General features: G+C 40.0%; 209 protein-coding genes, 2 pseudogenes and 1 riboswitch (2 of these 212 cut by a window edge). Of the genes and pseudogenes, 108 read left to right on the top strand and 103 right to left on the bottom strand.

Going from position 1 to position 230686, the window contains the following annotated elements:
- The 14 genes from MST16_RS08350 to MST16_RS08285 form a co-directional block, all read left to right on the top strand.
- On the top strand, positions 1 to 301 hold the end of the coding sequence (locus MST16_RS08350) for a hypothetical protein (RefSeq protein WP_180005372.1). The gene continues 395 nt to the left of window position 1, outside the view; only the last 301 of its 696 coding nucleotides appear in the window; its start codon lies off the left edge, out of view; its stop codon occupies positions 299 to 301.
- A gap of 15 nt (positions 302 to 316) precedes the next feature.
- On the top strand, positions 317 to 820 hold the full coding sequence (gene tssB, locus MST16_RS08345; RefSeq protein WP_180092574.1) for a type VI secretion system contractile sheath small subunit: 504 nt from the start codon (positions 317 to 319) through the stop codon (positions 818 to 820).
- Positions 813 to 2297, top strand: a complete 1485-nt coding sequence (gene tssC, locus MST16_RS08340; RefSeq protein WP_168379480.1) for a type VI secretion system contractile sheath large subunit — start codon at positions 813 to 815, stop codon at positions 2295 to 2297. Before tssB ends, tssC begins: the two co-directional genes overlap by 8 nt.
- 48 nt (positions 2298 to 2345) lie before the next feature.
- Positions 2346 to 2849, top strand: a complete 504-nt coding sequence (locus MST16_RS08335; protein WP_078190771.1) for a type VI secretion system tube protein Hcp — start codon at positions 2346 to 2348, stop codon at positions 2847 to 2849.
- A gap of 70 nt (positions 2850 to 2919) precedes the next feature.
- Positions 2920 to 3396 (top strand): type VI secretion system baseplate subunit TssE, encoded by a 477-nt coding sequence (gene tssE / locus MST16_RS08330; RefSeq protein WP_078190770.1) that lies wholly within the window; start codon positions 2920 to 2922, stop codon positions 3394 to 3396.
- 15 nt (positions 3397 to 3411) lie between these two features.
- Positions 3412 to 5220: a type VI secretion system baseplate subunit TssF gene (tssF, locus tag MST16_RS08325; protein WP_180005371.1), complete on the top strand. Its 1809-nt coding sequence runs from the start codon at positions 3412 to 3414 to the stop codon at positions 5218 to 5220.
- Positions 5184 to 6176, top strand: a complete 993-nt coding sequence (tssG, locus tag MST16_RS08320; protein ID WP_180005370.1) for a type VI secretion system baseplate subunit TssG — start codon at positions 5184 to 5186, stop codon at positions 6174 to 6176. Before tssF ends, tssG begins: the two co-directional genes overlap by 37 nt.
- 2 nt (positions 6177 to 6178) lie before the next feature.
- Entirely contained in the window at positions 6179 to 7624 is a 1446-nt protein-coding gene (locus MST16_RS08315; RefSeq protein ID WP_180065983.1) for a hypothetical protein, read from the top strand.
- Between the two features lie 28 nt (positions 7625 to 7652).
- Positions 7653 to 11486: a type VI secretion system membrane subunit TssM gene (tssM, locus tag MST16_RS08310; protein ID WP_180092577.1), complete on the top strand. Its 3834-nt coding sequence runs from the start codon at positions 7653 to 7655 to the stop codon at positions 11484 to 11486.
- Positions 11487 to 11543: 57 nt separating this feature from the next.
- Entirely contained in the window at positions 11544 to 12503 is a 960-nt protein-coding gene (tagF, locus tag MST16_RS08305) for a type VI secretion system-associated protein TagF (protein ID WP_078190765.1), read from the top strand.
- Between the two features lie 20 nt (positions 12504 to 12523).
- Positions 12524 to 13270, top strand: coding sequence for an OmpA family protein (locus MST16_RS08300; protein ID WP_257222640.1), 747 nt, complete (start codon positions 12524 to 12526; stop codon positions 13268 to 13270).
- A 399-nt stretch (positions 13271 to 13669) separates the two neighbouring features.
- Positions 13670 to 15319 (top strand): long-chain-fatty-acid--CoA ligase, encoded by a 1650-nt coding sequence (locus MST16_RS08295; protein ID WP_180012039.1) that lies wholly within the window; start codon positions 13670 to 13672, stop codon positions 15317 to 15319.
- 71 nt (positions 15320 to 15390) lie between these two features.
- Positions 15391 to 15786, top strand: a complete 396-nt coding sequence (locus tag MST16_RS08290) for a transposase family protein (RefSeq protein WP_071851480.1) — start codon at positions 15391 to 15393, stop codon at positions 15784 to 15786.
- Positions 15734 to 16204, top strand: a complete 471-nt coding sequence (locus tag MST16_RS08285) for a transposase family protein (protein ID WP_257245648.1) — start codon at positions 15734 to 15736, stop codon at positions 16202 to 16204. Before MST16_RS08290 ends, MST16_RS08285 begins: the two co-directional genes overlap by 53 nt.
- A 225-nt stretch (positions 16205 to 16429) precedes the next feature.
- Here the strand turns inward: MST16_RS08285 and MST16_RS08280 are convergent.
- Positions 16430 to 17562 (bottom strand): IS3-like element ISAba14 family transposase gene (locus MST16_RS08280; protein WP_223155595.1). Its coding sequence is split into 2 segments (ribosomal slippage): positions 16430 to 17310 and positions 17310 to 17562, totalling 1134 coding nucleotides; the frame shifts between segments, so codons are not numbered across the junction.
- A 180-nt stretch (positions 17563 to 17742) separates the two neighbouring features.
- Here MST16_RS08280 and MST16_RS08275 point away from each other — a divergent pair.
- Both MST16_RS08275 and MST16_RS08270 read left to right on the top strand, forming a co-directional pair.
- Complete coding sequence (locus tag MST16_RS08275) at positions 17743 to 18630, top strand: DMT family transporter (protein WP_180004521.1); 888 nt, start codon at positions 17743 to 17745, stop codon at positions 18628 to 18630.
- Positions 18631 to 18906: 276 nt separating this feature from the next.
- The gene (locus MST16_RS08270; protein WP_180004519.1) at positions 18907 to 20205 is read left to right on the top strand and encodes an MgtC/SapB family protein; all 1299 of its coding nucleotides are present in this window, start codon (positions 18907 to 18909) and stop codon (positions 20203 to 20205) included.
- 23 nt (positions 20206 to 20228) lie between these two features.
- Here the strand turns inward: MST16_RS08270 and yddG are convergent, their stop codons facing one another.
- Positions 20229 to 21152 carry an aromatic amino acid DMT transporter YddG gene (gene yddG, locus MST16_RS08265; protein WP_180004517.1) on the bottom strand — a complete coding sequence of 308 codons (924 nt, stop codon included), beginning with the start codon at positions 21150 to 21152 and terminating at the stop codon, positions 20229 to 20231.
- A gap of 475 nt (positions 21153 to 21627) precedes the next feature.
- Here yddG and MST16_RS08260 point away from each other — a divergent pair, with 475 nt between their 5' ends.
- From MST16_RS08260 to MST16_RS08250, 3 genes are all read left to right on the top strand, one after another.
- Positions 21628 to 21813 carry a hypothetical protein gene (locus MST16_RS08260; RefSeq protein ID WP_180004515.1) on the top strand — a complete coding sequence of 62 codons (186 nt, stop codon included), beginning with the start codon at positions 21628 to 21630 and terminating at the stop codon, positions 21811 to 21813.
- A gap of 334 nt (positions 21814 to 22147) precedes the next feature.
- On the top strand, positions 22148 to 23080 hold the full coding sequence (locus MST16_RS08255) for an IS5 family transposase (protein WP_180004513.1): 933 nt from the start codon (positions 22148 to 22150) through the stop codon (positions 23078 to 23080).
- A 212-nt stretch (positions 23081 to 23292) separates the two neighbouring features.
- Complete coding sequence (locus tag MST16_RS08250) at positions 23293 to 24348, top strand: Rieske 2Fe-2S domain-containing protein (protein ID WP_180004511.1); 1056 nt, start codon at positions 23293 to 23295, stop codon at positions 24346 to 24348.
- 85 nt (positions 24349 to 24433) lie between these two features.
- Here MST16_RS08250 and MST16_RS08245 read toward each other — a convergent pair whose 3' ends face one another.
- Positions 24434 to 24874, bottom strand: a complete 441-nt coding sequence (locus tag MST16_RS08245; RefSeq protein ID WP_168379617.1) for a DUF2147 domain-containing protein — start codon at positions 24872 to 24874, stop codon at positions 24434 to 24436.
- A 524-nt stretch (positions 24875 to 25398) separates the two neighbouring features.
- On the opposite strand from MST16_RS08245, the gene MST16_RS08240 reads away from it, so the two are divergent.
- Positions 25399 to 26235 carry an SDR family oxidoreductase gene (locus MST16_RS08240; protein WP_180004509.1) on the top strand — a complete coding sequence of 279 codons (837 nt, stop codon included), beginning with the start codon at positions 25399 to 25401 and terminating at the stop codon, positions 26233 to 26235.
- A 180-nt stretch (positions 26236 to 26415) separates the two neighbouring features.
- Here MST16_RS08240 and benE read toward each other — a convergent pair whose 3' ends face one another.
- The 6 genes from benE to catA all read right to left on the bottom strand — a co-directional run bounded on the left by benE (position 26416) and on the right by catA (position 32524).
- Positions 26416 to 27639 carry a benzoate/H(+) symporter BenE gene (gene benE / locus MST16_RS08235; RefSeq protein ID WP_180004507.1) on the bottom strand — a complete coding sequence of 408 codons (1224 nt, stop codon included), beginning with the start codon at positions 27637 to 27639 and terminating at the stop codon, positions 26416 to 26418.
- A gap of 64 nt (positions 27640 to 27703) precedes the next feature.
- A complete protein-coding gene (gene benD, locus MST16_RS08230; RefSeq protein WP_180011801.1) occupies positions 27704 to 28489 on the bottom strand; it encodes a benzoate diol dehydrogenase BenD in 786 nt (261 codons plus the stop codon).
- 14 nt (positions 28490 to 28503) lie between these two features.
- Positions 28504 to 29520, bottom strand: a complete 1017-nt coding sequence (benC, locus tag MST16_RS08225) for a benzoate 1,2-dioxygenase electron transfer component BenC (RefSeq protein ID WP_180011803.1) — start codon at positions 29518 to 29520, stop codon at positions 28504 to 28506.
- 94 nt (positions 29521 to 29614) lie between these two features.
- The gene (benB, locus tag MST16_RS08220) at positions 29615 to 30124 is read right to left on the bottom strand and encodes a benzoate 1,2-dioxygenase small subunit (protein WP_180004503.1); all 510 of its coding nucleotides are present in this window, start codon (positions 30122 to 30124) and stop codon (positions 29615 to 29617) included.
- Positions 30121 to 31518 carry a benzoate 1,2-dioxygenase large subunit gene (gene benA, locus MST16_RS08215; RefSeq protein ID WP_180004501.1) on the bottom strand — a complete coding sequence of 466 codons (1398 nt, stop codon included), beginning with the start codon at positions 31516 to 31518 and terminating at the stop codon, positions 30121 to 30123. Before benA ends, benB begins: the two co-directional genes overlap by 4 nt.
- An 85-nt stretch (positions 31519 to 31603) precedes the next feature.
- Positions 31604 to 32524: a catechol 1,2-dioxygenase gene (gene catA, locus MST16_RS08210; RefSeq protein ID WP_180004500.1), complete on the bottom strand. Its 921-nt coding sequence runs from the start codon at positions 32522 to 32524 to the stop codon at positions 31604 to 31606.
- A gap of 280 nt (positions 32525 to 32804) precedes the next feature.
- Between catA and MST16_RS08205 the strand changes: the two genes are divergently transcribed.
- The 4 genes from MST16_RS08205 to MST16_RS08190 all read left to right on the top strand — a co-directional run bounded on the left by MST16_RS08205 (position 32805) and on the right by MST16_RS08190 (position 39222).
- Complete coding sequence (locus MST16_RS08205) at positions 32805 to 33719, top strand: LysR family transcriptional regulator (protein WP_180004497.1); 915 nt, start codon at positions 32805 to 32807, stop codon at positions 33717 to 33719.
- A gap of 191 nt (positions 33720 to 33910) precedes the next feature.
- Complete coding sequence (locus MST16_RS08200; protein ID WP_180011805.1) at positions 33911 to 35284, top strand: MFS transporter; 1374 nt, start codon at positions 33911 to 33913, stop codon at positions 35282 to 35284.
- Between the two features lie 125 nt (positions 35285 to 35409).
- Positions 35410 to 36723, top strand: a complete 1314-nt coding sequence (locus MST16_RS08195; RefSeq protein ID WP_180011807.1) for a DcaP family trimeric outer membrane transporter — start codon at positions 35410 to 35412, stop codon at positions 36721 to 36723.
- 369 nt (positions 36724 to 37092) lie between these two features.
- Complete coding sequence (locus MST16_RS08190; protein ID WP_180011809.1) at positions 37093 to 39222, top strand: TonB-dependent receptor domain-containing protein; 2130 nt, start codon at positions 37093 to 37095, stop codon at positions 39220 to 39222.
- A gap of 107 nt (positions 39223 to 39329) precedes the next feature.
- Here the strand turns inward: MST16_RS08190 and MST16_RS08185 are convergent, their stop codons facing one another.
- Positions 39330 to 40766, bottom strand: coding sequence for an amidase (locus MST16_RS08185; protein WP_168379606.1), 1437 nt, complete (start codon positions 40764 to 40766; stop codon positions 39330 to 39332).
- A gap of 120 nt (positions 40767 to 40886) precedes the next feature.
- Positions 40887 to 42311: a PLP-dependent aminotransferase family protein gene (locus MST16_RS08180; protein WP_180011819.1), complete on the bottom strand. Its 1425-nt coding sequence runs from the start codon at positions 42309 to 42311 to the stop codon at positions 40887 to 40889.
- Positions 42312 to 42508: 197 nt separating this feature from the next.
- On the opposite strand from MST16_RS08180, the gene MST16_RS08175 reads away from it, so the two are divergent.
- A complete protein-coding gene (locus MST16_RS08175) occupies positions 42509 to 43324 on the top strand; it encodes a hypothetical protein (RefSeq protein WP_180011811.1) in 816 nt (271 codons plus the stop codon).
- Between the two features lie 230 nt (positions 43325 to 43554).
- On the opposite strand, the gene MST16_RS08170 is transcribed toward MST16_RS08175, so the two are convergent.
- Entirely contained in the window at positions 43555 to 43713 is a 159-nt protein-coding gene (locus MST16_RS08170) for a hypothetical protein (protein WP_168379604.1), read from the bottom strand.
- A gap of 238 nt (positions 43714 to 43951) precedes the next feature.
- Between MST16_RS08170 and MST16_RS08165 the strand changes: the two genes are divergently transcribed.
- Entirely contained in the window at positions 43952 to 44569 is a 618-nt protein-coding gene (locus MST16_RS08165) for a hypothetical protein (RefSeq protein ID WP_180004487.1), read from the top strand.
- Between the two features lie 179 nt (positions 44570 to 44748).
- On the opposite strand, the gene MST16_RS08160 is transcribed toward MST16_RS08165, so the two are convergent.
- The gene (locus tag MST16_RS08160) at positions 44749 to 45630 is read right to left on the bottom strand and encodes a LysR family transcriptional regulator (protein WP_078193328.1); all 882 of its coding nucleotides are present in this window, start codon (positions 45628 to 45630) and stop codon (positions 44749 to 44751) included.
- A 163-nt stretch (positions 45631 to 45793) separates the two neighbouring features.
- Here MST16_RS08160 and MST16_RS08155 point away from each other — a divergent pair, with 163 nt between their 5' ends.
- From MST16_RS08155 to MST16_RS08120, 8 genes are all read left to right on the top strand, one after another.
- On the top strand, positions 45794 to 47311 hold the full coding sequence (locus MST16_RS08155) for a CoA-acylating methylmalonate-semialdehyde dehydrogenase (protein ID WP_180011812.1): 1518 nt from the start codon (positions 45794 to 45796) through the stop codon (positions 47309 to 47311).
- Positions 47312 to 47326: 15 nt separating this feature from the next.
- Positions 47327 to 48217 carry a 3-hydroxyisobutyrate dehydrogenase gene (mmsB, locus tag MST16_RS08150; RefSeq protein ID WP_180004481.1) on the top strand — a complete coding sequence of 297 codons (891 nt, stop codon included), beginning with the start codon at positions 47327 to 47329 and terminating at the stop codon, positions 48215 to 48217.
- A gap of 89 nt (positions 48218 to 48306) precedes the next feature.
- Complete coding sequence (locus tag MST16_RS08145; protein ID WP_180004479.1) at positions 48307 to 49962, top strand: AMP-binding protein; 1656 nt, start codon at positions 48307 to 48309, stop codon at positions 49960 to 49962.
- Between the two features lie 120 nt (positions 49963 to 50082).
- A complete protein-coding gene (locus MST16_RS08140; protein WP_180004478.1) occupies positions 50083 to 51210 on the top strand; it encodes an acyl-CoA dehydrogenase family protein in 1128 nt (375 codons plus the stop codon).
- Between the two features lie 81 nt (positions 51211 to 51291).
- Positions 51292 to 52065, top strand: a complete 774-nt coding sequence (locus MST16_RS08135; protein WP_180011815.1) for an enoyl-CoA hydratase — start codon at positions 51292 to 51294, stop codon at positions 52063 to 52065.
- Positions 52066 to 52088: 23 nt separating this feature from the next.
- Positions 52089 to 53114: an enoyl-CoA hydratase/isomerase family protein gene (locus MST16_RS08130; protein ID WP_180011817.1), complete on the top strand. Its 1026-nt coding sequence runs from the start codon at positions 52089 to 52091 to the stop codon at positions 53112 to 53114.
- Between the two features lie 202 nt (positions 53115 to 53316).
- Entirely contained in the window at positions 53317 to 54654 is a 1338-nt protein-coding gene (locus MST16_RS08125) for an MFS transporter (RefSeq protein WP_180004472.1), read from the top strand.
- Positions 54655 to 55195: 541 nt separating this feature from the next.
- The gene (locus tag MST16_RS08120) at positions 55196 to 56056 is read left to right on the top strand and encodes an IS982 family transposase (RefSeq protein ID WP_179992267.1); all 861 of its coding nucleotides are present in this window, start codon (positions 55196 to 55198) and stop codon (positions 56054 to 56056) included.
- Between the two features lie 35 nt (positions 56057 to 56091).
- Here the strand turns inward: MST16_RS08120 and MST16_RS08115 are convergent, their stop codons facing one another.
- The 5 genes from MST16_RS08115 to MST16_RS08095 all read right to left on the bottom strand — a co-directional run bounded on the left by MST16_RS08115 (position 56092) and on the right by MST16_RS08095 (position 61459).
- Complete coding sequence (locus MST16_RS08115; RefSeq protein WP_180011221.1) at positions 56092 to 57675, bottom strand: rhodanese-like domain-containing protein; 1584 nt, start codon at positions 57673 to 57675, stop codon at positions 56092 to 56094.
- A gap of 17 nt (positions 57676 to 57692) precedes the next feature.
- Positions 57693 to 58247: a cysteine dioxygenase gene (locus tag MST16_RS08110; RefSeq protein ID WP_180011219.1), complete on the bottom strand. Its 555-nt coding sequence runs from the start codon at positions 58245 to 58247 to the stop codon at positions 57693 to 57695.
- Position 58248: 1 nt separating this feature from the next.
- Positions 58249 to 59244 (bottom strand): ABC transporter substrate-binding protein, encoded by a 996-nt coding sequence (locus MST16_RS08105; protein WP_180011217.1) that lies wholly within the window; start codon positions 59242 to 59244, stop codon positions 58249 to 58251.
- Between the two features lie 35 nt (positions 59245 to 59279).
- Positions 59280 to 60368 (bottom strand): LLM class flavin-dependent oxidoreductase, encoded by a 1089-nt coding sequence (locus MST16_RS08100; RefSeq protein WP_180011215.1) that lies wholly within the window; start codon positions 60366 to 60368, stop codon positions 59280 to 59282.
- A gap of 119 nt (positions 60369 to 60487) precedes the next feature.
- On the bottom strand, positions 60488 to 61459 hold the full coding sequence (locus tag MST16_RS08095) for a LysR family transcriptional regulator (RefSeq protein WP_180011212.1): 972 nt from the start codon (positions 61457 to 61459) through the stop codon (positions 60488 to 60490).
- Between the two features lie 700 nt (positions 61460 to 62159).
- Between MST16_RS08095 and MST16_RS08090 the strand changes: the two genes are divergently transcribed.
- The 6 genes from MST16_RS08090 to MST16_RS08065 all read left to right on the top strand — a co-directional run bounded on the left by MST16_RS08090 (position 62160) and on the right by MST16_RS08065 (position 67321).
- Entirely contained in the window at positions 62160 to 62924 is a 765-nt protein-coding gene (locus MST16_RS08090; RefSeq protein ID WP_218946180.1) for a methionine ABC transporter ATP-binding protein, read from the top strand.
- Position 62925: 1 nt separating this feature from the next.
- The gene (locus MST16_RS08085; protein ID WP_180011210.1) at positions 62926 to 63591 is read left to right on the top strand and encodes a methionine ABC transporter permease; all 666 of its coding nucleotides are present in this window, start codon (positions 62926 to 62928) and stop codon (positions 63589 to 63591) included.
- An 89-nt stretch (positions 63592 to 63680) separates the two neighbouring features.
- Positions 63681 to 64889: an acyl-CoA dehydrogenase family protein gene (locus MST16_RS08080; RefSeq protein WP_180011209.1), complete on the top strand. Its 1209-nt coding sequence runs from the start codon at positions 63681 to 63683 to the stop codon at positions 64887 to 64889.
- An 83-nt stretch (positions 64890 to 64972) separates the two neighbouring features.
- Positions 64973 to 65803 (top strand): MetQ/NlpA family ABC transporter substrate-binding protein, encoded by an 831-nt coding sequence (locus MST16_RS08075; RefSeq protein WP_180011207.1) that lies wholly within the window; start codon positions 64973 to 64975, stop codon positions 65801 to 65803.
- Positions 65804 to 66257: 454 nt separating this feature from the next.
- Complete coding sequence (locus MST16_RS08070) at positions 66258 to 66494, top strand: VF530 family DNA-binding protein (protein WP_078193741.1); 237 nt, start codon at positions 66258 to 66260, stop codon at positions 66492 to 66494.
- Positions 66495 to 66622: 128 nt separating this feature from the next.
- Positions 66623 to 67321, top strand: coding sequence for a DUF1826 domain-containing protein (locus MST16_RS08065; protein ID WP_180011206.1), 699 nt, complete (start codon positions 66623 to 66625; stop codon positions 67319 to 67321).
- Between the two features lie 114 nt (positions 67322 to 67435).
- On the opposite strand, the gene MST16_RS08060 is transcribed toward MST16_RS08065, so the two are convergent.
- The 18 genes from MST16_RS08060 to MST16_RS07975 all read right to left on the bottom strand — a co-directional run bounded on the left by MST16_RS08060 (position 67436) and on the right by MST16_RS07975 (position 91307).
- Complete coding sequence (locus tag MST16_RS08060) at positions 67436 to 70591, bottom strand: efflux RND transporter permease subunit (protein WP_180011204.1); 3156 nt, start codon at positions 70589 to 70591, stop codon at positions 67436 to 67438.
- On the bottom strand, positions 70581 to 71807 hold the full coding sequence (locus MST16_RS08055; RefSeq protein WP_180092316.1) for an efflux RND transporter periplasmic adaptor subunit: 1227 nt from the start codon (positions 71805 to 71807) through the stop codon (positions 70581 to 70583). The genes MST16_RS08060 and MST16_RS08055 overlap by 11 nt, the downstream gene beginning before the upstream one ends.
- A gap of 13 nt (positions 71808 to 71820) precedes the next feature.
- Positions 71821 to 73143, bottom strand: coding sequence for a TolC family protein (locus tag MST16_RS08050; protein ID WP_180011200.1), 1323 nt, complete (start codon positions 73141 to 73143; stop codon positions 71821 to 71823).
- Positions 73144 to 73190: 47 nt separating this feature from the next.
- Positions 73191 to 73577 (bottom strand): cation efflux protein, CzcI-like, encoded by a 387-nt coding sequence (locus MST16_RS08045; protein ID WP_180011225.1) that lies wholly within the window; start codon positions 73575 to 73577, stop codon positions 73191 to 73193.
- A 241-nt stretch (positions 73578 to 73818) separates the two neighbouring features.
- Complete coding sequence (locus MST16_RS08040; RefSeq protein ID WP_180008163.1) at positions 73819 to 75222, bottom strand: amino acid permease; 1404 nt, start codon at positions 75220 to 75222, stop codon at positions 73819 to 73821.
- A 213-nt stretch (positions 75223 to 75435) separates the two neighbouring features.
- Positions 75436 to 76074 carry an ATP-binding cassette domain-containing protein gene (locus MST16_RS08035; RefSeq protein WP_180011198.1) on the bottom strand — a complete coding sequence of 213 codons (639 nt, stop codon included), beginning with the start codon at positions 76072 to 76074 and terminating at the stop codon, positions 75436 to 75438.
- Positions 76061 to 76759: a molybdate ABC transporter permease subunit gene (modB, locus tag MST16_RS08030; protein WP_180011196.1), complete on the bottom strand. Its 699-nt coding sequence runs from the start codon at positions 76757 to 76759 to the stop codon at positions 76061 to 76063. The genes MST16_RS08035 and modB overlap by 14 nt, the downstream gene beginning before the upstream one ends.
- A gap of 3 nt (positions 76760 to 76762) precedes the next feature.
- Positions 76763 to 77524, bottom strand: a complete 762-nt coding sequence (gene modA / locus MST16_RS08025) for a molybdate ABC transporter substrate-binding protein (RefSeq protein ID WP_180011194.1) — start codon at positions 77522 to 77524, stop codon at positions 76763 to 76765.
- A 9-nt stretch (positions 77525 to 77533) separates the two neighbouring features.
- On the bottom strand, positions 77534 to 78784 hold the full coding sequence (locus MST16_RS08020) for a molybdopterin molybdotransferase MoeA (RefSeq protein ID WP_180011192.1): 1251 nt from the start codon (positions 78782 to 78784) through the stop codon (positions 77534 to 77536).
- A complete protein-coding gene (gene moaCB, locus MST16_RS08015; protein WP_168377472.1) occupies positions 78781 to 79704 on the bottom strand; it encodes a bifunctional molybdenum cofactor biosynthesis protein MoaC/MoaB in 924 nt (307 codons plus the stop codon). The genes MST16_RS08020 and moaCB overlap by 4 nt, the downstream gene beginning before the upstream one ends.
- A gap of 60 nt (positions 79705 to 79764) precedes the next feature.
- The gene (locus MST16_RS08010; RefSeq protein ID WP_180004420.1) at positions 79765 to 80328 is read right to left on the bottom strand and encodes a molybdenum cofactor biosynthesis protein MoaE; all 564 of its coding nucleotides are present in this window, start codon (positions 80326 to 80328) and stop codon (positions 79765 to 79767) included.
- A 2-nt stretch (positions 80329 to 80330) separates the two neighbouring features.
- Positions 80331 to 80582 (bottom strand): MoaD/ThiS family protein, encoded by a 252-nt coding sequence (locus tag MST16_RS08005; protein WP_180011191.1) that lies wholly within the window; start codon positions 80580 to 80582, stop codon positions 80331 to 80333.
- A 2-nt stretch (positions 80583 to 80584) separates the two neighbouring features.
- On the bottom strand, positions 80585 to 81622 hold the full coding sequence (gene moaA, locus MST16_RS08000; RefSeq protein WP_180011189.1) for a GTP 3',8-cyclase MoaA: 1038 nt from the start codon (positions 81620 to 81622) through the stop codon (positions 80585 to 80587).
- A gap of 356 nt (positions 81623 to 81978) precedes the next feature.
- Positions 81979 to 82602: a molybdenum cofactor guanylyltransferase gene (locus tag MST16_RS07995; RefSeq protein ID WP_373683052.1), complete on the bottom strand. Its 624-nt coding sequence runs from the start codon at positions 82600 to 82602 to the stop codon at positions 81979 to 81981.
- Entirely contained in the window at positions 82602 to 85394 is a 2793-nt protein-coding gene (locus tag MST16_RS07990; RefSeq protein ID WP_180092313.1) for a nitrate reductase, read from the bottom strand. The genes MST16_RS07995 and MST16_RS07990 overlap by 1 nt, the downstream gene beginning before the upstream one ends.
- Positions 85395 to 85620: 226 nt before the next feature.
- A complete protein-coding gene (gene nirD / locus MST16_RS07985; RefSeq protein WP_180011185.1) occupies positions 85621 to 87231 on the bottom strand; it encodes a nitrite reductase small subunit NirD in 1611 nt (536 codons plus the stop codon).
- A 113-nt stretch (positions 87232 to 87344) separates the two neighbouring features.
- On the bottom strand, positions 87345 to 89891 hold the full coding sequence (gene nirB, locus MST16_RS07980; protein WP_218946177.1) for a nitrite reductase large subunit NirB: 2547 nt from the start codon (positions 89889 to 89891) through the stop codon (positions 87345 to 87347).
- 66 nt (positions 89892 to 89957) lie between these two features.
- Positions 89958 to 91307 carry an MFS transporter gene (locus MST16_RS07975; RefSeq protein WP_180009439.1) on the bottom strand — a complete coding sequence of 450 codons (1350 nt, stop codon included), beginning with the start codon at positions 91305 to 91307 and terminating at the stop codon, positions 89958 to 89960.
- Positions 91308 to 91753: 446 nt separating this feature from the next.
- On the opposite strand from MST16_RS07975, the gene MST16_RS07970 reads away from it, so the two are divergent.
- Both MST16_RS07970 and MST16_RS07965 read left to right on the top strand, forming a co-directional pair.
- A complete protein-coding gene (locus MST16_RS07970) occupies positions 91754 to 92341 on the top strand; it encodes an ANTAR domain-containing response regulator (protein ID WP_180011183.1) in 588 nt (195 codons plus the stop codon).
- Positions 92342 to 92344: 3 nt separating this feature from the next.
- Complete coding sequence (locus MST16_RS07965; RefSeq protein WP_180092312.1) at positions 92345 to 93340, top strand: ABC transporter substrate-binding protein; 996 nt, start codon at positions 92345 to 92347, stop codon at positions 93338 to 93340.
- 76 nt (positions 93341 to 93416) lie between these two features.
- Here the strand turns inward: MST16_RS07965 and catM are convergent, their stop codons facing one another.
- Positions 93417 to 94340, bottom strand: a complete 924-nt coding sequence (gene catM, locus MST16_RS07960) for a cis,cis-muconate-binding transcription regulator CatM (protein ID WP_180011180.1) — start codon at positions 94338 to 94340, stop codon at positions 93417 to 93419.
- 103 nt (positions 94341 to 94443) lie between these two features.
- Between catM and MST16_RS07955 the strand changes: the two genes are divergently transcribed.
- From MST16_RS07955 to pcaD, 6 genes are all read left to right on the top strand, one after another.
- Positions 94444 to 95553, top strand: coding sequence for a muconate/chloromuconate family cycloisomerase (locus MST16_RS07955; RefSeq protein WP_180011178.1), 1110 nt, complete (start codon positions 94444 to 94446; stop codon positions 95551 to 95553).
- A gap of 20 nt (positions 95554 to 95573) precedes the next feature.
- Positions 95574 to 95864 (top strand): muconolactone Delta-isomerase, encoded by a 291-nt coding sequence (gene catC, locus MST16_RS07950; RefSeq protein ID WP_180011176.1) that lies wholly within the window; start codon positions 95574 to 95576, stop codon positions 95862 to 95864.
- A gap of 154 nt (positions 95865 to 96018) precedes the next feature.
- Entirely contained in the window at positions 96019 to 96705 is a 687-nt protein-coding gene (locus MST16_RS07945) for a 3-oxoacid CoA-transferase subunit A (protein WP_180011174.1), read from the top strand.
- Between the two features lie 19 nt (positions 96706 to 96724).
- Positions 96725 to 97378, top strand: coding sequence for a 3-oxoacid CoA-transferase subunit B (locus MST16_RS07940; RefSeq protein WP_180011172.1), 654 nt, complete (start codon positions 96725 to 96727; stop codon positions 97376 to 97378).
- 139 nt (positions 97379 to 97517) lie between these two features.
- Positions 97518 to 98723, top strand: coding sequence for a 3-oxoadipyl-CoA thiolase (gene pcaF, locus MST16_RS07935; protein WP_180004403.1), 1206 nt, complete (start codon positions 97518 to 97520; stop codon positions 98721 to 98723).
- Between the two features lie 66 nt (positions 98724 to 98789).
- Positions 98790 to 99569, top strand: a complete 780-nt coding sequence (gene pcaD / locus MST16_RS07930) for a 3-oxoadipate enol-lactonase (protein WP_180011170.1) — start codon at positions 98790 to 98792, stop codon at positions 99567 to 99569.
- Between the two features lie 638 nt (positions 99570 to 100207).
- On the opposite strand, the gene MST16_RS07925 is transcribed toward pcaD, so the two are convergent.
- The 3 genes from MST16_RS07925 to MST16_RS07915 all read right to left on the bottom strand — a co-directional run bounded on the left by MST16_RS07925 (position 100208) and on the right by MST16_RS07915 (position 104355).
- On the bottom strand, positions 100208 to 101446 hold the full coding sequence (locus MST16_RS07925; protein ID WP_180011168.1) for a CaiB/BaiF CoA-transferase family protein: 1239 nt from the start codon (positions 101444 to 101446) through the stop codon (positions 100208 to 100210).
- Positions 101447 to 101497: 51 nt separating this feature from the next.
- A complete protein-coding gene (locus MST16_RS07920; RefSeq protein ID WP_180011166.1) occupies positions 101498 to 102925 on the bottom strand; it encodes an MFS transporter in 1428 nt (475 codons plus the stop codon).
- Positions 102926 to 103134: 209 nt separating this feature from the next.
- Complete coding sequence (locus tag MST16_RS07915) at positions 103135 to 104355, bottom strand: acyl-CoA dehydrogenase (protein ID WP_180011164.1); 1221 nt, start codon at positions 104353 to 104355, stop codon at positions 103135 to 103137.
- 246 nt (positions 104356 to 104601) lie between these two features.
- Here MST16_RS07915 and MST16_RS07910 point away from each other — a divergent pair, with 246 nt between their 5' ends.
- From MST16_RS07910 to MST16_RS07870, 9 genes and pseudogenes are all read left to right on the top strand, one after another.
- Entirely contained in the window at positions 104602 to 105537 is a 936-nt protein-coding gene (locus MST16_RS07910) for a LysR substrate-binding domain-containing protein (RefSeq protein WP_180011162.1), read from the top strand.
- 104 nt (positions 105538 to 105641) lie between these two features.
- A complete protein-coding gene (locus MST16_RS07905) occupies positions 105642 to 106343 on the top strand; it encodes a Sir2 family NAD-dependent protein deacetylase (RefSeq protein ID WP_180011160.1) in 702 nt (233 codons plus the stop codon).
- A 187-nt stretch (positions 106344 to 106530) separates the two neighbouring features.
- Positions 106531 to 107475 carry an ABC transporter permease gene (locus MST16_RS07900; protein ID WP_180005635.1) on the top strand — a complete coding sequence of 315 codons (945 nt, stop codon included), beginning with the start codon at positions 106531 to 106533 and terminating at the stop codon, positions 107473 to 107475.
- Positions 107475 to 108356 carry an ABC transporter ATP-binding protein gene (locus tag MST16_RS07895; protein ID WP_180005636.1) on the top strand — a complete coding sequence of 294 codons (882 nt, stop codon included), beginning with the start codon at positions 107475 to 107477 and terminating at the stop codon, positions 108354 to 108356. Before MST16_RS07900 ends, MST16_RS07895 begins: the two co-directional genes overlap by 1 nt.
- A gap of 81 nt (positions 108357 to 108437) precedes the next feature.
- Positions 108438 to 109454: an isopenicillin N synthase family oxygenase gene (locus MST16_RS07890; protein ID WP_180005637.1), complete on the top strand. Its 1017-nt coding sequence runs from the start codon at positions 108438 to 108440 to the stop codon at positions 109452 to 109454.
- Positions 109451 to 110074: pseudogene (locus MST16_RS07885) on the top strand (hypothetical protein); the annotation flags it as partial. The gene MST16_RS07890 and the pseudogene MST16_RS07885, both read left to right, overlap by 4 nt.
- 84 nt (positions 110075 to 110158) lie before the next feature.
- A protein-coding gene (locus tag MST16_RS07880; protein ID WP_099046175.1) for an IS3-like element ISAba14 family transposase occupies positions 110159 to 111303 on the top strand; the annotation gives its coding sequence in 2 pieces (ribosomal slippage) (positions 110159 to 110423 and positions 110423 to 111303; 1146 coding nt in all).
- 47 nt (positions 111304 to 111350) lie between these two features.
- The gene (locus MST16_RS07875) at positions 111351 to 111617 is read left to right on the top strand and encodes a hypothetical protein (protein WP_180092614.1); all 267 of its coding nucleotides are present in this window, start codon (positions 111351 to 111353) and stop codon (positions 111615 to 111617) included.
- Between the two features lie 7 nt (positions 111618 to 111624).
- The gene (locus tag MST16_RS07870) at positions 111625 to 111954 is read left to right on the top strand and encodes a multidrug efflux SMR transporter (RefSeq protein WP_180011156.1); all 330 of its coding nucleotides are present in this window, start codon (positions 111625 to 111627) and stop codon (positions 111952 to 111954) included.
- 140 nt (positions 111955 to 112094) lie between these two features.
- On the opposite strand, the gene MST16_RS07865 is transcribed toward MST16_RS07870, so the two are convergent.
- From MST16_RS07865 to MST16_RS07845, 5 genes are all read right to left on the bottom strand, one after another.
- Entirely contained in the window at positions 112095 to 112895 is an 801-nt protein-coding gene (locus MST16_RS07865; protein WP_078193778.1) for a sulfite exporter TauE/SafE family protein, read from the bottom strand.
- 45 nt (positions 112896 to 112940) lie between these two features.
- Positions 112941 to 113435 (bottom strand): flavin reductase, encoded by a 495-nt coding sequence (locus MST16_RS07860; protein ID WP_180011153.1) that lies wholly within the window; start codon positions 113433 to 113435, stop codon positions 112941 to 112943.
- A gap of 104 nt (positions 113436 to 113539) precedes the next feature.
- Positions 113540 to 114568 (bottom strand): methionine synthase, encoded by a 1029-nt coding sequence (locus MST16_RS07855; RefSeq protein ID WP_078193780.1) that lies wholly within the window; start codon positions 114566 to 114568, stop codon positions 113540 to 113542.
- 293 nt (positions 114569 to 114861) lie between these two features.
- Entirely contained in the window at positions 114862 to 115851 is a 990-nt protein-coding gene (locus MST16_RS07850) for a putative oxygenase MesX (protein WP_180011151.1), read from the bottom strand.
- A 474-nt stretch (positions 115852 to 116325) separates the two neighbouring features.
- Positions 116326 to 117213, bottom strand: coding sequence for an NAD(P)/FAD-dependent oxidoreductase (locus MST16_RS07845; protein ID WP_180011149.1), 888 nt, complete (start codon positions 117211 to 117213; stop codon positions 116326 to 116328).
- 108 nt (positions 117214 to 117321) lie between these two features.
- Between MST16_RS07845 and MST16_RS07840 the strand changes: the two genes are divergently transcribed.
- A complete protein-coding gene (locus tag MST16_RS07840) occupies positions 117322 to 117762 on the top strand; it encodes an Rrf2 family transcriptional regulator (RefSeq protein ID WP_180011147.1) in 441 nt (146 codons plus the stop codon).
- Positions 117763 to 117907: 145 nt separating this feature from the next.
- The gene (locus MST16_RS07835; protein ID WP_180011145.1) at positions 117908 to 118576 is read left to right on the top strand and encodes an epoxyqueuosine reductase QueH; all 669 of its coding nucleotides are present in this window, start codon (positions 117908 to 117910) and stop codon (positions 118574 to 118576) included.
- A gap of 97 nt (positions 118577 to 118673) precedes the next feature.
- On the opposite strand, the gene MST16_RS07830 is transcribed toward MST16_RS07835, so the two are convergent.
- The 3 genes from MST16_RS07830 to MST16_RS07820 are packed head-to-tail and all read right to left on the bottom strand — an operon-like array spanning position 118674 to position 120342.
- The gene (locus MST16_RS07830; RefSeq protein WP_180008840.1) at positions 118674 to 119696 is read right to left on the bottom strand and encodes an ABC transporter substrate-binding protein; all 1023 of its coding nucleotides are present in this window, start codon (positions 119694 to 119696) and stop codon (positions 118674 to 118676) included.
- A complete protein-coding gene (locus MST16_RS07825) occupies positions 119693 to 119890 on the bottom strand; it encodes a hypothetical protein (protein ID WP_168377511.1) in 198 nt (65 codons plus the stop codon). The genes MST16_RS07830 and MST16_RS07825 overlap by 4 nt, the downstream gene beginning before the upstream one ends.
- An 11-nt stretch (positions 119891 to 119901) precedes the next feature.
- A complete protein-coding gene (locus tag MST16_RS07820) occupies positions 119902 to 120342 on the bottom strand; it encodes a CopG family ribbon-helix-helix protein (protein ID WP_078190923.1) in 441 nt (146 codons plus the stop codon).
- A 446-nt stretch (positions 120343 to 120788) separates the two neighbouring features.
- Here MST16_RS07820 and MST16_RS07815 point away from each other — a divergent pair, with 446 nt between their 5' ends.
- The 6 genes from MST16_RS07815 to MST16_RS07790 all read left to right on the top strand — a co-directional run bounded on the left by MST16_RS07815 (position 120789) and on the right by MST16_RS07790 (position 125056).
- Positions 120789 to 121871: a putative zinc-binding metallopeptidase gene (locus MST16_RS07815; protein ID WP_180011142.1), complete on the top strand. Its 1083-nt coding sequence runs from the start codon at positions 120789 to 120791 to the stop codon at positions 121869 to 121871.
- A 170-nt stretch (positions 121872 to 122041) separates the two neighbouring features.
- Entirely contained in the window at positions 122042 to 122404 is a 363-nt protein-coding gene (locus MST16_RS07810) for a hypothetical protein (RefSeq protein ID WP_180136600.1), read from the top strand.
- Positions 122389 to 122652 (top strand): hypothetical protein, encoded by a 264-nt coding sequence (locus MST16_RS07805; RefSeq protein ID WP_180011125.1) that lies wholly within the window; start codon positions 122389 to 122391, stop codon positions 122650 to 122652. Before MST16_RS07810 ends, MST16_RS07805 begins: the two co-directional genes overlap by 16 nt.
- Before the next feature lie 52 nt (positions 122653 to 122704).
- On the top strand, positions 122705 to 123160 hold the full coding sequence (locus MST16_RS07800; RefSeq protein ID WP_004973749.1) for a helix-turn-helix domain-containing protein: 456 nt from the start codon (positions 122705 to 122707) through the stop codon (positions 123158 to 123160).
- The gene (locus MST16_RS07795; protein WP_111886146.1) at positions 123150 to 123716 is read left to right on the top strand and encodes an IS630 family transposase; all 567 of its coding nucleotides are present in this window, start codon (positions 123150 to 123152) and stop codon (positions 123714 to 123716) included. The genes MST16_RS07800 and MST16_RS07795 overlap by 11 nt, the downstream gene beginning before the upstream one ends.
- The gene (locus tag MST16_RS07790) at positions 123662 to 125056 is read left to right on the top strand and encodes a DUF4209 domain-containing protein (RefSeq protein WP_257245701.1); all 1395 of its coding nucleotides are present in this window, start codon (positions 123662 to 123664) and stop codon (positions 125054 to 125056) included. The genes MST16_RS07795 and MST16_RS07790 overlap by 55 nt, the downstream gene beginning before the upstream one ends.
- Before the next feature lie 22 nt (positions 125057 to 125078).
- Here MST16_RS07790 and uca read toward each other — a convergent pair whose 3' ends face one another.
- From uca to MST16_RS07760, 6 genes are all read right to left on the bottom strand, one after another.
- The gene (gene uca, locus MST16_RS07785) at positions 125079 to 128684 is read right to left on the bottom strand and encodes an urea carboxylase (RefSeq protein ID WP_180011702.1); all 3606 of its coding nucleotides are present in this window, start codon (positions 128682 to 128684) and stop codon (positions 125079 to 125081) included.
- Positions 128685 to 128688: 4 nt separating this feature from the next.
- Positions 128689 to 129351 carry an urea amidolyase associated protein UAAP2 gene (locus tag MST16_RS07780; protein WP_180011705.1) on the bottom strand — a complete coding sequence of 221 codons (663 nt, stop codon included), beginning with the start codon at positions 129349 to 129351 and terminating at the stop codon, positions 128689 to 128691.
- An 11-nt stretch (positions 129352 to 129362) separates the two neighbouring features.
- Positions 129363 to 130100 carry an urea amidolyase associated protein UAAP1 gene (locus tag MST16_RS07775; RefSeq protein WP_180011707.1) on the bottom strand — a complete coding sequence of 246 codons (738 nt, stop codon included), beginning with the start codon at positions 130098 to 130100 and terminating at the stop codon, positions 129363 to 129365.
- 29 nt (positions 130101 to 130129) lie between these two features.
- Positions 130130 to 130241, bottom strand: a riboswitch (guanidine-I (ykkC/yxkD leader).
- A 277-nt stretch (positions 130242 to 130518) separates the two neighbouring features.
- Positions 130519 to 132207 (bottom strand): tetratricopeptide repeat protein, encoded by a 1689-nt coding sequence (locus MST16_RS07770; protein ID WP_180003668.1) that lies wholly within the window; start codon positions 132205 to 132207, stop codon positions 130519 to 130521.
- Between the two features lie 39 nt (positions 132208 to 132246).
- The gene (locus MST16_RS07765; RefSeq protein ID WP_180003670.1) at positions 132247 to 133494 is read right to left on the bottom strand and encodes an NERD domain-containing protein; all 1248 of its coding nucleotides are present in this window, start codon (positions 133492 to 133494) and stop codon (positions 132247 to 132249) included.
- Positions 133495 to 133670: 176 nt separating this feature from the next.
- Complete coding sequence (locus MST16_RS07760) at positions 133671 to 134564, bottom strand: LysR substrate-binding domain-containing protein (RefSeq protein ID WP_078190935.1); 894 nt, start codon at positions 134562 to 134564, stop codon at positions 133671 to 133673.
- A gap of 190 nt (positions 134565 to 134754) precedes the next feature.
- Between MST16_RS07760 and MST16_RS07755 the strand changes: the two genes are divergently transcribed.
- The gene (locus tag MST16_RS07755) at positions 134755 to 135456 is read left to right on the top strand and encodes an HAD family phosphatase (protein WP_180011709.1); all 702 of its coding nucleotides are present in this window, start codon (positions 134755 to 134757) and stop codon (positions 135454 to 135456) included.
- An 89-nt stretch (positions 135457 to 135545) separates the two neighbouring features.
- On the opposite strand, the gene MST16_RS07750 is transcribed toward MST16_RS07755, so the two are convergent.
- The 4 genes from MST16_RS07750 to MST16_RS07735 all read right to left on the bottom strand — a co-directional run bounded on the left by MST16_RS07750 (position 135546) and on the right by MST16_RS07735 (position 140769).
- Complete coding sequence (locus MST16_RS07750) at positions 135546 to 135863, bottom strand: hypothetical protein (RefSeq protein ID WP_373683449.1); 318 nt, start codon at positions 135861 to 135863, stop codon at positions 135546 to 135548.
- Positions 135864 to 136086: 223 nt separating this feature from the next.
- Positions 136087 to 137586 carry a succinate CoA transferase gene (locus tag MST16_RS07745; protein WP_180008859.1) on the bottom strand — a complete coding sequence of 500 codons (1500 nt, stop codon included), beginning with the start codon at positions 137584 to 137586 and terminating at the stop codon, positions 136087 to 136089.
- 133 nt (positions 137587 to 137719) lie between these two features.
- Positions 137720 to 138889: a thiolase family protein gene (locus tag MST16_RS07740; protein ID WP_180008861.1), complete on the bottom strand. Its 1170-nt coding sequence runs from the start codon at positions 138887 to 138889 to the stop codon at positions 137720 to 137722.
- A gap of 101 nt (positions 138890 to 138990) precedes the next feature.
- Entirely contained in the window at positions 138991 to 140769 is a 1779-nt protein-coding gene (locus MST16_RS07735) for an acyl-CoA dehydrogenase C-terminal domain-containing protein (RefSeq protein WP_180011711.1), read from the bottom strand.
- Positions 140770 to 141374: 605 nt separating this feature from the next.
- On the opposite strand from MST16_RS07735, the gene MST16_RS07730 reads away from it, so the two are divergent.
- A complete protein-coding gene (locus MST16_RS07730; protein ID WP_078190941.1) occupies positions 141375 to 141980 on the top strand; it encodes a TetR/AcrR family transcriptional regulator in 606 nt (201 codons plus the stop codon).
- 68 nt (positions 141981 to 142048) lie between these two features.
- Here the strand turns inward: MST16_RS07730 and MST16_RS07725 are convergent, their stop codons facing one another.
- The 5 genes and pseudogenes from MST16_RS07725 to cysK all read right to left on the bottom strand — a co-directional run bounded on the left by MST16_RS07725 (position 142049) and on the right by cysK (position 146973).
- Positions 142049 to 142243, bottom strand: a complete 195-nt coding sequence (locus MST16_RS07725; RefSeq protein WP_180003680.1) for a heavy-metal-associated domain-containing protein — start codon at positions 142241 to 142243, stop codon at positions 142049 to 142051.
- Between the two features lie 66 nt (positions 142244 to 142309).
- The gene (cueR, locus tag MST16_RS07720) at positions 142310 to 142729 is read right to left on the bottom strand and encodes a Cu(I)-responsive transcriptional regulator (protein WP_168377524.1); all 420 of its coding nucleotides are present in this window, start codon (positions 142727 to 142729) and stop codon (positions 142310 to 142312) included.
- Position 142730: 1 nt separating this feature from the next.
- Positions 142731 to 145148: a copper-translocating P-type ATPase gene (locus MST16_RS07715; RefSeq protein ID WP_373691631.1), complete on the bottom strand. Its 2418-nt coding sequence runs from the start codon at positions 145146 to 145148 to the stop codon at positions 142731 to 142733.
- Between the two features lie 93 nt (positions 145149 to 145241).
- Positions 145242 to 145349, bottom strand: a pseudogene (locus tag MST16_RS17520) (cation transporter); the annotation flags it as partial.
- A gap of 625 nt (positions 145350 to 145974) precedes the next feature.
- Positions 145975 to 146973 carry a cysteine synthase A gene (gene cysK, locus MST16_RS07710; RefSeq protein WP_180011715.1) on the bottom strand — a complete coding sequence of 333 codons (999 nt, stop codon included), beginning with the start codon at positions 146971 to 146973 and terminating at the stop codon, positions 145975 to 145977.
- Between the two features lie 282 nt (positions 146974 to 147255).
- Between cysK and MST16_RS07705 the strand changes: the two genes are divergently transcribed.
- The 11 genes from MST16_RS07705 (at position 147256) to gcvH (ending at position 159389) form a co-directional block, all read left to right on the top strand.
- Positions 147256 to 147573: a helix-turn-helix transcriptional regulator gene (locus MST16_RS07705; protein ID WP_078193801.1), complete on the top strand. Its 318-nt coding sequence runs from the start codon at positions 147256 to 147258 to the stop codon at positions 147571 to 147573.
- Positions 147574 to 147876: 303 nt separating this feature from the next.
- Positions 147877 to 149613 carry a SulP family inorganic anion transporter gene (locus MST16_RS07700; RefSeq protein ID WP_180011717.1) on the top strand — a complete coding sequence of 579 codons (1737 nt, stop codon included), beginning with the start codon at positions 147877 to 147879 and terminating at the stop codon, positions 149611 to 149613.
- A gap of 204 nt (positions 149614 to 149817) precedes the next feature.
- A complete protein-coding gene (sstT, locus tag MST16_RS07695) occupies positions 149818 to 151011 on the top strand; it encodes a serine/threonine transporter SstT (RefSeq protein WP_180011719.1) in 1194 nt (397 codons plus the stop codon).
- Between the two features lie 34 nt (positions 151012 to 151045).
- Complete coding sequence (locus tag MST16_RS07690; RefSeq protein WP_180011721.1) at positions 151046 to 151720, top strand: YoaK family protein; 675 nt, start codon at positions 151046 to 151048, stop codon at positions 151718 to 151720.
- A gap of 12 nt (positions 151721 to 151732) precedes the next feature.
- Positions 151733 to 152269 carry a DUF2058 domain-containing protein gene (locus tag MST16_RS07685; protein WP_180011723.1) on the top strand — a complete coding sequence of 179 codons (537 nt, stop codon included), beginning with the start codon at positions 151733 to 151735 and terminating at the stop codon, positions 152267 to 152269.
- Between the two features lie 247 nt (positions 152270 to 152516).
- Entirely contained in the window at positions 152517 to 153767 is a 1251-nt protein-coding gene (locus MST16_RS07680) for a mechanosensitive ion channel family protein (protein ID WP_180011725.1), read from the top strand.
- A gap of 316 nt (positions 153768 to 154083) precedes the next feature.
- Positions 154084 to 155364: a GGDEF domain-containing protein gene (locus MST16_RS07675; RefSeq protein ID WP_257222619.1), complete on the top strand. Its 1281-nt coding sequence runs from the start codon at positions 154084 to 154086 to the stop codon at positions 155362 to 155364.
- Positions 155365 to 155463: 99 nt separating this feature from the next.
- Positions 155464 to 157338 (top strand): ABC transporter ATP-binding protein, encoded by a 1875-nt coding sequence (locus tag MST16_RS07670; protein WP_180011727.1) that lies wholly within the window; start codon positions 155464 to 155466, stop codon positions 157336 to 157338.
- Positions 157316 to 157765: a MaoC family dehydratase gene (locus tag MST16_RS07665; RefSeq protein WP_180011729.1), complete on the top strand. Its 450-nt coding sequence runs from the start codon at positions 157316 to 157318 to the stop codon at positions 157763 to 157765. Before MST16_RS07670 ends, MST16_RS07665 begins: the two co-directional genes overlap by 23 nt.
- Before the next feature lie 148 nt (positions 157766 to 157913).
- Positions 157914 to 158942 (top strand): AraC family transcriptional regulator, encoded by a 1029-nt coding sequence (locus tag MST16_RS07660; RefSeq protein ID WP_180011731.1) that lies wholly within the window; start codon positions 157914 to 157916, stop codon positions 158940 to 158942.
- 72 nt (positions 158943 to 159014) lie between these two features.
- Complete coding sequence (gene gcvH / locus MST16_RS07655; RefSeq protein ID WP_078193810.1) at positions 159015 to 159389, top strand: glycine cleavage system protein GcvH; 375 nt, start codon at positions 159015 to 159017, stop codon at positions 159387 to 159389.
- A 97-nt stretch (positions 159390 to 159486) separates the two neighbouring features.
- On the opposite strand, the gene MST16_RS07650 is transcribed toward gcvH, so the two are convergent.
- Both MST16_RS07650 and MST16_RS07645 read right to left on the bottom strand, forming a co-directional pair.
- Complete coding sequence (locus MST16_RS07650) at positions 159487 to 160677, bottom strand: PilT/PilU family type 4a pilus ATPase (protein WP_180092114.1); 1191 nt, start codon at positions 160675 to 160677, stop codon at positions 159487 to 159489.
- A gap of 270 nt (positions 160678 to 160947) precedes the next feature.
- Positions 160948 to 162030 carry a 3-deoxy-7-phosphoheptulonate synthase gene (locus MST16_RS07645; RefSeq protein ID WP_180011454.1) on the bottom strand — a complete coding sequence of 361 codons (1083 nt, stop codon included), beginning with the start codon at positions 162028 to 162030 and terminating at the stop codon, positions 160948 to 160950.
- 698 nt (positions 162031 to 162728) lie between these two features.
- Between MST16_RS07645 and MST16_RS07640 the strand changes: the two genes are divergently transcribed.
- Complete coding sequence (locus MST16_RS07640) at positions 162729 to 164312, top strand: ATP-binding cassette domain-containing protein (RefSeq protein WP_180011452.1); 1584 nt, start codon at positions 162729 to 162731, stop codon at positions 164310 to 164312.
- A gap of 491 nt (positions 164313 to 164803) precedes the next feature.
- Here the strand turns inward: MST16_RS07640 and MST16_RS07635 are convergent, their stop codons facing one another.
- The 3 genes from MST16_RS07635 to MST16_RS07625 form a co-directional block, all read right to left on the bottom strand.
- Complete coding sequence (locus tag MST16_RS07635) at positions 164804 to 165973, bottom strand: acyl-CoA desaturase (protein ID WP_180011450.1); 1170 nt, start codon at positions 165971 to 165973, stop codon at positions 164804 to 164806.
- A 35-nt stretch (positions 165974 to 166008) separates the two neighbouring features.
- Positions 166009 to 167028 carry a flavin reductase family protein gene (locus tag MST16_RS07630; protein ID WP_180011448.1) on the bottom strand — a complete coding sequence of 340 codons (1020 nt, stop codon included), beginning with the start codon at positions 167026 to 167028 and terminating at the stop codon, positions 166009 to 166011.
- 257 nt (positions 167029 to 167285) lie between these two features.
- On the bottom strand, positions 167286 to 168401 hold the full coding sequence (locus tag MST16_RS07625; RefSeq protein ID WP_078193885.1) for an S-(hydroxymethyl)glutathione dehydrogenase/class III alcohol dehydrogenase: 1116 nt from the start codon (positions 168399 to 168401) through the stop codon (positions 167286 to 167288).
- Positions 168402 to 168526: 125 nt separating this feature from the next.
- On the opposite strand from MST16_RS07625, the gene MST16_RS07620 reads away from it, so the two are divergent.
- Complete coding sequence (locus MST16_RS07620; protein WP_168377539.1) at positions 168527 to 170083, top strand: phospholipase D family protein; 1557 nt, start codon at positions 168527 to 168529, stop codon at positions 170081 to 170083.
- Positions 170084 to 170175: 92 nt separating this feature from the next.
- Here the strand turns inward: MST16_RS07620 and MST16_RS07615 are convergent, their stop codons facing one another.
- Positions 170176 to 170844 carry a class I SAM-dependent methyltransferase gene (locus tag MST16_RS07615; protein WP_180011446.1) on the bottom strand — a complete coding sequence of 223 codons (669 nt, stop codon included), beginning with the start codon at positions 170842 to 170844 and terminating at the stop codon, positions 170176 to 170178.
- Between the two features lie 138 nt (positions 170845 to 170982).
- Between MST16_RS07615 and MST16_RS07610 the strand changes: the two genes are divergently transcribed.
- Positions 170983 to 171420 carry a hypothetical protein gene (locus MST16_RS07610; RefSeq protein ID WP_180011444.1) on the top strand — a complete coding sequence of 146 codons (438 nt, stop codon included), beginning with the start codon at positions 170983 to 170985 and terminating at the stop codon, positions 171418 to 171420.
- A gap of 103 nt (positions 171421 to 171523) precedes the next feature.
- Here the strand turns inward: MST16_RS07610 and MST16_RS07605 are convergent, their stop codons facing one another.
- Together MST16_RS07605 and MST16_RS07600 are read right to left on the bottom strand one after the other, a co-directional pair.
- Positions 171524 to 172132, bottom strand: coding sequence for a uracil-DNA glycosylase family protein (locus tag MST16_RS07605; protein ID WP_180011442.1), 609 nt, complete (start codon positions 172130 to 172132; stop codon positions 171524 to 171526).
- Positions 172133 to 172170: 38 nt separating this feature from the next.
- Positions 172171 to 172887 (bottom strand): SGNH/GDSL hydrolase family protein, encoded by a 717-nt coding sequence (locus tag MST16_RS07600; RefSeq protein WP_180011440.1) that lies wholly within the window; start codon positions 172885 to 172887, stop codon positions 172171 to 172173.
- A 228-nt stretch (positions 172888 to 173115) separates the two neighbouring features.
- On the opposite strand from MST16_RS07600, the gene MST16_RS07595 reads away from it, so the two are divergent.
- Positions 173116 to 174480 (top strand): alpha/beta hydrolase-fold protein, encoded by a 1365-nt coding sequence (locus MST16_RS07595; RefSeq protein WP_180092116.1) that lies wholly within the window; start codon positions 173116 to 173118, stop codon positions 174478 to 174480.
- Between the two features lie 64 nt (positions 174481 to 174544).
- On the opposite strand, the gene MST16_RS07590 is transcribed toward MST16_RS07595, so the two are convergent.
- The 5 genes from MST16_RS07590 to MST16_RS07570 all read right to left on the bottom strand — a co-directional run bounded on the left by MST16_RS07590 (position 174545) and on the right by MST16_RS07570 (position 179823).
- On the bottom strand, positions 174545 to 175591 hold the full coding sequence (locus MST16_RS07590) for a fatty acid desaturase (protein ID WP_180011456.1): 1047 nt from the start codon (positions 175589 to 175591) through the stop codon (positions 174545 to 174547).
- Between the two features lie 300 nt (positions 175592 to 175891).
- Positions 175892 to 176635 (bottom strand): SDR family oxidoreductase, encoded by a 744-nt coding sequence (locus MST16_RS07585; protein ID WP_180011436.1) that lies wholly within the window; start codon positions 176633 to 176635, stop codon positions 175892 to 175894.
- 19 nt (positions 176636 to 176654) lie between these two features.
- Positions 176655 to 177353, bottom strand: coding sequence for a histidine phosphatase family protein (locus tag MST16_RS07580; RefSeq protein WP_078193820.1), 699 nt, complete (start codon positions 177351 to 177353; stop codon positions 176655 to 176657).
- Positions 177350 to 178471 carry a phosphotransferase family protein gene (locus MST16_RS07575; protein ID WP_168377545.1) on the bottom strand — a complete coding sequence of 374 codons (1122 nt, stop codon included), beginning with the start codon at positions 178469 to 178471 and terminating at the stop codon, positions 177350 to 177352. Before MST16_RS07575 ends, MST16_RS07580 begins: the two co-directional genes overlap by 4 nt.
- Before the next feature lie 110 nt (positions 178472 to 178581).
- Complete coding sequence (locus tag MST16_RS07570) at positions 178582 to 179823, bottom strand: acyl-CoA dehydrogenase family protein (protein ID WP_168377546.1); 1242 nt, start codon at positions 179821 to 179823, stop codon at positions 178582 to 178584.
- A gap of 93 nt (positions 179824 to 179916) precedes the next feature.
- Here MST16_RS07570 and MST16_RS07565 point away from each other — a divergent pair, with 93 nt between their 5' ends.
- The 5 genes from MST16_RS07565 (at position 179917) to MST16_RS07545 (ending at position 184338) form a co-directional block, all read left to right on the top strand.
- Entirely contained in the window at positions 179917 to 180834 is a 918-nt protein-coding gene (locus MST16_RS07565) for a LysR family transcriptional regulator (RefSeq protein WP_168377547.1), read from the top strand.
- Between the two features lie 216 nt (positions 180835 to 181050).
- Positions 181051 to 181605, top strand: coding sequence for a thermonuclease family protein (locus tag MST16_RS07560; protein ID WP_078193824.1), 555 nt, complete (start codon positions 181051 to 181053; stop codon positions 181603 to 181605).
- 139 nt (positions 181606 to 181744) lie between these two features.
- Positions 181745 to 182518, top strand: coding sequence for a DUF805 domain-containing protein (locus MST16_RS07555; protein WP_180011434.1), 774 nt, complete (start codon positions 181745 to 181747; stop codon positions 182516 to 182518).
- Positions 182519 to 182708: 190 nt separating this feature from the next.
- Positions 182709 to 183155, top strand: coding sequence for a MarR family winged helix-turn-helix transcriptional regulator (locus tag MST16_RS07550; RefSeq protein WP_180011432.1), 447 nt, complete (start codon positions 182709 to 182711; stop codon positions 183153 to 183155).
- Positions 183139 to 184338, top strand: a complete 1200-nt coding sequence (locus MST16_RS07545) for an MFS transporter (RefSeq protein WP_373683446.1) — start codon at positions 183139 to 183141, stop codon at positions 184336 to 184338. Before MST16_RS07550 ends, MST16_RS07545 begins: the two co-directional genes overlap by 17 nt.
- A 7-nt stretch (positions 184339 to 184345) precedes the next feature.
- Here the strand turns inward: MST16_RS07545 and MST16_RS07540 are convergent, their stop codons facing one another.
- Positions 184346 to 185332: a GlxA family transcriptional regulator gene (locus MST16_RS07540; RefSeq protein WP_180011429.1), complete on the bottom strand. Its 987-nt coding sequence runs from the start codon at positions 185330 to 185332 to the stop codon at positions 184346 to 184348.
- A 122-nt stretch (positions 185333 to 185454) separates the two neighbouring features.
- On the opposite strand from MST16_RS07540, the gene MST16_RS07535 reads away from it, so the two are divergent.
- Positions 185455 to 187242 carry an acyl-CoA dehydrogenase gene (locus MST16_RS07535; RefSeq protein ID WP_180011427.1) on the top strand — a complete coding sequence of 596 codons (1788 nt, stop codon included), beginning with the start codon at positions 185455 to 185457 and terminating at the stop codon, positions 187240 to 187242.
- Between the two features lie 155 nt (positions 187243 to 187397).
- On the opposite strand, the gene MST16_RS07530 is transcribed toward MST16_RS07535, so the two are convergent.
- The 5 genes from MST16_RS07530 to MST16_RS07510 all read right to left on the bottom strand — a co-directional run bounded on the left by MST16_RS07530 (position 187398) and on the right by MST16_RS07510 (position 192775).
- Positions 187398 to 188000 (bottom strand): nitroreductase family protein, encoded by a 603-nt coding sequence (locus MST16_RS07530; protein ID WP_180011425.1) that lies wholly within the window; start codon positions 187998 to 188000, stop codon positions 187398 to 187400.
- Positions 188001 to 188204: 204 nt separating this feature from the next.
- Positions 188205 to 188696, bottom strand: coding sequence for a hypothetical protein (locus MST16_RS07525; RefSeq protein ID WP_078193829.1), 492 nt, complete (start codon positions 188694 to 188696; stop codon positions 188205 to 188207).
- Between the two features lie 361 nt (positions 188697 to 189057).
- Positions 189058 to 190452 carry a class II fumarate hydratase gene (gene fumC, locus MST16_RS07520; protein ID WP_078193830.1) on the bottom strand — a complete coding sequence of 465 codons (1395 nt, stop codon included), beginning with the start codon at positions 190450 to 190452 and terminating at the stop codon, positions 189058 to 189060.
- Positions 190453 to 190650: 198 nt separating this feature from the next.
- A complete protein-coding gene (locus MST16_RS07515; RefSeq protein WP_180011423.1) occupies positions 190651 to 191658 on the bottom strand; it encodes an SDR family NAD(P)-dependent oxidoreductase in 1008 nt (335 codons plus the stop codon).
- Positions 191659 to 192178: 520 nt separating this feature from the next.
- Positions 192179 to 192775, bottom strand: coding sequence for a phosphatase PAP2 family protein (locus MST16_RS07510; protein WP_180011421.1), 597 nt, complete (start codon positions 192773 to 192775; stop codon positions 192179 to 192181).
- A gap of 303 nt (positions 192776 to 193078) precedes the next feature.
- Here MST16_RS07510 and tusD point away from each other — a divergent pair, with 303 nt between their 5' ends.
- From tusD to MST16_RS07490, 4 genes are read left to right on the top strand one after another with little or no spacing between them, the layout of a single operon-like run.
- The gene (gene tusD, locus MST16_RS07505; protein WP_180011419.1) at positions 193079 to 193447 is read left to right on the top strand and encodes a sulfurtransferase complex subunit TusD; all 369 of its coding nucleotides are present in this window, start codon (positions 193079 to 193081) and stop codon (positions 193445 to 193447) included.
- A gap of 45 nt (positions 193448 to 193492) precedes the next feature.
- The gene (locus MST16_RS07500) at positions 193493 to 193843 is read left to right on the top strand and encodes a hypothetical protein (protein WP_078193833.1); all 351 of its coding nucleotides are present in this window, start codon (positions 193493 to 193495) and stop codon (positions 193841 to 193843) included.
- 13 nt (positions 193844 to 193856) lie between these two features.
- Positions 193857 to 194144 carry a DsrH/TusB family sulfur metabolism protein gene (locus tag MST16_RS07495; RefSeq protein ID WP_180011417.1) on the top strand — a complete coding sequence of 96 codons (288 nt, stop codon included), beginning with the start codon at positions 193857 to 193859 and terminating at the stop codon, positions 194142 to 194144.
- Between the two features lie 48 nt (positions 194145 to 194192).
- A complete protein-coding gene (locus tag MST16_RS07490; RefSeq protein WP_078190987.1) occupies positions 194193 to 194504 on the top strand; it encodes a TusE/DsrC/DsvC family sulfur relay protein in 312 nt (103 codons plus the stop codon).
- A gap of 82 nt (positions 194505 to 194586) precedes the next feature.
- On the opposite strand, the gene MST16_RS07485 is transcribed toward MST16_RS07490, so the two are convergent.
- Positions 194587 to 195066: a helix-turn-helix domain-containing protein gene (locus tag MST16_RS07485; protein WP_078191046.1), complete on the bottom strand. Its 480-nt coding sequence runs from the start codon at positions 195064 to 195066 to the stop codon at positions 194587 to 194589.
- A gap of 148 nt (positions 195067 to 195214) precedes the next feature.
- On the bottom strand, positions 195215 to 196114 hold the full coding sequence (locus MST16_RS07480; protein WP_180011413.1) for a LysR family transcriptional regulator: 900 nt from the start codon (positions 196112 to 196114) through the stop codon (positions 195215 to 195217).
- A 97-nt stretch (positions 196115 to 196211) separates the two neighbouring features.
- On the opposite strand from MST16_RS07480, the gene MST16_RS07475 reads away from it, so the two are divergent.
- Positions 196212 to 196664, top strand: a complete 453-nt coding sequence (locus tag MST16_RS07475) for a CidA/LrgA family protein (protein WP_180011411.1) — start codon at positions 196212 to 196214, stop codon at positions 196662 to 196664.
- Positions 196661 to 197371, top strand: coding sequence for an LrgB family protein (locus MST16_RS07470; RefSeq protein WP_171262654.1), 711 nt, complete (start codon positions 196661 to 196663; stop codon positions 197369 to 197371). The genes MST16_RS07475 and MST16_RS07470 overlap by 4 nt, the downstream gene beginning before the upstream one ends.
- A 64-nt stretch (positions 197372 to 197435) precedes the next feature.
- On the opposite strand, the gene MST16_RS07465 is transcribed toward MST16_RS07470, so the two are convergent.
- The 15 genes from MST16_RS07465 to MST16_RS07395 all read right to left on the bottom strand — a co-directional run bounded on the left by MST16_RS07465 (position 197436) and on the right by MST16_RS07395 (position 215499).
- Positions 197436 to 198182 carry an adenosylcobinamide-GDP ribazoletransferase gene (locus MST16_RS07465; protein WP_180011409.1) on the bottom strand — a complete coding sequence of 249 codons (747 nt, stop codon included), beginning with the start codon at positions 198180 to 198182 and terminating at the stop codon, positions 197436 to 197438.
- Positions 198179 to 198802 carry a histidine phosphatase family protein gene (locus MST16_RS07460; protein ID WP_180011407.1) on the bottom strand — a complete coding sequence of 208 codons (624 nt, stop codon included), beginning with the start codon at positions 198800 to 198802 and terminating at the stop codon, positions 198179 to 198181. Before MST16_RS07460 ends, MST16_RS07465 begins: the two co-directional genes overlap by 4 nt.
- The gene (cobT, locus tag MST16_RS07455) at positions 198803 to 199855 is read right to left on the bottom strand and encodes a nicotinate-nucleotide--dimethylbenzimidazole phosphoribosyltransferase (protein WP_180011406.1); all 1053 of its coding nucleotides are present in this window, start codon (positions 199853 to 199855) and stop codon (positions 198803 to 198805) included.
- Positions 199852 to 200373 (bottom strand): bifunctional adenosylcobinamide kinase/adenosylcobinamide-phosphate guanylyltransferase, encoded by a 522-nt coding sequence (cobU, locus tag MST16_RS07450; protein WP_180011403.1) that lies wholly within the window; start codon positions 200371 to 200373, stop codon positions 199852 to 199854. Before cobU ends, cobT begins: the two co-directional genes overlap by 4 nt.
- Positions 200370 to 201044, bottom strand: a complete 675-nt coding sequence (locus MST16_RS07445) for a 2'-5' RNA ligase family protein (protein WP_180011401.1) — start codon at positions 201042 to 201044, stop codon at positions 200370 to 200372. Before MST16_RS07445 ends, cobU begins: the two co-directional genes overlap by 4 nt.
- Before the next feature lie 192 nt (positions 201045 to 201236).
- Entirely contained in the window at positions 201237 to 203408 is a 2172-nt protein-coding gene (gene mtlD / locus MST16_RS07440) for a bifunctional mannitol-1-phosphate dehydrogenase/phosphatase (RefSeq protein ID WP_180011399.1), read from the bottom strand.
- A 235-nt stretch (positions 203409 to 203643) separates the two neighbouring features.
- Entirely contained in the window at positions 203644 to 204864 is a 1221-nt protein-coding gene (locus MST16_RS07435; protein ID WP_180011396.1) for an MFS transporter, read from the bottom strand.
- A 111-nt stretch (positions 204865 to 204975) separates the two neighbouring features.
- The gene (locus MST16_RS07430; protein WP_180011394.1) at positions 204976 to 207243 is read right to left on the bottom strand and encodes a TonB-dependent receptor; all 2268 of its coding nucleotides are present in this window, start codon (positions 207241 to 207243) and stop codon (positions 204976 to 204978) included.
- Between the two features lie 15 nt (positions 207244 to 207258).
- Positions 207259 to 208518: an MFS transporter gene (locus MST16_RS07425; RefSeq protein ID WP_257224644.1), complete on the bottom strand. Its 1260-nt coding sequence runs from the start codon at positions 208516 to 208518 to the stop codon at positions 207259 to 207261.
- Positions 208494 to 208886 carry a hypothetical protein gene (locus MST16_RS07420; protein ID WP_078190999.1) on the bottom strand — a complete coding sequence of 131 codons (393 nt, stop codon included), beginning with the start codon at positions 208884 to 208886 and terminating at the stop codon, positions 208494 to 208496. The genes MST16_RS07425 and MST16_RS07420 overlap by 25 nt, the downstream gene beginning before the upstream one ends.
- Entirely contained in the window at positions 208883 to 209515 is a 633-nt protein-coding gene (locus MST16_RS07415; RefSeq protein WP_168378659.1) for a GNAT family N-acetyltransferase, read from the bottom strand. The genes MST16_RS07420 and MST16_RS07415 overlap by 4 nt, the downstream gene beginning before the upstream one ends.
- 54 nt (positions 209516 to 209569) lie before the next feature.
- Complete coding sequence (locus MST16_RS07410; protein ID WP_180011390.1) at positions 209570 to 211405, bottom strand: IucA/IucC family siderophore biosynthesis protein; 1836 nt, start codon at positions 211403 to 211405, stop codon at positions 209570 to 209572.
- Positions 211405 to 212862 carry a lysine N(6)-hydroxylase/L-ornithine N(5)-oxygenase family protein gene (locus tag MST16_RS07405; RefSeq protein WP_180011388.1) on the bottom strand — a complete coding sequence of 486 codons (1458 nt, stop codon included), beginning with the start codon at positions 212860 to 212862 and terminating at the stop codon, positions 211405 to 211407. The genes MST16_RS07410 and MST16_RS07405 overlap by 1 nt, the downstream gene beginning before the upstream one ends.
- Positions 212855 to 214639, bottom strand: coding sequence for an IucA/IucC family siderophore biosynthesis protein (locus MST16_RS07400; protein WP_180011386.1), 1785 nt, complete (start codon positions 214637 to 214639; stop codon positions 212855 to 212857). The genes MST16_RS07405 and MST16_RS07400 overlap by 8 nt, the downstream gene beginning before the upstream one ends.
- Positions 214640 to 215229: 590 nt before the next feature.
- Positions 215230 to 215499 carry a hypothetical protein gene (locus MST16_RS07395; RefSeq protein ID WP_168378663.1) on the bottom strand — a complete coding sequence of 90 codons (270 nt, stop codon included), beginning with the start codon at positions 215497 to 215499 and terminating at the stop codon, positions 215230 to 215232.
- 274 nt (positions 215500 to 215773) lie between these two features.
- Here MST16_RS07395 and MST16_RS07390 point away from each other — a divergent pair, with 274 nt between their 5' ends.
- Complete coding sequence (locus MST16_RS07390) at positions 215774 to 216013, top strand: hypothetical protein (RefSeq protein WP_180092118.1); 240 nt, start codon at positions 215774 to 215776, stop codon at positions 216011 to 216013.
- A gap of 29 nt (positions 216014 to 216042) precedes the next feature.
- Here MST16_RS07390 and MST16_RS07385 read toward each other — a convergent pair.
- A protein-coding gene (locus MST16_RS07385) for an IS3 family transposase (protein WP_180006168.1) occupies positions 216043 to 217208 on the bottom strand; the annotation gives its coding sequence in 2 pieces (ribosomal slippage) (positions 216043 to 216950 and positions 216950 to 217208; 1167 coding nt in all).
- A 111-nt stretch (positions 217209 to 217319) separates the two neighbouring features.
- Between MST16_RS07385 and MST16_RS07380 the strand changes: the two genes are divergently transcribed.
- From MST16_RS07380 to MST16_RS07365, 4 genes are all read left to right on the top strand, one after another.
- Positions 217320 to 217769, top strand: a complete 450-nt coding sequence (locus MST16_RS07380) for a hypothetical protein (protein WP_180011384.1) — start codon at positions 217320 to 217322, stop codon at positions 217767 to 217769.
- A gap of 71 nt (positions 217770 to 217840) precedes the next feature.
- The gene (locus MST16_RS07375) at positions 217841 to 218236 is read left to right on the top strand and encodes a transposase family protein (RefSeq protein ID WP_257245633.1); all 396 of its coding nucleotides are present in this window, start codon (positions 217841 to 217843) and stop codon (positions 218234 to 218236) included.
- A complete protein-coding gene (locus tag MST16_RS07370) occupies positions 218184 to 218654 on the top strand; it encodes an IS5/IS1182 family transposase (RefSeq protein WP_039254797.1) in 471 nt (156 codons plus the stop codon). The genes MST16_RS07375 and MST16_RS07370 overlap by 53 nt, the downstream gene beginning before the upstream one ends.
- 49 nt (positions 218655 to 218703) lie before the next feature.
- Positions 218704 to 218919 carry a hypothetical protein gene (locus MST16_RS07365; RefSeq protein ID WP_180011869.1) on the top strand — a complete coding sequence of 72 codons (216 nt, stop codon included), beginning with the start codon at positions 218704 to 218706 and terminating at the stop codon, positions 218917 to 218919.
- A gap of 354 nt (positions 218920 to 219273) precedes the next feature.
- On the opposite strand, the gene ybaK is transcribed toward MST16_RS07365, so the two are convergent.
- Positions 219274 to 219741, bottom strand: coding sequence for a Cys-tRNA(Pro) deacylase (ybaK, locus tag MST16_RS07360; protein ID WP_180011910.1), 468 nt, complete (start codon positions 219739 to 219741; stop codon positions 219274 to 219276).
- 154 nt (positions 219742 to 219895) lie between these two features.
- On the opposite strand from ybaK, the gene MST16_RS07355 reads away from it, so the two are divergent.
- From MST16_RS07355 to MST16_RS07320, 8 genes are all read left to right on the top strand, one after another.
- Positions 219896 to 220219, top strand: coding sequence for an acyl-CoA thioesterase II (locus MST16_RS07355; protein WP_180011871.1), 324 nt, complete (start codon positions 219896 to 219898; stop codon positions 220217 to 220219).
- Entirely contained in the window at positions 220212 to 220787 is a 576-nt protein-coding gene (locus MST16_RS07350) for an acyl-CoA thioesterase domain-containing protein (RefSeq protein WP_180011873.1), read from the top strand. Before MST16_RS07355 ends, MST16_RS07350 begins: the two co-directional genes overlap by 8 nt.
- Before the next feature lie 90 nt (positions 220788 to 220877).
- Positions 220878 to 221513 (top strand): CDP-alcohol phosphatidyltransferase family protein, encoded by a 636-nt coding sequence (locus MST16_RS07345; RefSeq protein WP_168378667.1) that lies wholly within the window; start codon positions 220878 to 220880, stop codon positions 221511 to 221513.
- 47 nt (positions 221514 to 221560) lie between these two features.
- Complete coding sequence (locus MST16_RS07340) at positions 221561 to 223315, top strand: bifunctional alpha/beta hydrolase/class I SAM-dependent methyltransferase (RefSeq protein WP_180011875.1); 1755 nt, start codon at positions 221561 to 221563, stop codon at positions 223313 to 223315.
- Positions 223316 to 223333: 18 nt separating this feature from the next.
- The gene (locus tag MST16_RS07335) at positions 223334 to 224686 is read left to right on the top strand and encodes a phosphatase PAP2/dual specificity phosphatase family protein (RefSeq protein WP_373683448.1); all 1353 of its coding nucleotides are present in this window, start codon (positions 223334 to 223336) and stop codon (positions 224684 to 224686) included.
- Entirely contained in the window at positions 224683 to 225111 is a 429-nt protein-coding gene (locus MST16_RS07330; protein ID WP_180011879.1) for a hypothetical protein, read from the top strand. The genes MST16_RS07335 and MST16_RS07330 overlap by 4 nt, the downstream gene beginning before the upstream one ends.
- Positions 225112 to 225172: 61 nt before the next feature.
- Positions 225173 to 225823, top strand: a complete 651-nt coding sequence (locus MST16_RS07325; protein WP_180011880.1) for a 1-acyl-sn-glycerol-3-phosphate acyltransferase — start codon at positions 225173 to 225175, stop codon at positions 225821 to 225823.
- Positions 225823 to 226767: a phosphatidate cytidylyltransferase gene (locus MST16_RS07320; protein WP_078191012.1), complete on the top strand. Its 945-nt coding sequence runs from the start codon at positions 225823 to 225825 to the stop codon at positions 226765 to 226767. Before MST16_RS07325 ends, MST16_RS07320 begins: the two co-directional genes overlap by 1 nt.
- 102 nt (positions 226768 to 226869) lie before the next feature.
- Here the strand turns inward: MST16_RS07320 and MST16_RS07315 are convergent, their stop codons facing one another.
- On the bottom strand, positions 226870 to 228075 hold the full coding sequence (locus MST16_RS07315) for an alkane 1-monooxygenase (RefSeq protein WP_180011883.1): 1206 nt from the start codon (positions 228073 to 228075) through the stop codon (positions 226870 to 226872).
- A 181-nt stretch (positions 228076 to 228256) separates the two neighbouring features.
- On the opposite strand from MST16_RS07315, the gene MST16_RS07310 reads away from it, so the two are divergent.
- Complete coding sequence (locus MST16_RS07310) at positions 228257 to 229207, top strand: AraC family transcriptional regulator (protein WP_180011885.1); 951 nt, start codon at positions 228257 to 228259, stop codon at positions 229205 to 229207.
- A 325-nt stretch (positions 229208 to 229532) separates the two neighbouring features.
- On the opposite strand, the gene lpxB is transcribed toward MST16_RS07310, so the two are convergent.
- On the bottom strand, positions 229533 to 230686 hold the 3' portion of the coding sequence (lpxB, locus tag MST16_RS07305) for a lipid-A-disaccharide synthase (protein WP_180011888.1). The gene runs 19 nt beyond the window's last position; the window shows 1154 of its 1173 coding nt (coding positions 20-1173); its start codon lies off the right edge, out of view; it ends in the stop codon at positions 229533 to 229535.

The following is a 230686-nucleotide window of genomic DNA, read 5'->3' as shown; positions in this document are numbered from 1 at the left end:
TGAACAGACCTATTCTCCTGCCAAAGTGTTGTCGGATAATATTCGTTATATTCAGCCGACGATTGATAAATCTACGTCTACTGCAGCAGATGCTCGTGAAAAAAGCACTGAATCTTCGAGCAATGTGAAATCTAAACAGACGATACCTACAAAAAAACGAACCAATACAGCGTCTACGAAGCCTAAACAAACGAATACAGCAGCAAGTAAAAAGAAAACCACCACGACAGCAAAACCGCAAGCTACAGCGAAAAAACCTGCTACTGGTGGTTCACCTTTCGATACATTGAAGAATAAATAACAAGGAAAAGCACTCATGGCAAAACGTGAAAGTGTACAGAAAAAACTTCAACGAATTCGTCCTCCTCGTGTTCAATTGACTTACGATGTTGAAGTTGGCGACGGTAAAGAAATTAAAGAGTTACCATTCGTTGTAGGGGTGTTAGGTGATTTCTCTGCGGCATCTGAAGTAGAGAAAACTAAATTAAAAGACAAGAAATTCATTAATGTTGATTTAGATAATATTGATGAGGTAATGGAGTCTTTAGCGCCACGTGCTAATTTTCAAGTTGAGAATACCTTGACTGAAGACGGTGGAAAAATGTCGGTAGATCTTACATTTAAGAGCATGGCCGATTTCACTCCAGAGCAAGTTGTACAACAGGTTGATCCATTACAAAAGTTAGTTGCCGCGCGTGAGCGTCTGTCTGACTTGCGTAATAAAATTTCAAATAATGAACGCTTAGAAGATTTACTGGATGAAGTGTTACATAACACTGATCAAATTTGTAAGTTGAGTGTGGAGGCAGAAAATGAGTAATTTTAATACTGCAACTGCTGCAAACCTTGAAGCAACTGAAGAATATTCGCTTTTAGATTCAATTGTTGAACAAAGTCGTATTGCGCGTACAGATCAAGAACATGATCGTGCAAAAAGTCTGATCGGTGAGCTTGCCAAAGAAGTCATGGCAGGTACCATCACCGTTTCGGACAATATGACTTTATCAATTGATAAGCGTATTGCTGAAATTGATGCGTTGATTTCATCTCAGTTAAGTAAAATCATGCACCATGCTGAATTTCAAAAAATTGAATCGACATGGCGCGGTTTGTATTATTTCTGCCAAGAAACGCCTTCAAACTCTCTAACAAAAATTCGTATGTTAAATACGACGAAAAAAGAGCTGATTAAAGATTTCCAAGGTGCGACCGATTTTGACCAAAGCACATTGTTCAAAAAAATCTATGAAGAAGAATATGGATCATTCGGTGGTGCACCTTATGCAACACTGATTGGTGATTTTGAGTTTGACCGTACACCTTCTGATATGTATTTGCTTGAGCAAATTTCACATGTCGCGGCGGCTGCACATGCACCGTTTATTTCGGCTGCTAGCCCGAATATGTTGGGACTAGAGTCTTTTACTGATATTGATCGTCCGCGTGATGTATCTAAAATCTTTGAAACAGCAGAATATGTACAATGGCGTTCATTCCGTGAAAGTGACGATGCACGTTATGTTGCGTTGACAATGCCACGTGTATTGGGTCGTTTGCCATATGATCCAAAAGAAGGCATTGCCACTGAAGGCTTTAACTTCGTTGAAGAAGTTTCCGGCGAAAACCACAATGAATATTTATGGATGAACGCGGCTTATGCTTTTGGTACACGTTTAACCAATGCTTTTGATATGCATGGCTGGTGTGCTGCGATTCGTGGTGTAGAAGGTGGTGGTTTAGTTGAAGGCTTGCCTGTCCATACGTTCAAAACCAATGATGGTGAAGTGGTCTTTAAATGCCCAACTGAAATTGCCATTACCGACCGTCGTGAAAAAGAGCTGAGTGATCTTGGTTTTATTCCGTTAGTTCATTGCAAAAATACTGATTATGCAGCATTTTTCGGTGCGCAATCGACGCAAAAACCTAAAAAATATGACAGCGATACAGCTAATGCAAACTCTGCATTGTCTAGCCAGATCCAATACATCATGGCAGTTTCACGTATTGCACATTATTTAAAAGCAATGATGCGTGACAAAGTAGGTAGTTTTGCATCAGCAGGTAATGTTGAGACCTTCTTAAATGAGTGGTTATCGCAATATGTATTACTTGATGATGGTGCATCTCAAGAAGCTAAAGCTCAGTATCCATTGCGTGAAGCTTCTGTAAAAGTTGTAGAAAATCCAGCTTTGCCTGGTCACTACAAATCTGTGGTTTTCTTAAGACCACATTTCCAGTTGGATGAGTTGTCTGTTTCATTACGACTTGTGACCGAGTTACCTCAGTCCTCAAATTAATTTTGGGTCAACACTATAATAACTTTAAATAAATAGGTATTCAGAACAATGAAAGATATATACATTCAATTTCGTGGTAAGTACAAAGTAGACGGCGAATCTCGTGATGCAGAGCACAAGAGTTGGTTAGAAGTAAACTCTTGGACGCATAACATCCGTCAACCTAAATCTGCGACTTCTTCCAGTGTGGGTGGTCACACCGCAGAACGTGTAGAACATTCTGACATGGTTTTTGTTAAAGATTTAGATGCGACAAGCCCTAAACTTTGGGAAGCATGTTCAGCAGGTTATACATTTGATGAAGTTCAAATTGATTTTTACCGTGCGAATGGCGACAAACGCATTAAATATCTTCAAATCAAACTGAAACATGTGTTGGTTTCTAGTGTGACACCAACCGTAAATGATGAAGGTGTTCCACACGAATCATTTGGTTTGAAATATGCTGCAGTAGAGTGGACATATAACCAACAAGATATTAACGGTACTGCGAAAGGTGCTGTTACTAAGAAGTGGTCATTATCTAACAACACTGCTTCATACGCAGCGTAATAGATGGATTCAGATAGAGGCTAACTTGGGTAGCCTCTATTTTCATTTTTTTAAATATTTATAAGAAGATATGAATCTCGATCAGCTTTATCCTTATGGTTTTAGAACGACATTATTTGACCGCTTATTACCAGCTGATGCTCAACAGACTCAAGGTCTGTCTTTGCAAGAACTTCGTGAATCTGTTGCTTCCGATTTAGAGGATCTCCTCAATAGTCGTGTGGCAAAATTAGATGAACTGATTGATGACTTTCCATTAGCAAAAAAGTCTATTTTGCAATTTGGCATTATCGATTTTGTGGGCTTATCGACAGCAAATCCATCGGATCGTGACAAAATTTGTCAGTCAATTGAACAATCGATTGCTGCACATGAGCCGCGTTTAAAGCAGATTCGAGTCGAAATGCTCATGGATGGTCATAATATGGGGGCACTATGTTTAAGTATTCAGGCATATTTAAATATTCATCCTTTATATGAACCGGTTATTTTTGATGCCTTATTAAAACCAACAACACAACAATATGTTATTTCTCCAAGAGCTTAATGAAGTGGGTTATCTGTGATTGAAGAGCTGTTACCGTATTACGAAAAACAACTACAGGAATTTGGACAACAGTCCCGTGAATTTGCCAGTAAATACCCCAAAATCGCCCAGCGTTTGTCTTTAAACCAAGAACAAATAGATGACCCGCATATTGAGCGTTTAATTCAAGCATTTTCTCTAATTTCTGCACGGATTGATAAAAAACTTGCAGATAGTTATGACGTTTTTACCCGTTCAATTTTTGAGGTGATGTTTCCTCAATATTTAAAACCATTTCCTGCATGTTCTGTGGTGAGCTTCGAAGATATAAATAAAATTAAGCAATTAACAGATCGACACGTTATTCCAAAGGCGACCAGTCTAAAAGCCAAAAGTACGCGTGGTGTTCAATGTGAATATCAGACGGTACAAGAAGTCACTTTATTACCGATTCAATTAAAACAGCTCAATTTCAAAACTCATCCATCGGCACATATGCATTTAAATCAAAATGCTACATTGAGCTTAGGATTTGAAATTTTTTCGAATAAGCACGCTTTACTCAAAAATGAAACTTTGCCGATATTTTTAGACGCTATTTCTAATTTTCCTTTACAGGTTTTAGATAGTATTTTTAAATCGACTACGAGTTTTTCGATTCGTGTGGGGCAGCACATTTTTGATATTGCCAATCCATTTGAAATTATGGGCTTTGATGAAGTTCAAAGTGTTCTACCTATCGATCAGCATACGCATCATGCATATCGTTTATTGATGGAATATTTTTGTGTTCCTGAAAAATTCAATTTTTTAAATCTAAATTTAGATTTCATTAAGTTTTTAAGTTTAGAACACAGTGAATTTGATGTTCAAATGCACTTTAAGCTTAATTTAAACGATCAAGCGGCAATTCGAAATTATTCTGAATTAAATGCTGCAAATTTTAAATTGTTTGCTACACCAATCGTTAATCTCTTCAATAAACAAGCAGAGCCGCAAAAGATTAATCATAAGCGAATGGAATATCCATTGGTGACAGATGCGCACCATCCTGAATATTTTCAGGCCTATAGCATTTTAAAAATGAATATGGTGCGTGAAAAAAGTAACCAAGATGAAGTGTATTATCCGGTACTGCCTTTTTTTGCAATGAGTCATTATCATCAAGATAAAGTCCAGTTTTTTTATAGTTTAAATCCGCAGCAGATGAAGAATAAACATCAGGAATTAAACTATTCAATCATATCTCGTGCTTTAGACCCGCATAGTACTCAGTCCGATTTTATTAGTACTGAACTTTTGTGTAGTAATCGTGAGTTACCTTACGAAAGTTATAATAAAGATCAGAATGCATTAACACTGAATGATAGTAATTTGGCACGTCGTGCTCTGATGCTCAAACGACCGTCGTTACCGTATTATTTTGAGCAAAATAAACAAGAACAGTGGCGGGTCATTTCACATTTATCTTTGAATAATATGTCTTTAATGAAAGGCGATGCGGTCTCTCATATTAAAGAACTTTTGGAATTGTATAATTTACCTAAATCAAAAGAAAACCAAATTATTATCGACTCCATAAAAAAGATTCAGTTTTCTACTACGCAGAAACTTGTGGATAGTAAACCATTTCCATTATTTGTCAGAGGTTTAAAAGTACAGCTCGATATCGATGCGGATATATTTAGAGGACATAGCCTATATATATTTAGTCAATTGCTGGCCCATATCTTTAATTTAAAAGTCAATATGAACAGCTTTGTCGATGTCTCGGTTTTTGATGCAAATAGTCAACAGGAGTTATACCAATGCGTGCAGAACGTTGGTGGCAAGAAAGCTCTGTAATTGACGGACTTTTCCAAGAACCGAAAGCCTACGAGTTTGTTCAAGCCACTCGTTTGTTAAGACATGCACCTTATGGAGCGGCTCAAGTTCACTGGGCAAATGACTTTGAGTTTAATAGTTCACTTAATCTGAACTTCCCGAACACTGAAATTGAAAGTTTAGAGTTCAACGATGAGAAAGTTGAACTGACAAATTTAATGGTAGGTTTAACGGGTATTCAAGGTGCATTACCTTATAGTTATACCAATAAGATTAAGCTCAGCGGGCGACATCAGCGACACGAAACTCAAAAGTTTTTAGGGCTGTTTAATCATAAATTAACAGCACATTATGTTGATGCCAGTTTAAATTATCATTTACCTATTCGTTATGAAATCGAGCAGGATAATCACTATCTTGATATTTTACATGCATTAAATGGTTATATCCGTAGCCAGCATGATCAGCCAGATTTAGATGATTATTTTGCTGAATTCTCAGGTTTAATGCAGGGGCAAAACAATACAGCTTATGCATTAAAAACCATGCTGAATTGTATCTTTAAGCAGAAATTTGATATTCGAGAATTTATCCCTGAAACTTTTGTATTTGAAGAAGATCAGAGAACATGTTTAGGTGGATCTCAGCCAAGCTTATTGGGGCTGAATACTTTTTGTGGTGAGAAGATTCAACAGATTGACGAAAAAATTGAAATCGTGATTGGACCTTTAAATCATGAAGATTATTTAACATTTTTACCGAATCAGGCACGCAGCCTAAAATTAAAACAAATGATTCAAACTTGGTGCAGTCCAACATTAATGGTGGATGTGCGCTTAATTTTACAAAAAGAAGAAATAAAACCGGTGTGTTTAAATTCTTTGAGCGGAATTGGTTTAGCTCAGGGAGCATTTTTACAGCCGAATAAACAGGTCGATAATACAGAAACCTGTTATGCCTTAATGGGGAATTTATAATAATGCTGAAATTAATAATTGGAACCTTTAGTACGCTTTTTGTTTTGTGTACTGCTTTCGTGATTTTTTACTGGCGAGATACAGGCTATGACCCGACAGCTTTCGATTTAGTCACATACTTTTTACTTCTTCCTTTAGCTTTATGTGCAATTATTTTGTCGCCTTATTTGCTTTACAAGGGCATTCAACATCAAAAAGAAAAAAAACTTGAAGCTGAAAAACGTGCAGAAGAACAAGCTGAGCAACAACAACTTGAGGCCATTGAACAAGCAAAACCAAAGCCTATTGATGTACAGCAATTTCGTTTAAATGTTTATTCTTCAGCGGCTTGGCATAGTTTTGGTGAAAACGAACAAATTATCCAAGATATTCAACAATTCAAAAGTCCTGAACTCGATGATAAGTTATTTAATGCATACGGTTTGCCTGTTCTTTCATTTCGAATCAAAGATTTAGATGAACTCACTAATGAAGAAGCAGATGATGAATATAGTGCCATCACCATGCGTGAAAAACGAATCCAGTCACTTATTCAGCAACAACTAGAGCAACACGTTGAAAGTCTATTTTTAATTGCAGAGCATCTGAAGCAATCAGCACTCTTTTATGATAGTGAATTGGCATATCAGTACCGTATGCATCCGGGTTGGGTGGATCCAGATTATACGCAAGATGAACATTCAGAACATTTGGCGAACTATGCACAGCAAGTTTCACGTTTAAATCGTTTAAATGTCCATATTTTGCTTGCTGATAATTTGATTCATCAATGGAATGATGATTATGCTCAAATTATTCAGCAGTATTTATCTGACGGATTTTCGATCATTCCCGAACAAATTCATATCGAGCCACATTTTATCGGCACTCAAGTCGCTTATTCAGAATGGTTAAGCATTTTAGAGATGATTTCAAAACAAAAGTTTGAAGTCAGTTTGATTCTCAATGCTGACTCTGAAATCGATCAAGAATGGATTGATGAAAAGATGTGGTTACAAGAAAAATACATTGCTGCAGAATTTGCATCGAGTTGGTGTTTGGCTGCTTCAGACGTTCAAGTTCGAGGTTTAACTCCAAATAAAGTGCTACAAGTGGTGGCACATGAGCCTGAGTTGAAACGTCATTTAGAGCTTCAAGCACTGAATAATTTAGATCAGTATGATCAAGAACAACCCTTTTTATTGATGTTAGATGATGCAACGGATATGAAAGTGGTGAAAAAATTACAGTATAAATTTAATGAAACAGCGATTGAAACCTATCATTTTTTATATACAAAACAGAATCTTGGAAATACCCAGCAATTGGCAAAAATTTTTGGATTCATGTTGGGTATGCACTTGCCAGAAGAGTTAACTGCCATGATTTATAGCACAGACCAAGAATCGACATTTGCTTTTATTCAAGCATTTTCAGTAGAAGATGAACTTGAACAAGAAACTGTTTAATTAGAATTAAGACGAAATTGAGAACATTGTGAACACACTATTTTATACGATCCTCGGTTATGTTTGGCAGTACGTCACCAATCCTAAAGCGATGGTGGCTTTGTCATTTTTTGTGGCCATTGTTGCCATGCATAATTCGATTCCGCAAAAGACTTTTTATATTGTGGTTGCTGTTTATATTCTCGGATTAATTCTGTGGGGTATATATGAATTAGTACAGCATTATCGTCATAAACAGCAAGGCGAGGAACTTGCTGAGGCGATTGCCAAGGATAATGAAGCTGAATACGGTAAACAAAAAAATAAAGAAGAACTTGCGCTGATCAATCAGCAAATGAAAGACTCGATTCAACTTATCCGTAAATCAAAACTCGGCGACAAAAAGGGTAATGCAGCCCTATATGAATTACCTTGGTACATGGTGATTGGTAACCCAGCAGCGGGTAAAAGTTCAGCGATTTATAATTCTGGTCTTAGATTTCCATTTGAAGAAACTCATCAGAAAATGGTGTCGGCAGGTCTAAGTGGTACTCGTAACTGCGATTGGTTTTTCTCTACAGATGGTGTCTTACTCGATACCGCAGGTCGATATTCTGTTTATGCCGAAGACCATTCAGAATGGTTAGGTTTCTTAAATATTCTCAAGAAAAACCGTTCTAAAGCACCAATTAACGGTTTAATCGTGATTGTTTCTGTGGCGGAGCTTGTTAGTCAAAGTCCTGAAAAATCAATCAAATTAGCCAAAAACTTACGCGCACGTATACAGGATTTGACGGAACGTTTAGAAATTTTTGCGCCAGTGTATATCGTTTTTTCAAAAATGGATTTGATTGCTGGCTTTACAGAATTTTTTGATTGTTATGATAAGGATGAATTTGATCAAGTTTGGGGTGCAACACTACCTTATGATCCAGACTCATCCGAACATGCTGTTGAGATGTTCGAAAAGCATTATTCAATTTTATATGATGGTTTGAAGAGCGTCAGTACTACGCACTTGAGTCGTCGTCATTCGCAAAATATTTCTCCAAGTGTAATGACATTTCCACTTGAGTTTAAAAGTTTAAAGCCAGTGCTCAAAACTTTTATTGGTACGTTGTTTCAAGACAACCCTTATCAGTTTAAACCGGTATTCCGTGGGTTCTATTTCACCAGTGCGTTGCAAGAAGGTGTGATTGAAAGTCCAATGACGGAGCAAATCGCTGAAGACTTTCATTTGGTGAAAAGTACGGATAGTGAGTTTGGCATTCCTACGAATTCTGTTTCGCAAGACCATGGTTATTTCTTAAAAGGACTCTTTTCAACCGTCATTTTAAAAGATAAAAATCTAGTTAAACAACATATCAATCCTGCACGTAAACGTCAGCGCTTTATGGCATTTATTGCTGCATTGTTATTGGTTGCTGTGGTGCTTGGGTTATGGGTTTGGTCGTATCGTAATAACCAACAACTCGTGGCGGAAGTTCAAGCTGACTTAGACAAAGTTGTGCAAATGGAAAGCCGTAGCGGAAGTGAGCTTTCGACTCAATTGGATGCATTGCTGATATTACAAGGGCATTTACAGCAGCTCGATCACTTTGATGAAGATCGTCCTTTGAAATATAGCTTTGGTTTATACCAAGGGAATAAAATTCGTGAAAAACTCAAAGTTGAGTATTTACGAGGTATTCAACAAATTGTATTAGCACCATCTCAGCAAAATATGGCGCAGTACTTACAACGTGTCAAAGCCAATGAATCGACGTTGAAAGAAAATCACGTCAATGTACAAATTACTCAAGCGGTGAAATCAAATCAGCCATATTTAGAACCATCGGATACCAATCCTCAGGATGCCTACAATGCACTGAAGGCGTATTTGATGATGAGCAATCATAAATATATGGAATCGAGCCATTTGAGTGACCAAGTTACTCGTTTCTGGCGTTCATGGTTAGATTCAAATCGTGGTCAAATGCCACGTGGGGAAATGATTCAAAAAGCCGAACAAGTTTTATCTTATGCGATGACTTTAGCTGCTGATCCTGCGTTCCCGCAAATGGAATCTGATCCTTTATTGGTAGATCAAACACGTCAATTATTAACGGCTGTTACTATGGGTATTCCTGCACGTGACCGCGTTTATAATGAAATTAAAATGCGTGGTTCGGTACGTTTCCCTGCAGTGACTGTGAAGCAAATTTTAGGTGAAACAGGCCAAAACAGCATGTTGGGTAGTTATGCCTTGCCAGGTATCTTTACTTACCAAGCTTGGAATGATTATGTAAAAGATGCGATTAACCAAGCCGCGAATAATCCGACTGATACTCAAGATTGGGTACTCAATACCAATCGTTCTGATGACCTGACGTTTAGTGGTAGTCCAGATCAGATCAGTAAACAGTTAACCGAACTTTATAAACAGGAATATATCGCTGAATGGCGTAAATTTTTAAATGCTGTGCATTATGGCAAAGGCGCAGATGTCGCTCAGCAGTCACGTTTTATCGATATTTTAGGTGAACCTGAAAATTCGCCAATTCGTAAAGTTGTCGACCGTATTGCAAAAGAAACCAGCTGGGATAATCCAATTGTTCAAGCAGAACTGGCTGCACCTCAGAAAGGCTTTATTGCCTGGTTTAAACGTAAAGTTCTTAGCCGTGATGATGCGCAGCAGGCACAGCAAGTTGCTTCAAAAGCCGGTCAAGGTGTTATTGCAAAAGAGTTTGATGTGTTCTATCAACTAGTTCGTAAGCGTGATGATCAGCAAAACAAATCAATTTTAGATGAATACATGCTGTCTTTGAGTCAAGTACGTAGTAAGTTCAATGATTTGAAGAGTGGCGGTGATATGGGGCCTGCAAGCATGACATTGGTGAAACAAACCATCAATGATCAAAACTCTGTCTTTAATAGCACGCAAAAATTTGTGGATGAAAAAATGTCTGTGGGTCTGAATGAATTAGATCAACAGTTGATTCAAAAACTCTTTATGCAGCCGGTGACTCAGTCATTTGAAGTTCTTTTGATTCCAGCTCAAAACGAAATTAATAAATTATGGGCAATGCAGGCGTATCAACCATTTACAACCAATCTTGCACCTAAATATCCATTTAATAGTAATGCTACTTTACAAGCGACCAGTAATGAAATTAGCCAAATTTTTGGTGAAAACGGAAGTATCGCTCGCTTTGTAAAAGAATATTTAGATCCATTGGTGATTCGTCGTGGCTATACCTTAACCACGAAAACATGGAAAGATTTGGGCATTGGTTTAAATCCACAATTTGTAGCGAATTTCCAACGCTATGTTGCGCCAAGTAATGGCGTTGCTACAGGGGAATTGAGTCAAGCAGCACCTGCGGCAACCAATCAATCGAACTTCCAATTCTTCCCATTAGAAAATACACAGTTGCTTTCATATACCATTGATATTGATGGTCAGCGTATGGTGTATGAAAACGGTGTTCAGCAATGGGTGAACTTCGTTTGGCCAAATAAAGGGGCAATTCCGGGTGCACGTATTACTGCAATTGACTTGGAAGGTCAAACGCATACGATTTTTGATGAGCCGGGTGAATATGGTATTAACCGATTGGTTGAAGGCGCTCAGCGTACACAAAATGGTAATTCATTTGAAATGGTGTGGCGTAGCAAACAAAATCCAAAAGTGTTTGTTAAAGTGAATTTCCGTTTAATTAGTGGTAACGCATCTGGCCCAACTACAGGTTCAGGCTATTCAGGTATGACTCTTGTTGATCAAGTGGTGACGAATAAAGGTGTTCGTGTCGTCGCAGCGCAAACGATGCCTGCAGGACAAGCGCCTGTAGCGCCACCAGCGACTTCACCGATGAGTGTTGTACAAGGAACAGCAACACCATGATGATGAATTTAAAAATGAGAGCGGTGGCATTCGTGCAAAAGAACAAGGAGTGTGACGATGTATGAAGTGAGAACGACACCGCTGTATTATGGAAAATGTCCAGCTCGTGGTGACTTCTTAAAGAGCCGTGAACAATATTCACTGATTCAGTTAATCGATCAGTGGATCACGGAGGCGCTTGAGTTCGCTATGCGTTCAGACAATTTTAATGCAGCGTATAACTCACTGCCTTCATTAGATTTCTTTATTGCCAGTCCAAAAGATAAGCGTTTTTTGGTTGCCAATTTGATTAGTAGTGAAGACAGTTCAAAGCGTCAATTTCCAATGGTGCTCGCTCATCTGCTAGAAATCGATGATCCTTTCGATAATATTTTGTATGCACCTTATCGTTATAAACAAACCTTAATTGACTTATATCAGCGTAACCGAGTGATGCGTTCTATTCGCGATCCCGATATTTTGCTCGATAAATTAGGCAAACTGAATAACGAAATTCAAGTGTTCGGGACAGAAGAAACCTCTTCTTTTTATGAGCATCATACGTTGCATTCATTTGCACGTTTATTGAATTTTACGCCTTATCAGTTGGCGCAAAGCATGATTGGTCTCGGTTTGCTGCTACAACCGATTATTCATCAGGGTACGTCTCGGTTGAATAAAGTGCTGATCTTACCAATCAATAATATTAGTTACTGCTATGAAATTGCGGCTTTTTGGGTCAATTTAATTAGTCGTTTTGTCGAAAACCAAGATGCTGAGTTACTCATTGGCATCCTACACAGTGATTCACCTGTTTTACTGTTTGGTTTTCAAGGTGCTGATATTACTGCACTCAGTGATGTTTTTACCCAAAATATGCAAAGTGATCATTGGGTTTCCCTGATCGATGCCAGTTGGATTGATCCTTATCTTGAACAAAATGCAGGCTTAGCCGTTTTGGAACAGTCTTTGAGTGAGCGTCAGATCAGCCTTATTCATGGCATTAAACTTTTTAGACAGACTTTTATAGAAGAATAATGATGCAAAGAATCTTACCAATGTTGCCCAAATTTCTTGCGAGTGTGTGCATTTTAGGCTGTTCGGCTTTGCTCTGGGCAGAGCCTATTGTGATTGAAGGCGCTGTACCGAATGAAGCAACCAAGCAAGAAATATTAAATAAAGCCTATTTGACCTATGGTCAGGCAAATGTGGTTGATAAAATTCAGGTTCGAGCGGTTACAGCACCTAATGGTTGGGGTAATAGCGTAAGCCAAATGATTAATGATGACCTAAAAAAAGTAAAACAGGGGAAACTCTCTGTACGCGGAACGCAAGTCGATTTAAGTGGCAAGATGTCAAATCAAAATGATATCCAACCCACGACCACCAAGTTTCAGTCTTTGGTCACAGCACCTTTTCGTTTCAATGCACAGCTTTCTGTCAATCAGGCTGAACAAGCCATTATTGATGCGGCTTTACGTAATCGTATTATTGAATTTGAATCTGGAAGCGCGATTTTAGCGCCATCTGGGGTACAGATCTTAGATGAAATGGTTGTCGCACTGAACCGCGTCGGTGGGAAAAAAGTACGAATTATTGGTCACACAGACAGCTCAGGGAATCCTGAGAAAAACTTAAGTTTAAGCCAAGATCGTGCTAATGCAGTTAAAAACTATCTGATTTCAAAGAATATTGCGGCGGCGAACTTAAGTACTGAAGGGATGGGCTCAAATAAGCCTGTAGCAGACAATGCTACGCCTGAAGGTCGTAAGAAAAACCGTCGTATTGAGTTTGAAGTGCTGTAACTATTTCAACTTAACTACAACGGCTAATGCGTCGAACCCAGTGTATCTAGACTGGGTTTTTTTATGCCAATTGATTCTGTCAATTATTTGATGTCAAAAAAAGACATTTTTAAAGCAGCAGAGTGAAAACAAAATAGGAACATATTTTGAATTGGGCTAAAGCTTTAATTTTTGCATTTTATACCACTAAAGCATTCATATTTTGAGCAATAAAACAGTGGATTCTAAAATCAATTAAGGTTAAAACATAAGAACCAGTTTTGGATATGCGTTTCATATCTACTGCTTTCAACCTTGTCGATAAAGAATAATCACTTTTGACATGGTACAAAGTTTTAAAAATCTGCAGGACAGTGCGGAAAAACAACAACTCAATATGGATGAATGTGGGAGCAAAGAATGCTTGGTAATATGATGTTTAAACCGCTTTTGATTAGTAGCATGATTGAACATGCGGGTCGCTATCATGCGGATAGTTTAGTCATTTCAAAAAATACAGACACGACGATTACGAAAACCACTTGGGGTGAAGTCCATAAAAATTCAAAACGATTTGCTAATGTTCTTGCTTCACTCGGTTTAAATTTAGGAGATCGTGTTGCGACCATCGCTTGGAATAACCATCGTCACTTAGAGTCTTGGTACGCTATTTCAGGTAGTGGTTATGTATGTCACACCATTAATCCGCGTTTATTTCCAGAACAATTAATTTTTATCATCAATGATGCCGCTGACCGCGTGATGTTATTTGATAAAACCTTTTTGCCTTTAATCAAAGCAGTAAAACCACTATTAAAATCTGTTGAACATTTTATTTGTTTAGATGCACCGGATGCAGCAATTGTCGAAGCGGTGCCAGATGTTAAATTTTATGATGAACTTATCGCGGGACAATCTGCAGACTATACATGGCCAGAATTAGATGAATTATCGGCTAGTTCTTTATGTTATACCTCGGGTACCACAGGCAATCCAAAAGGCGTGTTGTATAGCCATCGTTCAACAGTCTTACACAGTTATGCGATTTGTATGCCGGATTCATTAAATATCTCAGCGCGAGATATTATGATGCCCGTTGTACCGATGTTCCATGTCAATGCATGGGGTACGCCATACGCTGCGGCAATGGTGGGATGTACTTTAGTGCTGCCAGGCCCAGGTTTAGATGGAGCAAGCCTGACGCAAATGATTGATGACTATAAAGTATCTGTTGCATTGGGCGTTCCAACGATTTGGCAAGGTTTAATTAATGCTGCGCAGCAAGCGGGTAGTCAGCTCCAGAGTTTAGTGCGTAATGTAGTTGGTGGATCTGCTTGCCCACCTGCGATGTTGAAAGTCTTTAAAGAACAATTTAACTGTGAAACGATTCATGCTTGGGGAATGACCGAAACCAGTCCATTAGGTTCTTCAAACCAATTTAAAGCCAAACATTTGTTATTATCTGAAGAAGAACAATTACAAGTACGATTATCACAAGGTCGTCCGCCATTTGGAGTTGATTTACGTATTACCGATGAAGAAAACGGTACACACGAAGTTGCACGTGATGGAGAAACGACGGGTAATTTACAGATCCAAGGGCATTGGATTATTGGCAATTACTTTGGCAAAACAGAGTCTGCATTAACCTCAGATGGTTGGTTTGATACCGGGGATATTGCAACCCTGAATGAAGATGGTTTCTTAAAAATTAGTGACCGTTCAAAAGATTTGATTAAATCGGGCGGTGAATGGATTTCTTCTGTTGAGTTAGAAAATTTAGCTATGGGACATCCCAAAATTGCAATGGCAGCAGTGATTGCAGCTACTCATCCGAAATGGGATGAGCGTCCTGTATTAATTGCGATTAAAAAGCCAGATGTTGATTTATCTGATACAGAAATTTTGGATTATTATGCAGATAAAGTTGCTAAATGGCAGGTACCTGATAAAGTAATTTTCGTGGATGCTATTCCATTGAGTGGCACAGGGAAAATGCTGAAAAAAGATCTGCGTGAGCAATTTGGTGCTGTATTACTAGAAAGCCAACTTAATAGATCTCTTTCATAAATCAAAAAACGATCTTCTTTTTGGTTAATATTTGCACTCCGGATTTCTTAGCATTCGTGCATAATCTGCGGATGAAATACATCGATTCAAACAAGCTTTCTGATCCTCAGTTCAAGCGATACACAGGCATCTCATGGTCAACTTTCTATTTGATGGTTGAGCAATTGAAGAAACATGTCCCTGCCAAAGGCAGACCGCCCAAGTTAAGCCTGGAGGATCAGGTTCTGCTCTGTCTGAGCTATTGGCGGGAATACCGAACCTTATTTCACGTTGCGACGAGTTACGGGGTTTCAGAGCCCACAGCCTCAAGAATTGTCCGTCATGTTGAAGACTGCCTGATTCGGTCCAATCTGTTTAATTTACCCAAAGATTTACCAGAGGGCGAAGGCATCGACTGGAATGTTGTGATCGTGGATGCCACAGAAATTCCAATCCAAAGGCCTAAAAAAACAGAAGAAAAGCTATAGCGGCAAGAAAAAGACCCACACTTTCAAAGTACAGGCCATCATTCATTATCAAACTCAAAAAATCCTGAGTTTATGTACGAGTCGTGGTGCCGTACATGATTTCGAACTCTTCAAACGTAACTTGAATCAGATTCCTGCAGGTGCATTTATCCTTGCGGATAAGGGTTATCAGGGAATTTATACAGTGTATCCAAATAGCCTGTTGCCATTAAAAGCCAAAAGACACTGTAAATTGGATCCTGAATTGAAAATCTATAATCATGAAATCAATAAAAGAAGAATCGGAATTGAGCATGTATTTGGCAGCCTGAAAACCTTCAAAATCCTTGCTGAGCGTTATCGAAATAGAGGTAAAAGGCTTGGTTTGAGATTCAATTTAATCGCTGGAATTTATAACTTAGAGCTGAGTGAAAAATGACTTATGAAAGAAATCTAATGTAAGTTACTAACTATATTGGTAAAGAGCAAAACGCAAAGGTGACATGCCTTTGCGTTTTTTTATAAAAACTTAAATTTTGATAAATACCATATTCTTAATATGAGGTTTTTAAATAAAATTTTTTCAATGAATCCATAACCAAGAGAGGTGGTCCCACTTGTTTGAACAACTAAAAGCGTATTTATAAGTGATATTCCGCTCTAGTTAAGCCACCTTGTTTTGTTGGGGTAGCTGATCATAGTAAAACTCATTTGGTGTCATTTTGTCTAGACTCGAATGAGGTCGTTTCAAATTATAAAACTCAAAATATGCACTTAATTGCTTTTTCGCATCTGTGACACTGCTATAAGCTTTGAGATACACCTCTTCATATTTAACGCTCCGCCATAATCGTTCAACCATCACATTATCTACCCATCGACCTTTACCATCCATACTGATTTGAATGCCATTTGATTTCAATACATCAATAAATGCATCACTGGTAAACTGGCTGCCTTGGTCTGTATTAAATATTTCAGGTCGACCATATTTTTCAATCGCTTCATTTAAAGCCGAAATACAAAAATCCACCTCCATACTAATCGATACCCTATGCGCAAGTACCTTGCGGCTATGCCAATCAATCACAGCACATAAATAAACAAAGCCTTTTGCCATAGGGATATACGTTATATCCGTAGACCACACTTGATTACTGCGCTGAATAGCCAACCCTTTGAGCAGATATGGATATTTACGGTGAGCTTGATTAGCCTGGCTTAAATTTGGTTTGCAATATAACGCCTGAATACCCATTTTCTTCATTAAAGTACGTGTATGACGTCGTCCTATATGATGTCCTTGACGATTCAACAAATCACGCATCATACGACTGCCTGCAAAAGGATATTGCATATGTAATTCATCAATACATCGCATCAGCTTCAGATCTGATGCACTCACAGGTTTTGGGCGATAGTAATAACAACCACGGGAGACTTTCAGCAGCTTAGCTTGCTTAGATACTGAAATCTGAAGTGAGTCGTCGATTAACTTTTGTGGTTGAAGCGGCCCAGTTTCTTCAACACACCTTCTAAAAAATCAATTTCTAATGCCTGCTCACCGATTTTTGCATGTAGTTTTTTTAGATCGATGGGTGGTTCTGTTGGAGCTTTTGATTGATCGAAAGCTTGCGAGGAAGCTGAGATCAATTGATTTTTCCAGTCAATAATTTGGTTTTGATGAACATCAAACTCAGCACTCAATTCAGCAAGTGTTTTTTCTGCTTTAATCGCAGCAAGTGCTACCTTAGCTTTAAAATCATTTGAATGATTTCTTCTTGGTCTACGTGCCATAAAATACTCCATATATTGATGTTTATAACATCATTTGAGGAGCAGAATATCACTTATAGGAGTTGTTCAAATTTACGGATCCATCTCTCAAGTTCAATGAATAATCTAGCCGTGTTGGGTCGCATTCAATTCAATAAAAGCGTAAATTGATGAGGCATCCACCGTTAAACCACCTTTCTTATGTTTCCAGTTTGGATCTTATTCACTTTAATGGCTGCTTTTATGCAGTCATGGCGCAATGCATTTCAAAAGCAACTCAGTACCACTGTTGATGTGTATGGTGTCACCCTTGCTCGGTTTATTTTTGGACTCCCATTTGCCTGCATTTATTTATTTGTGCTGTACCAACAACAGCCTGTGAGTCAGGTAACCACATTTACACCTATGTTTTGGGTCTATGTGGTGATTGCAGGACTAAGTCAAATTTTAGCGACGATTTTAATGGTCTTGCTTTTTAAACAAAAGAATTATGCCATCGGCGTCGGTTTAGCGAAAAGTGAAGCCATATTTGCGGCCATTGTTGGGGTGATTTTCTTAAGTGAACATTTAAGTTTATTTGGTTGGATTGGTGTTTTGGTTGGTGGTGTTGCCGTTTTTCTTTTAAGCAAAGGTTCTCAACGACAAAAATTATCTCTGCCAACGTTATGCATTGGTGTAGGGAGTGGATTAAGTTTTGCTATTACCTCTTTATTGGTTCGTGAAGCCAGTTTAGAGCTAAGTGATTTACCGACTTTGCATCGTGCGGCGTGGGTACTGTTGAGTGTAATTGGCTTTCAATGTGTGATTATGCTGCTGTACCTCAGTCTATTTAGCCGCAAAACGCTCATTGCCATGTGGGAGAGAGTCGGTCTGACCTTTCGTGTTAGTGTCTGTAGCTTTCTAGCGTCCTTGGGTTGGTTTACTGCCATGAGCATGCAAACGGTTGCGATTGTCAAAACCCTAGGTCAAATCGAAATATTATTTAGCCTCTTAATCTCTGCATATTTCTTTAAGGAAAAACTCGCAAGAACTGATCATTGGGGCTTAGCCTTAGTGGTGATTGCGGCCATTATGGTGATTTGGGCTTAATGTGTGCTTTAAACAGACATGAAGGTAAAAAAAGTCCGAATTTAAGTCAGATTTTCGAATATTTTTTTTAATTAAAAGATGAGAAATATTTGATGTCCACTAGGATATTTATCATGGAATTGTTTATGATTTAAAGTATGACTAAACTTTGAACATGATTGAAAATGCTCAAGTTGTTCAATTTATATGTTTTTTTCAAATTTTAGCGTTAAATTTTTTTATTATTTTTTATTTATATTGCCAAAATAAACAATATATTGATGGGAGGGCTTAAATTTGGAAATACTCATACAAACATTATCCTTCCCAGCATTGTTAACGATTTTAGCTTCGGCTTTAGGCTGTGGACTACTCATCGGTTTGGAGCGTCAACGTAACAACAATTTGGACAGTGAACAGAGCTTTGCCGGTTTACGCTCATTTACCATTTGTGCGCTGTTTGGAGCATTGTGTTTTTTAATCCATTTAGCTGTTGGTGTAATCGGTGCAATTGTCGTCAGTATGTTTAGCTATTATGGATTAAGCCAGCAAAAACAAGATATTGGCACAACCACAGAACTTGCTTTTGTTATGACCTATTTAATCGGCGCTGCTTGTGTATTTAATATTCCATTGGCTGCGTGTTTGGCTGTGGTGCTGACCCTCATACTAGTTGGAAAAAAAGGCTTACATCATTTTGCAGCGCATTGGATCAAAGACTATGAGTTAAGAGATGGAGTCTTTTTACTGGCATTGATCCTAATTGCCTTACCTTTAACGCCGAATCAAGCCTATTGGGGTTCAGTATTAAATCCCTATGTGATTTTAAAATTACTGATATTGATCTTGGTGGTGCAGTCATTAGCGCACATCGCCAAGCGGCTTCTATCTTCTGATAAAGCGATTATCTTATCGGCCTTGGCATCAGGTTTTGTGTCGAGCACAGCAACAATCGCAAGCTTAGGCATGGAAGTGCGAGCAGGAAAAGCCAGTGCCAAAAGTAATGCAGGGGCAGGACTTTTTTCATGTGTTGCGACATTGGTTCAACTTTTGATCATTGTCCTTGGGGTGAGTTTTGCTTGGTTTAAAATATTAGTTATACCAAGTATCGTCGGCATCTTGATATTGGTCCTTACTGCGTTATATCTGATTTATGGCTCATCTCAAGTTCAGCATAATAAAGAGTCAGAACCTGAAATGCTTCGTGTAGAGGCGAATGAAACAGTGCCGTTAGAAAATACTGATAGTCGAATGTTTAGCTTAAAACAGGCGGCAATCATTGCCATCACGCTTACTTTAATCCAAGCACTTGTTTATGGATTAAATCTCGCTTTAGGTGATAAAGGCTTAATTTTAGGGACATTATTAGCATCACTCTTTGAAGTCCATGCAGCTATGGCAACCGTGGTGATGCAAGGTAATATCGACAATTTAACATTGGTTTATGCTGTGGTGATTGGATTATCAGCCCATGCGATTTCAAAATGTGTGAATGCATTTCTCACAGGTGGCTGGAAATATTTTCTATATTTTGCACCAACACAGTTACTTCATATGCTGTGCCTAATCGCGGTTTTGCTATTCAGTTTAAGATAAATGAGCCAAGTGACTGCTTCTTATTATTCATGGCGCAATTGCATTAATCTGGCTTTAATTTGTGGCCAACTGGTTGAAATCCAACATACCAGCGAACCTAATGTCACCAAAATGGCACCATGCCAAAAACTTAAACTCAGTGGTGTCTGTAATATAAACATTGAAATAACCGAAGAAAAAATCGGACTAAAATACGATAAAGTTACCAATATCGTAATATTGCCTTTTATAATACCTACATTCCACGCTGCATAACCCAAAGCAGTCACGATGGACACGATCAACATATACATACCGGTATGTAAGTCTACGGCAGGCATTCGCGGAATACCGTGAAATATCAACATTTTTAGCCATAGCATAATCGTGATCACGACGAAAAAGAATGAAATAGGGTTATGTCCAAGACTGTATTTACGTGTAATCACACAGTAGAGTGACCATAAACTCGCTCCCATAAAAGCAAGAAAATAGCTTAATGGATTAGACTGAATGTTCGTAAAGACTGTAGACCAGTTAAAACTTCCATTACCCGTTTGGATCAAAATGATGCCACCCAAACAAATGGCTAAACCAATGATTACGAAAAAGTTAAATTTTAATTCTTTAAATAAGATTAACGCGGCAATTGTCAGACTCGGCCATAAATAATTGACTAAACTGATTTCAATCGCTTGTTGAGCAGTTTGAGCCAAAGCAATGGCATACGAAAAACACAACTCATAAATCACAAATAGAATAGTGGCGTATATCAAAAATTGGCGCGGAACCAGTTTAAGGTTTGGAATTTTAAATAAGAGCAATAGAATAATTGCACTCAATGTATACATAAAGAGCACTGCAAGATCAGGGCCAATACTGAAACTAATTTTCTTAAGTAAACCAACAATAGAAGACCATTGTAAGATTGCACTGAATCCAATCAGCGTTGCAAGATTTTTGGACATGATTGCTCGAAGATTTCGCAAATGGCGAATGAATTCTAAGCTTTAATTATAATCTTTCTTTAGTTGTTTAGTCTAAGCGTGAAATTATCAAACTCTATTTAATTAAAAATATTTAGAGCTCGTTGTACGTCAAGAGCAGCATGGCGATGAACTAGGTTTAGGTTCTGGCTTATTAACGCACGATTTAAAACTTGGACAATATATTCATGCCTATATTCGTGCGAATCCAAATTTTCACTTAGCAGAGGGCGTTAAGTCAGCAATTATGATTGGCAATGGCTCAGGAATGGCGGGTTTGCTTTCACATCTTAAGCAACGTGTCGCAACAGAGCACTATCAAAACTGGTTAATTTATGGTGAGCATTAACAAGATTTCGATGCAATTTTTGCTGATGAACTGCATGAATTACAAAACCAAGGTAAAATTTCAGAAATCGATCGGGTATTTTCTCGTGATGGATTTGCTGAAAAGTATGTGCAAGATGTCCTAGTTGTAAAAAAAGCTGAATTGTTTGATTGGCTAGAGCAAGGGGCTTGTCTCTATATCTGCGGCAGTTTGAATATGGCCAAAGCGGTAGATGCCACTTTGCAAGAGATACTGGGCATTGAACAACTGCATACACTGCGTAAAGCAGGTCGTTACCGCCGTGATGTGTATTAAAAATAATGGCTATTCAATAAATAAAGTAAAAAATCCTCCAAACGTGGGGGATTTTTATGTTTTCTGAATTCATTCAGCATTTATGCCTCACATATATTTTAAAATTGTGCTGAAAAATATTTGAATGACAATTGCATATTGGATGTACAACATCTACTTTAAATTTAGCTGAAGTAACTTTTAAACGTATTGAAAAATAACAGCTAAAAGCGATAATTCATTAAATGACTCTTTTAAGAAAGTTTATTTTCTTTGACGGAGGAAGTTTAAGGATTACTTTGGCTTTGTTGCACAAACCTATCGTTAAGGGCTTATTCCACAATATAATTTTCAAATGAATAAGCCCACACCTAAAATTTACCGTACTCTCAATTGGTCTACATACAACCGCGCACTTATTAATCGTGGAAATATTGCCATTTGGTTTGATTCAAAAACTCAGTGGTATGCACAAGCAAAGGGCAAACAAGGTCGAAATCAAACCTATTCTGATATAGCAATCCAATGTTGCCTAATGATTAAATCCCTATTTCGACTCTCTTTACGCATGGTTTCAGGTTTTGTTCAAAGCCTGATTAAGCTTTGGGGATTAGATTGGACAGCTCCGGATTACTCCACCCTTTGTCGTAGACAAAAGCATATTGATATTGCGATTAGCTATCAAAAAAGTAGTGATGGGCTACATCTACTCGTAGACTCCACTGGCTTGAGATTTCTAGGTGAAGGTGAATGGAAACGTAAGAAACATGGACCTGAATATCGTCGTCAATGGCGCAAGCTTCATATTGCTATAGATGCTGAAACCCTTCAAATACGTGCAGTACAGCTTACTACAAATAATGTGAGCGATTCGCAAGTACTCGATGATTTACTTTCTCAAATTCCCTTGGATGAACGAATTGATTCGGTCTATACTGATGGCGCATATGACACAAAGCTCTGCCGACAAGTCATTTCAGATCGAGATGCACATGCGGTGATTCCACCTAGAAAAAATGCGAAGCCATGGAAAGATAAAAAGACCAGCTCGCTAGAGCGAAATGAATTACTTCGTACTGTTAAACATCTAGGTAGGACGCTATGGAAAAAATGGTCAGGCTACCATCATCGAAGTTTGGTTGAAACCAAGATGCATTGCATCAAATTATTGGGCGATAAATTAACAGCAAGGAGTTTTCCTAGTCAGGTGAATGAGATTCATGCACGTGTAGCAGTTTTGAACAAATTCACAGAATTAGGTCGCCCTCATACCCAAGTTGTCACTTAAATTTGAGTTACTTAGGGAAACTCTATCTTTAAAGCCTTTATGCAACAAAGCCGGTTCAATGCTTAATGTTCTAAAAAACAGAACAATCTATGCAAATCATTCTAATAGACAGAAATGTGTTTAGAATTTAATTTCGACTTAGAAAATAAGGATTTAGCAAAATTTAAATAGCGCTAAATGCGAAAGAAATATTGCAATTGTCGAGATGAACTATGAATGCCATTCCAGTACTCAATTTATTTACCCAACCTCAGTGCAGTACATTTGATGCTAACGACTGGAATATTTTGGCGCAGCATTGGTATCCCGTTGCATGTGTAGAAGATGTTTCGATTGAACCGCAACAAGTGCAATTACTCGATGTAAAAATGGCGTTGTATCAAACTGAAAGTGGAAAAATTCATTTGGTTCGTGATATCTGTCCACATCGTGGGGTGCCATTAACCAAAGGCTGGGTCAAGGGTGAAGATATTATTTGTCCATATCATGGTCTACATTATAACGGTGCAGGAAAGTGTGTAAAAATTCCTGCACAGCCTGAGCTGACACAAATTTCAGAGCGTTTTTCATTAACTAAATTTCCAGTCGTATTGAAATATGGATTGGTGTGGACCAGTTTATTTAACCGCGATGAATCTACGGCCAATTTTCCAGATTTAGACACGTGGGATACAGAGCAGCACCAATCTATATTGCCACCTTATGTAGATATTGATGGTTCAAGTGGGCGTCAGCTCGAAGGTTTTATTGATGTTGCACATTTCGCATGGGTGCATCATGAGAGCTTTGCAGATCGTGAAAACCCTAAAGTGCAAAAATATTCGACAGTACGTACGGACTATGGACTACATACAGAATATCTCAGTGATGTGAGTAATTATCCGCATGGCTTACAACATTTAGCGCCAGAAGACTTTTTATGGAAAAGAACGTTTGATGTCTATCCGCCATTTTCTGCAATTTTAACCATCGATTTTCCTGAAAATGGGGTATTGAAAATATTAAATGCCTGTTGTCCTGTATCGCATAATAAAACCCGTTTATTTGTGCCTTTAACTCGAAATTTTGATACCACAGGCGATTTACAAGCGGTCTATGATTTTAATGCACAAATTTTTGCTGAAGATCAGGACATGGTGGAAAGTCAAAAACCTGAGGAATTGCCACTGGATATCAGTATGGAGGCGCATTTCGAAGCAGATCGCTCATCGACAACCTATCGTCGAATATTAGCCGAATGGGGGCTAAGCAAACGTTATACCGTTTAATTTTTATTTTCGAATAATTTCATTCTTGGTTTTCATACAAAAAAAGCGACTCAATCGAGCCGCTTTTGACTTTGTACATAAAGGATTAGTTTACACGTATCCATGTTTGGCTGCGTCCAAGCGCAGATACACCAATATAGCCACGACCATTCAAGGTCTTGCCGTCATTCGACATTTTGGCATTGAAACTATAGGTTTTACCATTTTTCGGGTCAGTAATTTTACCGCCGTCATAGGTATTTTTACCGGTATTTTTCAAACCATTCACGATTTGCACACCGAGTAGTGGTTTATTGTGGAATTTACCTACACATTTTTGGCAGTTTTCTGCTTCACCCGGGGTGAGTACATCCACGATTTTTGCAGATAAAACGCCCTTTGATGTTTCATTAAATTGAACTACAGATAAAGGTTTTTTGGTTTGGTCATCGATGGTTTTCCATTTAGTACCATGCAATGGATCAGCAGCCAAAGCTAAGCTAGACACCAGTGACAAACCGATTAGGCTAAGAGTTGTTTTTATCATTTTAGAACCTCTATTGAACATAGTAAGAGATGTGCATCCCTGATCTTCCAAAGGGTGGATACACAAGACTTGGAAAATTACAAAGCATCAGCCTTGTTGTCTTCAAGGGCTATATTCACAAAAAAATAAGTATATATTGTGGATTTTATATACTGATTTTGAATATGTAGAATCTGGATCGTGTAGAAAAATAGAATAAATGTTGAGCTTTGTTTATAACATTTGGGATTTGTATCACTTTTATAAATATCAAACGCTGTTTGAGCTGAAAAATTTAGAGCTACAATCCCAAAAAAAGCCGGAGCTAAAAGGCTCATTTAAGTTTTCAATTTTTGCTCTAATCATGTTGAATTACATTAATTTGATTTGAAGCAATAACGCTAAAGAGCTATGTATAGCATTCATATTTTACAATTAAATAAAATCATTTCATTCATAGATCAGTTCTCGTTAAGCTTGTGTTATGAATAATATGAAAATGCAGCTTGTTCACTGAACGAGATTAAGTGTGTATAGGAATAACGATGAAAAATTTTAACAACAAAGTCGCAGCCATTACTGGAGCAGGTTCAGGTATTGGACAGCAATTAGCCATTCAACTGGCTCAATCAGGTGCGCATCTAGCATTAAGTGATCGCAACCTCGACGGCCTTGCACAAACGGCTGAAATGATTAAGCACACCGGTGTGAAAATAACTCAGACCCAGTTAGATGTATCTGATCGTGCCGCTGTCGAGCAATGGGCGGCTGCAACCCAAGCTGAATTTGGCCAGATCAATTTGATCTTTAATAATGCAGGTGTCGCGTTAGCCAGTACTGTAGAAGGTATGCATTATGATGAAATTGAGTGGATTATGAATATTAATTTCTGGGGCGTGGTATATGGGACAAAAGCATTTTTACCGTATTTAAAACAAAGTGGCGATGGACATATAGTTAATATTTCCAGCTTATTTGGTTTGACGGCTCAACCGACTCAAAGTGCCTATAATGCAACGAAGTTTGCGGTACGAGGTTTTACTGAATCTTTACGCCAAGAATTAGACTTGGAAAATGCTGGAGTCAGCGCAACTTGCGTGCATCCGGGTGGGATTCGAACCAATATTGCAAATAGCGCGCGTATGAGTGACAGTATTCGTGCGTTAGGGATGAACCCAGATAGGGCAACCAAAGCATTTAATAAAGTGCTAAAAACACCGCCTGAAGTCGCAGCAAAAGTCATTTTAGATGCGGTAAAGCAGAATAAACGTCGAGTTTTAATTGGTAATGATGCCAAAATTATTGATTTAATTCAGCGAATTGCACCTACACGTTATGCCCAAGCCATAGATCTACTTAGTGGTAAGAAAAAACGTAAATAATTCAAAGATAAGTAAAAAAGGGATGATGCAACATGATCCCTTTTTTATCCTATAGAGCTCTTAATTTCGAATATTGAATTTTTAAGTTTAAATGACAAGAAAATCAAAAAATTGAGTTTTCGATTAAACAAAGAAGATGTAATTTTCCCATCTTCTTTGTAGTAGTAATGCTTTTGAATATTATGAACTTTTAGAATCTTGAGCCGTTGTCATCGGCGCTTGTGTGGCTACTCGTTTGGTCAAAATGACATGTGCAGCGACACCGATACAAATCCCCCAAAATACTGAGCTTAGCCCTAAAAAATGCATACCTGAGGCTGTCGCTAAAAAAGTGATTAGCGCCGCATCACGGTTGGCCTCATTTTTCATTGCAACGGACATGTTTGTTCCAATCGCACCTAATAACGCTAGACCTGCAAGTGCAGCGACCAACTCTTTAGGTAATAGGCTAAATAACATGACAATGCTGCCTGCAAATAAGCCGCCTAAAATATAAAAAATACCATTGGCAATACCGGCTATATAACGTTTTTCTTTTAGTTCATGTGCATCTTTGCCCATACACATGGCTGCGGTGATAGACGCTAAAACAATAGTAATGCCTCCGACACATGCGACAACGAGCGAGGCAATACTGGTCGCTGTAATAATGGGCTTAGCTGGCGTGTCATATCCACTGAGTTTCATGATCGCCATCCCCGGAAGAAATTGACCACTCAGACTGACTAAGATTAAGGGAATCGCCAAATTTAAAGTCGAGTTCCAAGTCCAAATTGGGGCAATAAACTGCGGTATAGCGAGTTGAAAATTCACATCAACAGGATTAATTTTTCCTAATGTAAAACTCAGGATGACACCAGTCAGTAAGACCCAAATCATCGCGTAGCGTGGCGATAGTCTTTTAGAAATCAGAAAGACCAATAACATGCCAAAGACAATGATCGGCATACTATCTGTAGCAGTGAACAGTCCAAGCCCAAACTGAAATAAAATACCTGCCATCATTCCCGCAGCGACATCTTGAGGAATCCATTTTAGGAGTTTGTCAAAATAGCCGGTGATTCCAATCAAAAATATAACGATAGCAGACGTGATATAAGCTGCTATGGCTTCATTCAGTGAAATATTCGGAAATAGGGTGACTAAAAGGGCTGTACCGGGCGCTGACCACGCGGTAATCACCGGGGTTTTATATTTAATAGAGAGATAAATACCCGCCAGCGCAGCACCAATAGAAATCCCCCAAATCCATGAAATCATCATGGCTGGGGAAACTTGAGCTTTTTGTGCGGCTTGGAAAAAAATAATCAGTGGGCCTGAATATGAAATCAGCACGGCTAAAAATCCTGCAACCGTCGCTGAGATCGACCAATCTTCTTTTAATGTTTTTAACAGGGGTGCCATCGCTTTTGCCTCCATGCGACTATGTCAATGAGCCTGTTGAATTAAACCAATGACGGTATAGCGTTTAACCTTGATCTCCACCACCAACAGGGACGACTGTTCCTGTCATATAAGATGAATCATCGGATGCCAAAAATAAGATGGCATTGACTTGTTCCTGAATTGTGCCATAGCGGCCTAAGAATGTGCGGTCAATGGTTTGATCGACCACGTCTTGCATCCATTGTTTTTCATGATCTGACAATGGGTTGGCGTTTCTAGGTACTTTTCGTGGTGGCGCTTCTGTACCACCTGTAGCTACGGCATTGACTCGAATACCATCTCTGGCATGTTCAAAAGCGAGTGCAGAGGTTAAGCCATTTACCCCACCTTTTGACGCTGAATATGGCACACGGTTAATACCACGGGTTGCAATAGAAGATACATTTACAATTGTCCCTTGCTGATTTTGAATCATTTCAGGTAACACGGCTCGGCAGCACCACATAGTTGGAAATAATGAACGATTAACTTCCTTAACGATTTCTTCTTCTGAAAACTCTTGGAAGGGCTTCATCCAAATCGCACCGCCGACGTTATTGATCAAGATATCAATTCGGCCATATTTTTCAATGGCTTGGGTAGCAACTGATTGAGCGCCTGCAAATGTTTCAAGGTTGGCTTTAACAATAATGGCATCGCCATTATGGGCTTGAATATCGTTCAGCGTATCTTCAACAAAATCTGAGAGATCTGCCAATACCACTTGAGCACCTTCTCGGGCCACTTGTAGTGCGACTCCACGACCAATACCTTGAGCGGCACCGGTTACAATAACAACTTTATTGCTAAATCTGGCTTGTTCTGACATTAAACTATTCTCCCTTAATTCGCTGAGAATTTTTCAAACAAGAAGTTTGCAGGTTTAACGCCTTCGGTATCTAACCAGCCACGTACAGCTTCGACCATCGGCACAGGACCACAGAGGTAAATATCCACATCGCCATTGTTTAACCAATCTTTTTCAACATGACTGGTCACATAGCCTTTACGTTCATGCTGTGACTCAGGGTGAGCGACCACAGTACGGTATTCGAACCACGGGAGTTTGTTTTGTAATTCATCTAGCTTGTCTTTTGCCACGATGTCAAAGTCATTGGTTACGCCAAATACAAGACGAACAGGTTGTTCAGAACCTTTTTCTTCAAGCACTTGTAACATGGACATAAACGGCGCAATACCTGTACCACCTGCAAGCATGACCACAGGGCGGACAACATTACGCAGATAAAAACTACCAAAAGGTCCTTTGAAGGTCATTTTGTCGCCGGCTTTCGCATCGGCACTCAGGAAGGTACTCATTTTGCCTTCAGGGACATTACGAACCACGAAGCCTGTTAAACGATTGCCCGGCTTTGAACTAAACGAATACGAACGAGTTTCTTCAGTCCCCGGAATGCCGACATTGACGTATTGACCTGCCAAGAAGTTAATGTCAGGTTGACCTTCATCCAGTTGAATATCAAAGGTAATCGTAGAATCCGACATATTTTCAACACGAGACAATGTGCCTTGAAACTCATGAATTTCCGTTTTACACACGTCAGATGATGCACTGATTTGGAAAACCGCATCTGAACTTGGACGACATTGGCAAGCTAAAATATAACCTTGCTCAGCTTCTTCGGGGGTTAAAGCGTCTTCGATATAAGATTCTTCAGGCATGTCGTAAGTACCCGACTCACAAAATGCACGGCATGTCCCGCATGCGCCATCACGGCAATCTAGAGGGATATTGATTTTTTGACGATAGGCTGCGTCGGATAAGGTTTCACCTTGAGCAACACTAATAAAACGAGTAACGCCATCTTCAAATTGAAGTGCAACATTATGGTTTGACATGGCTGAATATCCTTTTGAAAATCTGGTATAACGTGTCCTTTCAGCCAAATATCCTTCTGGCTGAAAGTAAAACCTTGCTTAGTGAAATAAGCTTTTAGAGGTGATAAATATCAATAACTTGGTTGATATAATCGTTTTTCAGAACAACATATTTGCTGAGGATTTTTGGCTGCTCACCTGAAAAATCAATTTCATAACGTGACATGCCAAAGTAGCTATAGTTGGTTTTGTAGCGGAAACTTAAGGTGTTCCAGTTAAAACGCACCGTTACGTTGTCGCCATCACGTTCAATAATCTCGACGTTATTAATGTTATGGCTGGTTCGTGTATCCGGCATCGTGGCAGATGAACGCTCGGTTTTAATGCGGAAGACACGGTCTTCTAAACCTTGACGGTCTGGATAATAAATCAAAGAAATCTCAGACTGTGGATCTTCCGTGAGGCGGTCATCGTCATCCCAAGCCGGCATCCAAAATGATGCAGATGGGGCATAGCACTCTAGCCATTCATCCCACTGTTCATCATCTAAAAAACGCGCTTCGCGGTAGAGGAACTGAGATACAGCTTCAATGCTTACGCTGTCTAAATGTGCAGTTGCATTCATGCGACATCTCCTTGTTCATTTGCGACTTGTTCAGCTAGTTCTTTTTCTTCAGCGATGGCATGTTTCATGGTTTTTAACCAATATTGATGCTGAGCAAGGTAAAGACCTTCATCTTCCGTTTTGATGCCACTTAATAGCGGTTTTAATCCAATTTCATTGGCTGCATCATCCGGTCCATGAATCCAGTGTTTTGAACCACGGCACATGTCGTTCCATTCCAGCTCAATTCCTGCATAACCTGCTTGGCAGGCACGGAATTCTTCTAAATCGTCAGGTGTTGCCATGCCTGAAGCATTAAAGAAGTCTTCATATTGACGAATACGACGTGTACGTGCTTCTGGCTCTTCACCGACAGGGGCGATACAGTAAATGGTGACTTCAGTTTTATTGACAGAAATCGGGCGTAAAACTCGAATTTGTGAACCGAATTGATCCATCAAATAGACGTTTGGATAAAGACATAGGTTACGTGAACGCTCGATCATCCATTTCGACATCGGTGCGCCGAATTTTTCGGTATATTCATCGGCTTTGCTAAAGTTTGGCCGGTCTTCTGGGTTAGCCCATTGTGTCCACAACAACATGTGACCACTGTCAAAACCATAAGAACCACCGCCTTGCTTGCCCCAAGAACCCGCACTCATGGCACGAATATTATCTGCCGCTTGTGCTTCTTTACGGTGCTGAGTGGTCGCTGCATAGTTCCAATGCACGGCTGATACGTGATAGCCATCTGCGCCATTTTCAGCTGTCAGTTTCCAGTTACCTTCATAGGTATAGGTAGATGAACCACGTAAAACTTCCAAACCGTTTTCCGACTGACCTTCGATCATGTCGATAATTTTGGTGGTTTCACCTAAGAATTCTTCAAGGCTTGGCACATCAGGATTTAAGCTACCAAATAAAAAGCCTTTATAACTTTCAAAGCGTGCGACTTTTTTCAAGTCATGTGAACCATCTTGGTTAAAGCAATCTGAATAACCGGCTTCAGCAGGGTCTTTAACTTTGAGTAATTTACCTGAGTTATTAAAGGTCCAACCATGGAATGGACATGTATACGTCGCTTTGTTGCCTTTTTTATAACGACATAACTGTGCGCCACGATGTGAGCAGGCATTGATCATGGCATTCAGTTCACCATTACGGTTACGTGCAATGATGATCGGCTGGCGACCGATATGAGTCGTGTAATAATCATTGTTATTTGGAATTTGGCTTTCATGTGCCAAATACACCCAGTTACTTTCAAAAATGTATTTCATTTCAAGATCAAATAACGCTTGATCGGTAAATACTGAGCGGTGCAGTTTAAATTCACCAGTGTCAAAATTATCGACAAGAAGTTCATCAATACGATCTAGATGGCTGGTGTTAATTACAGGAATACGTGGCATGTCCATTCTCCGACTGTCCAATGAGGGGATAGTCGCCGAGTTGTCAAACTTGGATGAGACAGCTCGGCTTCCTTAGATTGAGTAATTAAGCGCTAGCGCGTCGACGATCAACTTCAGTATTTGGTGCTGCAGCTTGTTCTTTAACTAACTCAACATTAAAGCTAATGTGCTTAAACGGTTGGTTTAGACCACGACGTGCAATTTCAGCTTCGTCTGTGATATCAACAGCAGTTGCCACCAGACCATCACGAGTTGCAAAGGCAAAGTCGTCCCAAAGGTATTTATCACCTTCGATGTTGAATTGAGTAGTTAGCTTGCGGTAACCCGGTGCAGAGATAAAATAATGTACATGTGATGGACGGTTACCATGACGGCCTAGTTTGTCTAAAACAAATTGAGTTGTACCTTCTGGAGGGCAGCCATAACCAACGGGCATCGTAGTTTGTGCAACATATTTACCGTCTTGGTCAGAAAGAATCGTACGGCGAAGGTTAAAGTCAGATTGAGACTTATCAAAGAAAGAATAGTTACCTAGGCTGTTGGCATGCCAAATTTCAACTTTAGCGCCTTCAATGATGTTGCCTTCGGTATCTGTTACCGTACCTTCAATAAACAGAGTTGGAATTTTATCGGTTTCCGTACCATCGTCCATACGAGCAAAGCCCACTGATTCAGGTGCGCCAGCCACATATAAAGGGCCTTCAATGGTACGTGGTGTACCACCTGTAATACCTGCTTTCGCATCAGCTTCATCGGCACGTAAATCTAGATAGTGCTCTAAACCTAAACCAGCGGCTAAAAGACCTAATTCGTTCGCTTGACCCGCATCTGTAAAATACTCTAGACCTTTCCATAGTTCAGTTTGAGTAATATCTAGATCTTCAATCGCTTGGAATAAATCACCCAATAAACGTACCACAACTTGTTGTACACGTTGGTCAACAGGCCCTATTGCTGTATCTACGTTCATTTGTTTAACCAGAACATCAATCTCTTGACGGTTCATACTATATCTCCTTAAGTATGCATTTAAGTATGGGTGGCTATCACTCGATAAAAGAGGTCTTTGGCTGCCACGTTCCTTGTTTGGTTGTCTAACAATACTTTTTAAGTTGTTTCGTGTAGCAGGTGAAGTTTCTTTCAGGTATGGGCTGCACGATGTTTTTGATCTGTTGGATGGGATTAAATTTGCTTAATCCTGTCTATGTGATATACCTTAAAAGAATAAAATCTTCACGTCGAAGATCAAATTTGCATTTTATTATACTTAATAGGTATTGATAGCCATGGAACTAAGACACTTAAGATACTTTGTCGCGGTGGTTGAAGAGCAGAGTTTTACCAAAGCGGCAGAAAAACTATATATAGCTCAACCACCTTTGAGTCGGCAGATTCAAAATTTGGAACATGAGCTTGGAATTCAGTTATTTGAACGCGGTAGCCGTCCGCTTAAGACTACAGAAGCAGGCCAATTTTTTTATCATCATGCTTTAAAACTTTTGTCTAATGCAGAAGAAATTAAATCAATGACGAAACGAATCGGTTTGACAGAAAGAACAGTGACAATCGGTTTTGTGAGCTCTTTATTGTTTGGTTTACTCTCGAATATTTTGTACTTATTCAAACAACAACATCCACATTTAAAAATAGAAATGGAGGAAATGGCGACCACTGAACAAATCAAAGCATTAAAGGAAGGTCGTATAGATGTCGGCTTTGGGCGTTTGCGTATTTCAGACCCTGCGATCAAACGGGTTTTACTTCGTGAAGAACGCTTAGTAGTAGCCTTACACGCTAGTCATCCTTTGGCACAAAAAAAGGAAGGTATATATCTTGCAGATCTGATCGATCAACAATTGATTTTTTATCCAAATCACAATAAACCGAATTTTTCGACCCAAGTGCGTGGCATATTTTCAGAGTATGGTTTGGAGCCTAAAAAAGTACGCGAAGTACGTGAATTACAACTGGCTCTAGGCTTTGTTGCAGCTAATGAAGGGGTTTGTATCACTCCAATGAGTGCCCAAAGTGTGCAATTAACACATTTAACCTTTGTTCCGATCTTAGACGAAGCCGCGATCAGCCCTGTATTTATGGCTGTACGTAATATGGATGAAAGCGAAGATATTCGTGGTTTATTTGATAGTGTTTATCAAGTTTATGATTTAGAAGCGATTCCATATGATCGTGCTGTGTTTTAAGTAATGTGTTGATAGACGTTCAGATGAACAGCAGTTATGAAATGATCTATTTAAATAAAGCGGAATCAAGGGATTAATTTATATTCTACTTTTTAGGTATACAAACATGCCTAATCGGTTTTGGACATTAAGCACCGACTTATTCATTGTGAAAAGCGAATTTTACAAGCTTCACAATTAGGAGGTGGGCTATGCAAAACCAGAAAATTAATATTAATACCTTGGTTGATGAAGCCAAATTTACGCCATTTCATTGGGGTGTTTTGATTTGGTGTCTTTTGATTATTATTTTTGATGGTTATGACTTGGTGATCTATGGCGTTGCCTTACCTTTGTTGATGCAAGAGTGGTCATTATCTGCGGTACAAGCCGGCTTACTGGCAAGTACGGCTTTATTTGGCATGATGTTTGGTGCCATGTGTTTTGGCACACTGTCCGATAAAATTGGTCGTAAAAAAACCATTATGATCTGCGTCGGTATTTTTAGTGGTTTTACCTTTTGCGGCGCTTTTGCAAGTACTCCCGTTGAGTTTGGTATTTTACGCTTTCTTGCCGGTCTAGGCATCGGTGGCGTTATGCCGAACGTTGTCGCATTAATGACAGAATACGCGCCAAAACGTATACGCAGTACCTTAGTTGCACTAATGTTTAGTGGTTATGCCATAGGTGGTATGGCTTCAGCGTTATTGGGTGCTTGGTTAGTGCCTGTATATGGCTGGAAAATCATGTTTTATATTGCAATTATTCCATGTCTTGCATTGCCTTTAATTTGGAAATTCCTCCCTGAGTCATTGATGTATTTAACCTCAAAGCATCAAACAGATACGACTCGAACGATTGTCTCTAAAATTGCCCCTGAACAAGTCCTCACAACAGATACTCAATTTGTACTCAATGAAGTTTCTGAAGAAGATAACGCTCCGTTAAAAGCATTATTTCAACAAGGCCGTAGTTTCAGTACGTTTATGTTCTGGATTGCATTTTTCATGTGCTTACTGATGGTTTATGCACTTGGAAGTTGGTTACCAAAATTGATGATTCAAGCCGGCTATTCGCTTGGTGCAAGTATGATTTTCCTCTTTGCACTGAATATTGGTGGAATGGTAGGTGCTATTGGTGGTGGTGCTTTGGCAGACCGATTCCATATCAAAAAAGTTCTGAGCATCATGTTCATGTGTGGCGCATTGGCTTTAATCTTACTGGGCTTTAACAGTCCGCAAATGGTTCTGTATACCTTAATTGCTGTTGCAGGTGCAGCTACCATCGGTTCACAAATCTTACTTTATACCTTTGTCGCACAATACTACCCAACCACGGTACGTTCTACAGGTATGGGCTGGGCATCGGGCATTGGACGAATTGGTGCAATCGTTGGACCGGTACTTACTGGTGCGCTGTTAACCATGAATTTGCCGCATCAAATGAACTTCTTGGTGATAGCCATTCCCGGTGTCATCGCTGCATTAGCAATATTTATGGTGAATTTACAAGCGTCAGTAGAAGCGTCTACTCAAGGTCAATCGCCAAAGCTCAATACGCAAGCTATCAAAAATCCAGCGAATTAAGCCGATATTTAAAGATTTAACATTACCCCAAAATTTTAAGTTTCTAGGCCCTGATGCACAGCATGAGGGCTAGTGGGAATTGTGACAAAAAATAAGGAAAGGGCATCGCCCAAATCGAGGTCAGGATGAAAACTCAAAAGCTAAATTTAGTCAAAAAAACCTTTAAAATTAAACCGATGCTACTGGCTTGTGCAGCTGTGTTCCCCATGTGGACACATGCGGCAGTCAGCGAGGCTGAAGTTGAACAGTTGCGTGAAGAAGTCAAAGCGTTAAAAGCCATGATGCAGCAATATGTTCAACAGCAAAACACTTTGTCGAGTGAAATCAAAGACGTAAAACAAGGGCCTGTAGTTGCTGTGCAGAATCAAAAACCGACTCAAACACCGAGCCTGAGTTTAAATACCAAATCGGGCGCTGAGTTTAGCTTGTATGGCAATGTGCGTGCAGATGCATCTTATCAGGCAGAAGGCGGCAGCTTATCTCGCCTGTATAACCAAATGAATAGTGTTCCGCTAGAAGGGAATGCTGAAAGTTCAGATCGTTTAAAAGCAACACTTGCTGCCACACGTTTAGGACTAGACTTTAAAACGCCGACTCAAGTGGGAGATGTAGGCGGTAAAATTGAAGTCGACTTTTTGGGCGCAAATGATGGACTGCGGATTCGTCATGCCTATTTGACCTATGGTGATTGGTTGGTGGGGCAAACATGGTCTAACTTTGCTATACCTGATTATATGCCTGAAACTATTGATGCATTGGGCTATGTTGGTGGTGCTGTTAAACGTACACCTCAAGTTCGCTATAGTCACAAATTTAGTCCTGAGACAAATCTTGTGCTTGCAGCAGAAGATTCTAAGGATGACAGTTCAAATATGCGTTTGCCTGCATTAACAGCGCGGTTAAACCATAAAATGACAGATACACTCATGTTGAGCGCACGTGCGATGGGTGCTGAAAAGAAAACGGATACGGATACAGAAACCGCATGGGGACTTGGTCTGGGCGCAAAGCTAGATTTGACGGATAAAACAGTGCTCAAAGCGGATTATTACCATGTCAAAGGCGACAGTAGTTTTGTGTCATGGACCAACCAAGGTTTTGTCACCAATGCGGATAAAGACATCATCGCCACCAATGAATTTGACTCGATTACAGTAGGTTTAACTCAACAAATTTCAGCACAATGGCGCGGAACATTGGGCTATGGTTATATGAAAGCAGATAACAATGCAGATTATGTCAACTCATTAGTCGATAAAACCAAGGCCAATAAAAACTTATGGCAAGCATGGGCAAATGTATTTTACAGCCCTGTTAAGCCGATTAGTTTAGGTCTGGAATATGTCTATGGTGAACGTGAAGCTTTTGGCGCCGCACCAAATGGCAGTACTAAGGGTGAAGATAACCGAATCAATGCGGTCGCGATGTACAACTTCTAATGCCCTTACAGAGAATTGTTTAATTTAAATTGCCTTAGAAATTTCAATATCAATTTAACGAGAGCGTGATTGGAAGTATGTTCAGGTTTTGACATCTGACTTTCCGACAATCTTTCAATGCGTACTCTTAATCAATACACGCCCTTGATCTTTATCGATTGAGGGCTTTTATCTTATTTAGAAACTTTTATTTTTTGACTAAAAAATATAATTATCTGTTTTATTTCATTTAACAAATCATTTGAATATAAAAATACGAAGAAGAATATTAATAAAAATCATGAATTTTGAAATATTTTGATACATACATGATGATAAAACACACTACAATCCTTGCCGTTAAATTCGTTTCACTTAGAAGACGAAATCATGGATGTCCCTCAATTTTCCAAATATAACAACACGTCACTTAAGCTTTTAAGCCTAATGATGCTTACTGCAATGGCACAATATAGTGTTGCAGATAGCAATGTATTACCTGAAATCACCATTAACGTTGAACAAAGTTCAATGGATGATCAAATAAAAAAAGCACTGACTAAAGTAAATGGTGCAACCAATGCGATCGTTGCAGCAGACATTCAAGATGTACCCAAGCGAACAAATGCTGATTTATTTAAAAATCAACCGGGGATATACGCAGCATCTTCTGGAAATGAAGGGATGAAACTGTCGATACGTGGCTCCGGGATCAATCGTGCACCGGGGGCGCATGCTTCAGGGTTGTATGTGACCTTAGATGATTTGCCATTTACAGGGCCGGGTGGAACACCTTATGAACTGCTTGAGCCGCTGTGGGTAGACCATATAGAGGTTTTACGGGGGGCTAATGGTTTAACACGTGGTGCATTAAGCTTGGGTGGTCTAATTAACTATGATAGCCCAACTGGAAAAAATGCAGCAAAACTGTCAGTGCATCATGAAATGGGTAGCCACGGTTATCAGAAAAGTGAAATCAGCTCAGGACAACAAATCGGTGACTTAGACTATTATGTTTCATTAACGCAAAGTGATGATGATGGTTTTCAAGATCATGCTTCAAGCCAGAGTAAAGGTATATCGGCCAATGTGGGATATCAAATAAATCCAAACCTAGATACACGTTTTTATCTGCGTTACCGAGAGACTGAACACCAAACGCCGGGACGTCTAACCCAACAACAGATTGAACAAAATCCAAAACAAGCAGTAGCCCAAAATATCTCGCTGAATAATAATCGTCCGCAGCCGGGAAGTCTTTGGTTGGCGAATAAAACCAATATGACTTTGGACTCGGGCGATCGTTTACAGTTGGGTCTGGCCTATCATCATTATCCGATGGATTTGCAAGAAGGTTTGTATAGTACCGATGTTGACTATGACGATATCATTACCTTATTTAACTACCAATTTGACCGAACGCTATGGGGGCATGAAAGCCAAAATACTTTAGGTTTTCGTAGTACCACGCATTTGCCAGATGGTCAGGTCGTTGAACGCTTGCGTGTAGCGCAAGGCGCCTATGCTGCGGGTACAGAAACGCGGCATTATACCTACCAAGGTGGTGACTATGTTTTACATTATGCCAATGCCTTGGCACTACACCCACAGTTTTGGCTCGATAGTCGAGTTGCATTGGCGTACACCCATCGTGAAAGTGAAGTGACATGGCCTGTGCAAAGTCATAAAGAAAATATTCGTGAATGGAATGTCCTGCCATCGCTAGGTTTTCGATATCAAATCCAACCTGAAACACAGCTCTTTGCCAATGTCAGTCGAAGCTTAGAAGCACCACATCCTTGGGCTTTAATTTGGGGTTCGGATCAAAAGTTCCCCGATGAAAGTGGCGCAGCGACGGGACGCCAAAATGCTCCGATTCATTTGAATAGTCAGACAGCGAATACTCTTGAACTAGGTGGGCGTGGTCAACATGCACTGGGTGAGTGGAATATTGCATATTACTATTCACAGGTTAAAAATGAACTGTTGGCTGTTGAAATCCAACCAGAGCCTAATCCGATAATTTACGAATCGAATGCTTCAGACACCATCCATCAAGGGATTGAAGTCGGTTTAAACAGTTCACTTTGGCAAAATGATACATATGGACAGGTTCAACTAAAACAAGCCTATACCTTGAATGATTTTCACTATAAAAATGATGCGGTATTTGGAAAAAATGAGCTGGCAGGTATACCAAAACACATCTATCAGGCTGAACTGAAATACGAACATCCTTTAGGCTTTTATGCTGCGGTGAATACACTTTATGCCGCAAAGGTCACAACCGACTATGCCAATAGTTTCTACGCAAAAGATTGGCAAATTTGGGGAGCATCGTTCGGCTATATGCAACCACAAAAACAGTATTTGGCTTGGTTGGATTTCAGAAATATGGCCAATAAAAAATATGCATCTACCGTGACACCGGGCTATAACGATGCCGGCAAAGATCCTGCTCGTTTAACACCGGGTGAAGGTCGGGCGGTATATGCAGGACTAACGTATCATTTTAATTAAGTATCTTGTATTCAAATACAGTTATCCCTTGCAAAGCCTTATGCTGCGGATTTGAAAATAAAAAAGGGAGCCAATCAGCTCCCTTTTTTAAACCTTTGATTGGGCTGTTAAGCAGTTCGAGGCATATCCTGAATACGTCGCCATGGCTGAGCTTCTTCAATTTCATACGCCAGTTCGATCAAGGTTTTTTCATCACCGACATCGGCTGATATTTGCATACTGATCGGTAGTCCGTCGTTTTGGGTTTCTCCCATAGGAATCGACATACCTGGCGCACCAACAACATTTTGGATGGGGGTAAAAGTCACATAGTTCTGTATACGTTCAAATAACTGGTCAAACGGTAATTGAGGTGATAAATAGCCGATTTTCGGTGTGGTATGTGCAAGTACAGGCGATAGCAAAACGTCATAATGCTTAAAGATTTCACGATATTGTTGCTGCATTTTCTTTAATCGATACAGAAACAGCGGGGTTTTATAAAAGTTCTTTTTATACAACTTCGATAAACCAACGGTTAAGTGATCTAACTCTTTGGGATTAAAGTCAGCGCCAAAGATTTTCTTGCCAAAGGTACTCAGTAAAAAGGATAACATCCCCCAATATTCACTAAAATCTTCAACAAAGCTTAAGGAAAAAGGTAATTGAAGTTCTTCAACATGATGGCCTAATTTTTCTAAGAGTGCTGCACTATGCATTAAGGTTGCAGTTGTTTCGCTATCTATTTGCCCTGTAATCGATTGCGGGACTAAACCGATGCGTAATCGACGTTTAGAAGGCCCATGAATCATGCCTATGCGTGGCAGCTTTTTATTGTAATAACTTGATTCCATTCCTGCATAGAAATGAGCAGTATCTCGTATGCTACGGGTTAGGACACCTTCACTGATGATATTAATCGGAAGAGAGCCTGCTGCTTCACTGTCATAAGTACGGCCACGGCTAGGCTTTAATCCAATCAAACCGCAGCATGCAGCAGGGATACGAATCGAACCACCGCCATCATTGGCATGGGCAATCGGCACTACACCGGCTGCAACGAGAGCTGCGGAACCCCCTGAAGATGCACCGCAGGAATAACTTAAATGCCAAGGGTTATAGGTGGCTGATCCATCTTTATATTCGGTGCTGGCATTTAGACCAAATTCAGGGAGCTTGGATTTTCCTAATACGACAAACCCTTGATCTAAGATTTGTTGGCTAATTTGAGGATTACGATCGGCTGGTTTTGAACCGATGGCCTTTGAACCATGGCGTGAGGGCAATCCTTGATAATCTAGATTATCTTTAAAGAAAAAAGGGACACCCGCAAAAAGACCATGTTCAACATATTGATTTTGCTCTAAAGCACGCTGAAAACAGTCCAGTTCAATGGCATTTAGATGCGGGTTCACTTGTTCCGCACGTGCAATGGCCGCTTGTGTTATTTCTTGCACGGAGGCTTCTTTAGATTTGATGAGCTGTGCAATCCCCACAGCATCCAGATCTGTGAGTACATCCGAACTAAAGGCATGTATGCGTTGACTGTGTTTTTGATCTTCCATGAACTAACCTATTTGTTTTTTGAATTTTGGTAAATATTGAATGAATTCATTGTTATCTCAACAACAAATATATGTATTTGAACTGTATTGCTTTGAGCATAATAATGACAATAAAAATTGTCAAATATTCATCTGATCTGAGGAAAGTGCAGAGATTGTACTAAGGAGGGCATCTAAAGCCTGTTGAATCTCATCCTTCCATGCAAAGGAACAATTTAAACGGATATATTGAGTTTTGGCTTCTGATACGTTAAATAAACGGCCTGGAGCAACACCGATCTGCTGTTGAATTAAGGCTTCATAGACCGCCATGCTTTCAATATTTTCTGGTAGTTTTAACCAAAGAAAATAACCACTTGGATGATATTGTAATTTGCATCCAGTCGGTAGGCGGCTTTCTAAATAACGGTAAAACTGTAATTTGTGTTGCTGTAGACCTTTTCTTAGGAGCCTTAAATGTTTTTCATAATGATAATTTGAAATAAATTCCACCAAGGCATTTTGCAATAAGGTATTGACGGAAATCGTGCTCATAAGCTGTAAGTGTTGAATCGCTTGAGAATATTTACCCGCATGCACCCAACCGACCCGAAATGCAGCGCCCAACGTTTTAGAAAAAGAAGAGCAATGTAAGACCATATTATTTTGGTCAAAGTATTTCATTGAAACGGGTTTCTTGGATGCATAATGCATTTCCTCATACACATCGTCCTCAATTAAATGCACATGATATTGGTGTAATAACACGGCAATTTTTTGCTTGATTTCATCACTCACTGTGAAGCCCACAGGATTATGCGAATTCAGCATCAGCCAACAAATTTTGACGGGATAAGTTTTTAAAATATGTTCAAATGCGGTTAAATCAAAACCGTCTTGTGGATGTTCAGGTAAGGTCACCACTTTAAGGCCTAAGCGCTCTGCAGCTTGCAAGGCGCCATAGAAAATATTTTGCTGTAACACAATATAGTCACCCGGTGAGGCTATGGCCTGTAAGGAAAGATTCAGTGCATCCATACAGCCTGAGGTAATCACAATATCCTCTGGATCTGTGGTAATGCCTTGCATGCAATAACGCTGTGCAATCAACTTACGAAGGGCTAAATTTCCAGGTGGAAGATTATCAATGGCATCGTAACTTTTGGGATTTCGGGAAATTTGCCCCATGATTTGGGTTAACTTTTTAGAAAAAACGATGTCTTGAGCTGGAAAGGCTGAACCCAATGGAACGATTTTTTCATCTTGTATCGATTTTAAATACTTAAAGACCAGAGAGTTAATTTCAACGGGAGTGTTTAAGGACACGATTTGAGCGTGTTCAGCTTCTATTTCGAGCAAGCCTTGCGCTATATAGTAGCCTGATTTTTCACGTGCATAGATTAAGCCACGTGATTCCAACTCCTGATAAGCATTCATGACCGTGATTAAACTAAAGCCGGACAACTGCACTTGTTCACGTAAAGAAGGGAGTTTTTCGTGCGCTTTTAAAGTGCCATTTTCAATCAGTTGACGTAGGTGCTGTGCGAGCTGTTCCGATTTATACATAGTCATCAACAAGACAAAGTTCTGTTATAAATATATCAGTAAATGAAGCTTTACATTAAATTTTTATAACAGATGAGGCTGTACTGTTATAAGTTTTTTCAAAATCACTGTATCTAGTTTTAAGCTTGAATTTTTTATAAGGTGCATTGACCACAACACTTGTGGCGTCAAATGGTATGGAAGTTAGGGAGTTGAATATGTTTAAAGCCAGTGAATTAGAACTGTTACAATATTTACTGGTGGATGTTCCATTGACAGATTCAACGCTGCATCTGTTGCAACAACAGCATACTAATTTAGAAGCGGTACTTTTGCGCAGTCGAATTTTGCGTCAAGTACAGCAAGTGGGCTATGTCAGTATTTGTCAGGAACATATGGATGCCAAGGCTGAAAATGCGGCTTTTTTATTTGCACCTTTTATCTTAGCGAATTTGAATCAGAAGGTGATCTACGCTACACTGCAAAGCCCTGAAAATGTTGCAATATTAAATCGTTATTATCATGCTGAGGCTAAACTTAGCGCATTTAAAGTTGATGATGTTTTATCGGGACTAAATGTCTACATTGAGCTACATAATGAACAACTATCGCCAGCAGAATACTTCTATTTTAGTTTGATCAATAGCTTATGTAATCCGAAGGTTTCCAAAATCATATGTATTACACATCTACATATCGACTTAGAAAAATTAAAACAGCTCGCTGAATTTTTAGATGTTGAAATCCATGTCTTGGCGGATAAAGCTGAACCGATTGACTTTGATCTAAATAAAATCAATATGTTAAAGCTGCTATTTAAAGACAAAGATCAGCAATATATCGATTTATGCCAAAAATTTTCGTTTATTAATGCGAAAATTTTACAACGATTGGGTTTATATGAATTTGATCGTGCGCAAGTCTTGGTAGAAGACATGTTTTATTCAGAACACATCTTTGAAAAAATGTCGGTCTACGGTGAATATATTCAAACACATCTACAGCACCAAGTTAAAAAGCAAAGTCCTGCATAAGCAAGCGATTCAGATGGGCAAGTAATTTTATAGCTGTAATTTGATCACTTTAAAAATGCAAAAAAGCTTGTAAATGTAGACTTACAAGCTTTTTTAAAATTCAAATTTAAACCAATTTTAAACCAATTTATTTGGCCTAATGATCAATTCATTATGAACTGATCATGAGCAAACATGAAATGTAAGATATACATGCAATAGCGAGTTGCAATAAGCGAATAGATTATCGTTTAAGGTAGATAGGAATTATCTGCACCAACGACAAACGCTACACCAATACAGAATAAAAGCACATAGATCGAGAACCAAATAATGGCACGCTTAAAGGCCTTATCTGAAATTTCACTGTCTGCATATTTTTGCGGTTTTTTAGGCTCTTGATTGCTCATAAGATGTACTCTAAATCCCTAGTGGTTATAGGTGATTATTGGGGTATATCGCTTGAAAGCATAGATACAACATTCATCTAAATTTCTATAACAGTTATAGTTTGGAGTTGAATGACAGTTGATTTGAGATTATTGACACATGATTCGGGATTGTTAAAGTGTAGAGTAGTCTTGAATAAACCTCTCAATACATTGAAAATTAGATCATAAAATAATTTGGGGTTACAAGCAGAATACAATGGAAATAATTACGCTCATAACAATATTAGGAACTGTCATTTTATTGATTTATCTCAAACTTAGCGCCAAAAACCGTCAATGGCATTTGGATGAAAAAGGCGTGATGAAACATGAACGGATTGAGTACACACCATTCAATAAAATTGATGAAAATGACTTTCAATGGATACCTGACGTTATAAAAAAATATTTTCCTGACGGTCATGCCACCGTGCGGAAATATGGCAGCGGGGCGAAAAACATTCTGATCGTGAACAGCTCAATCTACTATCACCAATACTTAATTCGTGAAGAAGGCACAGGTGATATGATGCTGAATGGGTGGGATGCCATTATGGACAGCGTATTGTATGTAGAGAAGCGCAATGACGATAGTTACTGCATGTATCTATTCAGACCTTGCGAGATTAACTTGCAAAATCATAATTTGTTTTTTAAAGGTAGATTTTTGGAGGGTACAATTGATGACTTGAAGCAAGGTTTTGATACATGGCAGGCCGCGCAAAAGGATTTTGTGAAAATACATCAAGATAAGGTGGATATACTCAAAAACAATATCATCGCTAAACAAAAAAAATATGACACTGAGGTTTATAAGCATCCTGAATTCAATTAACCCGCAAATTAAAGTGAAATAAAATCTTAGCTTGTGTGTCAGAGAATTTCAGAAAATCTTAACTTATATGACAACGCAAGCTGAGATTAAATATCAAGAAAACAAAAAAATTATGATTTAACTAAGAAAATGAATCTCAGATTATTTGTCATTTACCTTTTGGAAGGTAGCTTCATTTCTTAATCCATTAATAAACTATGATATTGGTCAGTTCTTTTTCTCAAAAAGTCCCAGACTAGCTTAATGCGTGGCTCATGTTGTAAATCGACTAAGGTTAGCATCCAAAAGGTATGTACAAAACGAACATCTTGCGCCAAGACCTGTTCTAATTCGGGTTTTTCCTCGGCCAAAAACTTGGGCAATATTGCCAATCCTGCACCCGCACTCACGGCAATTTGTTGTGCCAAAATACTACTACTTCTAAAGTTGGCATTGAGCTGAATAGGTAAACGTTCTAAACAATACAGTTCAGGGCTATAGACCAAATCATCTATATAGTTCACAAAGGTGTGTGATTTTAAATCTTCTAATGTATGAATGGGTTGCGTGTTTTTTAAGTATTCCTTACTGCCATAAATCTTTAAACAATAGTCGGCTAGTCGGGTAATAATATATGGGCCTGATTTTGGTCGATCGATGGAAATAACAATATCTGCTTCACGATGTGAAAGCTTGATCATTTTCGGGACAGGAATAAGGTCGATAGTCAGCAAGGGGTATTTTTTGGACAATTCTGCCAAGAGCTGTGTCAAAAATGCTGTTCCAAACCCTTCGGGTGTGCCAATTCGCACACGACCTTGCATAGGTTGGTTGGGTTTTTCGATTTGTAAAAAGGCCTGTTCCATTTGTTCAACGCGAGGAACCAGTGCCAAACCTTCTAAAGTGAGCTCATAACCTGTGGCTTCACGTTTAAATAATGGTGTGCCTAAAGCCAGTTCTAGCGCATGTATGCGTCGAGAAACTGTACTGTGCTCAACACCGATAATACGTGCGGTATTGGTTAGGGTTTTCGCACGAGCCAAAACCAAAAAATACTGTAAATGATCCCAATCTACTTTCATTGTTATTGTCATCCCTGTGCATATTTGCACATCAATCGTGCGTGAATCTCTATTGGTAGTCAAAATTTTCTTTGCTAGTTTGAAGTGAATTGGAAAATATAAATATAAGGCTTTTGGATATTTTCTAAGTCAGTACAAAACAATAAGTGCCTATGGAGAGGTCATGAACACAATGTCAAATATTCAGTCTGCGACGGCTAAATTATTAATTAACGGTAAATTTGTAGAGTCAAACACTACAGAGTGGCAAGACATTCTAAATCCTGCAACTCAAGAGGTTTTGGGTCGTGTTCCAATGGCGACTATGGAAGAAGTGGATGCAGCGATTGCTTCAGCGCAAGAGGCGTTTAAAACTTGGCGCTTAACACCCGTACAAGCACGTATGCGTATTATGCTGAAACTACAAGATCTGATCCGTAGCAATATGAAAGACATTGCCCGTGTACTGACTGCTGAGCAAGGAAAGACGCTTGCAGATGCTGAAGGTGATATTCAACGTGGTTTAGAAGTCGTTGAGCATGCGTGTTCGGTTGGCACACTTCAAATGGGCGAATATATAGAAGGTGTGGCACGTGGTGTGGATACCTATACCTTGCAGCAACCTTTGGGTGTATGTGCAGGAATTACGCCATTTAACTTTCCTGCGATGATTCCACTGTGGATGTTCCCAATGGCGATTGTCAGTGGAAATACCTTTGTTTTAAAGCCATCTGAACAAGATCCATTATCTACCATGATGCTTGTCGAACTTGCGATTGAAGCCGGTATTCCAGCAGGCGTATTGAACGTAGTGCATGGTGGTAAGGACGTTGTTGATCGTTTATGCACACATCAAGCTATTAAGGCCATTTCATTTGTAGGCTCTACAGCCGTTGGTACACATGTATATAACCTTGCAGGACAGCATGGAAAACGTGTGCAGTCGATGATGGGGGCCAAAAACCATGTGGTGGTGATGCCAGATGCCAATAAAGAACAAACCTTAAATGCTCTCGTTGGTGCAGCATTTGGTGCAGCAGGTCAGCGTTGTATGGCTTTGTCTGTTGCTGTCATGGTTGGTGAAAGTAAAGAATGGGTTAATGAACTGGTTGAAAAAGCCAAAACTCTGAAGGTCAATGCAGGCCATGAACCGAATACCGATATTGGCCCAGTCATTTCACCTCGCGCAAAAGCACGTGTATTGGATTTAATTCAAAGCGGTGTAGAACAAGGCGCAGAACTGTTGCTGGATGGTCGTGATGTTCAAGTCATTGGCTATGAGCAAGGAAACTTTGTCGGAGCGACGATTTTTAATCAAGTTTCAACCGATATGCGCATCTATACCGAAGAGATCTTTGGGCCCGTTTTAGCCATTATTCATGTCGATACTTTGGAGCAGGCGATTGAATTGATTAATGCTAATCCATTCGGCAACGGTGTTGGACTGTTTACACAAAGTGGTGCAGTTGCTCGTACATTCCAAAGTGATATCGATATTGGTCAAGTGGGTATCAATATTCCAATTCCTGTACCTGTACCTTTCTTTAGTTTTACAGGATCGCGTGGTTCAAAACTGGGTGACTTAGGTCCATATGGTAAGCAAGCAGTTCAGTTCTATACACAAACTAAAACCATCACCAGTCGTTGGTTCGAAGATACACAAGAAAAAGGTGAAGTGAATACCACCATTAACCTACGTTAATTTGGGAGTTCAAGGATGAATATTACCTTTATCGGTTTAGGAAACATGGGCGGAAAAATGGCCCAAAACCTACTCAAAGCAGGTTTTACGGTTTACGGTTTCGACTTAAGCGAAATTGCGATTCAGCATTTTACTGAAGCAGGTGGCATTGTTTGCCAAAGCCCACAAGATGCAGCGAAACAAGCAGATGTTGTAATTAGCATGTTGCCTGCTGCCAAGCATGTCAAAGAGGTGTACTTGGGAGAAAATGGTGTGTTGGCGGTAATGAAAGCAGGAAGCTTATGTATCGATAGCAGTACCATTGATCCGCAAACCATTAAGGATATAGCCGAGGCGGGTGCTGCACATCAGATAAAAATCTGTGATGCACCTGTTTCAGGCGGAACTATTGGTGCTCAGGCAGGTACATTAACCTTTATGGTCGGTTCGGATGATCAAACCTTTGAAAAAACCAAAGCGGTATTGGGCCACATGGGTAAAAACATTGTGCATTGTGGTGATGTGGGTGCAGGTCAAATTGCGAAAATTTGCAATAACTTGATTCTTGGTATTTCCATGGCAGCCGTTGCTGAAGGTATGGCACTCGGTGCGCGTCTGGGGATTGATCCTCAAGCCTTAGCGGGTGTGGTGAATAGTTCGAGCGGACGTTGCTGGAGTTCGGATGTATGTAATCCATGGCCGGGTATCTCAGCAAATGCACCTGCGGGACGTGGTTATACCGATGGTTTTGCAACTCAGTTGATGTTGAAAGATCTAGGATTGGCTGTAGAAGCCGCAGGACAAGTCAAACAGCCGATTATTTTAGGTGGACTGGTTCAGCAGATGTATCAACAGCTGTGTTTACAAGGTAATGCACACTTAGATTTTTCAAGCATTGTGCAGCAATACTTACCTAAGGACGCTTAATCGCTTTGAACACCAATCTAGCCTAGGGATGGCTAAAAATACTAACACTCGTGTCGGAATAACAATAAATTGAGACTGAGGTAGAGAAGATGTCGAATTATCAAGATGTTGCAAAGGCATTTGACTTAAATCATGCTGCCAAAGAAATGTTATCAGGCTCTTTAGAGCAATTAAATGCATGTTATGAATGCTGCGACCGTCATGCGATTGATCAAGATAAGGCTGCACTGTATTGGCAGGGCAAAGATGGACGGAAAGAACAATATACCTTTGCAGAGCTGCAACAGTGGTCAAGCCAATTTGCCAATTTTTTAAAGTCACAGGGTGTGCAAAAAGGTGATCGTGTATCGGGTTTATTACCCCGTACAGTTGAATTACTTGTGGTGATTTTAGGGGCTTGGCGAATAGGTGCTGTATATCAACCGCTATTTACCGCCTTTGGCCCCAAAGCCATTGAACATCGTTTACACCTTGCACAAAGCAAATTGGTGATTAGCGATGTTGGTAATCGCAGTAAATTAGATGAAGTTGCACATTGTCCCCAAATCGTTACTGTTGCAGATCGAGCGGGTCAAGGGATTCAACAGGGAGATTTAAACTTTTGGGATGAAGTAAACGCACAGTCTACAGATTGTGAAATTGTCCTACAGAGCATCAATGATCCATTTCTTTTGATGTTTACTTCAGGTACTACAGGTCCTGCAAAGCCCTTAGAAGTCCCGCTTAAAGCTTTGATCGCTTTTGGTCAATATATGAAAAATGCGGTAGGGCTACGTGAAGATGATTCGTTTTGGAATATTGCCGATCCGGGTTGGGCTTATGGTTTGTATTACGGAATTACTGGGCCACTTTTACTTGGACATGCAACACTCTTTTACGAAGGTGGTTTTAGCATTGATAGTTTGTGTCAGATTGTAGATGACTACAAAGTGACGAACCTTGCAGGCGCACCGACAGCGTATCGGATGATGATGGCAGCTGATCCTGAACAAATGGCAAAACTCAAAGGGAAATTTCGAGTTGTCAGTAGCGCTGGTGAGCCGCTTAACCCTGAAGTGTTCCGCTGGTTTAAACAAGTTTTAGATGCACCGATCTTTGACCATTATGGTCAGACTGAAGTTGGTATGGTGGTGTGTAATCATCATGGCTTACAACATGATATTCGCGCAGGTGTCGCAGGTTATGCCAGTCCGGGATATCGCGTGGCAGTTGTTGATGAACAAGGGCAAGAGCTAGCTGCAGGAACGCCAGGAGTACTGGCTGTCGATATTAGTCAATCACCGATGATGTGGTTTGGTGGCTATAAAGAAAGTCGTAAGTCACCCTTTGTAAAGCATTATTACCTCACGGGTGATACCGCAGAATTACACGCAGATGGCAGTATGAGCTTCGTTGGTCGTAATGATGATGTGATTACAACATCAGGTTATCGTATCGGGCCATTCGATGTTGAAAGCGCTTTACTTGAGCATGATGCAGTGATTGAAGCTGCGGTCATTGGTGTACCTGATCCGGATCGGACAGAAATCGTAAAAGCTTTTGTAATTTTAGCTGAGCATGTCACAGCGTCAGAAGAATTAGCGGAGCAGCTAGGGCAATTTGTGAAAAAGCGCTTATCTGCACATGCTTATCCACGATTGGTGGAGTTTGTTCAAGAACTACCGAAAACTCCAAGTGGAAAAATTCAGCGTTTCTTATTAAGAAATCAAGAGATTGCGAAACAATCCACGCAGCATGCAAGTTAAAAGACGCAACGATTAACCCTAAATGAATGCCGAACAATCAGGATCAAAATCAAGCTTTCATTCAGTTCTAATCATTTTCAAACTGGATGGAAGCATTTGATTGATGTACAGGAAGATAAGATGCAATTTACCGAAGAACAATTATTAATTCAGGACATGGCACGCAGTTTCGCGCAGGAACAAATTAAACCTCAAGCGGCTGAATGGGATAAACACGGAACCTTTCCCAAAGCGGCTTTAGCGCAGATGGGAGAACTGGGTTTATTGGGTATGTTGGTATCAGATGAATGGGGTGGTTCAGATACAGGTAATCTTGCCTATGTTATGGCTTTAGAAGAGGTTGCCGCGGCCGATGGGGCAACATCAACCATTATGAGTGTACATAACTCAGTAGGCTGTGTTCCTATTGCTAAATTTGGCACAGAAGAACAAAAGCAGAAATATTTAGTGCCTTTAGCACAAGGCAAAATGATCGGTGCATTTGCATTAACTGAGCCGCATACGGGTTCAGATGCTGCTGCCATTAAAACCCGTGCAGTCAAAGATGGCAATGAATGGGTGATTAATGGTGCTAAGCAGTTTATTACCTCGGGACATAATGCAGGGGTCATTATTGTCTTTGCTGTGACTGATCCGAGTGCAGGAAAAAAAGGCCTGAGTGCTTTTATTGTCCCTCGTGAGACAGCCGGTTATGAAGTGATTCGTACTGAAGAAAAGCTTGGGTTACATGCTTCAGATACCTGTCAAATTGCACTAACAGATGTTCGTGTGCATGAAAGCTTGATGTTAGGAAAAGAAGGTGAAGGTTTGAAAATTGCCTTATCAAATCTAGAAGGCGGTCGTATTGGTATAGCGGCTCAAGCGGTTGGTCTTGCACGAGCAGCATTAGAAGAAGCAACCCGATATGCCAAAGAGCGTATTACCTTTGGAAAGCCGATCTTTGAACATCAGGCAGTTGCGTTCCGATTGGCAAGTATGGCGACAGAAATAGAGGCAGCACGCCAATTGGTCTATCACGCGGCACGTTTAAAAGAAGCAGGACAACCTTGCTTAAATGAAGCGTCTATGGCCAAGCTTTTTTCATCTGAAATGGCTGAGCGTGTTTGCTCCGCAGCATTACAAGTCTTTGGTGGTTATGGCTATCTCAAAGATTTCCCTATAGAGCGTATTTATCGTGATGCACGTATTTGCCAAATCTATGAAGGTACGAGTGATATCCAACGTTTAGTAATTGCCCGCAGCTTATAACGTTGTCATTAAGACATTTAAATGAAAAGGCTTCAGATATGAAGCCTACTCATGAATATTGAACATATATAGGGATATTACATGCAATTTGAAACGATTCTGCTTGAAAAGAACAATGGTGTTGGACTTATTACTTTAAATCGTCCTCAGGCCTTAAATGCATTAAATAGCACATTAATTCAAGACCTTAATTTGGCCTTAGATGATTTAGACAGAGATTCTTCCATTGGCTGTATGGTTATTACAGGTTCAGAAAAAGCCTTTGCCGCTGGTGCAGATATTAAAGAAATGGCTGAACTGAGTTTTCCAAATATTTATTTGGATGATTTTTTTCATCTGGCAGATCGAATTGCTCAGCGCCGTAAACCTCTAATCGCAGCTGTCAGTGGTTATGCGTTAGGTGGAGGCTGTGAGTTAGCGCTCATGTGTGACTTTATTTACTGTGCCGATAATGCAAAATTCGGTTTAACAGAAGTGACTTTGGGAGTAATCCCAGGGATAGGTGGGACACAGCGTTTAACGCTTGCTATTGGTAAGGCCAAAGCCATGGAAATGTGTCTGACTGCGAGACAAATGGGCGCAGTAGAAGCAGAGCAGAGTGGTTTAGTTGCTCAAGTCTTCCCTAATGAGGAGTTAGTCGAAAAGACCTTAAAAGCTGCTGAAAAAATAGCCGAAAAATCTGTAGTCGCAACCATGATGATCAAGGAGTCAATTAACCGTGCATTTGAAGTCAGTTTGCAAGAAGGTTTACGTTTTGAACGTAGAACATTTCATTCAATTTTTGCAACTCAAGACCAAAAAGAAGGCATGCAAGCATTTGTTGAAAAGCGCCAAGCCAATTTTAAAAACAATTAAAAAGAAAAAAGGATCATACGGATATGAGTACAAATAACTTAATGATTGAAGAACATGGACATTTAGGCCAAATCAGTTTAGATCGCGTGGCAAGTTTAAATGCCTTGTCTTTAGAAATGATCCAAGGCATCCAGCAGCAATTAGCACTATGGGCTGATCAAACCAATATTCATGCCGTACTTATACGCTCAAATAGTCCCAAATCATTTTGTGCAGGTGGAGATATTCGCTATCTCTATGATAGTTATATGAATGGTAAAGAAGATCATCAAGCTTATTTTCAAGCTGAGTATGAAATGCTGAACACCATTCGTTCGTATGAAAAACCCATTATTGTCATACTCGATGGCTATGTACTTGGAGGTGGATTTGGCTTAGCCCAAGCATGTCATGTGCTTGTCAGCAGCGAAAAGTCTAGATTTGCCATGCCTGAAACTGCCATTGGATTTTTCCCAGATGTGGCTGCGACACATTTTTTATCACGTTTGGATGATATTGGTGTGTACATGGCAACTACGGGCGATCAAATCAGTGCCAGCGATGCGTTATACCTAGATTTGATTGACTACCATGTTCCGAGTGAGCAACTTGTTCAATTAGAAGAAGATTTAAGAAATTCCAAGCATCTCAGCAAAGAATATATTGAACAATTGATTGCGAAATATATTACTCGACCAGCGGAAAGTGAACTCAGTCAAAATGCAGATTTAATTCGTAAGCATTTTGGTTATGAGAGCATTGATGCCATTGAAAATAGTCTTGAAAATGAACAGCATAATGATGCTCAAGCGTGGGCGTTAAAAATACGCAATACCTTGGAACAACGATCTCCAATCGCGAAAAGGATCAGTTTGCAACTCCAACATTTAGGTCGAGGTCTTTCACTAAAGCAATGCATGCAAATTGAACGACATTTACAAGACGTTTGGTTTCAACATGGCGATATTGTTGAAGGTGTGCGTGCATTAATTGTGGATAAAGACAAACAGCCAAAGTGGCAACAGTCTAGTCCGACTTTAGACAAAATAATGGAGGAAATATCTATTTAATCAGTAGATTTATATTTTTAACGGTTCAAACCCTTGGTCAATATTCATATTTGATTTTATGTTCGATATGAACCAGTGACTCAGCGTAAATTAAACACATATAAGATCTAAAAATATTGATTTTCATGAAGAAAATCATCATACAAATCAAGCATCGTGAAAATGCAACGTAGAAATATCTTGCAGAATAAGGAAGATAACAATGCAAAATGTACAGGGAAACACAGCTCCACCAGCTAAGTCCTCGCATCGTTTAGCGGGTATTTCCAGTATGGTGGGTACAACCATCGAATGGTATGACTTTTTTATCTATGGTGCTGCCGCAGCACTCATTTTCAATCGACTTTTTTTCCCAAATCTTGATCCCTTAACTGGCGTGTTGGCTGCATTTGCAACCTATGCTGTAGGCTTTATTGGTCGACCACTCGGTGGAATAGTTTTTGGTCATTTTGGCGATAAAGTTGGTCGTAAATCAATGTTATTGGTCACATTAATGTTGATGGGTATTCCCACGGTGATGATTGGGTTGTTACCGACATTTGAAACCATTGGTTATTGGGCAACGGTCTGTTTAATTATTTTAAGATTTATACAAGGCATGGCCATGGGTGGAGAATGGGGCGGAGCAGTACTCATGGCGGTAGAACATGCGCCAGCGGGTAAAAAAGGCTTTTGGGGAAGTCTACCGCAAGCCAGTACAGGTGGTGGTTTATTGCTCGCTTCGGTAGCTTTAGGTCTAGTCTCAATGTTACCTGAAGAAGCGCTATTTAGCTGGGGTTGGCGTCTACCATTTTTAGCCAGCATTATTTTACTGGCTGTAGGTTGGTATATTCGTGTAAAAGTACCGGAGTCACCAGACTTTGAAAAAGTTAAAGCTCAAACTGAAACAATTAAAGTTCCAGCAAAACAAGTGTTTAAAAATCATCCTAAGCAGTTGATTACGATTATTTTATCTCGAGCTGCTGAAAATGCTTGGTTCTATTTGGCATCGACATTTGCTTTAGCCTATACTACCACACAGCTGAATATTCCTAGACAAGACATTTTGTTTGCAACGATTTGTGGTGCTGCAGTCATCATGGTCATTACGCCAATTTTTGGACATTTGTCTGATAAAGTTGGGCAAAAAAACATGTTTAGATTTGGTTTATGCGTACTGGCTTTATACAGCTATCCATTTTTTGCGATGTTAAATACTAAAGATCCAGTATTGGTTTGGACGGCCATTGTGATTGGTATTGGTGTGGTTTTTCCTTTGATGTATGCGCCGCAGTCACAGTTATTTTCGCGCCAATTTCCAGCAGAAATACGTTATAGCGGTATTTCAATCTCAGTTCAATTTGCAGGCGTGCTAGGTGGTGGTTTAGCTCCATTAATCGCGACAAAATTGCTAAGTATTGGTGATGGAAGCCCAAATTTAATTATTGCCTATATTTCAGGCTTTGCTGTGATTGCGATTATTGCATCTTCATTTTTAAAGCCAGATCAAATAGAGCAAAAGACTAAAGTATTTAGTAGTGAGGAAATCAAATCTTCCTAAATCAACAATCAGGAAAACAGTAGACTGATTTAAATATAGAAATACATATGTACAGCCATAACAACAATTGTTATGGCTTTTTCTTGTCTAAGGATTGTGGCAGGACAAATAATATTGTCAGTATTGCGTAGGATCTTGGCGGCACAAAATATGTTTGATGTGTAAGAGCAACAAATCAAGTTTGTTACACAGATGAAAGATTTAAGCACCAATAAATTAAAAAATATTAAATATCAAAGTCTTAATTATACTATTTCGTATAATATATATTATGTTAAATCCGATACACCTGATAATAAGTTCATTAATATTGATATAGATTAAATATTACTAGTGATAACGTCAAATTTTTTAATATTTAGTTATGAATTACATGAACCGGATATTAATTAAGCCAAGAAATATGAAAATATATTTCTTGGCCTAGAATGGTTATTATTTTGAATAAACTTAACCTGAATCGCGGATAAGAAATTAACTTGAAAAAAAGGTGACTGAAAACCATTAGGGAGTTACCACACAACCTAAGCCTTCAGCCACCATGTTCGATTTTACATATTTCTTCTGCATCGTTGATGACTTTTTTCAGAAATTTGAAGCAAGCTATTGGGAATTTTTAAAACACAACAACAAGCGTTTGAGAATGCGGTCTTCTCAATTGAAAATTTCAGAAATCGTATTCATCGCAATTTGGTATAAATGCTCTCATTTCAATAACTTCAAAGCATTTTTCTTTTCATTAAAGCACAATCATAGTCAACTCTTTCGATATTTACCGTGTTACCAACGAATGGTTCATCTCATCAGAGCACATCAATTGGCACTGCATGCTTTACATTTTGCCTTAATGAAAGACTGTCAGAGTCAGTATTTATGGATCGATTCGACCACACTACCTGTATGTAAAAATCAGCGGATTCAACGGCATAAATCTCTAGCAGCAATTGCAACACGCGGCAAAAGCTCAATGGGATGGTTCTTTGGCTGTAAGCTGCATTTAATCATGAATCAGTCAGGAGACATGGTCAGTACAGCTTTATCAAATGGGCATACAGCAGATATTAAAATGGTTGAACAGTTGGTAGAAGGATTAAAAGCCAAGCTCTATGCTGATCGTGGTTATATCAGTCAGGAATTAAAGAGTAGATTAAAAGTACAAAGTACTGATTTAATTACCTATCACCGAAAGAATATGAAATCTGTACAACTCTCAACAGCAGATGAATATCACTTAAAGCAGCGTAATAAAATAGAGACTTTATTTAGCCTGTTAAAAGGGAAATATCATTTGGTGACGAGTAAAGCGAGAAGCATTGAAGGATACTTAGCTGGAATTTATGCATCTCTATGTGCTTACCAGTTATGCCATCAAAACAAGCCAACCATTCGAGTAATGGAATGATTGGCTTAAGCAGGATTCAGGTTAAACTTAATATTTTATATTACAAAGAACCCATGTGTGCCATCATTCTTAAGCTGATCGACTAAACCGAACTCCCAGTCTAGATAAGATTGCATTGCTTCTCTTGAATTATCGGTACCTTCATAAGGGCGTTTATATCGATCAATCTCTTCTGAAAGTAAATCTAATTCTTGCTCTAATGGCAGACCTGTCTGCACCCAAGCAGCATTACCACCTTTTAAGATATATACTTTTTGATTTGAATTAAGTTGAGCTTTGATTTCTGGCACTGCATATTGAGCAAGCAAACTAGAACCACAAGTTACAACAATGGCATCTTTGTTTGTAAATTCTGACTGCTGGATCAGTTTAGCTACATCTGCTTTTAAAACCCATTGTGCATTTGGAATATGCCCTTTTTTGTAGTTAGCTGCAGTAGTGAAATCCCAAATAGCAATATTTTGTGTTGCTGAAAGTTGTTGCAGCTCTTCTGGAGAAATAAATAAGTCAACATCTATCTGGGGTGTAGCAGGTTTCCAGCCTCCCGCTTCAGCCAGAAGTTTTACAAAATCATCTTCAAGTACATAAACATCCCAGTTCATTTGTGCTAACCAAGAACCGGTCATATATGCCCGAACAAGTTGATCGTCAACTAAAACAATACAAGCACCACGCACTGCAGCATAATGGTCAGTTTCCTGTACCAGCTGACCACCTGCTACCCAACGACTACCAGGTAAATGCCCTGCTGCATATTCCTGCTCAGTACGTACATCAAAAATATAAGTGGTTTTATCTTCTTGTGCCTGTAGATCCTGTAAGTCAGTTAAACTGATTTGCTTTACACCTGCTTGCTTTGCCAATTCTTCAGCATTTTGTTTTGCCTGCTCGTCAATCTGGGTATCAAGAGCTACAAATGAACGTTGCTGACCATGCTCTAGTTGTTGTCCAGCGAGTGTCCAGCCAATCGTTCCATTTCGTAATGCAAAAATTTCATGAGGCAACTTAGCATTAATTAATGATTGAGTACCAATAATACTGCGAGTACGACCAGCACAATTTACAATAATCTGGGTGTTTTCATCTTTAACCAATGAAGGAGCACGCAGAACCAATTCTGCGCCTGGAACACTCATCCCAGTTGGGATACTCATAGTCTGATATTCATCAAAACGTCGAGCATCTAAAATGACGATATTTTCTTGAGCATCAATTTTTGCTTTTAGTTCCTCGGCACTAAGAGATGGTGTGCCCTTATGATGCTCTACAAACTCACCAAATGCTTTACTGGCAGAGTTAACATCAATGAATAATTCACCACCATCACGTTGCCATGCTTCTACGCCACCTTCTAAAACTGCAATGTTACTATAACCATACTCGCTAAGTTTTTTATAGGCGCGCTCAACACGACCATCGCCATCATCATAAATAACCGTGAGTGTATTTAGACGAGGAATACGGTTATAAATTTCAATTTCGAGACGTGATAAAGATATATTTGTCGCAAATAAGGGGTGATTTTGAGCGAAGATATGCTCTTCCCTTAAATCTACAATAGCAACTTCCTCGCCAGCCAGTAATTTTTCACGGATTTCTTGATAAACGATAGTTTTCATTCTTTTAACATCACTCTTTAAAAATTTGAATAACCAGAAATAAATGGTTTAGCTGTACCGTCTAGTTGATAGGTAAAACGCTCAACTTTGCCTATATTTGCACCATAAATATGGATACTGATTGAGACTTTATCCTCAAAGGCATTGTTAACAGCATGAATATCTCCCGTAGTTGGTGTAAACCAGTCGATATCTCCCACTTCGAGATACTCGCCTTGAGCAACTGAATGTAAACCTGCCTCATCACAGGTATAAGGTGTAGAGACTTCTGCACCTTCAAGCACACCAATTGCACCCCATACTTCGTGGTTATGAATTGGTGTTTTTTGACCTGGTCCCCAAACAAAGCTGACAATGGAAAAACGCTCTTCAGGATCTAGATACAATAGATATTGTTGATAATATTCTGGATGCGGTTTTTTAAACTCTGGTTCAAGCCAGGTTGAATCCTGGAGGAGCTTTTTAAACTCAGGTGTAAAGCGCTGAATTAAGTTTTGCTCATCCAGTTGTTCTACTAATCCTTGCTCAATAGCATTAATTACAGATGCTAAAGCATTCAGATATTTAGTCATATTAATTTCCTGCCTGCTTTGTATTAAACTCACGATCAAACAGACCGCTTACATCAATTTTCTGATTTAATAATTGGTGTTTATGATAGAAATCTGCTGTGTCTTGCGAAGTGGCAATTACATCATCAGTAATACTAGTCCATGTGGCATTTTTTCGTTTGAATGCTAATGTGGCTGGTTCTTCTGGAATTCCGGTGATTTTTGCAAGTTCTTTACCAAATGACTGGTAGTTTTTATTTACCCATTCCTGAGATTCTTCAAGCCGGTAGATAAAGTCCTGAATAGCTGCACGCTTCTGCTGATCATTTAAAGCTTGCTCTGTACCGGCAAGGAATGTAAAACCTGAATATAATCCACGTCCATTTTCAATGATTCGAAAACCATCAATGACTTCAGCATAGGCAGTGTATGGATCCCAAACTGCCCATACATCAACATTGCCATTTGCAACAGCAAGTTTGCCATCTGCTGGTGGCAAAAATTTAAAATTTACATCAGAAGCTTTCAAGCCAGCACGTTCTACAGCACGTAATGTAACCAGCTGACCAATCGAGCCCTTATTCGCTGTAATAGTTTTTCCTTTGATATCCTGAATGGATTTAATCGGACTATCTTTAGGCACTAGTAAAGCTACTGCATACGGATCATATCGGTTAACCGCAATTGCACGTGCATGACCACCATTTGCATTTGCAAAGATGAATGGTGCATCTCCAAGATAACCAATATCAATCGCGGTAGCATTTAATGCTTCGGCAACTGGAGCTGCTGCCGGGAATTCATACCATGAAATTTTATAATCGATACCATCTAGAAGTTTTGATGCCTCTAGCTGGGCACGCATATTTCCTTTTTGATCACCAATTTTGAGTTCAATTTGTGCTGAATTTTTAAGTTTAGTCACTTCTTTTGTATTTTCAGCTTGATTAACCTGTTTATCACAAGCAGTTAAACTTATTGAAACAGCACTAATAATGCCAACTAATATTTTTTTCATTTCAATCACACTTTTTAATATTTTGTCAGCAAGGCCTAGGCAATCTTGTTTAATTTATCCAGTTCGGCTGTTTTATAACGGATGCTTGGTAGTAGTTCTTTGCCGTATTCAATGACATCATTTAATGGGTCAAAACCACGAATCAATACGCTGTTAATACCTAGCTTATAATATTCTGCAATAGATTCTGCTACTTGCTCTGGTGTACCTACTAAAGCTGTAGAGTTATGGTTGCCATGTACTAAGGTAGAAATGCCAGTCCATAAATTAGTGTCATGCACTTCTTGTGATGCCAACTCCACTAAACGCTGGGCTCCTACACTTTGAGCACTTTGTTTATCTTTGCGCAGACCGCGGTTTTCAATTTGCTCTCGAGTCAGACTGTAAATATCCTGTGCCTTTTCCCAAGCCTGTGTTTCGGTATCTGCAATAATTGGACGGAAAGAGATATTAAAATCCAGTGGATTTTTACGCTCAAAATTTACTTCATTTGCTCGAATATTTTTTATAAGCTCTTCAGCACCAGCTAAAGGCTCACCCCAAAGTGCAAATACATCTGCATGTTCAGCAGCTACATTTAATGCTTCTTGAGAAGAACCTCCGAAATATACTGGCAAATGAGATTGATAAGGTTTGATTTCTGAGAAACCATCTTTGACTTGATAGTATTTACCACTGTACTGGAAGGGGTTATCGCTGTACCAGGAAAGCTTAGCGATGTCTAAAAATTCTTTTGTACGGGCATATCGTTCGGCTTTAGTTAAGAAATCACCATCACGCTGCTGTTCTGGATCACTTCCCCCGGTAATAACATGAATTGCTAAACGACCTTTAAGTAAATGATCTAGAGTTGCATACTTACGTGCAGCTAAAGTTGGCGCTATAAAACCTGGACGATGTGCTAATAAAAACTTTAATTTCGAAGTATTTGCACCTGCATGAGCCGCCACAATAAAGCCATCGGGCTGATCTGACCATTGACCAATCAATACCCGATCAAATCCAGCATCCTCATGGGCTTTAGCAAAATTTGCAACATAATCTGGATTAAATACTGGGCCTTCTGCTGGGATCGTTTCCGAAGCAAGACGATGGCCAATCATGCCTAAAATTTGAATTGTCATTTCAATTTCCAAAATATTTTTTTGAACTTGAAACAACTGTAATTTAAAAATTAGTATGTGTTAAATAAATATTTATCATAAACTAATATTAATTTTACGCATAAGAATGCGTTTTTAGATTACGTTAAATGCAATTTTTGGTTAAAACGTTCCATAATTACATCAAACAATTCAGTTTGTGCATGGCTCAGGTTTTCTCGACGTGCATTGTAAACAATGACATCTAGATTTAGTTCTCCAGTATCTATAATTGATAATTGGTGAAAATGAGGAGTTTGAAAGATTAATTCCTGTGCCAAGAAACCTGCACCAACTCCCTGTTGTATTAAATCCAACTGGATTCTAGTTCCAGTAACTTCAATCTTTAAATTTAGCTGTTTATACTGTTTTTCTAATTGTTCAGTTAAAAATTCTCTAAATCCACATCCTTTATTATTTAAAATCCAACCTAGATCCTGCAAGTCTTCCCATGTTGAAACACCTGATCTGCTTAAAGATTTTGCTACTACAGGTCTAATATGTAAGGTACCCATAATTTTCAGAGAATAATCTTTTGGAAAAGCATTATGTTCTTTTGCAGTAGAAATCACGCCATCAAGTTCATCGTGAGCTAATTTAGATAATAATTCCTTACCCCACCCTGTACTAATTTCAATTTTTGCAGAGGGAAAATCTTTTTGGAGGTCTTGTATCATTCCAAAAATACCAGACTCTGACAGGCTATTTGGAATTCCTATCCTAAGATGTGTTGAATCTGCACTTTGTAAAGCAATGATCTGCTTCAATCTATTGAACTCTTGCTCGATAATACAGCACTGTTCATATATTTCTCGTCCTTTTGCGGTTAACTTTAAAGGGCGAGTATTTCGGTCAAAAAGTTGAACTGAACAGGCTTGTTCTAGACTCTGGATGCGACGTGTAACTGCAGGTTGTGTGATACCTAATTGTTGAGCAGTAAGACTCGTGGATTGCAATTTAACAAAAGCAATAAAAGCATGGATGTCTTCAATCTTCATTAAAAATTTAACCTCGGCATAATCGCGCTGCACAGCTGTCTGCTTGAAATCTAATTTGATATTTGAATAGCTCATATCATACTGGCTATCAAATTTATTTAAAAATTCAGGAGCTTATTCTATGTGAATTTAATATGAATTATTTAGAAAGATCAGTATTCTCTTCATTCATACAAAGGAAATTTTCTAACAAAAAATACTCAATTAAGGGTTTCTAGTTTTTAACAGAGCGAATCAACTCCTATTCACCTAAATTGAGTATCTAAAGTAGATGGTGCAAGTGACTATCTTACAAATTAACTTTGAATATTTAGATTAAATTATAACAAAAGATATTAAAAAACAAATTCTTAGCTATAAATTAATCTATATTCATTTTTCGCGGATTCTAGATTCCCTCTAATTTAAAGCGAAGTGAATATAATTCATATGAAAAGATAAAATTCAGAATAAGCTATGTTTTGTTTATAAAAGAATGAAAGTAACGTTATTATCTCAATCAATAAATTACAGAAATGTTTTTAATAAATATTACTAACACACTGATATAATTAACAAATTCTATACTAAAGCATAATTTTTCATTATAATTTTATTAGAATTATTGATATAAATCTTCTGTAAAGGGTGGAGAATAGATCAATCTTAAATTTAGCATTCATTATTTTTATATAATTTTATTAAAAATATTTATTTTAAACATATTAAATTCTCATTTATGTTGAGCTGAATAGGACTACTGCATCAGTGATGCTGAGCTAAACATAGAGAATAAATGATGATACAACTACAGGATCTTAAGAAAACATTTATCCAAAAGGATGGTCAATTCACGGCTGTTTCCGATGTTAGTCTAAATATTCATCAAGGTGATGTATTTGGCATTATCGGTTTTAGTGGTGCAGGAAAATCAACATTATTGCGCATGATTAACCTGCTAGAACGTCCCAATACTGGTGATATTAAAATAGAAGGTGTTTCCCTTTTACGATTATCAAAAAAGCAATTACTCGAACAGCGTAAATCCATTGGTATGATTTTTCAGCATTTTAACTTGCTGACCAACCGCACTGCTCTAGAAAATATTGAGTTGCCGTTAGAATTTTCAGGTGTGCCAAAAGCAGAACGTCATAAACGTGCTTTAGAATGCTTGGAAATTGTTGATTTGTTAGATAAAAAAGATGCTTATCCAAGTCAACTTAGCGGTGGACAGAAACAGCGTATTGCAATTGCCCGCGCTATTGTGACCCAGCCCAAAATTCTGCTCTGCGATGAGCCAACTTCTGCTGTCGATCCACAAACTAAAGAATCGATTCTGCATTACCTGTCAAAGATCAATAAACAGTTTTGTATCACCATAGTAATCGTGACTCATGAAATGCAACTAGTACACAAAATCTGTAACCGTGTGGCGGTAATGGAACAAGGCCAAGTCATTGAAGAGTTTGACCTCAATCAGCCAATCCAGCAACCAGTCAAATCTATTATTTCAAAATTATTACTCAATGATGTCAGTACTAGTTTAAAAGAGGCTTCCTAATATGTACGAAAAAGTAATTGGTATTTGGCCTGAAATTCAAACAGCACTTGGCGAAACCTTTTATATGCTGTCTGTCACGATTCTACTTGGCATTATTTTTGGTGGAATAGTAGGCACTGCCCTGTATTTAACTCGTGATGGCTCAATTTCTAGCAATAAGTTGGTAAATGGAGTTTTAAATGCTGTGGTGAACTTCATACGTTCTTTCCCTTTTTTAATTCTCGCTATTTCCATTGTGCCCTTAACACGCTTAATTGTGGGAACTTCAATTGGTACAACAGCCGCCATTGTTCCTATGACAATTAGTTGTATTCCATATTTTGCCCGTTTTGTTGAGGCAGCTTTGCTAGAAGTCAACCGTGGGGTAATTGAAGCAGCGGAAGCAATGGGCGCAACTAAATTTCAAATTGTACATAAAGTACTGTTTTCAGAAGCACGTGCAGCAATTGTTAACTCAATCACTATCGTGACAGTAAGTTATTTTTCCTATTCCACGATTGTTGGCATCGTTGGTGGTGGTGGTATCGGTGACTTTGCTATTCGTTATGGTTTTCACCGCTTTGAAACCGACATTCTGATTGTAACTGTACTCATCATTATCTTTATTGTTCAAGTAATTCAATTTACCGGGAACTATTTTGTTAAACGTTTAGATAAGCGTATTTAAAGAATCAAATTCAACATGACCTTACAGTGGAATAACTTTTAAGAAGGTCACTTGGAAAAAATGAATTACACATATTAGGAAAAGTTTTTATGAATATTAAAGTTCAGGAGGTAGAGAATAGTGTACGTCCCTATCATGAACGCAAAGAGTTTCTTGCACTAATTGAAACTATTAAAGCTGATTTGGCTATTCGTGATGCAAATGGCGAACAGCCACCAGCACAGATTATTCAATACTTAAAATCTCAGAAAATCGGTGCATTGCGCTTACCCAAACAATATGGAGGGCAAGCACTAAGTATTGAAGAGTTATTTGCTGTAGTTATTGAATTAGGTCGTGTTGATTCTGATGTTGCTCATATTTTCCACTCACATTTTAACTTTACAGAAGAAGTAATAAGGCATCCTGATCCAGCTTATCGCGAGAAATGGTTCAAGCGTATAGCTGGTGGAAAAATTATCAGCAATGCACTTGCAGAACCATCATCAAATAATGTCGGTAGTGGCAAGGTAAATACAAAAATTCTTAATGAAAATGGTCAATTATTTTTAGACGGTAAAAAGTATTTTACTACCGGTACTTTGTATGCAGATTATGTATTGGTATTCGCACAAAGTCATCTAGGTACTTTATGTCATGTTGTTGTACCGACTAATCGAGAAGGTGTAGAAATTTTTGATGATTGGATCGGGATTGGACAACGAAATACTGCTAGTGGGACTACGGTATTTAATCATGTAATCATATCTGAGGATGAGATCCGTTGGCCTAAACCCCATGGTTTAATTAATAAACCATTCGCACAACTGTATATTCAAGCGATCATTGCTGGTCAAACAAAAGCTGTAGAAGATCGCACTGCAGTACTGCTTGCTAATCGAGGTCGAACTTTTAATTATGGGAATGCTGAACAAGCTCGTGATGAGCCCCTCTTTCTCGAAAAAGCAGGAGAAATATCATCAATTGCTTTTATTGTAGAACAAGCAGTATTACGAGCGGCGCACTCACTAGACCAGGTTATTCAGCATTTAAACCAGCCGACTTATGATGATTTTTTGCAGAAAGCTGCTATAGAAACTGCAAAAGTAAAAGTTTCAATTGATCCATTAGCACTCAAAGCAGCCAATTTAATGTTTGAAGTCATTGAGGCATCTGCTATGGGGCACGAGACATTGAATGATCGACATTGGCGCAATATTCGTACCTTATCTACCCACAATCCAGTTAGCCTCAAGGCAAAGGTATTGGGAGATATTCTAGTGAATAAACGCACTGTACCCAATATTAGTTATTTCTAATCTAACCATATATTTAACCATTCTCAATATTTGAATGTAATTCTAAAAAGTAGCGCTAATAGCGCTTTAGGGGCTATTTATTTATGAAACTTAAATCTTTATTAACTGCTGTTTTTACAGCATCAATTGGTCTTGGATTAACAGGCTGCTCTAAACAGGAAAAAACAGTTTCTAGTGAAAGTAGTGAAAAAAAAGTAGTTACCTTACTTACACGTGATAACCCTCCATATCCACAAGTTGCTGAATATGTAAGGGATAAAGTCAAAAAACAAAATATTGAACTGAAAATTAAATATGCTAATGATGGCCTGATTCCAAATAAATCTGTGGCAGAAAATGAAGCAGATTTAAACTATTTTCAGCATAAGTATTATATGCAGTCAGCAAAAGAATTAAATAATTGGGATTTAATAGCAATTGCCTCTACTTTTAATGGAATGTTCGGGGCATATTCCCCTAAATATAAAAATATCAATGATCTTCCAGATAAGGCTAAAATCGTAATTCCATCAGATCCTTCAAATGGTGGACGTGCATTAAATCTATTGGCACGAGCAAAATTGATCGAGTTAAAACCGAATACTGGTGCAAAAACAAGTTTAAAAGATATTACAGCTAATCCAAAGAACTTACAGTTTTTAGAAGTTGAACATGCTTTAGTACCAGTTAGCTTTAAAGATTCAGATTTAGCAATTATGGCTGGTGCATATACTATTCATGCTGACTTATTGCCAAAACGTGATTCAATTTATCTTGAACAAGATAATCAAGAATACGATAGCGTTCTCGTATCCAATAGCAAAGCATCTCAAAAACCTGAAGTACAACTTGTTAAAGATGCTTTTATTGCAGACGATACGCGTGAATTTGTTTTAAAAAATTATGCCGAAACGGTTACCTGGCCAAAACGATAAAACTGTTTCATAACTTTATAGGTTGTCTCAGACCTCTACGTTGACATAGTGGAGGTTTGGGAATTTTTCATTTTTAACTCTAAAAAAACATCGAATTCATCAAGTTCATGAACTGGAAAAATTTAAATATTAAAACTATACAGACAAGTTGTTGATTTTATTAATGTTTAAATGATGTTTTTCTATGTGCTAGACTTTAGGTGAACATAAGTTAAATAGAATATCCAAGACTGTGGCCTACACAACGCATCCGTTGCCACAGCTCGACATCGTGAATCTGTAAAATTATCATTCACGATGCCGAGTACGCTAATGAACATAATATACGTTATGCCGAAATCAGAATCTTATCAATTGGCGAATCTGACGTTCCTGATGTTTAAATTCAAACCCTCTCATTTTTTCAACTCGCTCAGGTTATAATAATGGTCTCCCAAAATATGATTGATCTAATATGAGCACCTCCAATGACCCTTTACACGGCAAAAAACTTGCTGACATCTTGGATGAATTATTGGATTACTACGGTGGTTTTGAAGGCTTAAGCCGCAAAATTGAAATTAGATGTTTTTGCATAGATCCAAGCGTTAAATCATCACTACGATTCTTACGTACTACACCTTGGGCACGTGAAAAAGTAGAAAGCTTATATTTGTATGTCTTACGCCAAAAAGCCAAACAGAAAGCGTAACGATTAATACCTACGCTCAAATAATCTTGTATAGCAGTTTGTGTTTTAAGATAAAATGAAACTGCTGAATCCTTCTAGCTATTCCTTGCACGCAGTATTTTCGCCTCAGATTTAATTCGATCCCTATTATGAGCAATACTTTTTCCCAGCATCCTCAAATTGGTGTAGTCACTACATTTTCTGAATTGATTCATCGTCATTTCGAAGGTCAAATGAATGCGCTTTGCTGGCAACGCAGCATACAAGGCGACTTTAAAGAAATAGTCGAAAAACTCGAACTGATTGAAAATATAACCGAAATTTCTATAGATGATCTGATGAAGTTAACACTTTCATCGCAAGGCCATTTAGCCAGAGAAGTTATTTTAAATGATCTGCAACAATTAACAGCATTTGGTGCATCACCTTCGTTGAACTTGCTCAAATGTTATGAACGAGATGATGAATTCGATTTCATCTCAACCGATGTTTATTCCTTTCATGTCGATCGATCACCTATCGCTACCGATACCTTTTTATGTACATATTATGGTGCTTCCAGTGATATTGTGCCAAATGATCAAGTGACACAAAGAATCTTAATTCCTAAAATACGAGAACAACTTAAAGATTTGTACGATGGCCCTACCTCAGAATTTGATGATTTTTTAGCGGAATATTTTTTTGATTTACATTATCAGCTCAAAGAAAATGCTGTGCCTGTAAATCTAGGCAATGGTCATCTTTGGCGTTTAGCGGTGGATCATCCTACACAGCAAGTTTTGCCTTGTGTACACCGCGCACCTGTAGAAAATGTAGGTGAATATCGGCTTATACTGATTTGCTGATTTTAGCTGTGTTTAAATATTGATAAATCGTAAGTCCATACGATCCATTCTGTCTAATGAATGAACCGTATGGGTTAATGCAATATCGTTTTAATCAAAATTGCTTAGTCTAGATTATTGAGATCGAGCTGTATTAAGCCAGCGGTAAAGCACTGGCAATAGCACCAAGGTCAGCAAGGTGGAAGAAAGAATACCGCCGATCACAACCGTGGCTAAAGGCCGTTGCACTTCCGCACCTGTACCTGTTGCCAAAGCCATTGGTACAAAACCTAAAGAGGCAACACAGGCAGTCATGAGTACTGGGCGTAATCGAAGTACAGCGCCCTGCCATACGGCTTCATGCAATGGATACTTGTCCCCCAGTTCTTTAATGAAGGTCAGCATGACCAGGCCATTCAGCACAGCAACACCTGAGAGTGCAATAAATCCAATCCCTGCAGACATCGAAAGCGGAATATCTCTTAACCAAAGAAACAATACACCGCCCGTTAAGGCAAAGGGTACGCCAGTAAAGACCAGCAGACTTTCTTTCACATTATGAAATACTGCCATTAATAAAATAAAGATGGTCAGTAGTGCTAAAGGAATGACAATTTGCATTCTTGCTTTGGCAGATGCAAGGTTTTCAAATTGACCGCCATATTCAATCCAATAACCGCTTGGTAATGCATATTGTTTCAGCTGAGTCTGCATACCCGCCACAAAAGAACCTAAATCACGGCCCTCAACATTGGCAGTCACTACAATACGGCGTTTACCATTCTCACGGCTGACTTGATTGATCCCATCTACATTAGACACTGTGGCAACATTTGAGAGTACAATACTGCCACCATTTGGCAACTTTAACGGTAGTTGTGAAATTGTACTTACATTACGATCTTGATCATTTAAACGAATAACAAAATCAAAACGGCGATCACCTTCTAAAATCTCCCCTACACTTTGTCCACCGACACTGGCTGCCACAGTATCCTGTATAGATTTAACGTTTAAACCATATTGCGCAGCCAAAGCCTTATCTATTTCAATATTTAATAAAGGTAAACCTGAAGTTTGTTCAACTTTTACGGCGCTGCTCCCCGCAACTTGCTGCATAATTTTGGCGATCTTAGTGGCTTCTGTGTTGAGCACTTGCATATCATCGCCAAATATTTTGACGCCCACATCACTACGCACACCTGAGATCAACTCATTAAAGCGCAGTTCAATAGGTTGGGAAAACTCACTGTTATTACCTGGAATTGTAGCCACATAAGCCACCATACGGCCACGCAGTTCATCCACACTTTCTTTAGGGTTTGGCCATTCATTACGTGGTTTGAGCATGATATAACCATCGGAAATGTTCGGAGGCATTACATCGGTTGCTACTTCTGCCGTACCTGTACGAGCAAATACAGCCTGAATCTCTGGGAATTTTTTCAACAGCAGTTTCTCAGCGTTTTCCTGCATTCTTAATGATTCTTCTAAACCAGTGCTAGGAGAGCGCATCAGTTGAACTGCAAAATCACCTTCACTCAGCTGTGGTGCAAACTCACTGCCAATTTTGGTGCTTAAAAGCCCAGTAATGAGCAGTAAACACAGTGCAAAAGTCATCACTACAGCCTTGTAATGAAAGGCTTTATTTAAAATTTGAAGATACTGCTTTTTCAGCCAATTCATCCAACGGCTTTCTGTTTCTTTAATTTCACCTTTCACCCAAAGCGCTACAGCAGCAGGTACAAATGTAATAGACAGAATGATCGCCGCCACAAGTGCCAATACCACAGTTAATGCCATCGGATGGAACATTTTTGCTTCTACACCACTTAAAGCAAAAATTGGCAAATAAACCACTAAAATAATTAACTGACCGAATATCAGCGGACGGCGCGCCTGACGTGCAGCCAAAAAGACTTCTTTAAAGCGTTCATTTTGCGTTAATGGACGTTTCAAAATTTGCTGTGCATGGGCTAAACGTCGTATACAGTTTTCAACAATCACCACTGCACCATCAACAATAATCCCGAAATCCAATGCGCCTAAGCTCATTAGGTTCGCGCTGATATTCTTTTGTGCCATGCCGGTTAAGGTAAACAGCATGGATAGTGGAATAACGCAGGCAGTAATTAAGGCGGCACGGATATTACCTAAAAAGATAAATAAAATGATGATGACTAGAATTGCGCCTTCAACCAAGTTCTTTTGAACGGTTTTAATGGCTTTTTCCACCAATGTGGTACGGTCATAAACTGTTTCAATGATCACGCCTTTGGGTAAGCTGGATTGAATGTCTTTAATTTTGACATCTACAGCTTTCGAGACAGTTCGGCTATTTTGTCCCATGGCCATCATGGCAATACCTAAAACCGTTTCTTCGCCGTTATAGGTTGCACCACCTGTTCGCAAATCATGCCCTATCGATACTTGTGCAATATCACCCACCCGAATTGGACTGCCATTAGGGCTGTCAATCATGGTGTTTTCAATATCTGAAATGGTGTTTAAGGTTCCCGGCACTCGAACTGTTAACTGCTGACCATTTTCTTCAATAAAACCTGCACCACGGTTTTCATTATTTTCCGTAAGCGCTTGCTGTAATTGTTCTAATGACAGATTCAGCTGTTGCATACGGTTTAAATCAGGTGAAACCACGTAGGTTTTATTAAAGCCACCAATGCTATTGACCTCGGCAACACCTTGTACACGCTGTAATTGCGGACGCACAATCCAATCTTGAATTTCACGCAAATCCATCGCGCTATATGCCGTGCCATCTGCTTTTTTGGCATTGGGTTCAGCTTTAAGCACCCATTGATAAATTTCACCCAAACCTGTCGAAACGGGCGACATCGTCGGAGAAACCTGAGCAGGCAATGTCGACTGAACTTCCTGTACCCGCTGATTAATTTGCTGACGTGCCCAGTAAATATCCGTACCATCTTTAAATACAATGGTGACTTGTGACAGGCCATAACGTGAAATTGAGCGGGTCAGCTCCAAATCTGGAATACCTGCCATTGCATTTTCAATCGGATAAGTAATCCGCTGTTCAACTTCTAACGCTGTAAAGCCATTGGCCTGCGTATTAATTTGCACTTGGGTGTTGGTAATATCAGGTACTGCATCAATCGGCAGTTTTTGATAACTGTAAATCCCGACGGCAATCCATGTGCAGACAAACAGCATCACCCAAATTGCATTTTGAATTGAAAACTGAATAATGCGTTCGAATAGACCTTCTGGCTTTGGTAAATTTGTGTTCGGATTCTCTGAATTAGTGTTCATGGCCAGCCTCGTCTTTTTCCAGTTCCGATTTCAGTAAAAAACTGCCTTGGGAAATATACTTTTGCCCTGCATCAAGACCCGAAATCACTTCTAGCCATTGCCCATCACTGGATGCTTGTCCAAGTTTTAGCGCTTGCGCTTTTAAATGCACTTGACCTTTTTGTTCAGATTCAACAATAAAAATACTGTCTTTACCCTCTATGCTTTGCACGGCGGACTTTTGCACCCGTAATACATTTTTAGTACCTGAATCTGCCAATAGCACATTGACCATCACATTCGGGCGAAGCTCAGCAGATTGTTGTTTTAATTTGGCGCGTACCACCAAGCGTCCAGTTTGCACATCTGCCTGTGATGTCAGGCTTTGTATCTCTGCGCTATAGAGCTGATCTGAGCCATTAATTTTGAAAGAGACGTTTTGACCCTTTTGTAATTGTGCGGAATATTGATGAGCTAAGTTAAATTCTAGCCACAAATCTTTTAGCTGTTCAATGGTGAACAATTGATCTGCCAATTGCACATTTTCACCTACAACAATATCTTTTTGACTGATTACACCTGCAATAGGCGCACGAATGATAAATCGTCCGTTTTGACCGCTATTCGCGCCCAAAGCTTGCAAGCGCGATTGTGTCGACTGTACGCTAATTTGAGCCTGACGATAGGCATTTTCAGCACGCTGAAAGTCCTGTTTGGCAGAAATCCCTTGAGACCATAGCTTTTGCTCACGCTGATATTCTTGACGGGCTAAATCTAAATTGGCTTCAGCCATACTTAAATTGGCTTGCTGATCAATCAATTCAGGTACTGACAGCACAGCTAAAGTTTGCCCTTTTTGTACAGTTTGACCGAGTGCTACACTGACTTGCTCGACATGACCGCTGAAGTTTGGGGAAATATGTGCCTGCTGATCTGTATTAACGGCTAATTTACCCGGCAATTGAATAATATTTTCGACCAGACCATTTTCCGCAGTCGACATTTTAATTCCTTGTTCCACCATTTGCTGAGCGGTGAGTTGCAGTTCACCTTCTTCTGCATGTTCTGCTTCAGTATCACTCTTTTTGGCTTCGCTATTTTCACCTTCCGACTCAGTTTTATCCGCATCGGATTTATTTGTACTTAACCAAATAGCAGTACACAGCATCAGCGTTAGGCCAATCAAAACTGCAATCATCAAAGGCTGTGAAATTTTTCCATCTTGTTTAATTTTCATGTGATTAACTGCCTTATTGTGCTGATGCGCTGTTGATGAGATTTTGGGATGCCTCAATGGCTTTTTTATTGAGTTGGCTATAAGCATCTGAACGGCTGATTTCTTCATAACTAGTGCCAATACTTAAAGCTTCAGCACTGAGTGCGCTCTGCCAAGCCTGTGCCAAAATTTGTATTTGGCTAAGTCGAAGGTCTTGGAGTTGTTTTGTGGTTTGCTGTACATCTGTAATGGCAAATTTCCCTGCCTGAAAACCTTGCAAAGTTCGGTTTTGAACCTTTTCAGCCAAGCCAATCTGACTGCCTGTGGCATCAAACTGCGTACGTAGACCTTTAAGCTGGTGAATGCTGTTGGCGATGTCCAAAACTTGCTGTTTTAACTCGCGCTGTTGCTGATGATTTAATAAAATTTGCTGTTTTTGCGCCATTGGAATGGCATATTGCTGGCGGTTAAAAATATTTAGCGGAATATCCACACCAAGTACCAAGACCGTATCATTGGTATCTGTTGGAGACTTGGTACGTGACATGCCCATATTTAGGGTTGGGTTTGGACGTGCCTGTACTTTTAAATGTTCAATTTGCTGATTTGCCTGCTGAACATTCAAGGCATACAATTTTTGTAGCCAACCTTCCGATAAATTACGTTCAACTAAACTTTGGCTCTGTTCAGGCCAAGGTGTAACGCTGTTATTCAGTCCGATTTGCGACGTGGTTTCCCCCCATAAATTAGAAAGCTGACGCGCCACAGTTTGCTGTTTTAAAAACGCCTGTTGGTATAGACGTTGTATTTCCAATGCTTCAATTTGAGCGCGCTCCACATCCACCAAAGCGATACTGCCTGCCTGATAACGTTTTTGCGCACTGTCCAAATTAGATTTACTGAGTTTGAGCTGTGTAGCGTAAATCGATTGCTCATTTTGAGCGATGGCTAGCTGTGACCATGCATACTTCACAATCAGCTGACTTTGCGCGTTCCAAATCTGCTGTTGCAACTGAATTTGCTGTGCTGAGGTACTCGCGAGTGCTTGATTGATTTTACGCTGACCGAATACATCCAGTGGCTGGCTGATTGCGATACTGAGCTCTTGATCTTGATTTTTACCAAAACCATTTTGTTCAATCGATAGACTTGGGTTTTGCCATAGCTTGCTTTGACGCAGATTAAAATCAGAGATTTGCTGTTGTTGTTGCCAAATATCAGTTTGGGCTTGGTAGTTTTGTACTTTGGCAAATGCAGATTCAAAACTACTGACATTTTCCGCAAAAGTACTTTGTAAGGCCGTCGAAATACCGACAGCTAAGCCTAGACGTATAAACGCCGTAAAATATAAAGACATGATTTTTCCCACTCATTTATTAATAAAAGTGGCGGGATTTTTTTAGGCTACCCCGCCATTAGCGGGGCATAAACAGGAGGAGGTGTTTGCAGTAATAAATCAGGGGCTTGATAAAGATTCTTCCAAACAAATTTTGGCGAATATTCAAAGGCCTGATGTGCAATAAAAAGAATCGATTGTTGATTTTGCACAATCAAATGCGTCATAGACGGCAAATGGTCTTGATGATCTTCACCGAGTTGCAGATCGTTAGCGATATTTTTGACTGGTTTATTACTTGATTCAGATGCTTGATGCAACGAATGCTGTGGATTGGTTTCACTGCTGACGCATAAGGTATTTTGATGATGACCAAAATGATAGCTTTGAACAACTTGAGTTTGCTCTTCATGCACACAGAAAGCGGCTGCCACGTTCCAAAGGCTTTGGAACATGAACAATCCAACTAAGACTGTTATCCATGTCGCAGAACGCATATTGCATCAATCAAGAAAATTTTAATGATTATAAAGCTTGGAGTTGGTCGAAGGTCAAGTGAATCTTTGAATTTGTCTTAAAAAATGGATTGCCATAGAGATATAACGTAAGGCATTCGCTTTAATCCCCTGACACGGCACATTCTAAAGACAATCCATTGGTTCATGATTACAATTTTTATCAGCGATACCTTTATTTTTAATTCAGTTCGGAATCATTCTTCAACTTGGCTTTTCTTGTCACAACTAAGCCGCAGAGAACCACCAATGTCGTGACACCTAAGGACAATGAAGTCTCATAACTGTAGGCTGGAGATAAAAACATATAGATCAGCACACTTAAGATCACCAAAATGACTGCCCATGTGAGCCATGGAAATAGCCACATTTTAAACGCAACCTCAGTTCCATTTTTTTCGATTTGTGTTCTCAATCTAAGCTGTGAAAATGCAATCACTAAATAAACCAATAAGGCAATTGAACCTGTGGTTGAAAGTAAAAATCCGAATACTTGGCCTGGAAATAAATAATTGACTGCACAGCAAATTAAGCCCACTACAGACGATGCAAATACAGCAATAGCAGGTACACCAGAGGCATTAATAGATGTGACCCATTGAGGTGCTTCTTTGCGTGTCCCCAATGAAAATAGCATCCTTGATGAACTATAAAGTGCGGCATTCATACAACTTGCAACCGCAATAAAGACTACACTATCAATAATCAATTTTGATTGAGGGACATTTAAACTGACCAAGACATATTGGAAGGTGCCTAATTGTTGTAATTGCGGTGAACGCCAATCTACCAGTGCAACCGTTATAAAAATTGAAACCACAAAAAATAAGATGACCCGATACAATACTAAATTGGTTGCGCGTTTAATTTTTTGTTCAGGATCTTTTGATTCTGCTGCAGCGATCGATAGTATTTCTACACCAAAGAATGAAAATGCTGAAATCAATATTGCTGAAAGTACACCACCCAGGCCATTTGGCATAAATCCATCATTTTTGAACAGATTTTCTACACCACTCACGTCAGGTGCTAAGGGCCAAAATCCAAATATTGCGGTGAGTCCAATGGCGATAAAAATCACAATAGCCAAGACTTTTATCAGAGAAAACCAAAATTCAAACTCACCAAAACTTCGAGTACTAAAAAAGTTGGCTAAACTGAGAAGCACAATGAAGAATGTTGCAAATACAGCACTGGATATTGATGGAAACCATGCATGCAAAATTTCTGCACCGGCAATTGCTTCAATAGGAATAACTAAAACCCAAAACCACCAATATAACCATCCGATAGTAAAGCCAGCCCATGGCCCTATGGCTTTTCTCGCATAGGTTGAAAATGAGCCTGTGTCAGGTTGAGCTACTGCCATCTCCCCCAACATTCGCATGACTAAAAAAACCAATATACTGGTAATAATATAAGCAAGAACAGCGGCAGGCCCAGCTTTTGCAATCGCAGCAGATGACCCAACAAACAGTCCAGCACCAATTACACCACCGATACTGATCATTGTAATATGCCGATTAGATAGCCCTGCACCCAGTTTTGCAGTTGAATTATGTGTGGCTAAGCTATCATCATGCATCGATTAGATTCCCTGTCTGTACGTTCAGTCGTACAAATCATTATTTCCAAGATCATTAGGAATAAAAAAGGGAAAACGCTGTGTTCTCCCTTGTTTTGTAACAATTTAATCTAGAAAATGAGTTTTTCATAGTTCTAATCAAAACTTTAAGATGCATCTTATTGCCATTTTTTCATCTAATTCACTGTTATTACTTATATAATTTATATTTATTTAAAAACTTATTTGACCATTTTCTAGATACAAAATATGGGCTTTTAAATAATCTAACTCATCGCCATGATGCGTAACATATATCATCGGCAGCGCCGACTGTTCTTTCACCGTGTTTAAAAATGGCAATATTTGATCTTTCAGCCTGCGGTCAAGTCCTGTCAGCGGTTCATCTAACAGCAGCAGATCAGGCTGTGACAGCAATGCCCGGCCTATGGAAACACGCTGCGCCTCTCCGCCAGATAGTTCATGTGCCCGCCGTTTGAGCAGTGGCTTCAACTCAAGCAGATCCGCTACTTGCTGAAACTGAAATTGTGCATTTTCCTGAGCGCCTAAGTTCTCCGCATATTGCAGATTTTGCTGCACATTCATATGCGGAAAAAGCCATGCCTTTTGAAAAATCAGCGCTATATGGCGTTTATGCATCGGCACGCTAATTTGCTGTGCGGCATCAAACAATTCACACTGATTCAGCGAAATAAACCCTTGCTGCGGCTGCAGCAAACCAACCAAATTTTTCAGCAGCGTAGATTTCCCACTACCTGATGGCCCCATAATGCCCAGCAGCTGATCCTGCATCTGCAGCCGAGCCTGCAACTTAAAATCGGTGTATTGAAACTGAAAATCACACTGAAGCATGGTCGGCTCCGAGTTTTCGCTGATAGCGCTGTAAAATATAATAATTGGCAATCAATGCGCCAAAAGCCGCCAGCAATGAAAGGATCACTAAACGCATTGCGGCCTCTTCACCATTTGGCTGCTGTATCAGCGAATAAATGGCGATAGGAATGGTTCGGGTTTCATCTGGAATATTGCCGACAAAGGTAATGGTTGCGCCAAACTCACCTAGACTTCGGCTAAAGCCTAAAATGCTGCCAATTAAAATCCCTGGTAAAGCCAGCGGCAGGCTGATTGAGACAAATACCCGTAAAGGATGTGCGCCTAGTGAGCCTGCAACCTGCTCAAGATGTTGATTGATCATTTGAAAAGACAAACGGATCGGCTGCACAATCAGCGGAAATGACACAATCATCGATGCTAAAACGGCGCCTTTCCAATTAAAAACCAGCTGAATTCCCCATTCAATTAGCATCTTGCCGATCCAGCCATTTGAACCAAACAGCACCAATAGCAAATATCCTAGAACCACCGGCGGCAGCACCATTGGCATTTGTAAAAGTGCTTCGACCAAAAATTTTAAATGAAACTCATAGCGCGCCAAAACCCATGCCAGCCCTATAGCAAATGGTAAGCAAAATACAGTGGCGCAAATGGCAACCTTAGCCGACAGATACAAGGCGCTCCACTCTTCAGGGCTTAGCATGCTTTAGCCCTTCACACCAAAGCCATAATTCTTAAACAGCATTTTGCTTTGCGCATGGTCTTTAAGATAACGATAAAACTTCACGGCCTCAGGTTTAGCTGCGCCTTGCTGTGTTAAAGCCAATGGGTAAATGATGGGTTGATGGGTATGGTTTGGAAAAATCCCGGCTATTTTAACTTTAGAACTGATCATCGCATCGGTACGATAAACAATCCCCGCTTGGCACTCACCTCGTTCGACAAAAGCCAAAGCCGATCGTACATCATCTGTCCCGACAATCCTTCCATTCAAACTTGATAGCCAGCCCAACTTGGTTAGGCTTTGTTTGGCATATTTTCCAGCAGGTACAGACTCCATTTGCCCTGTACATAAGTGACCTTTGAATGCCTTGGCAAAACTAAACTGCGGCACGGCTTTAAATTGCATATTCACCGCTTTAGGCGTAATCAGCACCAAATCATTGCTTAGCATGTTGAATACTTGCTTTGCAGGTATTTTCTGTTTTTGCACCAAATAATTCATCCAGTCCACATCTGCTGAAAAATACAAATCACTTGGCGCACCGGCTTCAATCTGTTTGGCTAAAGCAGATGACGCGCCAAATACCGGTACAATTTTGATGTCTGGATTCTGTGCCTGATATTGCTTTGCAATATCGCTGATAGCATTGCTTAAACTGGCTGCAGCATAAATTTTGACTATTTCCGCCTGAGATGCGCCAGCAATGAAGCTCAGTCCTACTGCTAAGATGTATTTGAAATGCATAGCAAACTCCTAATGCTGAATAAATACGCCTTGAAGAATTTGTCCTGCTTGCACAGACTGCCCTGCAGGAATCCGAACAATGCAATTGGCTTGCATTAAATTGCTCAACATATGCGACTGCTGTTTAGACAGGCTGGTTAGTTGAAGCTTGCCTTGCTTATCAAAGTGCGCCGACATTCTTAAAAACCGCTCACGTGCATCTGCTTTTAGGTCATGTGTCATGACTGCGCTGAACCAGTCCAGCGCAGGTGTTTGACCTTGTAGGGCTTTCAATAATCTATCTGTATAAATTTGCATGCCGACATAGACTGCAGCGGGGTTGCCCGGCAGTCCGAGTAAATAACAGGAACTGCTGTCAGGACGTCGATATTGTGCAAACAACATCGGTTTGCCGGGTTTTTGTTTCACTTTCCAGAAAATTTGCTGAAAACCGATGTCCAAGGCTGCCGGCCGAACAAAATCATAATCACCGACAGATACGCCGCCAGTCGTTAAAATTAAATCAAAGCTGTCTTTTAAACGGTTGAATAAATCTAAAACCGCCTGTTTTTCATCTGCAATATGAATCACTTCAACTTGGACGTGCTGCGACTGAAACCATACTAAAATCAGCGGCGCATTGGCATCAAATATTTTACCTGCACGATAATCTTCTATATTTTGTGCAACTTCATCACCTGTAATGACCACCGCAACTTTAGGGTAAGCGTAGACCTCACAATGAGAAATACCTGCCATGCTCAGTGCTGCAATTGCCCCAAACGTTAGCTTTTGACCACGGACAGCCAAACATTGTCCGACTGAGAATTCCTCACCTGCATCACGAATATCCGCATGCTTATTTAAAACTGAAGTCAATTCAATTTGCTGTGCATCCGCTTTCACAATTTCTTGCCGCGCTACTGTAGTCGTGCCTTCAGGAATCGGCGCGCCAGTAAATATACGGACAGCTTGGCCTGCTTTTAAAATAGTTTCAGCCGTTTGCCCTGCGCGGATTTCTCCAATGAGCTCAAATTGCGTACCTGCTTTAATTTCACCCGCCGCGCAAATGGCATAGCCGTCTACAGCGCTTTGAGCAAATAAGGGCAGCTGAATTTGTGAATGCACATCTGCCGCCAAATAACGGCCTAAAGCGTGTTGAAGTTCCAAAGTTTCATGTGCCAAACTTTGCGTATGTGTCTGAATCAGCGCAAGAGCCTCGTCAACTGAAATCAGTCCAGCCTCAGCACCGCAGCCTGTATGCAATACAGCTTGGTTCATTGATAGCCTCCTACATGCGGAATATTCTTCTGCACATCAAATAGATGTACCAAGGCAGGTAAAATGGCAATAAGTGATTCTTTTGCGCCTTGTCTGCTGCCCGGCAATGTAATGACAAGGCTGTTATCTATATAGCCCGCAACACCACGGCTAAGCGCAGCATAAGGCGTGCGTTTTTGACCAAAACTGCGTGAAGCCTCCATCAAACCCGGAATTTCACGTTTTAACAGCGGCTGTATCGTTTCTACAGTTAAATCTTTTGGCCCTAAACCCGTACCGCCAACCGTCAATATCAGCGGGTATTGATTTTTCTGTTGCTCAATCAAGGTAAGAAGCTGTTCAGGACTGTCTGGTATCACTTGATAGCTGATGTTGCTGAAGTTTGCTTCTTCTAAAATTTCGAGGACATTTTGCCCCGCAGTATCTGGTTTTTTACCGACAGCAACTGTATCTGAAAGCACAATAATCGACGCCGATAAGCTTTCTTTCAATACACGGGTAAAATGTGATTTACCACCTTTTTTCTTTTGCAGTTTTACCTGATCTAGGCACAAATCCTCTGGTTCACAGTGCGGTTTAAGCATGTCATACAGCGTTAAACCCGCAAGGCTGACAGCAGTTAAAGCTTCCATTTCCACACCCGTTGGGCCAATGGTTTCAACCACTGCGCTAATTTCAACATGCGCCTCAAACAATTCATATTCAACATCTGCACGGTAGATTGGCAGCGGATGACAGAGCGGAATCAGTTCATCGGTACGTTTAGCCCCTAAAATACCCGCAATACGTGCAGTTTTCAGCGCATCGCCTTTTTCTGTATTGCCATTACGCAGCAGTTCAATGCAATGTGGCGGTGCATGCAGTATTCCAGTTGCAATGGCTGTACGGTAACTTTCCGCTTTCATGCCCACATTTTTCATTGCTTTATCCTTATTTTGTTCATTTTCAGCTGTAATATTGAAAATATTGAATTTTGGGTTTTATAAATGCCATTGGTAAATATTGGCGTTCAAATGCATGGTCTGGCTATTTTGATGTGAATGTTCGCATGACTCGCTATGAACATGAGCATGCTTCGTTTCGTGATCTGCCACTTCAGGCGCGTGATCCTTACGAATACAGCAGCCCTCTACATATTGACTGCTGCCATCCATATAAAACTCTTCTTTCCAAACAGGCACTTCATGCTTTACACGTTCAACCGCTTCTTCGCAGGCTGCAAAAGCTTCACGGCGGTGCGGTGCATAAGCCATAGCAATAATTGCAGTATCACCAATATCTAAACTGCCAATACGATGCACAACCCGTACATATGACACGTCGTATTTGGCTTGAATTTCCTGTTCAATTTGTCGGATCATTTTCTCAGCCACAGGCGCATAAGCTGTATATTTCAGGGCTTTTACCGCTTTGCCTTCATGGTGATTACGAACCGCGCCAATAAATACACCTATACCGCCGCATTCAGGAAATGCCTCAATGCTGTCAAAATCAGCTTGGCTGAATACCGTGTCTTGTATGCGTGAAATATGCTTGAGCTCCATATTCAGCCTCCCGCCACAGGTGACAACAGCACAACGGTACTGTCCTGCATCAATGCGGTTTGCCTTGGCACAATGTCTTCTCCCATAGCGCAGGCGCAGCGTTCAAGCATGCTGAACGACTCCGGAAATTGATCTGTAACTTGCTGCAAAACCTCTGCAATCGACTGCTGTGCGAAGCAAGTCAGACTCAAATTCTCTGGCAGCAGGCGTTCAATAGCGCCAAAAGATTCTATTTTGATGGTGATATGAGTCATCTTTAACCTCCAATCATATGCATGCTGATTTTTCTAGATGGGCTGGATTGGGTAGTTATGGCATGAAAGCCTTGTTCCTTCTGCCAAATGTAACCGCCTAATTTTTGCTGCAAAGCCATTGCATCGAGCGGCATTAACTCTGTTGTTTTACTGCTTTTCAGCTGCTGAATTTCATGACTGAGATTTAAACCTTTTCGGGCAAACAGGCAGTTAAAAAACTCGCCTTGCGCATTCAGTCTTAGACGGTCGCAGCTGCCGCAAAAAGAATTGCTGATGGTTGAAATAATACCTATAGGCAAGCCGTTGATTAAGTAAGATCTGGCTGGTGACGCACCTTGACCGTGCAATGTTTGCACGTCAAAAACAGTCTTGAGTTTATCCAGTATGTCTTGTTCGGTAACGACCGCAGCTTTAGACCAGTTTTGATCACCATCCAGCGGCATAAACTCGATAAACCGCAGTTCGAAACCTTGTTGCAGCGCCCATTTTGTTAATGCAATGATTTGCTGTTCATTTAGACCTTTCATTAACACGGTATTGATTTTTATTTCAAAGCCCGCTTGCTGAGCCGCTTCAATCCCTTCTAATACTGGCTGTAATTGTTTTTGCGTCAGCTGAAAAAATTGCGCTTCATCCAAACTGTCTAAACTGATATTTATGCCATCTAAGCCAGCTTGTTTTAGGGCCTGTGCATATTGTTTCAGATAATGTCCATTGGTGGTCATGGATATACGTTTAAGGCCTAGCTTTCTCAGCTGTTGCAGCTGTTCAATAAAATGCACAACGCCTTGACGTATGAGAGGTTCGCCGCCCGTGATCCGGATCTGATCAATCCCGCGCAGCACCATAAACTCACAAAAATTGTAAAGGGATTCAAAACTAAGAAGATTATGCTTTTTCATCCACTCAGGATGCTCAGGCATGCAATAGACACATTTAAAATTACAGCGGTCTGTCACTGAAATGCGCAACTTGCGTTTTTCACGGCCAAACTGATCTTTAAAAATGGTCACTGGCTGTAATTGTGTCATGCTGTTCATGTTTTTCTTCCATGACGCTGTCATTTGCCCTGTCTTAGCTCAGTACAAATTTTGCGCCTTCTTTTCTTGCAGTAAAAATTGCAATAAGTGTTCCAACTTTGCGCTTTTTTAAATATTTATTTCAGAGGATTTGGTTTATTTTTTTGACATACAAAATCAACAACTTACAAACAACCAATAGCAATTAAAAATATAAATTGCCGTTAAGCCCATTATCAAAGGTATAAAAGCAGTCTGTTTTATCGCTATATATCATGCTCAAAAGCTTCATATTGGCTGTAAATTTTCTCTCTGGGTTCAAAAACAGCACATTAGGCTCATCATTTAAAATGAAAGCTCCGCAAAAGGTACAGCTTTCAGAGAAAATTCAGCTGACGGTGCTGCTGCAGCTCATCTAAAGAGTTAATACTGTGAAAAAAGAGTGCATTATTTTGAAAACGTGCAACCTGCATGTGCATTTGACTGAAACACCCCTTCAAACTGCGCTGTTTTTGATCAAGATGGGCTTGCAGCATTGTGAGACTGCTTCGTTTCAGCAAACAAAATGGATACAGCGCTTTGCCATTAATTTCCACAACTGCCACTTCACACAATGGATCCCGCTGCATGGCCTGATGCAGTCTCGAAAGCACTTTCTTCGGGATATAGGTCACATCGCACGGGACAAACAAAACATAATCCGACTGTACATGTGACCACGCGCTTTTCATGCCCATCAACGGCCCTAAAAACCCCGCTTCATCATCTTTATACAGCTTTATTGAAGGAATCATGCATTCATAGATTGAATGGTCACGATGGCTGTTAATCCAGACATTTGCAGCCCGTGATTTTAAACACTGATGAATCTTAATAAGCTGAATTTCATCATCAAATTTTTGTAAAACTTTATTTATACCGTTCATTCTGCGGGCTTGACCGCCCGCCAAAATGACCAAGTCTGTTTCTGGATAGCCTACTGATTTGGTGATTTTCTTCATCATTCTGCGTACTCCGTCTGACAGGCTTTAATTAAGCCTCGAATTTCTGATAAGCACGAACCGCAATTGCCGCCGGCCTTTAAACATGCAGTAACTTGTTTTTCATGGCTAATATTCTTTTCTTTAATGGTTTCGATAATGGTATTTTTACCGACTTTAAAGCAGCTGCACACCAGCGGACCTGCACTGTTGGTCATGTTCATCGGCTGACCTGCAAGCAGCGCTTTGCGGTGCATTGCGCTGAGTCGTTCACGCTTAAACATGCCAGCAATCCAATCACGGTCTGGCAGCATAGAGCGTTGCGCAATATATAGACTGGCAATTAAATGCCCATCTTGCAGCACCACGGTATGACTCAAATCGGCAGTTTGATCTTCCAAATTCAGCCATTCAAAGCTTTCATCGGTAAATGGCAGTAATGTTTTCAGCTGCTGAACCGTGTTTCTAAATTTTTTACGATCGGCCAACTCAAAACGCGTCGCTTTCGCTGTTTTAATTTTGGTCCACCACACCGTGTTTTGAATGGTGTTTTGCACCATTTGCTCAAAGCCGTCACGTACATACAGTACACCTTGCCACTGTGTATAAAACGGCTGTACAAATACAGGTGTGTGTTTAAACTCAGGTTCGCCTGAAAGCGCATCAACCACAGGGTTAACCACTTTACCAATTCTAGCATCGGACGCTACCTGATCATTCCAATGAATTGGCGCAAAGATTTGACCGCGTCGAATTTTACTGCTGACCTGTGCACGTAAAATACATAAGCCCCACTGTGATTTCACCTCAACCAGTTCACCATCTTTGACACCAAATTTCAGTGCATCTTGCGGGTGTATTTCACAAAATGGCTCAGCGATATGCGTACTCAAATTTGCAGATAAACCTGTACGGCTCATGGTGTGCCATTGATCACGGATACGGCCAGTATTTAAAACCAGCGGATATTCGCCGCAAATCTTGTTCAAAGGGTCAATAGCGGTTGTTGCTACAAACTTAGCTTTGGCATCGGCATGACTGAATTGGCCTGCTGCAAACAAACGGCTGACTGCATCAGCGCACTGATCTAACCGCCAAACTGGCCATTGCACAGGCTTTAATTCATCATAATCTTGTGCAGATAACTTACTTAAACCCTGCAAGTTAAAGTAGCGGAAAGACTCAGTTGTATCACGTTGATCTAAAGGCGCATTTTGATAAGCAGATAATTTTGCATGTTCAATAAATATGTCATAGCTGCTGCTGTAGTCAAAACCGCTATAACCCATCTTTTTCGCAACTTGTGCAATAGACCACCAGTCTGCTCTGGATTCACCCGGCGCATCTAAAAATGCAGTTTGACGTGAAATACGGCGTTCAGAATTGGTCACGGTTCCGTCTTTTTCACCCCAGCCCAATGCAGGTAAAAGCACATCTGCATATATTGCTGTGTCTGTGTCTTTGCAAATATCCGACACCACTACAAACTCGCATTGCTCTAAGGCACGTTTGACTTGATCTGCATCTGGCAAGCTCACAACAGGATTTGTCGCCATAATCCAAATGGCTTTGATTTTCCCGCTTTCTACAGCCCGAAACAGATCAACTGCTTTTAATCCCGCTTTATTGGCAATAAATGGACTTTGCCAAAACGCTTGTACTAATGCCTGATGCGCCGTGTTATCGACATCTAAGTGCGCAGCCAGCATATTGGCTAAGCCGCCAACCTCGCGGCCACCCATTGCATTGGGCTGACCTGTCATAGAAAAAGGCGCTGCACCTAATTTTCCGATTTTGCCAGTCAGCAAATGGCAGTTAATAATACTGTTGGCTTTGTCTACACCGCGCGAAGACTGATTAACCCCCATCGAAAATAGCGACATAACTTTGTCAGTTTGCGCAAATTTTTCAAAAAATAGCTGTAATTTTTCTAAAGAAATACCTGTACGCTCAGCAACTGCTGTCATAGAAGCTTCTGTTTTACTTTGCTCCAGCGCTTGCGCCAAACCTTGAGTATGTTTGGTGATAAAATCTACATCACTATGATTATTTTGTACTAAATACTGCAGCAAACCGTTGAACAGTGCGACATCTTGCCCCGGTAAAATCGGCAAATGCAAATCTGCAGCCTCACAGGTACTGGTAAAGCGCGGATCAATGACCACCACGAACAAATCACGTTCTTCTTTGGCTTTCATAATGCGCTGATACAGCACGGGATGGCACCATACTGTATTGGATCCGACCAGCACCACCATATCTGTATGCTCAAAGTCTTCATAGCTTGCTGGTACAAGGTCTTCACCAAATGCACGCTTATGTGCCGCCACAGCCGATGACATGCAAAGCCGTGAATTGGTGTCAATATTTGCCGTACCTAAATAGCCTTTGACAAATTTGTTAACGGCATAGTAATCCTCCGTCAGCAGTTGGCCCGACACATAAAAAGCGATGCTTTCACGTCCGTAAAGATCTATACATTGCTGAAATTTTTCGGCAATCAGTGCTGTTGCCGTGTTCCAATCTGTAGCCTGACGAGTATGGAATGGCGATGTTTGACGCCCAAGCATTGGCTGTAAGACACGTGTTTCTAATCCAATCGTATCGGCTAAGTTACTGCCTTTAATGCACAGCTTGCCATAGTTTGATGGATGGTTCATATCGCCAGTCACACTGACTTTTTGCCCTAAAGCTGTCTGTTCAACTGTTGCGCTCACGCCGCAGCCGACACCGCAATATGGACAAGTGGTTTGCGTTGTTTTAATTTTATTTTCTGTGGAGCTATGCAGTTCCACTATTGGGATGCTATTCACTTCTGCTGGCTCCTTTTCCAATTCTAACGAGGTATTGCAATAATTTTTAATATTAGACTACTTGCATAAGTAGATTTTTAATCAACACTTAATTCATATAGGAAGTTCCCTCTCCTTTTAAAGGATGAGGAACATAGTTCCGCAAGTGGGAGAGGATTTATATGAAAAGCCCCCTCATCCTAACCTTCTCCCAGTGGGAGAAGGGACTTTCAAAATTAAAGACGCATTACCCTGCTTTCTTTAATGCAAAATCCTTACCAAACAGCAATTTGTTTCGGATGCTTGAAATTGGAGTTTGATCTGAAATCAATTCTGCATACCATGCACCGTCTTCAGTATCGCCAAACAGCACAGCGCCAATCACTCTATCTTTTTGAATAATAATGCGTTTATAAATCTGACGCTTTTCATCATTCAAAATAATATCTTCAAAATCTTCTAACGGTTCAAAATTGCCTGCAGAAAAAACATCACAGCCGCTGACTTTTAACTGTGTCGGAACCGTAGGCGCTTTAAAGGTTAAGCTGCCATGTTCGGCCAAATGCGATGCACAAATGAATGCCTGTCCCCAAAGCGGTTCAACTAAACCGAAAGTTTGGCTTCGGTGTTCAATACATTCACCCACCGCATAAATACTCGGGTCAAAGGTTTGCATGGTGCCATTCACCATCACACCGCGGCCGCAGCGCAGTCCTGCACTTTGTGCCAATGCAATATTTGGGCGAATACCGACTGCAAACACGACAAGATCTGCAGCTAATACCGTGCCATCCTGCAAACGTAATTGTGTCACATGACCATCTTGCCCAATCAACTCTTGGGTATTTGCTGCGGTCATGATTTTTATACCTTTTTGTTCAATCGCATGATTGAGCATTAAGCTGGCTTTTTCATCTAACTGACGGTCCATAATACGATCCATCAAATGCAGTACTGTGACATTCATGCCACGCTGTTTCAGGCCATACGCAGCCTCTAGGCCAAGTAAACCGCCGCCAATCACCACTGCATTTTGCTTAGATTTACAGTAATCCAGCATGCGGTTTACATCATAAATATCACGGAAGCTGAGAACACCTTTTAAGTCAGTTCCCGGTATTGGCGGAATAAACGGCTTAGAACCTGTCGCTAAAATCAGACGGTCATAATCGATGACCAAGCCTTTTTCTGTGTATACCTGCTTACGCGGACGGTCTATGCGTACCGCCGCATCACCTGCTACAAAACGGATATTTTTGTCTTTATACCAAGCATGTGAATGCAGCATGATATCTTCAATGGTTTTATCACCTGAAAGCACAGGTGAAAGCATAATTCGGTTGTAATTACCCCAAGGTTCTTCACCAATGACCGTAATTTCATAACGCTCTGGGGCCATATCCAGCAGATCTTCTAAGCAACGCATACCTGCTAAGCCATTGCCGACCAAAACAAGTTTCATCAACTCAGACGATGGCGCGTTATTGGTAATATAGGTTTTTTGAGCAGTTGGACTAATCAGCACACGGCCATTTTCAATTTTGCTTGGAAAAACCAAGAGTTTTTGGTCTTTATCTTCTAAGCAGCGTCCAGTAGCAAGGCTGAAATGCTGTTTATAAATGGGTGATGCCACAACACGCTCACCCTGCAAGTCACCAATAATACCGCGGGACATAACATAGGCTTGACTAAACGGATCTTGATTGCTCAGTGCATAAACCCGCTTTTCTTCACCGACACGGAATATCGCAATTTGCTGATTTTCAATCAGTGCGCCCACACCTGTATTTGGCGTAATATCATCTAATGCACAAACATCAAACCAGTCTAAATCATTCATTTCTTTTAAAATTGTCATATTCTTGATCCTTTTTAAACTTCTTTTAGATCACTATCTTTTCATTTTCGCCTTAGCGAGAAACCGAATAAGGATGTAAATCAAATAAAAGAAGTTTTAAATTCGTTATTCTCTTAAGCTTCAACCACTGGAATGCGTGTCGTATCGCGTTCAGCTTCTGTTTTGGGTCTGATTTGACCGCGAACGGATGCAAACTGAATATGCGGATCATTTTGCTGTTCTGCTTTTGCATTCACGAAAGTCACAAAGCGTTTACGTACTTCAGGATCTTCTACAGCAGTACGCCATTCATCTTGATATGTACCCACAACATGGCTCATACGGCGTTCAAGTTCACCCGCTACGCCAAGCGAATCATTCACAACGACATCTTTCAGGTAATCTAAACCGCCTTCCATGTTGTCGCGCCATACAGAAGTACGCTGCAAACGGTCTGCTGTTTGAATGTAGAACATAAAGAAACGGTCAATGTATTTAATCAATGTTTGCGTATCTAAGTCTGATGCCAAAAGCTCTGCGTGACGTGGCTTCATACCGCCATTGCCGCATACATAAAGGTTCCAGCCCTTTTCTGTCGCAATCACGCCCACATCTTTACTTTGCGCCTCAGCACATTCACGGGTACAGCCCGACACAGCCATTTTCAGTTTGTGCGGTGAGCGAAGGCCTTTGTAGCGGTTCTCTAAATAAATCGCCAAGCCGACTGAATCGTCCACGCCATAACGGCACCAAGTACTGCCGACACAAGATTTCACCGTACGCAGTGATTTGCCGTAGGCATGGCCAGACTCAAAACCTGCAGCAATCAATTTTTCCCAGATTTCAGGCAGTTGATGCACTTGTGCACCAAACATATCAACACGCTGACCGCCTGTAAGTTTGGTATATAGACCATATTCTTTAGCAATTTGACCCACGGCAATTAATCCGTCCGGAGTAACTTCACCGCCAGCCATACGAGGTACTACTGAATATGAACCGTCTTTTTGAATATTGCCGAGGTAGTAGTCATTACTGTCTTGCAAGCCCGCATGGCTTGGTTTAAGTACAAAGTCATTCCAGCATGACGCTAGGATATTGGCTGCCGTCGGTTTACAGATATCACAGCCTAAACCATGGCCATGCTGTTGAATCAGGTCATCAAAGGTTTTGATTTCGTTCACACGTACCAAGTGATAGAGCTCTTGGCGTGAATAAGCAAAGTGTTCACATAAATGGTTATTTACAGTGACACCTTGACGCTGAAGCTCCGATTTAAGTACTTGAGTGACTAATGGCGCACAGCCGCCGCAAGCTGTTGCAGCTTTAGTACATTTTTTCAATGCGCCTAAAGAAGTCGATCCGTCAGCAATGGCTGAACAAATATCTGCTTTAGAGACGTTGTTACATGAACAAATCGTTGCGCTGTCTGGCAGCAGATCGACACCGCTTCCGCCCGATTTACCTGCAGATTGTGCATAGCCAGGCATGATTAGGCTTTCTGGGCTTTCTGGAACTTCTAAGCCATTCAGCATCATTTGCAGCAGGTCATTGTATTCTTTAGCACAGCCCACCAATACTGCACCTAGCAGCTTAGTTTTCTCTGCATTCACGACAATTTTTTTATAAACCTGAGCTGCTTCATCTGCATAGAAATAGCTTAAAGAATTTGGTGTCATTGCATGCGCATCGCCTACAGATGCAACATCAACTCCCATCAGTTTCAGCTTGGTGCTCATATCTGCACCAGCGAAAAGCGTGCAGTTTTGTTCCATCACATGCTTTGCTGCAATACGTGCCATGTCATAGCCCGGCGCAACTAGGCCATAAATTTTATTCTGCCAAAGCGCACATTCACCAATGGCATAAATGTCAGGGTTTGAGGTTTGGCAATAATCGTTAATTACAATACCGCCACGCTCACCAATGGCTAAACCACTTTGGCGCGCTAATTCATCGCGTGGGCGGATACCTGCAGAGAATAAGATGATGTCGGTTTCCAGTTCAGAACCATCACCAAACTTCATTACATGCTTCGCATTTGCACCATCTTCGATGCAAGATGTCGCTTTTTGCGTATGGACTTTAACACCTAGATTTTCAATTTTCGAGCGTAAAACTTTACCGCCTAGATCATCAATCTGAACTGCCATTAAGCGTGGTGCAAATTCAACAACATGGGTTTCTAAGTTTAAATCACGCAGCGCTTTTGCTGCTTCCAGACCCAATAAACCGCCGCCGATCACCACACCTGTTTTAGCATTCAAGCTTGCGGCACGGATGGCATCTAAGTCTTCAATGGTACGGTACACAAAGCAGTTTTCACGCTCATTGCCTGGAATTGGCGGCACAAATGCATATGAACCTGTTGCGAGCACCAGCTTGTCAAAAGAAAGAATATCACCGTGATTGGTTGTGACCGTTTTATTGCGCTGATCAATTTCAACCGCTTTGGTGCTAAGGCGTAAATCTATACCGTATGCATCGGCAAAGTCGCTGCGGCATAGGGTTAAATCTTTAGCCGATTTACCGCTGAAATATTCAGTTAAATGCACACGGTCATAGGCTAAACGCGGCTCTTCAGCCAAAATGGTTAATTCAACATCATCACCTGCGTGTTCCAGTACAGATTCGATAAATTTATGGCCAACCATGCCATGTCCAATCATGATGATTTTCATATTCTTTCTCCGCAAGATTTTTTTATTTGCCCCTAAATCGCGATGTTTAGAGGCAACTTTTCAGTATTAGTTTTGAGCTTCAGCTAAATTTCGTTCATTTACAGCTTGTTCAAATAGGCGCTGTTCTTTTTCCTTATGCTCTACAGAGAAGCGGATCATGAGTACACAGCTTGCAGCGATAACCACTAGACCGCCCAACACCATAAGCGTGGTTTGAATATCCAGCATGCCTTTAAGCAAGAAGCCTGCAGCCACTGCACCTACGTTACCGCCTGCACCGATAATGCCTGCAACACCGCCTAAAGCATCACGGTCAATGAATGGCACCAAGGCATAGGTTGCGCCGCACGCCATATGGGTGAAGAGCGCAAAGACTGTCATTGCAAGGATTGCAAGCACTGCAGTATTCATTTGTGAGAAGACAATCAGGAATAAGCCTTCTAGCAGAATCATGGCAAATAACACTTTGGTACGGCCATCCAAGCCTTTTTTAGTCGCTACTTTGTCCGAAACAATGCCGCCAAGCGCACGAGCAAACAATGCAAGCAAACCAAAGATACCTGCTGCCATACCCGCCTCTTTTAATCCAAAGCTGAAATGGTCGACGTAGTACATTGCTACAATGTTGTGAATAAAGATTTCAATACCGAAACAAGCTGCGTAAGCGCCAAATAGAATCCATACACGGTAATTGCGTGCTGCATGCATTAGAATTGCCAAGCCGCCTTTTTTGTCACTGCCAACACTGATGCCTTGTTCGCGAAGTTCTTTAAAGTTGCCTTGCGGACAGTCTTGTGTGAACTTCCAGTAAAGCGCACCAACAATCAGCATCATCACACCGGGTACAATCAGCGCAATACGCCAGCCCATCGCTTGCTCTACACCAAACATAACGAGTGCGCCAAGCAGTAAAGGCATAAGGGCTTGAGTTGCACCGCCGCCTGCATTGCCCCAGCCTGCTGTTGCAGCATTGGCTGTACCCACAACATTAGGCGCAAACATAATGCTTGTATGGTACTGAGTGATGACGAAGCTTGCGCCAATCGCGCCGATCAGCAAGCGGAAGAAAAGAAAGGATTCATAGCTGCTCGCAGAAGCGACACCAAAGACTGGAATACTGCCGATGATTAATAAAGCTGTATAGGTTTTACGCGGGCCATATTTATCACATAAAGGACCAACGATCAGACGGACTAAAATCGTGATCGCAACAGCGGCAATATTAATATTGGCAATTTGATCTTTCGTGAGGTGAAATTCGCCAGCAATCACTGGCATCAACGGTGCACAGGCAAACCATGCAAAGAAGCAAACAAAGAATGCGAGCCAACTCATGTGGAAGGCCCGCATTGCTGCTGAAGAAAAATTAAATAGACTTATTTTTGTGGCTTTTTTGGCATTTAAATTTGAAGACATAACCTTCTCCTGACTGAACTGAACGCATGAATTACTCGGTTATGTCGCTAACACATAACAGAGTCGATCAGAACGGACGTCGTTGGCCGTCTAACAAATTTTTAGAGTCTTCTTTGACTCAATAAGTATTAAGCACGATACGTGCCAAGTTTTTATTTCAATCGCAAATTTCATCTCTATATTTAAGCATTGAGCGCCGATCTATCCGAAAATAAGCGAATTAAGGTAAATAGATAGTCAATATGCCTATAGAGATGCGGCTGAATGTTCAAACGTGGTTCAGCCCTGCACAAGATCAGTGCACGGAAATGGTTCTATTTTAAAATGTGCATATAACCAAGCTAAAATTTAGAAGCAGATTTATACTTTGTATTGTCTTAAAATTTGGCATTTAAATTGCTTAGAAAACTCAATACGTATTTGTTTGGCTCTGTCTGAGCGTTTGCATGCCAAAACTAAAAATAGCCCTAATTGATGATGATCAAGAACGCGCTGAATTTATTCAAGCCTCATTAATTCAACATGACTTTGATGTGGTCGCCAGTTTCATGATTGATCATTTAAATATGTCATATCTGCAAAATATTCAGGCAGATGTGATTTTATTGGATATGGATCATCCACATCGCGATGTCATTGAAAGCTGTGTCAGCCAATTTGACTTACCGACTATTCTGTTCACTAAAAATTCGAGTCTTGAAATCATCCGAAGCGCGATTGATGCGGGTGTCACGGCATATATTGTCGATGGTATTGACCCTGCACGTTTGAATAGCATTTTAGAAATTTCGATTGAACAATATAAAAAGCATAAAAAACTGCTGAATGATTTGGCTGAAACCAAGTGCAAATTGGCCGATCGAAAAGATATTGAAAAAGCCAAAGTGCTTTTAATACAAATGCATGGTTTAACCGAAGATCAAGCATTTAATTTGCTGAGAAAAAATGCCATGAGTCACCGTATGACGATGGGTGAAATGGCGCGCCGACTGCTTGATGCGCAAGCGCTGTTACAGTCTCAATTTAAGGAATAAACCATGCAAAAGCTTGAAAAAACTGATATTCAATTGGGCTATATTCCTTTACTTGACTGTGTTGCTTTGCTCTGGGCAGAACATCAAGGGTATTTTGCTGAACAAGGCTTGAATGTCACACTAACTCAAGAACCGTCTTGGGCAAGTTTACGTGACCGTCTAGCTTTTGGTTTTTTAGATGCAGCACACTGTTTATCGGCCATGCTGCCTGCGTCTGTGACGGGCAAAGACCATCTCGGCATCCCCTTACAAACCTCACTAACGCTCAGTACCAATTGCGCTTATATTAGTCTGAGTCAAAAGCTCTACTATGAATTAAAGATCCATGCATTAGATCTACCAATTAATTCAGCAGAGAAAATCGTATCTGCGATAAAGCAGACTCAAAAGATTCAGTTGGCGCATGTTTTTCAGCATTCGATTCATCATTATATTTTAAGAGAATGGTTGGCACTTGCCGACACAGAACTCGCTCAAACGCAGACCTTTTCAACTCTACCACCGCCTTATATGGTGGAAGCAATATCAACGCAACGAATTGATGGATTCTGTGTCGGAGAGCCGTGGAATACGCAATCTGAAATACAAGGCTATAGTCGTATCATCGTCAATAGCCAAGATATTATTAAGCCTATACCAGATAAGGTTTTGGCTTTTACTCATGATTGGGCAGAAAAACATCCCAATACCTTAAAGGCGATCAATCTTGCCATCCAAAAAGCACAAAACGATCTGCTTCAACAAACGCATTTCTCAGAAATATTTTCTTTGTTAAAGCAATATCACATCATCCGTTTTGATTGTTCTGAGCAGATTCACGTCGAGGCTTTTCATCGGATCAAAAGCATCATTCAAAATTTTGGCAAGACCCAAGCGCCACAAACTTCAGACTTTGAATGGATGATTCAAAAAATGCAGCAATACGATCAATTAAATATTGAAGATGAAAAGGTTTTTGAAATAGCACAATCTTGTATTTATCAGGATGCTTTGGGCTGAAGTGATTGATATTCCATAAGACCCTATCATCTGAATAGTGGATCTTGTGTTACATCGACCATGAAACCTTGATTAGTTATGCATCTGCATCGATGGCGTGTAAGTCGATATTTTCTTCAACGAAGACTTCACGAATGCAATCCAGTATCTTTGGAATGTAATTACTATGATCCATATTGCGCACCGACAAAGAAATTGGACTATAGGCTTCCAAATCTAAGATTGGGATGTACATCAAATTTTTCATGCCAATATCACTGGCACTTTCAGGAATCAAGGAAATGCCCTCTCCCGACGCCACTAAGCCCAAAGCCATATGAATTTCACGCACTTCGGTTAAAAGTTTAGGTACAAGTCCTAATTCGGTAAATATCGATTGAATGAGCGTGGAAAAATTCGGTTTCGGTGTCGTTGGATAGGCAAAAATGGGTTCATCTAAAATTTGAGAAAGATAAATGCCTTTGTCTTTAAATTCAGCCAAATGATGATTTTTATGAATAGCTAAACGTAGCGCTTCTTTTCTTAATAAAATACGTTTAATGGACGGATCAGTTAATCGAAGTCGTCCAAAACCAATATCAATTCGACCGGTTTTTAAGGCTTCAATCTGGTCGCGTGTGCCACATTCTATGAGTTCAACATGAATATCTGGGTTACGTTGTCGAAATAAATAAATAATTTGCGGCAATAATGCGTATAAAAGCGAACTGACGTAACCAATGCGGACAGTTTTATCGACGGCATTAATCCGCTGTGCCATGGTTGTGGCCTGGGCGGTATGCGTCAATATCTGCACAGCATGCTCATAAAAGAACATACCAGCTTCTGTGGTTTTCACGGGTCTAGAACCACGCTCAAACAAGGTAATGCCCAGTTCTTCTTCAAGCTTTTGAATTTGGCGGCTCAAAGGCGGCTGAGCAATACATAATTTTTCTGCTGCCTTGGTAATACTTTGCTCTTCAACCACAGTGACAAAGTAACGTAAGTGCCTTAATTCCATTTATATACCTTTTAAGTATCTAAAAATACCAAAATCGCTCTAGTTAAAGATATTACATTAAATTAGGGTATATAAATAGTTGGATAGATAAGAAATACGCAAGATGTATAAGTCGATTGAAACCCTGCTCGTGGAAATCCCAACAATCCGTCCGCACAAGATGGCTGTTGCAACCATGCAAACGCAAACCCTTGTTTTGATTAAAATCACCACCGAAGATGGTTATATCGGTTGGGGTGAAGCGACGACGATTGGTGGTCTAGGCTATGGTGAAGAAAGCCCTGAAAGCATTCGTACCAATATTGAAACTTATTTTAGTCCTTTACTGAAAACTCTCACTGGTTTGAATGTAGCTCAAACCATGCAAGCTATTAAACGTAATATTAACGGCAATCGCTTTGCTAAATGTGCCATTCAAACGGCGCTACTCGATATTTTGGCGCAGCGTTTAAATCTGCCCTTAAGTGAAGTATTGGGCGGCCGTTTACGTGACAGCTTGCCTGTTCTTTGGGTACTTGCATCTGGCAATACGGAAAAAGACATAGCCGAAGCACAAAAAATGATTGCGGCAAAACGACACAATATTTTCAAACTTAAAATCGGTTCACGTCCCGTTGAAGCTGATGTTGAGCATGTTTTAGCCATTAAAAAAGCGTTAGGTTCAGACATTTCTATACGTGTAGATGTCAACCGTGCATGGTCTGAATTAGATGCCATTAAAGGCATTCAGTTGTTACAAGATGGTGGTGTTGACCTGATTGAGCAGCCTTGCGCAATCGATAACATTGACGCGATGTGCCGTTTAACTCGTCGTTTTGATATTGGGATTATGGCAGATGAATCACTGATGGGGCCTCAAACGGCATATCAACTTGCTCGGCACCATTCTGCCTCTGTTTTTGCAGTCAAAGTTGCACAGTCTGGCGGTTTAATCGAAGGCTGTGAGGTTTCAAAAATCGCCAAACTTGCGGGTATCGATTTATACGGTGGAACCATGCTTGAAGGCCCTGTGGGCACTATTGCATCGGCACATGCATTTTCTACATTTGACAATTTAGCTTATGGCACGGAGCTTTTTGGTCCATTGCTGTTGACTGAAGAAATTTTAAAAACCCCACTTCAATATCAAGATTTCGAACTCAAGATTCCGACCACAGCGGGTTTAGGGATTGAAATTGATGAAAACAAAATTGATGACTTACGTCGCAAATAACATTTAGCTAGGAGTAAGAAATGCTTTTCCAAGTACGCATGGATGTCAATATTCCATTAGATATGCCAGTCGAAAAAGCCAATGAAATTAAAGCTGTAGAAAAGGCTTATTCACAAGATTTACAACGTCAAGGCAAATGGCGTCATATCTGGCGCATTACCGGTCAATATTCAAATATCAGTATTTTTGATGTTGAAAGCAATGAAGAGTTACACAACATTTTACAAGGGCTTCCCCTTTACCCGTATATGAATATTGAAGTTATGGCTTTAAATCGTCATCCCTCTTCTGTTCGTGGTGATGACAGCTGATGTGATTGGATTCCAATTGTGTAGCACATGATTAGAATCCATTTATATGCATTTTTAAGTTTGTAAATATTTGAAATAAAAGATTATCTGCCTTGTATGACTGAAGTGGTTAGTCAGGTAAATAGTTTTATCGTTCTTGATGAAGGATCGTAGCATGATTGATAAAAGTACCGCTTCATTAACAGAAGCACTTTCTCAAATTAAGGATGGATCAACCATTATGATTGGCGGTTTCGGTACGGCTGGTCAGCCTGCTGAACTGATTGATGGACTGATTGAACTTGGGATCAAAGATCTCATCATCGTCAATAACAATGCAGGTAATGGTGACTATGGACTGGCTAAATTACTCAAAGCTGGTGCTGTCCGTAAGATGATCTGTTCTTTCCCTCGCCAATCCGACTCTTGGGTGTTCGATGAATTATATCGTGCAGGAAAGATAGAACTTGAGCTTGTTCCGCAAGGTAACTTGGCTTGCCGTATTCAAGCGGCAGGTATGGGTTTGGGTCCAATTTATACACCAACAGGTTTTGGTACATTGCTGGCAGAAGGTAAACCTACCCTCCATTATGAAGGCAAAGATTTTGTTCTCGAAAATCCAATTAAAGCCGATTTTGCTTTAATCAAAGCACATCAAGGCGACCGCTGGGGCAACTTGGTTTACAACAAATCAGCGCGTAACTTTGGCCCCATTATGGCCATGGCGGCAGATGTAACAATTGCTCAAGTCTCAGAAGTGGTTGAACTTGGTGCATTGGATCCTGAGCACATTATTACCCCTGGCATTTTTGTACAACATGTTGTGGCTGTTCAACCTGCACAGCTTGAGCAATCTGCATAAATCACGTGAGGAAAGAACCATGAGCTATACCAAATTAACCCGTGATCAAATTGCTGAACGTGTTGCACAAGATATTCCAGATGGTGCTTATGTCAATTTAGGCATTGGCTTACCCACCAAAATTTCAAATTATTTACCAACAGACAAAGATGTTTTTCTACATTCAGAAAATGGTCTTTTGGCTTTTGGTCCTCCTCCGGCTAAAGGCGAAGAAGACCCTGAATTAATTAATGCAGGAAAAGAGTTTGTCACCATGCAAACGGGCGGCTGCTTTTTTCACCATGGCGACTCTTTTGCCATGATGCGTGGCGGTCATTTAGATATTGCAGTATTAGGCGCTTTTCAGGTTGCCCAAAATGGTGACTTAGCAAATTGGCATACTGGTGCGCCAGATGCAATTCCTGCTGTAGGTGGTGCAATGGATTTGGCTGTTGGGGCGAAAAAAGTCTTTATTACTACAGACCATGTGACCAAAAAAGGTGAACCGAAAATTGTCGCTGAATTGTCATATCCTGCCACAGGCCTGCAATGTGTCGATCGTATTTATACAGATCTGTGCGTCATTGATGTGACGGTTGATGGTATGAAAGTCATTGAAAAAGTTGAGGGCTTGAGCTTTGACGAATTACAGTCAATGACAGGTGCGAAGCTGATTGATGCGAAATCAAGTTAATACAGAATGAATGATTAGTCCCCATAAATCCCCCTTTTTCAACGGGGGACTTTAATCCATCGACATTTAAGTAAGATTGGAAAGTCTCCCTCCTTTTAGGAGGGATTAAGGGAGATCAAAAGATTTGGAAATAAATAATATGAAAAACGCATATATCATCGATGCAATCCGCACCCCTTTCGGTCGTTATGCGGGCGGTTTAGCAGCAGTGCGTACCGACGACCTAGGTGCCTTACCCATTAAGGCACTGATGCAGCGAAATCCAAGTATTGCTTGGGAGTCAGTGGATGACGTGATTTACGGCTGCGCGAACCAAGCCGGTGAAGATAACCGTAATGTTGCACGAATGTCGTCCCTACTTGCAGGTGTACCTTTTCAAGTTCCTGCTACAACTGTAAACCGACTTTGTGGTTCATCGCTTGATGCGATTGCGATGGCAGCCCGTGCAATTAAAGCAAATGAAGCAGACTTAATTATTGCCGGCGGTGTAGAGAGTATGTCCCGTGCGCCCTTTGTTATGGGTAAATCGGAAAGTGCTTATGGACGCAGCCAAAAGATAGAAGACACCACCATGGGTTGGCGTTTTATCAATCCAATCCTTAAGCAAATGTATGGCGTGGAAACCATGCCTCAAACCGCTGAAAATGTGGCAGAACAATTCAATATTAACCGTGAAGATCAAGATGCTTTTGCCTTAGAAAGTCAGCGCCGTACAGCCGCTGCACAAGCCAATGGTTTTTTTGAGAAAGAAATCATCCCTGTAATCATTCCACAGCGTAAAGGCGACCCACTGATAGTCGATACAGATGAGCATCCACGTGCATCGACGACAGCAGAAGGCTTAGCAAAACTCAAACCTGTGGTGAAAGCAGATGGGACGGTCACTGCGGGCAATGCTTCAGGGATCAATGATGGTGCAGCTGCACTACTGATTGCTTCTGATAATGCTGTCAACAAATTTAAGTTAAAGCCACGGGCCAAAATTATTGCGGCAACGGTGGTGGGTGTTGAACCCAAAATCATGGGCTTTGGTCCTGCGCCTGCCATAAAAAAGTTGTTAGCTCAAACAGGTCTAAGCCTTGAACAAATGGATGTAATCGAGCTGAATGAAGCTTTTGCGGCTCAAGCCTTAGCGGTTACCCGTGAACTAGGTTTGGAAGATGGCGCTAAACATGTCAATCCAAACGGTGGCGCTATTGCTTTGGGGCATCCTTTAGGTGCATCTGGAGCCCGTTTAGTTATGACTGCGTTAAATCACCTTGAGGCAATTTCAGGTCAATATGCCCTCTGTTCGATGTGCATTGGTGTCGGTCAAGGCATCGCTTTGATTATTGAACGTGTTTAATCCTCAATAAAAGTCCTCCTTCTCATAGGGGGATTTAGGAGATTTATAAAATTAAGGATTCAAAATATGCCTACATTCATATCCAATGATGCAACGATTAATTACGCAACTTTTGGTGATACCAATAAACCTGCGATTGTCTTTTCTAATTCTTTAGGCACAAAGTTCAGCATGTGGAAGCCTCAGATAGAGGCGCTGCAGCAGGATTATTTTGTCATTTGTTATGATACACGTGGTCATGGTGCATCTTCTGCCCCTCAAGGGCCTTATAGCCTTGATCAATTGGGTACAGATGTCATCCATTTATTGGATCATTTAAATATTCAACAGGCCACATTTTGTGGAATATCGATGGGTGGTTTAACAGGTCAATGGCTTGCAATACATCATCCTGAACGCTTTAACCATGTCATTGTATGCAATACCGCTGCAAAAATTGGGCAAGAATCAGCTTGGAATGAACGTGCACAGTTAGTCCGTCAACAAGGTCTGAAACCAATTGCAGAAACGGCAGCATCACGATGGTTTACAGAACCCTTTATCCAAAGTAACACGGCAACTGTACAATCTTTGAGTAACGACCTCGGAGCTGGCAGCCCAGAAGGTTATGCAAGTTGTTGTGAAGCTTTGGCTAAAGCGGATTTACGCAATGAAATCTCGTCTATTCACGTACCTGTATTAATTATTGCAGGTCAACAAGACCCTGTAACTACAGTTGCAGATGGTCAATTTATGCAAGAACACATTACAAATAGCCAATTATTTGAAATTAATGCATCGCATATTTCAAACATTGAACAGCCAGATGCATTTAATCAGGCTTTGCAGAATTTTATACAGCAATAATATGCAGCTGAACAAATTCAATGTAATGTTATTAAAATAGAGCCTTGCCATTGTGCAGGGCTTTATTTCGTTTGAAGGCTTTGATTTAATGTCCGTTCTTAAAATAAATGGACAATTAGAAGAATGGTTCATCTATATAAAAAACGGATCAATATTACTTTTTAGTTTAATCATTGGCTTTAGTTCTACGATTTCTTATGCAGATGTTAAAACTCAGCGTATTAAGGATATAAAGACTTATACTCTCGTCAATGGAGATGGTATCGAAATCTTTCTGTGCAATTAGTAGACTTGAAAAATAGGCATATAAATGCTTATTGCGTGCAGCATTGCGGAAATTGGTTTGTGTATAATCCAGAATTTGAAAGTTATAGCTTAAAGAAAAAATATCAAGGCGCAAAAGTATGGACATCTCTTTCATACAAAAAAATAAAGACCGTATTGCAGGCCCAAGCTTTGATGAATAATTATACTTTATCTAGAAAATTAACATTAAAAGCACTCCGTAAATGAATATTGATATTGAAAAAGACCGAAGTATTGGAGTCCTTCGGTCTAAACTTTTAACTCCACTCATTCCACATAGGCGTTTAAGCCCATATATTGAAGAATAGTTTGAAGAATAATCCCATGAAATTTTAAGCTGCAGGATGATTGAGTTGATCAATGATGCCTTGTGCAGCCAATTCATTTAATTCAGCTTCAGTTCTATATTGGGACAAAATTTCTGTCGTGTGCTGCCCTAACTGTGGAGGTGCATGACGGTATTCCACAGGCGTATCAGATAATTTCATCGGTGATCCAATCACTTTAAAATCATGATTTAAAGCATGTGGAATATTCACCACCATTTGACGGTGTTGAATTTGTGGTTCATTTAATGCTTCTTCTACAGAGTTGATTACACCGACTGGCACTTTTACCGCATGAATCGCATCGACCCAAACTTGAGCATCTTGAGTGAGAAAATAGGCACTCAATAATGGAATTAATTCTTCACGGTGCTTTACCCGATCTTGATTACGTAAATAGTTTGGTTGATCTAGCAGTTCTTTATAGCCAATCGCAATACACAAGTCTTTAAATTGCTTGTCATTACCACAGGCAATAATAAATTCCTTATCTTTGGCTTTAAAAGTTTGATACGGCACAATATTCGGGTGATTATTTCCCATACGCTTGGGTGCTTTACCCGAGGTCAAATAGTTCATGCCTTGATTGGCCAGAGCCGCCACCTGTACGTCTAGTAAGGACATATCAATATATTGACCACGGCCTGTATGCTGCCGCGCCAACAATGCCGCCTGAATGGCAATCGTTGAGTACAGTCCGGTCTGAATATCGACCACAGCGACCCCCACCTTTTGTGCGCCTCCACCGATTACATCATCAGATTCACCAGTAATACTCATCAAACCTGACATACCTTGAATAATAAAGTCATAGCCCGGTTCTTCCGCGCGTGGCCCATCCTGACCAAAACCTGTAATTGAGCAATATACGATATTTGGATTTAGCGCACTGAGCGATGCATAGTCCAAACCATATTTGGCCAGTGAACCTGCTTTGTAGTTTTCAATCACGACATCTGCCGTTTGGGCAATTTCACGGACTAGAGCTTGCCCTTCTTCACTGGCAATATCAATGGCTACAGAATATTTATTACGGTTCGCACATTGGTAATAGCCTGATTCTTTCGTCGCTTGACCTTGCTGATTTGGCATCCAAGGTGGTCCCCACATGCGTGTATCATCCCCGACTTTAGGACGCTCAATTTTGATTACCTCTGCTCCTAAATCAGCCAATATTTGACCGCACCAAGGACCTGCCAAAACACGGCTTAAGTCCAATACACGAATTCCTTTTAATGCACCCATAGTTCACTCCAGATGTGCCATAGGATTGAGCTATGGCACAGATCTTTTTAATTATTTAACTGTTGCAGTTTTTGCAGACGCTTTTTGCTCTGCTTCAGCGACATGTGTATCTAAACTTGCAAGTTTTTCTTTTTCCGCATCTGAAGAAAGTGATGCTTGCTGCGGGTCATATTGACGTTCACGAATGAACAAGCCTGGAATAACACCTGCAATAAAGTAAGCAGCACCCATCACAATAAAGGCCATGGTGAACGATCCGCCAGCAGCAATCATGCCAATGGTTGCTGGTGCAATGGCTGCGCCTAAACGTCCCATATTGTAAGCACCGCCAATAGCCGTACCGCGTACATCCGTCGAGAAGCTTTCTGCCATATAAGTTGCATTTACACCGTATGGAATACCGTATAGGAAACCGAAAGTTACGAGTAAATAGGCAATGTTGGTTGGTGTGTTATAGAAAATGATGATCGGTAAAAATGCTGCCGTGGCTACCGTACCAAACACAAAGGTTATACGACGTCCGAACTTGTCAGCGGCATAGCCGGCTAAAATTTTGCCCAGAATCATGGCGGTATATGCACCTACCATATAGCCTGTCATGGCTTTAAAGTTCATGCTGAGTTCGGTTTCTAGATACGTTGGCATCCAGTTGTTAACACCGTAATAACCGAATTGTAGAAATGCAGCGGTCGACATCCAAAAGAAGAACATTTTGCGATGATTAGTGTGTCCAAAAATACGTTTATAAATACTTTCAGAAGGTGCATTTTGATTGACTGCAGCTTGCTGCTGTACAGGTTCAAGTTTTAATTCACGGCGTTTTAGCTGCTCAATTTTTGCTTCCTGCCAAGATTTTGGTTCAGGAACAAAACGCATAAAGATAAGGGCAAAAGCAGCAGGAATAATCGTGACATAAAATAGCATGCGCCAGCCGTGATCTGGAATAATGGCACCCGCCATCAGCGTTGCAACGATATACCCCACGGTTTGACCCGTTTGCAAAGTCCCAAGTACCGTTGTGCGGTATTTGGTTGGTACATATTCTGCCATGAGCGTATTACACGCCATATAAAGTGAACCCAAACCAAAAGCGCCAATAAAACGTAAAATTAAAAATTGTTCATAGCTTTGGGTAAAGCCTAAAATACATGTCATGATTGAGAAAAATACGACCGACCAAGCAATAGTTTTCACACGACCAAATTTATCGCACGCCCATCCACCAGAAATACCACCTAGCGCCATCCCTGCTAAAGAAGAGCTACCAAGCATTCCTGCTTGAAATGTACTTAAACCAAACTCAGCCTTTAAACTGGTGAGGCTGAATGACAGCAACATAATGTCTACACCATCAATCACCAATGAAATAAAGGCAAAAATAAAGGCCATTTTCCAAGTGTTGCTGGTAATACGATGCATCGTGCCCACGTTAGAAGGCAATTTGAGCGTTCCTGCTCCGTTTTGCATTTCGTTATTCATTTCCTTGTTCCTCATTTTCCCAAATGAGTCATCGGCATTCCTATGTCTGCACATTTGCCTTTTTTATTCTTTTTATTTCATCACTGCTCAGGCTATTGCACAGAGTTACAAGAGTGTTTCACGATGAATCCTTTATTGATTAAGTTTATTTTTGCATAAAAAGTCTCTAAGGCACTCTATGTAGAGCACCTTATTGATATTGAATTCAATTAGTTACCAAAAGCCGCGATGCCTGTTTGCGCACGACCTAGAATCAGTGCATGTACATCATGTGTGCCTTCATAAGTGTTGACGACTTCGAGGTTAACCAAATGGCGGGCAACACCAAACTCATCAGAAATACCATTTCCGCCCATCATGTCACGCGCTACACGGGCAATATCTAAAGCCTTGCCACAGTTGTTACGTTTAATGAGTGATGTGCCTTCTACTGCAGCTAAACCTTCATCTTTCATACGTCCAAAGCGAAGCGCAGCTTGTAGCCCCAAGGCAATCTCAGTTTGCATATCCGCCAATTTCTTTTGAATCAGCTGATTCGCCGCCAATGGTCGACCGAACTGTTTGCGGTCCATGGTGTATTGGTGCGCTGTGTGCCAGCAGAATTCAGCTGCGCCCATTGCGCCCCAAGCGATACCATAACGTGCACTGTTTAGACAGGTAAATGGACCTTTTAAACCACGTACTTCTGGAAAAGCGTTCTCTTCAGGGACAAAAACATTGTCCATGACAATTTCACCGGTAATCGATGCACGTAAGCCAACTTTACCGTGAATCGCTGGTGCTGATAGCCCTTCCCAGCCTTTTTCCAAAATAAAACCACGAATGTCACCTACATTGCCTTCATGCGATACTTCTTTCGCCCAAACAACAAACACGTCGGCAATTGGGCTGTTGGTAATCCACATTTTTGCACCCGTGAGACGATAGCCACCTTCGACTTTTTTTGCACGAGTAATCATGCTACCTGGGTCAGAGCCATGATCTGGTTCAGTTAAACCAAAACAGCCAATGTATTCGCCTGTTGCCAGTTTTGGTAGGTATTTCTGTTTTTGCTCTTCAGAGCCAAATTCATTAATCGGCACCATCACCAAAGAACTTTGAACGCTGGCCATTGAGCGGTAGCCAGAATCCACATATTCAATTTCACGCGCAACGAGACCATAACTAACATAGTTTAGACCTGCGCCGCCGTATTGCTCTGGAATCGTTGGGCCAAGTAAGCCAAGTTCGCCCATTTCTCGGAAAATAGATGCATCGGTTTTTTCATGGCGGAATTGTTCCAGTACACGTGGCTGTAAATGCTCTTGACAGTATGCATGCGCAGTATCGCGAATCATGCGTTCTTCTTCAGTTAATTGCTGTTCCAAAAGAAACGGGTCTTGCCAGTTAAATTGTACTTTTGCCTTTTTTACATTGACCATTTGATTCATCGCATCCTCTGCTTTTTCAGGTTTTCGTTGTTTTATTTGATGCTATGTGTGAAAAGTGATTCATTCAAACGATTAATTTGCATGTAGATATGCGCCTTTCGCATACCTAAGCTTGGCTCACAGCGTGTTAAGCACTTTAGCCACTGATTTGAACTGCGGATTGCTTTATTTATAGACTATAGTGGTATATGAAAATCATTCTTATATGCCATTTTGTGATACCTCTCGATAAAAAGGACTTTATCTATGCGGCGTAATATTCCATCATTGCAAAGCTTAATTTGCTTTGAATCTGCTGCAAAACACGCAAGTTATACGCATGCTTCTCAAGAGTTATTTATTACTCAAAGTGCTGTGTCACGCCAAATTCAACAGCTAGAAGAATATCTAGGTGTCACGCTATTTAGCCGAACGCGTCACGGTGTCGATCTCACAGAAGCAGGCAAACAATATGCAAAAAGTATTAAACCCTTTTTGCAAGGCATCGAAAAAAGCACCTCTGATATCATGACGCACAAAGGCTTAGGTGGTACTTTAAAGCTGGGCGTTGTGCCAACGTTTGCCACACGTTGGCTGTTGCCAAAATTACATAAATTAAATTCACAGCATCCTGAAATTACCGTGCATTTGGAAACCAGTACCAAACCTTTTTTGTTTAATGAAAATGTCTTTGACGCAGCTATTTTTGCAGGAACGCAACAGCAAATTGAGCATTGGCCTGGCATTCAAGCGCATTATTTAATGGATGAGGAAGTAGTTCCTGTCTGCTCCCCCAAATTGATTGAAAACAACTTTCCACTTGCGGAAATGACCGATGATCACAGTTTTAATTTAAGCGATGAAGAATTGCTTCAATTGCCCTTATTACAGCAAACCACCCGTCCAAGTATTTGGCAAGAATGGTTTCAGGCCCATCAGATTCAGCATCCCAAACCTTTCGATGGTCAGCGACATGAACTTTTTTCCATGCTTTCTGTGGCCGCCAGTCATGGCATGGGTATGGCACTGATTCCACAAATGCTGATTGAAGCAGAACTGAGAAAAAAAGAATTGGTGATTGCATCAAATAAAAAACTGCACGGTAGCCGAAAATATTATTTAGTCCATTCGAGCCAAGACAGTTCACCGCAAATACAAAAATTTGTCGATTGGGTGCTACAAGAATTGCATCAGCTAAGTTGAAGTAATCGCTATATTTTGAGTACAGTAAATTCGCTGAATTATTCGTTCAATACATGCAACCGTACGCAATGGACTCATCAATTAAAATATAAGGCTAAATATCTATGCAAAAAATTGTGGTGTTTTCAGGTGCCGGCATGAGCGCAGAAAGCGGCATCAATACCTTCCGTGATAGTGATGGTCTTTGGGAGCAGCATCGTATTGAAGATGTGGCCACACCTAAAGCTTGGGCACGTGACCCTTCTTTAGTACAGCGTTTTTATAATGAACGCCGTAAACATATTTTAGCCGCAGAGCCAAATGCAGCGCATAAATTAATTGCTGAACTCGATGATTTTTTTGATGTACAAGTCATTACTCAAAATATTGATGACCTACATGAACGTGCAGGCAGTCAAAATGTACTACATCTGCATGGAAATATTCGTTACGCAAAAAGCTCTGGCCCTCAGGCGCAATATACGCAGGAATTGTTTCCCATTGAAGGTGCTGATTTAAACTTAGATACTGATAAATGCCCTGAAGGATATCCTTTACGGCCACATGTGGTCTGGTTTGGCGAAGCAGTTCCTGCCTACGAAGATGCAAGTGTGAGTGTGCAAACAGCAGATATTTTTATTGTGATTGGTACGAGTCTGGCTGTCTATCCTGTGGCTGGATTGATTCACGAAATCCCAGCCAACTGCCGTGCCTTTTATATCGACCCGAAAGCAGATTATCAGCGTGTACCTGAGCAGTATCAACTGATTAAAGCGGGTGCGAGTGAAGGAATGAAAAAACTTTTTTTGCAATTGCTTGCGCCATAAAAGTACATTTTGGCATCAGTATCGATCAAAAAAATGATATCGCCTGCTACTTTTGCAGGCTTTTTGTTGTTTATAGCCTATCTAACTTGGCATAAGACCAATAAATCACGGCATACACGCGTTTGGCATTCAAATTGCTTAACGGTATTACGTTTTATTAAAAAAGTAATATTGGGGCTTGGTCAGTATGGGTTATGTCGCAAGAGAGCTCAGTCCAAAAAGTAAGCTATTGCTTGGCTTAGGATCATTTTTAATCCCTGTGCTCATTTGGTGTGCAGTGAGTTATTTGCCATTTTTATGGCATCCGCAGGTGCAAATTACTCAGTCTGGCAGTGTGCCTTATTTTCAGGTGGATAGCCGTGTAGACAAAGCGGTGTTTTATGCTGAAGCGCAATCTGCGGTCAATGCAGGCGCAGAACCGCCGCAAGGTAAACTGGTCAATCCAATCTATCTACCTGCACCGCATGAAGTGGCAAAAGCATTAGTTACGGCTTTTATAACTCCACCAGCTCAGCCTGATGCCCCATGGTTTCATCAAAGCTTATGGCACAGTATTAAAATTGTGTTCAGCGCATTTTTTATTGCCTCTCTCATCGGTATTCCGCTGGGTATTCTTTGCGGTTTTTCTCAAAAAATATCACAACTGACCAAACCCTTTGTTGAGTTTTTCCGCTACTTGCCCGCTCCTGCTTTTGGTGCATTAGCCGTTGCGATTTTAGGTATTAATGATGCACCTAAAATCGCCATTATCGTGATTGGTACGCTGTTTCAGCAAATTCTGATTATTGCCAATACCACACGGATGGTTGACCGTGGCCTGATCGAAGCAGGTTTTACGCTGGGCACCAATAAATTGAAAAGCTTATTTCATGTGGTGATTCCAGCAGCGCTTCCTGATATTTACCGCGACTTGCGTGTATTGCTCGGCTGGGCTTGGACCTATCTGATCGTATCTGAACTGATCGGCACAACCTCTGGGATTACCTGGTTTATCACCCAACAAGCGCGTTACCAAAACTTTGACAATGTCTATGCCGCAATCCTCATCATTGGGGTGATTGGTTTGGTGTGCGATGTGGTGCTAATGAAACTCGGTCAACGTCTATTTAAATGGAAAGCAGGAGCAAAATAATGAACAGCACAGAGTTTAATGCCACCACTTATTTCGATGCAATTTATGCACGCCCTGTCATTTTAGAAGCAAAAAAACTTACACAAAGTTTCAAGCACGGCAAAACTGAACGCACTATTTTAAATCAGTTGGATTTAAAGATTCATAAACGTGAATTTATCTGCGTGATTGGCCCATCGGGTTGCGGTAAATCGACCTTTAGCCGAATTGTGGCTGGGCTTGATCCTTACAGTAGCGGTGAATTGCTGGTCGATGACCAAGCGATTGAAGGCCCAAGCCCTGAGCGTGGCATGGTGTTTCAAGGCTACACGCTTTTTCCATGGAAAACGGTCAAAGAAAATGTGATGTTTGGCCCTTTAATGAAAGGTGCCAGCAATGCTTCGGCCGAATCCAGCGCCCGAGAATGGATTGATATTATTGGTCTAGAAAAATACCAAGATCAGTATCCGCATCAGCTGTCTGGCGGGATGAAACAGCGCGTTGCTATTGCCCGCGCATTGGTCAATGAACCAAAAATATTATTGATGGATGAGCCTTTTGGTGCACTTGACCCGCATACCCGTCAAAAAATGCAAAAGCATTTAATGGATCTATGGCAAAACATTGATATCACCATCATTTTTGTGACCCACGATATGGATGAAGCGATTTTATTGGCGGATCGTATTGTGGCGCTCAAAGCCAATCCTGGTGAAATTAAAGAAATTATTGAGGTCGATTTACCCCGTCCTCGTAATCCTGAACTCATGCTGAGTCCTGAATTTAAACAACTGCGCGAACGGGTGGATTTCTTGGTACATGCGCAGGAAGACGAGCTCGACCCAGCGATGGAAAACCTACCGAAAATTCCACGTATGACCCAAGTCAGTACGCAAAAATAACTGGATTAATCCCTCTTCATCTTTAGGACGGCCTAAATGATGTACTACAGCGTTGGACGGCCAACATTACAGGAATTGAAGATGAATGAATCTTATGTTTTGCCACTTGTTGATATTTCAAAAATGCAAAGCACGGAATTGTCAGAGCGTTTAGAAGTAGCCTCTGCGTTGGATCAAGCCTGTAAAGATGTTGGTTTTCTATATTTAAAAGGTGATCAGTTCAATTTTGATTTTGCGACATCACTAATTCAGGTGGCAAAGCGTTATTTCCAACAAGATACCGCCAGTAAAATGCAACACTATATTGGGCTGTCGAAAAATCACAGTGGATATGTACCAATTGGTGAAGAACAATTTTCAGGCAACAGCTACGACCTAAAAGAAGCCTATGACGTCAATTATGATTATCACGGCGAAACTACGGCATTTCCATTGCTTGGCCCTACGTTATGGCCAAATGATGCCACATTTAAAAGTACCGTCAGTGATTATTACTGCCATTTACGCAGTATTAGCGAGCAGATTTTTCAAGCCTTTGCTTTAGCATTGAATGTAGATGAGCATTTTTTTGATCGTAAAATTACCCATCCGACCAGCCAACTGCGTCTAATCCATTATCCGTATAACCCTGAAGTGAAAGATGCTGAAGGCATTGGAGCACATACAGACTATGAGTGCTTTACACTGCTCTTGCCGACGGCACCAGGTTTACAAGTATTAAATAAACAAGGTGAATGGATGGATATTCCATTGATTGAAAATACCTTGGTGATGAATATTGGCGACATGATGGAAATTCTGTCGAATGGCAAATATTTGGCCACCAAGCACCGTGTTAAAAAAGTCTCTGAAGAGCGCTACTCTTTTCCTCTTTTCTGTGCATGCAATTACGACACGATCATTGAGCCAGTACATTCTACTGAAGCGCCTAAATATCAGCCCTTAATTGGTGGCGAACATTTATTTAATCAAACCGCGCAAACATTTAGTTATCTCAAAAAACGTATCGCTTCAGGAGAACTGAGTCTAAGAAATGCTGTGCCGTTGTCCTCTTTTGGTATGGATGAAAATACAGAAGTTCAAGGAGCAAGCGCATGAATCTATTTCAGGCTTTAGCACAACTTCCAGCAAGCCAAGAGATTTCAGGTCCTATTCCAGACTATTTATATGGTGCTTTTCGCCGTAAAAGCATCAGTTTTTCGAATGGATTAACGGATGAAAAAACCATTGTGTATTGGTTTCAGTCTCGTAGTTTCACCATCGATCTACGTTTTAAAAGCCGTGAAAATACGCCAGTGAATGAACGTCAAGGCTGGATTGGCAACACTCTTTGGGATGCTGAACAGCAATTATTGTCTTGGGATGTTGAAGCACACTCAAATTATCAAAATCATGTGCAATGGCCAGAGCCTGCCAAGTTGCATGCGATTGGCAACTGTATTTTAGAATTCTCTCCGAGCAATGCGTATGTCGAAGACTGGCGTCAGCAAGTTCATGAAGGGCTATTTTTAGGCCTGCGTTTGAAGTCAGCCCTCGATGTAGAAAGTCATCAACCATTGCCGATGGATGGCGGTTTAATTATTTGTGATAAGCATGTGGCCTTCGCACTGAGCCGTTTACCTACAGATCAGCAAACAGTTGCCAGCATCAACATATCATCTGCACCTACTATATATGAAAAGGTGATTGAAAGCTTTGAAGTATCCATCGCTGTAGATGGTCTGCAAGAGATGGATCCGGAAATTTGAACAACTCCTATAAGTGATACTCTGCTCCTCAAATGATGTTATAAACATCAATATATGGAGTATTTTATGGCACGTAGACCAAGAAGAAATCATTCAAACGACTTTAAGGCTAAGGTAGCACTTGCTGCGATCAAAGCAGAAAAAACACTTGCTGAATTGAGTTCTGAGTTTGATGTTCATCAAAACCAAATTATTGACTGGAAAAATCAATTGATCTCAGCTTCCTCACAAGCTTTCGATCAATCAAAAGCTCCATCAGAACCTCCCATTGATCTTAAAAAGTTACATGCAAAAATCGGTGAGCAGGCATTAGAAATTGATTTTTTAGAAGGTGTGTTGAAGAAACTGGGCCGCTTCAACCACAAAAGTTAATCGATCACTCACTTCAGATTTCAGTATCTAAACAAGCTAAGTTACTGAAAGTCTCTCGTGGTTGTTATTATTATCGCCCAAAACCTGTTAGCTCATCAGATCTGAAGCTGATGCGATGTATTGATGAATTACATATGCAATATCCTTTTGCAGGCAGTCGTATGATGCGTGATTTGTTGAATCGTCAAGGGCATCATATAGGACGACGTCATACACGTACTTTAATGAAGAAAATGGGTATTCAGGCGTTATATTGCAAACCAAATTTAAGCCAGGCTAATCAAGCTCACCGTAAATATCCATATCTGCTCAAAGGATTGGCTATTCAGCGCAGTAATCAAGTGTGGTCTACGGATATAACGTATATCCCTATGGCAAAAGGCTTTGTTTATTTATGTGCTGTGATTGATTGGCATAGCCGCAAGGTACTTGCGCATAGGGTATCGATTAGTATGGAGGTGGATTTTTGTATTTCGGCTTTAAATGAAGCGATTGAAAAATATGGATCACCTGAAATATTGAATACAGACCAAGGCAGTCAGTTCACCAGTGATGCATTTATTGATGTATTGAAATCAAATGGCATTCAAATCAGTATGGATGGTAAAGGTCGATGGGTAGATAATGTGATGGTTGAACGATTATGGCGGAGCGTTAAATATGAAGAGGTGTATCTCAAAGCTTATAGCAGTGTCACAGATGCGAAAAAGCAATTGAGTGCATATTTTGAGTTTTATAATCTGAAACGACCTCATTCGAGTCTAGACAAAATGACACCAAATGAGTTTTACTATGATCAGCTACCCCAACAAAACAAGGTGGCTTAACTAGAGCGGAATATCACTTATAAATACGCTTTTAGTTGTTCAAACAAGTGGAACCACCTCTGCATAAGTACTATACAACGACTTCCTCTCAGCAAGATCAATCACTTAATTTTGATCATTTTGAATTTATTGATGAAACACATTTAAAGCAAAACCTAATTATTAACGGTCAAGCAATACAGCTGATATTTGAAGTGGATATTTATGTTCCACATTATGCATTTCAGCATCGCACTGATACCACGACAGAAAGTGCAGATTGGTTGCGAAATGAAAAACAGCACCTCTTGCACCATGCCGTAGAATGCCTATAGGAAATCAATGTCATTTATATATTTACTCATTGCAATCATTGCCGAAGTGATTGCAACGTCCGCCTTAAAAGCCAGCAATGGCTTTACTGAATTTGTGCCGATTGTTTTTACCGTATTGGGCTATGCCATTGCGCTTTTCTTTTTAGGTTTGACCTTTAAATCGATTCCTATGGGATTGGCCTACGCCATGTGGTCCGCTGCAGGCATTGTGCTTATTTCATGCGTGGGCTGGATTATGTTTAAACAAAATTTAGACCTGCCTGCCATGATTGGTTTGGCCTTTATTTTATTGGGTATTGTGATTATTAATGTTTTTTCTAAAAGCACAGAGCTTTGAAATGTCAGTTTTAAAATGAAGTTTTTAAATAATATCTCTGAAATTTTAAAGACTTAAATTGCTATAGATAAAAATGCTCTAGCTTGCTGTTGCACACTAGAGCATACGTTTCGAATGAATTAACTGTGATCAGTCGGCTTCTATAAAATGCCTTTCACTAGAAAAAAGCATCCAACAATACATAACAGCACAGCAAAACATTTTTTCAGTACTGCTGGTGAAAGCGCATGCGCAGTTTTCGCGCCATATTTAGCCGTAAAGAAACTCATCACACTAATGCCCAAAAAGGCATAGATATGAATAAAGCCAATGGTATTTGGAATTTCAACTTGCTGTTGCATACCAAAAAACATAAAGCCTAATGCACCAGCAATGGCAATGGGTAAACCGCAAGCCGCAGACGTCCCGACCGCTTTTTGCATCACCACGCCATTTGCCGTTAAATACGGTACCGTAATACTGCCGCCGCCAATCCCGAAGATGGCCGATGCAACGCCAATACCCGAACCCGCCACAATTTGCTTGCCTGTAGATGGCAGTGTTTTGTTGGGATCGACTGGCTTTTTTGCACCCATAAACATGTTATAAGCCACCCAAAGTAAAAACACACCGACAATCATTTGCAGATGCAAACCTGACAGCCAGCCTGCAATGCCCGCGCCTGCAAAACAGCCAATCGCCATTGGCGGAGCTAAATTTTTAAATACAGGCCAAATCACAGCGCCATTTTTATTGTGCGCCATTAAGGAGCTGATCGATGTCACCACAATCGTAGCCAAAGATGTACCAAGCGCCAAATGCATAATCACATCAGGGCTATAGCCCATTTGGCTAAAAACAATATAGAGCAATGGCACAATGATGGTGCCACCACCGACACCAAACAGCCCCGCAGCAAAACCTGCAAATGCGCCAATAATTAAGAAAGTAATGAGTTCCACGAAATAGATACTTTTAAAGTGATGTATTGAAGAAGTCTGACTGGTTTAAGCCAACTCCACTTGACCTACAGCATGATAAGCACGGTTGAAATACACCAAACTCTCTTCCTGCTGACTTTGCTTGATTGCGACCACACGGCACATAAACACACTGTGCGTACCCACTTCTTGAATCTGTTCAATCTGACAGTCAAAACTGACCAAAGCATCTTTGAGTATTGGTGAACCTGTTTCTAATGTGGTCCAAGAACCCAATTTAAACCGCTCTTCCGAACTGAATTTGCTTGAAGCAAAAGCATTGGAAATTTGCTCATGCCGTGCGCCCAAAACATTGACAGACAGAACTTTATTTTCAAGAAAATGCGCATGAGAACGAGAGGATTGATTCATACAAACCAGCAAAGTTGGCGGTGTATCTGTCACACTGCATACTGCTGATGCTGTAAATCCATGCATGCCTGCTTCGCCTTCAGTCGTAATCACGTTGACTGCAGTCGTCAATAAAGACATTGCATTTCTAAAATCAGTTGCTTCAATCATCTCTTCAATCTCAATGGTCTATATGGCTTATCTCTTTCTCAGGTTTGGGCAATAGCAAATTTAATTTACTTATTGCCCTTACATGAAATTGAGTCAGCTCGAATTTATGCGGTCAATTCTTGGCGAATAATGGCAGCGCCTGCGCTTAACGCATTTAGTTTGCCTTGCGCCACTTGGCGAGGTAAAGGCGCCATACCGCAGTTTGTTGAAGGATATAGCTTGTCGGCATCTACAAACTGCAATGCTTTGCGTAATGTATTAGCTACTTCTTCTGCTGTTTCAACCTGATTGGTTGCTACATCAATGGCGCCAACCATCACTTTTTTACCGCGAATCAGTTCGATTAAATCCATCGGTACACGAGAGTTTTGGCATTCAAGCGAGATAATATCGAGCTTAGATTGCTGCAGTTTCGGGAATGATTCTTCGTATTGGCGCCATTCATTACCCAAAGTCTGTTTCCAATCGGTATTGGCTTTGATGCCATAACCATAGCAAATGTGAACAGCAGTTTCACATTTCAAACCTTCAAGCGCACGCTCTAAGGTCGCAATACCCCAGTCATTGACTTCATCAAAAAATACGTTAAACGCAGGCTCATCAAATTGAATGATATCTACGCCTGCCGCTTCAAGCTCTAACGCTTCTTGATTCAGGATTTTAGCAAATTCCCAAGCCAATTTTTCACGGCTCTTGTAATGACCATCATACAAAGTATCAATCATCGTCATTGGGCCAGGCAGTGCCCATTTGATCGGCTGATTGGTTTGGCTGCGTAGGAATTTTGCATCATCAACAAACACTGCTTTCTTACGCGATACTTCGCCCACCACAGACGGGACACTTGCATCGTAACGATTACGAATACGCATCGTTTCACGCTTTTCGAAATCTACCCCTTCAAGATGTTCAATAAATGTGGTCACAAAATGCTGACGGGTTTGTTCACCATCACTGACAATATCAATGCCTGCATGGATTTGTTCATGCAAAGATAATTTCAACGCATCACGTTTTGCATCTAATAATTCTTCGCCTTCAAGTTTCCATGCTGACCACAATTTTTCAGGTTCAGCCAGCCAAGATGGTTTAGGTAAGCTGCCAGCAGTTGAAGTTGGGAGTAAAATGGCCATATTCGATCTTCTATCTCTATATTCTAAATTTCGCAAAAACAAAATGTCATCAATTGATTATTAAATTCATATTGAGAGTCCCTTCTCCCTTTGGGATGAGGAGCGTGCTCCGCAAGAGGATGAGGGGCATGCTCCGCAAGAGGATGAGGGCACTTTTCATATAAATCCTCTCCCTAACCCTCTCCTTAAAAGGAGAGGGAAATTTCTTTATGAAATAAATATTGATCAAAAATTAACTGATGCATGAAACATATTCTTTAAAACAGCTGCTTTAAATCATTCGTGATTTAAAATTAAGCCGCGTCTGCATTTTCAATACTATAATTAGCCGCCCACTCATTCAGAATGTCTTTATATGGCTGGATAAAGTTCTCTTCTGTCCATTTGCCCTGTTTAACTGCCAACTGGCCACGTTCAACACGGTCATACACAATACGGGTTAATGAGTAATCACCGAAGCTTAAGCTTGGTTGATAAACTAAACCTGCTGTCGCATTGGTATTGTAAATTTCAGGACGGTAGATTTTTTGGAAGCTTTCCATGGTGCTGATCGCGCTGATCAGTTCAAAATCTGTATAGTCGCTAAGTAAGTTATTTGCTGAATAGAATGCCAATGGCGCTGTCGCATTTTCAGGTTTGAAGTAACGAACACTTAAGCCCATTTTTGCAAAATAATCATCGGTACGTGAATAGTCATCATTGGTGTATTCCACACCTAAAATCGGATGCACATTTGCAGTACGGTAATAAGTTTTTGTCGTTGAAACACTTAAACAAATGACAGGCTGTTTTTTAAATTCAGCTTTGAATACGTCTGAATTGATCAAGTGTTGATAAAGCTTGCCGTGTAAATCGCCAAAATCTTCAGGTTTTTCATTGAACTTGCAGCCCAGTGCTGGCAATACCACACTGAAATCATAGTCACGCACATACGATGAAAAACTGTTGCCGATCATGCCTTCAATGCGTTCATTGGTTTTATGGTCGATGATGGTGCTTTTTAATGTTTCAATAAACGGGAAAGTTTGACCATTGCCTTCTACATCCAGCTCCGCAGAAATGATGTCAATTTCAAGTGAATAACGGTCAGCATTTGGGTTGTCACAGCTGGCCAAAGTATTGAAGCGGTTATTAATCATTGCCAATGTACGGCGTAAGTTTTCTTCACGGTGCTCACCGCGCGCCAAATTGGCAAAGTTCGTTGTTAGACGTGTATTGTCTGCTGGTTTATAGTTTTCATCAAAGCGGATACGTTTGATTGAACATGCAAATTTATTACTCATGGAGATTCACTACCCTAAAATTAAAATAATCAAAATTTCTGTATGGAGTAATTTATACGTGAATCTTAAGATGAATAAAAATGATTTAACCTCAATACAAAGTGAGTGAAATTCATGTTTGGTAATTTTATAAGATGAATTTATTTCAATTTAGCTCAATGAGCGCACTTTAAAACTGATCACCCCAAAGAATAATATTCAATTAATTATTGTATAAACAATATCTTATGATTTTATTGTTTGCGTATTCATATCAGAATTTTGCTGATTTTTTGATGTAAAAATGAAACTCATCAATTAGAATGTCTACTTTTAGAATATGATTATTTATTAACCTAAGTGAATTAAACTCAGCTTAAACTGAAAAAAGATCAAATAATTAACTGATTTTGTGATTTCTTATATGTAGATACAAATATCTAAATTTCTCATTTAGATACTTGCCCTATCTTTGTTAGCAGCTATGCAATCACTTTAAAAAATGAAAGATTTATGCGCCACAATTCCTGTCATCGCACCATCACCTACAGATAATGCAACTGAACCGCCAGAACGGGTCACATCACCGCAAGCATAGATCCCTTTAACATTTGTTTCCTTGGCTGGCGAAGTTTTAATGGCCTCGCCATATTCATTGCAGTCAATCTCTAAACCTAAATGATGAATCCAATCTGCTTGCAAACGAGTCACAGTTGAAACAAACAAACCGTCAAGCACTGTTTTTTCACCATCATCAAAAATTACCTCACAAAGCCCTTCGATACGTGAAATTTTGCGCGTTTCAATCTGAATTTGACGTTTTGAAAGCTTCGCTAATAGCTCATCATCCAATTGATCTGCACTAATGGCATCATTTAAAAACAGCGTTGTATTACCCCAATCTGGTAGCATCAATGCCATATGTAACGAATGCATACCCGATACCAGCATGCCGACTTCACCTAAATTTAGTTCATAACCATCACAATATGGACAGTGATAAACAGATTTCCCCCAACGTTCGGCCAAACCATCAACTTGAGGCAATTCGTCACGTACGCCAGTCGCAATAATCATTTTTTCAGCTTGAATGTGCTGATCACCTGCGATAACTGAATATTTTCCATCAACCGCTTTTACATCTGTAACAGTTTCAGCAAGCCATGAAATCGTTGAATACTTTTCTAATTGTGCTTTAGCGTCTTCTGCAATAGCACTTGGGGAACGGCCATCTTGGGTTAAAAAATTATGTGAATGTTCGGCAAAACGATTACGGCGTTGCCCTGCATCAATAATTAAAATACGGCGACGTGCACGTGCTAAAGGTAAAGCCGCAGAAAGCCCTGCATAACTACCGCCAATAATCACAACTTCATAATTCATGTTCATAACGCCCTATATGTAACTTTTAAAGTTACTATATCATTTAATATGCGTATAAGAAACTTTTAATGTTACAATCTATAAATTCCCCCAATAATCTATTTCCTCATGCGTAAAGACAGTAAACTTTCACGAATGCTACATGTCCTGTTGCATATGGCACGTGAAAATAAGCCTTTCACTTCAGATCAGATTGCCGAAATGCTGGAAACAAACCCTGTTGTGGTGCGTAGAACCATGTCTGGCTTAAAAAAACATGGATTTGTTGATTCTGAAAAAGGCCCAGGTGGCGGCTGGAGTCTAATTAAACCCCTGCATGACATTTCGCTGTATGACATTTACCTTGCTGTCGGTGAACCTTCTATTTTCGCCATTGGCAATGAAAATATGCAGCCAGACTGCTTGGTAGAACTGGTGGTCAATCGGGCACTTGATCATGCCTTTTTTGAAGCGCAAGAAGTGCTGATTAAAAACCTTAAAGCAACTCAATTAGACCAATTGGCACATGATTTTCAAATTGAATGGAATCAGCAGATGAACGTGAAATAAAACAAATAGATCTTTAAATTTGTTTCAATTTTAAGTCACTGTACTGAATCTGACTCAGCTCAAACTTAGAAATAATCAGCATATTCGAGCTTTGAAAGGTACATGAATCGCTAAAATATAAGGTTTATATTTATACCTTATTATTATGTCAAACAAACTTGAACGTCAGAAACTGACTCTCCCAGCAGGTCATGACAAACTTTTATTACACTCTTGCTGCGCGCCCTGTTCTGGCGAAGTCATGGAAACATTAATTGAATCTGGTATTGATTTTTCGATCTTTTTTTACAATCCCAATATTCATCCAGTTAAAGAATATGAAATCCGCAAAGAAGAAAATATCCGCTTTGCAGAAAAACACAACATTCCGTTTATCGACTGTGATTACGACACTGACAACTGGTTTGAACGCGCCAAAGGCATGGAAAATGAACCTGAGAAAGGCCTCCGCTGTACCATGTGTTTTGATATGCGCTTTGAACGTACTGCATTATATGCGGCAGAACATGGCTTTAGCCTAATCAGCAGTTCATTGGGTATTTCACGCTGGAAAAATATGCAGCAGATTAATGACTGCGGGCATCGTTCAGCTTCACATTATGACGGAATAACCTATTGGGACTATAACTGGCGTAAAAATGGCGGTGCTGTGCGTATGCTGGAAATCAGTAAAAAAGAAGAATTTTATCAGCAGGAATACTGCGGCTGTGTGTATTCACTGCGCGATACCAACCGCTGGCGTATGAGCCAAGGCCGTGACCGAATCAAATTGGGTGTGAAGTTTTATTCCAATGCGATGGATGAAGAAGCTTGAGTTCTGCCCTTCGTTATTTTTTTATGGATATTAATTTGATGTTGTTAAGCCCTGAAATTTTTACATCATTCAGGGCTTTTTTTAGCTATATTTCAACTTATTTCAGTTCTTCAACCAACGTTGGATAGATTGATCCATCGACATCCATTTCGGTTTTATAAATGCCATTGGCAACATTAAATTTGTTCACGTGATAACTCGAGCCATAAAGTGAATCAAATCCTGTACCTTTTTTAAAGACTTGTTTATTGGCAGCCAAGTCCAATAAATGTGTGCCTCCAATAAACTGTTCATATTGTGCAGGGTCAACACCAACTCGGGTTGACATGATTTTCACTGCATCGGCATGCGTTGCAGGGTCGTTGATGTATTTAACCGTTTTATCCCAAACTTGAATGATTTTTTTCCATTCTTCTTTGTTGGCAGATAAATGCGTCATGTTGACGGTTAATGTGTCGTAAATCAGACCGGGTTTATCTTTCGATGTATAAATGATTTTAGAACCTGCTACCGCTTTCAAAGCTTGATTTGCGACCGGTTGCCACACGGCAATCGCTGCAATATCAGGACTTGCAAATACTTGTGGCAGCTCATTGGTCATGGTGTTGACCAACTTCACTTCAGAAGCTTGAATTTTTGCATCATCCAAAGCCGTCGCTAAAAGCAAATGATCAACCAAGCCTTTTTCAGTCGCGACACTTTTTCCTTTTAAATCGGCAAGGCTATTGACGCCATCTTTAGCAATGATGACATCATTACCCGCAGAATAGTCCGTCGCCATAATCATGACGCCTTTCGTACCGCCAGAACCCGTAACTAAGTTATCGCCGTTAGTGACCAAAACAGCATCCAACTGATTTGCTGCAAATGCAGATAGTGAGGCTGAATAATCAAACCATTTAAAATCTACATTGACACCGGCTTCTTTCAACCAGCCTTTTTCAATAGCAACTTGCCATGCGACAAAACCAGGCCAGTCGCTATAGCCAATTGTGATGGCTTTTGTATTGACAGTGCCTTCTGCCTGAGCATTTGGTTCAGGTGTTTTGGCCGTATTGTCACAACCACCTAGTAAGATGGCGGTCAAAACGGATGCAGATAAGCAGGCTTTTTTGATCATAGTGCGATTTCCCCAATGGCATTACAGTTAAATTTGGTATTGGTGTACAAAAACGATGGTGTATTCGGATTGCTGACAGATTGAGCATTGTGCTTTGCACGATTTGGTCTTTGGTTACCTGCATTAGCATGTGCTTGCTGTTGGTCTGTGATTCGGTCTTTAAACTGACCTTGCGATCGATATAATTGGCCCATTTTAAAACTCCTTAATTCTTTGCATTTTGCGGAATTGGCGGCATCACAGCGTCCATCAACTCCAAATGTCCTTTAATCACACCTTTAAGTGCTGAAAAATGCTGACTGATAACTTTGAGCTCTGAACTAACGCCTTGCAGAATCATGACTTCTAAAATTTTGTGGTCATCAAGCTGAATATGCAGCGAGCTCACCACTTGTTCTAAAAACTGCTGCTGTAAATCTAAAAGCTGAATACGTAGCGCCGTACTACTTGCGTCATAAAGTAAGGTAAACGTGCCAACCATCACTTCGTTGCGCTGCTCCTGATCGGCAATCAGATGCTTATTGATCATGTCGACAATGGCCTGAGAACGGCTTTCATAATGCTGATCGACAATTTTTTGATCCAAAGCATCGACTGTTTTTTCAGGCACTGTAATACTGATACGCGCCAGCTTTTGTTTAGGCACTGTTTTTCCTTATTTTTTTGCTGAATATAGAAACCCGCACGGGCGCTCAGTAGTTCAATAAATAAATGCTTTAATTGATGCAGAAATGTTGCAGATTGATGGCGGTTCATATGCATCTCCTGTTTAAGTAATACAAAATATTTATTTCGTAATATCGATAGAAATGCAGAATCTGTGCCAAGTGAGAAATACAAAAAATGATCGATTTTTTGGACTTTTAACTTTCTTTTAGATTTTACTGTTCATCATTTGTGCAATAAATGCACTAATAGCGACTTATTTGCACTATTGCTGCGATGTGTCATTTGATGAAGGACCATTTATTAAGGGCGTTGTTCTTAAGCAAGAGCATTGACCGACAAGCAACAAACTCTATGTTCAATTTATTTCATCAACATTGAACATCATTTATACTGATTGATCATTCTATTTATCACTCAACGCCTATGAAGTATTTCAGCTGCGCGGTATGTTCTAACCAAATCTTTTTTGCCAATTCATACTGTGTCAATTGTCAGACTGCGCTAGGTTATATTGCCTCTGAAAAGCAAATGGGCTGTTTTGAAAAGCACAGCACTACGCTGTGGCTTGCGTTAAATCCTGAAATAAAGGGAAAACGCTTTAAACCTTGTCATAATTATCAGCATCATCAGATATGTAACTGGATGGTGCCTGCCGACAGTGAAGAAATTTATTGTGAATCTTGCTTACTGACACATACCATTCCCAACTTAGATAACCCAGACCATATTGTGTACTGGGCACGATTGGAACATGCCAAACGGCGTTTTTTGTATTTAATGCAGCAACTGAATACCATGCCGCGTCCTAAACGCAGCCAAGATGACCGTTTTGGACTTCGTTTTGATTTTCTGATGCCAACAGAAAATACACCTGTCATTACCGGTCATGCCAATGGCATTATTACCTTGAATGCCAGTGAAGCAGATGTGATTTACCGTGAAACAACGCGCATAAAAATGGGTGAAAACTACCGCACACTTCTAGGTCATTTTAGACATGAAAGCGGTCATTATTATTTTGATTTGATTAAACATTTACACCCAGAGCTGATTGATGAATTTCGAGAACTGTTTGGTGATGAACGACAAGATTATAGTGAAGCTTTGAAACGGCATTATAATGATGGTGCGCCGCAAAATTGGGCGGATTACTATGTCAGTTCATATGCCAGTACGCATCCATGGGAAGATTGGGCGGAAACATGGGCGCATTATTTGCATATGATGGACACCCTAGAAACAGCCTACTATGCAGGATTAGTGGTCAAAACCAATAAGTCGGATTTGAATAATTTAGAACTGAAAGAAAACCCGATTGGCGCTCAAGATTTTGACCTACTACTGCAACACTGGATGACCTTAACCTTTAATTTAAATGCACTGAACCGCAGCATGGGGCTAGATGATGCATATCCATTTACATTGTCGAATCCAGTATTGGATAAATTACGATTCATTCACCACAAACTGCTCAACATGACCTTAAAAAACCAGCAGCACAATTAGATTAAATTTAATACGTGATATTGTTTGAACCTCAGATCAACTTTTCTGTATTACAGCATTCGTACATTAGCTTATAGAAAGGATGTATACGTAGTAATTTTCTAGAATTGAGCGCTGTAACACCTGCCCTATTTTTACTATTTTATAAAGGTTAAAATAACAAAAAATAGATGCCTGTGACCTTTCCAATGATGCCTTTCACGCATTTACCTGTTCGTTTCATGTGTATCATCAGCCTGAGTTTGCTCAGTGGATGCCAATTGGTCAAATTACAAGAAAATCAACTCAGTGCGTCACTAAATAATAAAACAGATAGCATATTAACCCATCAGAAGCTCAGTACATTTAGCCATCAAATCCTGTTAATGGTGAATGAAAGCGACCAATCTTGTTTAAATGCGCTTGAAAGCTGTATTCACAAAATGCGTAATAATGAAACTTTAGATATTGCTCAAGTCTATGCAGCAGCAAGTGAGCTGTACATGGCACGTGCTTTAAGCGCTGATCAAAATCCACAATGCAAAAAAGCTTAAAACAACACAGCGGAAAATTAGCTTCAAGCAAAATTAAAATGTGTATGGATCAGCAGCTTGCAGACTTTGATTTCAGTCTGCGTTACAGCTATGTCTATCTATTTAAATCCGCTCAAGCCCCAGAAGAACGCTTATTTGATTTGCGTCAGGGACAAGTCCGCACCTTTTATAATGTGGCTTTATCACGTCTGATCACCTCATCATTTACCCGTTTTGACTATCAGCAAATGCCTGAAAGTTTAAGTTGACAAAAATAACTAATCATGCGAAAAGGTTTTTTTAGTTAACAGATGTTCACACATGCCTCGGATTGTTTCTGTACCACTTAGTTTAGAACAGCGAGAACGACTCATTTTTCTGGCCAAACATGCAAAACATTGGCGTGAAAGACAACGTGCCCAAACTATTCTCTGGCTTTCCGAAGGTAAAAGTGTTGCAGAAGTTGCCACTCTACAAGAACGTATCCCAGAAACCATAAGGCTACAACGCCGACGTTGGGAATTGTATGAGTTTGAATCGATTAAAGAAGGTCATCGCTCAGGTCGACCCAATACATTGATCTCAGACTATCAGGCGAAAATCTTAGATTGGGTCAATACAAGTCCACTCAATGCAGAACAAATCCGAGTCAAACTACATGAAGAATACGAAGTGTCCGTGTCTGTTGAAACCATTCGTAAGTTTTTACGTGATTCAGGTATGGTCTTCAAGCGTACCCGTCATAGCTTGAAAAAAAAGAGATCCGATTGTATTTGAACAAGCAACACAGCAGATTGAAGAATTACGAGAGCAAGCGGCACGTGGTGAAATTATATTAGGTTATGTTGATGAAACAGGGTTTTCATCTACACCTGATAACCGCTATGCGTGGACAAAGATAGGTAATGTTCATGCGGTTGATGCAATAAGATTAAAACGAGTTAATGTCATGGGGTGTTTGCTTTCAACGGGGAAACTGGTGACAAGTTGTTTACAAGAGTCAGTTACAAGCACTTGGTTTTATGCCTATTTAACTGGAATAGCTCAACAAGTTAAACAGACGTATAACCTTCCATTGGTTCTTATTGTTGATAATGCCTCGATTCATAGAAGTAAAAAGATGGCTGATTACAGAGAGCTACTTAAAACTAACTTTTCGACGAATCTGTATTTTATTCCAGCTTATAGCCCTGAGTTAAATCGAATCGAGATGGTATGGAAGCAGATGAAATATTATTGGCGAGATTTTCAAGTCATGACAGCTGATAAAATAGAGCAATGGGTGGAGAAAGTATCAAACCAATTCGGAAAAGAATACATGTTTACTTTTTAATGACAACTTATAGTCTGATAAAACGTGCTTATGTTATTGCTAGTTCCAAAAATCAAGAAAACTTAGTAAAAGAAATTATTGACCTAGCTATACAAATAGAATCTCAAATTGCTGAAGATGACTTATGTGGAACTTGGGGACTCTGCTTTGATCTTTTTATAGTAGGGAAAAGCAAATATTTAAATAAAACACTTAAACAGAAAATTATTGATGAGATGTTCGATCGATTAACTCGTCTAAAACAGTTAAGTGTGAGTGAAACGCCACTAAGAGGTACTGAACCTTATGTAAGCGAACAAGCCGTGAATTTTCTTTTAAGCTATTACCGAAGTATTGACGATCAATCTAAAATTACTGAAGTATTAGCTATATTTGCCGAAATTGTAAAGCTCAGAACTAAAAACAAAAATGTTCTACTCCAAGTTAGTGACTATGAGATTTTATATGGTCAATATATAAAAAATAGTAGGAAGGCCGAAGCATCTGTGATTATGGAAAAAATTCAAAGAATATCTCCTCAACAAACGCAACTCTTACAGAAAATATCTATTCCAGTCAGAATTCCTTACCATTTAATCGATCAGTTAATGATTCAACTCAAATCAGATAACTTGATAAAATGTTTGGACAATACACTTTTGTTTTTTATCCCTAAAAAACACCAAACTGAAAGCAATCTACAAAATAAAATAAGTGGCTCTTTTTTTCAGCAGTTGTTTTTTCAAAATAAAATTTACTTAGATCATAATGGAAGAAAGGTGGCGACTGTGAAGTCATTGGAAGAAGATCCAAATGGAAATCTATTTCAGCAACAGGCTGAAGATATTGCTGCTCCAACAATTTCCATTGCATTACATACAGCTATAAATCAATTAAAAGAAGATCATCTTAAAGATACAGATTCATTTTTAGATCATTTATATACTCTTCCTTTATTTACAGAAGACAATAAAGAAATCTTGAGATTGGGTATAGATGCATATTATAGAGAGGATGCAATCACATTTATACATTTAATAATTCCTCAAATTGAATTCCTAGTCAGGAAAATTTTAGTGAATTATATTGATGTTTTTGAATCCAATAATCATACAGGTGGATACAACTTAAAAACATTAGATCGATTATTAGCTAATGCTAAATTTATAGAAATTTTTGGAGATGATTTTTCATTTTATTGCAGAACTGTTCTTACGGACCAAAGAGGTTGGAATCTTAGAAATGATATTTGTCATGGAATAAGCACGAACAAGTTTACTCAAACATCATCTGATAGATTAATCCATATTTTATTATTAATTATTTATCAATATGATAAATATTTAAAAAAGACCGCCTAAGCGGTCTTTTTTTCCTATATCATCAAGCCACAGGCGCCAAGGTAAACAACACCTGCCCCGTTTTCACCGTCTGCCCTTTTTCAATGGTAATTTCAGAAACCTTCATACGTTCAGGCGCAATAATGGGGATCTCAATTTTCATCGCTTCAATCACAGCAAGTGTTGCACCTTCTTCAACAATATCACCTGACTTGCATTCAATTTTCCAAATACTGCCCGGCATGTGCGATTCCACTGCACAGCCACCATCAGGTATTTGAATATCGCTATCATCAGTTACAGCATCTAAACTTTCAGAAATATACTCTGCAAGCCCTGCTTCATGCCAACGGCGACGTTCTTCATCAAAATTGGCTTGTTGGACATATTTAAATGCTGAGATAGATTCGGCATTTTCAGTCAAAAAGTCATTGTATTCTTTTAGGTTCAGCACACCTTCTTCTACACGCAGTTTTAAGCGACCTGCTTTAAAGTCCTCACGCATTTGCATAAGTTCAGACTCAGAAACTTCATAAAACTTAATTTGATCAAAAAAGCGTAATAACCACGGCATACCTTGCTCAAAGTCAGGGTTTTTACGGTAACGAGACCACATTTGCGTAGTACGACCCACAAATTGATAGCCCCCCGGACCTTCCATCCCATAGACACACATATATGCACCGCCAATACCGACAGCATTTTCAGGTGTCCATGTCCGTGCAGGATTGTATTTCGTCGTCACTAAACGCTGGCGAGGATCAAGAGGTGTTGCCACAGGTGCGCCTAAATACACATCGCCCAAACCCATGACCAAATAACTCGCGTCATAAACCACATCTTTGACCGCTTGTTTGTCTTTTAAACCATTAATACGACGGATAAACTCAATATTGTCAGGACACCACGGTGCATCTGGACGCACGGTTTGCATATAGCGTTCCGTTGCCAATTGCGTTTGCGAATCTTCCCAAGCGAGTGGCAGATATACGGTACGTGATGGGACTTGCATTTCAGTCACATCAGGCAGTTCAGCTTCAGCGACTTGTAATAAACGCAGTAAATCAATTTGATTAAGTTTGATTGAATCAAAATGGATTTGTAGCGAACGTATTCCCGGTGTCAGGTCAATAATGCCGGCAATATTTTGCTTTTGAACCCATTGCATTAAGGCATGAATACGGAAACGTAAGTTCAGATCTAGCACCAACTCGCCATATTCCACCAACATGTAATTATTGCCAGCAGGACGATACACTACATCAGGCGCACCATTTTCACCTTTTAAGGTAGCGAGAACTGCATTTTTCAGTGTTGATAGCTCAGGATAGAACGACTCATCAAATGCCACCGCTTCTGTATCTAAAGCTTCTAATTGCACATGATATTTTTCATTTAAAAGTTTCGCTTGATGATAACTCACAGGTATAAATTTGACTTTGTCTCCTGCTTTCAATTGACCGAGTTTCCAAAGCTCAGAATTAATCACCACGGCAGGACAAACAAAGCCTCCTAAACTTGGACCATCTGGACCCAAGATAATCGGCATATCACCCGTGAAATCAATCGCACCAATCGCGTATGCATTGTCATGAATATTGGATGGATGCAGACCGGCTTCACCGCCATCCTCACGTGCCCATTCAGGTTTCGGACCAATCAAACGAATACCGGTACGGCTTGAGTTAAAGTGAATCTCAAAAGTATTGGCAAAGAAAGTATCAATGTCATTTTTGGTGAAGAAATCAGGCGCACCATGTGGGCCATACATCACCGCAATTTCCCATTCATGGCTAAATGACGGCACTTGTTCAGGCGCAAGCGCTGTCACTTGTACAGATGTAAATGCCGTGATTGGCAACATATCTCCAATCAATAAATTACGACCGGCATGACCACCAAACTGACCCAAGGTGAAGGTTGCTTGTGAGCCGAGATATTCAGGTACATTTAAACCGCCTTTAATACCAATATAGGTACGGCAACCTGTCGCAATTTTGCCACATTTGAGCACCTGACCTTTACGCACATTCACGGTTTGCCACATTGGCACAGACATACCATCAAGGGTTGATGGCATATCACCACCGGCAAGCACGATTTGACTGTCACAATGGAATTTTAAACTTGGCCCTTGTAGCGTACATTCCAAGCCTGCGGTATTAAATGTATTACCTAATAATTGGTTAGCCACATTTAAAGACAATGGATCAATCGCACCTGATGGAGGCACCCCGACATCCCAATAACCCAAACGACCTGTCACATCTTGCACAGAAGTTTGAATGCCTGATTGCAACACTTCAATTTTTTGGGTTTTCCACTCAAATGTATTTAAGAATCGTGTGGTTTGCGTACCAGCTTTAAATACATCGCAGTCGATAATATTTTGTAGATATTCAAGATTGGTTTCGATACCTGCAACCGATGTTTTGCCGAGTGTTTCGGTCATTGCAGCAATTGCCAAGTCTCGATCATCCGCTGTCACAATGATTTTCGCAATCATCGGGTCATAAAATGATGAGACATTTGAACCCGTTTCAACCCAAGTTTCATTACGTGCATTCGCATCAAAATCAACATGCGTTAAAAGCCCTGCACTCGGTTGGAAGTTTTTGATTGGGTCTTCAGCATATAAACGCACTTGAATTGAATGACCTTTCGATTCAAGTTGTTCTGTTGGGGCAATCCAATCGCCACTGCCTAAAGTAACCATCCATTCCACAAGATCTACACCAAAGACTTGCTCCGTCACGCCATGTTCAACTTGCAGGCGGGTATTCACTTCTAAGAAATAGAATTCTTGTGTGTCGGTATCCATCACAAATTCTACTGTGCCTGCCGAACGGTAATTCACCGACTGCATCAACCCAATCGCAACCGATTGAATATAGGCACGTTGATCATCATTGATATGCGGTGCTGGGGTTTCCTCAATCACTTTTTGGTTTCGGCGCTGCACCGAACAATCACGCTCACCGAGTGCTAAAACTAAGCCATTGCCATCACCAAAAATCTGCACTTCGATATGACGGGCATTTTGTACGAATTTTTCGAGGTACAAGCCTGCATCTTTAAAGTTGGCTTGGGCAAGATATGAAACCGTAGAATAAGCATCTTTCAACTCTTCTTCATTCCACACCAAACGCATACCAATACCGCCACCGCCTGCGGTACTTTTCAGCATCACAGGATAACCAATACGTTTAGCTTCCGTTAAGGCTTCGGCTTCATCTGCCAAAAGCTGACTGCCCGGAAGAAGTGGTACATTGGCTTGAATTGCAAGTTCACGTGCAATATGTTTTAAGCCAAATGATTTCATTTGTGCCGAATTTGGCCCTAAAAATACTATGCCTTGAGCTTCACAGAGATCACAAAATTCTGCATTTTCAGACAAGAAACCATAGCCCGGATGAATCGCTTCTGCACCTGTTTGTTTTGCGACTTCTAAAATTTTATCGACATTTAAATAGCTTTGGCTGGCAGGACTATCACCAATAAATACTGCTTCATCCGCCAAGGTCACATGCAAAGAATCACGGTCTGCTTCGGAATACACAGCAACAGATTGAATGCCTAATTTTTTGAGTGTACGGATCACTCGACACGCGATTGCACCACGGTTGGCAATGAGGACTTTATTGAACATGGTATTACTCCTCACCGTCACGGATGATCAATTGAATTTTTGTTGGGTTATAGGCATTACATGGGTTATTCAGTTGCGGACAATTGGAAATGAGGACAATGAGATCCATTTCAGCTTTAATTTCAACATATTTACCCGGTGCAGAAATACCGTCATCAAACTTTAGATGACCATCCGCAGTCACAGGTACATTCATAAAGAAGTTAATATTTGGACCGATGTGACGCACGTTTAGGCCGTGTTTTTTGGCAATTGGATGCTGAGACAGTGCAATCATGAAATTGTTACGGCAACTATGCATTGGATAATTGTCATGTGCATAACGAACCGTGTTACTTTCACATGAACAAGCACCGCCTAAAGTGTCATGGCGACCGCAATTATCATCATGAATGGTGGCAATTTTGTTGCCAAAGTTGGTGTATAAGGGTGTACCTTTTTCTAAATAGATTTGTTGATTAATCGCTAAGGTATCGGTTGCGCTATAACGCTCTTCAGGGTTTGATGTCGAGATAAAGAGCGTATCCACCGCTTGGTTGCCTTCTAAATCCACAATACGGAAATATTGTCCTTTTTTGACTTCGCACATCCATGCTTCACCGGCAGAACATACTTCGCTTAACACTGATTTTTCAGAATGTTGTGTTGGATTTACTAATGCAGTCATGATCATTCCCCTCAAGCCGTTAAAGCGTAATAGCGTTTATTATTTTGAAAAGCACGTTGATTTTGCGGACATGAATCTCGGCAAACGTCGCTATCGCCTAAAGGTAGTGCTTTAAACAGTGAAAGTTGAATATCTGCAGGTGCATACACTGTGCTGTTATCCAAGCCATGCGGTGCGGCAGATAGAAAGACTAAACAATCCATTTCAAAGCGAAGTTCAATAATTTGATTTGTATTGTTCGATGCAACATAACTTAAGTTGCCATTGTCATCAGGTTGAACTTTAGAGAATAAATTTAAGGTACTGCTCAGGTCGGTTGCAGATAAACCAAATTTGGTCATTTCAAGCAGCAAGCTATCCTTACCACTGCGGTACATATCGTTACGGGCATCTTGGAAAGTTTTTGAACCAAATTGTTGTTCGATTTGTTCTGCTGTACTTGGTGCACAAAAAGCATCATTCCAAGCGTGATCATCTTTCACAATAGAAACCATAGCACGACCTAAATCTGATGCCAAAATATGACCCGTACTTAAATATGCCGTATGCTGCCCTTTAAGGCTGTCTGGCATGTTGTAGCGCTCAAGCTTATCTTCACTATTTACACAGTACAGCGCCACATTGGCATTTTGCCCTAGCGATTTAAGCTGTAATACTGCCCCACGCTGAATACGCGCTGACCAGTGGTGTCCACCCGGTAAAAGTTCAGTCCATAGTGCTTTATCGTCATGATAATGTGTTGTGCTCATTGCAGCCTCTGCCTAATTCTTAACTGTTTACCTCCCGGGCTTTTATCCCTCCGTGCAGCTTTGCTTTGAATTAAAACGAAGCCGTGAACTCTCGGTCGCGGTCATACATAGAAATGTATCGGAACCCTAGATCACTTTATGATATAAGTAGAAAAGCAAAGGCTATGCCAAAACAGTAATACGATTTATATAACTGGTAATACTGCTAATTCGGGAAGTTTGGCAAAGAATCAAAAGAGGCCTGAAACTTTCAGGTGCAGAAAATGCGCTTTGCCTGCAAAATGCACCAAAATAAACAGATGCGCCAACAGGCAAACAGAAATGAAAAAAGCCCAGATAGCATCTGAGCGCTTATATATGGTAAGGAAACCGCTTATTCAGCTTGATCTTTCGGTGAGGAAGTCTTCAGTAATCCGCGTTATTTACGGTCTGCATCTTTGAACCGGTTGATCCATCTTACTGCAGGGGGAAATCCGCTTGCTGCGGCTTGACGGTAATAGCTTGCAGCCAGCGCCGGATTTTTTTCGACCCCCATGCCCTCATAATAGGTCATCGCTAATTCATGCTGCGCTTCTGGAACACGTTGAGCGGCTGCCGCTTCAAAATAAGCCAGCGCTAATTTATGACTAGCAAACAGACTGCTGTCAGATGCGTCCTTCGCAGCCGGTACATATTCACGTGAATAGAGCCAGCCTAACTTATAAATGGCATGGGCATTTCCTTGCGCAGCTGCTGCTTTAAATAGCTTTTCCGCTTCTGCATAATCTTGCTGCAAATATTTAAAACCTTCGGATCTAAATATCGCCAGCTTATACTGCGCCGATGCGCTTCCGCGCTGCGCTTGCTCGGTCAGCTTTTGTATGCCTGCTTCTGTATAATCTTCCTCAGTCAATTGATCCCTCGGCTGTGTCTTTACCCAGCGCTGAAAGGCTTCAGGCCCTATATTTTCTTCTGGATTGAACCAGCCGGGTATATCAATCGTGTGTCCAGAGAGCAGCGCGGCATAATTCATGGCGCGGCTGTCCCCTTTGCGCGCTGCGCTCTCAAACAGCGGAAGCGCTTTTGCTCTGCTGACCGCGTCATTTTGATCGAGATACAATCGGGCTAAACCAAACTCAGCCAAAGTAAAGCCTTGAGCGATAGAAGCCTGATACAGCTGCACTGCCTGCTGCAGGTCTGTTTTTACACCCAGCCCGGTTTCATATTTTTTAGCCATATTGAATTGGGCAGCCGGATGCTTTAATTTCAAAGCCAAAGCAAAATAATGATTAGCCAAATCACGATTTAAAGCTACCCGCGTAGCGGTATTTTCCAAGCGCTTTGAATCGGTTAAAGAGGATCTGTAATGCTTAATCGCCTTGTAATAACCCGGATCAAAATTTTTAGCTATGAACTCGCCGGAACCGTCATACAGCACAGCTAAATTATTCATCGCTTCAGGCAGCTGCTGTTTTGCAGCTTGCTCAAACCAATAGAGCGCCTGCTGTGAATTTTTTTCAGTTCCAAATCCGATCGCATACATATAGCCCAAATCATTTTGCGCTATGGCGCGGCCTTGCTTGGCGCGTTCCAAATTCCGCTGCAGCATTTGCGGCGCCTCTGTTTTAACTGCAGTCAGGTAATAGCCGAATGCAGAAGGCAAGTACATTTCAACGCCAATGCCTTGCTCAGACATTACCCCCAAGTTGTAGTGCGCATCTGAAAGGCCTGTTTGGGCAGCTTTGCCGAATAATTCATAGGCTTTTAAAGTATCCTTTTTTACCCCCATGCCGCGAAGATACATCTTGCCTAAATTATTTTGCGCTTTTGGATTGTTTTTTGCTGCGGCTGCATTGGTCCATTCATAGGCCTGACGCAGATCTTTTTGAACAAAATCTCCTTGCAGATACATTTGCCCCAGATTGACCTGTGATGGTGTATGGCCTTCTTTTGCCCATTGTGTCAGCTGGTTGATATAAGGCTTCTGTTTGCCGGATGGCGCATTTTTCAGCTCATCCATCGTCTGATCAAACTGCCCCTGTGAAGGCAAAGCATAGACCGCTGCCGGCGCGGCTAAAACCAGCATACTGATCGCAAGCGGAATGATTTTCTTTGAAAATATGTGCATTTTTAGTGATACATCCTGTAATTCAAATTTATGCAGGCTTTAGTAGCTCGAATCTCTTAAGCGTGAATCAAGGTCATCAGCCTGTATTTTTTCTTCCGCTGCGGCGGATGGCGTTCTCGCTTCTTCTGCGCGGGGCGCCGGATTTGCGCGTGTTTCAGCAATAACCGGCGGCGGATTCTGCTCTCCGCGCTTCGGCTGCAGTATTTGTTCTGCTGCCGGCTGCTGCTTCGGTTTTTGCACCGCAGGTTCGATCAATTGGACCGCTGGCGCGGGCCGTTCTGCTTCCGGCCGCTCAAGGCTTCTCGGGCGGTTTTCCCAAAAATCATCCTGCTGCTGTGTCCGCTTCGCCGGCTTTTCATCCGACCATTTCAGTTCTGCCTGAGGCTGGTCTGAGGATGCGTCCGTTTCTGCACGGCCCCGAGTGTCCGCGGTGCTTTGATGCAAAGTTTCACTGACAGCGCTTTCGGTTTTTTTGCTCATCATTTGGATGAAAATATTCCCGATTTTTTGCCATGCGGCTGGAATAAGCAGCAGTGATGCAAGAAACACTATCGGCCAAAATTTACTCAGCGCCGGCTGCCGGCTGCTGCGCGGGGGCTTTATTTGCGCCGGCCGCTTTTTCACCTGCAGCGGCGCTGCTGTATCCGGCACAGCTTTAGGCGTTAAATATGCATGCGCAACAGCATCAACCGGCGGTTTTGGCTGCCATTCATAGGGCATTAAGTTCATTTTGCCCATCAGTTCGGACACCCACTGCTGCTCTAAGCGGATACCAGCGCTTTTTTTAGCCGCAAAATATGCGCTGCAATGCGCGATATCCGTAATGCCCATCCACTTCCGGGTTTTTTCACTCAGCTGATCTTCGACATCTGTTAATGCCGTAAACACCGTGACGGCGCCGATATGCCCCAGTTCACAGCGGCTGAAAGCCGGTTCATTGCTTAAAAAATTCAGCAGGGAAAATTTATTATTGCGCAGCTGGCGGTAAGGGTTGAACTGATTGCCGCCTTTGACTTCAATCAATTCGTTATTATGATTCAGCAGCTTCCAAGGGCCGTTCTCACCGGCTGTCAGTGCGCCGGTATAGCTTTTAAAGTCGCCCACTATAATTGAAAAAGGGCTAAAACAGACAAAATCTACATCCTGCCCATTCCACATGGCGTTATAAACGATATAAATCCATTTTTCTGGACCATCCCAGTCCAGCTGCAGCTGTGATAAAAAATTCTGAAGCATGCGCTCTTCATGGGCATGATCGGCTTGATTCCCATAAAAGCAGTAAATCATAAACAGTGAACCCCTAAACCCCAAAAAGTAATAAATAATTGTAAAATGCAAAGCTAAAACAGCATCTTATTATGCATATTTCTTATAAATAAGAAAAGTTTAAATCAATACAGTAAATAAGCTTGCCTGCCTGCAGCCGGAGCGGAGTAGGCAGCAAACAGAATTCGCCGGCGCAGCTATTTCACTAAGATTTCATGGAACATATGACGCAGCCATTGATGGCTGGTTTTATGATGGCAGGACATATGCCAATATTGCTTCACGCCATAGGTTGGAAATGCAATCGGTGCGTCAAATATTTTTAAGTTGCCGCGCGAAAGCAATACTTCACTCAAGTAGTACGGCACAGTAGCAATCGCATCAGTGTCTTGCACAACCAAGCCCACACCTAAATAACTAGGTAATCGCATCAAAATATCACGTTTTAAATCAAGGTTAAGCAACTCATTTTCAATATGGTAGTGCCCCATCCCAGCATCAATATCAATATGCGACTCTGATAAATATTGCTCAGTTGTAATGGTGTCACCCGTTAATCGTGGATGATCCTTAGCTGCAATCACCACATAATATTGCTCAAACAGTTTTTGCTGATAAAAGCCGCTTTCCAAATGCGGTAAAAACCCCAGTGCTAAATCAATTTCACCATTCGCCATCTGATAACTGGTTTCAGTGGTAATCGGGCGTACATTCAGACGTATTTGTGGCGCGTGTTTTTTTAGATATTGGCTGATTTTGGGCAATAAAACCAAATGCGAAACATCGGTCATGGCCAAAGTAAATTGTTGATCTGAAATGGCTTGATCAAAATTAATCGTAAAATTATTAATAGCTTCGACTTTACTCAAGGCTTCGCTGACTAAAGGAAATAATTGACGCGATAACTCCGTAGGCACCATTTCATTGCCGATACGTAAAAATAAGGGGTCGTTATAATGCTGTCGTATTTTATTTAAAATATTACTGACTGTAGGCTGACTCATCTGCAAGTGTTCAGCAGCTTGCGACACATTTTTGTACTTATAAACATGAAAAAAAATGCTAAGAAGTTTACAGTCCAATTCAAACACGAAAGATTTAGTCCCTAATTAAATATTGCAAGTTATGCTGTGCATCATCTGCTGAATTATACAAAAAGCCAATAACGAAATATTACTTTTATTGCAGATGAAACGCCAGTTTAGCCTGCTCAGTTGCATTTGGCTTTTCAACACTCCAATCAGTCCGCATAATAGATACAGCTCGAATTTGGATATAAACATGCTTCAAGGAAAAAAACTGGTTTGTTTTGATTTAGATGGCACACTTATTGACTCTGTTGGCGTGTGGAATCAGGTCGACGCAGATTTGATTCAACAGTTAACTGGACAAACCATCCAACTGGGTTTAATTCAACGTGAACGTGACATTCAGCTGCAATTATTTAAAAACACACCAGACCCTTACTTAATGTACTGTAACTATCTAAAAGATACTTATAATATTGAACAACACACAGCAGATCAAATCAAACAGCAACGATATGCCATTTCACAGCATTTTTTAGAACATATCATCTTGCTTAAACCACATGCAGCATTATTTGTTCAACAGCTCATTCAGCAAGGCATTCAAGTGGCAATTACCACCACGACTAGCCTGCAAAATATTTATCGATATCAAAAAAATATCAACATTTATCCAAAGCTGCATTTTGAAAATAGCTTTGATCTGATCCTGACCCGTGAAAATGTCAAAAATATTAAGCCGCATCCAGAAGTCTATTTACTGGCGATTCAACATTTTGCCGTTCAACCTGAAGAATGTTTAATTTTTGAAGATTCACTCATTGGTGTAGAAGCCGCAAATGCCGCAGGTATTGAAGTGGTTGCCGTGTATGATGCATATTCAGAACACGAAATTGAGCAAATCAAAAATAAAGCGGATTATTTTATCCATGATTTCTCTTCGGTTTTGAACTAAGTTAAAGCAAAAAACATTCGCTTTAAAGTTAAAAAAGCAGCCCAATTTAGAGGCTGCTTTTGATATTTTTGCATCAATAGATAATTGATCTATTTTACTTTTTTATAAATGGATCCAGACCCGACTAAATTTCCTGTTTTTTCGTCAATTGCAAATTCAACAGCACCTGTACCAGAGTTTACAGCGAGTAAACCAGATTCAGCCACAGATGCAGGTACTGGATTTTTCTTTTCAGATTTACCACTTTGTTTATCTTTTAAAGTATTGGTAATGAAATAGTTTTCACCATTTTTACTAATAATCAGCGCATTTTCAAGTTGCGGATCTACTGCGGTATTTTGCCATGTTCCTGCATAATCGGGCGCTGGGCTTTGTTTACATGCAGTGAGGAGAGCTGCGAGCAACATCGCAGAAAATAATTGAATCTTTTTCAAAATACTGACCTTCTTTGTCAATGAATTTTGCATTATAGAAAGCCTTAAATCGAACTTAAGAGCGTTCGTGTTGTGCAAAAGTTGCAAACCAAGTCCTGCTGTTTTTCTTTTGTCATGTTTTGAAACATTTGTAGTCTTTCATAATAAATAAGCCCACTTGATCGTGGGCTTATTTAAATATTTTCAATCTTTAGATTTATACGATTTGACGCATTGAACCTGTTTCTTCAAAAGTGGCATGCCAAGACAAGGCCTCTTTTAAAATATGCGGCGTTTGACCACCACGCTCACATGCACGTTCAAAGTAGCTCAACAATGCTGCGCGATAATCTGGATGCGCACAGATTTCAATGACTTTACGTGCACGCTCACGTGGTGAAAGACCACGTAAATCTGCCAAGCCCTGCTCTGTAACCACGATATCAACGTCATGGTCAGTATGGTCGGTATGACTCACCATTGGGACTACAGATGAAATCGCACCGCCTTTTGCAATCGACTTGGTTACGAAAATGGCAATGTGCGCATGACGAGTAAAGTCTCCAGAACCACCAATACCATTCATCATTTTGGTACCCGTCACATGGGTCGAATTTACGTTTCCGTAAATATCAAACTCAAGCGCCGTATTAATCGCGATAATGCCTAAACGTCGAATGATTTCAGGGTTATTGGATAGCTCTTGTGGACGTAACACAATTTTGTCTTTGTACTGATCAAAATTGTTCATCACGCGCTGTGCGCAAGGCTCAGACAACGTCATTGAACAGCCTGAAGCAAATTTCATTTTTCCAGAATCAATTAGCTGGAAAGTACAGTCTTGTAGTACTTCTGAATACATTTCCAAATCATGAAAATTAGAATGCTCAAAACCTGCGAATACAGCATTGGCAATCGAACCCACACCTGACTGTAGCGGGCCTAAATTTTCAGGCAAACGCCCTGCTGCCACTTCACCTTCAAAGAAATCAATCAGGTGCTGAGCAATCGCTAGGGTTTCAGCATCAGGTTCATCCATTTTAAACTGGGTATCTGGCAGATCATTCAACACAATAGCTGAAATCTTATCGGGGCTGACATTGATCCCAATTGTACCAATACGTTCACCGACCTGAGTCAGTGGAATTGGCCCACGGTTTGGTCGCGCTTTCGGAACATATATATCATGTACACCTTCGAGCACTGGGTTAATCGTGTTATCAATTTCAATAATTACATGATCTGCCATTTCAATGAAATTTGCTGAGTTACCACATGAACCTGTCGGAATAATTTGACCATCTTCGGTAATTGCAGTCGCTGCAATAACTGCCACATTAATGCGCGGTAAATTATGATGACGAATATTATCGGCCATTTCAGACAAGTGTTGGTCAATATACATGACCTCGCCAGCGTTGATGGCTTTACGTAAACCTGGATCTGCCTGATACGGATAACGACGTTCTATCGCATGTGCCGCATTGAGACGACCATCGATACTATTTCCTAAACTAGCACCCGTTGCCAAAGTGATACGAAGAGGATGTGAAACTGCATGATCTGCAAGCGCCAAAGGAACCGTCTTTGCCTCACCTGCACCACCAAAACCACTTAAACCAACCACTGAACCATCTTGAATTAACTCAATCGCTTTTTCAGCAGACATCACTTTGTCGCGAAGGGAGAGTAAGCGAATGCGATCTAAACCATTCATAATTAAATCTCAAAAAATAAATATCTCAAAATAAACATCTTTTTTCGCCATCCCAGCGAACTGAGATAGCGTTTGTTATTGCTTATCTAAAAACGTACTTATCTAAAAGCTTACTTATATAAATTGAGGCAAATTAAATCAGTTCAACCGCAATTGCAGTTGCTTCACCGCCACCAATACACAGTGCTGCGACACCTTTTTTACCGCCAGTGCGTTTTAAGGCATGAATCAGCGTCACAATAATACGTGAACCTGATGAACCTAGTGGGTGACCAAGTGAGCAAGCACCACCATGAATGTTCACTTTTGCTTCATCTAAGTTAAATCCATCAATCGCCAGCATTGTAACCATAGCAAATGCTTCATTGACTTCCCACAGGTCAACCTCTTGTGCATCCCAACCCGCTTGTGCAAGCACTTTCTCAATAGCACCGACTGGAGCAATCGTGAACTCTGACGGATGCTGTGAATTTGTGGCATAAGCAACGACTTTTGCTAGTGGTTTTAAACCACGTGCTTGAGCCGTTTCTTCTGATGTAACCACCAAAGCAGATGCACCGTCAGAAATTGAGCTGGCATTGGCAGCTGTGATCGTGCCGTCTTTTTTGAATGCAGGACGCAGTGTTGGGATTTTTTCAGGCTTAGCACTTAATGGCTGTTCATCTGTGTCAACAACGACGTCACCTTTACGGCTTTTAACAGTAACTGGCACGATTTCATTTTTGAAGAAACCGCCTTGAATCGCGGCAACGGCTTTATTGAGTGAGTTGATGGCAAAAGCATCTTGCTGTTCACGGGTATAGCCTTTTTTATCTGCCATATCTTGTGCCAGAATACCCATCGATAAACCTGTCTCAGCATCTTCTAAGCCTTCTTGGAACATGTGATCTGTGGTTTTACCATGACCCATACGATAGCCTGAACGCGCTTTTTCAAGTAAATATGGCGCATTTGACATCGACTCCATACCACCAGCAACCACAATATTAGCAGAACCGGCTTTAATCGCATCAGCTGCTTGCATCACCGCCTTCATGCCTGAACCACAAATTTTATTAATCGTGGTGGCACCCGTTGTATCTGGTAAGCCTGCTTGACGCATCGCTTGGCGTGCAGGACCTTGTTTAAGACCAGCCGGTAATACACAGCCAAAAATAACTTCGTCAATATCTGTAGGTTCTAAACCTGCACGTGCAACAACAGCCTGAATCGCTGCAGCACCTAAGTCTGGGGCTGTACAAGATGAAAGTGAACCCTGAAAACCACCCATCGCTGTACGTACGCCATCTACAATTACAATCATTTCTTATTTCATCCTGTTTTAAATCTTTTAACCCCAAGGAACCATGACTGGTTCCTCAGATTTTCCATCTTAATGTTTTTCACAGTGGTTTCGATGAAACCTTAAGATTGAGCGGTGAAGTATTCTTCAGATAGCTGCATGATAAGTTCAGAACCTGCTTTAATGCGTTGAGCACGGGCAGCAAGGTCAGGTAGAACTTTCTCAACATAGAAATCTGCGAGTACCAGTTTGTTTTGGAAGAAGCTCTCTGGTTTTGCAGCAGCAGCTTTGCTAATACGCGCAAACATATACACAAAGCTGAGTAAACCAACAGCGTGCAGGTAATCGACTGCCACCGAACTGCTAAAGTCTGGGGTGGTCTTAGATTGTTCAATAATGAATTGCGTTAATGCTTCAACTTCGTCAGAAACTTGCAATGCTGCAGATTTAACTTTTGAATCAGCCATGGTTGCAGCAAAGTCACGAATTTCAGCAATGTATTCGGCAATAAATGCACCATTACATTTCGTGGTTTTGCGTCCAATTAAATCAATCGCTTGTACGCCATTTGTGCCTTCGTAAATCTGTGAAATACGTAAGTCACGAATGCATTGCTCCATACCCCATTCACGGATATAGCCATGACCACCAAAGCACATTTGCGCTTCTAAAGTAGCTTGTAGGGCTGTATCTGTTAGGTAGGCTTTTGCAATAGGTGTCAATAAAGCCACGCGGTCATTGGCTTTTTTCACAGCAGCTTCATCAGTTGAATATTTTGTAATATCCAGTTGCTGACCAACATACACAGCAAATGCACGAGATGCTTCGTTGTTGGCGCGTACATTCAACAACATACGACGTACATCACCATGTACCAAAATAGAGTCTGCTGGTTTTTCAGGAGATTTCACACCTGTCGCAGAACGACCTTGTAGACGATCAGTCGCATACTGTGCAGCATTTTGGTAAGCAAATTCTGCAGCACCAATCCCTTGGATACCCATCGATAAACGTTCATAGTTCATCATGACAAACATCGCCGCAAGACCTTCGTTTTCTTTACCAACGATATAACCTTTGGCGCCATCAAAGTTCATGACACACGTTGCAGAACCTTTAATACCCATCTTGTGTTCAATTGAACCCGCTGAAACAGCATTGCGTTCACCGACTGAGCCATCGGCATTGACATGGAATTTTGGAACGATAAACAATGAAATACCACGTGAACCCGCAGGTGCATTTGGCGTTTTTGCTAACACAAGATGGATGATGTTTTCACACAGATCATGTTCACCACTGGTGATGAAAATTTTCGTGCCTGTAATGTTAAATGAACCATCTTCATTCGGCTCTGCTTTGGTTTTAATGATCCCCAAATCAGTCCCTGAATGTGGTTCAGTTAAACACATAGTGCCTGACCATTCACCCGTATAAAATTTTGGAAGATAGGTTTCTTTTTGCTCTTGCGAAGCACGGTCATTAATCGCCATACCTGCACCCACAGTCAGTAGTGGATACAACATAAATGATGGATTGGTACTCCAAATCATTTCGTCAGCAAGTACCGTCAACATTTTCGGCATGTTTTGGCCGCCCCATTCTTCAGAAGCGCCTAAACCAACCCAACCACCTTCGGCGAATTGTTTAAAAGCGTCTTTAAACCCTGTAGGCGTAGTAACAACACCATTACTAAACTGCGCACCACCTTCTTCATCGGCTGTACGGTTCAAGTCTAGAATAACGTTTTTAGAAAACTTAGCCATTTCTTCTAAAATAGCATTTGCAGTCGCCATATCAATATGAGCTAAGTTTTCATTTGACTGCCAGAACTCATCTGCATTGAATACATCATTTAAGATGAAGTCCATGTCCTTTAACGGCGCATTGTATATTGGCATTGTACTTTCCTTTTCTACAGGCTTTGTCAGCGTCTTTGACAAAGTACTTTTTTAAAGTTGCACGCTCCCGCACAAAATCATCAAATCAATTTTGTGTGGATTTTTTAAAGATCTGTTTTTTCAGATAGATATCTAAAAAGAATATAGATAATGTGTTTTTACCGACAAGTGAAAAATAACCACCTGATATTTTGAGCAGCATTATTTTATTACACTTAAATAAATTTATTGAGTTGACTAAATTTATAATTGGTAATTGATTAAAACCAAACATAATAGTACCCATAATCATGTTTAATTTAGGTTGTATTAATAACATAACAACCAAGACCGTTTTGTTAAATGCTGCTTTTGTTGTAAAAGCGAAAAGACAATAAATTAAAAAAAATAAAAATGGAATTTTATTTCAAAAAAATGACCTCAAGGGTTCAGTTTTATTGACATTAATTTTATGCTATGAATTCTATATGCTTTACGCACTCTACTAATGTGTTTATTTTTAAACCAATTTATGTAATATTTGAGACCATAGTGGAATGTAAGATTCACAAGATTTAGCTTAAGCTAGGCTTGTTCACCCTCAAGCTGTTTATGGAACAGGTATCATGAGTTCAGTACGCCAACAAAATTTTATCCTTCGCAAGGAAAAAATTTTAGCCATGGCAGAAACCCTGCTATTAGATAATAATCAAGACATCACCTTAAGTGAGTTAGCTTGTGAACTAGATATTGCCAAAGGCACGATTTATAAACATTTTAAAAGTAAAAACCAATTATATTTAGAACTGATTATCTTAAATGAAAAACGATTATTAGAAATTTCAAAAAAATATAATCATGATATTAAAACTTATGTTTCACAATATATGCTTTATAATATGTTGAATTCTAATAGAACTATATTATTACATGTCATTGAAGAACGCTTAACTAATAATGAACGTAAATTAAAAGAGTTATTTGAAGAGCTCTATCGTGTTCGTGAAGAACGTATTATTGAAATTAAGGATATGACCAGTGATTATTTAAAATCACTTGAAAGCGCAATGTCGATTCGTGATTATTTATCCTATATTTGGACGGTCACTTATGGTGCGTCCCTACTCCTCAATTCAACGCATTATCAAAAATCAATCGGTTCACGTGAACGTTTAATCAAGCTATATATTAATCAGGCGCTGATGACGCCAGATAAAATTTCAGCCGTATAAAATTGATTTATAAATAAAAAAATCCGAACAATTGTTCGGCTTTTTTTATACATTAGACAATATCTAAGTTATGCAATCACAGGTGGGAAACCATCTTCGGTTAAAGCGCTAATCAATTGCTCTGCACTGGCACTGGATTCAACCTCAACTAATTTAGTGGCTACATCAATAGTGACCGTTGCATTTTCATCTAAGTCTTTAATCGTTGCTGTCACGCTACGTGCGCAACCACCACATGTCATATTATCAATACGAAATTTCATGCTGTTCATCCTTCTTTTCTAATAACAACACTATAAACCTTGCCACGATTGTAAGGTCAAGCGGGTTTAAATCTTTGCTGTATGGCAGCACTCAGCCATGCCCGTTTCGATTTGATTTAAAATCGTACAATCGGCTTGATCATTACCGGCACAGCCATCGACGGACTGTTGCAAGATCTCAACCATGGCCTGTAAGTCTGCGATTTTTTGATTTAAGGTCTGGATATGTTTTAACGCCAATGATTTAACTTCAACACTTTGCCGACTTTGATTTTTCCAAAGTCCAAGTAAATCTTTCATTTGTTCAGAAGAAAAACCTAAATCACGTGCATGTCTCAAGAAACTCAAGGTTTTAATATCGGCTTCCGAGTAAATTCGATAGCCTGCATCGGTGCGCTGCGCATTATTTAACAGCCCAATCGATTCATAATAGCGGATCATTTTTGCAGAAATGCCCGATGCTTTCGCTGCTTGTCCAATATTCATCTCAAGACTCCTGAAAAACTGGCCCTTTAAATGCTTTTAAACGTAAGGCATTCGACACAACAAACACCGATGAAAGTGCCATTGCACCTGCTGCGAACATAGGTGAAAGTAGTATGCCAAAGAATGGATATAACACACCTGTAGCGACAGGAATCAATGCTGCATTGTAAATAAATGCCCAAAATAGGTTTTGGCGAATATTATTCATCGTCGCTGTGCTCAGTGCGATTGCTGTCGGCACCATTTGTAAATTACCCGACATAAGCACAACGTCCGCGGCCTCTATCGCCACATCTGTCCCTGTACCAATCGCCATGCCCACATCTGCTTGCGCAAGTGCAGGCGCATCATTAATACCATCGCCAACAAAACATACAACACCATGTTCTTTTTGCAACTGTTGTACAGATTGCACTTTTTGATCTGGCATCACTTCAGCAATCACATGATCAATTTTCAACTGTCGTGCTATGGCAGTGGCAGTGTGTCGGTTGTCGCCTGTAATCATGGCCACTTTCAGCCCTAAATCATGCAAAGCTTGAATGGCTGCGAAGGTTGTGGCTTTGATCGGGTCGGCTACAGCAACAATGGCAGCAAGCTGTTGATCGATCGATACATATAGCGGGGTTTTCCCTTCATTGCCCATGCGTTCTGCCAGTGCTGAAAAGATTTGTGTTTCTAAACCAAGTTTATGCATCAAATGATCTGCACCAATATAAATGCTTTGTCCTTCAACAACCGCCTGAATCCCAGCACCAGTCACGGAATCAAACTGTTCAACTTCTAAAAGTTGCACTTGCATCTCTTTCGCAGCTTGTACAATGGCATAGGCAATCGGATGTTCAGATTTCTGCTCTACAGAGGCCAATAACTGAAATACGCGATCTTTATCAAAAGCTTCAGTGACTTCAAAATCTGTCAGTTTCGGTTTACCTTCCGTCAATGTCCCTGTTTTATCGACTGCAACCACTTGAGTATTTTTGAGTTGTTGTAAGGCTTCACCTTTACGGAACAATACTCCAAGCTCTGCACCTCGCCCTGTACCGACCATGATAGATGTTGGCGTTGCCAAACCCATTGCACATGGACATGCGATGATCAGTACTGCTACAGCATTGACTAAGGCATAGGTTAAACTCGGTTCAGGTCCAACTACATACCAAACTAAAAAGGTGATCAACGCCAACGCCATTACCACCGGTACAAACCATAACGTGACTTTATCCACCAAAGCTTGAATCGGTAATTTTGAACCCTGAGCCTGTTCGACCATATGGATAATTTGTGCCAAAACAGAATCTTGACCTACCGCAGTGGCTTGTATTTTCAATGCCCCATTTTGGTTAATCGTTCCACCGACAACTTGATCACCGGCTTTTTTCTCGACAGGAATTGGCTCGCCACTGATCATGGATTCATCAATATAACTGTTCCCAGACACTACAGCACCATCGACTGGGCAACGTTCACCAGGCCGTATTTCAATCAACATACCTGTTTCAACATCACTAATCGGCAAATCTATATAGCTACTAGATTGCTCAACACGTGCTGTTTTGGGTTGCATGCCGACTAAGTATTGAATAGCTTGCGAGGTTTTACCTTTGGCTTTCGCCTCCATAAAACGACCCAAAAGAATCAACGCCACAATTACTGCGGCTGCTTCAAAGTACACATGAACGGTACCTTGCGGTAATAATTGCGGAGCAAACGTGGCAACACAAGAAAAACTATAAGCAGATAAAGTCCCGACTGCGACCAAAGAATTCATATCTGGGGCAAGTCGCGCAAGTGCTGGTATGCCGTGCTGATAAAAGCGTCTTCCGGGTAGGATTAACACCAAAGTGGTTAATATAAACTGAATATACCAACTATTTTGTGTCCCTAAATTATGCGCAATAAAATGATGAAAAGCTGGAATCATGTGTGATCCCATCTCCAAGATAAAAACAGGAACAGCGAGTACCAATGCGATGATTAAATCACGTTTGAGCAACCGAGCTTCATCGGCTTTTTTTTCTGCCATTGTCGGTTGTAGTTGTGTAGCAACGGTCGCACTGTATCCCGCTTTTTTAACTGCCGCGATCAATTCCTGTGTTTTTGAAACTGGCGCCTGAACAAAGGCTTTTTCACTGGCTAAATTTACCGTTGCTTTATTGACACCGTCTACAGCGTTTAAGGCTTTTTCAACCCGTGCCACACATGAAGCACAGGTCATTCCATCAATATTTAATTCAATATTGGGCTGTGCAATATGAAAACCTGCTTTTTCTACAGACTTCGCCAATGCAGAATTTTCAACAGATGCCAATGCCGTAATCGTGGCTTTTTCAGTTGCCAAATTCACTTTTGCATCGATGACTTCTGGAACTTTCTTTAATGCTTTTTCAACACGTGCAACACACGATGCGCAAGTCATCCCTTCAATTTCAAGCTCAATCTGCTTCTGTGCAACACCAAAACCGGCCTTTTCAACAGCCTGAATCACAGCAGGATAATCCACACTTTTATCGCTCTGAACATGTGCTGTTTCAGTGGCTAAATTCACTTGAGCATCAGTGATGCCATCGACTTTTTTTAAGGCTTTTTCCACCCGTGCCACACAAGAAGCACAGGTCATCCCTTCAATAGCAAGTGTGCCATCAAAAAGTTTGCGTTCTGTCGAATCTGTCATGGCAAAATCCCAATCATATGTGCTTGTTTTAGGCTATAGCTTAAACTTTACCACAATGGGAAGGTCAAGTTTTTCTGACTCACAGCAAGGCTTTTCTTTAAGGTATAAAGAATTGCGAAGATTTAAAAACATAATCAATAATATTGAATAATGATTATTCAATTAGTTTGTTTTTCTGATATTAAAACCACACATTTCCTCATTATTCAGTAAGATAGAGATTCGTGACCACCAAACGAATTACTCTCTTTCGTATGTACAAACTGTCGAACATTTGCTTTAACTGCGCATATTTATGTGCTTTTTTATTTTTAATTTTAAGTTGGAGTCTAGATCATATTGATGTTTGGCTCACTCAAGTGGTTATCCCTGCTGTCACGATATGCATACTCTTAGGCTTCCTGTTTAAATACATCGCTCGAAAGTTAGGACATGAACCACCTAAAAGAAAAATTAAACAACAAAATGCCAAAAACGATGATCAAGACGCGGCTTAAGACAAGTATAAATAACAAAATCATCAATAAAAAAGCCCATTCAAATGAACGGGCTTTTTTTCATGTCAGACCTATTAGTCAGCACTAATATCTTCAAATAAAACTGACGAAAGATAACGTTCACCACCATCCGGTAAAATGACCACAATAGTTTTGCCTGCATTCTCAGGACGCGCAGCAAGTTTTGCCGCCGCAGCCATAGCAGCACCGCTAGAGATACCCACTAAAATACCGTCATGAGTAGCCGTTTTACGTGCCCATTCGATCGCTTCAGCACTTTCAATACCGATCACTTCATCAACAAGGTCTAGATCCAAGTTACCCGGAATAAAGTTAGCGCCAATTCCCTGAATTTTGTGTGGCCCAGGAGTCAGTGTTTCGCCTTTTTTCGCTTGGGCAATAATCGGAGATTCAGCCGGTTCAACCGCAACAGAATAAAGTGGCTGATTTTTCACTTTTTCAAAATAGCTTGAAATGCCTGAAATCGTACCGCCTGTACCTACACCTGAAACTAAAATATCCACTTTACCACCGGTCGCTTCCCAAATTTCTGGGCCAGTGGTCAATTCATGAATTTTAGGGTTTGCAGGGTTTTCAAACTGTTGTGGTAAATAATACGTTTCAGGATGTTCGGCAACGAGGCGCTGTGCTTCTTCGACCGCACCTCTCATGCCTTTAGCAGGTTCAGTCAATACGAGATTTGCACCAAAAGACTTCAACACCTTACGGCGTTCGATACTCATACTTGCTGGCATGGTTAATGTAATTGCATAACCTTTCGCTGCTGCAACAAATGCTAAAGCAATCCCTGTATTACCACTTGTAGGTTCTACAATATGCATACCCGGTTTTAATAAGCCTTTTTCTTCTGCATCTGCAATGAGAGCTGCACCTACACGACATTTCACTGAAAATGCTGGGTTACGGCTTTCAACTTTAGCCAAGACCGTTGCTTCTGACTGAATCGCACGATTAATACGAACTAAAGGTGTATTACCAATCGCTTCAGCGTTATTACTATATACTGCGATACCTAAATTACTCGTTGCTGGAAAAGCTGAATCTGTTGTCATGACTATTTATCCCTTGTGTATTTATTGAATACGATCTTTAGATGATACAATTATTTTCAAAGTGTGCATGATGTTTTAAGCTAATGTCTTATATTTATGTGCATTTTGTGAAAGCTTGCACTAAAATCAAGCAATAAATTTAACTGATTAACTAAATTTAAACTTATAAAAATTAATGATATTTGATTTCATAAAAAACCATAGAAATTGTCTTATTTATTCAATGTATTAAGCCGTGATATCCGTATACTTGAGCTGTTGTTAATCGTATGGACATATCCAATGAATACCGATCTGGAAATCACTACTATGCGTGATTCTGCCGAATTAGTCGTGGGCGTTTTAAAGTCGCTGGCAAATACGGATCGTCTACTAATTTTATGTCATCTAGCACAGCAAGAATTGAATGTGTCTCAGATTGAAGAAATCACTGATATTAAACAGCCAACCCTCTCACAACAACTGATGATGTTACGCAAAAGTGATGTTGTGACCACGCGTCGTGATGGAAAGCAAATTTATTATTCAATTAAAGATGCAAATTTAGTTCAAGTTCTCAATACTCTTTACCAATTGTATTGCAACCAATCTTATAAATAACACTCAGTTATTTTAAAATTTCAAGCCAGACATGCTGTTCTTGCACCACTATAGATGAATTATCGCAATGGGCAGCAATTCAATATCTCAATTTACCCTCCAAACTTCTTCAAAATATCTATATTTATATCGAATATCCAAAGCTTTAAATCAGCTCATACTTTTCATTAATTCATTTAAAATGATGGCTTCTTAAATATCCCCTTAAATTTCCTGCAATGTTGTACGCTCAAAATTTATTGCACAAGACTTCTTAGCATTTTTTATGCATAATATATATGAAATTGTGATTTAGATAAGTTTATGTCAGATTTAAAACCTCATTTCTTACAGAAATTTCCTGCTTGGCAGTGGTTACAGCACTACAGCACTGTGAAATTTAAATCTGATGTACTTGCTTCGCTAATCGTGATTGCCATGTTAGTCCCTCAAGGTATGGCGTATTCCATGCTGGCAGGTTTACCCCCAATCATGGGTTTATATGCCAGTATTTTACCTATGATTGTCTACGCCCTCATTGGTGGAAGTTCAACCTTATCTATAGGCCCTGTGGCAATCATTTCGATGATGACCTTCGCCACGCTCAATCCGCTATTTGAAGTTGGTTCGCCTGTTTATATTGAAGCCGCTACACTTTTGGCCTTAATGGTCGGGCTGATTTCTCTGCTGCTAGGTGTACTACGTTTTGGTTTTTTAATTCAGCTGATCAGTCATCCTGTCATTAAAAGCTTCATTATTGCCTCGGCTCTGCTCATTGCGCTCGGTCAGTTTAAGTTTCTTGTCGATGTCCCGCTAAAAGCCAACAACATCCCTGAGTTTGTTTTAAGTCTGTGGGAATACCTGAGTTTAACTCACTTTGCTTCACTCATCTTTGGTGTGCTGGCCATACTGTTTTTAATCTATGTACCAAAAATGTTGGCCACTCAATCGATCCAATCTCGATTCGGCTCTACTGCCTTTCTAAGTAAAGCACTTCCATTGATACTAGTGGTGATCTCAATTGCATCGGTGATGTTATTTGACCTGCAAAATGTCGGTATTAAAACCGTCGGTGAAATTCCTTCAGGTTTTCCACCCTTAAGCTTTCCACATTGGAACTGGGAACTGGTACAAACCTTACTGCCCGGTGCAACAATGATTGCAATGATTAGTTTTGTTGAGTCACTGTCTATCGCCCAAGCTACTGCCTTACAACAACGAAGCCAACTTAATAGTAACCAAGAGTTGATCGCTCTAGGTTTAGCCAATCTAAGCGCTGGGGTTAGCTCTGCCTTTCCTGTGACGGGTAGCTTATCTCGTACAGTGGTTAATGCAGATGCAGGTGCAAAAACCCCGATGGCAGGTGTGTTGTCGTCATTGCTGATTATCGTTGTCAGTCTCTACTTCACTGGTTGTTTCCAAGACTTACCTTTAGTCATCTTGGCGGCCACAATTATTGTTTCCATTTGGAAATTAGTCGACTTTAAACCTTTTGTGGATACATGGCGTTATTCAAAAGCTGACGGGATTGCGATGTGGGTGACCTTTTTCGGTGTGGTGTGTATCGATATTTCTACAGGTCTCATTATTGGCATCATTTCTACCTTTATTCTGTTGTTATGGCGCATCAGTCGTCCACATATTGCGGTGATCGGTTTAGTCGAGGGCACACAGCACTTCCGCAATGTACAGCGCCATCATGTCTATACCGCACCACATATTCTCTCGCTCCGTATAGATGAAAATATCTCGTTTTTAAATGCCAATACGCTTAAAGGTTTCCTGATCAATGAAGTCAGTGAAAATATTGATCTAGAGCATGTTGTTATCAATTGCTCAAGCGTCAGTTCAATTGACTTAAGTGCCTTAGAAATGTTGGAAGAGTTAAATGCTGAATTATCAAAATTAGATATTCGACTGCATTTTTCCGAGGTCAAAGGCCCTGTCATGGACAAATTGCAGCACTCAAAATTACTCACGCATTTGAGTGGTCAAATTTTTCTCACCCACTATCAAGCCGTTACTGAGCTTGCGACAGCCAGTTCTGAGTACCAAATTTAAAGGCCTATTAGCTCACTGTTTAATCAATGCGAATTTGATAAACAGTGAGTTTTGAAGGGTTTACATTTTAATACACAAAAATAGATTATAAAAAACAAAGTTTTATTTTTAAATTAAATTATTTTTTAAGCATTCCACATTTTCGTATAAAATACAGGGCTAATTTTCATCATTTTGTCATTGTAATTCTGACAAGGCTCTCCTATGTTTTCAGCATTTACACGCTTGAGTTTAGTAACCCGAATTATTATCGCCATTATTTTAGGTGTATTGGTTGCTGTTGTGGCTCCGGGCGTTGCACCCTATTTAAGTTTGCTTGGTGATTTATTCATTAAGGCATTGAAATCCGTAGCACCGATACTGGTCTTTGTACTTGTACTGTCATCCATTGCAAATTTCAAAGTGGGTAGCAGTAATTCTTACATTAAACCGATTATGTTGATGTACGCTATTGGTATGTTCCTTGCTGCTTTAAGTTCAGTAGTAGCAAGCCTTTTATTCCCTAGTACATTAATTCTTGATGTTGCTGCAGAAAACCTTGTGCCGCCAGGCAGTCTTGCTGAAATATTGAAAAACTTATTATTAAGTTTTGTCGCAAACCCTGTTACAGCAATTTCTGAAGCAAATTTCATTGGTATTTTGGCTTGGGCTGTTACCTTAGGTATTGCATTTCGTCATGCATCAGAGAACACCAAAGTCTTTTTATCTGACGCTGCTGATGCAGTGAATAAAGTGATCCGTTTAGTGATTAACTTTGCACCTGTCGGTATCTTTGGTTTGGTTGCTGTTACATTTGCCGACTCAGGTTTGAAAACACTGATCAGCTATGCACACTTACTTGCGGTCTTAATTGGTACCATGTTCTTTGTTGCCTTGGTCGTCAATCCACTAATGGTGGCATTTATGACCCGCTCAAATCCGTTCCCATTGGTTTTCCAATGTTTACGTGAAAGTGGTATCACTGCATTCTTTACGCGTAGTTCTGCTGCAAACATTCCTGTAAACCTTGACCTTGCGAAGCGTCTTGGTGTCCCAGAATCGACTGCAAGTGTTGCAATTCCACTTGGTGCTGCAATCAACATGGCAGGCGCATCGGTCACAATTACAGTCCTCACACTAGCAGCAGTTCATACTTTGGGCATTTCTGTTGATTTCAGCACAATGTTGATTTTATCAGTCGTTGCTACCGTTTCTGCATGTGGTGCTTCAGGTGTTGCTGGTGGTTCATTGCTGCTTATTCCAGTGGCTTGTGGCCTGTTTGGTATTTCAAGCGATATCGCGATGCAAGTTGTTGCCATTGGTATGGTCATTAGTGTACTTCAAGATTCAACTGAAACAGCTTTAAACTCTTCGACTGACGTATTATTTACAGCTGCAGTAGACCGTGGTTTAAGATAATATCCTGATATTGGATACTTTTTAAGGCGAGGCCATGCCTTTTCAGACTTTACCGCTTTGGATACAACTGGGTGCTTTTTTTCTCGCAGTGAATGCAGGAATGATTAATGTACTCGGCCTGGTGACGATCTTGCACCAGTCGGTATCTCACATGACGGGTAATGTCAGTATGTTAGCCATGGCCTTCATTGCATGGCAGCCAAATACGATTATTTATTTGATTTTAGTCTTACTCTGTTATGTGATTGGCTCATTTTATAGTGGGCTTATTCTTGGAAATAGTCACTTTAGCTTAACCAGACGTTATGGCGTCCCATTAAGCTTGGTGGCTTTTTTTATTGTCCTGTGTTGGCTACTATTGCCCTATTTTCCACGTTACGCTTTGCTTTGGGCATGTGTGGCGATGGGTGTACAAAATGCAATGGTTAGCCACTATAAAGGTACCATTATTCGTACCACACACCTTTCTGGTGTTTTGACGGACTTAGGTTTGGCTTTGGGTTATAAAGCCCGTGGACTTCCGGTTGAGTCGAAACGTGTGGTCTTACATTTATTAATTTTGGCGGGATTTATCGTTGGTGGCATACTTGCCAGTTGGCTTTATCCTTATTTAAAATTAAACGCATTCCTAATTCCTGCCGCACTCAGTGTAGTTATGAGCGCAGTATATTGGATCATCTATTTTCATTATCGACATATACACGATTAGTTGGAACGTACTATGGTTAAAAATGCATTACAGGCGCAACTGCTTAAAGCAGGTCTGGTCGATAATAAAAAGGCAAAAAAATTGTCTAAACAAGCCGTACATGAAAAACGTACCGGTGAAAGTAAAGATGCTGAAATCAAGGCGAAAATTGAGCAAGATCAGCAGCAAAAAATCGCAAAAGATCATGCTTTAGAGCAAGATCGTAAAGCAGTGTTGCAAGAAAAAGAATTAAAAGCTGCCATCATGCAAATGATTAATCAGCATAAAATTCGTGATACCGATGGCGAATCGACCTATCAATTTATCGATGATGCCAAGATCAAAAAGCTTTATATCAATCAGCAAATTTATAATGCCTTGGTTGCTGGCAGTCTTGTTATTGCACGGGAAAATAGCAACTATGCTTTTTTACCAAAAGAATTAGCCGACCGTATTAATGCGAAAATGGAAGGCTTTATTATTGTGAATAATTCTGAAGTGAATGAACAAACCACGGATGAAGAAGATCCGTATGCAGCTTATGTAATTCCTGATGATTTAATGTGGTAAGCACTTCAAATCGCCAATGAAGCTCCCGATTCGGGGGCTTTTTTTTATCAACATTAATCTTTTTCAGTCCATAAATATCGGTTATACCTTCAAAAAATCATTCCTTAGCACCCAATAAGTAACATTATGGACTATACATGTCGTAACTCCGTAAATTTTACGAGTATAAAATTGCTTATATAATCACCACAATTACAATAGTTTGATCATTAACCCTTTCATTTACTTCAATAAGAGTAGGATAATTTTGGAAAAATTTCAGTTCATTAAAAATATTCAAGATTGGTCAGATCAATACCCTTGGTTAGAAATGCTGACATCGCTCAGTTTCATTATTATTTTTGCCATCATTGCAAATTTTATCGCCAAGCAAATTGTGGTACGTGGTATTCGTAAGCTCGTGTCTAAAATGGCCTTTAGCCACAGTCAAATTTTGTCAGAACATAGTGTGATTAAACGCTTTGCCAACATTGTTCCAGCAATTGTAATCTTAAATGGCATAACCACAGTCCCACATTTATCTGTGAAGTTTATCTCAATCGTTCAAATGGCTTGTCAGGCCTTTATCTTCCTGACCATTGCTTTAGCCATTTCTGAATTACTAAATATTTTTAATCTGATTTATCAACGTAATCCAAAATCTAGAAACAAACCAATTAAAGGCTATTTGCAGTTGGTCAAATTGATCATCTTTTTGGTTTGTGGCCTAATGATCTTAGGTACTTTTCTGAAAAAAGATGTATTTACATTACTCGCAGGCTTCGGTGCTATGGCGGCTGTACTGATGTTGGTCTTCCAAAATACCATTTTGTCACTGGTGGCTTCGGTACAAATTTCTTCTTATGACATGGTGCGAATTGGTGACTGGATTGAAATGCCCTCGCTCAATGCGGATGGCGATGTCATTGATATGTCATTACATACCATTACTGTACAGAACTTTGATAAGACCTTTACCACGATTCCAACCAATAAACTGGTGACAGACACCTTTAAAAACTGGCGTGGTATGGCACAGTCCGGTGTACGCCGCATCAAACGCTCACTTTATATCGATCAAAGCTCTATTCATTTCATGACTCAGGATGAGCAAAATAAACTCAAAGAATTTTTATTATTAGATCAATATCTTGATCATAAGCATGAAGAGCTTGCTCAGTTTAATCAGCAACTTTCCAATCAGTCGCAATATAATCAGCGCCGTTTAACCAATCTTGGGACCTTTCGTGCCTATGTAGAATTTTATTTACAACAGCATTCAGGCATTGCCCAACACCAAACGATTTTGGTGCGTCAGTTACAACCCACGAGTGAAGGCATTCCTTTAGAGATTTATGCTTTTAGTAAAACTATTGCATGGAAAGATTATGAAGCGATTCAATCGGATATCTTTGACCATCTGATCGCAATCACACCTGAGTTTGGACTTAAAATCTATCAAGCCCCTTCTAGTGCCGATTTTAAAGCCCTCATCCAACCAAATGCCGATAAAATCTAAGGCCTAAACGTTCGTCTTCCCATGTATATTCGAAGTAGAAATTCTGTAAATTAAAAAAGTCACAATGGCTGTTGAATATATATGGGACTTTCGTTTAAAACCTACTCAACTATCACAAATGATTATTGATCATGCGTTGCAAGGAATGAGAGCGAACCAGATAAATGCCCAGAGCAATATTTCCTTAAACATATAATTCATCTGAAACAGCTAAAATAATTAAAAAAACCAGAACAAATACTATACAAATGTAGACATTTTTAGATACTATTTATTAACAGTTGCATAAAAACGCTTCTAAAATAGGAACTTGATCATGGAAGGCCCCAATCAACCTTCTCGGAAATCAGTTAAAAACGAATCACAATTACTCATAGAATCGATGAATCGCACTTCTGCCAAACATACGCTCATACAGGCAGAAGCATGTGACTTAGAGAATCGTGTCCGTATTGAGCGTGCTTTATCCGACCCGATTGCACGTATCCCGGCACAGTTTAAAAATGCTTATTACAAATTTTTGTACTACAACCAGAAAGACTATTTAAAGCAGGTCAACTATTTCGCTCAATTGGCATTTTTAATCTATTTTTGGGCAGATCGCTATGTTCTGCCTGACATAGAAGTACTGTCAGGTGTGATTCGTATCATTGCTATTATTGGTGCATTTAGCCTGAACTATGTTCTGTTTAAATATATCAAACAGATTAAATTGCTCGATTTAATATTACCACTAGCGACTTGCCTTTCTGCAATCCTCTGGTTTGAGATATTACTTCAGTCGAAAAATGAACTGGTTCATAGCTATCAATATGCCGCCATTATTTTGATCGTATTGGGTAATTTAAGTATTCATGTGCATTTTCGCCCTTCGATTATGACCTCAGCCATGATCACGGCAGCGATCCTTTTTGGCGCATGGCGCATTAATGATTTTGGTGATTTTACAATATTTTTATTGGTGTACGTTCCTGTGCTGCTGTTCAGTATGTATATCTGCTGGAACTCTACGCTCAACTCTCGTAAAACCTTTCTAAGAGCGCTGCTAGATGACTGGAACTTTCATACCCTGCGCAAAATTGCCCATACGGATGAATTAACCCAGTTAAGCAATCGTCGCCAATTTGTACATGCTGCCAATAAAAAAATCCAAGAAACCCCAATGACGGTCTGTACCAGTCTTTTGATTTTTGATGTCGATCATTTTAAAGCGATTAATGATCAATACGGACATGATGTCGGCGACCAAGTGCTATGCCAAATTGCTGAAATTGCACGGAAAGAAATGCGTTTTTACGATATGTTGGCACGTTTTGGAGGTGAAGAATTTATTGTACTTTTACCTTTTACTGTCCCAGAAGATGCATTAAAAATTGCTGAACGGTTAAGACATAAAATGGAACAATATCAATTTCATATGGATGGTCAATTGGTGAAATTTTCGATCTCCATTGGTGTTTCCAAAATTGACCCTGACCACGCCAAACTTGATCAGTTAATTAAACAAGCCGATATTGCTTTATATGAAGCAAAACGCCAAGGTCGTAATCGGGTTGTGCATTTTAATTTTATGAATTTTTGCAGCCAAGCTTTTTAAGTAAATAAACAAATCAAAATGGAGAAAAATTAGCGAATCCATTACACTCAGAGCTGAAGAAAGAAAGATTAATTACAGTAAAATTCTCAGGTTATCTGCATGCTTAAATGGTTTGAAAATTTAGTTGACGCTTATCCTGAACAGGACTTGAATAAACCATTGCCAACAAAATTTTTCCCCTTTGTATGGCAAGCTGCAACGGGTGTAAAAAAATACCTCTTGTTATTGGTACTCTGTACAGCTGGTGTAGCGAGTTTTGAAGCATTGCTTTATTCCAAAATTGGCGAATTAGTCAATTGGATCAGTAAGTCTCAGCCTGAAACCTTTTTACAGCAGCACCAGACGAATCTAACTATTTTAAGCTTTATTTTATTGGCAAATATCTTCTTTTCTTGCCTTCAAACCATTATTAAACATCAGATTTTATATAGTACCTTTCCAATGCGCCTACGTTGGAGATTTCATAACTTATTATTGAAACAAAGTTTAGATTTCTTCCACAACGACTTTGCTGGTCGTTTATCTGCCAAGGTTATGCAAACTTCACTGGCTGTACGTGAGTTTTGGATTATTCTTGGTGACATGTTGGCCTATGTCTTCATTTACCTGATTTCGATCACTGTCATTTTAGGTGCTATATCGCCACTGTTGATTATTCCTTTATTACTTTGGCTGGCTTTATTTATTGGTTCTGCATGCTATTTCATCCCAAAATTAAGCAAAATTTCAAATGAACAAGCCAATGCACGCGCAGTAATGACTGGTCGTGTCACCGATGCCTACACCAACATTCAAACGGTGAAATTGTTTGCCCATGCAGGACGCGAAAGCCAATATGCTAAAGCCTCTATGAAAGAGTTTATGGTGACGGTGTATAAGCAAATGCGACTTGCTGCAAAATACAACATCGCGACGAATTTGCTGATCATTGTTTTATATGGTGGCGTACTGGGAACAGCCGTTTGGCTCTGGATGGATGGTCAAGCTGAGCTTGGGGTCATTGCAGCAGCGACCGCCATGATTTTAAAACTCAGTAGTATTTCCGAGTTTATGATGTGGCAAACATCTGCCCTATTTGAAAATGTCGGGACCATTCAAGATGGGATGAAAACCATGGGCCGCCCAATTCATATTCAAGACAAAGCTGATGCAACCGACTTAAAAGTACCGCAAGGCGAAATTAAATTTGAGGACGTCAGTTTTGCTTATAATGATAAAAATGTCATCGATCAATTTAATTTAACCATTCGACCAGGCGAAAAAATCGGTATTGTCGGACGTTCGGGTGCCGGAAAATCGACATTAATTCAACTTTTACTCCACTTTTACGATATCAATCATGGTCGTATTTCGATTGATGGCCAAAATATAGAAGATATTACCCAAGATAGCTTAAGAAAAAATATTGCATTGGTGACCCAAGACACCTCGTTATTGCATCGTACAGTTGAAGAAAATATTAAATATGGTCGCCCGAATGCAACCGATGAAGAAATGTATGATGCAGTGCGTAAAGCGAAAGCTGACGAATTCATTCCTCAATTGATCGATTTACGTGGCCAACGTGGCTATGACGCATTTGTCGGTGAACGTGGCGTAAAATTATCAGGTGGTCAGCGTCAACGTATTGCGATTGCTCGAGTATTTTTAAAAGACGCACCGATTTTAATTTTAGATGAAGCCACAAGTGCGCTCGATTCAGAAGTCGAAGCCGCGATTCAATCGAGTTTAGATGATTTGATGCAAGGTAAAACTGTGATTGCCATTGCGCATCGACTTTCAACCATTGCGCAAATGGATCGCTTGATTGTCTTGGATCAAGGACGTATTGCTGAGCAAGGCACCCACGAAGAGCTTGTTGCTTTGAATGGTATTTATGCACACTTGTGGCAGCGTCAAACCGGTGGATTTTTAATAGAACAACATAAAGTAGAATCAAAGGAAGATGAAAATGCTGTATCTGGAAGACCTTAAAGTTGGTGATCACTTTAGCAGTCGTGAATATGAAATGACTGTTGAAGAAATCAAGCAATTTGCCAACGCTTTTGATCCTCAGGAATTTCATACAGATGAAGTCAAAGCCCAACAGCACCCGATCTTTCAAGGGCTAGCGGCAAGTGGTTGGCATACTGCTGCTGTAACAATGCGCTTATGGACTGAATGTTTCCCTGTGGCTTATGGCTTAATTGGCTCAGAGTCAAGTCTGCGTTGGCCGCGCCCAACACGTCCGGGGGATAAAATTCGTGTAGAAGTTGAAATATTTGCAATTACTCCGTCGAAAAGTAAGACAGACCGCGGCATTGTGACCTATGTTACGCAAGCGCTCAATCAGCACAATGACGTTCTGTATATGTCTACGACCAAAATTGTGGTCTTTTCCAAAGATTTTAAACCGAATTAATCCTTAACGGCCTACTTTACAACGCTAGGTAGGCCGCTATAAATAATTGAGCCTAGTCAGTTTGTCCAACAATTTTTGTGGGATACAACACAGAATCATGCCAATATAAGCTTGAACAGAAGAAAAACCCGCATTGCAACGGAACGCTATGAAAACAATTAATTCCCGTCAGGATCAGGGTATTCCCGGAGTATATGGATTGCTCCTTTTAGATGTGGTCTCTCGATGGGGCTACACTGCAGAGACATTATTTAGTCCCTTCGAATTAAACAGCGAACAATTGGCTGAACCAGATTTCCGTATTCCAACACCCATCGCCAATCAATTGGTAGAGCACGCACTACGATTAACCGGTGAGCCCACTTTAGGTTTTCATTTGGGCAACCAAATGCGCATCTCTATTCATGGTTTTATTGGCTATGCCATCATGACGGCGAAGGACATAACCGATGCCTTAGTCTTGGCAAACCGTTTTATTCAGCTACGCATGCCCTTTTTACAGCTTTTTTTCTCAACTTTTGGAACCAAAGCGACTGTTCAACTACAAACAGACGTTACGATTGAGCCTTTACGTACTGAGATTTCAATTGCCTTAATTTTTGGCATGATCAGCATGGGCAAAGCAATTACCGGTGTGGATTATTCTGCTGGTGAAATTGATTTTGATTTTCCTCAACCTGAAGGTTTTGAGCGGTTTATTGCAAAATATCCACGCCACCAATTTAGATTTGATCAGCCACACCTTTTACTCAGTTTTGATAAGCAATATTTAACCAATAAATTGGTCCATGCAGACCCGATTGCCAGTCAAATCGCGATTAATCAATGTGAAGCTGAACTCTCCGCTTTGGGCGAACGTCACCGTATTGCCATGCGCGTTCGTGACATTTTAACCAACTCCGAGCAGCACTATTTAAGTATCGAAAGTGTTGCTGAACGGCTACACATGTCCGATCGAACCCTTAAACGCCAACTTGCTGCTGAAGGGACTTCATTTTCAACTTTGGTCGACGAAGTTCGCTACCGCCATGCTACTTCGCTTCTATCACGGACTGACTTTACCTTAGAGCAAATTGCTGATGAATTGGGCTATAGCGATGTTGCCAATTTCAGCCGTGCATTTAAACGCTGGAGTGGTCGTAGCCCAAGCAATTGGCGTAAAGATCCGTACTTATAAGTCTTTTGTTTTACGTAAAAAGCATGTATAACTCATGCCAAAAATGAATTTAATGGATTTAAGGAGTTATCAATGAATCATCCTTCAGATTTAAAGTACGCAAGTACACATGAATGGGTGCGAATTGAAGGTGACCTTGTTGTTACAGGCATTTCTGATCATGCACAAGACGCATTGGGTGATTTAGTTTATGTTGAAGCACCAGATGTGGGTCAACATATCACAGCTGGCGAACAAGCGGGTGTGGTTGAGTCGGTAAAAACTGCTTCTGATATTCATGCTCCAGTTTCTGGTGTGGTTGTTGAAGTCAATCCGGACCTTGAAGATGATCCTGATTTTGTAAATGATGCACCTTATAGCAAAGGTTGGATTTATAAAATTAAACCAGACAATATGGCTGATGTAGATGCTTTGTTGACAAGCGAGCAATACGAAGCTGGTCTGTAAATATTTCTAATATCTAAAAAATCAGCCCTCAGGCTGATTTTTTTATTTCAATTTGATAGCTAAATTGGCTTATATACCATTTGCATGAATATGCAGCTTATATTTCTTCCGAAGCTTCGGTGCTTTCAGGTTCTTCTTTCTTTTCTTCAACCATACTAAACGATTGCGCAGCCGCTGAAGTACCATTTGCACGTGAACTTTTTAGTTTAATTTGCAAACGTAGTTCATTGGTTGAATCAGCATTTCTTAAGGCCTCTTCATAAGAAATTGCGCCGTCATTATATAAATCAAATAAAGCTTGGTCGAAAGTTTGCATCCCAAGTTCACGAGATTTTGCCATGATCGCTTTTAATTCATGAAACTCACCTTTCAAAATCAAATCTGAAATAAGCGGCGTGTTTAACATGATTTCAACGGCTGCACGGCGTCCTTTACCATCTTCAGTCCGGATTAAACGCTGCGAAACAATCGCTTTCATATTGCTCGATAAATCCATAAGCAATTGATTTCTTCGCTCTTCTGGGAAGAAGTTAATGATTCGATCTAGGGTTTGATTGGCATTATTTGAATGTAGCGTACCTAAACATAAATGCCCTGTTTCAGTAAAGGCAATCGCATGTTCCATCGTCTCGGTGTCACGAATTTCACCGATTAAAATCACATCTGGCGCTTGTCTTAGAGTGTTTTTTAAGGCGTTATGCCACGAATGACTGTCTACACCGACTTCACGATGTGTAATCATGGATTTTTTATGCTTATGCACATATTCCACTGGGTCTTCAACAGTGATGATATGCCCTGCGCTGTTTTCATTTCGATAATCAATCAGCGCCGCTAAAGAGGTTGATTTCCCTGAACCTGTTCCGCCAACCACTAAAACCAAACCACGTTTTTCCATAATCACGTGCTTAAGCGAAGCCGGTAATTTAAGCTTTTCAAAATTTGGAATTTCTGCGGTAATGGTACGAATGACCATACCTACATGTAACTGTTGCTGAAATACATTGACACGAAAACGCGAAACGTTTGGCACACTAATCGCAAAGTTACATTCTAATTCTTTCTCAAATTCTTTGCGCTGCTTCTCATTCATCAAACTATAGGCGAAAAGCTTTGTTTTCTCAGCATCAAGCGCTTGCTGCCCAAAGGGTTTCATCATGCCTTGATGTTTAATACTTGGTGGAAAATCTGCCGTAATAAATAAATCAGAACCACCATATTCAACCACTTTGGTTAACATGTGGAACATAAAACGGCGTGCTTCTTCCAGCAATTCAGCAGTGTACATCAACTTCCCCAATATAAAATTTCAAACACCCAAGCACAGATTGTCATTATTTCAGGCGCTGTATTGGGCTTAGATATTATTGTGCATAAAAAGTGTGATTCACTCAAACATAAAATACTGAATTATCAGTATATATTTTAGGAAATATGCCATTTTTCAATTTTTATATCGCAGTAAACAATAAAGTAAATTTCAAAATAAAAGCCTTAGAACAATCAATATTCTAAGGCTTTGGGCTACATCAATTCAGACTGAATATGCTCTGGATTGTTAAGCACTACGTTTGATTTGTGATGCACGAAGTTCATTCGCAACCTGTTGAATCAAATCAATGGTTTTGTCCCAACCTAAGCATCCATCTGTTACAGACTGACCATAAGTCATGTCACAACTAATTTTTTGATTTCCGTCCACCAAATGACTTTCCAACATCACTCCACGCACTTGGGTATGCTCACGCTCTGCTACAATTGTACGTAATACTTCAGGTTGCTTCATTGGGTCTTTATGGCTATTGCCATGACTACAATCGATCACTAAAGCTGGTAAATCGCCTTTTACTTTTCTGCGAATTTTGTCTATTTCAGCCAAACTATAATTTGGACCTGTATTGGAGCCACGTAAAATCAAATGTGCTTGCGGGTTACCAACAGATTCTAAAATACACGGTAAGCCAGTTTGACTCATACCTAAGAACTGGTGTGGATGCGAAGCAGATTGAATGGCATCTAGAGCAATTTGGATTGATCCATCTGTTCCGTTTTTGAAACCGATACTGTATGGCATATGACTTGAGATTTCACGATGAATTTGTGATTCGCTGGTACGTGCACCGATTGCACCCCATGCCAAAAGGTCATCAAAATAACCTGTCGCCATTGGGCTTAAAATTTCAGAGGCGATCGGCAAACCCATTTCAATAATTTGTAAGTACAACTCACGTGATTTTTCTAAGCCCAACTGCATATTAGATGATCCATCTAAACTTGGGTCATACATATAGCCTTTCCAGCCCACTGTAGTACGTGGTTTCTCAATATATGCGCGCATCACAAGAAAAATTTGATCTGAAACCTGTGCCTGTAATTGTTTTAATTTTTCAGCATATTCCAAAGCAGCAATCGGATCATGGATTGAACATGGACCTGTAATAATCATTAGACGCGGGTCTTGACCCGTCAAAATATTTTGAATCGTTGCACGATGTGCAGCAATTTGTTCTGCAGCATGAACTGATAAAGGTAATTGTTGTTTCAGTTGATGTGGCAAGCTCAAAAGCGTTTCTTTTGACTGTGTAGATTTCTGAATTTCTGAATTTTGAGTTTGTTGTAAAGCTGTATTTAGCGCATTCATTGGTTCTATTCCTTTGGACTGTACGTATAAACAGTCCGATCTTTTATCTGAGCGTTATGGGACTTTGGGACTTCAAGGCTTTAGACATAGACTGACTAAAGTAAAACCAATAACCGTTGCTAAAATATGAATTATTTACTGTAAACATGAGATTTCTCCAAAAATGTTATAAAAATCAAGACATAAAAAAACCTGATCAGGGTTGCCGATCAGGTATAAACTTGGTGGGCAACCTTTTTCATGCCCGAACGCGTTCAGGCAATTATCTAAACTGCCAGAAGTAATAGTATGCGTTTGAGATTAAAGGTTGCTTTAACATCTTGATTTCATCAAAAAGTATCTGTCTGAAAATTAAAATACGCTGTATTCATCGGTTTGACAATAGTTTTTTGCTATTTTGTTGTATTAAATAACTCTGCTGTCAATTATAGCGACCTATTTTTAAAATTTGATGTATTGATTAATAAATAAACATTTATTAGACTGCACAAAATTAGCCTGTTTAAAGCTTTTTCCATTTATTTTTAATTCGAGTATTTCCAATGAAGTAAGCCCTGTTTTTTTCATCATCAAATCCATTTTTTTGATGTGCAAACACATGGCTAATGACTTCGACTGCATTTTCTCAAATATTGTCTTTTTTATAGAATAAAATTAGTTATTTGTATTGCGCATCTTTGCTATCGCAAGGTGCATCTATGACTCAAACAACTTGTACAATTTCCAAACTAAGCTTGGAATTTCCTTCTAAAACACTTTTTAAAAACCTGAAATTTAACCTCAATCAACAACAGCTTTCGGCATGTATTGGTCGCAATGGTTTAGGAAAGTCCTGCATCCTTAAAATTTTACATCAGCAAAATCTGAAAGATCTCCCATACGAAGGGGAAATTTCATGGAATGTACCACATGCCTATTTATCACAATTTACTCGACTAGAAGCTGACACGATTGCTTCTGCACTCGGTGTGGAAAATTTATATGACGCATTTCAACGTATCGAAATAGGCAATGCCAGTTTTGAAGACTTTGAACTGATTGAAAACCAGTGGCACCTTCCTACACTTTGGCCGCAACAACTTAAGCAGGCTTCACTTCCAACAGATTTAAATTTCCCAGTCGCTCAGCTGAGTGAAGGTCAAAAAACCAAATTGGCTTTGTGTGCATTATTTTTAAAACCCGACCATTATTTGCTTTTGGATGAGCCAAGTAATCATTTAGATGTATCTTCACGTTTATGGCTCATCGATCGCTTAAAAAACCATCCTGCCGGTGCATTTTTTGTCAGTCATGATCGAGAGTTGCTGCAACATGTAGAGCATATCTACGCTTTAAATGAGTTTGGACTCAGTCATATTACTGGTAACTATGAAGACTACGTTCAACAAAATGATCTGAAAAATAAAGCATTACAGCGTAATGCTATACAGCATCAGCGTGAGTTAAAACAACTCAAATCACAGCAACACGAAACACAGGTGAAAGCGCAAAAACGAGAACAACAAGGTTATGCACTACGCAAGTCAGGCTCCCAAGCCAAAGTATTACTTGATTTTAAAAAAGAACAAGCTGGTCAAAGCCTCGCGACAGTTCAAACGCAACAGCAGAAGCAATTGGAAGAAAAGAGATCTCAACTGATTCAGTCACAGCAACAACTTGAGTATGTCAAAGAGCAGCAATTCGTTTTTCAACATCACGCTGAAAAAACAGGAGAAATCTTAAGAGTTAAACATTTTCATCGCAAAACATCTCAGCACCAGCCTTTCGCCTTGGCCTTACAGGCAGGTGAAAAAATTCATTTAAAAGGAAAAAATGGTATTGGTAAATCTACATTTCTAAAGTATCTGAGTCAGGTCACATCACAGTCTAGCCATGAATTATTTTTGTCTGTGCATACCCTGTATTTAGACCAAAACTTGAGTGATTTATCACCTGAATTGAGTGTTTTGGACAATTTGGCAAAGTTTAATCGTGAGGTTTCATCAACGGAATGGCGGAATCAACTCGGTCAACTTAGAATCCGTGGTCAAAAAGCGGAACTGCCATTTCACTGTTTAAGTGGTGGTGAGCGTTTAAAAGTGACCTTGTTAGGCTTAAATTATTTAACACCGAATATTGAGCTTTTATTGTTAGATGAACCTGAAAACCACTTAGATATAGAGTCTAGAGTATTATTGGCTCAAGCCATCCAGCATTATACAGGTGCGGTGATCCTCGTTTCACATGATGCATATTTTGTAGAATCTTGTGGCATTCAGAATAGCGTGCAATTCGTTGAATAGCACTTGCTTGCTAGATAAATCTAAAAAAGCCAAAGTAGATGAATGCTACTTTGGCGAATTTACTGCTTTATAAATCGTTCTTATTTAACTGATATTACGCACGTAAAAGTAATTTCGCATTTTTAAAATGCTTTTTCAGTCTATTCGACGGAGTCTTACATCTAGGGTTTAGATAAAGAGATTAGCCTTCGGCTGGAGGTGCTCTTACGAAACAATGTTTCTCATTAGTCAAAATGAGAAGCAAAGCTTCGCAAGGAAACCATCTTGCAGTGCAATGCACCTCACCGACAAAACTCGTTCACTAGCGTCAAATTATTCAAAGTATCGCAAAAGCATTTTTGATGAGAAGTAGTCCTGTCTCAAACAGTTGCAGATGACGTTACCGTGTATCGTTCTTTTATTTGAATCAAATTGCGTTTCTGATGTTAATACATAACTTCAGCTTCTAATTTAAGATCTCTTAGGACAATATTGCTAAACAATACTGTTTTTTAACGCCCGATTTTCTTCATGATTTTTTGTTTAAGGCGCTGCTGAAGTGATGCTGAGCGTTCCTTGAGCTCGGCTCTCCAGTCATTCGGCACTGAGCATTTCGCGAGGCGAACCCAAACGCTAGCAAACTGTTTGATAAAACTGGCTTCGTTATAGTGAATACTATATTCCTCACAAAGTGCTTTAATTTTAGGTGCGGCTTCTGCATAGCGATTCGCAGGCATATCTGGAAATAAATGGTGTTCAATTTGGTGACTCAAATTACCACTGAGTATATGTAACCATTGTGTTCCACTAAAATTACTTGAGCCACGAATTTGACGGAGATACCACTCTGCTCGAGTTTCATTTTCGGTATTGTCCATTTCGAAGTTTTCTGCATCTTCAGTAAAATGGCCATTAAAGATGACAGCTGAAGCCCATAAGCTACGAATTACGTTGGCTACAGCATTGCCTGCAAATACAGGAATCGCATTGGGACCTGCAATAAGCGGGAAAAATACATAATCTTTAATCACTTGGCGCTTAATTTTCTGACGTACATCGGCTGCTTCATGCCATACATCTTTCCAAGTTTTGGTTTTATACGCAATAACATCTTCTAAATGTAAACGTTGAATGCCGACATACCACTCAAAGAAAACCATGAGTTGGGCAGCCAGTGGAATATTAAAAAGGAAACGTGGCTCCCACTTTTGCGATTCACTCACACGGATCAAACCATAGCCGACATCATGGTCCATGCCGACAATATTGGTATAGGTGTGATGAACATAGTTATGTGTATATTTCCAGTCTTGGCCTGTGGCAATAGTATCCCAATCATAGTTAGCACCATTTAAGCTTGGGTCATTTAACCAATCAAACTGACCATGCATCACATTATGACCGAGTTCCATGTTCTCTACGATTTTAGAAATACCCAATAAACCCGTACCGAGTAACCATACTGGTGGAATCCAACCTGCAAACATCAACATGCCACGAGATGCGATCTCGCTATAACGGACAAAATTGCGAATTTTATAAATATACGCTGCATCTTTTTCACCTACACTCTGCATGATTTCAAGTCGTATTTGCTCGACTTTTTCGCCAAATTCAGCAGTTTGTTCTGGAGATAAATAACGTGACTTACTATTCGGACTAATATATATCGATTGATTCATGATGATGCCCCTGATTTGTTTTTATGCGGCTTGGATTAGAGTTGAATACGTACAGGTGAAATAGCCTGAGAAACGCATAATTTGATTTGTGTGTTATTCGCATGATCAATTTCACTAGTGAGTAAGTTTTTCACTGAACCCTGTAATTTCGTACACGAACAAGTATTACAAATACCCATCCGACAGCCATGCGCAGGTTTTAAACCGGCTTTTTCAGCACTTTCCATTAAATTACCTTCTGCCAAAAAATCTTGCTGGGCTAAACTAAAAGTGACAGGTTGAGCAGGTACTGAATCATCAGCAATCATTTGAAAATATTCGGTGTTTAAATAATCTGAAAGCTTGAACTCAAGATACAGTTGTTCAATGCTTTGCATCATTGGCGCTGCACCACAGGCATAGCAATCTCGCTGCTTAAAATCAGGGACCATGTGATTTAGCACCTCTGGTGTGATATGCAATTTGGTTTTCAGCGTATTAATCGCATGTAAATGTGCATGGTTAGATTGCTTCGCCAGTTGAATCAATTCATCCAAATACGCATCATCTCGATTGAAATAAATCAGGTCAACCTTACGCCCAATCTGTATTGCTTGTTTAAACAAAGCCATAATTGAGGTAATGCCACTACCAGAAGCAAGCAGCAAAATTGGTCGATCCGAATTTAGCTTTAAGCCAAACTCACCTTGCGGTTGAGATAATTCAACAACCTCACCTTTTTTTAAATGAGTTAAGCAGTTGGACACTTTGCCTTGTTGTTTGACTGCGATGACTACATGACCAGATGTATTGATTTCGACGATGCTATAGCTACGTTGATGACGTACACCATCCTTTACAACTGTCACCAGAACACATTGGCCTGGTCGATAGTTTGCTACTTTAAAGTTGTGATTCGCTAAAAAACTCAGTTCATAAAACCCGATTCCCACACAACGTGATTTAACCAATTGTGCTTTTACACGTTTGTAGGCCCAAATTGCATCAAATTTTTCTGCAATAAAATCAATAAAATCTTCCCGAATCCACTCAGGCTTGTAACTTGTAGTTGTCATTTTTTGCCTCGGATAATGCATTAATATACATTTGTTTTTAAATTATGCTTACCTTATGTTTAGTGCTAATTTCCCACCATGTGAATTCGGGACAAAATCTATCATTTGGCATTTTTTATCATTTTATGTCTAACAATCTGTCACTTTTTGCAAATCCTAATTTGAAGTTTTGATTTGTTATAACGACACAAAAAAAACTAGGCCAAAGCCTAGTTTTAAAACAGTGAAAATTAACGCATTAATATTTACATCAATGCTTAATCTTCAAAATGTACAACAGAGCGAATTGATTTACCTTCATGCATTAAATCAAAAGCTTCATTGATTTTATCTAGCCCCATGGTGTGGGTCACGAATGGTTCAAGTTTGATCTCGCCTGACATGGCTTCTTCTACCATACCCGGTAATTGTGAACGACCTTTAACACCACCGAAAGCAGTGCCTTTCCAAGTACGACCAGTAACCAATTGGAATGGACGGGTTGAAATTTCTTGACCTGCACCTGCCACACCAATAATCACAGATTGCCCCCAACCACGGTGAGCACATTCCAAAGCAGAGCGCATCACATTGGTATTGCCAATACATTCAAATGAATGGTCAACGCCCCAGCCGGTCATTTCTACAATCACTTCTTGAACTGGACGATCATAATCTTTTGGATTAACAAAATCGGTAGCGCCAAATTCTTCAGCCAGTTTGAATTTGTCAGGATTGGTATCTACTGCAATGATACGACCTGCTTTGGCTTTTTTAGCACCTTGTACCACAGCCAAACCAATTCCACCTAAACCAAAGACTGCAACTGAGTCACCTTCCTGAACTTTAGCGGTATTTTTAACTGCACCAAGGCCTGTTGTTACGCCGCACCCCAACAAACATACATGTTCGTGGTTCGCTTCAGGGTTAATTTTTGCCAAAGAAACTTCTGCAACCACAGTATATTCAGAGAATGTTGAACAGCCCATATAGTGATAAATCGGCTGACCATTATAAGAAAAACGTGTTGTGCCATCAGGCATTAAACCTTTCCCTTGTGTTGCTCGTACAGATACACAAAGATTTGTTTTACCCGATTTACAGAATAAACACTCACCACATTCTGCAGTATAAAGCGGAATAACATGATCACCCGGTTGCACTGAAGTCACACCTTCACCGACTTCAACCACAACACCTGCACCTTCATGCCCTAAAATAGCTGGAAATACACCTTCAGGATCATCACCTGACAATGTAAATGCATCTGTATGACACACACCTGTATGGCTAATTTTGACTAAAACCTCACCTGCTTTCGGTGGTGCCACATCAATTTCTACAATTTCTAAAGGCTGACCCGGTCCAAAAGCAACGGCTGCACGTGATTTCATGTCTAAAAACATCCTGTATGGCTTATATTAACAGATGAGTTACAGTAACCTCTTTTTAAGCCTAAATACAACCTTAAAACATGATGTTATGATGAATTTTTCAAGGAATGATTAATGCTATTCGAATGATACAATTACGTGAAATAAGTTGTACTGTCGGTTTAACTGTTTCGATCAGCCTATTAACTGGATGCAGCTTACCTAGCAATCAGTCAAAAAAAGATGTCCCTATACAATCACATGCAGAAAAATGGATTACGTCTGCTACGGATTTTGAAAAATTAAAACAAAAACAAACGGCTTATTTAGCCTTAGATGATGCTTTCTTAAGCATTGCTTCTCGCCTACATTTAATTCGAAATGCAAAATACACCATCGATTTGCAATATTACATTTGGGGAAATGATGCTATTGGGCATCTGATGTTTCGAGAATTACTGCATGCCGCTGACCGTGGGGTAAAAGTAAGGCTATTAATTGATGATCAAAACGGGACGAAACTCGATCCGACCTTACAATCCCTTTCAGCTCATCCCAATATTTCAATCAAACTGTTTAATCCCTATAAATTCAGAAATTTACGTGTCATTGATTATGCATTTCGCTTAAAGCACATTAACCATCGTATGCATAATAAATTAATTATTGCCGATGGTTTTATGGGCGTAACTGGCGGTCGTAACATCAGTAATGAATATTTTGATGCCAGTGAAAGTTTTCAATTTACAGATTTGGACATCCTTTTCTATGGCGAAGCCATACAACAAGCCAATCAGGTGTTTTTGAACTTTTGGAATGATGATTTGAGTTATTCTGTCCAGCAATGGATTGGTGCAGGTACAAAAGAAGAATTAAATCAATTAAGACAAACATACCAAGAAAATTCTACAACGTTAACTAAAGATCAGCAGCGCATTAACTATGCACAGCAACAACTGGCGGCTCAGCTTAAACTAATACCGGTGAATTGGGCCGAAGCACATTTCATTGCGGATAGTCCGAATAAAATACGTGGTGAAGCCAAAGAACAAGAATTGATTTATAACCAATTTTCGACCTTGATGGGACAGCCCAAAGAACGCATGGAATTGGTTTCAGCTTATTTTGTTCCCACACAACAAGGGACTGACTTTCTGACAGGCCTTGCAGGTAAAAATGTAGAAGTCCGCGTCTTAACCAACTCATTTTTAGCCAATGACGTCGCTGTCGTTCATGCGTTTTATCAAAAATATCGCAAAGACTTACTCGAAAATGGCGTGAAATTATATGAATTTAAACCCTATATAGAACGCTCTAAACGCACATGGTATGAAGTCATGACTGGAAATATCATCCCTGCGAAAGGCAAAAATGCCTCTAGTTTGCATGCAAAATTTTTCGATATTGACGGTATGGTGTTTATTGGATCGTTTAACTTTGATCCACGTTCCGCAAATTTAAATTCGGAAGTTGGTCTAGTCGTTAAATCTGATCGATTACAAAACGATATTTCTGCCGCATTAAACCAATACTTACCGCAAATTGCATATGAGCTAAAACTGGATAAAAACGGCGAAATCATTTGGTTAGAGCATCAAAAAAATGGAAAAATCAAAACCTATATTCATGAACCAGAAACAACTCGATTCCAAAGATTTAGCATAAAAGCAGTGTCATACCTCCCGATTGAATGGATGATGTAATGACAATGCACTGCTAAATGATTAAATTTTCCTCATCGAGGCTATTTATTGAAATAATCTGAAAAGTTCGATCAAGTCGAAGATGTTCTTGGTCAGTCTCGTTTATATGAGTGCTGGCTTTTGAAAATAACCAAACCATTGATTTCGCCAAGACATTCCACTTGGCCATAATTGGCTGCTTTAAGCGCTGCTAAATGTTCCTCAACTGACTTATACAACTCATGATTTTGCTGAGCATGTGCTGCATATAAATGATCACATACAAAATACACGCCTTGTGTATTTAACAACGTTTTTACAGTCCGATGAAACTCTGCTGCATACGCCTTATGTCTCAATTCATGTAAGGCCTGATGAATAATAATCACATCAAAGGTACTTTTTTCATTGAAGTGAAGAGATTTTTCCCAATCCGATTGTTTGAAATCCCCTGTTATAAAATTGCATTTTAAGCGTTGCGCTACACTTAGTTTTCCTTTTGCCAAGTCATGCATAGCTTCGGAAAAATCAAATGCTGTGTAGTGAATATTTGGACAATGATTAATTAAAAATTCAGCCAAATAACCTGGACCTGAACCTAGTTCAAGTACACGGGCATTCGGGTTGAAAGCCCAAATAGAGTCAACATACATTTGAAAGATGTCATAACGCCACGGTCGTTTAAGATTCACTTCAGCGGCCCATTGTTTAGCTTCGATTGGATCTTTTAAGTCTATGGGGCTGCGCACATCCGTTGTGTGTATATTATTTTCGCAATTCATTTTTCTTAGACTTAATTTAGATAGATTGAATGCTATTTATACATAAAATATCTCAATAAAAGCAAAGGTTTTACTCAAACTTGATGATGCTTTAACATCCACCTCTTATTTTGTTTTATCTCCTCCTAAAGTTTTCTAATGCAATTTTTTGATTTAAGCCGCCAATTTAATTTAAGTGATATTTTAACGCCTTTTACGACACTTCCTGAACTTGGTCATCAAGAATGGTTTTTGTCAAAAGTTCGGGTTGAGCATGACTGCTTATCTGACAATGACATGATTGAAGGCCAAGCTGTACTTAAATCTAATCACAATATCCAAATTGAGTTGGAATGGTTAATTCAAGATACAGGTCATGAATTACAGCTTTTATTTAAAGGCATTGAAACGACGGCAAGCGAAGAAACTTTGGTGATCGTGAAAGGCGCGCAAATTGTTGATGATGCAAACAAAAAAGTTTCGTCTCAGACTCTGAGTTTATGGATCGATGGCACTTTACTACCTATGCTACCGAATATTCGCAAAGAAATTAAAGCGCGATTAAACCTTTGGGATTATGTTGAATATGATGGCTAAGGAGTTGATATTTATCCATAAGATGCCACGTTTTGAGTATTGAATGTTTGCCTGTTTAAAAGGGACATTTTCTTCAAGGTATCTCACAATAACGTAAACTTCCCTAAAGTAAGCCTATATCTTTAAATAAGCTTTGGTAGGCTTCAGCTTTTTTTTCCAGTGCTAGTGGATATGCTCTAGATGATGATGGCATGCGGTATAAAGTCAAATCTCTGCCTGCAAATTCGGTACGAACAGCATGCCCAATGTGTGGTTTTTCCGTATTTTCTGGCATCGAGAGCATCAAAGTATCAGTCGCCTTGTCTCCCGTCGTCATAATACTGTGGCAATTCGGCATTTTTTGAAGCAGCTTCGCAATATCGGTTGGCTGATGGAGCTGTAAAAACTTGTCTGATGCATTTCCTTTCAAACGAATCACTTGATAGGCCGTATCAAAAATGCCTATGCCTTTTTGATTTAAAAAATCTCGAATGCGCTGTTCTTTAAAAGTCTTGCTATCTAGATTGAGAAAATGATTTTTATCCTGAAAAAAACATAGGCCAAAGATTTTCCACATGTCATTTTGGAAATTTGGATAGTAAAAATCCATTTTCCAGCGTGTTTTGGGTGGCGGAAAACTCCCTAGCATCAAGAGTTTCCCATTTGATGGCAAAAATGGCGCTAAAGGATGCGTTTCGATTTGCGGATTTGCGTCGGAAATGTCTTTGCTCATGTAGATTTAACTTCGCCCAGTGTTTGAATCATTATTGTCTATGAAAATTCTTCAGTGATGTGTTTCGCTATTATTTCAGCCCATAACTGATAAATTTCTTTACTCGGGTGAAAGCCGTCTTTGGCCATTTGTAAATTTTTCTCACGATAATCGTGTAAATCGTATTGAATTAACCGCATATTCGCTTGAGTATTAACATAATTTTTTAACAGCGCATTCATCTTCTTTGAATATTGTCCAAACAGCCATGACAATGGAAACGGTAAAGCTGGAAACTCATCCATTGGTGGCACACCTGAAATAATCAATAGCTGTGGATGAAACTTTTCCTCAACAGCTTGATATAAGCGCTGCTGGAGCTTCAACCACTGGTCTGGTTGTTTTAATGCTGTGACATCATTGACACCAACAGAGCTGATCACGACATTAAAGTTCTGCGTAGTGACATTGTCCAAAGCATTGATGATTTGCTGGCTGTTATGTCCCGTTGTGGCTTCAAGGCAATAGTGAACTTGATAATCAGGCGATAAAATTTTAAGTAATTGTCCCAATAACGCATCCGACTGATGCTCGACGCCGACACCTGCTGCTGCTGAATCACCTAGTATTAATAGCGATAATGGCCGATTACCCTGACCAATCATTCCACAGCGCTCTCCCACCGGTTCTGCTAAACGTGGGGTATTTTTTTTCACACGGTAACCTTGGATCAGTAATGCAGGTAACAGCAGCAGTGTTGATACTTTGAGTAGCATAATATTTGGGTAATGAATTAAAGCTTGTCGACTGCATTATTTTAATTATTTTAAAAAACAAAGCATTGACTCTATTGTTATTTTTCTACATTTTCTTTTTTTAAAAGCACCATTCTGCGGCATATTGCTAGTTTTTTATATTAATAATGATTATCATTTATCTGATTTCATTCTACCTATTTTATTATTTCAATGAAAAAACTTTCCCTACTTTTTTTGGCTTGTTCTATGAGCTTTGCAGTTTCTTCTGCTTTTGCCCAAATTCAAAATTCACCCGCTTTAACCGATACAATAGAAAAAAAATATTTCCCCTATGCTGCTGCATGTGAAGATGTCAAAGCGCAAAGCCAAATATTATTAAACCTACAACATCAGTTAAATCAAAATCCAAAACAACGTGCTCAAATTCTTGAAGATTTTTGGAAGCGTGTAGAGCTTATGGGTACACCAATCATTGAAAACTATGATGAACAACATAGCCGCATAGTTTTCTTATGGAAAGGTGCGCAGCATAATGTTCGTCTTATTGGTGGCCCAAGTAATGACCATGAATGGTTGACACGCCTACCGAATACCGATATTTGGTTTAAAGAATCGATTATTGATCATCGTTACATTGGCAGTTATAGCTTTGCTGTCGACTTACCAAACTTAGAAGGCTATCTGTCAAATTATTGTCCGCATCTGAATCCTAAACTTAAAGAATCAAGAACGCAGCGTCGTGCTGTGATACAGATGCAACGAATTGATCCTTTCAATGAAAAAACTTATCTCGCAAGTGATGACACATCAGGCTTGCGTAATGAAAATTTTTTGGCTCTTAAAGATGCCCCACCATTTATTGATCCAAAACAATATCCAAATGTGCACCAGCCCCAATTACAAGAGTTTGTTCTAGACAGCAAAATTTTGAATAACTCACGTAAAATCCAAATTTACCAATCTAAAGCTAAGAAAAATCAAAGCTATATCACCGCTATATTTTTTGATGGTCAGCAATATAACGAGTTGCTGAATGTTCCAAAGGCATTAGATATATTAGTTGAGCAAGGTCAGTTACCGGCAATTCAAGCCATTTTTGTTTCTCCACCGAACGATCAGGAACGACCTAAAGAATTAACACCAAATATAAAATTTTCAGCATTTTTTAGTGCTGAATTGATGCCTTGGATTCAAAAAAATGCACCTGCAAAAGTCGATTCGAAAAAAACGGTACTACTTGGGTCAAGCCTTGGTGGTTTAAGTTCAGCTTATTTAGCCTTAGACAATCCAAATCAAATTAGTCACGTCGTACCTTTATCTGGATCATTTTGGTGGCAAAATGCGCCGACAGACCTCCCAAATGGCATGAGTAAAATCATTCGTGATAAAACCTCACAACCTAAACAGCATTGGTTTATTACTGCCAATAGTTATGAAAGCTCACGCAATAATAATGAACTGAGTATTTTAGAGACTTCGCCTATTGTTGCAGCCGACTTAAAAAATAAAGGTCATGATGTACATTACAAATCGTATATCGGCGGACATTCCTACGCGGTATGGCAAGTTGCCTTGCAAGATGCACTCAAACATTTTTTTGCGCAAAAGTAGTTTATAAACGTTTAGATCATAAAAAAGCCCTCAATTGAGGGCTTTTTTTGAAGATGGTACTGATTTAATTCCAGCGGTTTATGCGTTTAAAGGTTCCAAAATCATTGAAACGTACACCAACCTCACGCATGACTTGGTGTGCAGTTTTTGCGGTTAGATGACGAATATAAAACGGCTCTTTGACCACAAAATGGTGGATGGCATGGGTCGAACCAAAGTTAAAGCAAAATAATTGCATTGGGAACAACCACCACGGATTTAACACCTGAGTTTGTTTAATGACATCGCGTGGGTCAATATCACCATAATAATGCATATTTGAGCTGATAAATTGCAAGCAGAAAGAGCGTATAAAGTTCGGAATAATCCAAACCACAGCTAGAAAATTAATCGTTGGAATTAATTTCACTAAATTGACTGACCAACTAATACTTTGCCCTAACATCGGAGCAATACCATTCACCACATGATAAATGACAAATACATACCAAATGCCGTAATAAACAAAACTTAAAGGAAAAAAACCAGTCAGCTGAGAGAAGAATGCAGTTTTACGTTCTTTTTCAGGCTGTTTTTCAATGAATGTCCTAATCATCTTGAACATTTGAAATGGGCGCAAATAAACCGTCATCAATTGATCGCTAATGACCAATATACGACGTAAACCCCACGGCATGCCATTACTAATGCCCCGTTCTTCCAAATCGTATTCTGAACCTGAATATTTATGGTGGTTGAGATGCAAACGACGACGTGCCCAAGGACTAATGGTATTGGGACGTGCTAACCACACCAAAGCCAACATGAGATGGTGAGCCCACGGCGTCTTTTTAAAATACATATAATGAATCAGGTCATGTTCTAATTCATGTGTCAGTGAAGCAAACATCGCCACCAAAATCACACAAGCCCATGCAGGTAAAATGCCAACAGCAAACGCCCAAGCTGAACCCAACATTCCCAGTAGCGCAAAAATAAGGATGGCTGCGCCTATAAAGTTTTGATGCTTTAAAATGGGATATTGCTGACGTAAGTCTTCACCAGCTTTCGTTACGACAGTTCTGACTTTGTTAATTCGCTGTTGATCTGTCATATCGGAAGACATAGACATAGACATAGTACAAACCTAAAAATTAATGAACAGTTGTACATTAAAGCAAATTAAAAAAAAGGAAATCGCTATTTTGAGAACAAATCATCGTCTGTTCAAATATTCAACATTTTATTTATTTTCAATATCTTATTTATAAATAATCTGAGTAATTACTCCATTTTTTCTTTGCAAAATCGGCTGCTTTTAATGTCTTTTCATCACAGGTTTTATGTATTCCTTTTTAACCTACAGAGGATGGCGAATATTATTTGAGAATAAAAAAGCCCTAATATTGGAGCTTTTTTATTATATAAAGAATTAACCTAATTTATTCACGATCTTCAACGGCAATACTTTCATCGCAAGACCTAAAGGCAACCACGGCCATTGTGGTACATAAGCTTTAACCGGTGCTTTCTCAATGGCTTTTGCTAAAAGATGTGAACCAGTTTTTTCATCGACTTCAAATGGTAGTTTTTTCGCACCTTCATTGATCTCTGTACGAATATAACCAGGGAATATAGTGGTTACTTTAATTGGGGTATCAATCAGTTCTGCACGAATACCTTCAGCTAGAGCAGCAACACCTGCTTTACTCGCACCATAAGCCGTTAAATGTTTAGGCATGCCGCGCATAGCACTCATCGAAGAAATCACCACCAAATGCCCTGCATTTTGGCTACGGAAAATTTCAATCGCAGCTTCGCATTGCGCCAAAGCAGAGATAAAGTTAGTTTCAACTGTGGCACGGTTAATTTCAAAATTGCCTTTACCAATACGACGACCTTCACCGACACCTGCGTTGACAATAACACGATCAATACTGCCAAAATCTGCTTTAAAGGCACGGAATACTTCAAACACTTGATCGTAATTTGTGACATCGAGGGTTTTCGCAACCACTTTAATACCATATTGGCTTTCCAGTTCATTTTTTAGCGTTTCTAGACGCTCTAAACGACGTGCGCAAATGGCCAAGTTGTAGCCTTTTTGTGCAAACTCGCGTGCCATTCCTGCACCAATCCCTGAGCTTGCACCTGTAATTAAAATTGTTTTAGCCATGATAATTCCTTTGTTTATCTTAGATCCAAGTCAATAAATTTGGATCAACTGCTTTTATAAAATGGTGTTCATTTAAACTGAGTAATTGCGGTTCATTTCCAACCAAACGCAGTGTTGTCATACTGGTATTGGCAATGGCCCAATTGAGTGCAAATGTTTTTTCAGGACTCAGCCCTAAAATTTTACCGACTGCAACGGAGATCACTCCACCTGAACTAAACACAACGGCATAACGCGGTTTGGTTTCAGCCAGTTGAGTGCATAACTTTTCTAGCGCTGTTTCGACTCGACTTTTAAAATGTGGCCAAGATTCATCATATTCATGATGAAATTCTCCGCCTGTCCAACGTTCAATGGCACCTTCAAAAATTTTAGATAAATAAGCACGCGGGTTTTCATGCTTAGATACATCTTCTTTTAATAAATGCGGCTGGTTAAATCGAGGTTCATATTGAGCAAAAACTTGCTGATGATTAAATTCATTCCACGCGTTATCTGTATCAACTTGTGCTTCTGGAAAGCATTCAGCCAATGCAAGATTGGCTGTTTGTTGATGACGTTGCATGGAGCCCGCAACCACATAAGGACTTTCTTTTAAAATACGGTCGAAATACTGTCCCAGCACCTTAGCCTGTAGCTCACCATTGGGAGAAAGCTTGTCATAGCTTTCTGCACCAAAAGAAGCCTGACCGTGCCGAATTAAATATATCGTGGTCATTTCCCTAAAATATCCTTCATTTTTTCAATATATTTTTGTGCCACGTCATTGGCTTCAAGTTTTTGCAAACCAATAAGTTTTAAGGCACGAATATGTAAAGCATGGATCACAATCCAAAAATCTTTGAATGCCGGATTATTGGTTTGTTTGTGGTAAAAGCGGTAATAAATTTGCTGTGCGATCACGGCTAAACGGAAAATGCCGAACACTTCATAAAATGTCCAGTTGTCTGTTTGTAGACCAGTTTTTTCTAAGTAATATTCAACGACTTCTTTACGACTAAACATACCTTTCAAGTTAGTCGGCTGGCGTCGAGTCGCTTTAAAAATTGCGTTATCGCCACTTTCAACCCAATACGCTAAAGCTGAACCTAAGTCCATCAGTGGATCGCCAAGCGTTGCCATTTCCCAATCCAATACGCCAATCACTTGGGTAGGATCATTTGGATCTAAAATGACGTTGTCAAAACGCCAATCGTTATGAATTACACAGGTTTTAGAGTCAGCAGGAATATTGTCTTTGAGCCAATTACGGACATATTTAAAAGAAGGAACATTTAAGGTTTTGGCTTTTTCATAGCGTGCGTCCCAACCTTCCACTTGACGACGACAGTAGCCGTCGCCCTTGCCTATTTTTTCTAAAGCTGTGCCTTCATATGGCACTTGATGCAGTTCAATTAACTTGTCGATGACGTTGGTACATAACGCTCGAACTTGGCTTTCATCAAAATTTAATTCTTTGGGTAAGTTTGCACGTGGAATGATGCCTTCTACGCGCTTCATCACGTAGAAATCACAGCCAATAACTGATTCATCCTGACATAGCGCCACCATTTCAGGGAGTACAGGATAAAATTCAGATAATGCTTTCTGTACGTTAAATTCACGTGCCATATCATGTGCAGACTTGGCTTTGGTACCTTTCGGTGGACGACGTAAGATTAAATCAGCATTGTCGTATTTTAAGCGATAAGTCCAATTTGATGCGCCACCTGAATATTGAGTGACTTCAACAGGCCCTTCTATTTCAACGCCATGTTCAATCAACCAATTGCCTACGGCACGTACATCCAGTTCTTCACCCTCACGAACTGAACCGCCTACATCAATCACTGACATGCTTTTCTTCCTAAACTTGAATCTATCATGATGATAAAAATATAATTTTCTATAGTTTTATAGCATGGACAACTCGGGGTTGCCATGCCAAATATGTGACTACAACTTGTTTATTTTTTACGACGGCTGCTGTAACCGCGCTTAGCCAATTCTAATTTAGCAATCATGCCTTTATGTACTTCATCAGGGCCATCAGCTAGACGCAGTGAACGTGCTTGGGCAAAGAAACCTGTGAGCGGTGTATCTCGAGAAACCCCAGCACCACCGTGAATTTGAATCGCCATATCAACGACTTTTTCTAAGACACTTGGCGCAACCACTTTAATTGCCGAAATCTCGGTTAATGCAGCCATATTCCCTAGAGTATCCATTTTATATGCTGCATAGAGGGTCAGTAAACGTGCTTGATCGATCGCAACACGTGCTTCTGCAACACGCTCTAAATTGCCACCGAGTTTTAAAATTTCTTTACCAAAAGCAGTACGGCTCATACCACGGTCAATCATCAGTTCTAGCGATTTTTCAGCTGCACCAATACACCGCATACAGTGATGAATACGGCCTGGGCCTAAGCGACCTTGTGCAATTTCAAAACCTTGACCAGCGCCGCCAATAAAGTTTGCAACAGGAACACGTACATTTGTGAAGCTAATTTCTCCATGTCCATGAGGTGCATCATAATCACCAAAGACTGGAAGCATACGTTCGATTTTCACTCCAGCAGTTTCAACTGGTACTAAAACCATAGAATGCTGATGATGACGGTCTTTGCTTTCATCTGGTGTATGTGCCATAAAAATAATGATTTTGGCATTTGGATCACCTAAACCTGAAGACCACCATTTACGGCCATTCAACACAATTTCGTCGCCTTCAACGACAGCTGTTGCTTCCATATTGGTGGCATCACTTGAAGCAACAGCAGGTTCTGTCATGCAAAACACCGAACGGATTTTGCCTTCTAGTAATGGTGTTAACCACTGCTGCTTTTGTTGTTCCGTACCATAGCGCCAAATCACTTCCATATTGCCGCTGTCTGGTGCATTACAATTGAATACCGTGGGTGCAAGTAAGCTACGGCCTGAAAGTTCTGCGATGTGTGCATATTCTTGTACAGATAAGCCTTGCCCAAGTTCAGGACAAGGTAAGAACATATTCCATAAGCCTGCAGCTTTGGCTTTATCCTTTAAAACCTCTAACTGTGCCGGCCATTGCCATTTGGTCCAATCACCACCTTGGTTCAACTCATGAACTTCTGCCCAAAACTCAGTTTCTACAGGCTCAATTTCATCTTTAATAAATTTTTTTGTTCTTTCAATATAATCTTGTGCACGTGCTGAAAGTTCAAACATGACAATATCCTTTAAATATTATGTTCTTTACGCTTTACAACACCATAACCTGAAATCTAATATGAACAAAATGATTTAATTCAATAGATGAACATGAATAGTATTCATAAAAACACCGTCATTGATATGGGTGTTTTCCACCGTATGGATATCAATTTATATCCACTGTATATCGCAGTTTATGAACAAAAAAGCATTTCAAAAGCAGCACAAATTTTGTGTATTACTCAGTCTGCAGCGAGTCATGCACTTCAACGTTTAAGACAACATTTACAAGATGACTTATTTGTACGTGCTGGGGCAAAAATGCTCCCGACTCCATTTGCTGAACAGATTTATCCCGTAATTAAAAATGCGCTTATTGCGATTCAAAGTATTTCTATCCAAAAACAACAATTTACTCCTTCAATGGTACAGAGCTTAAAAATTGCCGTACATGATGAAATTGAACCGATTATTTTTCCTAAGTTAGTTGAACACTTTCAACAGCAACAGTTTCAGATCCAATTTTCCAGTATTAAATTAGACCGCAAAACCATTGTGGCTGACCTTGCTGCACAGCAAATCGATTTTGCGATTGATCTTGAGCAAAACTTTGGTGAAAAAATAAATTTTCAAACTTTAGTTGAAGACCAATTCGTGGTTTGTAGTCAACATTCCAAGATGGATGAATCTATTTATCTTTCTGCTCCTCACATTGGGGTTTCTTCCCGACGTGCAGGTGTATTAGTTGAAGATATTTATTTAAATCGTAAAAAACACTCTAGAGAGATTTTTTTACGCTGTCAGCATTACTCTACTGCGCTACAAATTTTGGCACAGCAACCCAAGGCGATATTGACGATTCCGCAAAATATTTTGACGCATTTACAGGTTGCTCCCGAACTGAATATTTTTGATGTACCTGTAGACTTGCCGAAAATTAAATTAGGGATGTATTGGCATAATGATTTGGAATTAAATTCACGGCATGTTTTTTTGCGAAGCGAAATTTCTAAAATATTTGCTTAGGCTATTTTCAATGGGACACCACTTTACTTAGGCTATTTGCATGTATTTAGATAGAGTTTTGCGTGATGAAACTTGCTGTATATTTATAGATCAAATGCTGATTATTTAAGGTATTTTTAACTGACCGTCGGTTTGTTCGACAGCCATATATCATGAGTTCTTATAAAATCTAAACTCCTGTTTTTATGCGATATGACCTCGTTCATATCATTGTGTATGCTTTCAAATCTCTCCGCGAATTGGCTCATGGCTTTAGGTGCAGTACTGTGCCTGATCACAGTCTATGTTCTTTATAAAGTCACCATTTTCTTAAAGGATTTTTTCCAACCTTTTAAGAAAGGAAAATCTTACCTCTGTCGTGTATCTGATATTAGTGATGGCGACACCCTCACCTGCTATCGGATGAATCTAAGACGTTCTAAAACCAAACTTCGCTTTGCTTATGTGGATGCGCCAGAATCGACACAAGCCTACGGTAAAGAGTCCGCTCGACTGATCAAATCCATGGTTTACAAGAAATTTGTTCGCGTAAAAATCACTGATGTAGACCGTTATGGCCGCTGCGTTGGGGTTATTTATCGCTATCGTAAATGCATGAATGAAGAAATGGTAAAACGTGGTGCTGCGTGGGTTTACGAAGAATACATCCGTGACCAAAAGCATTTGCACTATATGATGAATTTACAAAGCAAAGCACGTAAACAAAAGAAAGGTTTGTGGAAAGCCAGTCGTCCAATGCGCCCTAAAGAGTATCGTAAATTACATAAATAACAGACCACATTACAGCATGGCTAAGGAATATTTGACGACTTAGCCATGTCTAATATTTGACCTTTTTTTACTTCGCTATACAATAATGCTGCCCTTTTGGGCATAGAAAATAAATTAGATAATTAAAATTGGAATAATAATGACTGAACTTACTTCAAGCGAATTGAATCCGTTTCAACAAGATCAAAATATTCAGCCTCAAATTCAAAAAGCCGATCATCCCCTGTCTCCTGAGGGACGTTTTGGCCGCATGTCTTATTTAGCGTGGTTATTTATCATTAGTATGATTTATACCTGCCTATTGGGCATCAGCGTCGCGCTGGGTCTTTTTGCATTTTTCAATTCAGCAGAACGTAGTATTGATGCACTTTTTAATTCATTCTTAGGACTCAGTGCGATCGCTCTGATTGTCGTTTCCATCGTTGCAATGTTTGTCGCAATGATCTGCATTACGATTCGTCGTTTACATGATCTAAATAAAAGCGGTTGGCTCTGTTTAATTTTTCTCATCCCACTGGTCGGAACCATCTTTAGCATTTATGTGATGGCTTCAAAAGGCACTGAAGGTGAAAATAAATATGGCATAAAACGGCCAACGGAACAAACAGAGAAAGTTATTGGGTCATTGTATCTAATCCTGATGATTGTTTATTTATTGGTCATGATCCCATTGATGTTCAATATGCAAAGTATGATGAACAATTTAGAACAAGCGCAATTACAAGAACAAGCGATGATGTCTGAAGGTGAACCTGAATTAACGGATGAACAAATTGCGGCTTATTTAGAGCAAGCTGAATCAGAAGGTGAAGAACTTGCTTATGCAGATGGTGAAAGTGTAGAAATTTCAGAAAATGCAGACAGTTCAGCGGAAGATGCTGCAATTGCAGCTGCAGAAGCTTCTGTAGAATAAACTCGCATTGTTTAAGTTATCAATTCAATGATATGCATTGAACGATAAGCTTTAAATGAAATGTTATACAAGAAAACCTGTGTGCGCGCAGGTTTTTTTATACCTGTTTTTTATGCTTTGAGTTGTTCACTTGAATTCAAAATAAATTAGGCGTACAGTTGCGATAATTTAGTTACCCTAGTTAACTATCATGAATACCTCATTAGGTTTCCGCTCTTCACTTCTGCGCTGTGCGCGTCTGATGAGTGATGAAATCAACACGATTTTATTGCCCTATCAATTGAACAATTCGCTTTGGCAAGTCATGTTTGTCATCCGTGAAAAAACCGCTTGTACATCTATTGAAATGGCTGAATATTTAAACGTATCCAAGCCATCCATCACTAAGCGTGTCAAAATTCTTGCGCAGATGGATATTTTGAGTCATGTACAAACTAACGATAAACGTCAAAAGAAAATGATGCTCAGCGAGACTGGACGTGAGTTATTTCAGCAATGTGCAAAAGACATAGATGCCTTTGAGCAGCGCCTGATCGCGCCAGTAGCAAGCCAAGATATCCAACACTCCATTCAAATTTTACACCGTGTCATGCAAGAACTTGAACAAAACACTATAGGTGATGATCATGCAAGATAACGCACCACTTTGGACTCGAAATTTTATTTTAGTCAGCGCCATTAACTTCCAATTGGTTTTAACCTTTTATCTCTTGGTTGTGGTGATCGTGGGCTATGCGGTGGCTGAATTGGGTGCGACTACAGCCCAAGCAGGTTTAGTTTCAGGCTTGTTCATTGTCGGCACATTGGTCGGGCGTTTATTGGTGGGTAAGTTCCTAGAACGTTTTGGTCGTAAAACAACACTGATCGTTGGTTTAATTGGCTTTTTAGTCTTTTCTGGTTTTTACTTCATTCAGTTTGGCGTCGGCATGTTGCTTTTCATACGCTTTATGCATGGCTTTATGATGGGTATGGCATCAACAGTGCTGGGTACCTTAATTGCTCAAATCTTACCGGCTACACGTCGCGGTGAAGGCATTGGCTACTACAGCATGAGTAGTACTTTAGGTACAGCTATTGGGCCATTTCTTGCCATTTGGATGATGTTACACATTGGTTATCACGCGATTTTTATCGTTTCTACGATTATCGCATTGAGCTGCCTATTGGTTGCCTTGCTGATTCAAGTGCCCGATTTACCCAAAATCAATAAATCCCTCGATACTGTTGAAGCTGTCAAAAAACCGAGTTGGATTGCTCAATTTGTAGAACCTAAAGCATTACCGATATCGTTCATCATGCTTTTCGCTTCAATCTGCTATTCAGGCGTATTGTCTTTCATTAACTTCTATGCCAAAGAAATCGATTTGGTTGAAACAGCCTCGTTTTTCTTTTTGATATATGCCATTGCGATTTTAATTTCTCGCCCATTTACAGGCCCGTTGATGGACCGTAAAGGTGAAAATGTAGTGATCTACCCTGCTTTTGTGATTATGGGCGTGGCATTGGTATTACTCAGCATCACTCAGAGTTCATGGATGCTTTTACTTTGTGCAGGCCTACTTGGACTCGGTTATGGCAATATTCAGTCGGTCTGCCAAACAGTTGCCGTGAAAAGTGCACCGCTTGAACGTATGGGCTTTGCCACTTCGACTTTCTTTATATTTTTGGATGCAGGCTTAGGCTTTGGACCATACTTTATCGGTAAATTGCTCGACCATATTGGTTACTCACAATTGTATTTGTATAGCGCATTTGCTGCCTTTGCATGTATTGGTGCTTACTACATTTTACATGGTCGTTATACCGTTCGAACGGCTTAAACTATAACTAAACATCAAATCGTCGGCTGAAACGTCGACGATATTCTAAGGGGCTCAGCCCCGTTTTTTTTTGAAATAACCGTCGAAATGAGCTTGGGTCATTATAGCCGACATCTCGCATAATCAGATCTAAAGCATGTCCCGTTTCTTCTAAACGCTTTCGTGCAGCTTCAATCCGTATTGATTGTAAGTATTGATTGGGAGGCATATCCAAAGCCGCTTTAAAATGACGAATCAATGTCCTTGTTGTCACATTAAACTGCGCCGCAAGTTCATCTAAGACTATATTTTCATGATAATGCTGTTCTAACCAATCTTGAACTTTTTGCACCAAACCATCCTGATGCGGTTTAGATATTTTCAATAATGAATAGGACAACTGACTATCACGACGATAATCCAATACAAATGATTTTGCCGTGTGGATTGCCGTTTCAAAACCATAAAAACGTTCTATCAGGTGCAGTCCCAAATCAAACCATGCTAAGCCACCTCCAGCACAGTAAATATTTTGATCATGGCTAATGAGCTGATCTGCATTCAGTCTTACCAAAGGATAGCGTTCACGAAACATTTGCTGAAAGCCCCAATGCGTCGTTGCCTGCTTACCATCTAAAAGCCCTGCTTCTGCCAGAAAAAAGTTACCCGTACAATTTCCTGCGATCAGTCCGCTTTGCAATTGCCGAGTTTTTAATAATTCGATCAGTGCTGCGTTTTGCGCTAAAACATCTAAGATCGGCGCACCTATCGTTGGGACAATGATGACATCTGCATCTGTTATTTCAGAAAATGCTAAATCTGCAAAAAGCTTGATGCCATTGATACATTGCACTGCTTGACTATGTTGTGAGGCAATTTTGACCTGAAATAGCCGCTGCACATTTTGTTTTTGGATCCGGTTCCAACTGACTCCCGCCATTGCAAATAGATCAACAACCCCTGTAATCGCAGAAGCCAAAGCACCATCAAATGCTAAAATTATGATTTTCTTCATTTAAAGTTCAAATTATCAAAATGTCATTTTTAACTTATTAAGTGTCATTATTGACAATTCTATATCTAAAAATCAACTGCTAGGCTTAAGGCATAAAATTCAACCCGATTAGAGATTGAGCAATGGCGCAGTTAATCAATGACAAAGATTTAAATTTTTTGCTATTTGACGTGTTTAAAGCGCAAGACTTAACGCATTACCCACGTTTTGCTGAGCATGATGCTGAAACCTTCAAAAGCATCCTAGAAACTGCACAAGGTATTGCTCAAGACTTTTTTGCACCCCATAACGCAACAGCCGATCAAAACGAACCTACGTTTGATGGTCAACAGGTTAAAACCATTGCTGAAGTCAAAACGGCATGGAAACAATTTGCAGATGCAGGTCTGCTTTGTGCGCAGCATGATTATGATGCAGGCGGTATGCAACTACCGACTTTGATCAATATGGCTGCAAATGCTTATTTCATGTCAGCAAATCCTTCATCAGTGGCTTATTCATTTCTAACCGCTGCGGCTGCAAATGTAATTCAAGCTTTCGGTACGACTGAACAAAAAGATATGTTTGTACCGTATATGTTCAGTGGTCGCTTTGCAGGAACGATGGCCATGACTGAACCTAATGTGGGTTCATCTTTAGGTGATTTGACCACAAAAGCTATACCGCAAGCCGATGGTAATTACCTTATCAAAGGCCAAAAGATGTTTATTTCAGGGGGTGACCAAGACATCACTGAAAATATCGTACATTTGGTCCTTGCTCGCATCCAAGATGCACCTCAGGGCGTGAAAGGTATATCGCTGTTTATTGTTCCGAAGTTTAAAACCCTGAGCGATGGTTCACTTGCAGGCGCCAATGACGTTCAACTGGCCGGCTTATTACATAAAATGGGCTACCGAGGTACAACATCGACTGTACTGAGCTTTGGTGAAAAAGACCAATGTACAGGCTATCTGATTGGTGAAGCAGGTGCTGGTCTTAAATATATGTTTAAGATGATGAATGAAGCACGAGTCGGTGTCGGCTTAGGTGCAACCATGATTGGATACCGTGGCTATTTAGAGTCACTCGAATATGCCAAAAACCGTCCACAAGGCCGCTTAGTTTCAGATAAAAATCCTGCTGCAAAACCTGTCAATATTATTCAACATACAGATGTTAAACGGATGCTTTTGGCGCAAAAATCCTATGTAGAAGGCGCACTTGCGTTATGTTTATTTGCTGCACGATTAATTGATGAACATCAAGCCGCTAACAATGATGACAGTGCACTGTTATTAGATTTGATTATCCCTGTCGTCAAATCATTCCCTTCCGCCTATGGACCAAAAGCCAATGATTTAGCCATTCAAGTTTTAGGTGGCGCTGGCTATACCCGCGAATATCCACTTGAACAATGCTATCGCGACAACCGCTTAAATCCGATCCATGAAGGCACATTTGGTATTCAATCTTTGGATTTGTTGGGTCGTAAGCTTTGGCAGCACAACAGCAAAGGTTTGATGCTGTTATTACAACGTATGCAAAATACGATTGATCAAGCTCAACATCCAAAAACGGAAGCGCTTGCAGCGATTTTTTCAGCGCATTTAAACACGGTGAAGAAAACCACACAAAGTTTGGGACAAGTCCTCGCCCAAGGTCGTGTCGATCAGGCGCTGGGTAATTCTGCCTTGTATCTAGACATGATGGGCAAAGTTATCATTTCATGGTTATGGCTTGAAATGGCTAATCAAGCCCTAGTGAAATTCGAACATTCAGATTTAGCTGAAGATCAACAATTCTTAGCCGGTAAATTACAAGCCGCGCAATATTTTATCCGCTGGGAGTTACCTGAAATAGAACATCAAGCCAAGTTATTGCTAGAACTTGATGATACTTGCCTCAACATGCAAGAAAGTTGGTTCTAGCCACCCGTTTAGCTCAGTCCTCAATGGGCTAATCTGGACAAGGTTTTCACGGATGAAAATCTTGTCCAACCCTATCTATTTCAATAAAAAGAATAATAAAAAAGGAACTTATTTTTCGTTCCTTTTTTATCGAAATTGTGTGTTATACACTGCAATTATTGAAAGACTTTAAAACGAGCTGCATCATCCATATAACCTTTTTCTTTCGCTTCACCTTCCACTGAACCAAAAACCAATTGAGCACGAAGTTTCCAATGCGCAGGAATGTCCCATTCAGCATGCACTTGTTCATCCACAATTGGGTTGTAATGCTGTAGTGATGCGCCTAAACCTTCGGTATGCAACGCAGTCCAAGTTGCAAATTGGGCAATGGCAGTTGAGTGTTCTGCCCAAATTGGAAAGTTTTCTGCATAAGAAGGAAACTGTGCTTGTAGAGCACTGACCACATCCAAATCTTCAAAGAACAGAACCGTACCCAAACCTGCTGCAAAACTTGCCATTTTCGCCGTGGTCTTCGCAGCACTTTCTTCATCTTTTGCATAAGATTTTAATTTGTCAGCGACTAAGCCCCAAAATTTTTCGCTTTCAGCATTAAATAAAATAACAGCACGAGAAGATTGTGAGTTAAATGAAGACGGGCTTTGTTTAATCGCTGTTTGGATCAAATCAGTTAAATATTCTGTGCTTTGGCTTACATTGTCCCCAATAGCATAAATAGTGCGACGTTTGCGAATCAGGTCAATAAACTGATTTGACATATAAAATGGTCCTTTAAAATAAAATGTGCAGATGAGTCAGAAACATTTGGAATGATAAGTCTCGCGACTTTCCAAATGTTTTGAATGCTTTACTTGCTTGATGGGTCACTATGAAACAGTCACTTGTCGAAGTAAATCTGAAGTTCTGCTGTACATATAAAAAATCCTCCTAAGCGGAGGATTTTTCGACTAACTTTTTGACGTTTAGAATTTTGCTTCTAGTACATTCGCTGACACTTGGTTTTTCCAAAGCTCACGTAAAGTCGGTAGATAGAATTTTTCACCTAGCTCGACCAACTCTGCATCAATCAAACCATGAACTTCGTGCATGAATAGATAATCCAGTTCAACAGTTTGTAATTTTGACTGTGCTTTTTTATATTCTTTGCGCTTTTGCTGTGCTTTTTTTACCAAGTTATCTGCATAAGCACGGTCTTTATATTGGGCAATAGCATTCAAACGTAGTTCGATTACGCCCCAACCACTGAGTAGCAATTTAAATTTTTCAAAATCTGTCGTTGTCGATTCCCAGCTCATTTCTTCTAGATTTTCATTTTCAGGCAAAACTGGTAGCAAAAGCTCCATAACACTTGGGAAAATCTTTTTAAAATTCAATACAAATTTAACAGGATGCTCGCCCGGATAGTCTTTAAATTGAACGTTCTTTTGGACATCTGTCAAATAGATGGTGAGCATTGGGGGAAATCCTTAAATAAAACACTGTCTTGCAAATATTTATTCAAACAAATGTCAAATAGCAACGAAAACAGAAAAAGAAAGGCATTTTAACAAGTGTGCCAATGAATTCAAAGCCCAATCCAATGAATTACTCGCTTCATCATCAGGCCTTTCTTCATTTTGTTCGTTCCCCTATTTTTAATAAACAGTCCTGTTTATATACATACATTTCAAGATGACTATGATTCAAAAAAATATGTGTTAGCCAGTATTCAGCGATAAAAAGAATTAAAAAGTTATCCAATAAAAAGAGAGGCTGAATATGAATCAGCCCCTCTTTTTATTTTCAAACACTCTAGATGAATGATCTCAAACCAATTTATTTGGTATTGGGTGAAACCATTTGCTCAGGACGAACCACTTCATCAAATTGCTCTGCAGTGACTAAACCGAGTTCTACCGCAACTTGTTTTAGAGTTTTACCTTCTTTATATGCAGTTTTAGCAACTTTTGCAGCATTTTCATAACCAATTACAGGATTGAGTGCCGTAACTAACATTAATGAATCATGTAAGAAATGATCGATTTTTTCACGGTTTGGCTCAATGCCTACTGCACAGTGGTCATTAAAGCTATTACATGCATCACCGAGGAGTTGAATAGATTGCAATAAGTTAAAGGCAATAACCGGCATAAACACGTTTAATTCAAAGTTACCCGATGCCCCAGCAACATTAATGGTTGTGTCATTTCCAAGTACTTGAGCAACCACCATCGTCATGGCTTCACTTTGAGTTGGATTGACCTTACCTGGCATGATGCTTGAGCCTGGCTCATTTTCTGGAATGCGTAGCTCACCAAAACCACAACGTGGGCCACTGGCTAACCAACGCACATCATTAGCGATTTTATTTAAACTTACAGCAAGTGTTTTTAACGCCCCCGATGCAAATACAGCAGCATCACGTCCTGCAAGTGCTTCAAATTTATTGGGTGCAGTGACAAATGGCAGACCCGTTTGTTTCGCAAGTTCTGCTGCTGCTTTTACAGCATATTCAGGATGTGCATTCAGACCTGTGCCGACCGCTGTACCACCTAGTGGTAATTCATACAGTCCTTCTAAAGCTTGATTTAAACGCTTCAAACCATGATCGAGCTGTGAAACATAGCCGCTAAACTCTTGGCCTAATGTTAAAGGCGTTGCGTCCTGTAAATGTGTACGGCCAATTTTAACAATATCTTTAAAATCGTTAGATTTAGCTTCTAAGGTATTACGCAGTTTTGTTACTGCAGGAATTAAAAGCTCATTGATTTGTAGACTTGCAGCCACATGAATTGCGGTTGGGAATGAATCGTTGGTCGATTGAGCACGATTGACATGATCATTGGGATGGACAGGTTTTTGTGAGCCCAACGGATTACCCAGTTTTTGATTGGCAATATTGGCAATGACCTCATTACAGTTCATGTTACTTTGCGTGCCTGAACCAGTTTGCCAAACTACCAGTGGAAATTGTGCATCCCACTGCCCTGAGATCACTTCTTCGGCTGCATTGACGATATAACCAGAAAGTTCCTGAGGGATTTGACCCAATGCTGCGTTAGTAATCGCTGCTGATTTTTTAACGAGACCCATTGCACGAATCATTGGACGTGGTAAACGTTCACCACCAATTTTAAAGTTTTGCAAACTACGCTGTGTTTGTGCACCCCACATCGCATCGCTAGGTACTTCAACATCGCCCATTGTGTCATGTTCAATACGTGTTTGCATAAATGACCTCATATCCTTATCTATAAAATTGAACGTCTGTGCAGAATCAAATTCTGCTGATAAATACAGTTTAGGTAACTTTTTTAGCCTTGTAAATAATAACCATTATCAATTATAAGTGTTTTATTTGATAATCTTTATCGTGATTTTATAAAGAAAATCATGCACGACGATTAAATTTACCCAATACAAGACGAGTTAATTCCCTCTTAATGTTTGTTGATAGAAACGCCATTCATCTTCTAGCATTTTCTTTAAATCTTGTTCAGGCTGCCAATCAAAAGTACTTTTCGCTTTCTGTGTACTTGCCCCAAGCTGGTCATATTCATGGCTTGGGTAAAAACTAGATTCGACCGTCTTAATCTCCGCCTGTGTCACTTCTGAAAGCGTATCCAACAGTTGCTGTATCGAAACCAACTCACCTGAAATATTAAAGGCCTCACAGGCGAATTGCTGCTGCGACAACCATTGCAAACATTGCCACACCGCCTTACAGCAGTCGAGTACATGCAAGAAACTCCGTTCCACAGTACCATCTTCAGTTTTGGCTTGTTTGCGAAGTTCGATAAAGTCTCGTTGTAAAGCCCCGACTTGCATCGCAAGCGGCACAATATTTTTTGGCAATGGCGCAACAAACTCACCTAAAACTGCATGTTCGAATGCACCTGCGACGTTTCCTAAACGCAAAATCGCAATTTTCCACTCATTATCAGTACGTGCCGTATCCCGTATAATTTCTTCCACCATTTGTTGAGATTTCACATAGGGATTTGGATAGGTAAAATTGATTTCTGTGTCTTCTGTTAATTCTGCCGACGACTGTCCATATACCGCTAAACTTGATAAATGGATCAGTGTTCGTACACCTGTTCGCTGCATAGCACGCAGCAAACTCATGATACAACTGACATTATCATTATAATATTCAAGTGGTTTAAGGACGGATTCTTCCAATGACTTAAAGCCTGCCGTATGAATGACAGCATCGACGGTATATTGTTCAAATACTTTATTGAGTGCGGGAGTATTGCGAATATCGAGTTTGACAAAAGGCACATACATGCCTGAAATAAATTCAAGTCGTTCAAGTGTTTGTAAATTTGCATTGGATAAATTATCCACAATAATGACTTCTTGACCTTGAGCCATTAAACTCAAGGCTATATGTGAGCCTATAAAGCCTAAACCACCAGTCACTAAAATCATTGTTTAGATACTCCTTATAGTTATCAAGCTTTTACAACTCTTTGGCATCATCTTGGTGTCGTCACCAACTTATCTACAGATCTAAATTTTGAAACTTCGCCTCAGCATTTTTCATGAGCCGAACAATCTGCAAGAGCATTCTAGTTTTATCTTACTGCTTTGGAATTTTGACTGTGTTGCAGTTATGAATATTAACTGTATTTGATTTACGACAAATGACCTCGCTAGCCAATCAATTTTGAAGAAATCTCAAGATTACGTGGTATTTGAGCGAACAACTTTTAGAAGAAGAAATTTAAAAATAGTCGCACGGCAAAGCATATTTCACAGCAATAAAAAGTATTAGAGGTGATCTACTCGAATGAGCAAACAGCATTGAGCAGTCTGACTATTTTTTGAGGTATAGGATCTGGATGTGAATGCCAGATGAATCATTAGAATTATTCATCTAGCAAGATGTTGGCAATGTAACTATAGCAGCAGCAAACTTTAGAAATCGCAGATATCTAAGGAACTTAATTTAGCGGATATAGCCTTTTTTGATCATGGCTGAAAATAAAAATTCATAAACTTTTAAGATCAAGCTCACCAAATATGACCCATATTTTCGCCATAAAGACAGTCCAACAAAATTAAGCAAAACAGCAATGATCAACGCGCCTGCCATATCCATTGGATAATGCACACCCAAATAGACTCTCGACCATGCAACAAGAAAAGCGAATGCTAGAAATACATAGCCGACGGTTTTTTGCTTTGAAAATATATAAGAAAATGCAATCGTGCTAAAAAACAGCATGTGATCACTCGGGAATGATCCATTCGGTGAATGTTCTATAATCGTGCGTCCAACGTCCAAGACAAAGGGTCTAGGATAGTAAAAAAAACTTGAAATAACTTGGCTGATAAGAAATGCGACGATTGTAAAAACAGTGGCTTTAACGATTTGTTTTTTGGTGTCAAAACCGCCTTTAAACCAAGCCAAAAACATCAAGAGAATCACGATATAAAATAGATCATTGGCTATAAATATGGCGAAAGAAATAGTGAAATCTAAAGCATTGTCCGAAGCATTGATTGAATTAAATAAACTTAAATTAAATTTCTCTATATTCATGAGATGGTTTAAAAAATGAAAAGATCATAGCACTCTGCAAAATCAAAAATTGCGTTTTATTCATATAAAGATTTTTTCAGTATGTAACCGCACAGTTTATTTATGAAAAAGTGATAGCTTGAGGCTAGATCCCCAATAAACCAATACTCCTACTTAAAGAAAAATTGGCTATGACTTTGCTGCCTAATTAAGCAAAACTTTGCAAATATTCAGATCATTGAGTAAATCATTGTATACTAGCTTTTTCTTCTGAACTCAGAACAAACTGTCGATCTAGACCGTTTATTCATTTAGTGAATTTCGATGAGTACTCTATTACTAATTACCTCCTCACCCACTTCGATACTGGCTTGGCATGCTTTGGGTCTTGCCCAAGCGCTGAAGCAGAAAGGCGAAAACTTTCGGGTTTTTTTCTATCAAGATGCTGTAAATGTGGCGAATGCCCTGCAATGGGTGCCTGATGATCAACGCAAACTCAGTAGAGAATGGCAAAAACTCGGCATTCGTTTACCTGTTTGCGTAAGTGCAGCGCTCGCACGTGGGATCACAGATCAGGAAAATGCACAGCGTCACAATATTCAGCAACATAATCTAGCTGAGCAATTTGAACTTGTGGGCTTAGGTGAACTTGCCGATGCCGTACAAACTGCAGACCGTTTATTGCAATTCTAAGTATTTTTATTGCCGCGCATTTGTAGCATTGAAAAGGAAAATTACGTGAAATCTGTACTGGTTGTTTTAACCCATGCAAATCTTGCAAGCTTACAAGTACATGAAAGTCTTTCTGCGACCATGGTGCTTGCAACCTTCGGTTGTGACGTAAAAGTGTTGCTCAAAGATGCTGCGCTAAGCTTACTTCAAGCAGAACAAGAGTTTAGTCAGCTCAAGCATGCGTTTAAACTCGCATCCAACATGGTTGATAGCTTTGAGTTTTATGATCTCACTCCGATTTATATTGAACAAAAAAATTCACAGCATCCATTTGTAATCAACAGTGAACAAGAACTTGAGTTTGTTCAATTCAATACTGAATTAATTCAACAATTTGATCATGTGCTGTATTGGTAAAAGAGGAATGATGATGTCAAATTCTACGCTGTATTTAGTCCAAGCCAGCTATGCCAATACCCTACAGCACATCCAGCAGTTAGCCAGTTTAATCAACCCTGAAGATGTGATCATCTTGATGGGTGAAGCAGTCTTACATATTGCAGATGAACAAATTCAGCAATTTGGCACATGTTATGTACTTGAAAATGATGCTGAGATTTTAGGTAAAATTATGAATTATAGTCATATGAAAGTAATCGACTATGCCGCTTTTGCTGATCTATGCCTGAGATTTAAAAGATGTATTTCACTCAAATAATTTGAGTAAAAGCGATCCATTTCTACAATCTTCTCTTTTGGAATGAATATGAATCTTGAATTAGACCAAGATGGCCATTTGGTGGATTACACTATTTGGAATGAAACTGTTGCCCAAGAACTGGCTAAAAGTTTAGAACTTGAGTTAAGCCCTTGGCATTTTGAAGTTTTACAAGCTGTACGACAGTTTTATCAACAGTTTGGTCACTCGCCGGCAACTCGCCCACTCATTAAATTTTTAATGAAAACGGTGAGCGCTGATATTAATAATGCGGTGTTACAAGACAAATTTAACACCGGTTTGGTCGCTCGACATTTAAGTCGTTTAGCGGGCATCCCTAAACCTGCAAATTGTTTGTGATTTTAAAGCAATCCAAATACCGCTTAGGCTATTTTGGCTAAATAGATGTAAATCAGCATCTTGAAGAAAGCCATAAAACAGCTTAGGCAGGTTTTAATTGATTTAGAGCGATGTAATAGGCTTGGGTAAATATCGGTTTGACCTGTTTGGCTTGGATCGGTTCGGCACAACATGAGCACACTAAAACCGGTTTAAATTTTTGCCCACATGCCTGATGCACATATTCAACTGGTGATCCCAATCCCTGATCCATATATTGATCGGCCCAATGTGTCATGGCTAAAAGGATTGGATACAAGTCTAAGCCTTTTTGAGTCAGTCGATATTCAAAACGTTCCTGACGCTCGACATAAGCAACTTTGGTTAAAATACCTTCTTCAACCAAACGCTTTAATCGGTCAGATAACACATGACGCGTCACACCGAGATTTTGTTGAAAGTCATCAAAACGTCGAATGCCCATAAATGCATTACGGATAATCAACATGGTCCAACGATCCCCTAGCACTGAAAGTGCACGAGCGATTGAACACGGTTGTTGACCAATATCATCCCATTTCATTTTATGAACCATCAAAAATAACGACCAACACCCAATTTAATTCATGCCTGTTGATTTTGCAAAATCCTTTTCAATAATCTTTGATGTACAAATCATAAATCCACCATCGTTTCAACGCATTCATTTTATCTATTGATCTGTAAATGAACTAAAAATGTATTTTGTCTTTATTGTCCTCAATTATTTCTAGCCATGCACGCGTTGCGGGACTCATGGCAACAGTGGTATTCCAGGCCATACTGAGTTTCCAGTCTAGGTTTGGATTTTCTAATTCAGCCATATGGTATTTTGCCGCATCAAGTTGTTCACAATAAATTTTAGGCAGTAGTGCAATCCCGACATTTGAATCTACCATTTTGGCGATAAAGTCCCACTGGCTACTTTTACACACCACATTTGGCTCAAATCCGACGTAATTTGCCGCCTGTATAATGATGTCATTGAGTGTGAAGGTATCGTCATACAATAAAAAAGATTCTTCTTTTAATTCAATCAACGAAACGGTTTTTCGCTTACGCCACTGTGAGTTTTTTTTAGATAATAAACATAAAGGTGACTCCATCACTGGAATACCACTTAACACCGGTTTCAAGTGACCCAAAATAATTCCCACATCGACCTGTTTTTTTAAAATGGCATTTTCAATACCCGTCGCCCCTACCTCAAAAAAGCTCAGTTCAATATTGGGGTATTTTTTATGAAACAGCGCAATTAACTGACTGAACAATACCGATGCCAATGGCGGTAAACCTAGAGTCAATTTACCTTGTTTTAAGGCGCGAACTTGGGTGACAGTATCAAGCATCCGTTGTTGTTCATTCAAAATCACTAAAGCATGCTGATAAATCTGCTCTCCCATATAGGTGAGCTGTGCTTCCCTTTTACGCCCTGCTTCACCTTTATGAAATAAGGGTACGCCGATCTCGTCTTCTAACTGACGAATTAATTTACTAATGGTCGGCTGAGTGACAAAAAGCGCTTCTGCTGCATGACTGAAACTCTGTTTTTGTACGATGGTCACAAAGACTTTTAAGCTTTTAATGTCCATTATTATTCCATATAGGCATAATTAATAATTAATTATTCATAATTATACAGGGTATGCACTTTTAAAATAGCGTCATCTCCTATTCTGCTGTTGTCTCATGGATACGCTTCCACAATCTTCTTCCAAATTTACCCAGTTTCTCAAGACCTTAGCGCAGCTAAGTTTATTGATATTGATCTGGTGGATTGGATCTTGCATTCAATCTTGGTTTAACTTGCCGATCTCTGCTGGCGTAATTGGTTTATTACTGCTATTAGCCGCATTATTGAGTGGTTTATTTAAAATGCAATGGGTCAAACAAGGCTCAGATTTTATTTTGGCTGAACTGGTTCTATTCTTTATCCCCTGTGTAGTTGGATTAATTAAATATCAAGATTTATTACTCAGCTCTGGCTGGCAGTTAATTTTAGCCGTGGTACTGGGTACCGTCTGTGTCATGGTGTTTACAGCATTTACGGTTTATTGGGGCTTTAAACTCGAGGCAAAACTTAAAGCGAAACACCAAACTGCGACAGATCATGATGTCAACACAGCAGGAAAAACCTTATGAACGATTTTGGGTTGAACAGTATCTCAGTGTTGTTTTTCGTCCTGACCCTTGTCGGTTATATTTTGGCGAAAAAGCTACATCGTAAGTTACCGTATATGGTTCTTTCCCCTGCACTATTCGTCCCGTTTGTGCTGATTATACTCATGCTTTGCTTTCATATTTCATATGACACCTATATGCAAGAAAGCCAATGGATTGTATGGATGCTCGGCCCGGCCACTGTGGCCTTTGCTATCCCCATCTATGAATATCGACAAATTATCCGTCAGCATGCGCTGAGTATTAGTTTAGGCATCGTGATTGGCATGTTAGCTGGGATTATTAGTGCTTTTTATTTGGCACAGTTATTTCAATTTGACCAAGAAACGTCTTATAGCTTGATGGCACGTTCCATTTCTACGCCATTTGCCATGGAACTTACCTCAAATATTGGGGGCTCAGTAGAATTGGTGATTCTATTTACCATGATTACTGGGATTGCCGGCGTGGCTTTGGCTGACCTAGTTTTGGCTGGGCTTAAATTGCATTCACGCTTTGCGCAAGGTGCGGCTCTTGGCAATGCCGCACATGGATTTGGTACAAGTAAAGCATTATCACGTCATAAAGAAGAAGGTGTTGCAGCCTGCTTGAGCATGGTACTTGCTGGGGTCTTTATGGTATTGCTTGGGCCATCACTTATTCATTTGGTCATTTATCTATTGGGATAAATAAAAAGCCCAGTGCAATAGCTGGGCTTTTTAAATGATGATTTAAACTGTTTCATCTGTAAAACTATGCAGCTAAATAATGTAGTGCAATGACAAACGCTAAAAGACTAGATACCTCAGTAATTTCAATCGCAGCACCAATTGTATCGCCCGTCACGCCACCAATACGCTGAATAAATTTCCATCGCAAATACAGTAAAGTACAAATAAACGCGAATATACTCACCACTCCAAGCCAGCTAAAATACAAACATGCACTTAGGCAGAGTATAAAGACCAGGTATGCCGACTTTCGTGGAATAGTTGCTGCTATCGATGAGCCCAAGCCTTTTTCACGAACATACTGAGTTGTTAAAAACAAAAATAAAGGGGCTAAACGACCTAATACTGGAAATACAATTAATGCCAAATACATTTGCTGTTGTAGCAAAACATAAAGCGCCGACCATTTGAGTAAGCAAATCACGACGAGGCTCAACACACCAATCGGCCCACATGCAGGGTCTTTCATGATGTTAAGTGTACGCTCGGCATCACCAAACCCACCGACCCACGCATCTGCCGTATCAGCTAAACCATCTAGATGTAATCCACCTGTGAGCCAAATCCAAACTACCAGCAAAATACTGCTGAGTAAGATAATCGGCAGACTATGCAATGTAAAAGCAAGCAAGGCAAGAATGCCACCGATCAACAATCCCACCGCTGGATAAAACAGTAAAGATTGTCCATTTTGCTGTTTCGATGGCATCGCTTTAAGTTGAATCGGGAAAGTCGTGAGAAACTGTAGAGCAATCCAAAAAGGTGTCATTCACTTTGCTCCAAAAGACGAATATTTGCACGATTTTGCACAATGAATGAATTTAATTGTCCCAATTCAGCCGTCATTTTTAATAAATCATCTAAGTGACTTTGCTGTGCCGTACATTTTAATAATTTAATCACGCCACCATGGGAAACCAATAAAACGCGGTGCCAATGATGCTGTTGAGCCTGCAAGACTAACTCATCTAGACCGCTTAATATCCGATGTTGAAATTGCTGAAGACTTTCTGCATTCGGTGGCGTAAATGTGCTGGGGCTTTGCCAAAACTGTGCGAGTAACTCTGGGGTGTTTTCATAGATATGCTTGGTTGATACCGCTTCCCAGTCGCCAAAATGCATTTCTTGAAACTTCGCATTTTCAAACATTGGACATTTGAGTTGTTGAGACAAATCTAAAGCAAATAAACGGCAGCGCTGTAAGTCAGAAGTGATGATGACATCCCAGTTCGCTAAACCGTGTGTATGTATGACGTTCAATACATCATCTATGGTCTGCTGCATCTGCTGCCAACCTTTTTGCGTCAAAGTATCATCTGTAGAGCCACGTAAGGTATGGCTCAGTTCAGTCTCACCATGACGCAATATATCTAAACGGAAATGTTCCATTTAAACTTTTTCACCAATCACAGCAGCTTGCGCGAAAGTTGCCATGTTGTTATGTAAACGACATGCCAAACGAATTAAACCTAATGCCGCACCGGCACCGCTACCTTCACCTAAACGTAAATTCAACTTCAAAAGTGGTTCAGCTTCAAGGGCTTGGAGTAAACGTTGGTGCCCATATTCAGCCGATTGATGACCAAAAAGCATCCACTCACGTACAGCAGGATTTAAACGAACAGCGACCAAGGCAGAAACCGTACTAATAAATCCATCCACGACCATTGCCAGACCCAATTGCGCACAGCGAATGTACGCTCCAACCATCGCGGCAATTTCCAAACCACCTACAGCACATAGAGCTTTAAAGACATCTTGGCCGACATAGTCCTGATGTAAAGCTAAAGCTTGATCAATCACTTGTTTCTTATGTGCCAATTGTTCAGCACGAATACCTGTACCAACACCTGTCAGTTTTTCGGCCGGCTCATTAAATAAAAAACATGCAACAGCAGAAGCAGAACAGGTATTGCCAATGCCCATTTCTCCTGCGACATAAATTGACGCACCTGCAGCGATAGCATCTTCAACACTTTTACGGCCGAGATTCATCGCTTCAATACATTGTGATTCGCTCATCGCAACAGTTTTAGCAAAATTTGCTGTACCCGCTGCAATACAGTAGCGCTCTACCCCTGCATATTCATAAGCGTCACCTACCGAACCACAGTCAATCACTTGTAGTTTGGCTTGATACTCACGTGCAATGACACTAATACATGCACCACCGGTCGTGAAGTTTTGTAGCATTTGGCGTGTGACAGCTTGAGGATAGGCCGAAATATTTTCTTCCATCACGCCATGATCACCTGCAAAGATGGTGATCCATGGGAAATCGATATTGGGCTGATCTGTGTTTTGTAATGATGCAAGTTGCACCGCTACATTTTCAAGTTCTGAAAGTGAGCCCGTAGGTTTAGTTAGCTGTAACTGGTGTTTTACCGCCTGTTGCTTAGCTTCGATACTCGGATTTTGACAGGGTTCTTGCCACCAGTTCATGCTTTATCTCCTTTTAAGATTATTGGAAAACCTGCAACACAAAACACCACATGGTCAGCAATTTGACCAATTTGTTGATGTAAGCGCCCAGATTCATCGACGAATTTTCGACTGATTTGTCCCATGGGAACAACGCCTAGTCCAGTTTCGTTACTGACTAAAATAATGTCTGACTTTAATGTCGGTAGCACCGTAAGTAATTTTTGGCATTGTTGCTGTTGAAAGTCTGCTTGTTCATGCAGCAATACATTACTCATCCACAGCGTTAAACAATCGATAAGAATGGTTTGATGAGCTTGGTCTATTTCAACTAAGCGATCGGCTAAATACAAAGGCTCTTCAATCAGCCCCCAATGCTCAGGACGGTCAGCTTGATGATGCTGAATTCGCTCCTGCATTTCCTCATCATATGCTTGTGCCGTAGCGACATAGATGACGGCTTGAGCACTCGCTTTAGCTTTTTGTTCTGCAAGTCGGCTCTTACCTGAACGTGCCCCACCCAAAATGAAATGAATCATGATTGTGCCATCTCTATATTTTGTCTGAACTGATGTTGATAATAAGCACTCAATGCCCCTTGTAATACTTGAGCCTGATAATGACCAAAAGTCAGTTGCTTGCTTTCAAAATCAAAGCTGTGCTGTTCAACTTGTTGGATTCTTTCAAAAATATCATCGCTATTCCATGCCTGTTTATACAAGCCCAATGTGATATGCGGACAATATTCGATCGGTGCAATTTCATTCGAGCTTACATTGAAAGCTTGACGTAGATGATCAAACTTACGATCTAAATCCAAAATTTCAATAAACAGTGCGCTTTGAAAGCTATGGATCTGACCTGTACGTAGCCGAATATTAGATAGCGATAACTGTCGAAGTTGTTGTTGATGCAGTGCCAACTCATCTGCTGAGAAATTATCATTCCATCGTTGTTCAGAATGATCGATTAATTGGGTTTTATTCAGCTCTTCAAAAAAACCACAAATAAACACGGTGATATGAAATTGGCGCGTATTCGGCGTGTATAAAAGATCTGAAAACTGCGCTCGAAGTGCTGTGAGATATTCCAATAATTTAGGATCCTGTATTTCTAGATACCACAAAGCATAGTGCTGACGACCTTGATGCCAATCGGGATAATCCTGATTGAGCGTCGGTACGACTTGCGTTGAAGGTTTTAGAAACACAGATAAATCACTTTAAATTCAATCTGCTTTATTAAAGCATGAATCAAAACAGACTTTACCCAATTTTGATTTAGTAATATTCAGTTAGAACTGAAATTCATTCATCTAAGACCTCTATTTAAGAAAAAAAATGCCAAGTCATACTCAGCATTTTGATTCAATATATATTGCGCACAGATAAGCATTATATTTTTAGGCAAATTTCGCAGTATCTTTCTGATCTTGCGTTACAGCATGGTTTTTCCAAGATGTAAACTGCTCTGTGAACTGATCAGAAAAATGCTGCAACTGTATCATTACATTGGCCTCAATCTGTTCAATACGTTCCAGTTGTTCAAGCTCGTTTGTCTTTTTCAGTTCTGAAAATTGCAACTGGATAAAGTTGATAGCCTGATCCATCGAACATTGATTAACACTCACGGCATACATCAAACCATAGACAATACCTTGCTGTAGGTGCGTTGTCTCCAGTCCATATTTCACATTGGTCGCCAACGAGCCCAACACTCGTTCATTAATTGCAAGTTTACGTAAAGGATCTCGTGCCACACGCGCACATGGATCTTTATACGCATGTTCACAAGAGTTTATAAAGCTTTCTGCCAGTCGTGTTAGATCAAAAGCACGATTTGGTAAGCGTCGTGCTAAACCAGCCTGCACCTCGTCAATAAGTTCATGCATAAATTGATCAACCCGATGATCTGCAAGTGCCACACCTATGGTTTGATGATTAAACAGTGCTGATTGCCAAGCCAACATGGCATGTACGCCATTCCATAAGCGATTTTTAATTAATTGAATATCTTCAATATGATCGACCAAAATCATTTGACGCATTTTTTCTAACAAAGGACTGTTATTTTCTACATAGATCGGCATGTCAGATTCTGCGTTAAATAAAATTAAATCCATGCTTTGCAATATATGACTTGGGTGGAAATTTCGGCGCATATCCTCAACATATAAAGTGGCTTGACGTTCCTGATCAGGATTTAATTTCGTCGCATCTTCTAAGTCTAATTGAGCATTCACTTCAACTTCATCTAATTGAAATTGTTTGAAGATATTATATTTTATACGGAGCTGACGATATAAGTTTTGGTCACTTAACTTAGACACCATGCGGTTGACCACGGTATCGCAAAAATAGTGTTGTTGCATGATTTTCTCTGCAACAACCGCTCCAGCAAGCTCAGTTAAAGCCTGTTTTAAATGTGACATTAATAATTGTTTTGCTCCGACTTTGTTCAAAATGATCAGCATCGTTAGAGGTTCGATGGCTTTCTCATCATGTGCAATATGTCGTGCATACAGGCCTTGTGCAATGGTTTTGGCCTCTTCTGCAATCGCTTTTTCAGGCAAACAGATGGCAACCAAACTTGACTCTGTGTACATCTCTTGCATCTGCTGAATATTTTCAGCATCAATGACTGCCATGTTTTCAATGCGTTCGTCATAAGACAATTGACCATAGCGAATACAATAGGTACCAAATGCATTGACCGCAGAACGATATAAAGGGTTACGAGTCGATGCATAAATTTTTTTCGGGCGTGTATAACCATCCCAATGCGACAAAATTTGTGCTAAATAACCACCACCAATCGCCCCAAAACCATGAATACCAACAGTGAGCTGATTAAGGGTTTGTGGAAAAGCCTCTTGCACATGCGGCATCTCTAAATGCGCAGTGAACGGGTCAAGTTCCGTCAAACAGTCATACATACATTCATAATAATATTTGGCTTTGGACAGCATGTTTTGATTGGGCGATTTAATATCTTTAAACAGTACGGTAATACCGCCAGCGTCAAAGGCCGAAGTCACACCATTTTCCGAGTCTTCAAACATCAAACAATCAGCAGGATTTAAATTCAGCTTTGCGGCAGCACGCATAAATATTTCAGGATGTGGCTTACCATTTTCAACTTCATCGCCACAGACTAAGACATCAAAGAACTTATACACATTGGCATTGATGAGATATTCTTCTGCGATTGCACGGCGACTCGATGTTGCCACGGCCATCCTCAGTCCTGACTTACGTAAGCGTTCTAATACTTGAACCAAGCCTTTTTTGATCGGTACACCAAACTGACGAACATGCTCCAACTCTAATTCATCTGCGAGTTTGCGAATATCTGCGTATGGAATGTTTTCATCATATTCAGCTTGGGCCAATCGATGCGCGCTTTGTGCACTTAACCCCAAACAATTCATCAGATATGATTCGGAAAACTCAACACCGGTCAATTCAAGAGATGCCTGTTTCAATGTTTGAAACCGTAAACGTTCAGTATCAAACATTGTTCCATCCATATCAAAAATGGCGCCCAGAACCAAATCATTATTAAATTTAAGCATTTAACCTCCGTTATTTTTTATGTGAAAAGAATAACGGAGAAAACTATTGATTCAGTACTTTGAGAATTAATGAAACAATTGTGGTTATTTTTTAATCAAAAATCTTGCTTTTAAAATCTATTTTGTAAGATCAATCACCGATCAAGTAACATCATGTAATCAAAACCATCTATTGGCAGGATAGTCCTATCTTCACACCGACCTATTGAAGTATTTATACAACTCGATGCATATTTCACTCAGTCACTCGCTTCACGGTTTGAGTTTTGGTTTGAAATAAAAAGAATACGATCAGACCGAGCATCACTAAAAATAAAAAATAATACGGAAATTCTTTGTGCCACTGGTATAAACCCGTGCTAATCAGTGGCCCGACAACAAAGCTCAAAGCCTGAGTGGCTGTACACCAACTTGCCACCTTGGTCTGTAACGCACTGGGCGCCGTTTGCGCTGCACCCGTTGTAAATGCAGGGATTAAACACGCAACCGATATACCATATAACAGGTACGTGGCTTGGAATATCCGTAATTCATTGGTGAAAACCGAAATTAGCAAGGCTACTGCCATGCTAAACAGCCCAACCCACAGTAAGCGATATACGGACCAATTTAAATACTTAGAAATCAGCGTTTGCATAATCACCAAAGCAATACCGACGACAAGAGAACATTCTGCAAAATGCACTGCGCCTTCTGCAGCAGTCATATTAAAGCGGTCTTGAATATAAAACCCGGCCGTTAAATTTACGGTCACGATGGCAAGATAGAGACTAAATCCCAACATTAACCATGGATAGCATTGCTGAATGCTCAAATCCGTAGATGGTATCTCATCCTTAGCTGTCACTGGCTTTTCAACGCTATGCTGTTCGGTATGTCGATCAAAGCTGAACACCAAGACCACAGAAATCAACGCTAAAATAATGATTGCAGCCCACAGCGGCGTCATGATTCCACCAAAGCCCAGCAGCAAGGTTGTTAGAAATGGACCAATGATCACGCCTGCACTGTTTAATGCACCAAATTTTGACATCGCTTGTGAACGCTGCTGCTCATTACTAAATCGGGTCATCACATAAGTTTGCAAGGCAATCTGTGGCATCGCCATAAATATCCCAGTCGCTGCGCGTGACAACATCAATAAACTAAACAGCAGCAACATCCCTATCTGAACAGTAAGGCCATACATCAACACAGCTGTAAATAGCCCCCATGTCACAGCCATGCCCACAAAACCGATACTCAAGAGTTGATAAATCGAAAACTTAGATTGATTTTTTGAAATGTAAATGGCACCGATGGCCATCAGCAGCGCACCAACGGAAACCATCGCGCCGCCTTGTAGTTCAGAAAGTTTTAACTCACGAACCAATGGCGCCAACAGCGGCAATATCATCGAGAAACTTGCACCATTGGCAAGACTGGCAGCAATAAACAGTTTGTTATTTCGATCCATTATTTTTGTTATCCATTTTTAATGGCTACGTTATAAACAATAGAGGTGACTTAAGCCACCTCTATTTTGTAAGTCACGATACCGTGCTTTAAACACGATTCAGGATTTAAATCAGTATTTCACTGTATAACTTAAACCGTAGGTACGACCTTGTGCAGCTAGGCTAGAAATTGGGCCATAGACAGTTTCAACCGACTGGCTGTACACCGACTTATAATCCGTATTCCACACGTTGTAGACACCAAAGCCCACATTACCCGGTCCTACTTTTGCATTGGCAATCACGTCCATCGTTGCAAAGCCTTTAATTGCCGCTGCTGGAGCAGATCCATATTTCACAGCATCTTTTTGGGCTTTGTCTGTACCGCCAATCGCTAAAGCTTGAACACGTAGGCTCATGTCATTATCAAACTGCCATTCTGAAAATGCTGTTCCTTTTAAAGGTGCCACACGAATGGCATCCAATTCTTGCCAGTCACCTTGGGTATTTTTAAATTGGCCCGTGGTATATGCAACTGTGCCGCCAACCGTCCAATTTGGTTGAACTTCATAACTGGCATTGGCTTCGACACCATAGATACGCTCATCGGTATCAATAACATCAATGGTGTAATTCGGCGCACCAAATTTCAGGCTTTTATCTGAGTCATTATAAAAAGCCGTCACGCCTGCATTTAAACCACCGGCATTTTGTACACGCCATCCGAGTTCATAGTTATTGACTTTAATCGGGTCAATGGTTTGGCTATTAATCACAGAATTTGCCGGCACATCGCGCAGCATACGTTGCACATCGGGCAAGTTTGAACCTTGTGAGAAATTAGCAAACACTTGCTGTGCATCTGTTAAGTGATACACCGCGCCAACATTAAACAGCGTTGCATCATGTTTTACATTGCCGCCATTCAGTGTTTTCGCCACATAGCCTGGGGTTAAATCTGCAGTAATGGCTTCCATATAAGGCACAGATGAATCGACATCGCTTTCTACACGTTCATGGCGAATGCCGGCTTGTAAACCAAGACGGTCGGTTAATTCATATTGCGCTTGGACAAATACCCCAAGTTTTTCTGTTTCAACATCAGGGCCAAAGGCATAATAGTTAAACGGCTGATAACTCAGACCATTACTTTGAATAAATGTAGCACTGTCATACATTTGGATATTTTGTTGATCTTTTTCATTTTCATAGTCCACACCATAGGTTAGCCCCAGTTCACGACCATTTAAGTTAAGATCTTTTTGTAGAGCAACACGCGCGCCTAAAACATCGATATCGGTTTCTGACTGATACACCAAGAAGAGTTCAGGTGCCATTTGACGTGCAGATGGGAACCACCGTGCTTTTTCATTTCGATAATAGGTTTCAGCGTTTAGACGGTGGCCTAAAATATCTTGATTTTCATATTGTGCGTTGACGCTATAACGTTCAGTTTGTGATTGTTCAGCAAGTTGTAAGCCTTTTACCGCATTTAATGACAACGGCAGCTTGCCACCCACGGGCTGTGAGCGCAGCGCATTTAAATTTGGACCATAGTCAGGGCCATAGTCACTATCTTGCTCATCATTATAATATTGCGCGCCAAAACTCAGCGTTTGACCATCGGCAATTTTCCAACTGACACGACCATTTAGATCTAAAGTGTCGGTATCTTGACGGTCTGTTTGTGCAATTTCAGGTCCAATACGGTTGCCATGACTATCTTGTATTTCACCACGTTTGGTATAGCTTGCACCTAAAGTTCCGCGTAAATTGCCTTGATTAAAGTTCATGGTTTGTGCAGCTTCATAAGCCAGAACATCAGACTTAAAGTTATTACCAGAAGTAACACCGACTTTCGTTTCAAAACTCAGCGGTTCAGATCCACCTCGTTTGGTGATGATATTGATAATACCGCCTGTCGCACCTGAACCATAAATACTACTTGCGCCAGAGACCACTTCAATTCGTTCAATCATCGACGGGCTAATACTCGCCAGTTGTCGAGATCCATCACGATATCCCGTTTGCGGCACACCATCGATCATGTATTGCACCACACGTCCACGCATGGTCATCCCATAGTTAGACGTTGTACCACTCGATGGAGTCAGTGATGGCACCAATAAACCAACAATATCAGCTGTGCTTTTACCTGCATTGGCTTGTTTTTCAATTTCTTCTTTAGGAATGCTGTACACCGTACCCGCAATATCGGCAATGCTTTTCGCAGAACGAGTTGCCGTCACAACAATCGGTGCCATTTTAGTAGCTACTGCAGTTTGTGTTTCAACTGCAGTATTTTGTGCAGTGTCTGTCGTGACGTCTTGCGCATAAAGCTGAGTGCAAATTGCTAAGCTGAGACAAGTCAGTTGCATCGGTAGAGCTAAACGTTTCATATTCTTTTCCATTTCTTAGAGTTCCGATTGAGTCGGAAGAGTTTGAGTTTTTAAATTTTGTGTTTTTAAAACAATGCGTTGACTAAGTAAGACACTGATTACTGAGCCGATTGCCAATACCAAGTAAAAATGTCCATAGCCTAATGATTTTGCGAGAAAGCCTGAAAATGCGCCGCCAATGAAGTAAACGAGCAATTCAAAGCACACTAATATAGTGAAATCGGTACCCGCCTGTTCTTTAGAACTGGTCTGCATGAAATAGGCATAGAGTGATGTCATGGCGATATAACGAATGGCTAGCATCAACACGACAAATAGACCTAAAAGCAGATGCCATTGATTCAACCACTCCAATACAACGGCTGCCCCAATGACGGCATATAGCAATGTACGTAACCATCCTGCCCAGACCAACAATTGCGTCGCTTTGATTTTTTTCAGCAATACAGCTGCAATCAGACCGACACCGGCACCGACCACAGACATCAACACCCCGATCTGAGACAGTGACCATTTTTGATCGATCAACATGGGATTCAGCATTGCCATAGCGGGTGCTTCCACCACGCGATAACAAACGATGAGCAGCAAGGCCCAACGAATCGCAGGTCGTTTAAACGCTTGTCGCAGGCTTGGTTTGGCTTTTGCAATTTGAGTTTGTGGCTCTTCTTGAATAAAAAACACCGCAAACATGGTTAAAAATGTCAGCAGCGCTAAAGTTGTGAGCGCTGACTGCCAATCCCAATATTGGTAAATCCATAAAGTCGCAGCGCCACCGAGCATACTACCGACGGCCACCCCAATACTTTGTGCCATACTGCCCAGACGGTAATTGCCTTCGGTAAATTTCTCTACCGTATAACCATCAATCGCAATATCTTGCGTTGCCGCAAACGTTGAAATCCATAAACCAACAATGACAAATAAAGTCAGCCCATAAGAAAACTGCGTAAAGGCTAAAACCAGTACCCCCAGTACCAATGCGATTTGCGTAAACAACAACCATGTTTTACGTTTACCGAGTTTTTTGACATAGAGCTGATCGATCCAAGGCGCCCAAAAAAACTTGAATGCCCATGGAATGTAAAGCAGCGATAACATGCCAATCCAGCGTAAATCTACCCCTTGATGTCGTAAAATAGCAGGCAAAGCCACATTGTAAAAATACAAAGGCAATGCATGTGCTAAGTACAAAATGATCACGACGCTCAAACTCAGGACTGAAATTTGAGATGGTGAAATTGCATGATTTAATTTTCTTGAGTGTTGTTGCATATCCACCTCTGCACTGCCCATTGCAGCGCATCAGACTGTTCTAATGAAACGTAATAAGGCACACGCCACGCTGCATGCAGCGCGGGTGTATTTAAACGTTTGAAGTCATCTGGATCTTGCGCAATACGCACCAGACCCAAACAATATTGAAAAAAGAGATGTTTAAACTTCTTGTACCAAACGGCCTGTATTTGCCGATATTCTTCAGGAAATGTCGTTCCCTCAGCCGTTTGCATTACCAAAACAAAGGGCTGACTTTTCAGAAAAAAGCGCTCAACTTGAGTCAACCATTGTTCAAACTCTTCCACTGAAACATGCGCTGAAAAGCGCATGTCCAGTATGTGCATGTGGGTGCAGCGATAACTCATGACACCGCCTTAGCTAGTTGCTGATGCTGAAATGCCTTGGAGTCGTTTAAGTAGTGACCAAATTTTGAATAAAATGTTTCTCTAAAGCAGTAATACAACATGGCGGTCTTTTCAGGCATTGGGATTAGGCGCTGCGCTTCATAGCACATGTCTTCAACTACGACGGCATAAGGCTTCACACTATGATCAGGCTCTCCCACAATCTTGGCTGATGCTGCATTTTCAAAGATATAAAAACTCAATAAACGCATGACAGGACGTAAATAGCCTTTACCAAAAACGGACTTTTCTCCAAATAACAAATGCCAACCTAGATCAAGCTCATCACCGTCGTAGTACAAACCTAAACGATCCCGTTTTCCCTCGTAAATCTCTGTGTAGCCCACATCTTCACCATTGACTCCTACAATCAAAATTCGGTGATGATCATCTGCCAGCATTTTTTCGTAATACACTTTTAGTTCAGTTTCTGACTTATTGAGCTGCCACTGTGGAATAACATGCGGTTCATGCATCCATTTATGAACCAAAGCCATATCTTCTGGATATTGCATTTGTCGTAAGTAGTATTGCGTCTCATTCTCATGGTATTCATAAAAATCAGGTAGTTGTCGTGATAACGTTGTCATGATGTCGTCCTTTAAATTTGTTTAATCTTTTCTGTTCTTAGCTCAAAAATCTGTTTATGACGCAATACGATTAGTTGTCGTTTTCTGTTCGGCGGTATGCTGTTGTTTCGCCCACTGATTTAAAGTGCTTGGACTCACAGGGTTTGCAATAGGATCTAAAAATACAGGTACTGGTCGTTCTGCTTCGTCGTTATAACTGGTGGTAAACAGTCGAACACGGTTCAGACAAATTTTCTCGAAACGTGGACGGAACATACTGAATTTTTCAATACGATCTGCCAATTCAGGATGTGCCTGATGAAATTCGTCAATCACGGTGGAGATGGTTTGCCAAAACTCAAGTTCTGTATGCTGTGGATAATCTTCAAGGAAGACATTAGAGATATAGCGGTAATGCACCATGAACAAACCTGTAAAGATAAAGTGACTAAGTTCTTCAGCAGGATGGCGCAGTAAAATTTGCCCTTCAGTTGGTAAATTTTCGAGTTCAGGAAAATCTTCATCAACTAAATTGACATCATCAATAAAGTCCTTCAGCACCATTTTTTTCGGTAAGCCATTTTCATGGATCAACATGGTGTTTTCACCGTGGGGAGAAAAAGCCAAACCATATTTGTATAAACAAATCAGTAGCGGTGTTACACAAACTTCAGCAAAACGTTTCAGCCATTGCAAAGGGGTAAAACCTGAAGCCTCAATCAACACGGATAAAATAGACCGACCATTTATGTCTCGATGCAACAATGCTGCTTGGGAAAGTGCTAACTGGTGTTCACCAATACATGGCTCGACACTTTCACGCCATAAACAACCAAACAATTCTTTAAATTGGTAAGGCGCACCGTCTATCTGATCAAAACATGGCTGTTGCAAAGTGAGACTCGCAATTTCGCCCAAAAATGCCACCTGTGTTTTTTGCAGGTCTGCATCATGATGTTGAATGTCCTTCAGCCAAGCGGTCACCGCAGGTGCAGCCAAATTTCGTTTTGAAGGCAACCCTCGATATACCGCCGTATTAAAGATACTGACAGGTAACTTCACATAATGACGGTCAGGATGACTGGTATTGCATAAGGTACGAATTGATTGCATTGGCACATAATCATCTTGTCCAATCTCCAATTCGACAATGCGCTTATCGACGATTTCATTGGCATAGGTCGGGATTAACCACTGATGCCATTGCCATGCATGTACAGGAATAAAGTAATATTCAGCAGCATCTAAGGCTTTGTCCGCTAATTGCTGTTGAAAATCGTGTAATTGCGCTGAGTTCAATTCATGGCGATATAAACTTTGCGCATCCCAAGCCTCGGTCGAACGAAACTCAGCTAAATCACGATGAACAGCTAACCACAAGACTTTGACTGTTGGAGAAATCTCTGGTGCGGAGCTTAAATAATCATCATAGCCAAAACCCATACGGCCTTTACTCATAATGAGCCATGGGTGTCCACGCAACATGCCTTCAATTTGATAGTGCGGTGCTGACAGCACAGCCTGACTTAGCAATCTCTGTTCATCAAAAACATGTGCTTCAGCCAACCATGTATTGTTCATTTCTTTAATCAAATAGGCCTTGGTAAAAGGTTTCACCTCAGCTTGAGTTGAAAAGGCACGAATAAATTCATGCAGATTCCATGCGGGCTGTGCTGTCGAATCACCTAAATCTCGAACGCTCCCTTCAACAATACGCCAATGCCCAAGCAGAAACTGTGTCGCTTCAAATTGATACGTTTTGTCATCCAGATTGAGTTGCCATGTGTTATTTTCCACTGGCTGAATCTGAATAATTTCTTCATATAAAAATTCAGCAATCGCCATTTCAATCAGTCTTTGCCCTGCACGGCGCCACTGCGTTTGATTTATCTGTAATTTTGCAAATGTCATTATAATTTCTCGAGTTTAACCGCATTCTGTTCTTGCTTATTCGGCATTGTTGTATTGCGGTTCATTGCATAGTTGGCAATGGTTTTTTTTACGGAAAATGGTCTTTGGATATTGGTTGGCGCTGATTTCTTTACAATGCCCATACTGTGCATTTCAGCATTTTCACTGGGTGAAAAATGTTGGAAACTTTGCGCTTGATCACCTAAATCGTATAAGTTAAAACCCAATAATTGATTGGCAATGACCGCTGCACGGTGAGCACCAAGTCCTAAATCTGGTGTACCGACACCGTGACTGTGCATTTCCTGATTTTGAACAAAAATTTCACCGACAGCGTCATGCTGTACTCGGTAGTCCTGGCTGATTTTCCAATGACCGAATTCATCACACTGAATCAGTGGTTTTAGATATTTGAGATATTGCCACTCGGGACTGTGATATCCCGTTGAAGCCACGACAAAGTCCGCATCCAGATAGAATTGTTCTGCCGTGACTTTATGCTGAAACTGCAAACGGATGCCCGCACCATGCGGCTCAGCAGCAACCAAACCCACCTGAGCATGTAAATGCGTCTGTTGAATATTTTGACCAATGCTCCGGTGATATAGTTTTTGGTAAATATCACGGATGGTTTTTGCACTGATGCCCTTATATAACAAGCCTTGTTGCTTCAGTTGTTCGGCTTTATTTTCGGGGCTTAGTTGATAAAAATGCGCGGTATAATCTGGACTAAAATGCTCTAAACCCAGCGGTGCATATTCCATCGGGAAAAACCCATTAGAACGGGTCATCCAATGCAATTTAAACTGCGCTGTTGTCGTCTGATCCTGCAAATATTGACGATCAAACAGATCCATAAAGACTTCGGCCGAAGACTGGCCTGATCCCAGTACAACCACATTCCCTTTCAAGTGATTTAACGCTGCATTGCAATAATTTGCAGAATGTAAGCAGCGCTCCGGATATTGCTGTTGTATGTCTTTTAGACACTGTGGTAAATGCGGAACATTACCCGAACCAATGACCAAATTTCGGCATTGATAACGTCTAAAACGTCCATCTTGCTCAACCATGACTTCAAAGCCTTGCTCTTGGGCATAAATGGCTTTTACGGTTGATTGATATTGAATATGCTCTAGTTGGTCTGCAACCCATTGACAATAATGGTTATATTCACGTCTAGGAATCTGAGCTTGTTCTAAAAAATAGAATTTGTATAAACGCTGCTGCGCCTTTAAGTAATTTAAAAAACTAAAAGGACTGGTTGGATCGACCATGGAAACCAGATCGGCCATAAACGGCACTTGCAGTACTGTATTGGGCAATTGCATACCCGCATGCCAGTCGAACTGTGGTTTCTTTTCAAAAAATTGATACTGCAAATGATTTTGCTTATGTAGCAAACTCGCCAAACTAAGGTTAAATGGCCCTAAGCCTATCCCAATAAAATCAAGCATATTGCACATCCTTCTGTTCCACACATAAAGGATTTGGCAACTGTACATAAACCGATTGCTGATCGACTGGGGCAATCAATTCATCCAGCTCATACAAGCGCGTCAACAGATTACCCTTATACGGCAAGGTCGGCTGATACAGTAATGAATGAATCAATGAACTTTCTGGATATGCCCGATGTAAGTCCAACAGTTCATTTTGCAATATCGATATCAACACTTGCTCTGTGACATATCCAGTTGCACCAATTGCATTGATAATGCCGAATAAAGTATTACCAAAGAAATAATAGCTAAAGCGCTCATCGACAAAGGCTTTGGAACCCACGGCATGCGCTTTTTCTTGCAACTCTGGAAATGCGCTTAAGACCTCACCTGCAAGTTCTTCGATATAGTAAAAGCCTTGATTGTCACGCAGCCATAGATATTTAGGCATTGCATGTTCAAGCTCAAGTAAGACATTTTGCTGATGTGATTCAAAAGCCATTCCGTATTGATGGTACATATACATCAGTGGTTTCAGACTAATTGCCAAAAATTGTTTAAACCAATTGATCGCAATGGCGCTTTGATCAAGTTCAGGTTGTTGTTTTGCGATTTGTTCAAATAAGGCATTAAAACGGTTTTTGGGCTGTGCAGGATGATCTTGGCACAATGATGCAATACAACTCACCTGCTGCTTTTCACTGAAAGGCTGATCACGGAAAATACAAATAGTTTCTTCGACGATTTCATCATCTATACTCAATGCCATCCAAGCAGGATCATTCACCGCTTTGAGCGTTGGGCATTGCTGTAAAATACGCTCACCAAGACTTGAATGCCAAAGTCGATGGGTCATTTCACCACGGTGGCATTCTTTGGCAAGATTGACTCGGATTGAATTGGTGATCATTACAGATAGTGACGGTTTTAACATCCACGGCGCTGCAAAACTTGCCATGGTGCGTACCGAAGTTGTTGGGGAAAATGCCCAACCTTTCTCGCCAAAATCGATAATTTTTAATTTGGTTTTTAAGTTTTTAAACCATGTTTTTGACTGTAAATAACGTGCTTGCCAAGGATGCAAAGGCAATAACTTATAATGCGAATAAGCATTCAGTAGCGCTTGATCTGTTTCTGATAAATGCCATTGCAATTCGCTTTTCAATTGCGCTGATACAGCTTGATCTAAAGCTGAACCTTCTTGAATATATTCTGGAGCTACCAACCAATAATGCAGTTGGCTTAGACCTTTGGCTTCTGGCGAATACCTTTCCCAATCTTCATGCACAAAACCAACCCGACTTTTCGGTGCAGGATGCATGCTGTGCCCTAAAATTAAGGCCTGTTCTGATTCAATGAAACTTTGTTCCGCTTGGACCAAGGCCTCTAAATCATGTTCACGTAGTGTCAAAAATTGTGTAAGCGCTTCACGACTTTCGATCCAACGCTCTAATAATGATGAAGCATCCAGTGTATAACCTGACTCTTGTACGAGCTGTTCAAGCAATAAACTCGCGATCGCGGTGATACTAAATGACAGTTTCTGTCCTTTATTAAAAACGTATGGGAGATCTGCAAGACGATGTCTACCAACAAGGCTGACATAAGATAGTGGTACAAATAACTGTGATTGAATGCAATCTAAAGGGATGCATAACAACGTCAAGCCTTGGCTAAACGTCAATTGTGATGAATTCTGTTGATACTTTTCCAGCAAAATACCTTTACCGGTTTCTTGTGAGTATGCATTGACAAGATGCTGCATCGCCAAGCGATTAGCAAGCTCTTTCATCTGACCATATCCTCTATTTTTAAGCTTTTCCAAGCTTTGTCATGTAATTATGTTTCTTTAACTGTGCAAGTCATGCTTAGTACGCTGGCCAGCGTGAAACTATGTTAATGATAATCATTATTGTTAATAATTGCATTTTTGTGAAGATTTGCTACCGGCTTGCAAATTTGGTCTTATCTCTATGTATTTAAAAATTAATTTTTTTGATATGAACTTTTCTGTTTTTATTTATACAATTTTCTGAAATGGAACTAAATGATAATTTTCTCATTTAGCATAGAACAAATGAATCGAATTGTTTATTTTTTAGCCAAATTATCACATTGTGCAACTTAAACTAAAAACCCATGTCTTTTACATGGGTTTTTATATTCTGCTTTGAACCAAGCTTTTATTTAAATCAAAGAACGAAATGTGCAGTTAAATTTTAATCATTGAAGACTTTACTGGCATCATACTGATCATGCATCTTTATTGACTATAAGCATGTATTTCATAACAAACACCTACTGATTTCTGATCCATATCTTCTATTCAGACTGGCTATACAGCATGAATGATGAATATGTACTCAAACGATTGGGTTGAAATCAATCAATTGATTTAACAACCCAATCCAAAAACTTGTGCTTATCAAAAAAGTCTGGCGCAGCATTCGCAAATACACTTTTTTCTCTGTTGTTAAATATTCCTTTGTAATAAAAAGACCTATCTGCGGTAAATTTTGACTCATCCCCTTCATGTAATTCTTTAAAGAAAATCGATAACTGCATAAATCGACTTTTAGACGCTAAACCATGTTTTTCTAATACAAAATTATAGATTTGCTCAATAATCGCTTTAGTATTTGAATAAGGCATTTTGTTGTCTCTTTATTAGATCGCTCTTTCAAATTACAGCTTTTAAATTAAAATACAACTGTTCTAGTCGGATTTTAAATACCTATTTTTTATAGGTATTTTTACATTTAAATATAATTAAGCACTATTAATGAATGAGCCTCTAAACATGAAGTTTTACTAAATTTTGCTTCTGCAACTTCATGGATTTTCGTTATTCAAAGCTAAAACGGAAATAACAAAAAAGCCCACCTGTTTCCAAGTGAGCTTACAACTACTTCCAATGGCAGGAGTCATGACTGTATTAGCAGAAGGAACTTGTCTGCTTAGTGTGTTACTAACTAAATTAACAGTTGGAAAAGGAATTTGGGATACAGATGAAAAGAAAGCACCGCTTGGAAGTTGCGATATCACTTTACCAGAGCCAAACTTACAACTCGTTGAGGTTGAATTAACATTAGGATACACAGTGAAACCAGCAGATAGTGTGGGATACGTAACCCCTATTCCTCCATATAAGAATGATGTGTGCTGAATTAGCAGGAGACTTTCACTTGGGAGATTCTAGGCAGCTAACCGATAAAAGTCTTCTGCCATTTGATTTGGTGTCTTAAAATCCAAGCCTTTTTGAATTCTTCCCTGATTATAAAATAACTCTATATATTTTGTAATATCCGCTTTGGCTTCTTCCCTTGTTTTGTAGTTGCGATGATGGACTAGTTCATTTTTGAGTATGCCCCAGAAACTCTCTATCGGTGCATTATCAAAGCAGTCGCCTTTTTTGCTCATTGAACCCTGAAAATCAAATTTCTCAAGTAAGTTTCGATATTCATTACTGCAATATTGGCTGCCTCTATCTGAATGTACAATGAGATCTTTAGCAGGTTTCTGATTGCGAATAGCCATATTCAATGCATCACAAACAAGCTTGGCTGTCATGCGCTCATTTAAGCTATAGCCAACAACCTGTTTCGTGTAAAGATCTTTGACAGCTGCCAAGTACAACCAGCCCTCAGCCGTCCAAATGTAGGTAATGTCACTCGACCACGCAAGATTAGGCTTCGTCATTGAAAACTGTTGCTTGAGTAAATTGTCATAAATAGAACGGTTGTGATCACTGTTCGTGGTTCTTTTGAAACGCTTATGGCGCTTACAATACAACTGATTTGATTTTTTTATTTGGCGCACAGCATACGTACTTATTTTGATACCTTGCGCTTGTAAATGCTTGGTTAATCGAACATAGCCATAGCTTTGTTTGGTTTCTTCATGGGCTATTTTGACCAAAATTGTCTGCTGATTTCGCTGAATTGATCTTTTACTCATGCCTCGCTTTAGCCAATCATAAAAGCGAGAAACGGATACACGAAGTAATCGAGCCATTAAAATAATCGGAAATAAGTGGCTTTGCGATTTCATATAGGCGTACCTCACTGACTTTCTTTGGCAAAGTACGCTGCTGCCTTTTTTAAAAATTCACGTTCCATTTCAGCTGTTTTGAGCTGTTGTTTAAGCTTCTTATTTTCTTCGAGTAAGGCGTTTAGATCGGGCGAATACTGTTTTGTGCCTGCTAAAGTTCCAGCCTTTGCTTTGTTATTCCAGTTCGAAAGGGTTTGCATTGAAATGCCAAGTTGTCTAGCGGATTCCGATACATTACCTTGGTTCTCTTCAATGGCTTTTATGGCTTCAGCTTTAAATTCTGCGGTGTAAGTCTTCTGTTTCTTGCTCATGGTAAACTCCTAATGAGTATGTATAGTTTACCAAGTTAAACCCTCCTGTTTTTTAAGCACACATCAGAAATATACTTTTAAACTAAATTCAGCAGCTAAGCGTGTAAACTAATGAAACAAATAATATTTCCATTATTACTATCAATCCTTCCACTTTCAGCTTGTGGTAATTCAAGTGAAACAGCCCCCCCCCTTGCACAAAGTTCAGCAACTAAAGTTGATGCTGAGCTTTCTCCAGAAAGTAAAGAAATCATCAATGAATATAATCAGATACTAATTCAATCTCAAAGTGAGTTAGACCCTCAAATAACCAATCAAAAGCTCAAAAAAATTCTACCTAAAATTTCTAAAATTAACTCAGAGAATGAACGAAATAACCTTTTACTAAACATCAATATGCGTCTTGGCAATTATGAAGAAGCCTTTGCTATTACAAATACAATTTTAGAAAAAAAAGAAACAACCAATATGAAAAATTTTCAATGTTTACTCATTGAAGTTTTAAACAAACCAAAAAAGGATATTGAAGACTGTTATTTATACAATAGATCTCTTTCATAAATCAAAAAACGATCTTATTTTTGGTTAATATTTGCACTCCGGATTTCTTAGCATTCGTGCATAATCTGCGGATGAAATACATCGATTCAAACAAGCTTTCTGATCCTCAGTTCAAGCGATACACAGGCATCTCATGGTCAACTTTCTATTTGATGGTTGAGCAATTGAAGAAACATGTCCCTGCCAAAGGCAGACCGCCCAAGTTAAGCCTGGAAGACCAGGTTCTGCTCTGTCTAAGCTATTGGCGGGAATACCGAACCTTATTTCACGTTGCGACGAGCTACGGGGTTTCAGAGCCCACAGCCTCAAGAATTGTCCATCATGTTGAAGACTGCCTGATTCGGTCCAATCTCTTTAATTTACCCAAAGATTTACCCGAGGGCGAAGGCATCGATTGGAATGTTGTGATCGTGGATGCCACAGAAATTCCAATCCAAAGGCCTAAAAAAACAGAAGAAAAGCTATAGCGGCAAGAAAAAGACCCACACTTTCAAAGTACAGGCCATCATTCATTATCAAACTCAAAAAATCCTGAGTTTATGTACGAGTCGTGGTGCCGTACATGATTTCGAACTCTTCAAACGTAACTTGAATCAGATTCCTGCAGGTGCATTTATCCTTGCGGATAAGGGTTATCAGGGAATTTATACAGTGTATCCAAATAGCTTGTTGCCATTAAAAGCAAAGAAGCGCTGTAAACTGGATTCCGAACTAAAAATCTATAATCAGGAAATCAATAAAAGAAGAATTGGAATTGAGCATGTATTTGGCAGTTTGAAAACCTTCAAAATTCTTGCTGAGCGATATCGCAATCGAGGCAAAAGACTAGCATTGAGATTCAATCTAATTGCTGGAATTTATAACTTAGAGCTGAGTGAAAAATGACTTATGAAAGAAATCTAATGCTAATTTATATAAAAAACAGTTAGATAATATGCCCAAAAATGATCCCTATTACGATCAAACAGAATGGGCTTACTATGCGAGCTTATTCCATGCAGGTAAAACAGAATATAAATCTAAATTAAAGCAGCTTGTGGACTCAAAAAAATTTTCAGAAGACAAAGAAATATATGAGTCGCTCTATGAAATAGAAACAATTCCTGATGGTAGAAAATCTATCTTAGATAATTACAAATCCCAAATGTAATGCAAAAAAAACCAGCCCATGGTTGGTTTACAACATTATCAATATATATATGCAAAGCTGCCAACCCTCATTTCACATCAAATTTGGCATCAATTTCTGCGCGCTCGGTATTTCTCATATCAATTCAAGAAGCACCATAAATATACCTTCTAATAATCATATTTAGCCTACAATCCTAAATTTAGTACCCTGTATATCGAATATAAAAAGCTGCACCATGTCCAATAAATCCGTGACACTTGATGCGTCATCGAACCACAAAGCCGCTCAATGCGGCTTTTGTTATTTTATAGATTTTGAAGTGGAAGGTATTCCCTCTAAATTCACTTAAATTTAAGTAGTCAAAAACCACATTTAATCATCAATCACATCAGCAAAGATTGCGCCCAAAACTTTTGCTAAATCTTCGGGTTTTAAACCAATGTCCAAACCACGCTTACCACCACTCACATAGATTTTAGCTAAGTTCTGTGCAGAAACATCGATCACAGTTTTTAAGCGTTTTTTCTGTCCAACTGGACTAATACCACCAACCAAATAACCGGTTAAACGCTCTGCATCTTTTGGGTCTGCCATTTTTAGTTTTTTACAGCCAAATGCTGTGGCCACTTTTTTCAAATTCAGCTGAAACTCCACAGGCAATACGGCAACAAAGTAATTTTTATCGTCCGTAACCATCAAGGTTTTAAACACTTCTTCGACGGTTAAACCAAGTTTTTCCGCAGCTTCTAAACCAAAACTTTTTGCTTCTGGGTCATGATCATATTCATGAATTGTAAAGTCGATTTTATTAGATTTTAAGAGTTTACATGCAGGTGTCATTGCTTTTTCGTCATTCCATTCGGACAACTAGGAAAACTCGATTATAAGCCTATTCTAGAAAGACCGGCGAAGACTTTTATATTTTTCATGAACATGACTTGTGCAATAAGTTTGAGTTGAATACATTTAAACAAAGCAAAAATTTCAAAAAAATATGACAACGCTGACTCAAGACCTCATCCAATTATTAACTGTAGTGCCCAAAGATCAGGGCTACTTTTTGGCACAGAGCAAACCTCTGTTTGGTGACCATATTTTTGGTGGACAATTACTTGCTCAGAGTATAATCAGTGCATCCTATACCTGCACGCTCCCACTTCACTCTTTACATGCCAACTTTATTTCTGCGGGTCATGCAAATCAGCCCGTCTTATTTAAAGTCGAAAATTTACGTGATAGCCATAGTTTTTCTACACGACAAGTGACCGCCATACAGCATGGCAAACCAATATATGGTGATGTTGTCCTATATGAATAACGAAACGGGTATGGAGTATCAAATACCTGAACCAGATCTGATCCCACAGTTTCCACCAATTATGCTCAAAGAAGAGCAATTCTATAAATCGCAAATCCAATCATCTATTTCACCTGAATATCTATCCACATTTTTACAGCCTTTTCAGCTTATATCTAAACCAATTGAATACGTGCTGACAGATTTGCCACCGTCCGGTCAAACTTCTGTCTTAAATCAAAATCAATATGCAGAATATTTAAAACTCCATGATGCCTTGGATGCACAATTTGACCAACTTCATATACATCAGGCCATTGCAGCATACTATTCAGACTATAATTTATATTCTGCGGCGCTCAAAACACATGGTTTAAATTATCTGTCTCCTGAACTCATCGCAACTAGTCTTGATCATTCGATGTATTATCATCATGCCTTTCGGGTGGATGATTGGGTTTTCTATGACATGAATACCACCCGAACCTCCCAATCACGTGGGCTTAGTCATGGACAAATGTGGCAAGATGGAAAATTAGTCGCAAGTACTACACAAGAAAACTTAATGCGTTATACAGGCGAATCTTGAGGCCTGTGACAATCTTTAACATTCAAATTCTTGTTAAGTTAAGCATCAATCGTATAAAATTCATGCAAATCATACCGCTATAACAATAATATGCCTTCGATCTACCAGCTTAAGCCTGCATTTCAAAACCTGCTTCGACCTTTGGTTAAATCACTTCATCATCTTGGTATTACAGCAAATCAAGTAACACTACTGGCAATGTTCATTTCGCTAGCTGTGGCATTTTTTATTTATATCTATTTTTCTCACAACGGTATTGGCATTTTACTGTTGATTTTCCCCGTGTGGATGCTTATTCGAATGGGCTTCAATGCCATAGATGGCATGCTGGCACGTGAGTTCAACCAACAATCCAAACTCGGTGCTTTTTATAATGAATTATGTGATGTGATTTCCGACTCAGCACTCTATTTTAGTTTAATTTGTTTTGCTTTTATTCAAGCTGAATTACTTATTTTAACCTGTTTTCTCGCCATACTTGCCGAATATACCGGTGTGATGGCGCCATTAGTGGGGCAAGAACGTCGTTACGATGGTCCAATGGGAAAAAGTGACCGCGCTTTTGTATTTAGCATCATCTGCGTCATCATCGTGACCTCTTCTATATTGAATGTTGGCTTAAATACATTGTCTCTTATCTGCAATAGTATTTTGATTATTACCATCTTTTTATTATTTATTACGATTTATAACCGCATTAAAAATAGCATTATCAACCCACAATAAATTTCAGTTTAGATCGTCAGTCGATTCATTATTTTGAGAACAACACAATGTATAACAATACTCAGCATACCTTTACGATCCATGATGGAACATCCTTGTTTTATCAACATTGGGAAAATAGCAGTTTAAAAAGCAACCGTAAGAAAAAAGCGGTGATCTTATTTCATCGTGGCCATGAACATTCGGGACGAATGGCGCATTTGGTCAATGAATTGAATTTGCCTGATTTTGATTTTTTCGCTTGGGATGCGCGAGGTCACGGTAATACTCCTGGTGAACGAGGAGATGCACCGAGCTTTTCTGCATGCGTTCAAGACATTCAATATTTTGTTCAGCATATAGAACAAAATTACCAAATTCGATCAGAAAATATAGCAATTGTAGCTCAAAGCGTTGGCGCTGTTTTAGCCGCGACATGGGTGCATGATTATGCCCCTAAAATTCGTGCTTTATGCCTTGCCTCGCCTGCATTTGACATCAAACTCTATGTGCCTTTTGCAAAACCCGGCTTAACACTCCTCAACAAATTCGCCGGCAACTTTTTTATCAATAGTTATGTCAAAGCCAAAATGTTGACGCACGATACTGCACGTGCGCAAAGTTATGAAACAGACCCGCAGATCGCTCGGGCCATATCAGTCCGGATGCTGCTGGGTCTATATGCAGCGTCAGATCGAATCGTTAAAGATGCACAAAATATTTTTGTTCCTACTCAAGTCTTATGTTCAGGATCTGACTACGTGGTGCATCAAAAACCGCAATTGGCGTTTTATCAAAAACTCCCTCATCCATTGAAGGAATTTCACGTCTTAGATGGTTTTTATCATGATACTTTGGGTGAAAAACATCGCAAAATCGCCACAGATAAAATCCATCGCTTTATTCAACAATGTTTTAAACAACCCTATTCCGCACCTAAACTTTTAGATGCAGATAAAATTGGCCCGAGCTGTGCTGTAGCAGAAACCTTAAGTTCAACGCTTCCCAAACATTCTTTAAAACATGCATTTTGGAGCTTAACCAAACAAAATCTTAAAATTGGTAGTCTCTTTTCCAAGGGCTTAAAAATTGGTGAAGAGACAGGATATGACTCTGGCAGCACCTTAGATTTTGTTTATCGAGATCAATCAGAAAGCCAAAATGCTCTTGGTAACATCATCGATCGACAGTATTTAAATGCGATCGGTTGGCGTGGTATTCGCGTTAGAAAACAAAATATTGAAGCACTATTAACGAAATATGCTTCTAAGTTACATGATGCCCAACACGCAGTACGGATTATGGATATTGCAGCGGGCCATGGCCGATATATTTTAGATGCTGTACAAAAACTGCCTGAGCATCCTGAATCCATCCTGCTTAGAGACTACAGCTCGATCAATGTACAAGCAGGTCAAGTAATGATTGAGCAAAGAGGTTTAAGCCAGATTGCCAAATTTGTAGAAGCGGATGCCTTTGATACCACATCACTAGCCAGTGTTGAACCTAAACCGACTTTAGCCGTGGTCTCAGGTTTATACGAATTATTTAGTGATAATGATTTGCTTAGACAGTCTTTAACCGGCTTGAGTCAGGCCATTGAGAAAGATGGTTATCTCATCTACACAGGTCAAATTTGGCATCCGCAACAAGAGTTTATCGCCCGTGCTCTGACCTCGCATCGCCAAGGAGATGCATGGGTCATGCGTTTACGCTCACAAGCAGAAATGGATGCCTTGGTTGAGCAAGCTGGTTTCAAGAAAATCGATCAAGTTATTGATGAGTTTGGCATTTTTACCGTTTCCGTTGCACAAAAAATTTAAGCTTGGATGGTCAATCTTATGCATAAACTGGATACGGAAACAGGAATTTGGAAATACGGCCTACTGTGTTTGGCATTTCTGGCACCTTTTTTCTTCTTAAGTTATGGTTTTGCCAACCAATACGCTGCGGGTTTAGCGTCTGTACCTGTTATCGTCTTTGAATGGGAAAAATATATTCCACTTTGGCCATGGAGTATTGTGCCTTATTGGTCGATTGATCTGTTCTATGGTTTGTCTTTATTACTTTGTTGGAATAAGTTTGAATTAAAGCAACATGTACTGCGACTATTTTCAGCACAAATCATTTCAATCAGCTGCTTTTTACTTTTCCCGCTACGTTTTAGCTTTGAGCGCCCCGAACTCACAGGTTTTTTCGGGTTGTGGTTTGATGTCTTGATGGGCTTTGATAAACCGTTTAATCAAGCACCCTCTCTGCATATTGTGCTACTGGTGATTCTTTGGGATTTTTTCCGTCGGCATAGCGCAGGCAAACTGAAATATCTGGTAGATGGTTGGTCCTTTTTGATCGGTCTCTCAGTTCTAACCACTTGGCAGCACCATTTTATAGATATCCCAACAGGTTTATTGGTCGGTGCCTTATGTTTATGGCTATTCCCGATGTCCTGTCCTGCGCCATGGGCTAAAAATATACAGAGTCGGCTAAGCTTAAAACACTTTAAAATCGGTATCCTTTATCTGTTTGCTGCCTTATTTTGTAGCGCAATCGCACATGCAAAAGGTTGGTGGCTTTGGCTGCTTTATCCTGCAAGCAGTCTGCTTTTAGTTTCGTTTGCATATTTATTCAATAGACCCCGTTTTTTTCAAAAACTCAGTCATGGTGATATGACTATTGCTGCAAAAATGCTGTTCGCACCCTACCTTATATTTGCTTGGATCAATAGCCGAATCTGGACCTATCGCCATCCTGAAGATTCTAAACTCATCAAAATCAATCAGAGTTATATTTATTTAGGTCGCTATCCGTCCAAACAGGTCATGCAGCAATATGATGCTTTACTCGATTGTTGCGCAGAATTACCCACTTATCCAAAGTGCTCCTATGCTCAACACTTGAGTTTAGACCTGATTCCTTTACAGGCCAATCAGCTGCATAACGCTGTAGAGTCTTTAGAACTATTCTTGAAATCTAATAACAATGATGAAGCACAAAACATCTTGGTCTTCTGTGCTTTGGGATATTCACGAAGTAGTGCTGTAGTGGCCGCATTATTATTGAAACAACATCCTGAATATTCAGTCGAAGATGTTTTAAGGATTATTCGCCATAACCGCCCTTGGGTCGTGCTTAAAGCACCGCAAATAAAACATTTAAATACTTATCGTTTAAAACTTAAAGGACTTGCACCATGAATTTACAACTTGTGGTGCTGTCAAAGTTGTTGCAATCCACCACTGGATTGCTCATCTCAGCGTATGTGGCAGCGATTCTCACGCTCTGGCTCATCATCCAGTTTGGCAATGTGATGCTATTCGATTTGCTATATGTAGTGATTTGTCTAGTTTTGCTTGGAATACAACATTATTTAAGCCTGAAAATCAAATTTGATTCGGCACTTTTAGCCACTGTCGCTGAATACAGCCAAACTCAAAACCTTGAACAAACCACCAAGGAGCTGGACTTAAGTTTAATCAACTTAAAATTAATGCCTGCAAATAAATGTGGTCGCGCATGGGAGCTGCGTGAATTAGGTTGTCTGGCTTTATTTAAATGGCAGATCTTTGTGCTTTGCTTGCAATACATCGCATTCCTCTGCATATTTTTACTGTATAAATAATTCACAATAATTTGAAGCTATGCCAACTCCATTAGACACTTCAAGGAATGCTCACTCACCAATGAAAGGTAATTTTTTAAGCCGTTCAATTGCTCGCTATATTGCCTTTCTCACTCGTCGTGGTGCGCGGCTGCTCACGGGCGCGCGGAGTCTATGGGTCGGGTGTAAACCTGTAATGAAGCAGCGTATTTATTATGCAAATCATAATAGCCATATCGACTTTATTTTGCTTTGGTCATCACTACCGACAGATCTCAGACGGAATACGCGTCCTGTAGCGGCTTCGGATTATTGGCTAAAAGATGGCTTTCGACGTTTTCTCATTCAAGATACGTTTACTGGCGTCACTATTCAGCGAAATCGAGAGCAAAATCAAGACCCCTTAGAACCGATCAAAACCGTATTAGCTCAAGGTGACTCGATTATTTTCTTTCCTGAGGGTACTCGAAATTTAAATGATGACGTTGAATTATTAGCCTTTAAAAGCGGCTTATTTCATCTCAAAAATCAATTTCCTGATGTTGAAATCGTACCGGTATGGATCTCTAATTTAAAACGTGTCATGCCTAAAGGCGCGCTTATACCATTGCCATTATTATCTACCGTTATTTTTGGCAAACCTTTAGAAGCCCATAATGAACAGAGTAAAACTGAGTTTTTAAACTACGCTCAGGACGAATTACTCAAATTAAAAGCATTGGAGTATCAATAATGGAATTCACCAATGCGCAAATGACCTATGTATTGTTTGGTATCTTTGCGGTTATTTTGATTATTGCCTCAACCATTGGCTCAATACTAAAATTTAAAGCGGGTTATGCGCCGGCACCGGTCATCGACAATTTAAATGCGCGGATCAATGCATGGTGGGTCATGTTGTTGGTACTTGGTGTAGCAATTTCATTAGGCAAAATTGCCTTTGTGATCCTGTTTGCGTTGATTTCACTCTTTGCTTTACGTGAATTTATCAGCTTACTTCCAACCCGTCGCGGTGATTATCTTCCTTTATTGATCGCTTTTTATTTTGTCATCCCTTACCAGTATTACTTGGTGTATATCGACTGGTACGGGCTATATTCGATTTTTATTCCGCTGTATGTATTTCTTCTTATCCCTATCGCTACACTCAAAGCCGAAGATACCACGCGATTTTTAGAGCGCAGTTCAAAAATTCAATGGGGTCTGATGATCAGCGTATTCTGTATTTCGCATGTGCCTGCGCTATTAAACCTCAAACTTCCCGGATTTGAGGGTGAAAAAATTTGGCTAGCAATCTGGCTGATCATGGTGGTACAAGCCTCCGATGTCTTGCAATATGTCTGTGGCAAGCTATTTGGAAAGCACAAAGTCGCACCGATACTTTCACCATCTAAGACCGTAGAAGGATTAATCGGAGGCATTGCTTTAGCCACTGCATTAGGTGTTGCTATGTCATGGCTTACACCCTTTAGCTATCTACAGGCTGCATGTATTGGATTTATTGTTTGCATATTTGGCTTCTTTGGTGGTCTTGTCATGTCAGCCATTAAACGCGATCGTGGTGTAAAAGACTGGGGACAACTTATCCAAGGCCATGGTGGCATGCTCGACCGAATTGATTCAATCTGCTTTTCTGCACCGATTTTTTTCCATATTTTGCGCTATTGGTGGTCTTAAGAAGAGACTCTATTTAAAACAATCATTTTTAGATTTTGAAATTAAGCACAATAAAAAATCCCAAGCAAACAAGCTTGGGATTCTTCTCATCAGGTATTCGATTTAAACGTCTGAAACCGCAAACTTTTTAAAAAGTCTTGCACGACGTTTAGGATGAATATTGGCTTTAGTTAAATCGCCTTGGTAGTGATCATAGACCCGTTTATCCATCATCTTAAACCATATAGAGGGTACTAAAGCAGGAATTAGCATAGTGGCATAGCCACTAGGCAACTCTGGCGCTTCATCAAAATGTCTTAATGCCTGAAAAGGGCGAGTCGGATATGCATGATGGTCTGAATGTCGCTGTAATTGATACAAAAATAGATTGGTCACAATATTATTGTTATTCCAACTATGTTCAGGCATGGTTCGCGCATAACTTCCATCCGCTTTTTGCTCACGTTTCAGGCCATAATGTTCAATATAATTAATAATTTCAAAAAGGCTGATTCCATACAAGGCCTGTGTAACTAAATACGGTGTCACGCCTTTACCAAACATTTTCAGCATCGCGGCATGAAAACCTGCACTCATCGCCCAACCATGAAACAGTTCATTTTCCTTCGAAAAGAAACTTAAACCTTTACGTTTTAAACGTTGTTTTTCAATCTGTACCGCCGATTTAATTCCACCAAATACAGTGCGTGGCCAAAACTCATAAAAGGTTTCGCCCATTTTTGAAGATGCAGGATCTTCAGGCGTTGCCGCACGTTTATGGTGTCCATAAGGATGTTCAATGCGGAAATGGCTATAACCCAAAGGCGCGAGCGTCGCATGTGCCCAATAATGGTCTTTTTTATGTGGTCGATGGCAAAGTTCATGTGCTGTATTTACACCGACTCCATTGATGGCACCCATCGAAATCCCAAGTAGAACTTGATCTAATAATGAAACATCTTTACGGGTAACCACATAGCCAGCAAAAGCGTTCGCTGCCATTTGCAGTGGAATAAATAATTTGACGATACGATCATAATAAGGATCATTTACTAAAACTTTAATGTCATCATCTGTCGGGTTATTGGCATCATCACCGATCAGTGCATCCAGTGCAGGAATAATGACATGCAGTAGAAGCGGCCCGCCCATGGCAAATAGTTTTTTTGTCGGTTTTGGACCAAAATGATAACCCGCCAAGATCCCCATACCAATGACTGGTAAACCTGGACTCAATAGCCAAACATAACGTTTTTTATCTAAAACACTACCGATTTTACTTTCTAACTGAGCGAGCTGCTGTTCATTTAATTTTACTGGTGCATTCATGCGCTAGACTTCCTTAATTACTTCTTCTGTGTTTATATTCGTAAAATATGGGCAGCCAGAACAGTTTTAAGCGTCCAAAAAAACTATGCTATCGTCTTTGGCATTTAAGGATAAATGTTGACCTTTAAGCACATAGTGACCATCTATAAATACAAAATTAATATGAGTAAATATTTGAAATATGGATGCTTTAAGTAAAATTTTTGATGATATTCATCTCCATCGATCTGAATATATTTATTTGAAATCACAGCATCCTTGGGCTTTTCATTTTCAAGATCACAATGCCATGGTTGCGTATGTAGTGATTCAAGGTCAGTGTGTTGTACATATAGATCAAGAGCAGGTCTTACTTGAAGCTGGCGATCTTTGCCTTATTCCGTCAGGGCAAAACCACCACTGCAAATCTATACAGTCTGATATCTTGGTCGAATCAGTGAACATCACACCACTGTTTCAAGAGCAACGAAATAAAACCATTGAATTAAATTCTACTGAGTCTCATGAAGCAGAAGAATTATTTGTACTCGCGATCCGTGGACATGTCGACAGCATTATGGCAAAGCCTTTAGTGAATGCCCTCCCCACGCTGTTACATACACCACACATTATGAGCAGTACCGCACCGGAATGGTTGCAAATTGGCTTACATTTTCTGGCCGTTGAAGCGCATCAGATCCGTCCAGGCCGCGACAAAATTTTGGATCATTTGGTGAGTATTTTATTTATCGAATGTGTGCGTGATTATATTGCAGCCTTGTCAGATTCAAGCAGTTGGTTGCATGCCTTGAGTCATCCTGAATTATCCAACGCTTTGGCCGCGATTCATGAACAACCACAGCATGCTTGGACCGTCGAAAGCTTGGCAGAACAATGTTGCATGTCACGTTCTAAATTTGCCAGTTTATTCACTCAAATGCTCGGTGAATCTCCACTCGCCTATTTGCAGCAACATCGTTTGCGACTGGCGACACAGCACTTACAAATGGGGCAACTGACTATTCAGCAAATTGCCCATCGTATCGGTTACTCATCTGAAACAGCATTTAGCCAAACTTTTAAAAAGTTTTATGATCAAACACCGAGCCAGTATCGACAGCATCATCAGCTCTCAAAAGCTGAGTCACCTTAGAGGTTTATTTAACTGACGTTACGCACATAAAAGTAATTTTGCATTTTTAAAATGATTTTTAATTTTATTCGACGGAGTCTTACATCTAGGGATTGAATAAAGGGATTAGCCTTCGGCTGGAGGTACTCTTACGAAACGTTGTTTCTCATTCGGCAAAATGAGAAGCGAAGCCTCGCAAGGAAACCATCTTACGGTGCAATGCACCTCACCGACAAAACTCGTTCAATAGCGTCAAATTACTCAAAGTATCGCAAAAACTTTTTTGATTAGAAGTAGTCCTGCGTCGAACAGTTGCGGATGAGGTTACCGTGTATCATACTTTTATTTAATTTAAAAGCTTTAAAATCGCTTCCACAGGATTTTCACTGTTGCCTGAAAGCAGTTGTTTATGCATGGTGATGTGCTGCATCACTTGAATTTGCGATTTTTCAACATCCATCAAGCTTTCAATTTCTGCTGCTAATTTTTCAGGCGTTGCATCATGTTGGATGAGTTCCTGAATCACCTTTTTGCCCGCAATAATATTTGGCAATGAATAATACGGAATTTTGATCAGCAATTTCACCACATGATAGGTCAGCCAATTTAACTTATAAAAAGTCACCATTGGACGATGTAAAAGCATCGCTTCTAAGGTTGCCGTTCCTGATGCTAAAGCGACAATATTCGATGCGTTCATCACCTGACGGCCAATTTTAGATTCCGTATCGTTGTTTTCCATCAAGCGAACTTTGGCTTGTAATGCTTCAGGATACTGCTTGAGCAACAATTCGATTTGCTGTTTACGTGCATCATTGATTGCAGGAATCAGGAACACATAGTCTGGATGCTGCTCCGTCAAAATCTGTGCGGCAGATAGTACCAAAGGCCCTAAGCGCTCAATTTCACCGCGACGGCTGCCCGGAAGTAATGCAATGTGCTTTTGCTGCTCATCTAAGCCTAACTCGTGTTTAGCCGCAACGAGTGGATTATCTAAAGGCAACTGACTTGCCAATGGGTGTCCGACAAATGCAGCCGGAACTTGCCATTTTTGGAAAAACGCTTTTTCGAAAGGAAATAAACAAAGGACTAAATCGATACTCGCCTTGATGCCATGCACACGGCCTTGTCGCCATGCCCACACTGAAGGGCTGACATATTGCACTGTTTTAATTGGTAGCTGCTTTTGCTTCAAGCTCTTGGATAAACGCAAATTAAAATCCGGCGCATCAATCCCCACAAAAACATCGACAGGATTTTCAGTCCATTTTTCAACCAGACCATCGCGTACAGCAAATAGTTTTTTAATATCTTTTAAGACCTCAACAATCCCCATCACCGATAAAATATCCATCGGATAATAGCTGTTAAAGCCTTCTGCAATCATTTGCGGACCACCGATGCCTTCAAATTCCGCATCAATCCCTTGCTCTCGAAAACTGCGGATAAGCTTGGCGCCTAATGTATCCCCCGATACTTCCCCAACCACGATGCCAATTT

It is taken from the genome of Acinetobacter sp. YH16040_T, assembly GCF_024605785.1.
GTDB lineage: Bacteria > Pseudomonadota > Gammaproteobacteria > Pseudomonadales > Moraxellaceae > Acinetobacter > Acinetobacter amyesii.
Note: the sequence above shows the minus strand (reverse complement) of the source record. Positions and strands in the feature narration are given on the sequence as shown.

Bases quoted from the DNA above. Each gene is read 5' to 3' on its own strand.
- tssC (WP_168379480.1), top strand. From the start codon at position 813: ATGAGTAATTTTAATACTGCAACTGCTGCAAACCTTGAAGCAACTGAA.
- MST16_RS08170 (WP_168379604.1), bottom strand. From the start codon at position 43,713: ATGAGCAATCAAGAGCCTAAAAAACCGCAAAAATATGCAGACAGTGAA.
- benC (WP_180011803.1), bottom strand. From the start codon at position 29,520: ATGTCAAACCATAATGTTGCACTTCAATTTGAAGATGGCGTTACTCGT.
- MST16_RS08010 (WP_180004420.1), bottom strand. From the start codon at position 80,328: ATGGAGCTCAAGCATATTTCACGCATACAAGACACGGTATTCAGCCAA.
- MST16_RS08100 (WP_180011215.1), bottom strand. From the start codon at position 60,368: ATGACAATTCAAATTTTAGGCATGATTGGCCATCGTCTTGCTTCGGAA.
- MST16_RS07395 (WP_168378663.1), bottom strand. From the start codon at position 215,499: ATGCCTTATTCAAATACTAAAGCGATTATTGAGCAAATCTATAATTTT.
- nirB (WP_218946177.1), bottom strand. From the start codon at position 89,891: ATGAAAATCATCATGATTGGACATGGCATGGTTGGCCATAAATTTATC.
- MST16_RS07660 (WP_180011731.1), top strand. From the start codon at position 157,914: ATGAAAACAATTAATTCCCGTCAGGATCAGGGTATTCCCGGAGTATAT.
- MST16_RS07580 (WP_078193820.1), bottom strand. From the start codon at position 177,353: ATGACCACGATATATTTAATTCGGCACGGTCAGGCTTCTTTTGGTGCA.
- modA (WP_180011194.1), bottom strand. From the start codon at position 77,524: ATGCATTTCAAATACATCTTAGCAGTAGGACTGAGCTTCATTGCTGGC.
- MST16_RS07940 (WP_180011172.1), top strand. From the start codon at position 96,725: ATGAGCTATACCAAATTAACCCGTGATCAAATTGCTGAACGTGTTGCA.
- MST16_RS07725 (WP_180003680.1), bottom strand. From the start codon at position 142,243: ATGAAATTTCGTATTGATAATATGACATGTGGTGGTTGCGCACGTAGC.
- MST16_RS08055 (WP_180092316.1), bottom strand. From the start codon at position 71,807: ATGAAAATTAAACAAGATGGAAAAATTTCACAGCCTTTGATGATTGCA.
- MST16_RS07525 (WP_078193829.1), bottom strand. From the start codon at position 188,696: ATGCTCACCATCTATTTGACAGATGTCCAAAAGAACGTTCAATTTAAA.
- MST16_RS07685 (WP_180011723.1), top strand. From the start codon at position 151,733: ATGGTTAAAAATGCATTACAGGCGCAACTGCTTAAAGCAGGTCTGGTC.
- MST16_RS07565 (WP_168377547.1), top strand. From the start codon at position 179,917: ATGAATAGTATTCATAAAAACACCGTCATTGATATGGGTGTTTTCCAC.
- MST16_RS07350 (WP_180011873.1), top strand. From the start codon at position 220,212: ATGAATAACGAAACGGGTATGGAGTATCAAATACCTGAACCAGATCTG.
- MST16_RS07610 (WP_180011444.1), top strand. From the start codon at position 170,983: ATGCAATTTTTTGATTTAAGCCGCCAATTTAATTTAAGTGATATTTTA.
- MST16_RS07650 (WP_180092114.1), bottom strand. From the start codon at position 160,677: ATGTACACTGCTGAATTGCTGGAAGAAGCACGCCGTTTTATGTTCCAC.
- MST16_RS07615 (WP_180011446.1), bottom strand. From the start codon at position 170,844: ATGAATTGCGAAAATAATATACACACAACGGATGTGCGCAGCCCCATA.
- MST16_RS07915 (WP_180011164.1), bottom strand. From the start codon at position 104,355: ATGAATCAAATGGTCAATGTAAAAAAGGCAAAAGTACAATTTAACTGG.
- cueR (WP_168377524.1), bottom strand. From the start codon at position 142,729: ATGAATATTGGACAAGCAGCGAAAGCATCGGGCATTTCTGCAAAAATG.
- MST16_RS07390 (WP_180092118.1), top strand. From the start codon at position 215,774: ATGACTGTATTAGCAGAAGGAACTTGTCTGCTTAGTGTGTTACTAACT.
- MST16_RS07690 (WP_180011721.1), top strand. From the start codon at position 151,046: ATGCCTTTTCAGACTTTACCGCTTTGGATACAACTGGGTGCTTTTTTT.
- MST16_RS07530 (WP_180011425.1), bottom strand. From the start codon at position 188,000: ATGTCAAATCAGTTTATTGACCTGATTCGCAAACGTCGCACTATTTAT.
- pcaF (WP_180004403.1), top strand. From the start codon at position 97,518: ATGAAAAACGCATATATCATCGATGCAATCCGCACCCCTTTCGGTCGT.
- MST16_RS08115 (WP_180011221.1), bottom strand. From the start codon at position 57,675: ATGAAAACTATCGTTTATCAAGAAATCCGTGAAAAATTACTGGCTGGC.
- MST16_RS07745 (WP_180008859.1), bottom strand. From the start codon at position 137,586: ATGAATGGTTTAGATCGCATTCGCTTACTCTCCCTTCGCGACAAAGTG.
- MST16_RS08110 (WP_180011219.1), bottom strand. From the start codon at position 58,247: ATGACTAAATATCTGAATGCTTTAGCATCTGTAATTAATGCTATTGAG.
- MST16_RS07755 (WP_180011709.1), top strand. From the start codon at position 134,755: ATGCTTCAAGGAAAAAAACTGGTTTGTTTTGATTTAGATGGCACACTT.
- MST16_RS07675 (WP_257222619.1), top strand. From the start codon at position 154,084: ATGGAAGGCCCCAATCAACCTTCTCGGAAATCAGTTAAAAACGAATCA.
- MST16_RS07470 (WP_171262654.1), top strand. From the start codon at position 196,661: ATGAACGATTTTGGGTTGAACAGTATCTCAGTGTTGTTTTTCGTCCTG.
- uca (WP_180011702.1), bottom strand. From the start codon at position 128,684: ATGTTCAATAAAGTCCTCATTGCCAACCGTGGTGCAATCGCGTGTCGA.
- MST16_RS07845 (WP_180011149.1), bottom strand. From the start codon at position 117,213: ATGAATTATGAAGTTGTGATTATTGGCGGTAGTTATGCAGGGCTTTCT.
- MST16_RS07620 (WP_168377539.1), top strand. From the start codon at position 168,527: ATGATACAATTACGTGAAATAAGTTGTACTGTCGGTTTAACTGTTTCG.
- MST16_RS08045 (WP_180011225.1), bottom strand. From the start codon at position 73,577: ATGTTCCAAAGCCTTTGGAACGTGGCAGCCGCTTTCTGTGTGCATGAA.
- MST16_RS08290 (WP_071851480.1), top strand. From the start codon at position 15,391: ATGAAATACATCGATTCAAACAAGCTTTCTGATCCTCAGTTCAAGCGA.
- MST16_RS08080 (WP_180011209.1), top strand. From the start codon at position 63,681: ATGAATATTAAAGTTCAGGAGGTAGAGAATAGTGTACGTCCCTATCAT.
- MST16_RS07410 (WP_180011390.1), bottom strand. From the start codon at position 211,405: ATGACATTTGCAAAATTACAGATAAATCAAACGCAGTGGCGCCGTGCA.
- MST16_RS07380 (WP_180011384.1), top strand. From the start codon at position 217,320: ATGAAACAAATAATATTTCCATTATTACTATCAATCCTTCCACTTTCA.
- MST16_RS07810 (WP_180136600.1), top strand. From the start codon at position 122,042: ATGCCTGTGACCTTTCCAATGATGCCTTTCACGCATTTACCTGTTCGT.
- MST16_RS07510 (WP_180011421.1), bottom strand. From the start codon at position 192,775: ATGAATATAGAGAAATTTAATTTAAGTTTATTTAATTCAATCAATGCT.
- MST16_RS07870 (WP_180011156.1), top strand. From the start codon at position 111,625: ATGTCATTTATATATTTACTCATTGCAATCATTGCCGAAGTGATTGCA.
- MST16_RS07625 (WP_078193885.1), bottom strand. From the start codon at position 168,401: ATGAAATCACGTGCAGCCGTTGCTTTTGGACCGGGTCAGCCTTTAGAA.
- MST16_RS07325 (WP_180011880.1), top strand. From the start codon at position 225,173: ATGAAAGGTAATTTTTTAAGCCGTTCAATTGCTCGCTATATTGCCTTT.
- MST16_RS08165 (WP_180004487.1), top strand. From the start codon at position 43,952: ATGGAAATAATTACGCTCATAACAATATTAGGAACTGTCATTTTATTG.
- MST16_RS08035 (WP_180011198.1), bottom strand. From the start codon at position 76,074: ATGCTTCAGTGTGATTTTCAGTTTCAATACACCGATTTTAAGTTGCAG.
- MST16_RS08090 (WP_218946180.1), top strand. From the start codon at position 62,160: ATGATGATACAACTACAGGATCTTAAGAAAACATTTATCCAAAAGGAT.
- MST16_RS07780 (WP_180011705.1), bottom strand. From the start codon at position 129,351: ATGACTGCATTAGTAAATCCAACACAACATTCTGAAAAATCAGTGTTA.
- MST16_RS08335 (WP_078190771.1), top strand. From the start codon at position 2,346: ATGAAAGATATATACATTCAATTTCGTGGTAAGTACAAAGTAGACGGC.
- MST16_RS07515 (WP_180011423.1), bottom strand. From the start codon at position 191,658: ATGATTTTAGTGACTGGTGGTTTAGGCTTTATAGGCTCACATATAGCC.
- MST16_RS08130 (WP_180011817.1), top strand. From the start codon at position 52,089: ATGAGTACAAATAACTTAATGATTGAAGAACATGGACATTTAGGCCAA.
- MST16_RS07945 (WP_180011174.1), top strand. From the start codon at position 96,019: ATGATTGATAAAAGTACCGCTTCATTAACAGAAGCACTTTCTCAAATT.
- MST16_RS08005 (WP_180011191.1), bottom strand. From the start codon at position 80,582: ATGACTCATATCACCATCAAAATAGAATCTTTTGGCGCTATTGAACGC.
- tagF (WP_078190765.1), top strand. From the start codon at position 11,544: ATGTATGAAGTGAGAACGACACCGCTGTATTATGGAAAATGTCCAGCT.
- gcvH (WP_078193810.1), top strand. From the start codon at position 159,015: ATGAATCATCCTTCAGATTTAAAGTACGCAAGTACACATGAATGGGTG.
- cobU (WP_180011403.1), bottom strand. From the start codon at position 200,373: ATGATTCATTTCATTTTGGGTGGGGCACGTTCAGGTAAGAGCCGACTT.
- MST16_RS08200 (WP_180011805.1), top strand. From the start codon at position 33,911: ATGCAAAACCAGAAAATTAATATTAATACCTTGGTTGATGAAGCCAAA.
- MST16_RS07485 (WP_078191046.1), bottom strand. From the start codon at position 195,066: ATGAAATGGGATGATATTGGTCAACAACCGTGTTCAATCGCTCGTGCA.
- MST16_RS07925 (WP_180011168.1), bottom strand. From the start codon at position 101,446: ATGGGTGCATTAAAAGGAATTCGTGTATTGGACTTAAGCCGTGTTTTG.
- MST16_RS07550 (WP_180011432.1), top strand. From the start codon at position 182,709: ATGAATACCTCATTAGGTTTCCGCTCTTCACTTCTGCGCTGTGCGCGT.
- MST16_RS07805 (WP_180011125.1), top strand. From the start codon at position 122,389: ATGCAAAAAAGCTTAAAACAACACAGCGGAAAATTAGCTTCAAGCAAA.
- MST16_RS07415 (WP_168378659.1), bottom strand. From the start codon at position 209,515: ATGACAACGTTATCACGACAACTACCTGATTTTTATGAATACCATGAG.
- MST16_RS07900 (WP_180005635.1), top strand. From the start codon at position 106,531: ATGGGTTATGTCGCAAGAGAGCTCAGTCCAAAAAGTAAGCTATTGCTT.
- MST16_RS07645 (WP_180011454.1), bottom strand. From the start codon at position 162,030: ATGAATGCGCTAAATACAGCTTTACAACAAACTCAAAATTCAGAAATT.
- MST16_RS07560 (WP_078193824.1), top strand. From the start codon at position 181,051: ATGCTTTCAAATCTCTCCGCGAATTGGCTCATGGCTTTAGGTGCAGTA.
- MST16_RS08155 (WP_180011812.1), top strand. From the start codon at position 45,794: ATGAACACAATGTCAAATATTCAGTCTGCGACGGCTAAATTATTAATT.
- MST16_RS08145 (WP_180004479.1), top strand. From the start codon at position 48,307: ATGTCGAATTATCAAGATGTTGCAAAGGCATTTGACTTAAATCATGCT.
- catM (WP_180011180.1), bottom strand. From the start codon at position 94,340: ATGGAATTAAGGCACTTACGTTACTTTGTCACTGTGGTTGAAGAGCAA.
- MST16_RS08190 (WP_180011809.1), top strand. From the start codon at position 37,093: ATGGATGTCCCTCAATTTTCCAAATATAACAACACGTCACTTAAGCTT.
- MST16_RS07715 (WP_373691631.1), bottom strand. From the start codon at position 145,148: ATGACTTGCGCATCGTGTGTTGCACGTGTTGAAAAAGCATTAAAGAAA.
- MST16_RS07800 (WP_004973749.1), top strand. From the start codon at position 122,705: ATGCCTCGGATTGTTTCTGTACCACTTAGTTTAGAACAGCGAGAACGA.
- catA (WP_180004500.1), bottom strand. From the start codon at position 32,524: ATGAACCGTCAAGAGATTGATGTTCTGGTTAAACAAATGAACGTAGAT.
- MST16_RS07435 (WP_180011396.1), bottom strand. From the start codon at position 204,864: ATGGATCGAAATAACAAACTGTTTATTGCTGCCAGTCTTGCCAATGGT.
- ybaK (WP_180011910.1), bottom strand. From the start codon at position 219,741: ATGACACCTGCATGTAAACTCTTAAAATCTAATAAAATCGACTTTACA.
- MST16_RS07480 (WP_180011413.1), bottom strand. From the start codon at position 196,114: ATGGACATTAAAAGCTTAAAAGTCTTTGTGACCATCGTACAAAAACAG.
- MST16_RS07860 (WP_180011153.1), bottom strand. From the start codon at position 113,435: ATGATTGAAGCAACTGATTTTAGAAATGCAATGTCTTTATTGACGACT.
- MST16_RS07460 (WP_180011407.1), bottom strand. From the start codon at position 198,802: ATGGAACATTTCCGTTTAGATATATTGCGTCATGGTGAGACTGAACTG.
- tssB (WP_180092574.1), top strand. From the start codon at position 317: ATGGCAAAACGTGAAAGTGTACAGAAAAAACTTCAACGAATTCGTCCT.
- MST16_RS07770 (WP_180003668.1), bottom strand. From the start codon at position 132,207: ATGCACATATTTTCAAAGAAAATCATTCCGCTTGCGATCAGTATGCTG.
- moaA (WP_180011189.1), bottom strand. From the start codon at position 81,622: ATGAACAGCATGACACAATTACAGCCAGTGACCATTTTTAAAGATCAG.
- MST16_RS07890 (WP_180005637.1), top strand. From the start codon at position 108,438: ATGAATGAATCTTATGTTTTGCCACTTGTTGATATTTCAAAAATGCAA.
- MST16_RS07340 (WP_180011875.1), top strand. From the start codon at position 221,561: ATGTATAACAATACTCAGCATACCTTTACGATCCATGATGGAACATCC.
- MST16_RS07605 (WP_180011442.1), bottom strand. From the start codon at position 172,132: ATGAGCAAAGACATTTCCGACGCAAATCCGCAAATCGAAACGCATCCT.
- MST16_RS07555 (WP_180011434.1), top strand. From the start codon at position 181,745: ATGACTGAACTTACTTCAAGCGAATTGAATCCGTTTCAACAAGATCAA.
- MST16_RS07830 (WP_180008840.1), bottom strand. From the start codon at position 119,696: ATGATCAAAAAAGCCTGCTTATCTGCATCCGTTTTGACCGCCATCTTA.
- MST16_RS07640 (WP_180011452.1), top strand. From the start codon at position 162,729: ATGACTCAAACAACTTGTACAATTTCCAAACTAAGCTTGGAATTTCCT.
- MST16_RS08255 (WP_180004513.1), top strand. From the start codon at position 22,148: ATGAATAAGCCCACACCTAAAATTTACCGTACTCTCAATTGGTCTACA.
- MST16_RS07365 (WP_180011869.1), top strand. From the start codon at position 218,704: ATGCCCAAAAATGATCCCTATTACGATCAAACAGAATGGGCTTACTAT.
- MST16_RS08085 (WP_180011210.1), top strand. From the start codon at position 62,926: ATGTACGAAAAAGTAATTGGTATTTGGCCTGAAATTCAAACAGCACTT.
- MST16_RS07975 (WP_180009439.1), bottom strand. From the start codon at position 91,307: ATGTCTTCAAATTTAAATGCCAAAAAAGCCACAAAAATAAGTCTATTT.
- MST16_RS07970 (WP_180011183.1), top strand. From the start codon at position 91,754: ATGCCAAAACTAAAAATAGCCCTAATTGATGATGATCAAGAACGCGCT.
- MST16_RS08300 (WP_257222640.1), top strand. From the start codon at position 12,524: ATGTTGCCCAAATTTCTTGCGAGTGTGTGCATTTTAGGCTGTTCGGCT.
- MST16_RS07730 (WP_078190941.1), top strand. From the start codon at position 141,375: ATGAGTTCAGTACGCCAACAAAATTTTATCCTTCGCAAGGAAAAAATT.
- MST16_RS07670 (WP_180011727.1), top strand. From the start codon at position 155,464: ATGCTTAAATGGTTTGAAAATTTAGTTGACGCTTATCCTGAACAGGAC.
- MST16_RS07420 (WP_078190999.1), bottom strand. From the start codon at position 208,886: ATGAGTTATCGCTGCACCCACATGCACATACTGGACATGCGCTTTTCA.
- MST16_RS07835 (WP_180011145.1), top strand. From the start codon at position 117,908: ATGTCAAACAAACTTGAACGTCAGAAACTGACTCTCCCAGCAGGTCAT.
- MST16_RS08195 (WP_180011807.1), top strand. From the start codon at position 35,410: ATGAAAACTCAAAAGCTAAATTTAGTCAAAAAAACCTTTAAAATTAAA.
- MST16_RS07320 (WP_078191012.1), top strand. From the start codon at position 225,823: ATGGAATTCACCAATGCGCAAATGACCTATGTATTGTTTGGTATCTTT.
- MST16_RS07590 (WP_180011456.1), bottom strand. From the start codon at position 175,591: ATGTCTATGTCTTCCGATATGACAGATCAACAGCGAATTAACAAAGTC.
- MST16_RS07375 (WP_257245633.1), top strand. From the start codon at position 217,841: ATGAAATACATCGATTCAAACAAGCTTTCTGATCCTCAGTTCAAGCGA.
- MST16_RS07595 (WP_180092116.1), top strand. From the start codon at position 173,116: ATGAGCTTTGCAGTTTCTTCTGCTTTTGCCCAAATTCAAAATTCACCC.
- tssG (WP_180005370.1), top strand. From the start codon at position 5,184: ATGCGTGCAGAACGTTGGTGGCAAGAAAGCTCTGTAATTGACGGACTT.
- MST16_RS08095 (WP_180011212.1), bottom strand. From the start codon at position 61,459: ATGAGCTATTCAAATATCAAATTAGATTTCAAGCAGACAGCTGTGCAG.
- sstT (WP_180011719.1), top strand. From the start codon at position 149,818: ATGTTTTCAGCATTTACACGCTTGAGTTTAGTAACCCGAATTATTATC.
- MST16_RS08240 (WP_180004509.1), top strand. From the start codon at position 25,399: ATGAAAAATTTTAACAACAAAGTCGCAGCCATTACTGGAGCAGGTTCA.
- MST16_RS08295 (WP_180012039.1), top strand. From the start codon at position 13,670: ATGCTTGGTAATATGATGTTTAAACCGCTTTTGATTAGTAGCATGATT.
- tssE (WP_078190770.1), top strand. From the start codon at position 2,920: ATGAATCTCGATCAGCTTTATCCTTATGGTTTTAGAACGACATTATTT.
- benB (WP_180004503.1), bottom strand. From the start codon at position 30,124: ATGAATGCAACTGCACATTTAGACAGCGTAAGCATTGAAGCTGTATCT.
- MST16_RS08020 (WP_180011192.1), bottom strand. From the start codon at position 78,784: ATGAACCAAGCTGTATTGCATACAGGCTGCGGTGCTGAGGCTGGACTG.
- MST16_RS07735 (WP_180011711.1), bottom strand. From the start codon at position 140,769: ATGCCAATATACAATGCGCCGTTAAAGGACATGGACTTCATCTTAAAT.
- MST16_RS07545 (WP_373683446.1), top strand. From the start codon at position 183,139: ATGATCATGCAAGATAACGCACCACTTTGGACTCGAAATTTTATTTTA.
- yddG (WP_180004517.1), bottom strand. From the start codon at position 21,152: ATGTCCAAAAATCTTGCAACGCTGATTGGATTCAGTGCAATCTTACAA.
- MST16_RS07600 (WP_180011440.1), bottom strand. From the start codon at position 172,887: ATGCTACTCAAAGTATCAACACTGCTGCTGTTACCTGCATTACTGATC.
- MST16_RS07840 (WP_180011147.1), top strand. From the start codon at position 117,322: ATGCGTAAAGACAGTAAACTTTCACGAATGCTACATGTCCTGTTGCAT.
- MST16_RS07585 (WP_180011436.1), bottom strand. From the start codon at position 176,635: ATGGCTAAAACAATTTTAATTACAGGTGCAAGCTCAGGGATTGGTGCA.
- MST16_RS07855 (WP_078193780.1), bottom strand. From the start codon at position 114,568: ATGGCCATTTTACTCCCAACTTCAACTGCTGGCAGCTTACCTAAACCA.
- MST16_RS08050 (WP_180011200.1), bottom strand. From the start codon at position 73,143: ATGTCTTTATATTTTACGGCGTTTATACGTCTAGGCTTAGCTGTCGGT.
- mtlD (WP_180011399.1), bottom strand. From the start codon at position 203,408: ATGCTTAAATTTAATAATGATTTGGTTCTGGGCGCCATTTTTGATATG.
- MST16_RS07570 (WP_168377546.1), bottom strand. From the start codon at position 179,823: ATGTTTGAACTTTCAGCACGTGCACAAGATTATATTGAAAGAACAAAA.
- MST16_RS07465 (WP_180011409.1), bottom strand. From the start codon at position 198,182: ATGACACCTTTTTGGATTGCTCTACAGTTTCTCACGACTTTCCCGATT.
- MST16_RS07635 (WP_180011450.1), bottom strand. From the start codon at position 165,973: ATGAATCAATCGATATATATTAGTCCGAATAGTAAGTCACGTTATTTA.
- MST16_RS08315 (WP_180065983.1), top strand. From the start codon at position 6,179: ATGCTGAAATTAATAATTGGAACCTTTAGTACGCTTTTTGTTTTGTGT.
- MST16_RS08285 (WP_257245648.1), top strand. From the start codon at position 15,734: ATGCCACAGAAATTCCAATCCAAAGGCCTAAAAAAACAGAAGAAAAGC.
- MST16_RS07905 (WP_180011160.1), top strand. From the start codon at position 105,642: ATGCAAAAAATTGTGGTGTTTTCAGGTGCCGGCATGAGCGCAGAAAGC.
- MST16_RS07705 (WP_078193801.1), top strand. From the start codon at position 147,256: ATGAATACCGATCTGGAAATCACTACTATGCGTGATTCTGCCGAATTA.
- MST16_RS07630 (WP_180011448.1), bottom strand. From the start codon at position 167,028: ATGACAACTACAAGTTACAAGCCTGAGTGGATTCGGGAAGATTTTATT.
- cobT (WP_180011406.1), bottom strand. From the start codon at position 199,855: ATGAACTGGTGGCAAGAACCCTGTCAAAATCCGAGTATCGAAGCTAAG.
- MST16_RS07765 (WP_180003670.1), bottom strand. From the start codon at position 133,494: ATGATTTACTGCTTTTATGGGAATCAAGCCGATCATGCCCATGAAGAG.
- MST16_RS07400 (WP_180011386.1), bottom strand. From the start codon at position 214,639: ATGAAAGAGCTTGCTAATCGCTTGGCGATGCAGCATCTTGTCAATGCA.
- MST16_RS07815 (WP_180011142.1), top strand. From the start codon at position 120,789: ATGAAGTATTTCAGCTGCGCGGTATGTTCTAACCAAATCTTTTTTGCC.
- MST16_RS08070 (WP_078193741.1), top strand. From the start codon at position 66,258: ATGAGCACCTCCAATGACCCTTTACACGGCAAAAAACTTGCTGACATC.
- fumC (WP_078193830.1), bottom strand. From the start codon at position 190,452: ATGCAAACACGTATTGAACATGACACAATGGGCGATGTTGAAGTACCT.
- MST16_RS08140 (WP_180004478.1), top strand. From the start codon at position 50,083: ATGCAATTTACCGAAGAACAATTATTAATTCAGGACATGGCACGCAGT.
- MST16_RS08065 (WP_180011206.1), top strand. From the start codon at position 66,623: ATGAGCAATACTTTTTCCCAGCATCCTCAAATTGGTGTAGTCACTACA.
- MST16_RS07895 (WP_180005636.1), top strand. From the start codon at position 107,475: ATGAACAGCACAGAGTTTAATGCCACCACTTATTTCGATGCAATTTAT.
- MST16_RS07955 (WP_180011178.1), top strand. From the start codon at position 94,444: ATGTATAAGTCGATTGAAACCCTGCTCGTGGAAATCCCAACAATCCGT.
- MST16_RS07850 (WP_180011151.1), bottom strand. From the start codon at position 115,851: ATGAGTAATAAATTTGCATGTTCAATCAAACGTATCCGCTTTGATGAA.
- moaCB (WP_168377472.1), bottom strand. From the start codon at position 79,704: ATGAAAAATGTGGGCATGAAAGCGGAAAGTTACCGTACAGCCATTGCA.
- MST16_RS07995 (WP_373683052.1), bottom strand. From the start codon at position 82,602: ATGAAGAAAATCACCAAATCAGTAGGCTATCCAGAAACAGACTTGGTC.
- MST16_RS07665 (WP_180011729.1), top strand. From the start codon at position 157,316: ATGCTGTATCTGGAAGACCTTAAAGTTGGTGATCACTTTAGCAGTCGT.
- MST16_RS07740 (WP_180008861.1), bottom strand. From the start codon at position 138,889: ATGATTGTAATTGTAGATGGCGTACGTACAGCGATGGGTGGTTTTCAG.
- MST16_RS08040 (WP_180008163.1), bottom strand. From the start codon at position 75,222: ATGCATGATGATAGCTTAGCCACACATAATTCAACTGCAAAACTGGGT.
- MST16_RS07920 (WP_180011166.1), bottom strand. From the start codon at position 102,925: ATGAATAACGAAATGCAAAACGGAGCAGGAACGCTCAAATTGCCTTCT.
- benE (WP_180004507.1), bottom strand. From the start codon at position 27,639: ATGGCACCCCTGTTAAAAACATTAAAAGAAGATTGGTCGATCTCAGCG.
- MST16_RS07535 (WP_180011427.1), top strand. From the start codon at position 185,455: ATGGCGCAGTTAATCAATGACAAAGATTTAAATTTTTTGCTATTTGAC.
- MST16_RS07790 (WP_257245701.1), top strand. From the start codon at position 123,662: ATGGGTGGAGAAAGTATCAAACCAATTCGGAAAAGAATACATGTTTAC.
- MST16_RS08185 (WP_168379606.1), bottom strand. From the start codon at position 40,766: ATGGAAGATCAAAAACACAGTCAACGCATACATGCCTTTAGTTCGGAT.
- MST16_RS08135 (WP_180011815.1), top strand. From the start codon at position 51,292: ATGCAATTTGAAACGATTCTGCTTGAAAAGAACAATGGTGTTGGACTT.
- tusD (WP_180011419.1), top strand. From the start codon at position 193,079: ATGAGTACTCTATTACTAATTACCTCCTCACCCACTTCGATACTGGCT.
- MST16_RS08180 (WP_180011819.1), bottom strand. From the start codon at position 42,311: ATGTATAAATCGGAACAGCTCGCACAGCACCTACGTCAACTGATTGAA.
- MST16_RS07315 (WP_180011883.1), bottom strand. From the start codon at position 228,075: ATGAATGCACCAGTAAAATTAAATGAACAGCAGCTCGCTCAGTTAGAA.
- MST16_RS08160 (WP_078193328.1), bottom strand. From the start codon at position 45,630: ATGAAAGTAGATTGGGATCATTTACAGTATTTTTTGGTTTTGGCTCGT.
- MST16_RS07335 (WP_373683448.1), top strand. From the start codon at position 223,334: ATGCATAAACTGGATACGGAAACAGGAATTTGGAAATACGGCCTACTG.
- MST16_RS07775 (WP_180011707.1), bottom strand. From the start codon at position 130,100: ATGAGCACAACACATTATCATGACGATAAAGCACTATGGACTGAACTT.
- MST16_RS07425 (WP_257224644.1), bottom strand. From the start codon at position 208,518: ATGCAACAACACTCAAGAAAATTAAATCATGCAATTTCACCATCTCAA.
- MST16_RS07355 (WP_180011871.1), top strand. From the start codon at position 219,896: ATGACAACGCTGACTCAAGACCTCATCCAATTATTAACTGTAGTGCCC.
- benA (WP_180004501.1), bottom strand. From the start codon at position 31,518: ATGCCACGTATTCCTGTAATTAACACCAGCCATCTAGATCGTATTGAT.
- cysK (WP_180011715.1), bottom strand. From the start codon at position 146,973: ATGACAACAGATTCAGCTTTTCCAGCAACGAGTAATTTAGGTATCGCA.
- MST16_RS07345 (WP_168378667.1), top strand. From the start codon at position 220,878: ATGCCTTCGATCTACCAGCTTAAGCCTGCATTTCAAAACCTGCTTCGA.
- MST16_RS08275 (WP_180004521.1), top strand. From the start codon at position 17,743: ATGTTTCCAGTTTGGATCTTATTCACTTTAATGGCTGCTTTTATGCAG.
- MST16_RS08075 (WP_180011207.1), top strand. From the start codon at position 64,973: ATGAAACTTAAATCTTTATTAACTGCTGTTTTTACAGCATCAATTGGT.
- MST16_RS07370 (WP_039254797.1), top strand. From the start codon at position 218,184: ATGCCACAGAAATTCCAATCCAAAGGCCTAAAAAAACAGAAGAAAAGC.
- MST16_RS07750 (WP_373683449.1), bottom strand. From the start codon at position 135,863: ATGTTGCTCGCAGCTCTCCTCACTGCATGTAAACAAAGCCCAGCGCCC.
- MST16_RS07910 (WP_180011162.1), top strand. From the start codon at position 104,602: ATGCGGCGTAATATTCCATCATTGCAAAGCTTAATTTGCTTTGAATCT.
- MST16_RS08105 (WP_180011217.1), bottom strand. From the start codon at position 59,244: ATGAAAAAAATATTAGTTGGCATTATTAGTGCTGTTTCAATAAGTTTA.
- mmsB (WP_180004481.1), top strand. From the start codon at position 47,327: ATGAATATTACCTTTATCGGTTTAGGAAACATGGGCGGAAAAATGGCC.
- MST16_RS08245 (WP_168379617.1), bottom strand. From the start codon at position 24,874: ATGATAAAAACAACTCTTAGCCTAATCGGTTTGTCACTGGTGTCTAGC.
- MST16_RS08175 (WP_180011811.1), top strand. From the start codon at position 42,509: ATGTTTAAAGCCAGTGAATTAGAACTGTTACAATATTTACTGGTGGAT.
- MST16_RS07475 (WP_180011411.1), top strand. From the start codon at position 196,212: ATGGATACGCTTCCACAATCTTCTTCCAAATTTACCCAGTTTCTCAAG.
- benD (WP_180011801.1), bottom strand. From the start codon at position 28,489: ATGTCAGAACAAGCCAGATTTAGCAATAAAGTTGTTATTGTAACCGGT.
- MST16_RS08250 (WP_180004511.1), top strand. From the start codon at position 23,293: ATGAATGCCATTCCAGTACTCAATTTATTTACCCAACCTCAGTGCAGT.
- MST16_RS08125 (WP_180004472.1), top strand. From the start codon at position 53,317: ATGCAAAATGTACAGGGAAACACAGCTCCACCAGCTAAGTCCTCGCAT.
- pcaD (WP_180011170.1), top strand. From the start codon at position 98,790: ATGCCTACATTCATATCCAATGATGCAACGATTAATTACGCAACTTTT.
- MST16_RS07700 (WP_180011717.1), top strand. From the start codon at position 147,877: ATGTCAGATTTAAAACCTCATTTCTTACAGAAATTTCCTGCTTGGCAG.
- MST16_RS07330 (WP_180011879.1), top strand. From the start codon at position 224,683: ATGAATTTACAACTTGTGGTGCTGTCAAAGTTGTTGCAATCCACCACT.
- MST16_RS07430 (WP_180011394.1), bottom strand. From the start codon at position 207,243: ATGAAACGTTTAGCTCTACCGATGCAACTGACTTGTCTCAGCTTAGCA.
- MST16_RS07965 (WP_180092312.1), top strand. From the start codon at position 92,345: ATGCAAAAGCTTGAAAAAACTGATATTCAATTGGGCTATATTCCTTTA.
- catC (WP_180011176.1), top strand. From the start codon at position 95,574: ATGCTTTTCCAAGTACGCATGGATGTCAATATTCCATTAGATATGCCA.
- MST16_RS07490 (WP_078190987.1), top strand. From the start codon at position 194,193: ATGAATCTTGAATTAGACCAAGATGGCCATTTGGTGGATTACACTATT.
- MST16_RS07575 (WP_168377545.1), bottom strand. From the start codon at position 178,471: ATGTCAGTGATTGATGTAGGCGGTTCAGTTCGTGAGGGTGAAGAACTG.
- MST16_RS07495 (WP_180011417.1), top strand. From the start codon at position 193,857: ATGTCAAATTCTACGCTGTATTTAGTCCAAGCCAGCTATGCCAATACC.
- MST16_RS07310 (WP_180011885.1), top strand. From the start codon at position 228,257: ATGGATGCTTTAAGTAAAATTTTTGATGATATTCATCTCCATCGATCT.
- MST16_RS08120 (WP_179992267.1), top strand. From the start codon at position 55,196: ATGTTCGATTTTACATATTTCTTCTGCATCGTTGATGACTTTTTTCAG.
- MST16_RS07405 (WP_180011388.1), bottom strand. From the start codon at position 212,862: ATGCTTGATTTTATTGGGATAGGCTTAGGGCCATTTAACCTTAGTTTG.
- modB (WP_180011196.1), bottom strand. From the start codon at position 76,759: ATGCTAAGCCCTGAAGAGTGGAGCGCCTTGTATCTGTCGGCTAAGGTT.
- MST16_RS08060 (WP_180011204.1), bottom strand. From the start codon at position 70,591: ATGAACACTAATTCAGAGAATCCGAACACAAATTTACCAAAGCCAGAA.
- MST16_RS07540 (WP_180011429.1), bottom strand. From the start codon at position 185,332: ATGAAGAAAATCATAATTTTAGCATTTGATGGTGCTTTGGCTTCTGCG.
- nirD (WP_180011185.1), bottom strand. From the start codon at position 87,231: ATGACAATTTTAAAAGAAATGAATGATTTAGACTGGTTTGATGTTTGT.
- MST16_RS08205 (WP_180004497.1), top strand. From the start codon at position 32,805: ATGGAACTAAGACACTTAAGATACTTTGTCGCGGTGGTTGAAGAGCAG.
- MST16_RS07825 (WP_168377511.1), bottom strand. From the start codon at position 119,890: ATGGGCCAATTATATCGATCGCAAGGTCAGTTTAAAGACCGAATCACA.